Below are 226,314 nucleotides of genomic sequence, written 5' to 3'. Positions count from 1 at the left end.
TCGGAGTTGACGACGTAGAGCGGCTCGAACTCGCGCTCCACGTTGACGCCCAGCTTCGCCCACGACTCGCCCTTGTACTTGGCCGGCACCTCCGAGGCGCTCCCCGGGAGATCCCGGATATGGCCGATACTGGACTCCACGATGTAGCCACGGCCCAGGTACCCCGCGATCGTCTTCGCCTTCGCGGGCGACTCGACGATCACCAGGCGGGTACCGGCTCCGTTGCCCCGGCCACGATCCGCGGTGCCGTTCTTGGCTGGCACAGTCGCTCCAACCTCGCTGTCTCGGTCCTCTTGAACAGGCTCTTTCTTACCGGCTTCGTACAACGTCCCGGGACGGCGCGTTCATGCCCGCCGGGCGTCTCCGTCCACCTCACCGCCCCAGGAGGCGGACGGGATTCTCACCGCCGCGCGCCTCAGACAGGATGACATGCCGCCGGAGGCCGCGCGGACCGGGTCGCCACCGTACGGTGCCGGACACGCGGTAGACCAGTAATAATGGTCGCAATGGCGGAGTACACCTACCTCGTCCTGTCCCTGCCCCGCGGCACCTCGCGTGACACCGCCCGGCAGATCCTGACCGAGCACGCAGAGCGCGGCGGCTGGGAAATCGACCGTTTGCGCCTCTACCCGGACGGCCGCCGCCGTATTCAACTCCGCCGCAAGGTCATCCGCGTCGTCCGCACGTTCTGACCGTTCCCGGCAGTCCGCCGGGAGTGTAGCACTACGTACGGTCACTTCGGCGAAGCCGTGCGGGTGGACGTCCTGACCCTCGTGAACGTCAACGCCGGAAGGGCGAGCCGCATTCCGGACGGTCTCGGGCCTGGGCGCCGCGCGACTCCTCTCCGTGACCGGTGGTGATCGTGACGGTCGGTGGGGGCCGGTGTGTCGGGCTGGGCCTCGGCTCCGAGGACGCGCCGCCGCGGTAGCACGAATCTCCCACCGAAGTGACGCCCCTACCTGCCGAGACGTGTGATGACGCAGAAAGGAGCGAGCCACCGAAAGGTAATCGGGCTCGCTCCACCGAGAGGCATGCGCCCCGGAGGCGCGCTCCGGGTGAGGACGCCCGCCAACGGAGCGTGGTTATGCCCCTTGAGGCAAGGTGCTTGTCGCGAAATGGCTACGCCGGGCGGGTTGTGGCGAGGCGTACGTGTCCGGGCGCTCGTAGTGGGGCCTCATGGCCGGTACTTGTGGCCGGGCGCTTGGGGCGGGGGGCTTGGGGGCTAGGTGGCCGCCGGGAGGTGGGGTGGGCCGCTCGGAAGGAAGGGCTCCGCCTGGAGGGGGGTGGCGATGGGCCTTGGTCTTCCGGCGGCCGCCTGCCTCCCGGCGGCCCCGGTACCGCGGCGCGCGGGGCGCGCCGCGGTTCCGTCCTACTGGTGGGCGGACCTACTGGTGGGCGGACGCCGTCCGGTGCGCGGGAGTCCGCCGGACCAGCGTCAGCACACCGGCCATGAACGAGACCACCCCGGCGGCGGCCACCGTCCAGCTCGACCCGTGCCGCTCCTTGGTCGGCTGCACCGCCGCGACCTTCTTGATCGGCCCGATCTCGGCCGTGCCCGGGACGACGGACGTCGCGGGCAGCGTCTCAGCGCTCGGCGCGCCCGGGACGTGGCGCGTCGCGGACAGCAGGGGCCCGGGGTTCGTCCCCTTCGGCTGCGCGCCGTCCTGGACGTGCCCCTTGGGCAGACCCGCCTGGTTCAGCCCGCCGTTCTTCGGCAGGGCGCCGTTCGGCAGGGCGGCCTTCTTGGAAAGCGTGTCCAGCTTCGGCAGGCCGCTCGCCGCCTGCCGGGCACCGGTGCCGCCCACGTTGGACAGCTCCTTCGGCAGGATCCCGTTGGCGATCAGGCCGCCCGGCTTCGGCTGGCCGCCCGTCCCGGGCGTGCCGCCGGAGATCCGCGCCTCCCTGCCCTCGCCCGCCTTCGAGAGGCCGCCCACCGCCTCCGCCAGCGCGTCCTTCTGCACCAGGACGCCGTTCATGGTCAGGGCGCCGTTCTCCGGCAGCAGGTCCGCCGTTCCCCGCGGCGCCTGGGTGCCGAGCAGGGAGACGGTGTCGATCAGGTCGGGGTTCTGCAGCGAGCCGTCCAGGACGCCGGACGTCCGGCGGTACGGGTTGTCGTACGGGTCCTGGTAGGGGTCGTCCGCGCACACCGGGGTCGCCGCGCCGACGACCGCCGCCGCGTTCCCGCACACGTCAACGGGGGCCGTGGTCGGCGCGCCGCCCTGGTTTCCCGCGAGGACGCCGTCCACCCCGGACGTGTGCTGGTCGCCGCCGTGCCCGCCGTGGACGTGGGTGCCGCCCTTGCAGAGCGCGGCGGCCTGCCCGATGATCGCGGCGGCGTTGCCGCACACCTCCGCCGGGGCGTCGACCGGCGTGTTTCCCTGGTTTCCGGAGAGGACGCCGAAGGTGCCGTCGGTGGTCTGCCCGCCGGACCCGCCGGACCCGCCGGACCCGCCGGACCCGCCGGACCCGCCGGTCCCGCCGCCGCCCGTGGACGCGCCGCCGTGGCAGGCCGCGACCGCGTTGCCGACCGCGTTGCCGCAGACGTCCGCGGGCACGCTGATCGGCGCGTCGACCTGGTTTCCGGACCCGACGCCGAACACGCCGGATGTCGACTGCCCCGACCCGGCGCCGCCGCCCTTGACGGTGGACCCGCCCTTGCAGCCCGCGCCCGCCACGCCGACGACCGCCGCCGCGTTGCCGCACACGTCGACGGGGACGGACACCGGCGCGTTCACCTGGTTGCCCGAGGCGACGCCGCCCGTCCCGTCGGTCTTCTGGCCCCCGCCGGCACCGCCGCCGCCCTTGACGGTGGACCCGCCCTGGCAGCCCGCGACCGCGATGCCGATCACGGCGACGCCGTTGCCGCAGACGTTCACCGGCGCGGCGACGGGCGCGTTGACCTGGTTTCCGGAGCCGACGCCGAAGGTGCCGGCCGTCTGCTGCCCGGTGCCTCCGCCGCCGTTCTGGCGGACCTTCGCACCGCCGCCGGACCCGGCGATCGACTTTCCGATGACGGCGACGCCGTTGCCGCTGACGTCGACCGGCGCGGAGATCGGCGCGTTCACCTGGTTGCCGCCGAGGACGCTCCCGGTGCCGTCGGTGGTGTCGGCGAAGGCGTTCGCCGGGAGGGTGCTGACGCCGAGGACGACGACGCCCGCGGCGACCACGGCGGCCCGGGACGTGCTTTTAGCCCACGTTCGCATGATGCTCCGTTCAATGGTTGGGGGTTGAGACGAGGTCTCGTGATTCGTGAGGGGGTGACGTGCCGCGCGGAGCGCACGACACGTCCCGGACCTGGCCCCTCAAGGCACGCGGGGGCGGGTCCGGAGACTGTGACCGGTGCTCAGTCGGGCGCGAAGGTCGGCTCGTCCGCGGCGGTGCGGACGGCCGGGGGAAGCGCGCTGAGCGCACGCGGGACCGAGGCCCGCGGCGGAGCCGGCGTCCATGCGAGGACGTCCGGGAGGCCCGCGACCGCACCGGACGCGGCGGAGTTGCCGATCGCGGAGTGGTCGTCGGGCGGGGTGGGCGCGGCGGGCGCCCGCATCGGCGCCGGGCGATGCCGGACGACCTGGTTCGCCGCGTGTCCGCCGGCGGCCGGAGCCGCCTGGACGATCTTCGCGGCGCGATGCCGGGTCAAGGGCGATGCCGGGGCGGAATGGCCCGCGGGCACGGCCTTGCCCTCATGCGCGTTCGCTACGAAACGCGGAGTCTCCGGAGCCCCCGAAATTGCTGGAATTTCCAAGGGGGCCGGAGGCGGCGCGAGCGTCACCGGTTCCCGCTGCTCGACCGGTGCCTTCTCCGACACCTCCCGCACGACGTGCCCCACCGGGCGCGGCGCGGTCTGAACCGCGGAGCCCAGGACGGGCGTCCCCGCGACGACCTGCGACGGGACCGCGGGCAGCTCGTCGGCGTGGGCCGCCGCCGACTGCGCGGCGCAGCCGAGCAGCCAGCCGGCGACCGCCAACCCGGCCAGGACGAGGATCCGGCGGACGGCGCGACGCGCGAGGACGGAGACCGCCCCCGACACCACCGCGCCGCCTGCCACCGAAGAACCCCCGTCGCGACCAGATCGTCCGCAAGAAATGAACACTTTTCGCCTGGGCCGTGCGTGTGGGACCACCCAGGACGAAAAGCGTTCAGTGTGACGATAGCACTACGGAGTGCAATGGCGCGCCAGATTCAAGACCGATCAAGAAATGCGTCAAGGACCCGGACGCCGAAGTGCAGCCCGTCCACCGGAACGCGCTCGTCGATTCCATGGAACATTCCGGAAAAGTCCAACTCTGGGGGGAGCTTCAGCGGCGCGAAGCCGTAGCAGCGCATTCCGAGCCGCGCGAACGCCTTGGCGTCCGTCCCGCCGCTCAGGCAGTACGGCACCGGCAGCGCGCCCGCGTCCTCCGAGATCAGAGCGGCCTCCATGGCGGCGACGAGCGCGCCCTCGTACTCCGCCTCCAGCGCGTGGTCGTGATGGACGAAATCCCGCTCGACGTCCGGACCGAGAAGTTCGTCCACGGTCGCGAAGAACTCCGACTCGTGCCCGGGAAGAAAGCGTCCGTCCACCTGCGCCGTCGCCGACTGCGGAATGACGTTCGTCTTGTACCCGGCGTCCAACCGCGTCGGATTGAGCGTGTTCCGGAGCGTCGCGCCGATCATCCGCGCCAGCGGACCGATCTCCGAAAGGCACTTTTCCGGATTATCCGGGTCGAATTCCACGCCGTACGCCAGGCACGCCCGCTCCAGGAACGCCCGCACCGTCTTCGTCAACCGCAGCGGGAACTCGTGCGACCCGAGCCGCGCGACCGCCGCCGCCACGGCCGTCACCGCGTTGTCCGGATGCACCATCGACCCGTGCCCGGCCGTCCCCTTGGCGGTCAGGTTCATCCACGCGATGCCCTTCTCCGCCGTCTCGATCAGGTACATCCGCCGGTCGCCGGGCACCGTCAGGCTGAACCCGCCGACCTCGCCCACCGCCTCCGTGCACCCCTCGAACAGCTCCGGATGCTCCTTGACCAGCCACCCCGAGCCCCACTTGCCCCCGGCCTCCTCGTCCGCCAGGAAGGCGAGCACCACGTCCCGCGGCGGCTTGCGCCCCTCCCGCAGCCGCTGCCGGACGACCGCGAGGATCATCGCGTCCATGTCCTTCATGTCGACGGCCCCGCGCCCCCAGACGCACCCGTCCGCGATCTCGCCCCCGAACGGGTCGCGCGACCAGTCCTCCCGGCGCGCCGGCACGACGTCGAGATGCCCGTGCAGAAGCAGCGCGTCCCGTCCCGGATCCTCCCCCTCGATCCGCGCGACGAGACTGGCCCGCCCCGGATGAGACTCGAAGATCCGCGACTCCAGCCCGACCTCGTCCAACTTCTCGGCGACGTACTCCGCCGCCGCCCGTTCCCCCGGCCCCGAATGATCCCCGGGATTGCTCGTGTCGATCCGGATCAGCTCCTGGCAGAGCCGGACGACCTCGTCCTCAGCGGTCGGCCCCTGGGCCACAGTCATCACCTCGTGTAGTCGCGTACCGTCCCATGGTGCCCCGGCGATCGACTTCGCCGCGACTCGCCACCTTTGGTATGGTGAACCCCGCCGCAGCCACACTGCGGCCTGCAACCGGTCCGGGTGGCGGAATAGGCAGACGCGCTAGCTTGAGGTGCTAGTGCCCTTCACGGGGCATGGGGGTTCAAGTCCCCCCTCGGACACACAAGATCATGTATAGCTCCGCAAAACTATACAGGATTCTACCAAGACTCAGCTCCGAGGCGCCTCTCACGAGCTGGGTCTTTTGCTTGCAGGGCAAATGTCACCGCTGCCCAGCATTAAGCTCCCTGCAAAAGCATTCACCATCCTGTATCAATTCGTTCTCGGCTCATAGCAGGCGGATGGCGATCTCCCCTTGGTCACCGTGAACGGTGAGGACCTGGAGGCGATGGTCGTACCTCAATGTGAGCCCCAAGTCCCGACACATCGCCACCTGGCCCGCCGCATCCCTGGGAATGTCAGCGTCTTCGCAAGAGCGACGTGACGCCGATTCAGTCTTGAAGCGAATCAGGAGTGCAGCCAGGTGCGGCACGATCTTGTCTTCGCGGACGAAGACGCTGCGCGGCACGCCCGTCCCGGTAGCGCGGAGGTGGTGGCAGCGGTAGTTGGCGCGCCCGTTGTTCCAAGCGCCCTCCATCCGCCGACCACACAGCGCACACCGCAACAGCCCACGGAGGAGGTACGTCCGGTGCGCTTGGCGCAGTGCGCGGGTGCGCTGGGCATGATCGAAGTCGTCCACGCTCACGATCGCCGGATGTGCCCGCCGCTGTGAGGACACCCACGCCTCGTGCGGGTTCCACCGCATCACCGTGCGGGTGCCCAACCCGACATTGTGGGGGTCGATGAGCACCTCGGCCTTGGATTGCTTGTTCCACACCTCGAACCCGGTGTAGCGCGGATTCCGCAGCAACGCCAGCACGGTCCCCACCGTCCAGCCCGCTCCGCCCCGATGCCGGTTACGAGCAGGATCATGCGCCGAGGGACACGGAACACCCTCAGCGTCCAACACCCGGGCGATACGCCGCGCGCCGTACCCCGCAAGACGCAGAGCGAAAATCTGCTCCACGATCGGCGCTGCCCGCGGGTCGAGCTCCAGCCGATGGCTCCGTGCCCCCAAGGCCGCCGTCGCCGGGTTGGGATGCGGGCCCGCATCAGCCAGCCGGTACCCATAAGGTGGCCGACCGCCCAGGAAACGTCCCTCGAACTCGGCCTGAGCCGACATCGCCGCCCGGACCCGGACCTGGATGCGCCGCCGCTCGGCCTTGGACATGCCCGCATACACCGACATGATCAAACAGTGCGCCTCGGAGTCTGGATCGATCGCGCCCCCGACCTCCGGAACCCACAGCCCCACTTGGAAGTGGACGAACAGCGGAAAGATCAACCCGAACTGATTGTCATAGAAGACCCGCTGCGGCTCCCCGACCACAACGGCATCAAAACCACGATCGGGATCCTCAAGCGCCTCCAGCAACCGCCCCGACTCCGGCCGCCGCTGCCACGCCACCGCCCGGGACTGCCCCACATCGAAGAACTCCGCCACGATCCGCCCACGGTCGGCAACCAGCCGCTCAGCACGCGACAACTGCCACCGCCGCGACTCCACCGGATCCTGAAGATCCTCCGTCGACACCCGCCCCAGAAACGCAAACCTGACCATCACTGCCTCCCAACCCCGCGCACCACCCCCCTCACCGCATACCTCCAGCATGCAACTCACCATCGCCCAGGCCACAACCGAGAGCGAGCGACGCCATCACCAGACAACATCCTGCTCAACACCATCCCCCACCGGCTGCGCGTCTCTGGTAGCTTGCGACCTCGACATGCGGCAAGTGGCGCGCTGCAGTACGCCGTACTCGGGGGTGTGGGACTGCAGCAGGCCAAGTCTTCGGGATGGCGTCGGGCAGCCAGCATTTTGTCGGCTCGGTCGAACTGGCGGTCGCGATAGTGCCGGTGGCCGCCTGGGCACGGGCCTGATAGAGGTGCGCCACGGCCTGCAGTGCCGGGAGCGCTGCCGGTCTGATCGGAACGGTATGTGTCTTGCACGAGCCGGGCGGCTGGTTATTCGTCGGTTGCGGCCTCGGGGTCATCCTCCGGCTCGTCGACGAGCGGCAGGATGTACTCCTCCGCCAGGCGAGCGAGGTGCAACGGGAGCGGATTGCGCAGGTCCTGGTCATATTCGGGTGGCTGACGCAGATGGTGCGCGACAAGGGCCAGCGTCTCGGGATCGTCGCCGTCGGCCTGATGACAGCCCAGCATGGCCAGTTCCACAAGATCTGGAATCCACGCCTGCATGTCCGCGTTCGGGCCGACCTTACGAATGCCCTTGGGTGTCTTGAAATTGCCCGGTTTCGCCGTAGTGCTCCAGAAGACTCTCCCGGTTCCGTCTTCGCTCGTCCATAGATGTACGGCCAGCCCGTTCGCCTGGTCGGGTTTGGCCACGGCCCACCACTGCGCGGTCTCACCGCGATTGTCATTTCCGGTGCGGACGCGCAGCAGTCGGACACCGGGGTGGAGCGGACGGGGCGGCGCGTGGCCCAGCCGGATCTTGTCGCGCTCGACGACGCCGTCCTGCATCCAGGGCCAGAACGTGCGGATGTTCTGCGCGTTGGCCATGAGCATTATCTGGTCATGCCGCAGCGACCGGTAAACGACCTGGAGCCATTCCTGGACGGCGCGCCGCTGCTCGTCCCGGCGGTTCCCACTGTCCGGTCCGACCTCGGCGGCCCGTTCCGCTAGGACGTCCGTCCGCTGCGTGAGGTTGAGCAGCGCGCTGGGATAAGGAATCCAGCCGCCGGCGCCACCGTCGGCGTCCGGGCACCAACCCTCGATGTGCGCCAGTCCAGGGTCGGCCGGGTCGGGCGTCACGCGGACGGCCAGGGGCGCGATCCCCTCCCAGCCGGTACGGCTGCGGCGGGTGCGACGGACCACCCAGACCGCCCCGTACGACAGTCCGGCGGGGAGAGCACCATGACGCACGTCCGGAATGGGCAGGAGCCGGGCGCCGAGCTGGCGGAGGCCGTCGTTCCACGCGTGCTTCGCGCGGTGCTCGATGTTCTTCACCGAGTCGTGGTACCGCTCCTTGATCGGGGCCTCGACGAACTGGCTGAGCACGCCCGCGTGCGCAAAGCCGAGCCGCAACGCGAACTTGGGGTCATGATGAGCGCTGCTGAAGGTCTTGCGGCGGTCGAGTTCCACCAAGGCAAGGGAGGGGTCCGGGCCGGGCTCGTCCGCACGCAGGAACGCGGCGGCCTCGTCACGGCGGGCGGCGTTCGCGGTGCGCTGAGCCTCGGCGCTGCGCTCTTCGCCTTCGGGAATCGGCAGGTCACCGGCCAGGCCGTCGGTCAACTTCAGGCAGCGGAGCCGGACGGTCAGTTCGGGCGTCGCCCATTCGACGACCGCGGCCGAGCCAGGGCGCGCCTCCTCGAATTCCTCGGCGGTGGGACGCCTCTCCGGTTCGCCCAGGCCCAGCTGCTCGGCGAGCGCGCGCACGGCGGTGTCCCGCATGTGCTCGCTCTGCCACAGCAGCCGTGCTTCCAGAAGCTGCAGGCCGGGCTCGGGACGGCTGTTGCGCAGGCAGGACATCGCGTAGGCGGCTACGACACGGGAACGCGTCGCATCCAGTTTCGGTTTGCGGGTGCGGCCGTTGCGGGGGGTCGGCGCGCCAAGCGTGGTCGCCCTCCGGGCCGGCATGACGCGTAGTTCAGGCGGGAGGGCCTTCTCGGCCCACGACATGAGCTCCGAACGCTCGTCCGGCATCAGGCCGGGCCGGACGGGGTGCCGGCCCATGGCCGTCCGGTGGACGACCGCGGCGCGCATCCCGTCGGTCAGCCACAGTTCCGGGTCGGTGAGGATGGCGTCGGGGTCCGGGAACGGCTCGCTGAGCGAGATGCCGCGCAGCAGCCCCGCCGGACCGCCCGCCACCCAGCCGTCCGTCCACTCCCCGGTTTCGTGGTCCCTGTGGCGGTGCAGCTTGGCGATCGCGAACCGCTCGGCCAGCGGCGCGCCCGCCAGCCAGGGCACCTTCGGGCGGAGCAGGACGGTCGTCTTTGTGCCGTAGGGGACGCGGAGGCGCCCGGTCTTCGTGGACGTAAAGGTCGCCCAGCGCCGGACGCCCGTGTGCAGATGGAATCGGGGCAGCGGGTCGAACGGTTCGGTCTGCATGGTGATGCGCAGATAGATCGAGTACCAGGAGGCAGGGTCTCTCTTCTCGAACGGGAGCGGCTGGGACACCAGGAGCGCTCCGCGCTCGGCCCCGCCGGGGATCGGCCTGAGCTCCAACCGGCCGGTCTCGGATTCGAACGGCTCGAGCGCCGTGATCCGCCGGGCGATCCAATCGGCGGCGAGGGTGGGCTGATGGTGCAGGAGGGCGGCGGTTCCGCCGCCTGTCTCCGGGCAGCGGAGCAGCTCCAGTTCCACTGCCTCCCATGGCGGCGGGTCTGCGTCCAGGGCACCGCGCACCTCGCGCAGCAGCGCCCGGTGCTCGGGGTCGGTGGCCGCGCTGGGGCACAGGTCGGCCAGCCATGCGTTCTGGAGCGTCTTGAACGCAGTGTCTGACAATTCCTCGCCGTCCTCCGGGACGAGCAACCAGTACGGGGCGGCGTCCGGGTCGCGGTAGTCCCTGGGCAGGACGATCAGTCCGGGTGCGAGGGCCTGCAATGCCTGGTCCATGCGCCGGGTGGGGACGCGCTGGGCGGAATCACCGCGCGCGGCCTGGAACATCGGCAGGGGTGAGACCGGCCAATGCTCCGGAAAGCGCAGCGCCCGGTACCGAACCGGGACGGACGCGTCCCGGCCGATGGGCAGCCACGCGGCGGGTCGAATGGTGTTGGACATCGAACTCCTTCGGGATCAGGTGCGGTGGGTGAGGGTGCTGAGCGCTTCGTAGAGCGGCCGGTAGAGCAGTTCGACCAACGCCGGGTCGGCCGGGTCGTCGAAAAGCGCGGGATCGGTATCTGCGCTGAAGTAGGGGGCGAGCACCTCGTGGAGACCCGCCAGGAGCCCGTCTGGTGCGGTCACCTCGGGCACGCGGGTCGTCTCTTCGCCGGGGGTGAGCGCGCGGGCGGCGCCCATCGCGAAGCGCGCGTCCACGAAGACCACTCGGGCCGGGACCCCGCCCCGCACGAGCCGCCCGATCACCTGCCAGATGGTGACGAGCTGGTCCCAGGCGAAGGACCGTTTCTCCCACGGCGACAGGCGGGAGTAGACATAACGGCGGGACAGCAGGCGCCGCCATTCACGACGCGCCTCGTTCCGGAAATCCTGGAAAGCCGCGTCCAGATCGGCCGCCTTGGTTACGAGCTCGGTGAAGGTGGCGGGCCCGTCCCGGTCGTCGTCGCGCGGCAGGTCACGGGTGAACCGGACCACCCAGTCGTTGATGGCGTGCACGGCCAGGGTCAGATCGTCCGGACGCGGGTGCGGGCGGGCCAGGAACATCGCGACGCCGAAAGCCGCGTTCCGCTCGGCGTTCAGGATGTTGTGGCCGCGTTCCACCGCCATCAGCGGGGCGACGAGGACCTCCGCGTACGGATCTTCGGCGAAGGTCGCCAGGTCGCCCCGGCGCAGCGCGGTGAGCGGAGTGCCGTCCCCCGCGACCCGGCGGACGAGCCCAAGATCGGCGTCGTCGGCGGCCAGCACGCGGACACGGTCGTACCAGCGCTCCGACTCGCGTAGCGTCTCCGCGACGCTCACCGCCTCCCGGTAGCTGCCGACCAGCAGGATCGCGCGGCGCCGCATCGGATCCTCGACCATGCGCAGTTCCTGTTCGAGCGGGCTTTCCGAGCCGTCCCGGCCACGCCGTCCGAGGCGTCTGGCCATGGCCCTGGCCGCTGCCGGACGGTCATTGGGGGCGATCCCGGACAGGGTCATCGGGCGGCGCCGCTCTCCGTCGTCGTGGTAGAAGAACCTGGTCGCGAACCTCGTGCGGCGCACCGCTTCCATGGCCTCGTCAGGTGGCATCAGCACTGCCTGTACCGGGGCGGTCACATGAGCCCGGGTCGATTTGCCCGCCCAGCTCGTACCGGACATGAGCACCACATGCGGGCCTTTCCGGCCACCGGCGACGGCGGCTCCGAGCCGATCCAGCGTCAGTAGCAGCTCGCGGCCCACACCCGCGTGGCGGAAGAAGCGCAGGGTGCCGCTCTGCCGTCCGTCGGCGTCCCGTTCCCGGTCGTCGGGCAGGTACTGGTAGCCGAGGACGTTCCCCATGGGCGCTTCGGGGACGATCGGCGCGTAGTCCTGGGGCGGGCGGCGCGCCAGGTCGTTGCCCGTGGCGTCCAAGTTGAGCGCGGCCTCCACCTGCGGCCACAGAAACGTCAGCCGGTTCAGCCGCTGGCTCAGCACCGACAGCAACGCCATGAACTCCAGGCGGCGGCAGTTGGACTCCATCCAGCGCTCGTCGCCGACGGGGGCCGGAGTGCCGTCCAGCAGGTCCGCCAAGAGGGCCCTCGTGCGGGCGCGGGTCCGGCCCGCCGACAGAGTGTGCAGCAGGTCGGCGGTAAGATCCACCAGGGCGACGACGCGGGGGTCGCGGGGCTCCTCGCCGCCGCCCAGCGGGTCGTCCCGGAAGGTCTCGAAGATGGCGGTGAGCGCGCGGCGGAGAGTGTCCAGGAGAGCGAGCCCGTCTTGGCCGGCCTCGTCGTCCTCGTCTTCTTCGTCCTCGTAGGCCGCGAACAGGTCGCGCTCGTCGGGCGGGCCCTCGTCGTCGGGCTCGGCGCGGTCGCGCAACCAGTCGTTGAGCAGCTTGTCCTGGAGGGTCCACGGGCTGAAGTAGTCGATGTCGACCCACCCGCGAAGTTCCTCGTCCGAGATGAGGATCTTGTAGAGCCGGTCGGTGGCGCCGCCGACCACCGAGAGCGCGGCGTTCCACTGCTCGACCTCGCGGTCGGCCAGCGGCAGCCGGCCCTGCCGCGACAGCTCCTCGATCTTGTGCGCCTGCAGCTGGTCGAGCCACGAGTCGGGGCCGGGCAGGACGAGCGTGGCCGACGGCGCGAACACCTGGTCGAGGTTCATCTGGACGGCGTCCGCCTCGTCGACGAACACCAGGTCGCTCATGGAACAGGCGAGCTCGGCGTGACGCAGCCGTTCCTCGTTGAGGTGCCGCGGAACCTCGCTCAGAACGAGGCTCGCGGGGTTGGCGATCCAAACCAGCGCATCCACCAGGTCGCGGGCCGCGCCGTGCCGGGGACACGCGCTCCACAGCGGGCATCCGCGCCGTTGGCCCAGCGCATCGCCGTCCCGGCTCTGGTAGAGGGACGTGCACGGAGCATCGGCGTACCGCAGTGGCTGGAACGCCTCGGTGCCGCGCAATGCGTCGATCACGCAGACGGTGCTGAGCAGGTCGAACCCGGGCTCGTCGTGGTGGTCGAGCAGCGTTCTCCCGCCCTGGGCGGCGAGCCTGCGGTGCAGCCGCTGGGCGTGGTTCTCCCTGGTACTCGATCCGAAGATCGGTGCCGCCGGAATTCCCAGAATCCGGAAGAGCTCCGCCAGCCGGAGCTGCTCGGCGACGTCGCCCACGACCAGCGTGGTACGGAGCGGTTCGGGGAGCCGCGCCGCCCAGACGGCCGTGACCTTCATGAACGTGCTTTTGCCCGCCCCGACCATTCCCGCCAGGTGGGTCAGGCCGTCGAAAACGAAGGCGCCGGTCTCGACGAAGCGGCGACCGTCGGCATCCCGCACGGCGAAGCGCACGGAATCCATGCGGGCCTCCCAGCCACCGGGGCGTTCGGCCTCTTCCTCCTGTTCCCTCTGGTCCATCCATCGGGCGGTCGCGAGCAATTCGCCGCGGGTCACCGTTCGCGGCGAACCGTCGCCTCTCCGTCCGGCCGCGAGGTCATGCCCGGCGGCGGGGTCGGGACGCGGATACTCGGGCAGCAATACCCCCGTCCGGCGCCGCCGCTCGAAGAACGAAGCCGCGCCGGGCTCTGCGAGCGGGAGCCGTTTCCGCTGGTAGGACGGCTCCGCGGAGAGCGTGGCCGCGTACACTGTGAACCGGTCGACGGCGACCGTGGGACGCAGCCTTTTGGCCGGGCCCTCCAGTGGGACGTCATAGGCGCGGAGCCGATCCGGAAGCCGCCGGTAGACATCGAGCTGTTCCAGCCAGGTACGGCGTTGCCGCGTCGTCCACAGAAGGTGACGGGCACAGCGGATCGCGATCTCCTGGCGTTCTGTCAACGGCTCCCTGGTGTGGACCAGCCGGTAGCCGCTCCACAACGCGTAGGCGCTCTTGGCGGGCTCCTCCGGGGCGACAATCTCCATCAGGTAGAGCGCCAGTTCGACGCGGCAGAGGAGCGGGGGACGCGCATCGTCCGATGCCCAGACCCGGTTCAGCTCTCGGCTCACCGGGTGGTGCCAGCCGTCCCGATCACGCATCGGTCCTCTTCCTCTCGCGTAGTATCTTCCGGGCCCGGCGGACGAGCGCGTCGTCCACCATGAGGGGAAGGTCGGACGCCGTGTCCGGCCTGTTCCGCTCGAAGGTCGCGACATAGCCGGGCCGGGCTTTGACGCGGGGGGCGGGGACAACCCAGAACGCCTCGTCGTAAGGCGGTTCCGGCTGGATCGGCCGGGCCGCGCGGCCGAGCAGGCCGGGGTGCGCCCAGTCCTTGACGTCGATCGCCCACACGCGCCCATCGGGGAAGGTGACGCGCAGGTCGTAATTGTCGAAGCCGGGCCACAACTCGACGGACAGCCCGAGCTTGGTGAGCCGGTGGGTCAGTCCCATTTCGGCGCGTCCCGGTCCGGTGACGAACTGGCGCAGCGGCCGTTCGAGCTGAAGCAGCTCGCCGGTGTCCTCCGGTCGCAGCCGGCGACCGATCGGCGGTGGGCCGATCCGGCGACACTGATCACGCTCGCACCACCATCCACCGTCGTCCAACGGGGTCAGTAGGGTCAGGCAGCGTTCGCAGGTGGCGTACGCGCCATCGTTGAGGTAGGCGGGCGGGACCTCGCGGTAGATCTCCTGGATCAGTTCCCGGGCGGGAGCGAGCACCAGGTCGTTCACCACCTGAAGACCCGCCTGCTCGGTCAGGACGGGCTGCTCGACGAGAAGCCGACGGAATCCGGAATAACCGTCCGGCTCGCCCAGCCCGCGGAACATGTCCATCGCCCTCCGGATGACCTGGCGGTCACGGTGCTCGACGGCCACGTCGCGGGCGCGGTCGGCCCATTCGTGGCACAGCTCGGTGGGACGGGCGGACCGGGCGTCGAGCAGCCGGTCGTCCGGCTCCACCACGCCCGGCGGCAGGCGCAGCGGCCAGTCGACCACAGGCGCCATGGCCCAGTCGATCAGCTCGGGGAGGCTGCAGGGCGGGCGAGCTTGGCGGCGCAGGCAGAGCAGGACCGTCCGGTTCAGCACGCGCTGTGCCTCGTCCGGATAGGGCATGGTGAAGGTGTCCAGGTCGCCGATCTTCTCCAGCTCGACCAGGGCGGTGGCCAGGCTCCTGAGCAGGACCGCGTCCTCGGTGTCCCAGTCCTTGATGGGGATCATCAGGTCTCACCCTTCTCGGGCCCCTCGGGGCACCAGCGGGCGACCTCGCAATCCACGCAGACCCGGCCGGGGGCGGGAACGTAGGTTTCGTCCACCGCCCATTCCTTGGCGAGGGACGACACCACCTCGCGGGCCTGGTCGATCGTGGGCGGGTCGAACGGGTCGATTTCCTCGATGCTCACGCCGTCCCCGCGCAGCACCTCCAACTCGACACGGGAACGGGCGCGGCCACCGCCACCCGGCAGGCCCGCCGCCATCAACAGCACCGCCAGAGCCAGTTGCGGATACGTCTCCAGGAGAGGCCGTCCCTCCCAGACCCCGCGGGACAGGGCCTTGGTCTCGCGCCAGATCCAGCCGCCGTGTTCGGTGTGCAGGAGATCGGGGTCGGCGATCACGACGACGTCCAAGGCGGCGTCATAGGCCGTGATCCTGGGCTGCACCAGGACACGCTCGCCCGGAGGCAGTCCGGCGAGCGGGCACACGGCACGGTGCCGGTCGAGCATCCGGCGGGCATTGGCCGCCTCCTCCGGCTCCAAGTCCGGGAAATCGACGTCCACGGGCAGGTCACGGCATCCGCGCGGGCCCGCCGCGCGATGCCGTTCGTTCAGCAGGTCGTCGACGGCCCGCCCACGCCTGATCGCCGGGCTCTCGGGGCGGGCCTCCCTGGTGTACAGCACCCTCGTCATGTGGAAGCGCGCTGGGCACGCGCCGTAGACGCGCAGGTCGGTGGCCGAGACGCTGCGGCGCTTGCGGGGTCTGGCCGGACCGGGCACGCCGAGCAGGTCCGGTACGCGCGGCGGCTGTTCACAGCCGAGCAGGGCGGCGCAGCCCTTGCAGTCCGACCCCGGCGTCAGATCGGTGGCCGCCAGAAGCCGTCCGACCGCGGGGACGACAAGAGCGCGGTGGCGGCGTTCGATCTCTTCGGCATTCCAATCGGCGAGGACGCGGAACTCGCCGTCGCCACAGCCGACGCCGATGATTCGGACGCGTTCGGGGCACTGCCTCGGCCGCGCCGTCCGCACGGGTTCGTAGGGGCTTGCGAACGCGCTGACCGCCGGCACTCCCCAGTGGACCGCTCCGGCGATGGCTGCGATCTCCTCGGTGGAGCGATCCTCCTTGACTGAGTTCACACTCGGAAGCCAGATCTCCCTGACACTGCCATCGGCGGTGGCGTACCGTCGGCCCCAGGCGGTGCGCTCGTAACGGTCGGCGCCTCGTCGGTCCGGTCCGGGAAGTTCGTTGACCACCACCCACTCATGCGCGACGGGCAGGGTCGGTGGGTCCCCGGCTTCCGCCCGTTCCCGGGCCCACCGGGAGCGGGCGTCCAGGTAGGCGCGGACAGCGTCCCTCGTCCAGGCGACGTGGAGCGGATGACACCTCCGGAAGGGGTGCGTCGAACGCAAAGCCCGTTGAAGCTCAGTGTTCCGGTGTTCGACCAAGTCGAGAACGTCCATCACCGGGCCGAGGGCGAAGTCCTTGAACGGGCGCCCGGTCGACGGCGGAGGATCCTGGGACAACAGGGGCCTGGCCGCGATCGCGGAGCCCCGCGGGCAGGACCGTGGATCGCCGCGCAGCAGACGTGGGCCGATACGGACGACCCGGATGTCGCCGCTCGTGCGCGGCGGATGCGGAACGCTCACTGCCCCTCCTCGAGTGTTGCTGTGAACTAAGTTTATGCACAAATTCAGGTCGAGCTGTGCGCTTGTCGATAATGTGGGACCGCAGGCGTACACGAGGAGGTTGCGCATGGAGACGGGGGAGGTCCTCGAGGGCGGCTATCGCGTGCTCGAGGCGCTCCGCAAGGCCGGGATGGGGGAACTGTGGCTCGCGGAGGACGCCACCGGAACCCGGGTCGCGGTCAAGACGATGCGAGCCTCGGACTGGGTGCACCGCACCTCGTCGTCGGTGGAGGCACGGGAAGCCTTGCACCGGCTGAGGGGGCGATTCGCCCGGGAGCGCCGGCTACTGGAAGAACTCCACTGGCCCGCGATCCCGCGGCTGCTCCATCACGGCGTGGGCCGCGACGGCATCCCGTACATGGTCATGGAGTACATCGCGGGAATCCCGCTGGACACCTGGCTGGAGAAGCACACCGTCACCGACGCCGCCGCGGCGTCGATCCTCGTCCCGCTAATGGAAGCGCTGGCCTACGCCCACGGCCACCGCGTCGTGCATCGCGACGTCAAACCGGCCAACATGATCATCGACGAGGGCGGGCAAGTGCATCTCATCGACTTCGGCATCGCCTTCGTGACCGACCCGGAGGCCACTCGGTACACCTACCCGGGCCTCACTCCCGGCAGCGCCGGATACAAGGCACCCGAACTCATCCATGGAGAAGAGACACCCGTCCCGGCAGCGGACGTCTATAGCGCCGGATGCGTGGCTTACCTGTTGTTCGCCGGGGAGCTTCCATACAGCGGTCCGAGCAATGGCGCACAGGACAGTCAACACCTGCACGCCCCTGTCCCGCGGCTCCGGTCCCATGTTCCACACGTCCCGGAAGACGTTGACGAGACCGTGTTCCGGATGATGCAGAAGAAGCCCTCCGACCGCCCGCCGATTCCGGAGATCGTCGAGGTATTCCGCCGCCACCTGCCCGGTCCCGACAGCCCGGTGCCGGACCCCGCCTTCACTCCGGACCCGACCGCCCCTCACCGGAACCCGGCCAGGCGGCTCCCTGCCGCGCCCACCCCGCCGCGTCGTTCCCGCCGGGGTGGGCGGCCGGGCGAGGACCGGCCGAACCGGGCCGAGTTCGCCCGCCTCCTCACCGCAGCCGGTGAGGAAATAGCGAACGGCGAGGCGGGACCGGGCATCGCCGGGCTGACCGCATCCCTGGCACGGGCGTCCGATGCCTGGGGCCGCATTGATGAGGGCGTCGCCCTGGCCAGGCTGCGGCTGGCCGACATGGACGTGCTCCGAGGGGACTGCTCCCTGGCGGCCACCCGATATCGGGAGGTGGAACGCGACCTTCGCAGGGAGACCTCAGCCGATGCGCGCGGACTCGTCGTCGAGGCTCAGGCAGGCATCGCCGAATGCCACCTCGGAGAGGACGAACCAGAGAAGGCTCTCGCCATGTGGAAGACGGCGGCTTGTGCGGCGCGCGCGGACCCCGCCATCTGGCGGCGCGTCCGCGAACGTCTGGGAAGGGTCGCGGACGAGCTCGAGGAGAGGAAGGCGCTCCCCGACGACTCGAAATTGGATGTGTAAGCTCTGTCAACGCACTAATTCACAGAGCGGCGGAGGAAAAATGGCAGGAACCGGCGATACGGAGGTCTCGGTGAACCTCGCCGAGATCGCACGGATCGCGGGCGTCGGCCGCGCCGCCGTAAGCAACTGGCGGCGCCGCCACGCCAGCTTCCCCTCCCCCGTCGGCGGCAACGACCGGAGCCCTCAATTCTCGCTGCCCGACGTCGAGAGCTGGCTTCTGGAGAACGGCAAGATCAGTGCAGGTGCCGGGGCCAAGCAAGGGCTGTGGCCTCGCTTCGAGCTGCTCGGCGACCGGGATGCCATGGGCCGGGTGATCGCCGCGCTGGGATACCGGCTGGCCATGGAGCTCCCAGGCAGGTTCCCGGAAGTCGATCTGAACCCCCCGGAGCGCGAGCTGCTCGACGCCTCCGTGGTGCTGGCCCGTCGCGGCGGCGAGCGGGAAGTCTTCGACTTCCTTGTGGAACGCTGGCTCGGAGCGCACATCCGACAACTCTCCGCCACCCCGGAGAAACTCAGCGAACTGTTCATCGAAATCGCCGACCTGTACGTGGACGTCCCGGTCCGCACCGTCCTCGATCCGGCCTGCGGAACCGGAGCACTGCTCTTGGCGGCGGCCCGCCGGTGGGCCCCGGCATTGATGATCGGTCAGGACGTCGACGCCGTAGCGGCGGCCGTCACGGCCGCCCGGCTCCGGTTCTCCGACAGCGACCAGCCCTCCTCCGTGGAGGTCACCGTCGGCGACTCGATCCGCGACGGCGTTCCCGGAGGCGCGGACGTCATCGTGTGCAGCCCCCCCACGAACGAACGCGACTGGGCACGGGCAGAGCCGGCCACCGATCCGCGCTGGATCTATGGGCTACCGCCCCGATCCGAGTCGGAACTCGCGTGGATCCAAGTCATCCTCGGGGCGCTACGGCCTGGAGGGACGGGCGTAGTGCTGCTGCCGCCGGCGGTCGGAATGCGCAGGGCGGGACGACGCATCCGTAGGGAAATGGTGCGCAGCGGAGCGATCCGATCGATCATCGCGCTACCGGTCGGCGCCGCCCCTCCGCACGGCGTGGGACTCCACGTCTGGCTTGTCCGACGTCCGGGCGATGAACTGCCACCCGCCGATGACGTACTCATGATTGACACCGCCGATTGCCGCCTACCGCTGTCGAACGGACGATATGAGGTCGACTGGAACGCCGTCTGCGAGCGCGTCACCTCAGGTGTGCGCGACGGCAAAGGCCCCGGAGTGCGGGCAGTGCCGGTCATGGATCTGCTCGACGAACAAGTCGACCTCTCCCCCGCGCGGTATGTGCCGCCGACCGACATCGCCGTCGACAGCGACCTCCGAAGAGAGTGGATCGCGTTCAACTCTAGCCTGGACCGGATCGTGGAACTGAGCCGGACGCTCTCGACTATATCTGTCGTCGCCAACGGTGCACCGGCCAATGTCACGGTCGCCGAACTCCACCGCGCGGGTGCCGTCTCCATGCTGCATGGCCGCGCGGTTTCTGAAGATTTGCTGCACCGTGGAGAGCGTCCACCATCCGGTGTTCGTGTTCTCATGCTTGCGGACCTGCTGCCCGGAAGTGGCCCCGGACAGTGGATTGAACACGCCGACTTGGAAGGGCTGAAGAATACGGGCGATATCACGGTCACAGAACCACAGGACGTCGTGGTCGTGGGCGCCACTCGGGCCTTTGACGCGTGGGTCGAGATGTCCGCTCCGGTGGTGCTCGGACCGCAACTGACAGCCCTACGCCCGACGGTCGGACAGCTCGACCCCTGGTATCTGGCCGGGAGCCTGCGTACGTCCGCCAACCTACGCCGCGCCGGAGGCCACGCCTCCACGACATCACGCGTCGACCTCGGCCGGTTGGAGATACGCCGCCTGCCACCGCAGGAGCAGCAGGAACTGGGGGATGTCTTCCGTCGGCTCATGACGTTTGAGATCTCCCTCGCGGAGTTCTCAACCGTCGGCAGCAACCTGGGCCGTACGCTCAGCGACTTGCTCGCCGCTGGGCGGCTCACTCCTCACTGACACTCGTCACCACACTGGCATCCATGAAACAGACATCGGGGCAGCCACCGCGGTGGCACCAGCACTCACCCGGGCACGACAGCTCCACGCGGTGAACTGCACCATCGGCTTACCGGTCACGCGCAGCAGGCACCTGTGCAGCGGGCTGGAGACACCGACCAAACCCTCAACCGCATGAAGAGCCCCGCCATAGACATAAACGATCAACCCGCTGCGACCGCCTTCCGCCCGTCACGCCAAGATGTCTTCACCAACCCGCGATTCTGCAGCGCATAGACGGTTTATCGTCAGAACAACTAACCGACATTCAGCTGACGCGACCCCATGCGTAAGCTGGTCGACCATGATGGACATGCGAAGCAAGATTCTCTTCTGCAGTAGTGTCGAACTTCTCATCATACTGCCCGCACTTACAGGCTATGTGATGTGGCTGATTCAGCGATGGATTTCAAAGTCACTTCGCGCCCTCACTCTCAACGATTGGCTCAACGCGGTACTATATCCCAGCGTCGGAACGATCGCTGGCGCCGTGGCCGGAGCAGGATTTTCTGAAGGAATCGACAGCCATGGTCGAGCAGGACTCGGATTGGTCGTCGGCGCGCTTGTCGGAACAGTGCTCATCGCCAGCGCAGGTACAGCGATCATCCGCACATTGGCAATCCGAACCGCGGTCGAGCCGTTCAGTCGAATCGCATGGGAACGAGATCTATCTGAGCTCGACCAAAAGCGCCAGCTTTCACTAGAGGATCGAAAATGGTTCGTGGAACGCTCGGCACTACTCCATCAAGAAGGGGCCAAACAGAGCGAGCGAGCCGACGGGATGAACTTCGGCACTTACTGGAGGGCTCGTCCCCGGAAAGCACGCCTTGCAGCCCTAGGCATGCCTCTGGTTGGGATAGCGGCATCTATTGCTGGCACGACCTGGATTAAGCCCTCACTGGTTTGGGGTGTTGTTTGGCTAGTGATAACTCTCCCACTCGGAGGATCAATGCTCACCGCTCTTCGATTCGACTATGCAATACGTCGCAACTCGCTCGAGTTGAGCGGGCGAGAGCTTCAAGATGCGGCCCGCTTGATCGATAAGCGACTTGAACTCATCCCAGTGGAGCATCGCCCCTCGTTCGGAAGGCGTCTCCGTCAGCTACTCATGTAACAGAGTAGCCAAGAGAATCAGCAGCTCAAGGTCCGGATCCGGGAGTTGGAGACCGAGCGCGACATTCTGCGGAAAGGCCGCGAAGTTTTTCGCGGGCGAGACGAACTGGTGAACCGCTTCCAGTTTCGTTGAAGAGCACCACCACACCTTCGGGGTGAAGCGGTTGTGCCGGGTACTGCAGATCGCCCGCTCCAGCTTCTACCGGTGGTGCAACGCCGCCGCCACACCGCCGGCCGGCCAGCGGGCCGACGCGGACCTGGCCGCCCGGATCCGGCGCATCCACGCCGACCACGACAGGACCTATGGGTCGCCGCGGATCACCGCCGAGCTGCGCCAGGAGGGCATCCAGGTCAATCACAAGCAGGTCGAGCGGGTGATGCGCGCGTTCGGAATCGGCGGGCTGCGGCTGCGCCGCGAGGTCCGCGCCACGGTGCCTGACCCGGACGCCACGGCGGTGCCGACCATCTCAAATGGGACTTCACCGCCCCAGCCCTCGGCCGGCGCCACGTCGGGAACATCACCTACATGCCGACCGCCGACGGGTCGTTCCTTTACCTGCCCACCGTGCTGGATCTGGGATCACGTCGGCTGGCGGGCTGGTCGATCGCCGACCACATGCGCACCGACCGGTGGTCGACGCGCTGGACGCGGCGGCCCGCACCCCGGGCGGGCGCCTGGATGGCGTGGTCTTCCACAGCGACAACGGCGCCCAGTACTGCAGCAAGGACTTCGAGCGGGCCTGCCACCGGCTCGGGGTCACCCGGCCCCGCGGCACGGTCGGGGACAAGTGCCGACAACGCCGCCGCCGGGCCCTTCAACGCCACCCTCAAACACGAAACCCTGCGAGGAGCCCACCACTGGCCCGACACCCGCACCGCCCGCCAGGCCGTGTTCCGATGGATCACGCGCTACAACACCCGCCGCCGGCACTCGGCCCTCGGCCACCTCTCACCGATCAACTACGAGGAACCCACAGGTAGCCTGACCGCTGCCGCCTGAAACCGGTGTCCACAGTTCGGGGGAAGTCCCCAGGTCGCAGGAGCGGCCGCCGCTCACGCCAGCCTCTCGATCCAGTTACTCAGATCACGTGGCCGTGGAACACAGGCCCCGCCATCCTGAGATGGCCAGATGCAAACCCCCAGCGTGTGCGGCGAAGCGCCTACGCGGTCAGACCTGGCCGATACAGGCGACCCACGCCCGTTGTCTGATCACAAGATGTGTTACCCAGCCCGGCGTCAAACGGCAGGTAAGTGCCCACGTCAACGGTATCGCGAGGGTGCGCGACTCAAGATCAGTACGAAGCTGAGACGAAACCCCACTGTTCGCGCGGCCGACGCAACGGGACTAGATGAGATACAGCCTCGGGGCCATATACGGTCACTGCTGGCAACTAGTACAAAACTCCTGGAGGCATCTTCTAAACTCGCACCATCGATGGGGAGGGACGGGCGTTGGCGCTGACGGATCTGAGCTTGCAGCGCAGCTACCGGTCAGGGCGGGATACCTTGCTCGACGACTTCTACGTGCCATGCCTACAGGAGTCGGTCAAGTACGATCGTGCGGTCGGCTACTTTTCCAGCACCCTCTATCAGGTGGTTGGCCTAGCCTTCTCGGACTTCGTCCGACGCGGCGGACACATGCGCTTGATCTGTTCTCCAGCACTGTCACCTGAGGACTTCGCGGCCATGAAGGAAGCCGACGAAGCTGGGCGCCGCGCCCAGGAAACAGTGCGCGAAGATCTTGAGCGGCTGTTGAATCACCCGGAGGCGGTGCCCGCGACCAAGCTGCTCGCCACACTGATCGTCAGCGACATCATAGAAGTACGAATCGCGTTCGCTGATCAACCAGATGGCTTGTTCCACGACAAGCTGGGCATCTTCGAAGACCCCAAGGGTAGACGTGTCACGTTCACCGGCAGCGCCAACGAGACCTGGCGCGCCTGGGGCTACAACCACGAGTCCTTCGACGCATTCTGCAGCTGGAAGAACGAGCCCGATCTGCTGCGGACCCGCGACCACGCCGACTCCTTCCGCGAGATCTGGCGCGGGCATGAACCGGGTATCCGCGTCGCCCACCTCGAAGAGGTGACGCTCGCCCAGCTAGTCACGGTGGCCGATGAGGACCTCGAACATGCAATCGAAGCCGTCCGCTCGTACCAGGGAACAAGGCTGAGGCAAGGGCAGCAGCGCGCCCTGATGGAACACCAGCAGCTCGTGCTTGACGATTGGGAAGGACACAACCACCGCGGCGTCGTCAACTTCGCGACGGGTGCCGGAAAGACACTCACGGCAATCGAGGGAGTGAAGCGTTGGACGGATGCCGGCGGTGCAGCGGTCGTACTTGTCCCTGGCAGAGACCTGCACACACAGTGGATCCGTGAGGTCGAGAACGAGCTGAACGGTGTTCAAATCCTACCCGCTGGCGCAGGCGCACCCAAATCTGACTGGGTTCAGTTACTCCCGCTCTTCACCGCCCCGGGCAACTCGCCGCACTCACGACGCATTGTGATCACCACCAATCACACCTTCGCGAGCGACGATTTCCAGCGCCGTCTCAAGGCGGGTGACCACCTTCTCATCGTGGCCGATGAAATGCATCGTGCCGGTAGCAAGAAGGTGCTGCCCGCCTTGGAGCAGACGAGATGCGGTGCAACCCTGGGGCTGAGCGCCACTTTCCGCCGCCAGTTCGATGAAGAGGGCACCAACCGGCTACTCGAATTCTTCGGTCCTGTTTTATCGCCTGTGATAGGCCTAGCTGAGGCACTCATGCTCGGCCTGCTCGTGCCATACGACTATCGCCTGCATGAGGTGACGCTCGACGACGACGAGATGAAGGAGTACGAGCAGCTCACGAAACGCATCGGCCAGCTCGCCAGCCGAGGCCAGTCGGTCAATGACGTCGACTCGCCACTCCAGATGCTGCTTATCCGAAGGGCACGTGTGCTTAAACAGGCTCGTCGGAAGATTCCCGTGGCGGCCGAAATACTTCGGAATGAGTACAGGCTGGGTGACCGATGGCTCGTTTACTGCGACGATCTCCCTCAGCTAAAGACACTGACCCAAGAGTGCCTCGCGGCCGATCTGCCTGCATTGGAGTTCTATGCAGACATGCCGAGCAATCGCGATGCGGTCATTCGGAGCCTCGCAGAGTATGGGGGAATTGTGATTGCAATCCGCTGCCTCGACGAGGGCATCGACATCCCGGTGACCGATCACGCCTTGATTCTGGCTAGCTCGACCGTTGAACGCGAATATATTCAACGCCGCGGCCGTGTACTCCGCCGAGCGCACACCACGGGCAAGGTCAGCGCTGAGGTGCATGATCTCATGTTGGTCGATCCTCTTGGTGGTGCTCTCACCAAGAGTGAGGCCCTCCGGGCCCTTGAGTTTGTTCGTCTCGCCCGTAACCCCGCGGCCCGGGAACGACTTAAGGCGATTGTGTCTCTGAGTAAGGATCCAATCGAGCTCCCCGATCTCATTGAGGACGATGAAAGCGACTGAAGATGGTTGATGTGACAAACGATCCGGAGCGGCATGGTCGAGAAGGAGCCCTGGCTGCATTGAAAGAAGCCGCGCAAGATCCCGCCATGCAGAAGCAGCATGGTCCTGCCGCCGAGTCGTTTGAGCCTGAAGACTACGAGCATCTCATCGCGCTCGCATGGCGGTACCAGTTCGATGATGACCGCTCGAAATTTAAGCGCGAGCTACGCGAGCTTCAGGAGCATGTCAGTAATCGGATCCTAGCCCGACTGGAGTTGAATGGATGAGCCTGCAATTCGAAAGCCTCAGTCTAAAGAACTTCGGGCCCTATCGCGAGATCGACTCTCTGCAGCTTCAGACTAACCCAGAGTCGCCAATCGTCCTCATCCACGGCGAAAATACTCTCGGGAAGACCAGTCTGTTCCGCGCTCTACGGTGGTGCCTCTATGGAGCGCCCCAGGCAGGCAAGAAAGCCTCAGAGTCTGTGCGTGAGCTCAACGAATACATGAACAGACCTGCGCTGGCAGACGGCGAGACCGACATGCAGGTGGCCATCAAGTTCACTGCGAACGGACAGCAGTTCAACCTGACACGGACCGCCAGGTTTGCAGGCGGTGCTGGTCCCAGCGTGTCGGCAGATTTGCGCATTGACTCGCAGGTGGTTCAGAATGCCTCCATAGATGTAGAAATCGGCCGCCAGTTGCACCCTCAGATCTCTGAGTTCTTCTTGTTCGATGGCGAGCTGCTACGCGACTTCTATGATCGCCTAAACTCCGACCGCGAGCGCGATCTCCTGAAGCAGAGCATTGAGAGCGTACTCGGCATCCCGGCACTTCAGCGCGCAGCGATCGACATCGGGGTGATGACTTCCGACGTTTTGCAGCGGCAAGCTAAGGCGATGAAGAACAAGAAAGAAGCCGAATCCACCCAGCAGCGACTCCTCAAGCTGATGTCCCGACAGGAGAGCCTTGACAAGGACCGTGCAGAAATAGAAAAGGCACGACGCAAGGCACGGTCCGATCTCGAAAACGTCAACGAGCGGATCGCTTCGGTCGAGGAATTGAAGGCAGACGCTCGTGAGATGGAGATGCTAGAAACCCTAATTAAGGATAGCGAAGCCGAGCGTCAGCGACTAAGCGAAGAGATGCGTACGCTGCTCGCAAGAGGCTGGCTAGCTCCAGCTAGCGCTAAACTATCGGCGGCATTGACGCGCGTCAAAGCACAGAATGATGCAGCACAGCAGACGCAGGGTGAGATTGGGACTGCACGCGATCGAGTGGACTTTCTCGAAAAGCAAATCCAGGGTGGTACTTGTCCCACGTGCCACCAGGAATTGCCGCGTCCTGATGCAGCAACGCAACAGGAACTGACCAATGTGAAAGCTGAACTTCAGCGACTGGTTGATGAGGCCAGCACTGGTCCCGACTTGCAGCGCGAGCGCCGACTCGGTGCTCTCATCGATACTGTCACGATCACTACCTATCAAGACAAGCAGGACCAGTTGAACAAGGTGCTAACGGCACTGTATGACCGTAACCGACGCCTTAGTACCGTCAAAGATCGCCTAAAGGACAACGACGCTGCAAGAATCCGTCAGCTGGGCAACGAACAGGAGCGTCTGGAACAAGCAATCGCACGCTACTCGGACCAGCTGCGAAAATTCGATGTGGATCAGGAAAAGATCAACTCCGACCAGAAACGTCTCGCTGGCGTTCTACGTAGGCTGAGCGGGGCGCAGCCCACACTGGCAGCCGAGGCATTCTTCTTCGAGTACATTCAGGATTTGATCGACCGTACCATCGGTCGATACAGGGAACGAACGAGAGCTGAGGTCGAGCAGGCTGCAACTGCTATGTTTATGAAGCTCATCCGCGATCCTGAGGGCTATGACGGGATTCAGATTGGGCACGATTACCGAGTGGACCTTGTGGGCAAGCACGGGCCAGCCATGAAGACAAGCGAGGGCGGTCGCCAGCTCATCGCACTGTCGCTTATAGGCGCGCTCAAGCAGGCGGCGGTGCGCGGAGGGCCGGTCGTGCTGGACAGCCCGTTGGCCCGGCTCGATTTGGAACACCGCGAAAACGTCCTCTTGCGTTGGGTACCGGAGCTCGGCACTCAAGCGATTCTGCTGGTGCAGTCTGGCGAACTCACGGAGCAACAGGCCCAGAACATCATGGGCAGCCGTGTTGGTCAGGCATATCGCATTCTTCGGCCCAACAACGATCCCGAAGAGGCCACCATCGAGAGGACGCGATAGGCGATGGCCCAGGAAGACAAGCAGCAGATCGGGCTTACACCCGAGGCTAACGAGGCGATCACGAAGATAGCAGCAGAATACTTTGGCGGCAGCCAGCAAGATGCCTATCGATTCGCCATCTCATATGCCATCGGGGCCAACCTTGACATCGCCGACGCGCCCCAGAGCGGCTACGTTACAAAGTACAGCGCCCTCGGTACTCTGGAAAGCGGTAGCAGCCTACGCGACTTGCTCGAACTGCTAAAGGTCGGCGATCCAGCACGTCCCTTTGCTACCGCAGAGAAACTGGCGGAACTGGGCGTGCGTGATATCACCCGCCGACTGGATGGCAACGAGACAATGGCAGACATCCTGAGCAGCACTACTCAAGTTTAATCGTCGAGCAGATTACTGTCCACGAACTGCCTTGCTACGTCGCAAGCAATCAAGCGCGCGAACTCGCCCTCATGCACACGATCACCGAGCAAAAGTGATCTCTCGCCCATCTGCTGCCAGGTGATGACGAGTTCCTCAATTTGTGACCGCAATAGCTGCTACGTAAGCTAACTCACACCGCGTGATCCCGTTGCTCACGCGTCGCAAGAGGACAAGCCCAACTGCTGGTCTCGGACGCCATGTTCTCGGAGCGGCAAACAGGAGCCGGCAACAGCCGGATAGCAATACTGGTCCTGCATGCCTATTCTTCAAGGCCCGGGCCTGCGTTATTGCTAAGCCTTGCCTTCACGCGCAGATGCGCAGCGTCAGGACCGCCATCCTTATAGGGCTCATCCCAGTCGATGACATCTGACCGCACCCAGGGGCGCCCATTCTGATGGGCCAGCACGAGAACGCAATCCCGATTGGTTGCCTGCCCCTTCGTATCCCCCCAGATACGACTCACCTTTTTCTCGACGGGCAGATAATCGTCGATCAGACTGAGAAGGCGAAGACCCGTCTTTTCGCCAATGTCATCCCAAACCTTCTTAGCTAGTGGTATTGGTTCCTTGCCTGGATCGGCAACATCGCCAATCACCAGGGCCGCGACTCCATCCTGCTTGAGGACACGCCGGATACCTCGCAAGGTCCGCAGAAGGAAATCCTGGTAAGACTTGTAGGTATGCCTATGGTCAAGTGCAGCGTCGAGTTCTACGCGTCCCTTGCCACGCTCACGCCCTACTTCTTCTACGCCAAGAAGCCATAGCCGTATCCAATTGGCAGTTCCATAGTTCACAACCTGAAGATACGGCGGAGACGTCACAAGAAGATCTACGCTGCCAGAGGGGATCTGGCGACCTCCCATGACCTTGGAGGCGTCACTAGCGAAGACCTGCCCATCAAACCCGTCAATTGCATCTAGATATAGACGAGATATCTTATCGCGCAAGCGTTCGAATACATCCTGATCCGGAGGAACTAGCCGCTTTTCCTCGATAAATTTCGCCACATATGTTGGCGACATACTGAAAGTATTCGGCATGCTGATGCTTAGGTACTGAGAAGTTCCATCCCTTCGATGCGAACCATGCATGATCCCCGCCAAAGAGCCAGCGATCATCGCCATTTCAGGTGACCAGTTAGCCATTTTTCGACTGTGGAGCTGATTACGAATATAGCAAATCTGACGCAATGTATTATCGTTGTAGAGCATCTTGATGTCCGGGGAAACATCTGGCTCTTCATGAGTCGTACTCCTGTACCGCTTCTCGAGGTCATCCAGGTACTTGTTGATAGCCGTCCAAGAAGGTGGACTCGCTTTGGCCAGGGAGAGCACATAGGCGAGTGGGCTCAAGTCATTGCTTATTGTCCGTCTCCCTTCAACCCGAGCTTGCAGCGGAACGGTTCCCCGACCGCTGAAGGGATCGAAGACGACATCGCCAGGACGAGAGTATTGCTGGATGAAGTGGTGGACAAGCTTGGCCGGAAACATCCCATGGTACGAGCACATGGTATGCATTGAATGACCCCAGCGAGGACTCACGACATGCCAAAGTGGCCCTTCAGTGGTAGTACCACCGTCGATTGAATCCCGCTCGGGGACCTCGAAGAAGGCGTCTTCTGTCCAATCTGCAGCTTCTGTACTCATTGGAGATACTCTCGGAGTGAATCGGCGGCAAGTTGCAAGACGGGCTCATTTGACTCTCTCTTAACCCGGGAAAGATGACGCATAGTCGCCACTACCTTTTGTCTCGATTCCTTTTTAATGCTTGCGTCTGACTGTTGCGGTGCCTCAAAGAGCTGCTGAGTTGTAGATCGGCGCAGACCTAGGTCCCTCTTAACGGAACGTAGGTCCTCGTCCTCACGATAGTATTGTGGCTCCAGGTCGCTGGTGGCCGCCTCGACAGAATATATGGTAAACCGCAGTCCATCGCCCCTCCGAGCAGCCGCGATACGCTCTTTTAGCCAGCTTTCTATTTCCTCTCCCTCGCCACAAAGACGCTCCTTCAGTACGTATTCCAGTCCCTTGCCTGTAAGTCGGAGCCATGCGTAGGGATTTGATGGAGGAAGCACCCCCACATCCATAAGCTCGACGATCTTAGCGAACAGTCCACCTCGCTGCATGAGCCGCCAGAGACCTGTGTAATTGCGCAGAGTCGTCGGCGAGACGCCTATATAGCGCGCAATATCAGCTTTTTTGACAGCTTCCGCTTGGTGTAGATGTTCAACCAGCATCGCCAATTGGCTTGGCAGGAGATCCTGATAAATGTCAGACTGATATCGAACTTCGAACCGGCTTTCGTACTCCGTTACATATGCGGGTATTGTATTGAAGCGCTCTGCATCCAGCTCCCGAATGGAAGAAATAGCTTGGATACGCATTGTTCCATCGACTACCAGGTATTTCCCGTCGAGCAATGGAGCGACCTTAATGGGCTCCGCCAAGCCAATCTCTTCGATTGAGGCCCTGAGGCGATCCCGAAATTGCTTGGAGGTGCTAGATCGGCTCAGTTCTTCGCTAAGTATCAACTCGGATGGGTGTAGTTTGATTAGCTTCATCGCGTGACCGCCTGAGGTTGTGAGTCATCGCTAAAGCTCATTGGAAGCGCCGCAGCCAACTCTCCCAGCCGCTCAGAAATTGAGCCAGATGGCAATTTACTGAGCGTGTCACATGCCCACACCAACAGCTGCAGACGCTGCTTGCGGTGACTGCTGCCGAGTTGCACTAGTTCGCGCCAGCCGAGCGCTTCGAATAGAGCCTCCACCTCTTTCGTCCGGAGCGAGTACTTTGCCAAGGCGGCAACTGCGTCACTGCGCTCGGCGGTCCCGACGTAGCGAGCGATTACTGCGTGCAGTGTGAGGTTGAGGTTTCCTTGCTTTAGTGCAGCCATCTCGCTGCTATTAGCGCCGTCGAGTTGAGCTTCAAGGCGCCGGACAGTAGCAGTAGAGACACCAAAGCGCTTAGCTACGTCAGCGCTCTCCTCCCCGTCCCGGCGGGCTCGGGCGATCAGGAGTGCGCGATCAATGGGGCGCATCCTTAGACGAGCAACGTTTTCAACGAGGAACTGCTGAACCTTCTCGTTCTCAGCAAAAGAGTCATCGACAACGATTGCAGGGACCTTTTCGATGCCCAGGAGTCGACAGGCGAGAGTCCGCCCCTGTCCCTTGATCAGTAGGTAGTCCCCGGAATCGTCGGGGGCGACACGTACGGTTATGGGAGTCAGCACGCCAAATTGCCTGATCGAATAGCACAGTTCGCGATGCCCCTCGCGGTCCCGTTTTCGACCGAGGCCCTCTTCTGGACGAATCTTTGCGACGGGGATCTCTTGGACGCTTGAGAGTGCGTCCTTCTCGCTGACCGACCCTCTGTGAGGATCCTCCGGGGCACCTGGCTCGCTATCATAGTTCAAGGTGGGGGGCTCTGTCGACACGTCCATCACCTCGCTTAACTTACACGTCCATCATCTCGGACGCCCCAGGGACACGGATCCTTGACCGAAACCTCTGGAGCTTCGATTGGTGGGAGCTCCGCAGCGCCCAACCGGTGCTCAAGACGCGGCCTTGGCGCTGCTCTGGCTGTTGGCGAGCAGAAATTCATCTATGTACGCAACGGTGCCTGATACTTCTGCGGCTGGTCGCGCTTTGCCCGTCGGTCTTCCACGGTTCACGATCCCGGCCTGTAGAGCGCAGCGTGCGATGCCTGGAACTAGGGCTGGTAGTTCGTCAGGAAGCTGTTGTTGGTTGGGTGTGATGGCCGTCTGCGCATCATCGACGGTTTGAGTAGCTCGATAGGAGACGGCTGAGCGGTTTGGCGCGGGTGTAAGGGCCCCTCGGAGTCCAGTTCGTGTCCGGGAAGCTGATAGAACAACAGAGCGGGTTTCCTCGACCGTGTCATTGCGGGTTGATCGGGAAGCAGAGTCACACAGCGAATGCTTCGCCGGCGGCAAGTGCGCCTGTGCCAGCGCGGGCTTGCTGGTAACTGCGTTCGCCCAGGTCGGGTAATGGTTTCGCCCTTGGCGCTCCGGCGGGGGACTGTTACAGAGGCCGATCTGGAGGATCAGCCAGGATGGCGCGCAAAGGGCGGATGTTGGGCGTGACGACCCTGCGCATGTCCCCGTACGCGTACCTGGGCCGTGGCGAGCCGACCACGAAAGCGATCGCTGCGGCGTCGACCGGATCCGCTTCCCCCTCGGCAGATAGGCCGGCGCCACGTCGAGGACCTCGTTGACGAGAGGCCGCGCCTGCCAGCAACTCGCGTAAGCGGTCTGCGTGGGCAGGCTCAGGCGCGTACGGTACCGGGACGTCCGGGCGGTCGCGGCGCGGATGCCAGGCACGGCGCCAGTCGCCCGGCATGACCAGAGTGCTCTCGTCGGAACCCCTAAATCGATCACGAGGCCCCACGCTAGAAGAGATCACCGACAAAGACGGCGTGTTCTCCCAGCCGAGGCGCTCGGACCAGACCAACGGCCATGAGGCGCGCTCACGCGGTGGCGCCTGGGCTATCTGGTCACGGAGGCGAGATCAGTGACGGCGGTCGATCATGGGATCCGCAGCTACCGGATCTAGGGACTTCCCCCGAACTGTGGACACCGGTTTCAGGCGGCAGCGGTCAGGCTACCTTTGGTTTTCTCGTAGTTGATCGGTGAGAGGTGGCCGAGTGCCGGCGGCGGGTGTTGTAGCGCGTGATCCATCGGGCTGGGTGAGCGGATCAAGCGCAAGCGGGTGGAGCGGCTCATGCGCGTGGCTGGGCTGCAGGGCGTCTACCGGCGCCGGGGCCGCCGCAACCTGGCGAACCAGGCGACCGAGGAGGACCTGGTGCAGCGCCGGTTCAACGTTGCCGGGCCGGACCGGCTGTGGCTGACCGATACAACCGAGCATCCCACCGGAGGCGGGAAACTGTACTGTGCGGCGGTCATGGACGCCTATTCTCGACGGATCATCGGCTGGTCGATTGGCGACCGCCAGGACACCGATCTCGTCGTTCATGCGCTGGCGCAACTGGAGACCGAAAACGAGATCCTTAAGCGGGCGGCGGCGTACTTCGGCCGGGAGAACGTCCTCCCAAAGTAATCTATCCGCTGGTCCGTGAACTCGCTGCCGACTTCATCCGGCCGTGGCGCGGCGGAACCGGGAGAGCGGCTCCAACATCCTGCATTCCGACCACGGGACGCAATACACATCGTGGGCGTTCGGGAAGCGGCTGCGGGACGCGGGGTTGCTCGGATCAATGGGCACGGTCGGTGATTGCACCGGGCGATTCGGTGCGCCTATGGAGTGACTGCGAGATCGAGACGGCCGGTTGCTCCGGCCTGTTTTACCAGTCGCCCCCAACGTTCGCGGCGCCCGAAACGCTCCTCGATCGTCTTTCCCGAAGGAAGTTCCCCCGCCGCTGTGCGGTGAGCCAACGCCCACTGCCATGCTTGGCGTTGCAGCCCCGAGACCGGCCGACCGCGTCGCGGATGAGCCCGTTTCGCTTCTCCGGGATCCTCACCACCTGAGACCTCGTATGCATTCCGTATGAAGCTCGCGGCGCCGCTCGTCTGAGCGTCGTAGGGGCCGTCCGGCGGATTCCCTTGGCTCATAAGAGCGTCGTATGAAGCATCCTCTTCCTTCGTCAGGCTCGCATGAGACCAATATGAGGCATCCGCCTTCTCTGCCGCTCGGTGCGGGGACCTATATGAGACGGCCGAGCTCTCTCGCTGCGAACCATTCCTGACCTGGCGCATCAAGAGCTCATACGCACCGATCAGGGCACAGCTCGGCCAGGCGGCAATTGACCGGCCGACCACAGAAGGCTCGGCGACGGCGCCGTTGGCCGCCAGGCTTGCGGCGCTGCCCAGCACCAGCAGCGTCCACGGCAGCAGCCCGCTGCGACGGCCCTGCCGCGAGTCGACCAGCAGCGACATTGAGGCCACCGCGATTATCCCGTCCACGCTGATCGGCAGCAGCGCGGCCGTCCAGGAACCCTCTTCGTATCGGAACACCAGGTGGTACATGTGCCGGTAGCTGATTACGGCGGCGATGCCCGCCAGGATGATGACACTTAGGGTGGACGTCCCTCGGATCACTTTGTCCGCAACAGAAGGCTTGGCGTTCAGCATGGCTGCTCAGCCTTCCGTCCCGTTGACCAGGGCGTTTGGGTTGAGAGGCACATGTCCGAGTGGTAGAATTATGGTGGGAGAATGGTTCGCGTCCGACCTCGGACACCCAGTTTTTGGATATGAACAGCTATTTCCGGGCATTCTCGAGCGCCTCTCGGTGCCTGGTTTGCACCTGAGGGTCGGTCTTTCGCCTCTTGGTCACTCCCTTTCCCATCGTTCGGCCGCTCGCCGGTTCGCCGCAGGCGCTCATGGGGAACGCGCTGAGCCGATCATCGTGAGCGGGCCGGGATGGGGCGTGGTTCCGGTGGTCAGCCGGTCGGCTGGTCCGCGGTGGCCAGCCAGCCGAGCCGCTCGGACATGTTCCGGGCGCAGGTGACGACGGCGCGTACGTGGTCGGAGTCGTCGGTCGCGCGCCACAGGATCGACCAGGGATAGAAGGAGGCGGGTTCGATGAGCGGGCGCCAGATCGTCCCGGGGAGCGCGGAGATGCAGGACGAGGGCACGCAGTAGAGGCAGCGGCCCTGGGCGACCAGGGTGGACGCGGCGTGGACGCTGTCGACGGTGCCCTGGTGCACCGCCGGGGTGAAGCCGGCGGCCCGGCACATCTCGACGGTGAACTGGTTGAACTCCGGGGCCTTCATCTCCTCGGCCAGCAGCAGCGGCTCACGGGCGAGGGCCTCGACCGGCACCGCGTCCAGTTCGGCGAACCGGTGCCCGCGAGGGACCAGGACGCCGAGACGGTCCCGGCGGAACAGGTGCGAGGCGATCCCGCTCGGCGCCAGGGCGGCGCGGCCGATGCCGACGTCGAGGCGTCCGTCGAGGAGTTGCTGATATTGCTCGGGGACGCCGGCCTCCACCTGGTGGATGACCAGGTCGGGATAGAGCGCCTGAGCCTCGTGCAGGATCTGCGGCATTGAGTCGTAGCTGGCGTCGATGATTCCCACCCGCAGCGCCGGGGAGGTGCCCTGGGCGGTCCGGGCGACCTGGGCGGCGCGCTCCACGTGGGCCAGGATCTGCCGCGCCTCGACCAGGAAGGCCGCGCCCGCCGGGGTCAGGGCGACGTAGTGGGTGGTGCGCTCCAGCAGTCGCACGCCCAGTTCCCGTTCCAGTCGTTGTATCTGCTGGCTGAGCGCCGACTGGACGATGTGCTCGCGGGCCGCCGCGCGGCCGAAGTTGAGCTCCTCGGAAACGGCGACGAAGTAGCGGAGCTGGCGCAGTTCCACATCTCCTGCCTTCTGAGCTGGAACAGCGAGACCTGCCCGCCGAGCCTACCGCGCGGCGCGGCCCTCTAAAGGGGTTCGCTGACCCAGTGCCAGACGCCGCCCTCGTGCCGTGCGCGGACGAGTTGCCCGCCGCTGGAATCGGCGAGCTCGGCGACCGCCCGGATCAGCTGACGGTGGAAGTCATCGGGCGGCCGGGTGTCGGACGAGCCTTCCAGGAGGGGCACACTGACCTTGGCGTCATCGCGGAGCTGCGCGGTCAACCGCCCGGTGTCGTCCAGGCGGAGCATCACGATCGCATCGGCGCGAACGATGTCGTGGCCGCCGCTGGCCTCGACCCAGACCTCGGTCACCGTCCCGCTCATGGACCTCATCTCCTCGACTCCAACAGCCCGCCACCACCCAACATAAACGGTTCGACATCGCGTCCGTCAAAATCGCTCGCCCTAAATCGCGGGCACGGCTGCTTGGTGCACCTCATCCACGCTTAATGCGTGCGGAGTTCCACTCACTGTCCACTGTTTCACGCGCTCGGCGGCGCATAGGGGTCGCCGCTTCGGCCGGTTCGGAAGACCACCCCGGCAGTCACCGAATTCATCGCGTGACCCAGGACCGGCGAAAGGTGCTCGATGACCATGAAGGATGACTACCTCGGGCTGCTGAAGGGGCTCGCCGGCGGCATGGCCGTCGCGCTGGCCCTCGTCTGCACGCTCATCGCGGCGGCCGCCCTCATCGTCTCCTGACGGTCTGCCCCGCCTCTCTTCCCCCACCCGGCCTGATCGCGGTCATGCGGCGAGTCCGGCGTGGACATCCGGGGCGGGGTGGACGGTGAGGACGCGGTCGAGCCCGGTGACGCGGAGCAGCTCGGCGACCTGCGGGCCGGGGGCGGCGAGGAGAACGGCGATGCCGAGACCGGCGGCGCGGCGGCGGATGCCGACCAGCACGGCCAGCCCGGCCGCGTCGGCGGACGCCACCTCGCCCAGGTCGAGGATCAGCAGGCGCCCGCTGCGTCGCAAGGCGCCGAGCAGGTGCGCGCGCAGCGCTGGAGCCGCGGCGCCGTCGACGGTGCCCGACAACGCGATGATCGTGTGGCCGGGGCGCGGGTGGGCGGGCATCCCGACTTCGTCGGGGACCCGGACGGGGCTTGCGGCAGCGGATGCGGCGGTGGGCGTGGTCATGGTGATCTCCGATCGTGAGCGGGCGCGAGTGCCGGTCCGGGCCGTCCGGCGGGTGGTGGAGTGAGGGCGGCTGGCAGGCCGGGGACGCCGAGGTGGTCGTGCGGGTGGATCGCCAGATCCATCGATGCCTCGGCTCTCGGCGGAGCGGCCGGGACGGTGAACAGGTCGACGCGCCGGCCGCCGGCCTGGATCGCGGTAAGCAGCCCGGAGGGACCCCCTCTGCGGGGGCGGGCCGGTGTGACGGATCACCCCCGCAGAGGGGGATTTCGTCGTTTGCCGGATACTTTTATCCTACCCGAATAATTGCCAATATGCGAGGAAAAAGAAATAGTTCCCAGGTGATTTATCTTCAAATCGGGACCGGTCGCCTGCGGAGCGCGAGAAACCCGCCTCCATTTCTGCTGATTTCCGCTCGACGCGACGGGTTATCAGCGCGAGTGATGGCGTGTGCGTGGATCGGCTGTGTCCATCCTCGCGTCATTGCGCTTGGCTGATACGCGGCCGGTCCAACTGCCTGGGGAAACTGGGCCGGACGCTCCAGGGCCCGTCCGCTCCTCCCCGGGCCGGACGGCCCTGGAGGCGTCCCCCCGCTCCGGCCCCGGCCATGTGTGGGTCGCCCGCGGCAAGACGCTGGTCAAGCACTGCCCGGCGATCGGCACCGACGAGCACCTCGCCGTGCCGCCGCTGCGACGCCCGCCGTCCGTGTTCGCCGACGCCGCCCGCTCGGTCCGCTGCGGCGCGCCGGACGGATCGCCTCACCGCGGTCAGAGCCGGGAGTGCGGGTAGGCGGGTGAACGGTGCTGGAAGGACAGGATGTCGGGGTTCTGGACGACGCCGTCGCGGATCTCGACGGCCCGCTCGACGATCTCGCCGGTCCGCGGGTCCGGAGGGCCGTCGAGGACCGTCCGCAGATGCGGCAGCAGCGCCTCGCTGATCTCCCATGTCGCCGAGTCCCACAGGTAGGACGGGCTGTGGTCCACGCCGTAGTGACGGACATTGCGGCCGACCGTGTACATGGGGTCGTCGAACGAGGTCGGGCGGGCCCACTCGAAGCCCATGCCGGCGTCGCAGGACACGTCGATGACAAGGGTGTCCGAGGGGAAGAGCGGAAGATCGCCGTCGGTGGCGAACATGAGCGGGTCGCCGGGGTCCTGGAGGACGCAGTTGACGACGATGTCGTGCCGGGCGAGGAAGGCGGCGGCCGGGACCAGGCCGTCGTCGGTGAGGACGCGGGTGAGGGCCGGGTCGTCCGGGTCGCGGTCGAAGTGGACGATCCGGGCGGAGTGGATCGGCGAGGCGACCGCGCTCACACCCCGCTGCGTCAGGACGTGGACGTCATGGACGCCGTGCGCGTTCAGGGCCGTGACCGCGCCGCGCCCGGTAGCGCCGAAGCTGATGACGGCGGCGCGCCGCCGCCGTCCGTAGGCGCCGGTGGCTCCGGTCAGGGCGAGGGCGTGCAGCACCGAGCAGTACCCGGCGAGTTCGTTGTTCTTGTGGAAGACGTGCAGGGCGAACCCACCGTCGGACGTCCAGTGGTTCATCGCCTCGAACGCGATGAGCGTCAGCCGCCCGTCGATGGCGAGCTGGGTGATCTCCGGGTCCTGGACGCAGTGCGGCCATCCCCACAGGGTCTGACCTGGATGGAACCGCTTGAGGTCAGCGGGTTGCGGTTTGAGCATCAGGACGACGTCGCAGCGAGCGATGAGCTCGTCGCGGGACAGCAGCCCGGCGACCTGCGGCGCGAGCCGCTCGTCCGGGACGCCGAACCGTTCGCCGTAGCCGCGTTCGAGATAGACGCGCGAGCGGAGCGCGGGGTCGAGCCGGTCGAGGTGCAGCGGGTGGATCGGCTGTCGGCGCTCGTTCTCCTTGCCCGACCGCGCGGTGACTCCGAGCGTCGGGCCGGTCGGCGTTCCGCCGCCGTTCAATTGGCGGTCAGGACATGGGGACGGCGGGACAAGGAAGCGTCCCCTCCGGCGTGGCTTCGGGCGGACATGGAGTCTCCGATCGTCGGCCGGTGGAAGTCCGGACCGTCCCGTCTGGCGGGCCGGTCAGCGTCGCCGCCATCAGGGGCCTCATCGCCGGGTGCCCGCAGTGTACGCGCGCGTCGCCGGTCTCCGCGCGGCCCGACGGCGCTCGGCGGCGCCCGCCGTCCCGCCGATCAGCCATCGTGATGAGCCGTTCACCGATCGCCTGTGTCCCCGGAGAGGTCGCCGGGCTTGGCTGGAGGGTGGCCGGTCACTGCTGGAGACCGCGCTGATCCGCTGGGGCCGTCCGATGCGCGGTGAGCAGTCCCTCGCAGCGCCGGACGGCCCTGGTCGTCGGCCGCCCCACCCTGGGAGGACGCTCTGAACGCCGATCACGCCATCGACGACTCCCGCGCCGGGCGTGCGCCGTCCGCCGACGCCGCCACCGACATGGCGCCACCGGTACGACGGCGCCGCCGCGCTCGCCGCCGTCCCGCCCGCCGGGAGACCTGAGCCGTGGCCACGAAAGCCACACATCCGAGGGGAGACCTCATGACCGGCATCAACGACGACCTTGGGGCCCGTGACACGGCGGGTCGCGGCGCACCGCCCGGCGGTCTCCCCGTCCCCGCGCCGGAGGAGGTGCGAGCCGCGCGGATCTACCTGACCTCTCGCCACGCCACCGGCCTGGACGAGCTGCTCTGGGAGGAGAGGAAGCGTCCGATGCCCGACGGCGCCGCCGTCAACGCGGTCATCGCCGCGTCCGGCCGTGCCCGGCGGGGCGTCGGCGATGCCCCGTCCCCGATGGACGTGGCGGCGGCGCTGGTCCTGCTGAGCGCGCTCCGCTCGAACCTGGACCTGGCCGAGGCACGGCTCCTCGACACCGCCCGAGTCACCGGCCTCGGCATTGAGCAGCTCGCCGCCGTACTCGGCGTCAGCGTGGCGGAAGCCGAGGAACGTCGCGGTCGGCTGGAACCACTTCTGGACGAGTGCGCCGCCCTGCCGTCCACCGCCCTGCCGTCCACCGCCTGGCCGGCGAAGTCCAAGGCCGCGGATCAGCCGACGGGTCAGACTTCGCGCCCGTGGACGTAGCACCATCTCCACGTGGATCCGGACTCCAGGGCGCCGACGACGGGGTGGTCGGTCTCTTCGTAGTGCGCTCGGCTGTGCTGGTTGGGCGAGTCGTCCGAGCACGCCACCCAGCCGCAGTTGAGGCAGACCCGAAGCATCGTCCACGTGGCGCCGAGTGCTTGACAGCCCGGGCATCGGTCCGATCGCGGAGTCACCGGCGCCAGCCCGTCGAGGTGCTCGCAACGCGGCGCCCTTCCGTTCGGGCTGACCGGGTAGAGGGACATGATCTGGAGGCGCCTGTCGCGGTCAGTGCCCATCGCAGGCTCTCCTCTCCCTCGTCCTCCCCGCACTGCCGAGTCAAGCGCCGCCGACGCCGTCCGGAAACCGCCAAGTCGAGCGGACCTCATCACCCGCGCCCATAACACCCGCGCAAGGGGCCGAAGCCTCCGGCCGCCGAACTGCCGGGACTGATCCTGGCCCTTCAGGACCAGGCCCCGTCCGACGACCGAAAGCCCATCACCCACGTGATGCTGCGCGCGTCCGACTGGGACGACCACCCCCGCCAGTTGCACGTCGACAACCCCGACGACCCCCAGGGGATCCCGCTCGGCTGGTTCGACGGCCTGCCCGCCGGACTGCTCACCGCGATCCACGCCGACGGCCACCGCATCGACCTGCTCACCGTCCCGCCCACCACCGGCCACGCGGCGGCCCGGGCGGCCCTGGAACCGGCCGCTCGGCGTCCAGTGGCGCACACGGTGGGACGGCGAGGCCCGCGCCGCGACCGTGGCCGTCAGGCGGGGATGCGCAGGGCCAGAAGCGCGATGTCGTCCTCGCCGCCCGGCTCCACTCGCTCCAAGAGCTTGTCGCACAGCTCCGGCAAGGGGAGCTGGGCCAAGTGGGCCCCGTGGCGGCGGAGGCTGGTGAGACGGTCGGACAGGTCGGAGTCGCGGGTCTCGACGAGGCCGTCGGTATAGAGCAGGAGGGTCGAGGACGGCGGCAGGACGCACGTCCCGTCGGGACGGGTCCCGGCGAGGTCGGGGGTGCCTAGCAGGACCCCGTGCTCGTCCAGGAAACGCGTGTCGCCGTCGTGGTCGATCAGCAGGGGCGGGGGATGGCCGGCGTTGCACCAGTGCAGGCGCCATCGCCCGGCCGGGTCTTCCTCGACGCGGGCGAACACGGCGGTGGCGAGCTCGGCCTCGCTGACGGCGGCCATGACGCCGTCCAGGCGCGCCAGCACGGCGCTGGGCGGCTCGGCCAGGTCCCAGGCCAGGGCTCTGAGCATGTTGCGGACCTCGGCCATGCGGGCGGCCGCGCGCAGGTCGTGGCCCACGATGTCCCCGATGACGAGTCCGGTGCCGCCGTCGGGCAACGCGAACGCGTCGTACCAGTCACCGCCGACCCAGCTGACCTGCGTCGCCGGCACATACCTGGCCTCCAGCCGCAGCTCGCCGGGTTGCGGCAGCGGCGTGAGCAGGTTGCGCTGCATCGCCTCGGCCGTGTTGCGCTGCTCGGCGTACAGGCGGGCGTTGGCCAGCACCAGACCGGTGCGACGCGCGACGTCCTCCACGACGAGCCGGTCGTCCGGCCCGTAGACCTGCCCGGGACGGGAGTAGCCCAGCGTCAACGCGCCGTAGGTCTCCCCCCGGGCCGCCAGCGGGGCGATGATCGCATTCTGGGCGCCCATGGCCTGGAACAGCTCGTACTGGGCGGCGCCCAGCGGTTCGTCGGAACGCACCTCGGCCTTACCGCTGACGATGACCGCGGCGCCGCCGCGCAGCACCTGGGCCAGCGGGCCGCGCGGTATCCGCGGGAGGGGCGGAAGCGGCCCCTCGAGCGCGGCGACGTCGGCGGACGAGAGTTCGTGGTGCGTCGCGGCCACCCGCTCCACGCGGCCGCCGGGAACCAGCAGGTCGACCTCGGCCCAGTCTCCCAGCGCGGGCACCACGAGCCGGACCAGCCGCCGCAGCAGCTCCTCCTCGTTCAACGTGGACAGCAGCACCGTCGTGATCTCCGCGACCAGCCTCAACCGGGAGTTGGCCCCCTGCACCTGCGCCATCCGGTCGCGCCGCTCGCGCTCGACCGCGACCCGGTCGGCGGCGTCCTGGAAGACGACGACCAGCCCGGCCGGTTCGGTCGCGGGCCGGTCACCGGTGTAGATCGGCGCGGACGACCAGGAGCACATCACGGTCCGACCGTCGCGATGGGCCAACCTCTGGCCGTCTCCGTGGTCGGGGACACTGGTGCGCAGCACGTGCAGCAGACGGCAGTCCCGTTCCGGCGGGACATGCCCGTCGGCGTCCCGGTGCAGGAGCCCGTGCATCGGTCTTCCGAGCACCTCGTCGCGGGTATAGCCGAGGAGCTGCTGCGCGCGCGGGTTCCACGCCGTGATCCGGCCGGAATCGTCGGTGGCGAGAACCCCGGAGTTCATCGCCTCCACGAGGCGCTCAAGAGTCGCGCCCGGCCGATCGTCCACCTGCCCGGCCATCCCCCACCCCCTGAATCGGACATCAAGCTTCTTCCCTTCCCTACCCCCCGAACCCGTCGGCGCAGGTCGTCCCTCAGGAAGGTGAGGTGGCCGACGGGTCCTACCGGCCCGAGGGCCGCCTGCCCGCAGGGCGGCAGGGTCCGGCCGGGCCGAGTGACGGTACGGGTGAGGTCGGTGCGGGCTTCGGCGCGACTCGCCACCGGTCACAGGCGAGATCGCCGGCAGGGGGAGGCGGGCAGGCGCCGGACGGCTCAGGGCATACGGGCGGGAATGCCGCAGGAGGCCAGGATCTCCTGCGGCATCGTGTCACCGATCTCGGCCGCGCATCTGGCCAGGGCGTCCTCCGCCGACGCCGGCGACGCTCCGGGCGGGATGACGAGAAGCAACATCGGGGCGGCGCGGCCGCAGGTGAGCGCGACCATGTGGTCGAGGTGGGCCAGCCAGCCCACTCTGACCTCGCGTCCCAGCGCGGTGACGCGCAGAGGGATGTCGTCCCAGTCGTTGAAGTCGATGGTCACACGGGCGGACACGCCCGGCGGGACGGTCAGGGCGGTCAGCAGTTCGGTGAGTTCTGCGGTGGTGTCGCGGGATCGCGGCCACCAGCCGCCGTTCATGACCCCGCGTTCGGCGTCGCCGGGGGCCAGTCGCAGGCGTGACGCGGGCGGTGCCACGATCCCCGACGCAGGGGTCATGGCGATCGGAGAGGCAGGCTGTGCGGTGTCGCGGGCCATGAAGGGCCCCATTCTCGGTCCGTACGAACCGGTTCGTGTGTCGCCGCGACGTCGCCGGCAAGACGGCCCGCGCTCGAAGGGTCCGCGGCACCCGCGAGTCTACGTCACCACAGGTACGCGACCGGACACGTGGACCGGACGTTCTGCGGCCGGACGTCCCGGTGGAATGGCCGCGTTTGCGGGGCCGGCGCGTAGACTCGTCGTGACGAGGGTTTCCTCGATGCGGGCGGCCAAGACCGCGTCCCCTGGTTTCTCGACTCTCGGTCCCTCTCGGGCCAGACAGGTTCGACGCCATGACGCCGCGACGCCATTCCGCCCAGTCGACCAGCGCCGCTCCATTCACCGACAGGGCACCGGCCCGGTCCCGCACGACATGAACGGTAACGGTCCGTCCGCGACCGACTGGGGCCCGCCGAGCGTGGCCCACGGCGCGGACAACGGTCCGCGCGTGGCCGCGTCGTTCAACCTGATGGCAGCGGTCCTGGACGGAATCACCCTGCCCGAGCTGCTGACCCGCGTGGCCGAGCAGGCCCGCGCCATCGCGGGCGTCCCGCTGACGTTCATCGCCCTGCCCGCCGGCCCGATCCTGATCCTGCCCCTGGACACCGGGGACGCCACGCGCGGAGTGCTCGCCGTCCTCGGACGGCCGGGCGCGGAACCGTTCAGCCCTTCCGCCGCTCGACAGCTGCTGCTGTTCGCCGACACTTCCGCCCGCCTGGTCCAACTCACCGAAGACCAACGCGCGTCCCCCCGGCGGCCAAAACCCGCGGGCGAGCGGATCGTCACGCTCCACCCCCCACTGCCGCCCAGGCGAATGTGACACGACCCCACGCACGTGGAGAAACCCTCAGTCCTAGCAGGGCACGCGTCGCCTCGGCCATCTGCGGGGACAGATCATGACGTCCGCGAATGGATCGCCTTTCTGCGCGACCGAGTGTCCTACGCGGCGCAGCCGTACCGCCGGCTCGCCGACGTCTACACGGCCGCAGGCCGGGACGACGACGCCCGCCGCGTCCTCATCGCCCAGCAGGACGACCTGCTGCGCGGCGGGCGCGCGCTGTCGGCGGCGCAGCTTCGTCGACCAGGTGGGGCTGGGGCTCGAACTGGCCGTCCCGCTGGTGAGCACGACGACGCGGACGCGGTGCAACCTCATCGCCGAGTCCGGGAAGGAACAGTTGACCGTGGCCGCCGGATGGCCGCTGCAATTCCTCGGATGGGCTTTCGCGACGCTGTTCGTCGCGGGCTATACGAAGCTGGTTCGCCGCGCTTGATGCGGGGTGGTGGCGCGCGTTCGTAAAGAGCGTGCGCATCATCAATGCACTGGAGCCTGGGCAGGCTGCTGCGTCCGTCGGTCCACGCTATGTGTAGACGGTGCCGATTAGCGATACCCGCCATTCGCCGTCGACCAAGGCCGCCTCCACGTATATCTCCCAACCCGTTTTGACCAGGTCGCTGATCTCACGCGGGACGGGAATCTCGATGACGCGGTCTTCGGAGTGGTCGGCGAAGTGGATCAGGCCGGGTTCGACCGCGCGGACGAACAGGACGTCCTCGACGGTGTCCTCGACCTCTGCCTCGTCGATCTCGGGTTCGGTGTCACGCAGGTCGTTCCATGCGCGCCGGAGTTCCTCGGCGGCCGGCAGGTCGGTCGCGGCCTCGTCGGCGGCCTCCAGCATGTGCTCCAGGTCCGGCGCCGTGATGGCGTAGTCGCGGGCGGCGAGCCACTGTCCGAGCCTGCGCACCGCGGGCCCGGTCGCCCGGAGAACCCGCCGGGTCGTGATGACCTTGCGCGCCATGAAATAGCCGAGGAACTCGCCGATGTTCTCGGGGATCTTCTCCGGACCGAACGTCCGGCAGAACGCTCCGCCGTCGCGGTGCTGGTCGTAGGCGTCGTCGAACCGGCGACGTTCGTCGCCGTCCAGGTCCTGGTAGCCGTAGTTGTTCAGGCTGGCGCGCAGCAGGCTGACGACTTCTTCGTAATCGGTGAAGGTGCGCGTCGAAAGGTGTTTTTTCTGCTCGGCGAGAAACTTCTCCAGCGCTTGCTCGATGGTGTCCTGTCGCGGGTCCTCGATCCGCTCCCGCACTGCCTTCTGGTTGTGCCTGGTCAATTCCGGGGCACGGACGTGGTCACCGCGTTCCGGTGGCTCGGCGTCCGGGGCCCGGATCACGTTGTGGCGGTCAGACCGGGAGGCGACCCGGCTCAGCGCCTCGGAACTCGCCTCGGCCGGTTCGTCGGCCGTCCGCTCGACGAGCCGGTTCGCCAGGGCCAGGAATTCCCGCCTTGCCTTCCGGGGGTCGTCGCCCTGAAGAAGGTCCTGAATCAGCTCATCCAGGGGCCAGGACACGAGCACGCCGTAGCGTGTGAAATACAGCGCGACGTTTCGGATGCGGTAGGCGTCGGTGGTGTCGAACCAGGCGGAGGCCAGGAGCCGCCAGATCCACCGGCGCGCACGGCTCGGCTTGTTGACCGCGATCACCGAACTGACATCGATCAGCGTGGTGCCGCGCTGGCCCCCGACAAGGATGTCGTTGTCGGCCCAATACGAACCGAACACCGGACTGGCGATTCCCCAGGGCTGGCCGACCGGCGGATTCCCTGCCAAGCGCCGTATCTTGGCCAGGGCTCCGGAGTCGTCCAGCCGCCGCATCAGTTCGACCTGTTCGAGAACCGCGTTTTCATCAGCGAAGGCGTGCAATTCTTCAACGGTCGGGGTCCGGCCGGTGAACAGCCGGTAGAACGGCTCGTCGGCGGGGTCGTTGCGGAAGACGTAACCGAGACTCGCAACCAGGGAACACACCCGCGCCAGCCCTTGCTCCGCCCCGATCCGCCCGAGCGGCGCATGCGCGCGAAGGTAGCCGCGCATCCGGTCGAATAACTCACTCAGCATCGGTTCGCCGGAAGAGTAGGGGAACCTGGCGTACGATGCCGTCCCGTCCGTCCCCGCGTACTTTCCGACGCCGTGCTCATCCGCCAGATCAAGCCACCCGGTGAGCGTGGGCCGCATATCCAGGGCCCTGCGACGCTCGTCCTCTCCCAGCCGGGCATGGGACGGATACAAGGCGGCCTGGCGGTGCGCCCATTCCGGGCGCACCAAGCCGACCCGGACGAGCCCGTAGAGCGCCGAGTAGGGTGGCGCATGCTGCACGAACATCGCGAGCCGGACCGCGAACGCCCGGTCGACACGGTTCCAGTGCCGCCGGTCGACCGGTGCCGCGGGCCGTACCGGCGGCAGCCCCTTCGTCTCTGCCGCCAACCGGCGCACGACCTCGTCTGATCCGGGCAAGCGGTCGGCGCACCACTCACCGAGTTCGCCGTGGTACACATGCGAGATAAGCGACACTCCATGACCTTAGCCGTGAGTGAGCGATCACGGAATGCGGCTGAACCATTCCGGCGCGGCCGACCAATGCCATCATCTCGGCGCGGAGCCCGGTGCGTCAGACTCCCCATCCGGCATCGAAGAACTCCGCTGCCCAAGCGTCAGCGGGATCCAGCGCGCCGTTGCGCGAGCCGGTCTGGTCACGTTCGCGACCTTTGGTCAGCGGCATCGCATGCCGCCGGAGACCGGACGCCTTGACATCGGCATCCCGGTCACCGCGCTGACCTTCGGCGCACTGTTGACGTCGGGCGTCCTCGCGGGCATCGCCGGTGTGATCCTCACGGCCCGGAACCGCTCGCGGGCGCTGGCCGGGGTGACCGGGCTCAGGATTGGGGGGCTGGGCGCTTGCCGCTCCAGGCGGCGTGGAGCAGGCGCGTCACGCCGTCGCGGGTGACGGGCGCGGGGTTCGCGTACGGGGCGTTCAGGACCTGCTCGCGGACGGGGTCGATGTCGCCTTCGGACATGCCGATCTCGCGCAGCGACCGGGGGGCGTCCAGGGAGGCCGCCAGATCCCAGAGGCGGCCGGCGGGGTCGCCGGAGTCCAGGGCCCGTGCCAGGGCCGCGGTCGCTTCGGGGGCGGCGGGCTGGTTGTAGGCGAGCGCGTGCGGCAGGACCACGGTGTGGGTCGCGGCGTGCGGGAGGTCGAGCGTCCCGCCGAGGGCGTGGCAGAGCTTGTGGTGAAGGGACATGGTCGTGGCGCCCAGGGCGGCGCCGCACAGCCAGGACGCGTACAGGGCCGTGGTGCGGGCGCCTATGTCGCGGCCGTCGGCGAACACGCCCGGGAGCGCCTCGGTCATCGCGCGGACGCCCTCCTCAGCCATCAGCGAGACGACCGGGGAGCGGTCCGGGGCGTACAGCGCCTCGACCGCGTGGGCGACGGCGTTGAATCCGCTGGTCACCGACATGGCGACGGGGAGTCCGAGGGTGAGGTCGGGGTCGTACAGGACGCTCGCGGGCAGCACCCGCGGGTCCGTGCCGGTCCGCTTGCGGCCGTTCTCGGTGAGGCCCCACACGGTGGTCATCTCCGAGCCCGCGTAGGTCGTCGGGACGGCGATCACCGGCAGGTCGTGCTCCAGCGCGATGGCCTTGCCCAGCCCGACGGCCGATCCGCCGCCGACGGCGACGCAGGCGTCGGCGCCGAGTTCGGCGGCGCGGGCGCGGGCGCGCCGTGCCACTTCGATCGGGACGTGCATCCGCGCTTCGGCGAGCACCCCCGCCGAGCGCTCGCCCAGCGCGTCCGCGATGGCCTCCCCGGTCGCGCGCTGCTCGGGCGAGCAGAGCACGAGGGCGCGGCGCGCGCCCAGCCGGGCGACCTCCTCGGGGAGGGACGCCACGGCGCCGGACCCGAAGCGCACGCGCATCGGGAGCGCGTCGTAGGAGAAGGAGGTCTGGACCATGGTCACGCTTCCGGGTCGGCGGCGTCGGATTCGGTGGCGGGTTCGGTGCTGGTGTCGGATTCGGTGGCGGGACGCAGGACGACGTCGAAGTTCACCGTCCGGAACGGGTTGGGCAGGCCGGCCGCGGCCGCGCGGTCCGGGTCGTCGACCTCGGGGAACTCGCGCACCAGGCTGGGCTTGACCCCGAACACGGCGTCGGAGTCGATGTAGGGCGTCCCGGCGACGAACAGGTGGGTGGTCACGGTGCGGTAGCCGGGGGCGGACACCTCGAAGTGGATGTGCGCGGGCCGGTTCGGATGCCGGGACGTCGCCTCCAGCAGCCGTCCGACCGGGCCGTCCTGCGGGATCGGGTAGTGGCGGGGGACGATCGAGCGGAACCAGAACCGCCCCTCGTCGTCCGCGGTGAACAGCCCGCGCAGGTTCAGGTCCGGCTGGACGCCGGGTTGCTGCACGTCGTAGAAGCCCTCGTCGTTGGCCTGCCACACGTCGACCGCCGCGTTCGGGACGGGCCGCCCGTCCGGGCCCGCCACGCTCCCGGTGACCAGGCACGGGACGCCCTTCCCGTCCTCGGCGATGTCGGCGCCCAGTTCCCGGGGCGGGGAGGCGACCATGTGGAACGGTCCCTCGACCGTCGACTCGGTCAGCCCGCCGCCCGCCCGGTTGTTGATGGTCTCGACCAGCATCGAGGCGCCGAGGACGTCGGAGAGCAGGATGAACTCCTGCCGGGTGCTCGTGCACGCCTGCCCGGTCGCGGTGAGGAACTCGATCGCCGCCGCCCACTCTCGCTCGGTGAGCTCGACGTCCTTAACGAAGTCGTGCAGGTGCCGCACGAGCGAGGTGAGGATCCGCCGCAGGCGCGGGTCGGGCGTCCCGGCGAAGCTCGCGGCGACCACGTCGGCGGACCGTTCCTCGCTGAACAGTTGGGCCGGGTCCGGTGGAGTGTGCGAATCCATCATCGTGTTCCGTGTTCTCGTCGGTCACGTGCCGCGCAGGGCTCGTTGCGGGGCGGCGTGGATGAGTTCGTAGTCGCGTCCGATCGCGCCGGTCGTCTGGAGGAGGAGGGGCAGCAGGCCGTCGATCAGCTCGCGGTGGCCGACCTCGGCGGCGATCGCCGTGACGTTGACCGCGGCGACCGTCCGGCCGTCGCCGTCGCGCAGGGGGGCGGCGACGGAGCGGATCCCGGGCGCCACCTCGCCGTCGGTCGAGGCCCAGCCGCGGGCGCGCACCTCCCGCAGCTCGGCCTCGATCTCGTCGATCGGCTTGGTCCGGTGGGGTTTGATCGGGGATCGCGTCTCCGCGCGCAGTGCCGTGTGCAGGGCGGCGGGTTCCAGGGACGCGAGGAGGACCTTGCCGAGCGCGGTGCTGGCGGCGGGGAGGCGCATGCCCACCTTGACGTTGACGGCCACGACCTTGGGGACCTCGACGCGGGCGGTGTAGACGATGTCCGAGCCGTCCAGCTCTGCCACGGAGGCGGCCTGGCCGGTCTGCTTCACGAGGTCGCGCAGGTGAGGGAGCGCGACGTCCCACAGGCCGGTGGACAGCGTGTAGGCCACTCCCAGCTCCAGCACCCGCGGGGTGAGGACGACCCCCTCGGGCGTGGTGCGCGCGTACCCGAGGTGTTCGAGCGTGCGCACGATCCGGCGGGCGGTCGGCCGGGCCAGCCCGGTCGCGGCCGCGATCTCGGTGAGGGACATCGGCACCCGGTGCGAGCCGAAGCATCTGATCACGTCGAGACCGCGGGCCAGGGCCTCGATGAAGTCCGGGCCGGCGTCGTCGCGCGGCATGTGGCTCCCTTCGCCGGTGGCCGATCGCCACTCGCCAGTCGTGTCCGACCAAGAGTACGGGGCTCGACCGCTCTTCGGTCAAGTGCCCGCCCGCTTGCCTTCTCCTTTGTTCGCGTCATCCTCGCAGGAGAAGTAAGGGGTGCAATGGATGAACTCTTCTCTTGACAGCGGTGGTCGCGCATCTCATGCTGCTGGGACGCAGCAGGATTGACCGACTAGCGGTCACTTTACCGTCTAGCGGTCACTTCAGTGGAGGCAGCACATGTCGAACAGCGCCACGTCCGCCGATGTCGTCGTCATCGGCGGCGGACCCGCCGGCCTGACGGTCGCCGCAGAGGCGGCGCGCGCCGGGGCCCGGGTCGTCGTGTTGGAGCGCCGCACGGAGGACACCCACTCACGGGCCGGAGTGATCCAGCCGCGCGTGCTGGAGCTGTTCGACGTCCGCGGTCTCATGGACCGGTTCCGCGCCGCGGCCGAGCGGTGGCGGCCCGACTTCGAGGTACCGCGCTACATCTACGCGGGCCTGATCGGGCTGCGTTATGACCAGCTCGACAGCAAGTTCCCCTACGCGCTGATCCTGCCGCAGATGACCACCGAGCACCTGCTGGCGGAATGGGCCGTGGAACAGGGCGCCGACCTGCGCCGCGGCGTCACCTACCTCCGCCACGCCCAGACCGCCGGAGGGGTCACGGTCACCGCCGCCAGCCCTACGGGCGACGTCGAGTACAGCGCGCACTACCTGGTGGGGGCCGACGGCGCGCGCAGCTCCGTCCGCGAGGCGACCGGTATCCCGTTCGAGGGCCACCCGACACGAATGACCGCCGTCGCCGTCGACGCCGACCTGCCGTTCCCTTGGCACGCGTCGATGCAGATGAAACGCAACGAGCACGGCTGGGTGCTCGCCTACCCCTTCGGCCAAGGCATCACCCGGTTCATCATCGTCGCCGAGCACCGGCGGAACGTTCCCAAGCACGAGCCGGTCACCATGGACGAGGTCCGGGAGTCCCTGCGCCTGATCTTCGGGGACGACTTCGGGGTGACCTCGGCGAAATGGCTGTCGCGCTACGGCGACGCGCACCGGATGGTCCCCGAGTTCCGGCGCGGCCGGGTGCTGCTCGCCGGGGAGGCGACCCGCGTCCACTATCCCGCCAGCGGCATCGGGATGAACTACTGCATCCAGGACGCCTTCAACCTCGGCTGGAAGCTCGGCTGGGTCACGACCGGCCGCGCCCCCGACGCGCTGCTCGACAGCTACCACGAGGAGCGGCACCCGGTGCTCAAGGCACTGATGGACGATGTCGCCGCGCAATGCGGGCTGCATTTCGACTTCTCCCACGCGGGGCTGGCCCTCAAGGATTTCGTCGAGCGGGAGCTCGTGCCGATTCCGGAGGTGAACGCGATCCTCCGCGACCGGCTGAGCGGCTTCGGCACCTCCTACCACCGCGACTCCGACCCGCATCCCGCGGACGGCACCCGGGTGAGCGACTTCCCCGTCGACTCTGCCGACTCGTCCTACACCCGGGTCGCCCAGGACGCCGCCTTCGTTCTGGCCGACGCCGCCGACCCCGCGTGCGGCCCTCGGACGCTGCCCGACGTGATCACCACGGTGACGGCCCCGGCCGCCGCGCTGGCGGAGCGGTTCGGCGGCGCCGCGGCGGTGCTGATCCGTCCGGACGCCTACGTGGCCCGCGCCTGGTCGGCGCGGCCCACCGACGAGCAGGTCACCGCCGCCTACCGGACCGCGACACGGCAGGAGGCGGGCGAACCGGTACAGGCGGACGACCTGGTGCGGGCAGGGCGGGCGGACGAGCCGGTGCGGGCGGGCGCGGAAGCCGCCGGGCAGCCCGAACACGCGTGAGACAGGGAGTGGACATGACCGACCGCGCGCCACGGCGCATCCTCATCGAGAACGGCTGGGTCGTCACCGGCGACCCGGCGCTCGGCACGCTCACCGGCTGCGACGTCCTGATCCAGGACGGCCGGATCACCGCCGTCGGCCCGGGCCTGCCCGGCGACGGCGCCGAGGTGATCGACGCCCGCGACATGATCGCCCTGCCCGGGCTCGTCGACGCCCACAAACACACCTGGCAGTCCGCCGTCCGGCACCGGTGCGCCGAGCTCGACCTGCGGACCTACTTCGGAGAGATGTTCGGCGGGCTCGGGCCGCTGTACCGCCCCGAGGACGTGTACGCCGGCAACCTGCTCGGCGCCCTGTCCGCCCTCGACGCGGGCACCACCACGCTCATGGACTGGTCGCACGTCCAGAACTCGCCCGAGCACAGCGACCAGGCCGTCGCGGCGCTGCGCGACAGCGGGGTCCGCGCGGTGTTCGGGCACGGCTGGCCGCTGGTCGACCTTCCGGCGTGGATCGCCGGGAGCGAACGGCCGCACACCGGCGATGTCCGGCGCGTCCGCCGCGAGCTGCTGCCGGACGACGACGCGCTGGTCACGCTGCACCTGGCCGGGCGGGGCCCAGAGCTGTCCACGCTCGATGCCACCCGCGCCGACCTGGCCATGGCTCGCGACCTGGGGATACGCACGTCCATCCACATGGGCTGCGGGCCCGAGTACGGCGCGATGGCCGCGATCGCGCAACTGGAGCGCGCCGGGCTGCTCGGCCCGGACCTGAGCTTCGTGCATTGCAGCGAGTCCGCCGACGACGAGTTCGCCATGATGGCCGACCACGGCGCGGCGGTCGTGCTCGCGCCGCACCACGAGCAGGCCCTCCCGGGCATCGGCCACACCCCGATCGACCGCGTGCGGGCCTTCGGGATCACGGCCGGGCTGAGCACCGACACCGAGACCGCCGGGGCCGCCGACCTGTTCACCCAGATGCGGGCGGGGCTGGCCGCGCACCGCAGCCAGCTCGCCGAGGGACGCACCCGGTTCGCCGACAAGCTCGACCCGTTCAGTGTCGCCGAGGTCTTCGCGATGGCCACCCAGGGCGGGGCCGACGCGCTCGGGCTCGGCGACCGGATCGGCAGCCTCAGCCCCGGGAAGCGCGCCGACATCGTCCTCGTCCGCGCGACCGACCCCAACCTCTTCCCGGTCTCCGACCCGGTGGCCGCGCTGGTCTGCTCGGCGCACCCGGGGAACGTCGACACCGTCCTGGTCGACGGCGTCGTCCGCAAGCGGGCCGGTTCGCTCGTCGGCGCGGGAGCGGGCTCCATCGACCGCGCGAGGGAACTCGCGCTGGCCTCCCACCGCCGCCTCCTCGGCGGCTGACACCACATCCGAACAACCACCACTCCCCCGAAAGGTCACCATGACGCTCGACCCCGACGTTGCCGGGTTCCTGTCCGCCCTCCGCTCCGCCGGCGCCCCGCCCGGCTTCTCCGGGACGCCCGGCGAGATGCGCGAGCGCATGCGGAACGCGATCGAAGGCAACTGGGATCCCGCGAAGTTCGCCCCGGTGGAGAGCGTTGACGACGTCACCGTGGACGGGCTGCGCCTCAAGGTCGTCCGGCCTCTCTCCGGCGGGCCGGTTCCCACCGTCGTCTACTTCCACCCCGGCGGCTTCGTCATGGGCAGCGCCCACCTGATGCAGGACGTCGCCCGGCGGCTCGCGCACGACCTGGGCGCCTGGGTGGTCTCCGTCGACTACCGGCTCGCGCCCGAGCACCCGTTCCCGGCCGCGGTCGAGGACGCGATGACCGCGTTGCGCTGGGTGGCCGACCATGTCGGCGACCTCGGCGGCGACCCGGCGCGCGTCGGCCTCGCCGGGGAGAGCTCGGGCGCCAACCTCGCGGCGGTCACGGCACGGCGCGCCCGCGACGCGGGCATCCCCGTGGCGGGCCAGCTGCTGGCCTCGCCGGTGACGAACTTCGCGGCCCGCTACCCGTCCGTCGCCGAGAACGCCGACGGCTACTTCCTGACCCGCGACGACCTTGCCGTCATCAGAAGGCTCTACTTCGGCGACGATGACGCCCGCGCCGCGGACCCGCTCGTCTCGCCCGCCCTGGCGCCCGACCTGGCCGGCGTCGCCCCGGCGGTCATCGGGGTGGCGGGGTACGACCCGCTGCGCGATGACGGCACCGTCTACGCGGCCCGGCTCCTGGAGGCGGGCGTGCCCACCGCCCTGCGCGTCTACCCGGGCCTCATCCATCCGTTCTTCGGCATGCCCGGCCTGTCCCCGGCCGCCGACGCCGCCGTGTCCGAACTGACCGGCCTGCTCGGCGGACTGCTCGGCGGCGCACGGGACGGCGCGCCCGCCGCGACGGAGGAGAAGGCGTGACCACTACTCCCGTCAACGACGAGCCGCTGGCCGGAATCCGCGCGAAGCGGGCTCGACCTCGGCTTCCCTGAGAACGGCTGAACTGATCGTCCTGAAACGGCGGGTCCCCGGCGTCCGTCACGCCGGGGACCCGCCGCCGTCAGGACAGGGCGGCCTCGCCGCTCGCCTCGCGCGCTTTCCGGGCGGACGTCCCCTTGCCCATGCGGGGCGCGGTCTCGCGGATCAGCAGCGCCACCACCGCCAGCAGGATCGGCGCCGCGGCGTACAGCAGCAGCGCGCTCTTCAGGCTGTGGGTCGCGTCGGCGAGCGCGCCGCCGAGCTGCGGGCCGAGCGCCCCGCCGAGAGTCTCGCCCACGGCGATCTGCAGGGCGAACGCCGTGGCCATCAGCTCGCGGGGCACCGACTCGCCGGGCACCACGTAGGTGATCAGCGTGAGCGATCCGCCCGCCATCAGGCCGACGGCCAGCGACGCCAGGAGCAGGGGCACCGAGTGCGCGAACAGGACGAAGAACAGCGGCACGAGCCCGCTGCAGATCGCCGCCGCGAACAGGGCCGGTCTGCGCCCGACGCGGTCCGACACGGCGGGGGCGACGACGCTGCCGAGCGCGATGACGCAGCCGTACACGGTGAGCACGAGCGTCGCGGTGCTCCGGGAGAGCCCCTCCTCGTGCAGGTAGGTGGGCGCGAACGCGCCGAAGCCGATGTTCGTGCCGAGGCAGACGGTCGTGCCGACGAGCGCCAGCGGGACGTTGCGGTTGGCCAGGACGAGGCGGAAGTCCCGGGCCTTGACGCGGGGGGCGCCGGCGGCGGCCGCGCGGTCCTCGCGCATGAAGAGCGCCACGAGGAGCGCCACGACGATGCCGGGGACGGCGACGAGCGGGAAGGCGAGCCGCCAGTTCAGCGCCGTGGCGAGCCCGATCATGATGCTCGGCGCCAGCGCGCTGCCGATGAGCAGCGTCCCGGCGATGACGACGCCCATGTTCCGGCCGCGCCGGTCCGGCGATGACGCGCGGGCGACCGCGCCCTGGATCAGGGGCAGCGCGGGGCCCTCGCAGAAGCCGATGACCGCGCGGAGCAGCAGCATCGTCCCGTAGTCCTGCGCCAGGCCGACCAGGCCGACCGCGGTGGAGAACAGGACCAGGCTCGCGACGATCATCCATTTGGTCCGGCCGCCGAGGCGGTCGGACACGACGGCGAAGATCAGGCTGGAGACCGCCCATGCCACGGCGGTGATCGAGACCAGCGAGCCGAGCTCGCTGTGGTTCAGATGAAGGTCGTCGCCGATCTGCGGGAAGAGGAAGGTGATGCCGAAGCGGTCGAGGAACACGATCCCGGCGGCGAAGAACATGATGAGGACGAGCGTGTTCTGCCGGTTCGCGTCCTCAGCACCCGGATCAGGGCGGCGGAAGAAACTGGTGACGGGCATGGATGACTCCCCATGAGTGGGTTCGGATGTTTCTTGAGCGCGTAAAGACACACGGGGGCACTCTGGTGGGGAGCTTGAAATACGGCGGCCTACCGCCCGGCCCTTATCGGACGAGTCCCTCGGAAAGCGTTTCGGCGTCGGTGATGCGCTGCGCCGCGCGCGGGAAAAGGTCGAGCGCCCGGGCCCTGACGCCGCCTTCCTCTTCAAGTGACAATGCGCCACATTGAAGAAGGCTTGAGCGGTTCGATTCGGCGGACGACTCGGTCGTGCAGGGCGCGCCCCAGTCGCTGCCGTAGACGATGTGGCCCGCTCCTACAGTCGCCATCGCCGGTAGGAGGGAATGCGCGAAAGCCGTCGCGGCCGTGTCGGCGTAGAGGGAGGACGTCTGCTCGTCGATTTCCTGGGCGGTCACTCCCTGCGGGACCCAGGATTCGTTTCCGAGCAGCCGGAGCCGCCCGGTCAGTGCGGGGAACGCTCCGCCGCAGTGAGCGATCACGAAGGTGATGCCCGGGTGGCGCGCGAACGTCTTCCGGAAGACCATGTCGAAGACCGTCCGGGCGGTGTCGAAGGCCACTTCGTACAGCGGGGCCGGGTGGTCGAGGGTGGGCGGCAGGCGAGCGTCGGGGTGGACGAACACCACCGCTCCCCAGTCGTCGAGCAGTTCCCACAATGGAGTGAGGGAGTCGTCGCCCAGGTGTACGCCGTTGTATTTCGTCGTCACGGCGAATCCGTCGGCGTCGAGTTCCTCGCGTGCCCGTACGGCCTCGTCCAGGGCCGCCGAAGGGTCGTCTGTGGGGAGGGCGGCCAGTAGGCCGAATCGCGACGGGTGGTCCGCCACGAGGGACGCCCCGTAGTCGTTCGACGCACGGAGCTCTGCCAAGCGGCCGGGGATGTTGCTCAACATCTGCATGGCGGTACCGGACGCGTCCATGTACGCCAGGGTGCGTTCCAGAGACCACTCGTGGGGTTCGCGGAAATAGATGCCCTTACCCAGCATGGACTGCCAGGCCCGTCGGCGTTCTTCCTCCGTGCTCGGCGGCGTGAAGTGCGCGTGGACGTCGACGTATCGACCCGCGAGCCCGCCATTGATCTGCGCCATGCCTAGTCCTCGAACAGGCGCAGGCCGTTCTCGATCTCCGAGAGCGGGCTCTGCTCCAGGTAGGGCGCGAGGGCTTTCCGGGCGTCGGCCGGTGACATGAGCGCGGAATGCTCCACCTCGTCCACGCGCCAACTGCCGGTGTCGTCGTAGATGAACTCGCCCACGAGCCGCCCGTCGCGGTAGGGCCAGGTGGCGGCGAACCGGTGCGAGATCTGGTAGGTGCCGTCCGGGTCGGCGCCCTCGCCGGCGAGCGCGGCGGCGTCGCCCCGGACGACCTGGGCGAAGACGGCCTCGATGAAGATCCCGTAGTCCGACACGGCGACCTCCTCCTCCAGCGCGCCGAAGACGTTCATGCCGCCGCCGACGATCTCGGAGTAGAACTTCCGGACCTCCGCCATGCCGTCGCAGACCAGCGTCTTCCCGCGTTCGGTGAGCCGGTAGACCGGATGGTCGACGACCATCGCGGGGATGAGGATGTCCTCCCAGAATCCGGACACCTCCAAAAGCGCGTGCCGGCGGTAGTTCTTCAGCATGTGCCGATGCTTCGGATCATCGACCGCCGCGAGCGCCGCATCGACGCCCGCCGTGATGCCCCGTACATCGAAAACGTTCATACCGTCGCTCCTTGGAAGGCCGATAATTGTCGAGTCCGGTCCGTTTCGTGCAGCTTAGAATCGGTTTGCCTTCTACCGCTTCTGTTGGTCCGTTGAATGGACGGCGATACTAACTCCGCTTGATCGAAACCGGCCTCTCGCGCGCCGATCAAAAACCGTGAGACCGAGTTTCATGCCGACCGCGGGAAGTACGTCGCGGCCGGGTGCCGGTGCCCGGCAGTCTCAGGCGGGCGTCCGACCGACCACCAGGCGAATGTCCATTCAACGAACACACCGGGCAGCCGGTCAGCCCGCGGTGGTCTCGGCGGCCATCGCCAGATCCGGGTCGTACTCGTAGATCCAGCCGTTGGCGACCAGCGGATCGTCCTCGGTGAACGACGCGTCGCGGGCACGCTGCTCGGGCCCGTCGGGAAGGTGGTTGACGTCCGAGCGCGCATGGCTCACCGCCTGCAGGCGCGTCGTGCGCGGAAGGCGCAGGGCCTCGTATCGGCGCAGCGCCCGGGCGGGGTCGGCGAGCCCTTCGGCGAGGCAGCGGGACAGGACCGCGGCGTCCTCGATCGCCTGCGCGGCTCCCTGCGCGAAGAACGGGAACATCGGGTGCGCGGCGTCGCCGAGCAGCGTCACCGGCCCGCGGCTCCATCGCGGAAGCGGCGCGCGGTCGAGCAGCGCCCACCGGCCCGGCGTCCCCGCCGCGCGGATGAGGTCGACGAGCCTCGGGTCCCATCCGTCGAACTCGAGGAGGAACTCCTCGATCGTCGCCCGCGCCGTCCACGACTCCGCCAGGTCCTCACCCGCCGGGGCGAAGGCCACGAGGTTCACGAACCTTCCCGCGGAGACGGGGTAGTGCACCAGATGATGGTTCGGACCGATCCACAACGTCTGCGCGCGCCGCCGGGCGAACGACGGCGCACGGTCGCCCGGGACCAGGGCGCGGAACGCGCACAGGCCCGAGAAAGCGGCCGGGCGCGGTCCGGCGATGGCGTCCCGCACCACCGAGTGGACGCCGTCCGCCCCGATGACGATGTCCGCCTCGACGACCTCGCCATCCGCGAACCCCAACGACGGGCGTTCCCCCCGCAGGTCAATCGCGGTACAGCGCTTGCCGAGCCGGACCGATTCCGCCGGCACGGCGCTCCTGATGGCGTCCAGCAGTTCGGCGCGATGCACCGTGTAGGTGTGCTCGCCGTAGAGCCGCTCGCAGTCCGTCGCGAGGTCTTCGGCGGACAGGACCGTCCCGTCCTGCCAGCGGCGGAACTCCCACCCGACGTCCAGCTGGACGGCGCCGCGCAGCAGAGGCTCCAGGACGCCGAGCCGGCGCAGGAGCCGGGCGGCGTTGGGGGCCACCACGAGCCCGGCGCCGACCTCCTTCAGCGCCGGCGCCTGCTCGTACACGGTGCTGCGAAGACCCGCCCGGCCGAGGAAGGCGGCGGCCGCGAGGCCGCCGATCCCGCCGCCGAGGATCGCGATCTTCGGTGTCTCGATGTTCGCCCCGAGCATCTCAGTCTTCGACCCCGCAGCCGTTTCTCCCGCATCCGGATTGACAGCGCCATGCTGCACGGTCGGCCGGGCCGAAAGCGTGCGGCTGGTCATCCTATGAACATCGTCCGCTACCATCCCGGGCAGATGAAAGGGGGCCGGTATGCCTCGGACCAGTGAGCCCGGCCGGAGCGTGAGTTCACGGCTCCTGGAGGTCCTGTTCGCCTTCCAGCCCGATCAGAGCACGCTCAGCCTCGCCGAACTGGTGCGGAAGACGGGCCTGCCGCACGCGACCGTCCGCCGGCTCGCCATGGAACTCACCGACGCCGGCGCGTTGAACCGGCAGCACGACGGCCGCTTCACGATCGGCCTGCGGCTGTGGCGGCTCGGCACGCTGGCCCCGCTCACCGAGTCGCTGCGCTCCAAGGCCCAGCCCTTCATGGAAGATCTTTACACGGCACTCCACCAGCACGTGCAACTGGCGGTCCTGGAGGGGACCGAGGCCGTCATCATCGAACGGCTGTCCGCCCCGCGGGCGCAGCACCTCGTCTCCCATGTGGGAGGCCGACTTCCGCTGCACTGCTCGGGCGTCGGAAAGGTGCTCCTCGCGCACGGCGGCGCCGACCAGATCGACAGGGTCCTGGCCGGCAGGCCGCACCGGTACACGCCCCAGACCACCACCGATCCGGCCGTCCTCAGAAGCGAGCTCGCCGAATGCCGCCGCACCGGCTACGCGACCGTCCGGAGCGAACTCACCGACGGCGCCGACTCGATCGCCACCCGGATCGTGGACGGTGAAGGCCGCGTCGTCGCGGCGATGTCCGTGGTGGTGCGCAGCGGCTCGGTACAGCACCAAGCGGTGCTCCCGTCGCTGATCGCGGGCGGCCTCGGCGTCTCCCGCATGCTCGGATGGCGCCCCGGAATCAAGATCCGCGACACCTGAATCAGCGTCCGGCGCGCACGCCGGGACGTCCGGGCGCGCCGTCGTGGCGACCGCCGCGCCCCTGGGCGTCCGCGTCAGAAGAACCAGGACGCTGGTTGGTGGCCGCGTCCGGTGAAGTCGCCGAAGCGGCCGCCGAGGAAGGCCAGGGGTGGGCCGTCCCGGTCGCAGGTTCGTTCCACGGCGCCGAACACCACGACGTGGTCGCCGGCCGCGACACTGCGGTCGACGGTGCATTCGAGGTGCGCGAGCGCGTCCGGGACGACCGGGACGTCGTGCTCGCCGTAGGTCAGCGGCAGGCCGGCGAAGTGGTCCTCGCCCCGTCCGGCGAACCGCAGCGCGATGGGTTCCTGGCGGGCGGCGAGGATCGAGACGGCGAAGCGTCCGGACTCGGCGACCGCTACGGCGGTGCGGGCGCGGGTGTTGAAGCAGACCAGCAGGATCGGTGGTTCCAGGGAGACCGAGGTCAGCGAGTTGAGGGTCATCCCGTGCGGGTCGCCGCGCCCGTCCAGTGCGGTGATGACGGCGACCCCGGTGGCGAAGCGGCCCATCACGCGGCGCATCGTCGCCGGGTCTACGACACGGCCCATGGGGCCTGCGGTTGCGGACATGGCAGTGCCTTTCGATAGGCGCTCATCGGACGCGGTAGCGGACCTCGAAGGTGAGGCATCCGTCGTCGCTGCGCCACGGCCCGTGCTCCATGCCGGGCGGGCGGCAGGCGTACATGCCGGGGGTGAACGTCTCCCCGAGCCGCAGGTCGGTGATCGATCCTTCGAGGATGTAGACCTCCTCCCAGAAGTCGTGCGCCTGGACGCCGTTGGGGGTGGTGTCGGTGCCGGGTTCGAAGCGCAGCATCCGGGTCGCGACGCCGGACGCGGCGTCCGCGGCGAGGATGCGCTCGGTGAGCCGCGGGACGTCCCCCTCGCAAGGGGTGAAACCGATCTTGTCGGCGGGGAAGAACTCGTGTTCGGGTTTGGCCATGGTGGTCTCCAGGCGGTCAGGCGGCGGAGGTGCCGGTCTTGCCGGTGCCGGTGTAGCCGGTGTCGGTGTAGCCGGCCAGGAAGGCGTCGACGTCCGCGATGGCCTGGCCGTAGCCGAAGTTGCGGTAGGCGTAGCCCTTCGCGACGAACGGGGCGCCGGCGTAGAACATCTCGTACTGGTGGTGGCGGCCCGCGAACTCCGATCCGATCGCGTCCCAGACGAGCTTGAACAGCTTCACCCGTTCGACGGCCTCGACCCCGGGCGACTGGACGTAGCGGTCGATGTCGGCGCGGGTCGCGGGGTTGTGCAGGTCGGCGACGCTGGACGGCAGTTGCAGCACTCCCCCGCCCGCGAGGTCGCGCAGGATCGCCAGGACGCGCGGGTACAGCTCGGCTTGCAGGCCCATCGCGCCGTAGACGGCGCGGGCGTCCGGCCGCCACATGCCGTTCCCGTCGGGCGCGGCGCGGTACTCGGCGGCGAGGACGGCGGACTCGACCAGTGACGCCAGCCCGGCCAGTTCGCCGAGCTTCTCCTGGACGCCGGGGATCCGGCCGACGCCGTTGACGTCGGCGATCTTCCCGGCGAGCCCGGCGATGAAGCGCAGTTTCACGGTGAACCGGATCTGGGCCTGCCAGTTGCCGAGGACGTGCGCGCCGGTGGTGAAGAACTGGCGGCGCAGGCCGTCCACGTCCCGGTCGACGAACACCCGCTCCCAGGGCACGAACACGTCGTCCAGGACGACGAGCGCGTCGGTCTCGTCGTAGCGCGTGGACAGCGGGTAGTCGTAGGGGCCGCCGGTGGTCGCGTACGGGCGGCGGCAGTACAGCTTCAGCCCGTCCGCCGAGACCGGGACGGTGAAGCCGACGGCGAAGTCGCGGTCGTCCGGGGTGAGCGGCTTGATGCAGGAGATGAAGATCTCGTCGGCGACGGTCGCGCCGGTGGCGAGCATCTGCGCGCCGCGCACCACGATGCCGTCCGGGCGTTCCTCGACGACGCCGGCCTGGACGAAGTCGCCCTCCCACGCGTGCGCGGTCGTCGCCCGCGACACCTGCGGCGGGATGATCGCGTACGAGACGTACAGGTTCTCGTCCAGGAGCCGCCGGTGGTAGCCGGTCACGCTCGCCGACAGGTCGCGCCGTTCGGTGGTGAACGACTCGGGGGACGAGGCGAACGCCGCGAGGAACGATCCGACGTGGTCGGGGCTGCGGCCGACCCAGCCGTGGGTGTGCCGCGCCCACGTCTCGATCGCGTGCCGCCGCGCGGCCAGGTCGTCGCGGCTGCGCGGGATCGTGAACACCAGGTTCGCCTCCGCGCCGGTCTCCGGCGCGTGGCGGGTCATCTTGTTGGCCGGGTCGGCGGCGAGGTCGAACAGCTCGGCCATCGTCGCGGCGATCGGCGCGAACGCGGGATGGTCGGTCACGTCCGCGACGCGCTCGCCGTCCAGGTAGATCTCGCGGGCGTCCTTCAACGCGGTGAGGTACTCGGCTCCCGTGCGCATCACTGAGCCCTCCGTTCTGTCTTGTAGTCGCAGGTCAGGGTGGTGCCGTCGACGGTGAGGGAGAGGCGCCAGCGGCGGCCGGGGACGAACCCGCCGTCGAGCAGCGGCAGCGTCCCGGCGAAGACGACCAGGTCGCCGTCCAGGTCGCCGAGCTCGGCGGCGAGCCGAGCCAGCAGGTCGGTGGGGGTGCGCAGGTCGGCGAGGGTGCCGGACTGGTACGGCCGGCCGTCGACGCTGCTTTCGACGCGGACGCGGTCCCACGCGTCGTCCTCGGGCAGTTCCACGAACCGGTCGCCGACGGGTTTCGGGCAGGCGGCCTTCGCGGCGGCGACGTCGGCGCGTTCGATGTCGCGGTCGGTGTGGTCGGAGCCGACGCCGAGGTAGTGCCGTCCGGCGCGGCGCACGAGGACCGGCTCCACCTCCCCCGACGTGTTGCCGCCGCGCACCGTGATCGCGGGGCCGCGGGTCAGCAGACCCGGATCGAGCGGGTAGAACGCCGGGACGGACGGGGGTTCCGGGACGCCGATCGCGGCGAGCTCCTCGATGTGGGCACGGGTCGCGGCCCCGTCGCGTCCGGTGTAGCCGGCGACGATCAAGTGCGAGGGCGAGCAGCGCAGTTCGTCCGCGCCGACCCGCAGCGTCAGCTCGCTCACCGGCCGACCTCCGCGGCCTCGGCCTGGACGCGCACGGACGCGCGGCGGTCGCGCAGGACGGGGAACTCCTCCCGCGTTCGCGTCACCACATCCGGGTCGACGACCCAGCGGAGGATCTCTTCGGTGTCGCCCGCTTCCGCGAGGACGGTCCCCCACGGGTCGACCACGCGGGACGCCCCGCCGAGCGGCACGTCCTCCTGCACGCCCGCCGCGTTGCAGGCCAGGATCAGCATCTGCTGCTCGACGGCGCGGGCCTCGGTGAACAGCCGCCAGTGGCCCCGGCGCCGTGCGGGCCACGCGGCCGGCACCGCCGCCGTCTCGGCGCCGGCGTCGACCAGCGCCCGCCAGATCTCGGGAAAGCGCAGGTCGTAGCAGGTGGTGGCGCCCATCGTCCCGAGCGGGGAGGCGACCGTGCCGACCGTGTCGCCGGGCGTGAGCAGTTCGGCCTCCCGGGACCGGTACCCGAACACATGGATCTTCCGGTAGGTGTGGACGACCGTCCCGGCCGGGTCGATCAGCACGGCGGTGTTGTGCAGGCGTCCTTCGGGCGTCCGCTCCAGGACGCTGCCGAGGTGCAGGAAGCAGCCCAGGTCACGGGCCCACTCCCGCCCCGCGGCGACGGTGTCGCCGTCCAGCGGCTCGGCCAGCTCGGCGTACCGGTCGAACGCGAAGTAGCCGGAGAGCCACAGCTCCGGGAGGAGCACCAGCTCCGCGCCGCGGGCGTCCGCCACCATCCGCCCGACGCGCTCTCTGCGCCGCGCGGGCGGCTCCGTCCCGGGGCTCTCGACCTGGACGAGCGCGACGCGGGTCATCGGCCGTCCCAGTTCGCGACCGAGGGGAGGCGCAGGACGGTGAGCGTCGAGTCCAGGTGGGCGGCGAGGGCCTGCCCGGCCCGCAGCGGGTCGCCGGACCGGATCGCCTCGACGATCGCGCCGTGCTCGGCGAGCACGACCCGCGCCCGGTCCTCGGCCGCCGCGATCGCCCGCAGGCCCATCCGCACCTGCCGGTCGCGCAGCGACTCGTAGAACTCGGCCAGCACCGGGTTCCCGGCCGTCCGGACGATCGCGCGGTGGAACGCCCGGTCGCACTCGATGAACCCGACGGGGTCGTCCAGCAGCCCCTCCTGGCGGTCGACCAGCTCGGCCAGCTCGGGCGCCAGTTCCTCGGCCAGCGGCGCGGCGCGCCGCACGCACCAGTCCTCGACCAGCTCGCGGGCCTGCATGACGGCCTCGATCTCGGCGTCCGACACCGGCGGGACGAAGGCGCCCTTCTTCGGCATGATCTTCAGGAAGCCCTCGGTCTCCAGCCGGAGCAGGGCCTCCCGCACCGGGGTGCGGGACGTCCCGGTCGCCTCGCACACCTCCGCTTCGGTCAGGAACGTCCCCTCCTGCCGCGGCAGCGACCCGATATGGCGCTTCAGCCACCGGTACGTGGCGTCCTGCGCGCTCTCCTTGCGGCGGCCCTGTTGTGTGCGACTCATAGTCCTAATGTATACAACACGTCGACATGGAGGCAAGGCAAACTTTCCGCAGCTCACAGGAGTCACAAGGTCTCCGGAAGGCGGCTCTCTGGGGCGGTCTCCGACGGAGGCGCGCTGAGTGGGAGCAGCACGGTGCTCTCCGGCAGGAGCGTCGCTTCGATCGGGACGTCGCACTCGTCGCTTCTGGTGAGCGTGACGCCCAGCCGCAGCCGTTCTCCGGGCGACAGTTGGAGGTGGATCGGGTAGATCTCGACCACGAGCCGCACCGGTTCGCCGTCCGGCACGGGTTCGGCCGCCTCGTGCGGATGCCAGGGCAGGACGATCTCGCCGCCGGGCGCGTGCTCACTGCGATCCTCGTCGAGCGCGCGGTGCGAGGCGCGGAGCCGACCTTCGGTCAGTTGCCGGACGCCGCCGTCGGCCCTCACGACCGACAGTCGCGCGTTGAGGTCGAAGTCGGAGCAGCCCTCGGCGGCCAGCACCGCGTGCAGCGCCACCGGTCCGAGCAGGCGCACCGGCTCCCGGCAGGGCTCGGAGTCGAACGTGGCGGCCTCTCCCCACAGCCGCCAGCCGGAGTTCGTCGAGACGTCCACCATCAGGTGAACCTCAGTGGGAGGCGGGGGCGGCACGCTGGTGATCGACGGCAGGATCGGTATCGCGGTCGGCTCGCCGACGGGCGTCCATCGCCACCAGTCGATATCGGAGGTGGCGGGCCATCCTCCGCGCGGGTGGAATTCGTCCGCTCCCACGCACCACAGGACGGCGTTGTCGTCGGGCGTGCAAGGGTTCTCCCCGATGTCGCGCAGCCAGTAGCCGAGCCATCGCGACAACTCCAGCCGCCGTTCCTCGGTGAGGAACGGTTCATGGCTCCACGGGCCGATCTGCAGGCGCTTCGGACCGGACAGCGACCGGAAGGCGCGGACGGTCCCCGCCAGGAAATAGTCGAACCAGCCGGTTCCGAAGAAGGCGGGAACGCGGATTGCGGCAAGGTCCGCCGAACTGGCCCGGAAGAGGTCGCCGTCGAACTCGGCGCCGACGATGTCCTGGTAGAACGCTCGCAGGATGTCCGCCCGTGCTTCGGGTCGCTGGCTGTTCAGGAACACGCCCGCGCCCCAGGCGGTGTGCGAGGGGATTCCGCCGCGTTTCCACATGTCGCGGTAGGTGTCGGCGGGCGCCACCCACGGCGCGATGCAGCGGAGTCCTCGGGGTTCGCGTTGCGCGATCAGCAGTTGGTTCAGTCCCGAGTAGGAGCCTCCGACCAGGGCGGTCCGTCCGGTGCAGAAATCGGCGGCGGCGATCCATTCCAGGAGTTCCACGCCATCGTCGATCTCACGCGGCGACAGGACGCCGCTGTAGGCCCCGGTGGAGCCGCCGAAGCCGCGGACATCCGCCACGAGCACCTCGTAGCCTTCGGCGATGGGGCGGGCGAGCAATTCCATGTGCATCGCCGATTCCTTGCGATACGGGGTGATCACCACGACCACCGGGGCCGGTGCGCCGGTCGACGACGGATAGCGGAGCACCGAAAGGCGCGCTCCGTCGCTCATCTCTACGGTGAGCAGCAGCGGTCGGGGAATCTGGCGCGAATGCGCGGTCTCCGTCAACGCGAATCCTCACCTTCGATCAATGGCGGGTCCTCTCCCATAGGGGCCTCTCCCATAGGGGCTTCTCCCGCAGGGGCCTCGGCCAATTTCTCGGCGAAGAACGCCACCGCCTGCGCGACCAGGGGCTCGACGTCGGCGCCGAGGAAGCAGTGGTCCGCGCCGGGGACGATCGTGAGGCGGCTGTCCGCGCCGCCCTCGTCGAGCGCGCGGTGCAGCTGCTCGCTCTGCCCGACCGGGACCACCCGGTCCGCGGCCCCGTGCGCCAGCAGCAGCGGCGGCGCTCCGGCGTGCGCGTAGGTCACCGGACTGGCGGCCCGGGCGGCGCTCGGCGCCGCGGGGACCGGCGCGCCCAGCAGCAGGCTCTCGGGGGAGTCGGCGGCGTCGTGGTCGATGACCGCGTCCGGCCCGGACTGCTCCCGCATCGTGCGGAAGTCGCTCGGCGCGTACCAGATGACTCCGGCCTGCACGGCCGCGCCGCCGACCGACGCTTCCTCCTCGGCGCCGTGCGAGGCTCCGTCGTCGTCGCCGGTGAACGGGGCGTCCGGTGCGAGGCAGGCCAGGGCCGCCAGATGGCCGCCCGCCGATTCGCCCCAGACGCCGAAGCGCGCCGCGTCGATCCCGAGTTCGCCGGAATGGCGGCGCAGCCAGCGGATCGCCGCGCGGACGTCCAGTATCTGGGCCGGGAACCTCGCCTCCCCGCTGAAGCGGTAGCTCGCGTGCGCGACGGCGAAACCGGCGTCGAGCAGGTGCTCGTCGAGGCGGGCCGCCCGGAGCGGCGGGGGCATCTCCCGGTGCGTGCCGCCGAGGTAGGCGCCGCCGTGGATCCAGACGACGAGCGGGACCGGCTCGGCGCCGACCGGACGCAGCAGGTCGAGCGTCAGGTCGCGGTAGCCGGGGACGCGCGCCACCACGGCGTCCGCGTACAGGTCGTGCGGCGGCGCCGCGCCGGTGATCCGCCGGGGACGCGGCGGCGGGCCCGGTTCGCTCGGCGGCAGGCCCGGCTCACCCGGCGGGGGCCCTGGCACGGGTGCGCCGGTCATGCGCGGGTCCTGGTCGGAAGGTCGCGCGGGTCCCGGCCGGTCTCCAGGCTCCAAGTGCTGTCGATGTGCATGGTCGCTCTCGTTTCCGGGGTGTAGGGCTCCCAGGGCGGTATGTCGGCATGCCCGGGTTCGCCGTTGCGCGCGAAGGACGTCCACGCCGAGGCCATGCGCGTGGAGACGTCGCGACGGTCGTCACGGTCGCCCGCGAGCGGTGACAGTTCCGCGTTGTGGAAGACGAACGGCAGGTCGAGGCTATGCGTCGCGCCGAGCAGCCCGCCGAGGATCGGCGTCTGGTAGGCGAACTCGTAGCAGTAGACGGTCCGGCTCGCGGCCAGCCGCGAAGCGAGGTCGATCGCGGCCGGCGCGAAGGTCGTGTCGGTGACGATCCGGGCCAGGCGCAGCCGCGCCGGTTCCGGACCGACCCGGTCCTGGTAGGCGGTGGCGAGGGCGTCGGCGCCGACGTCGAACCGGCCCTCCGTCCAAGCGCGCAGTTGGGAGCCGGAGAACGTCGCGTACTCCGGCGCGTTGCACAGGATGAGCGAGGCGTCGTGGCTGGTGTGGCCGACGAGGACGGGAACGCCCGCGTCGTCCGGAGCGGGCGATGGGTCGAGGTGGGGCGCGAAGGACGCCTGGGCCGCGTCCAGGAGGTCCTGGTCGAGGGTGAAGCCGCCCATGACGTCCCCGGTGAGGGCCCGTTGGAGTTCGAGGAGCGACCCGGTGTCCCAGGTGGCCAGCTCGCGGGCCCGGGACGGGCTCAGCCCGGAGAGGCGCACGGCCTTCGCGGCGAGGTCGCGGGCGGCGTCGGCGGACGTCGCCAGCGGGCCCGGCGAGCTCTGGATGATCGCCTTGTGGAACAGCCCGGACGCGGACGGCATCGACATCAGGGTGCGTACCTTGTCGCCGCCGCCCGACTGGCCGAACACGGTGACGTTTCCGGGGTCGCCGCCGAAGCCGTCGATGTTGTCGCGTACCCATTCGAGGGCGAGCACGAGGTCGAGCAGCCCGGCGATCCCGGCGTGCTCGAACTCCGCGCCGAGGAGCGCGTCCAGGGCCAGGTAGCCGAAGATCCCGAGCCGGTGGTTGACGGTGACCACGACGACGTCGCCGAGCCGGGCGAGGCGGTCGCCGAGGAACATCGACTCCGATCCGGCGCCGTGCTGGTAGCCGCCGCCGTGGAGCCAGACCATGACCGGCCGCCGTCCCGGCGGCGCCGCCTCCGGCGTCCAGACGTTGAGGACCAGGCAGTCCTCGCCCATCGGGACGCCTTCGAGCGCCGAGCCGGTCCGCGGGTAGAGGTAGTCGATCGCCTCGACCCACGAGCCGGTCGCCGCCAGCCGGATGTCGTTCTGCGGCGCGGCGCGGCCGAAGGACGTCGCGTCGCGGACGCCGGGCCAGGGCTTCGCCGGTTCCGGCGGCCGGAACCGCGCCGGGCCGCCGGTGGGCGCGCCGTACGGGACGCCGAGGAACGACGCGACGCCGCGGTGCCGGACGCCGCCGACCTTCCCGGAGGTGGTGTCGGCTATGACTCGCTGCTGCATGAAGGGGCTTTCTCGTGCGGGATGGCCTGCGCGGCCCTGGGAATCGCGGCGATGAGCCGCTTGGTGTACTCCGCGCGGGGATGGTCGTACACCGACCGGGTGGGGCCGGACTCGACGACGGAGCCGCGGTACAGGACGACCAGGTCGTCCGCGAGGTACCGGACGACGCCGAGGTCGTGCGAGATGAACAGGTAGGCGACGCCGAGGTCGGCCTTGAGCTCGTTGAACAGGTTGAGGATCTGCGCCTGCAGGGAGAGGTCGAGGGCGCTCACCGGCTCGTCGCAGACGATCAGCCGCGGCCGCATGACGAGCGCGCGGGCGATCGCGACGCGCTGCCGCTGGCCGCCGGAGAACTCCGCCGGGTAGCGGTCCGCCGCCGCGACCGGAAGGCCGACGCGCTCCAGCGCTTCGAGCACCCGGTCCCGGACGGCGCGCGTGCCGATGCTCCGCTGGACGCGCAGCGGTTCGCCGAGCGTCCGGCCGATCGGCTTGACCGGGTTCAGCGAGCCGTACGGGTCCTGGAACACGACCTGGATCTGGCCGCTCAACTCCCGGCGTTCGCGCCGTCCGGCCCGGGTGATGTCGCGGCCGTCGAAGGTGATCGAGCCGCCGTCCACCGGGACCAGGCCGAGGATCGCCTTGCCGAGCGTCGATTTCCCGGAGCCGGACTCCCCGACGAGGCCGACGGTGCGTCCGTGCCCGGCGGTGAGCGAGACGCCGTCCAGCGCGGTGACCGGCCCGCCGCGCCGGCGCGGGTAGCGGACGGTGAGGCCGTCGATCGACAGCAGCGGTTCGGTCATGGCCTGGCCCCGATCACGTCCGTGGGCAGCGCGCGCACGCAGCGGCTGCGGTGGTCGCCCGTCCCCGCCACGGCGATCGGGTGCGCGGTGCACTCGTCGGTCGCGTACGGGCAGCGCGCGGCGAAGTGGCAGCCGGGCGGCCATTCGCCCGGCGCGGGGACGCCGCCCGGCATGACATGAAGCGGCACGCCCGGAGTGCCGAGCTGCGGGTTCGCCGCCAGCAGCCCTTCGCTGTAGGGGTGCTGCGGCGCCGCGACGATCGTCGCGGTCGGTCCTGACTCGACGACCTGTCCCGCGTACATGACGAGGGTCCGCTCGCAGAGTTCGCCGACCGTGCCCCAGTCATGGCTGATCAGCAGGATCGCCATCCCCGTCTCCCGCTGGAGCGTGCGCAGCAGCCGGAGGATCTCCGCCTGGACGGTGACGTCGAGCGCGGTGGTGGGCTCGTCGGCGATCAGCAGCCGGGGACCGCCCGCGAGCGCGAGCGCGATGGCGACGCGCTGCGCCATCCCGCCGGACAGCTGGTGCGGGTACGTCTTCGCGACGCGCTCCGGGTCGGGCAGCCGGACCCGGCCGAGCAGTTCGACGGCCCGCCGCCGGGCTTCGCCCCGTCCGGCGCCGGTATGGACGCGGACGGCCTCGGCGAGGTGCCCGCCCACGGTGAACAGCGGGTCCAGGGCCGCCATCGGCTCCTGCGAGACGAACGCGATCGTCGAGCCGCGCAGCCCGGCGCGTTCGCGGCGGCCCATGGCGGTGGCGTCGGCGCCGTCGACCCGGATCGAGCCGCCGGTGACGTGCGCGCCGTCCGGCAGCAGGCCGAGGACCGCGCGTCCGGTCATCGTCTTGCCGCAGCCCGACTCGCCGACGATGCCCAGCGTCTCGCCGGCCCGCAGGTCGAACGACACGCCGTCGACCACCGGCGCCGGGCGCCCGCCGGGTCCGGGGACGGCGACGGTCAGGCCCTCGACGCGCAGCAGGATCGGCGGGCCGTCCGCCGGTGCGGCCCCGCCCGGTCGCCGGTCGCGCTCGCGTCCCGCCGCGGCGGGCCGGAGTGATCGGGCGCGGGCGGCCGGGCGGGCCCATCCCTCCGCCGTCGCGTCGCGGACGCCGTCGCCGAGCAGCACCAGCGCGATCACCGTGCCCGCGACGACCGCGCCGGTCGGGACGAGCATCCAGTTCTGCTGGTTCATCGCCGCGGAGGCGTCGGCGACCATGCCGCCCCAGCTGGCCTCCGGCAGGTGCACGCCCAGCCCGAGGAAGTTCAGCCCGGTCTCGGTGAGCAGCGCGGTCGCGGCGACGAGCGACAGGTTGACGAGGACGGGACCGGTGACGCGCGGCAGCACGTGCCGCAGCGCGATGGCGAGCCGACCGAACCCGTACACGCGGGCGGCGGCGACGTACGGCTCCCCCGCCACGGTCAGCGCGGCGGCGCGGACGACGCGGACGAGCCCCGGCGCGGTGAGCACGCCGAGCGCGGCCATCGCTGCGGCGAGTTCCTGGTCGAAGGTGGCCAGCACCATCAGCAGCACAACGATCGCCGGAATGGACATGAGCAGGTCGACCAGCGGCGACACGATCCGGTCCGCGCCGCCCGACAGCGCCGCCGACAGCCCGACCGGGATCGCGATGACGGCCGCGACCAGGACGGTCACGAGCACGCCGAGCAACGCCGGACGCGCCCCGAACATCAGGCGGGAGGCGATGTCGCGTCCCAGCGAGTCCGTGCCGAGCCAGTGGTCGGCCGTCGGCGTCGCGAGGACGCGGGCGAGGTCGGCCTCCTGCGGCCCGTACGGCGCGAAGACCGGCGCGAAGACCGCGAGCACGACGACGGCGGCCAGGTAGAGCAGCGCGCCCACCGCGAGCGGATGACGCAGCAGCCGCCGCGCCAGGCCGGGACGCCCGGACGGGGCGGTCATGACGCCCGCACCCGCGGGTCGATCAGCGCGTACGCGATGTCGGTCAGGAGGTTGGCCGCGACGACCAGCAGCGTGAAATACACGGCGACACCTTGAATCACTGGAATGTCCTTGGAACCGGTCGCGCTGACCGCGAGGCCGCCCAGCCCGGGGAGCCCGAAGACCTGCTCGATCACGACCGAGCCGCCGAGCGCGCCGACCAGCAGGATGCTCGACATCGTGCAGATCGGGATGGCCGCGCCCCGCAGCGCGTGCTTGAACACGACGCGCCGTTCGGGGACGCCGTTCGCCCGCAGATTGTCGATGTGGGGACGGCCGAGGACGTCGAGCATCGCCTCTCTCGTCTGCTTGGCGATCGCCGTGACCCCGCCCAGGGCGAGCGCGCTGACCGGGAGGAGCAGCGATCGCGCCCACCCGTCCGGCGAGTCCGCGAACTTGACGTATCCGGTGGCCGGGAGGAGCCCGAGCCGGACGCTCAGCAGCGAGATCAGCAGCAGGCCGAGCCAGAAGCTCGGGACCGCGAGGCCGCCGACGCTGAGCAGGTCGACCAGGCGTCCGGCCAGCGAGCCCGCCCTGCTCGCGGCGACGCCGAGGACGACGCCGAGCACGGTGGCAAGGACGGTCGCGCCGAGCACGAGGGAGAGCGTCACGGGCAGCCTCGTGGCCAGCGCGGTCGTGACCGGCTCCCTGTTCGTCAGCGAGGTGCCGAGCGAGCCGTGGAAGACGCCGTCGAGCCAATGCCAGTACTGCGCCCAGACCGGCTCGTCGAGGTCGAGTTGCTTCCGCAGCCGCAGGACGTCCTCCTGTGTCGCCTGGAGTCCCGCCAGCTGGCTCGCGGCGTCTCCGGGAATCAGCGACTGGAGGACGAAGACCACGACCGACACCACGAACAACAACGGCACGGACAGCAGGACTCTGCGCATCAGAATGCGTTTCATCGGGCATTCCCTCCTTCAGCGAAGGCGCGTCGCGAAGGTCAGTTCTCGGCCGCGGTGAAGAACACCGGGTTCGGGTCGAGGGCCCGCGGCGCGGTCGTGACGCCCTGGAGTCCGGGCCGGGCGACCGTGACCTTGTCGATGCTCGCGAACGGAACGAACCACGCCTGTTCGACCAGCGCCTTCTGCAGCCGCTTGTAGATCGCCGGACGCGACCCGTCGTCCGCGGCCGCTCCCTCGCGCATCAGCTTGGTGATGTCGGGATGGGTGTTGGCGAACGGGTTGAAAAGGCTGCCGGTGTTGAGCAACTGGTCGGCCACCAAATACATCGGCAGTCCGCCGTACTCGAACATCTGGGCCTGGTATTTCTTGCCGGTGAGCCCGCTCGTGTAGGCGCTGATGCTGACCGGGACGTCGATCTTCGCCTTGACGCCGATCTTCGCCCAGTAACCGGCGACGGCCTGGGCCGCGTCCGTCTCGCCGGGCTGGAGGTTGTAGGCCGCCATGACCAGCGAGAATCCGTTCGGATATCCCGCCTCCTTGAGGAGGCTCTTCGCCTTGGCGGGATCGTAGGGGTAATGGCCGTTCAGGGACGGGTCGTATCCGTCCGCCTCGGGCAGGAGGATCTGGTCGCTCGGGGTGGCGTACTTTCCGAAAAGCGCCTTCGCCAGCGCCTTCCGGTCGACGGCGTAGTTCAGCGCCTGCCGGACGCGGACGTCGCCGAGCGCCTTGACCTGCGTCCCGCCGCGGTCGAGGAGCTGGATGTGGCCGAACAGGTACGGCCAGGTGCTGACGTTGAAACCCGCCCGTTTCGCGGCGTCCGCGCCCTTGGTGTCGCTGATCATGTAGTCGACCTGCCCGGTGCGCATGGCGCCGAGGGCGGCGTTGGAGTCGGGGATGACCTTGACGACGACCTTCTTCCAGTTGATCGCCGCGCGGTTCCAGTAGTTCGGGTTCGGGGTGAACACGTACGTCTGGTTGGTGACGCTTCCGCCGGTGTCGAGCACGTACTGACCGGCTCCGGCGGTCGAGGTGCCGAGTTTGTTCGGGTCCTTGAGCCCGAGCGGGCTGATCACGTCGCCGATCGCGAAACCCTGGGTGAGGATGTAGGGCAGCTCGGGATTCGCCGATTTCAGCTCGATGCGCAGGCTGAGCGGTCCGGTGACGGCGACCTTCTCGAAGTTCTGGACGCGGGACGCGCCCAGACCTCCCGCCTTGGCGAAATAGGCGAAGTAGTCCGCCACCCCTTGCGCGGTCAGGCTCGATCCGTCGGCGAACTTCACGTCCGGGCGCAGCGTCAGCTCGAACACCCTGTTGCCGGAGCCGACGAACTTCCACGCGGTCGCCAGCCCGGGAGCGAGGCTTCCGTCGGCCTTGAGGTAGATCAGCGGGTCGTACGCCAGTTCCACCGGGATGATCAGTGGGTCGCCGTTTCCCGCCAGCGCGGGGTTCAGGCTCTGCGGCGGGGCCGCGACCGCGATGGTCAGCGTCTCGGGATTCTGCCGCGCGGGCGTTCCCGCGGCTCCGCGGCCCGCGCCTCCGCAGGCGGTCGCCAGCGCGGCCACGAGCAGCGCGCCGCCCAGAAGGCCCGCCGGGCGCAGGGCGGCCGGGCGGTCACGGCGTGGCGCCGCACATCGGTGGGTTTTCGGTGTACCGACCACGATCTCTCCATATTTTGAAGGCAGTCGATGAGTTGCTGTGCGCACATGACCAGGGCAAATACACCTGGCAGCGCTGGAAACTCACTGTTCGCACACCGTATGGCGCGTGCGGCGGAAACCGCAAGCTCTAAATGGATAAAGAGTTTGAACTAGGAAATCACTTCAAAGATTGAAGACAAAGGTCGACGCCGTCAAAGGCGTACCGCGCCGCCCCGCGCGCGATGGCATGGCCGCCCAGTTCGGCCAGGACGACGCTCCCGCGCCAGTTGCGCGGGCTCGCCATCCTCCGCATCCCGCGGCTGACCGGATCCAGCAGCGCGGGACCGGCGGCCGCCAGCTCACCGCCCAGGACGAAGCACTCGGGCGCGAGCACCGCGACGACGTTCGCCAGCCCGGTGACGATGTCCTGCGCCGCGTCCGTGACGATCCGGGCGCAGCCGGGGTCGCCCGAGCGGGCCAGCTCGGCGAGCCGGCCGAGCGTGAGGTCGTCTCCGTGGAGGTCGGCGACATGGCTCAGCAGCGCCTCGCCGCCGACCTTCGTCTCCAGGCAGCCGCGGTTCCCGCAGAGGCAGAGCCTGCCGCTCGTGTCGGTGGACGAGTGCCCGAGCTCCCCGATCCCGCCCGACCCGCCGCGGTACAGCAGCCCGCCGAGCAGCATCGCGCCACCGACCCCCGAGCTCAGATGCAGGTAGAGCACGTCCCGGCAGCCGCGCGCGGCGCCCCACCGCACCTCGGCCAGCAGGGCGGCGTCGCAGTCGTTGATCAGCCGGACGGGAAGGCCGGTCTCCTCCTCCAGCTCGCCTGTCACGTCGGCGCCGTACCAGGACGGATCGAACGCCGGCAGATGCCCGCCGAACCCCTGCGGGACGGTGTCCGAGACGGGATCGATGGACACGCACAGCGCCAGCCCCACACCGGCGAGCGGTCGCGACGCCACCCCGTCCACGGCGCGCACGGCCTCGATCAGCTCCACGATCGTCGCCCGCTCTTCGCCGTAGGGGGACTCCGGGACCCGCGGGCGCGACCGTTCGACCAGGACCGTGCCCTCGTGGTCGACCGCCGCCGCGGTGATCGCCTCGCGCGCGACCGTGACCGCCAGCGCCAGCTCCCCGGCGGCCGCGTCCAGCTCCACCAGGTTCACGCTCCGGCCGTTCCGCCGTCCCTTCGAGAGTTTGACCCGATCGTCCTCGACGAGTACACGGACGAGATTCGAGACGGTGGCCTCCGACAGCCCCGTCGCCCTCGCAAGCTCGGACTGCGACAACGTACCGCCCTGCCGCAGTGCGGAAACGACCTTCTCCAGGTTCGTACGCCGCAGCTCGGCGAGCGCCCCGCCAGATGGCACCATGCCGCAAACCCCTCACTCATGTCCCCAAACTTTGAACCGACAGCGTAGCGCCGGTGCCCCTGGGGACGTGCGCCCGGAGAACCCGCGCAGCCACTCCTGCGGCATTCGACGAACGCTAATCGTTCGGCAGGTAGTGGGCGCGGCCCTCGTCGTCCATTCCGACCGAGCCCTTGGGGACGACGCAGAACTCGTTTCCCTCGGGATCGGCCATGACGAGGAAGCCGCCGGAGTCGTACTCGGTCAGCCGCCGTCCGCCCAGCGCCTCCGCCCTGGCCTGCTCGGCCGCCGGGTCCTCCGACTCCAGATCCAGGTGGAGCCGGTTCTTCCCGGACTTGGAGGCGTCGGTGTGCTGGAATCCCACGCCCAGCCCGTTCCTGCGTTCGAGCCAGACGTACGGTCCGGTTCGCCCGACGACCGGCCGGTCGAGCACCTCGCTCCAGAAGGCCGCCAGCCGCTCCGGATCAGCGGAGTCGACGATCACGCAGTTGATGTCCATGTCCACCAACCTGCCAGCAAGATCTCCGAACGGCGATGACGTGGCCGATCCGTAGGACCTGTACGGAAGCTGCCCTCTTGGCGGGGGTGTCTCAGAGCGCGACGAAGGTCAGGCCGCGCTGTTTGAGGGCGGGCAGGACGGTGCGCAGTGCCGTGACGGTCTGGGAGCGGTCGCCGCCACCGTCGTGGCACAGCAGGATGTCGCCCGGCTTGGCCGTTTCGAGGTCGGCGGTGATGCGGGGCACTCCGGGACGGGCCCAGTCGCGCGGGTCGACTCCCCAGCCGACGCAGATCATCTCCAGCGAGGTCGCGATGTCCACGACCTGCCGCGACCAGGCGCCGCCCGGGGCGCGGAAGAACCGCGGGGCCGCCGAGGCGGCCTGGGCGATCCGGTCGTGGGCCTCGGCGATCTCCTGCCGGATGCGCGGCTCGGGTAACGCCGGGAGGTTGAGCGGGTGGTTGAGGGTGTGGTCGGCGATCTGGTGCCCCGCCGCGATGATCCGCTGGACGACCCGCGTGTTCTCCGGCACCTGCGACCCGATCATGTTGAAGGTCGCGGGCACGTCGTGCTCGGCGAGGACGTCCAGGATCTTGGGCGTCCAGTACGGGTGCGGCCCGTCGTCGATGGTCAGGGCCACCGCGTTCGGCGGGGCGGCCGGAGTCAGGTCGTGCAGGGAGCGGACCGGATTGGTGACCGCTTTCAGCTTCCCGGCGGGCGCGAACCCTGGATCGGGCGGCGGGGACGGCGTCCGTCTCGCCCCTGCCGCGTGCGCCGGCCGATGCCCTCCGTGGCGCAACAGTTCGGGGGTCGCCCCGGCCGCGACTCCTGCCGTGGCGGCGGCGAGCATGGTGAGCACCTGACGACGGTCCATAGCGGTGTCCTTATCGTCCGAGGGGCGCTGCCGTGTAGGACTGCCCAAAATCCCGACGGGTTTGCCGCTCCGCTCTGAATCGCCCCATGAGCAGGACCGCGACCGGGGGCGCGTCCTCAGCGCGCTGCCACCGGTTGGGACGGCGGGTTGGGTGCGGGTTGGCGGCGCCGGTGGCGGGTGGCCATCGCGTTCCATGCCGTGGTCGCGGCCAGGGACGAGGCGAACAGGGTTCCGGTGACGAGTGTGATGGCGCCGCCCGCGGCGACGTCGTAGTGGGTGGAGATCTGCACGCCGATCAGTCCGCTGGCCGCGCCCGCGGCCGCGGCGATGGCGGTCATGGCCGGGATGCTGTGGGTCCACAGGCGGGCGACGGCGGCCGGGCCGACCAGGACGGCCACGGACAGGATCGCGCCGGCGGCGGGCACGGCCACGACGATGACCGCCTCGACCGTCAGCAGCAGCGCCAGGTCGGTCAGGGCCGGGCGGTAGCCGGCGGCGGCGTATCCGCCGGGGTCGAAGGCGCGGAAGGCGAGCTGCCTGCCCGCGCCGAGGAGGAGGGCGGCGACGATGGCGCCGACCGCGGTCACGGCGATCAGGTCGCCGGTTCCGACGGTGAGGATCTGCCCGACGGTGTAGGCGGTCAGGTCTTTGGAGAAGCCGTCGCGCGCCGACAGCAGGACGACGCCGAGCGCGAACCCGGCCGACAGCATGATCCCGATCGCGGTGCTCATGGCCTGCGCCGGCCGCCGGGACAGGGCCAGCACCCCCAGCACGACCAGCACGCCGAACAGGCCGCCGCCCGCGTACAGGTCGATGCCCGCGACCGCGGCCAGGACGACGCCAGGAAAGGTCGCGTGTGTCATGGCCAGAGTGAAGAACGGCAGTCGGCGCAGCACGATCTGCACGCTGATCAATCCCCCGACCACGCCGAGGAGGACGGCTTCGAGGAGCGCCCGGTCGACCGCCGTCATGCCGCGCTCCCCGGCACGGCCCGGCGGACGCGCAGCCGCCGCCGGATCGTCCCCGCGGCGAGGGCGCCCGCGTAGCAGGCGACGAGGACGAGCACGACGGTGCCGCCGGAGGCGAGCCGCAGCCCGTGGTGGACCGAGGCGTCGTAGCTGATCGCCAGGCCCGTCCACCCGGCCAGCGCGCCGAGGACGGCGGCGAGCGGCACGATCAGCGCGAGCCGGTCCGACATCGCCCGGGCCGCGGCGGCGGGCACGATCAGCAGCGCGATGACCAGGACCGTCCCGACCGCCCGGACCGAGGCGACCACGACCAGGGCGACGATGGTGTTGGTGACCAGGTCCAGCATGCCGATCCGGTACCCGGCGGCCTGGGCGCCGTCCGGGTCGAACGCGCGGGCGATCAGCGGTCGCCGCAGCAGCGCCAGCGCGGCGATGACCAGGACGGTGACCGCCAGGGTCTGCGCCAACTGCTGCCCGGTGACGGTGAGGACCCGGCCGAACAGGAAGGCGGTCAGATCTGCGGTGTAGCCCGACTGCCGGGAGACCAGCACGACCCCGGCGGCGAAGAAGGTGGTCAGCAGGACCGCCAGGGCGGTGTCCTCGGTGACGGCGCGGTGCCGGGTGAGCAGGGTGAGCAGCGCGGCGGTCGCGGCGCCCGCGGCCAGCGCGCCCCAGAAGACGCCGCCGTCCCCGCTGAGCAGGTGGCCGATGACGACGCCGGGGAAGACCGTGTGGGTCAGCGCGTCGGTGATGAACGCAAGGCGGCGCAGCAGGATCAGCACGCCGACGGTCCCGGCCAGCGCGCCAAGGATCATCATCACGGCCAGCGCCCGGCCCATGAACGGGAACGTGAACGGTTCGACGAAGAACTGGTACATGGTCGCCGCCTACGAGTGGGCGACGATGACACGGTCGCCGCGCAGTTCGAGCGCGTGCCCGCCGTAGGCGGCGCGCAGCCGGTCGGGGGTGAGCGTGGCGCGGGTGGGCCCGAAGCCGAACTGCCGGCGGTTGACCAGGCACACCCCCTCGCACGCCAGGTGGGCCAGCGCCAGGTCGTGGGTGGCGACGACCACGGCCGCGCCCTGCTTCTTCAGCGCGGCGATCGCGTCCAGCAGCGCCTGCTCGCTGACGACGTCGACGCCGTTGAACGGCTCGTCCAGCAGCAGCAGGCGGGGTTCGGCGGCGATCGCGCGGGCCAGCAGGACGCGCTGGCGCTGCCCGCCCGACAGCGTCCCGAACCGGTGCCGGGCGCGGTCGGCCAGGCCGACCTGCTCCAGGGCGCGGTGGGCGGCCCGCTTGTCGGCGGCCTTGGGGCGGCGCAGCCAGCCGATCCGCCGGTAGCGCCCCATCAGGACCACCTGGCCGACCGAGATCGGGAACTCGGGGTCGAGCGTGTCGGCCTGCGGGACGTAGGCGACGTCGCGGCGCGCCTGGGCGGGCGAGGCGTCCAGCACGGTGATCCGTCCCGCGGCCAGCGGCACCAGGCCGAGGACGGCCTTGATGAGGGTCGACTTGCCGGCGCCGTTGGGGCCGATCAGCGCGACGGCCTCACCCGGCGCGACCCCGCCGTCGATCCCCTCCAGAGCCAGGGCCGGGCCGTAGGCGACGCTGACCTCCTCCAGCCGCAGTGCTTCCGCTTTTTCCTGAGTGCCCATCCTCAGCCCCTGAGCGCCGTGACGATGGTGGTGGTGTTGTGCCGCTCCATCTCCAGGTACGTGGCGCCCGCCGAGCCCGCCGGGCCGAGCGTGTCCCCGTACAGGGAGTCCTCCCCCGCCTCGACCTTGACTCCGGCCTCGCGGCCGATGGCCTCGGCGGTCTTGGGCGGCAGCGAGGACTCGGAGAAGACCGCCTTGACGCCGGTCGACCTGATCTTGGCGACCAGCGAGTTGAGCTGCTTGCCCGACAGCTCGGCCGAGGTGTCGAAGCTCGGGATGATCGAGCCGACGAACGTCAGGCGGTAGCGGTCGACGTAGTACCCGAACGCGTCGTGGTTGGTGACCAGCTTGCGCTGGTCGGCGGGCAGCGAGTCAATCTGGCCTGCGATCCAGGCGTCGAGTTGCCTGAGCTTGCCGGTGTAGGTCCGCAGGTTCGTCTCGTAGGCCGCCTTGTCGCCGGGATCCTCGGCCTCGAACGCGGCGGCGATGTCGCGGCTCATGATCTCGACGTTCCTGGGGTTGTGCCAGATGTGCGGGTCGCCGTCCGCCTCTTCCTCCCCGCCGCCCTTGCGGATCGCCACGCCCTTGCTGGTGTCGACCACCGGGCCGTCGAAGCCGGCGGACTCGATCGTCTGGTCCAGCCACTTCTCCAGGCCGACGCCGCCCTTCACCACCAGGTCGGCGTCGGCGATGGCCCGGATGTCGGCCGGGGACGGCTCGTAGTCGTGCGGGTCCACGTTGGGCTTGAGGATCTGGGTGACCGTGACCTTGTCACCGCCGATGTTGCGGGCGAAGTCGGCCACTTGGGTGGTCGTGGCGACCACCTTCACCTTCTTCGCGCCGCTGCCGCCGCCGTTGTCGGCGGAGCTGGAACCGCCGCAGGCGGTTCCAGCGACCAGCACGCCGGCCAGCACGCCGGCCAGGACCACCGGCGGGGCAGGCCCGAGGGCTCGGATGCGCAATGTGTCCCCCCGCAGGTTGATCCAAAATGAAAACCGATCCCATATTCGTCTTGTCGGAAATGATTGTCAATACCGATAAATGCTCATACGGGCTTGGCGGCCGCCGCCCGCGGGGCCGGAGCGATGATCCAACCGGTTGGTACCATGTGAAAAAGTGAAGATCGGACCGTCAATCGGCCGGAGCAGCTCCCATGACTTCACATGCTTTCCGCCACCCGACACGACAGGCCGACCCCGCGTTCCGAGGAGGGACGCGGGTGCGCGGCACGCAGCAGGCCGCCGCCCTCTCCCGGGTGCTGGCGGACCTGTCCGAGTTCCGCAGCGCCAAGGACATCCACGGTGAGCTGCGACGCCGCGGTGAGGGCATCGGGCTGACCACGGTCTACCGCCATCTCCAGGTGCTGAGCCAGGACGGCGTGGTCGACGCGCTCCGCGACGAATCCGGCGAGACCCTCTACCGGCGCTGCCGGACCAGCACCCACCACCACCACGTGACCTGCCGCTCGTGCGGGCACAGCGTCGAGGTGGAAGGCCCCGCGATCGAACGCTGGGCCGAGCGCGTCGCCGCCGAGGCGGACTTCACCGCCATCAACCACACCGTGGAGATCTTCGGCCTGTGCCGCGACTGCGCGTCTGCATAGCCGGCCTCGTCGGCCAGTCTCCAGGGGGCCCGAGACCCGCGTCGCCGCCCGCGTCGGCATCCGGCTGGCCGGGGACGGAACCGGGTCATGGCGCGGCGGGCCGATCGTCGCGGTTGACCGCGCGCAGCAGGCGGCGGATGGCCGACAGGTCCCCGACGACGGCGACGCTGCCGTCGGCGCACGCGGATTCGAGGGCGGACGGGTCGTTCAGCAGGGCGCTGAGCGTCTTGGGGTCCGCCCGGAGCGAGGCGTCCGCCGTCGTCGCCTCCCCGGCCCGCACCCGAAGCCGCCCCTCGGCCAGCCGCACCGTCCAGACCCGTCCTCCGAGATCCAGACGGCACACCGTGGGCGGCGCCGCGGGATCAGGCCGGGCGGCGTCCTCCATGAAGATCAGCACGGAGCTGGCGCTGAGCGCGGCCGGTTCGGGCGGCTGCGGCGCGTCGACCCCCCACTCGCCCAGGCCCCGCACGATCGGCTCCAGCTTCCGGCCCCAGTCGGTCAGCCGGTATGCCGTCGAGCCCTCCGTCTCCGCCGGTCCTTGGCGGATCACTCCGTTCTTCTCCAGTTCCCGGAGCCGGTCGGCGAGCACGTTCGAGCTGACGTGGGGCAGAGCGTGCCGCAGCTCCGAGAACCGTCGCGGCGTCAGGAGCAGCTCGCGGACGATCAGCAGGGCCCACCGCTCCCCGACGACGTCGAGGGCCCGCGCGATCCCGCAGGAGTCCCGGTAGCTGCGGCTGGTCGGCATGGTCGCCCTCCTCTTCCGGTTCGATCCTAAACTACTGCCGAGCCTAGTTGTTTTTAACAATCGACTGTGGTTCTCTTTTCCTGCGAGCGGCGCGCCGGACCGGGCGACGGCCGCGAGGAGACGAGGGGGAACACGTGAGCGGGTCGCTACTCAAGGACAAGAACGCCGTGATCTACGGAGGCGGCGGAGCCATCGGCGGCGCCGTCGCCCGGGTCTTCGCCCGGGAGGGCGCGCGGGTCTTCATCGCCGGACGCACTCAGGCGAGGCTCGACGCCGTGGCGCGCGACATCGCCGCGGAAGGCGGGACCGTCGAGACCGCGCAGGTCGACGTCCTCGACCTGGGGGCGGTCGAGAAGCACGCCGCCGCGGTCGCGGCAACGGCCGGCGGCATCGACGTCGCCCTCAACGCCGTCAGCGTCATGCACGACCAGGGGACACCGCTGGCGGACCTGTCGCCGGACGTGTTCATGCGGCCGATCGACGGATTCCTGCGGGCGCTGTTCAACACCAGCAAGGCCGTGGCGCCGCACATGGGCCGCGGGCGTCCCGGCGTCATCCTGACCTTGTCGGAGCCGGGCGCCAAGCTGGCCATCGGCGGCATCCTGGGGCACGCGGTGAGCGCGGCCGGCAAGGAGGCGTTCACCCGGGTCCTGGCCGCGGAGCTGGCGCCCGAGGGCATCCGGGTCATCGGCATACGTCCGCACGCCGTCGTCGACGCTCCGGCGGCGGGTTCCTACACCAAGGACCTCTTCAAGCCGCCCGCGGAAGCGGCCGGGCAGTCGGTGCAGGAGTTCCTGGAGAGCGGACTGGCGCAGGGCACGCTGCTGAAGCGGCTGCCCGCCCTGTCCGAGATCGCGGAGACCGCGGCGTTCCTGGCCTCGGACCGAGCCGGCGTCGTGACCGGGACGATCGTCAACCTGTCCGGCGGCGCCCTCGTCGACTGACCCCGCCGAGCCACGGTCCGGGAAACCCGTCGAAGCGGAGGGGACATGAGCAGCCGACAGACCACGCTTAGCCCGACCAAGGCGAACCTCGCCCTGGCCACACTGTTCTTGGGAATGTTCGTCCTGGGCAGCGGCGAGCTGCTCGTGGTCGGCGTGCTGGACCGGATCGCCGCCGACTTCCACGTGACCATTCCCGCCACCGGCACCCTGGTGACCGTGTACGCGCTGGGCCTGGCCATCGGCGGCCCGATCCTGACCGCGCTGACCATGAGGATGGACAAGAAGACCGTCCTCTGCGGCGCGAGCGCCCTGTTCATCGTGTGCAACCTGGTCGCGGCGCTGACCCATCTCTACGGACTGTTCCTCGTGCTGCGCTTCCTCATCGGCGCGTTGCAGGGCCTGTTCATCGCCGGTGCGTTCATGGCGGCCGTGGCGGTCGTCCCGGTGGAGCGCATCGGCAAGGCGATCGGGATCGTCATCTCCGGTGTCGCGATGGCGGGTGCGCTCGGCGTGCCCCTCGGCACGCTGGTCGGCCAGACCCTCGGCTGGCGCGGATCGTTCCTGGCGATCGCGGCGGGCGCCGTGCCGGTGCTGGTCGGCGCGGCGGCGCTGATCCCGGCCGTGCCGCCCGCCGGCGCCGGCGTCGCCCACCAGGCCAGGCACGCGTTCGCCCCCAGGGTCCTCGCCGTGCTGTTCCTCAACTTCACCGTGTTCTCGGCGATCTTCGCGACGCTGACCTACCTCGTGCCGTTCCTGCAGGACGTCACCGGCGTCACGGGCGCGACGCTGAGCGTGTTCCTCCTGGCCTACGGCGCGGCCACGGCCGCGGGCTCGTTCGGCGGCGGCAGGTTCGCCGACCGGAACGCCGGGCGCACCCTGATCGTCGGATCCGCCGGCATCGCGGCCTGCCTGCTCGCGCTGTACCTCGTCGGACCGGTCGCGTGGCTCGTCGCGGTCGCGCTGCTCGCCCTGGGCCTCTGCTTCTACGGCATCGTGCCCTCGCTCCAGGTCCGGGTCATCGCCCTGGCCGGCCCCGGCGGCCAGCTCGCGCAGTCGCTGCCGGTCTCCGCGGCCAACCTCGGCATCGCCTTCGGGGCGTTCTGCGGCGGCATCGCGATCGACGAGCGCGGCGCGTCGGCCCCTGTGCTCACCGGTCTGCTCTTCGCCGTGGTCACGATCCCGGTCGCCTGGCTGACCGGCCTCCTGAAGCCGCCGGCGGACGCCCGCTCACCGCATGAAACCAGCACGCCGGTCCCCCAGGGGGTGGACACCTCTTGACAGGGGGACGGGAAGCGGCCTCACTGGCAACAAACCTTTCAATTCCCCCCGCCGCTGAAAGGGCCCGCTCCCGATGAACCCCATCAAGCGTCCGCGCGCGCGATCGCGCTCCAAGCAGCTCCTGGTCGTCCTCTCCTCGCTGGTGCTGTCGGTCGGCGGCGCGGGGCCGGCGGTGCACGCGAGCGTGCGCCCGACGGCCGCCGCCGCCCAGGTCGCGAGCATGCAGGACGTGGTCCCGGTGCCCGTCAAGGTCGAGCCCGCCACGGGCGCCGACCACACGATCACCAGCGACACCGCGATCTACACCCAGACCGGTTCGGCCGGGGTGGGCGACTACCTCGCCGCGCTCCTGCGCCGATCGACCGGCTACCCGCTGCCGGTCAAGACCGCGCCCGGCACGCCCGCCGACGGCATCTCGCTGCTGCTCACCGGCGCTGACCCGTCCGTGGGCGACCAGGGCTACCAGCTGGACGTCACGACGGCCGCCGTGGTGGTCCGGGCGAACAAGCCCGCCGGTCTGTTCGCGGGCGTGCAGACGCTGCGGCAGCTCCTCCCGGCGGCGGTCGAGAGCACCAGCACGCAACCGGGGCCGTGGGTGATCCCCGGCGGCCGGATCGTCGACTACCCACGGTTCGCCTACCGCGGCTCCCACCTCGACGTCGCCCGCCACTTCTTCACCGTCGACGAGGTCAAGCGGTACGTGGACGAGATCTCCCTGTACAAGGTCAACTACCTGCACCTGCACCTGACCGACGACCAGGGCTGGCGGATACAGATCAACAGCTGGCCCCGGCTGGCGACGTACGGCGGCGAACTCGAAGTCGGCGGCACCCCGGGCGGCTACTACACCCAGGACCAGTACCGCGACATCGTCGCGTACGCGCAGAGCCGCGGCATCACCGTCGTCCCCGAGATCGACATGCCCGGCCACACCAACGCGGCCCTGGCCTCCTACGCGGAACTCAACTGCAACAACACCGCGCCGCCGCGCCGCACCGACATCGAGGTCGGCTACAGCTCGCTGTGCATCAGCAAGGACGTCACCTACAAGTTCGTCGCCGACGTCATCCGCGAGGTCGCGGCGCTCACGCCCGGCCCCTACCTCCACATCGGCGGCGACGAGGCCAGCGCCACTCCCCAGCAGGACTACATCACCTTCCTCAACAAGGTGCTGCCGCTCGTCCAGCAGCAGGGGAAGATCGCGATGGGCTGGCACGACATCGTGAACGCCACCCCGCCCACCTCGGCCGTCCCGCAGTACTGGGGGACGGAGACGTCGCACGGGGGCGTCCAGGCGGCGGCGAAGCGCGGCAACAAGATCCTCATGTCCCCCGCCAACAAGTCCTACCTCGACATGAAGTACAACTCCAGCACGCGCCTCGGGCTGAGCTGGGCGGGCTTCATCGAGGTCCAGACCGCCTACGAGTGGAACCCCGGATCGCACCTGTCCGGCGTGACCGAGTCGCAGGTGTTCGGCGTCGAGGCGCCGCTGTGGTCGGAGACCCTGCTGAACATCGACGACATAGAGTTCATGGCGTTCCCCCGGCTGCCCGCCATCGCCGAACTCGGCTGGTCACCGCAGTCCACCCACAACTGGAACGCCTTCCGCCAGCGGCTGGCCGCGCAGGGCCCGCGCTGGCAGGTGATGGGCGTCGACTTCTACCGATCGAGCCAGGTCCCCTGGAAGACCGACAACCCGGGCCCTCCGGGGAAGTGCTCCGAATCCGCGTGGGACCCCTCGGCGACCTACACCGGCGGCCAGAAGGTGTCCTACAACGACCACACCTGGACCGCCAGATGGTGGACCCACGGCGACACCCCCGGCAACAACTCCCAAGACGTCTGGACCGACAACGGCCCCTGCTGACCCCCGAACATTAGGACCTGCGAAATCCCTGTGATTTCTATGAGCTGAGCCGACGGGTCGCGAATAGCGCCTCGCGAAGTACTCCAACTCCAGGGGCCGGGACGACGGCTGTCAGGTATTGACTTCACTTGATGATCCAGTCAAGATCATCTGTGCTGATCAACCATTGCCCCTCGTGGAGAACACGCGATGTTATCAGGCGGCGTCCTGGCAGTTGTCACAGCAGCTCTCGCCACGGCGATCGGGGTCCAAAGTCCGGCGGCGGCGTTCCCTTCGCCGCCGCCGGCTTCGGACGCGCGGCTCGCCCCGGCCACATCTGAGCAGGTCCGGTCGGCCGAGACGCTCGAACCCTTACACCGTTTGGCCGACGCGGCCCTCGCCACCGGCGAGCGGGATTTCGACCGCTACTACGCAGGAACGCGGCTCCAGCCCGGCATCGGCAAGGTGGAGGTATTCCTCACCGACCCCGCCAAGGGCCCGCGTTTCCTGACCGCCCTCCGCAAGCGGGACCCGGGAGCGGATACAAGCCGCCTGGTCATCGGGCCCGCCAAGTACACCGAACGGTATCTCACCGCAAAATCCAACCTGATAATGGCGCGGGCCCGCGCGGGAAAGCTGCCTTTCACAGTGAACTCCACCTTCCTACCCCCCGATGGAAGCGGACTCACCGTCGAGGTGCCCGACCCCGAGGGGGCCCGGCGGGCCCTCGCCGCCGATGCGGCCTCCGCGGACACCGGGACATTCGACGGGGCCGTCACCGTCGTCCACGGTGAGCGCATGGAGGCCCTCGGCGGACGCGTGGACTTCGCATCGCTGGCCGGCGCCGGCCTCAACATCGAGAACAACGCCGGCTACGCCTGCACCAGCGGCCTCCCCTTCTACGACAAGGCCGTCCACGCTTACTACGTCCTCACCGCGTTCCATTGCTATGAACTCCTGGAGTCGGTGGGCACACCGACTCATCCCGGACTCGGTCAGGTCACTGGGATCAGCAAACCCGCCGACGCATCCATGATCAAGGTCGTCGCCGGCGGCTCCCCCGAAGCGGTCGCGTTCGAGAACGGGCTCGACGACGCGGACGGCGGTATCAGCGGGAAAGGGATCACAGCCGTCGGCAACACGGCGGCGGGCGCTCTGGTCTGCCACAACGGCTTCATCTCGTTCCAGAACGGAAAGGGCGCTCCGTGTGACTGGGAGGTGAAAGGCAAAACGCAGTGGAACCTCACCGCGCACGGCATCACCTACACCGCGAAAGGGATGCGGGCCGAGCCGAAGTCGGCGGCCGCCGTCGCCTACCACGGCGACAGCGGGGCGGCCGTCTACACCCTCAACGGCCGCTACGCGGTGAAAGGGGTCGGCATGCTGTCGGCCGGCGGCGGCTGTGACACCGGTTCATGCAAGGTCATGGCATTCGTGAATGTGAATGACATCTCCGCCGCGTTCCGAAGCCTCTCGCCCATGATCTATGACAAGGCTCCCATGAACGACTGAGCCACCACGGTCGACGGACCATGCCGGCGCGGGGGGAATCCTTCAGCGCGGCCCGCTCAAGGCCATGGACGCCCGGAACAGCAGCGGACGAGGAGCTTGATCAACTTTCTGCGGGTCGACCCGAGAATTCGCCTGGAGGTTCGCTGAGACCACCGCCATCACCCGATAGCCTGCCCGCTCGCCCCACAACTGCTTCCACCTGGTTCCCGCGCAGGGAACGCCCTGCGGATACACCCTGAGACGCGCGGGCTGCGCCGGCCCTACCGTTCGGACCACGAGCGAAAGCGGCACGAGCATCTCGTCCTGCCCGGCTACGACACGCCCGGCTCGATCGGTGACGATCACGCGAAGCGTTGAAAGCCCCACCTTCACCACCCGCTTGGACGACACCAGCGCCTCTACCGCCGGTCGGCCGTCATCGCCGCGTTGGACCGGGCCGAGGCTCAGCGACAGGTCGGCGCGCTCGGGACGGACGGGTCCCGGCGCCCTACGGCCGCAGGTGAACGAACCGTCCACCGGAGGCAGGGGCACGGCCCCCGAGGTCGTGCCTAACCGCGAGCCTTCGTCCCTCCACAGCGCTACCGTGCAGAATCCGCCGGTGACGAGCACGACGAGTAGGAGCGGGACGAACGAGTGACGAGCTCCTCGCCGACGAGAAACGGGATCCAAGCCATGGTTCGGATCTGGGCGCATCTACGCATTCTCCCCGACCGTCCCGCAGCCGTCCGCCCTTCGCCCGAACTCGATCATGGTCGGCGACTGGGCCGCAGCGCGGTCCGCGCTGCGGCGACCTACCGCGCGGGGGTTTTGAGGGGCACCGGGAGGCGGGTGCGTAGTTCGTCGGCGGTGATTCCGAAGGACTCGCGGAGTGAGGCGCCGTCTGGGCCTACGTCGATCACGGCTACGTCTGTGTAGATGCGGCTTACGCAGGCCACGCCGGTCAACGGGTAGGTGCATTCGGGGACGAGTTTTGATCGGCCCTGTTTGTCGAAGAGGGTCATCATCACGAAGACCTGCTTGGCTCCGATGGCCAGGTCCATCGCGCCGCCCACGGCGGGGATCGCGTCGGGGGCGCCGGTGCTCCAGTTCGCCAGGTCGCCGGTGGCCGACACCTGGAAGGCGCCCAGGACGCAGACGTCGAGGTGGCCGCCGCGCATCATCGCGAAGGAGTCCGCGTGGTGGAAGTACGAGGTGCCGGGGAGCTCGGTCACCGGGACCTTGCCGGCGTTGGTGAGGTCCGGGTCGATCTGGTCGCCGGTCGCGGCGGGGCCCATGTTGAGCATGCCGTTCTCGGTGTGCAGGACGATGCCGGAGCCTGCCGGGAGGTGGTCGGCGACCTTGGTCGGGCGGCCGATGCCGAGGTTGACGTAGGAGCCCGCCGGGATGTCGCGGGCGACGACCGCGGCGAGCTGGTCCGGGGTCAGGGACATGGTCAGCGCGCTCCTTGGACGGTGTAGCGGCGTTCTTCGACACGCACCACGCGGTCGACGTAGATGCCCGGCGTGACGACCGCCTCCGGGTCCAGGTTCCCGGCCGGGACGACCTCGCCCACCTGGACGATCGTGGTGGCCGCCGCGGTCGCCATGACGGGGCCGAAGTTCCGGGCGGTCTTGCGGTAGACGAGGTTGCCCATCGTGTCGGCGCGGTGGGCGCTGATCAGCGCCACGTCGCCCCTGATCGGGTACTCCAGGAGGTGGACGCGCCCGTCGATGGTCCGGGTCTCCCTGCCCTCGGCGAGCGGCGTGCCGACGGCGGTCGGGCAGTAGAAGGCGCCGATGCCCGCGCCGGCGGCCCGCATCCGCTCGGCGAGGTTGCCCTGCGGGACGATCTCCAGCTCGATCCGCCCGGCCCGGTACAGCTCGTCGAAGACGTAGGAGTCGCTCTGCCGCGGGAACGAGCAGATCACCTTGCGGACCCGTCCGGCCTTGAGCAGCGCGGCCAGCCCGACGTCGCCGTTGCCGGCGTTGTTGGACACGATGGTGAGGTCCGTCGCGCCCTGCCGGATCAGCCCGTCGATGAGGTCGAACGGCATGCCGGCGAAGCCGAAGCCGCCGACCAGGACGGTGCTGCCGTCCTCGACCCCCCGGACGGCCTCGTCGATGGTCTCCAGGATCTCGGTGCGGCTCACGCGCGTGCCTCCGTGTTGTCCAGAGCCGTGTTCTCCAGGACGGTCGCCAGGCCCTGCCCGACGCCGATGCAGATGGCGGCGACGCCCCAGCGCTCGCCGCGCTCGCGGAGCACCTTCGCGAGCGTGCCGAGGACGCGGGCGCCGCTGGCCCCGAGCGGGTGGCCGATCGCGATCGCGCCGCCCCGGGTGTTGACGATCTCCGGGTCGACGCCCCAGGCGTCGACGCAGACGAGCGACTGCACGGCGAACGCCTCGTTGAGCTCCACCGCGCCGACCTGGTCCCAGCCGATCCCGGCGCGGGCGAGGGCGCGGTTCGCCGCCTCGACGGGGGCGTAGCCGAAGTCCTGCGGGTCGAGCGCGAAGGCGCCCCGTCCGGCGACGCGGGCGAGCGGTTCGAGGCCGAGCGGGTCGGCGGCGGCGGCCGAGCCGAGCAGCAGGGCGGACGCGCCGTCGCTCAGCGGCGAGGCGTTCCCGGCGGTGATGGTGCCGTCCGGGCGGAAGCTCGGCTTGAGCGCGGCGAGCTTCTCCGGCGACGTGTCGGCGCGGACGCCCTCGTCGCGCTTCAATTCCCCGGTCGGGACGACCAGGTCGTCGTAGAAGCCGTCGTCCCAGGCGGACGCGGCGAGGCGGTGCGAGCGCAGCGCGAACGCGTCCTGGCGCTCCCGGGTGACGCCGTACTTCTCCTGGAGCAGCTCGTTGGCCTCGCCCAGGGAGACGGTCCACTCCTTCGGCATGCGCGGGTTCACCAGCCGCCAGCCGAGCGTCGTCGAGACGGCGGTGACGTCGGCGGCGGGGAACGCCTTGCGCGGCTTCGGCAGCACCCACGGCGCGCGGGTCATCGACTCGACCCCGCCCGCGATCACCACGTCGGCGTCGCCCGTCTCGATCGTCCGGGACGCGATCATCGCCGCGTCGAGGCTCGACCCGCACAGCCGGTTGACGGTCGAGCCGGGGACGCTGGTCGGCAGCCCGGCGAGCAGCGCGGCCATCCTGCCGACGTTGCGGTTCTCCTCGCCCGCGCCGTTCGCGTTGCCCCAGACGACCTCGTCGATCGCGGCCCGGTCGAGGCGGGGCACCCGCTCCAGCAGCGCGGTGATCACGCCCGCCGCGAGGTCGTCCGGCCGGACGTCCGCGAGGGCGCCGTTGAACCGTCCGAATGGCGTCCGGACGGCCGAGTACAGGTAGGTGCTCATGCGATCGAGGTTAGGTGACCTGCCTTGATACAGTGAAGTATCAATATTCGCTCTAATTGAGACGTCCACGATATGGATCTGCGTCACCTGCGGTACTTCGTCGCGGTCGCCGAGGAGCTCCACTTCGGACGCGCCGCCGAACGCCTCAACATGGCCCAGCCGCCTCTTTCGCAGGCGATCCGCAGGCTTGAGGCCGACCTCGGCGTGGAACTGCTCCAGCGCAGCACCCGGCGCGTCGCCCTCACCGACGCGGGCCGCGGCTACCTCGCGCGGGCCCGGAAGATCCTCGGCGAGGTCGACGACGCGGCGCACGAGGCCCGCCGCGTCGCGGCCGGGGCCGTCGGGCACCTCACGATCGGCTGCGTCGGCACCGCGACCTACAGCCTGCTGCCCGCCCTCTCGCGCGGCCTGTCGACGGAGCTGTCCGGCGTCGACTTCTCGTTTCGCGGCGAGATGCTGGTGCCCGACCAGGTCGCCGCGCTGCGCACGGGCGGAATCGACCTCGCCCTGCTCCGGCCGCCGATCACCGACGCGTCGCTCACCGTCCTGCCGCTGCGCCGCGACCGGCTCGTCGTCGCGGCGCCCGCCGACCACCCGCTCGCCGCCCGGCGCCGGATCGCAATCGGCGATCTCGCGGACACCGACCTCATTGTGCATTCGGCGGACCGCCGGTCGGTGATGTACGACGTGGTCCTGGGGCTCTTCCGCGACGCCGCCGTCGAGCCGCGGATCCGGCACGAGGTCGGCGAGACGTCCACCCTCGTCACGCTCGTCGCCGGTGGGCTCGGCGTCGCCGTCGTCCCGGAACCCGTGACCGCCCTGGCCCTCGACGGCGTCGTCTTCCGCCCGCTGGCGCGGCCCGCCGTCACGGTCGACCTGGCGATCGCGCACCGGACCGACCGCACCGAGCCCCACCTGGTCAGGGCCGTCTCGGTCGTCCGGCGGATCGTCAGCAGTGATCGGAGTCGATCGCCAACTCGGTGACAGCGCGGGCCCACGGCGGGGCGTTAGGAGACGGCGGCGCTGGCCAGTAGGTGGAGGGCGTCGGAGGAGGCGGCGTCGGACGGGGTGTAGATCTCCAGGCGGTGGTCGGGGCTGTCGGGCTGGAGCCACACCTGGTAGTCGACGTCGACCCGGCCGACGGTGGGGTGGCTCAGCAGCATCGGGCCCGTGGTGCAGTCGGCGACGTCGCCCCGCGCCCACAGGCGGGAGAACTCGCGGCTGCCCATGGCGAGTTCGCCGATCAGCTCGGCCAGGGCGGCGTCGTCGGGGTAGCGGCCCGCGGTGAGGCGGAGGTAGCCGACGTGGACGCGGGCCAGCTCGTCCCAGTTGCGGAGCGAGTCGCGGGAGAGCGGGTCCAGGAAGAACATCCGGGGGATCGACGGCCGCCGGTCCGGGTCGGCGGGCGCGTCGAAGCCGACGTGGGCGGCGTGCAGGGCGTGGCCGGTGCGGTTCCAGGCCAGCACGTCGCCGCGGCGGCCGAGGACGACGGCGGGCGCCGACTCGCGCAGGGACGACAGCAGCGCCAGGACGCGCGGGTGCGGGTGCTCGGGCTCGGGGCGGACGAGGCGCGGCGCGGCCGTCCGGCGGGCGAGGTTGCGCAGGTGGGCGGACTCGGCCGGGCCCAGGCGCAGGACGCCCGCCAGCGCGTCGAGGACCTGGTCCGAGGCGAGCCCGGCCTGGTCCTGCTCCAGCCGCGTGTAGTAGCCGGCGCTCACCCCGGCGAGGTGGGCCAGCTCCTCGCGGCGCAGACCCGGCACGCGGCGGGTGGCGCCGTAGGTGCGCAGGCCCACGTCGGACGGGGTGACGCGGTCGCGCCGCGACCTGAGGTAGGCGCCGAGGCTTTCGAGCTGCATGGCATCGAGCGTAAGCGGCGCGGACCTCGCGTGAGCAGGGCCGAAGGTATCCCTGCCAGGTGTACCCCCGGCTGGGATCTGGCTGGTCGGCGGGCTCCGGCGGAGGGTCGTGGCCATGGACGGAACACACTCTCCCGGAACGCGGGCCTGGCTCGGCCTGCTGGTGATCCTCGGTCCCGTGCTGCTGGTGGCCATGGACGGCTCGGTGCTGTTCCTGGCCATGCCGCGCATCTCCGAGGCGCTGTCGCCGTCCGCCGACCAGTCGCTGTGGATCCTGGACGTGTACGGCTTCGCGGTCGGGTCGCTGCTCATCGCCTTCGGGAACCTCGGCGACCGGTACGGCAGGTTGCGGCTGTTGCTGATCGGCACGGCCGCGTTCGGGGCCGGTTCGCTGGGCGCCGCGTTCGCGCCCGGTCCGGAGCTGCTGATCGCCTTCCGCGCGCTGATGGGCGTCGCGGGCGCGACGCTGCTGCCGTCCGCGCTGGCCGTGCTCAGCGAACTGTTCGCCGATCCCCGGCGGCGGGCGCGGGCGATCGGGATCTTCGCGGCGGCCTTCGCCGCCGGGTTCGCGATCGGGCCGATCGTCGGCGGGCAGTTGCTGAGCCGTTTCTGGTGGGGCTCGGTCTTCCTAATCAACCTTCCCGTCGTGCTCGTCTTCCTGGTGCTGGCCCCGGTGCTGCTCGGTGAGGTGCGCTCCGGCGGGACGGGCCGCGTCGACGTCCCGAGCGTGCTGCTGTCGGCCGCCGGGATCATGCTGGGCGTCTACGCGGTCAAGCGCCTGGCGGCGGAGGGCCCGGATTTGGCCGTGGCGCTGACCGGTCCCGCCGGGGTCGTCCTGGTGACGGCGTTCGTGCGGCGCCAGTTCCGGCTGCCGCGGCCGCTGGTCGACGTCCGGCTCTTCCGCGACCGGGTGTTCCCGATCGCGGTCGCGACCGGGCTGCTGCCGCTGGCGGCGTGGTCGGCGACGGCGTACCTCGGCGGGGTCTACCTGCAGTCGGTGCTCGGGCTCAGCGCTTTCGAGGCGGCGCTGACCGCCGTCCCGGGCGCGGTCGTCCTGACCGTCACGTCCATCGCGACCCCGGCGGCGGTCGCCAGGACCGGTACCCGGGCGGCGCTGCTGACCAGCCACTTCACGATCGCCGGTGGACTGCTCCTGCTGCTGCCCACGGGCGTCTCCGGCGGGATCGGCTGGTACGCGGCGTCCACCGTCGTCGCGGGCGTGGGCTACGGGATCTCCTTCGCCGTCGTCGCCGACACGGCCGTCGCCGCCGCGCCGCCGGAGCGGGCCGGGGCCGCCGGGGCGATCGCCGAGACCAGCAACGAGATCGGCAACGCCCTGGGCATCGCGCTGCTCGGCTCGCTGGCCACGCTCGTCTTCCGGCTCCAGGGCCCGGACCTGGCCGCCACCCTCCCGGAGACCCTGGACCTGCCCGGCCTCGGCACGGCGGCCGAGGCCGACGCGAAGGGCGCCTTCACCACCGGGCTGCACGTCGCCGCCGTCGTCGCGGCCGTGCTGCACGCCGCTCTGGGCACCGTCACCCTGCGCCGCGTCCCGCGCCCCGCCCCCGACGCCCCGCGAATGGACCATCCCGAGCCTCCTGGATTGGACCTGTCGGACGGGCCATTGCGGCAGGCAAGGTGAGGTCCATGGACACGACGACCTCACCCGCCGCCCCCGAGAGCGGATACGTGCACGGATACTCCGGACGGGAGGCCCGGCGGCTCGGCGACCAGGCCGACGCGCTGGCCGCGCTGCTGCACGACGGCACGTCCTTCCCGGCGGGGGGCCGGGTGCTGGAGGTCGGGTGCGGGGTGGGCGCGCAGACGGTGCACCTGGTGTCACGCTCCCCCGGCGCGCGGTTGACCGCCGTGGACGTGTCCGCCGCGTCGCTCGACCAGGCCCGCGCCCGCGTCGCCGAGACCCATCCGGGCGCGTCCGTGGACTTCGTCCGCGCCGACCTGCACGACCTGCCCTTCGCCGACGGGACGTTCGACCACCTGTTCGTGTGTTTCGTCCTGGAGCACCTGTCCGACCCGCGGGCCGCGCTCGCCGGGCTGCGGCGCGTGCTGCGCCCCGGCGGGACCCTCACCGTGATCGAGGGCGATCACGGCTCGGCGTTCCTGCACCCCGACAGCGCCCACGCCCGCGCCGTGATCGGCCACCTGGTCGCGTTGCAGTCGGCGGCGGGCGGCGACGCGCTGATCGGACGGCGGCTCCACCCGCTGCTGACCGCCGCCGGATACGACGGGGTGCGCGCCGCGCCGCGCACGGTGTACGCCGACGGGTCCCGTCCGGCGCTCGCGCGGGCGTTCACCCTGGACACCTTCACCGCGATGGTCGAGGCCGTCCGCGACGACGCCGTCGCCGCGGGCCTGTCCACGCCCGCCGGCTTCGACCGCGGCGTCGCCGACCTCCGCCGCGCCGCCGCCGAAGACGGCACCTTCCACTACGTCTTCTTCAAGGCCGTCGCCACAGCGGGCAGCGCGGGGACGTAGGTCCGAGTGCCGCCGCCTCAGCGAATCTCGTCCCAGCGAATCCCGCCTCAGCGAGTCTCGTCCCACATGGCGCGGGTCATTTCGTATTCGACTTCGCCCAGGTGCGCGTCCGGCAGCGGCTCGTCGAACTCCGGGTGATACGTGCGCACGTAGCGCATGCCGATGGCGCGCATCACGCCGATGGATCCGGCGTTGGCGGCCATGGTCTGGGCGATCACGCGGCTCTGGCCGACCGTGTCGAAGGCGTGCCGCAGGAGGACGCGGGACGCCTCGCTGGCGAAGCCCTTCCGCCAGTACCGGCGGACGAGGCGGTATCCCAGGTCTGAGACGGTGGGGTCGTCGGGCTGATCGGGGCCATGCGCCGGGGGCAGCATCATTAGCCCGATGAACTCGCCGTCCGCCTCTTGTTCCGGTGGCGGTGCTCCTGGCTCGCCGCTACCGGAGGCGAAGGCTATCCAGAGGCCCAGGCCGTCCACCTTGCTTGCCAGAGTCATCCGCCGCTCGTGGGCGGCGACCACCTCGTTCCTGGTCGACGCCCGGCTGGAGAGATAGCGGAGCACCTCGGGGTCGGAGTCGAGCCGAATCTCCAGGTCAAGGTGCCGGTCGGCGAGCGGGACCAGCAGGAGGCGGTCGGTGCGCAAGATCGGTTGAGGCACGCGGCAACCGTCGCACACCGATAACGACGAAGCGATCCGATTTTCCGCCGGATCTGGCGTCGGGTCATGCCGGTGCGGCTCACTGGTAGTCGGCCAGGCCGTCCGCGAGTTCCTCTTCGTCGCCGTCGCGGTGCGCGTAGAGGGCTTGCTGCAGGGCGAATGTGCCGCGGATCGCGGCGATGCGGGCAGGGAGTCCCTCGTTCGGCCAGTCGCCCAAGGCGAGCACCCGTTCCAGGAGTTCGGGGCCGTAACCGGCGCCGATGGCCGCGAGGTCTTCGGCCGGGTCGCCGACTGCGACGTCGTCCCAGTCGAGCACTCCGGAAAGGCGCGGCAGCCCGTTCGTCCACTCCCAGAGGACGTTTTCGGCGCCGAGGTCGCCATGCACCACTGCTTGAGTGAGGCGGGGAAGGCCGTCGAGTGCCGTGAGTTCCCGTTCGGCTCGCAGTCGCCCGCTGTCGGACATGAGCTGGAACAAGTCCGCGCGCACGTCCTCCGCGAAGAGGCACCACCGGTCTTCTTCTTCCCAAGGGAGAACGGCCCGTGCCTTTTCGTCGGCGCCGGCGCGGGCCAGATCGGACAGCAGCGTGGCGTACTGCTCCGCGACGGCGTCGAATACTTGGGCGTTATTGAGAGCGTCCCTCTCCAGCGGTTCTCCGGGAATGCGAGTGAGTACCAGGAACGGTTCCTCATCGGTGTCGTTGACGCCGGAGCGTTGCAGTGGCTCGGGCGTCCGGAAGTCGAGGTCGAGGTCGGCGAGTGCGTGCAGGGCGGCCACCCGCTGGGGAAGGCGGGCGGCCGCCGCCTCGGTGCGCGGCAGGCACACGACGCGGTCTGAGCCGATGACCACAATGTGGAATTGCCCTTCGCGTACCGCGAGGTCGTCCGGGTCGTCGTCGGGCAGCAGACGGCTCAGCAGAGCGCGATGCGTCGCACGGATGCTCACGAGAGTGTCCCCGGTTCCTTCGGGGAGTAGCAGCCGTTCTATCGGCCCGGGTGGGTGCCTACTCCCAGTTGCATGAGGTCCTGGCCGACGATGAGTTTGCCCGAGTAGCCGCGCTGCGCGGCACGCCAGCGGTTGATGGGGTTGTTCATCGGGACGAGGTGGGTCAGGACGAGGTTACGCGCCCTGGCCTTCTGGGCCACGTCGCGTCCCACCTGCTCGATGGTGGTGTGCGAGGCGAGCAGGTGCTGGCGTGCGGGTTCCCGGATCTCGGGCGGGAGGGTGGCCGCCAGTTCGTCGACGTACTTCGGGTCGATCACCTCGTGCACCAGGTAGTCGACGTCTCGGGCCAGGTCGATCAGGTTCTCCGAGGGGGCGGTGTCGCCGGAGATGACGACCGATCCGTCCGGGGTGTCGAACCGGTACGCGAACGCCGGGGCGGTCGGACGGTGGTCGACGAGCGTCGCGGTCACCGTGACGTCGCCGTCCCGCCAGACGGGGATGCGGGTCCCGGCGGGGAGCCGCGGCGGGATTCCGGCCGCGTCCACGGTCCAGTACTTCGAGATGTCGATGTCGTGGGTCTCGAAGAGCTTGTTGGGATCGGTCATGTTCGCGTCGCGGATGCGGTCCTCGAAGTCCGCGGCGAACGCCTGCCGGAGGTAGCCCGTCATGGCCGAGATCCCGGAGATCGGACCGCCCGGGTTCACCGGTCCCGGCGCGGGGCGCTCGGGCGGGAACGTCCGGGGCGGGACCGGCCGGTCGCCCGGTCCGAAGACGCGGAATGGTTCGCCGGGGCGTCCCTGCCGCAGGTTGACGTGGGCGGTGGCGTGCAGCGCGGGCCACTCGACCGTGTGGTCGGAGTGCATGTGCGTGAAGAAGATCCCGCGTACGTTGGCGCGCCCCGCCGGACCGTCGAGCAGGCCGGAGCGGTAGAGCTGGACCGCCGCTCCATGGCCGAGGTCGACGACATAGATGTTGTCCCCGTAGACGACGGCGGTGGAGATGCCCATCCGGTCGCCGCTGAGAACGATCGGCCCGCCGCCGGTGCCGAGGAGCACGAGGCGGGTTCGATTTCGCGGCTTGGGACGTGGTGCGGCCTCCGCGCTGGGCATGCCCGCCGCCATGGCGAGCCCGCCGCCGAGCAGGGCGGTCCCGATCCCGCCGAGCACGCCTCGCCGCGACGGTCCGGCCGGTGGGGCGCTCGACGCGACGGCCTGGTTGAGAAGCTCGCACATGGGTTCTCCTTCTGGAGCGGCAGCGATCCGCTCGTTTGTGAGGTGGGGGTCCGTGCGTTGGGAAGGGCAGCAGCGATCGCGGGAATGTACCGACCGTTCGGTACGAACGTGACCACCCTCATATGGCCGTCCGGCGAGCGTCCACGGCTTTCCGCAGTGCAGAAGGACACCGGCCCGGCCCTCGGAGCGCCTCCTCGGCGGGCGCGGCCCTGGTTGACAGCCACATTGGGGCGCTGTTCTACTATCCAGAGTGTGACTCTGCACTACAGAGAAACTCGGCGAGACGTCGGGGTGGGAGACGAGGCTCGTGGGGAGACGTCGCGGATGATCGATCAAGCGGGTGTCCTGGGTAGCGTGCGGCGGGGCATGATCCCGGCGCACATCTACAACGATGAGCACGTCTTCGCGCTGGAGAGGGAACGCGTGTTCGGCAGGGCGTGGACGTTCGTCGCCCACGAGTCGGAGATCCCGAGCGCCGGGGACTACGTCGTCCGCCGCGTCCTCGACGACTCGTTCATCGTGGTCCGGGACGAGAAGGGCGAGATTTACGCGCACTTCAACATGTGCCTGCACCGCGGCATGCAGGTCTGCCGGGCCGAGATGGGCAACGCCTCGCATTTCCGCTGCCCGTACCACGGCTGGTCCTACCGGAACGACGGACGGATCGTCGGCCTGCCGTTCCACCAGGACGCCTACGGCGGCGAGGCGGGCTTCAGGCGCAAGAGCCAGCGGCTCCTGCGCGCCCCGAACATCGGCTCCCACAACGGCATGATCTTCATCAGCCTGGCCGACGACGCTCCGCCGCTGCGGGACTATCTCGGCGATTTCGCGTTCTACCTCGACTACTACACCAAGCAGAGTCCGAGCGGGATCGAGATGCGCGGTCCGCAGCGCTGGCGGGTCAAGGCGAACTGGAAGATCGGCGCGGAGAATTTCGCGGGCGACATGTACCACACGCCGCAGACCCACACGAGCGTGGTGGAGATCGGCCTTTTCCGGGAGCCGAAGGCGGAGAAGCGCCGGGACGGCGCCACCTACTGGGCCGGGAACGGCGGCGGCACGACGTACAAACTGCCGCCCGGCGACCTGGACGAGCGGCTCCGCTACGTCGGCTATCCCGACGAGATGATCACGCGGATGAAGCGGGAATGGTCGCGGGAGCAGTGCGACGTCATCGGCCGGGACGGGTTCATGATCTCGGCGGCCACGGTGTTCCCGAACCTGAGCTTCGTGCACAACTGGCCGCGGGTCGAGGACTCCGAGGACGTCGTCCCGTTCATCTCCGTCCGGCAGTGGCAGCCGATCAGCCACGACGAGACCGAGATCCTGTCCTGGTTCGCCGTGGACGCCGAGGCCCCGGAGGAGTTCAAGCGCCTCTCCTACAAGGCGTACCTGATGTGCTTCGGCAGCACGGGAATGTTCGAGCAGGACGACGTCGAGAACTGGGTCTCGTTGACCAACACGGCCGCCGGATCAATGGCCCGGCGGCTGATGCTGAACAGCCGGATGGGCCTGCTGGAGGACGGCACCGAGGTCTCCCCCGCCCTGCCTCCCGAGCGGTTCAGCGGACCGGGCATCGCCCGCACGGGATACAGCGAGCACAATCAGCGGGAACTGCTCCTCCGCTGGGCGGACCACATGGAACGGCCGATGCCGAAGGCGGCCGGTGTCGAGGTCGGCGTGAACGGTCAGCGGGCGGAGGCCGGGAAGTGACCGGCGACCAGAGCACCCATTCGACACGGTCGATCCTCGGCGGCCACGCTCCACGGGAGCAGCGCACCGGCTCGACGCTGCCTTTCGGCGACGAACGGCATCTGCTCGCGCACCAATGGCTTGTCGACGAGGCTTACCTGCTGGACGAGCAGGCGTACACACAATGGCTTGAATTGCTGACCGAGGACATCCACTATCTGATGCCCGTAAGGGTCACGACCGCCTTGGGAACGGGATTCGACACCGCCCCCGGCGCCGCCCACTTCGATGAGAACAAGTACTCCCTTTCGCGGCGCGTCGCCCGTTTCCTGACCGAGCACGCCTGGACGGAGGACCCGCCGTCCAGGCTGCGCCACCACGTCACCAACGTGCGCACGTTCGCGACCGGCGACGACGACCACCTCGTCGTCGACTCCGGGGTGCTGCTGTTCCGCAGCCGCGGCGACGTCCGCGAACCGGCCCTGGTCTCGGCCGGGCGCGAGGACCTGCTGCGCCGCGAGGCGGGCGGCTGGCGGCTCGCGCGGCGCACCATCCTGGTGGACGAGTCGGTGATCCGCATGCAGAACCTTGCGATCTTCCTATGACGATCGGCTGGGAGGGCGAGCAGGAGGACGCCGACAGCGCGGCACGGGCCGAGCGCGAGCGGCAGAAGCTCCTGGAGCACGCCCGGGGCGAGCCGCTCGTCCTGGGCAACGAGTTCTCCGAGATCAGGATCACCAAGGTCGAGACGCGGAACGGCGCCCGGCTGCTGGTGGAGTCCCCGCGCTCGGGCCAGTGGATCGCGCTGTGCCCGCTGGAGCTGGAGGCGCTGACCTGGCAGCAGACCGCGACGTTCTCCGAGATGATCGGCCACCCGTTCGGTTCGCTCGTAGAAGACGAATCCTCCACCGAGGACGACGCATGACGGGCTGGCTGGACGGGCGGCGGGCGCTCATCGTCGGCGCGGGCTCGGGCATCGGGCGCGCGGTGCTCGACGCGTTCCGCGCGGAGGGCGCGTCCGCCGCCGTCCTGGAACGGGACGAGGCCAAGGCCGGGGCGATCGCCGAGGCGCTCCCCGGCGTGCCGGTCACGGTCGGCGACGCGACGACGCGGGCGGCGAACGACGAGGCCGTCGCGACGGCGGTCGCCGCGTTCGGCGGCCTGGACGTCCTGGTCAACTGCGTCGGCGTGTTCGACTTCTACCGCGGCCTCGAAGACCTGGACGCCGACATCCTCGACGAGGCGTTCGCGGAGATGTTCTCGACCAACGTCAAGAGCCACCTGCACTCGGTGAAGGCGGCGCTGCCCGCGCTGCGCCGGTCGCGCGGCTCGATCGTGCTGACCGAGTCGACGTCCGCGTACTACCCGGGACGGGGCGGCGTGCTGTACGTGTCGTCCAAGTTCGCGGTGCGCGGGCTGGTGACGGCGCTGGCGCACGAGCTGGCGCCGGACGTCCGCGTCAACGGCGTCGCGCCCGGCGGCACCCTCAACACCGACCTGCGGGGAATCCCCAGCCTCGGCCAGCAGGCCCGGCGCCTCGACGACACTCCCGGCCGGGCGGCGGAACTGGCCGCGCGCACCCCGCTGGGCGTCGCGCTGAGGGGCGAGGACCACGCCTGGAGCTACGTGTTCCTCGCGTCGTCCCGGTCCCGGGGGATCACCGGCGACGTCGTGCATCCGGACGGCGGCATCGCCGCCAAATCCTGATGCCGCCAAATCCTGATGCCGCCCAACGCAATGACGAAGAGGAGTCGCCATGCCCATCCTGCGGGCTGACAAGGGCGCCTGCCAGGGCTACGCGAACTGCGTCGTGGCCGCCCCGGACGTCTACGACATCGACGACGACGGCGTCGTCGTCCTGCTGAAGGAGCGCGTCCCCGAGGAGGACCGGCAGCGGGTCGAAGAGGCCGCCCGGAGCTGCCCGGTCTCGGCACTGACCGTCGAGGACGAATGAGCCGCACCGCCGTCGTGGTCGGCTCGTCGGTGGCGGGCGTCCGCACCGCCCAGGCGCTGACGGCGGGCGGGTTCGACGGCCGCGTCCTCGTCATCGGCGCCGAGGACACCGAGCCCTACGACAAGCCGCCGCTCTCGAAGCACTTCCTCACCGGCGCCTGGGCGGCCGGGAGGCTGTCCCTCCTGAACGGCGGGCCCTCGGACGAGCGGATCGAGCTGCGCCTCGGAGCCGCCGCCGAACACCTCGACGTCGCGGACAAGCAGGTCAGCCTCGCCGACGGCACCCGCGTCCCTTATGACGTGTGCGTGATCGCGACCGGGGCGTCCGCCCGGCCCTCGCCGTGGGCGGCGCGCGACGGCGTCCACGTGCTGCGGACCCTCGGGGACGGCGCCGCGCTGCGCCGGGACCTGCTGCGCGGCGGCGAGGTCGTCGTGGTCGGCGGCGGGTTCGTCGGCGCCGAGGTGGCCGCCGCCGCGCGCGGGCTCGCCTGCCGGGTCACGATCGTCGATCCGCTCCTCGATCCGATGGCGCGGGTCCTCGGCCCGGCGGTCGGGCCCCTGCTCACCGGCATCCACGAACGCCACGGCGTGCGAACCCGCTTCGGCGCCGGAGTCGTCGCGATCGAAGGGACGAGCGGCGACCTCCGCGTGTTCCTCGACGACGGCACCGTCCTGCCCGCCGCGACCGTCGTGGTCGGCATCGGCGCCGTCCCCAACGACGGATGGCTGCGCTCCTCCGGCTTGGACGTCGCGAACGGCGTGCTCTGCGACGAGTACTGCCGCGCGCTGGGAACGCGGGACGTGTTCGCGGCCGGTGACGTGGCCCGATGGCCGCACCCGCGCCACACCGACCACGTCCGCGTGGAGCACTGGACGAACGCCGTCGAGCAGGCCGCGTGCGTGGCCCGGAACATCGTCCAGCCGGACGAGCCGGTCCCCTACCGGCCGGTGGAGTACGTGTGGAGCGACCAGTACGACTGGAAGATCCAGATCGTCGGGAGCCCGGCGCGGACGACCGGCCACACCGTGATCGGGGACCTCACCGGCGACAGGCCGCGCGCCGCCGTCGCCTCCACCGACGCCGCCGGACGCCTCGCCGCCGCCGTCACCCTCAACTGGCCGCGAGCACTCGTCACGTGCCGACGCCTCCTGGCCGCCGATGCCGACTTCACCGAGGCGCTCGCCGAACTGGACCGGCTGGCCGACGCCCGACCCGCAGGAAGGCGACCATGACCGAAGCCGAACCCTTCGCCGAACTCCGAGGCCAGATCGCGGACGCCTGCCGGGTGCTGGCCGTCCGGGGCCTGTCCGACGGGATCCTCGGCCACATCAGCCTGCGCACCGGCCCCGACCGGCTCCTCGTCCGCTGCCGCGGGCCGCGGGAGCGCGGCCTCACGCACACGACCCCCGCCGACATCCGCCTGGTGGACCTCGATGGCGCGCCGGGTGCGGAAGGCGAACTCGACGGAGGCTGGTCGCCGCCGAACGAACTTCCCCTCCACACCGAGGTGCTGCGGCGGCGTCCCGACGTGCAGGCGGTCGTCCACGCGCACCCGCCCGCCGTCGTGGCCGCCGACCTGGCCGGGCTCGCGATCCGTCCCATCGTCGGCGCGTTCGACATCCCCGGCGCGCGGCTCGCGCAGGCCGGGGTGCCCGTGTATCCGCGCGGCGTGCTGGTCCGCGACCGGCGGCTCGCCGGGGAGATGGTCGCCGCGCTCGGCGACAGGCCCGTGGTGCTGCTGCGCGGGCACGGGATCACGAGCACCGGCGCGACGGTGCCCGAGGCCGTGCTCCGCGCGATCTCGGTCGACACCATCGCGCGGATGTCGCTCACGGTCGCGAGCGCGGGCGGGACGCTACGCGACCTGCCGGACCGCGACCTCGCCGAACTGCCCGATCTCGGCGGGGCGTTCAACGAGGCCACGGCCTGGCGGCACGAGCTCAGCCGCCTTCGGTGAGCGCGTCGCGGAGGCCGTGGAAGACCGCGAGCACCTCCCGGCCGTTCAGGGTCTCCTCGTGCCCGGACGCCTTCAGCCGCACCCGCTCGCCGAGGTCGTGGACGATGAACCCGCCGTCGAACTCGTTGTGCCCGAGGTGCATCTCGTAGGCGCACAGGGCACGCACTCCGCGCATGAACGAGTCGCGCGGGGTGCGCAGCGAGCCGCCGCCGGGCCAGGAGATCTCGACCTCCGTGTCGTGGATCTCGAAGGCGAAGCCGCCGGCCTTCCGGCTCGTGTCCGGCGTGACCGGGTTCTTGCCCAGGTCGTCCCAGAACGGGTTGTGCGGCATGAGCTCCAGGGTGATGCGGCGCCTGCCGTCGCCGGAGTACGTCCGGTGCGCGACCTCCTGGGGCAGCCGCAGCAGGTCACCGGCCCTGCCCACGTAGTGGCCGTACCGCTGGTCGCCCTCGGTGTCCTTGAACTCGACCCGGACGCTGCCGTACGCGATGTAGAGGTACTGCGCGCCGTCGAGGTTGGTGTTCCAGAACGGCAGGAAGTCCGCGGCGCCGGTCGACTCCCAGATCCGGACGGGCCCCATCGCGCCCAGCTCGGCGGGAACGTGCGTCGGACGGTCCGCCGCCCCGCCGAACGTCAACACGTTGACGATGTCGAACAGCTCGTGCCTGCCAGTGATGTGCGACTCGCCAGGCTCGACCTTGAGATCGGCGAAATCCGGGTGCAGTTCGGTCATGCTCTCTCCTTGTGGGGGGACGACCCCCACGCCCCCCGGTTCGCTTCGCTCATGCGCGTAGGCCCTTCTCCTCGATCCAGCCGACCAGCGTGTCGGCGACGTGCGCGATCAGGTCCGGCTGTCCTTGCAGGTAGTGGTTGCCGCCCTCTACCGGCACGAGCCGCCGGTCGTCATGCGGGATCGCGTCGTACATCGACCGGGCGTGGCTCGGGAAGCACACCTGGTCGGCGGTGCCGTACATGACGAGCGTCGGGACGTGCGTCCGCGCGATGTGCCGCGGGCCGTCGCAGTTGGAGTCGTCCACGCTCCACTGGCTGAGCCACGAGCGGAGGCTCGTGTGGTGGCCGAGCGTCGCGGGCAGCAGGTTGGACGTCACCGCCGGACCCCACAGCGTGCCCGGCGTGCGGTCGGACGCGTCGAGCGCCGTGTCCAGGAACCGCGGGTCGGCGACCGTGCCGTGCACCAGGAACGGCAGGTCGCGCAGGCCGTCGTCGCGCTTGTCCAGCACGGCGAGCTGCTCGCGCACCCACGCCGTGATCCGGCGGCTGCGGGCGAGCTGCGCGGCCCGGTACCGCTCGACGAACTCCGCGCTGTACGGCGGGCCGTTGCGCGGATCGAACATGTCCAGCTCGGGATCGCGCTTGAGCGGGTCGTGCTCGTCCACGATCGCCGGGTCCAGCCATTCGGTGTAGACGATGGCGCGGCCCGGGTGGGCCATCAGCGACACGAGGCCGTCCACCGGCGGTAGGTCGGCCTTCGTCAGGTCGGGCGGGTCCCCGGCAGGCGTCGCGCGGACGGTCGGGGACTCGGCCTGGCTCTGGTAGAACGCGGTGAGCCCGCCGCCGCCCGAGTTCCCGATCAGGACGACCTTCTCGTAGCCGCGCTCGCGCAGGAACCCGATCGCCGCCCCGACGTCGAGCACGCAGTTCTCCATGATGAGCGCGCTGTCGTTGCCGATGTAGCGGGTGTTCAGGCCGACCGCGTCCACGCCGCGCTCGGCCAGCGGGCCCAGCAGGTAGTGGCCGAGGAAGTTCGAGCTGGGGTGCACCACGACGACGGCCGTCCGGGACGGCTCCGCCGCGCGGTGCAGCGACCCCCACACCTTCCCCGCCATCCGGGCCACCCCGGAGTAGATGTCGATGCCGGCGCCCGCCGCCATCGGGATCCCGAGCAGCTCGATCACCAGTCACGCACCTTTCGTTTCGTATGTGTGGTCATGCGATGAGGCGGCCGCCGTCGACCACGATCGTCTGGCCGGTCATGAAGCGTGACTCGTCCCCGGCCAGGTAGAGGACGGCCTCCGCGATGTCCTTCGGCTCGCCCGCGTACCCGAGGAGCAGCCTGTCGGTGAGGAAGTCGAGCCGCTCCTGGTCGCGGAAGACCGGGTCGGTGGCGGGCGTCCTGGTCAGTCCGGGGGCCACCGCGTTGCAGCGGATGCCCTCCTTGCCGTAGTCGAACGCGATCGACCTGGTCAGCGCGATGACACCGCCCTTGGCCGCCATGTAGGCGGCGAAGCTCGGGGTCGCCACGAGACCGGCCGTCGACGCCGTGTTGACGATCACGCCGCCGCCCGCCGCGACCATGTGCGGGATCGCGTACTTGCAGCCGAGGAAGACGCTCTTCAACGTGGTGTCGATCGTCCGGTCCCACTCCGGGAGGGTCGTGTCGGCGACCGTGCGGCCGAGCGGCGCCCAGTAGGCGTTGTTGTGCAGGACGTGCGGCCCGCCGTACGCCTCGGCCGCGCCGTCCACCATGGCCTGGACGGCGTCCGGGTCGGTCACGTCGGTCCGGCAGGCGCGGGCGGCGCCGCCGTCCGCCGTGATCGCCTCGACGGTCCGCCGCGCGCCCTCCTCGTCGATGTCGGCGACGGTCACCAGCGCGCCCTCGCGCGCGAACCGGACGGCCGTCTCCCGGCCGATGCCGGACGCGGCCCCGGTGACGATGACGGACCTCTCCTCGAAACGACGGCGAGACGGCACGGTGGTTTCCCTTCTATTCGGCGGAGCCAAGGTAGCCGCGGAGCAGCGACGGGTCCTCCGCCAGGTCGGCGGCGGGGCCGGACGCGGTGACGCGCCCGGCGGTGAGCACGTAGCCGCGGTCGGCCACGGCGAGCCCCTGGGCGACGTTCTGCTCGACCAGCAGCACGGTCTGGCCGTCGGCGGCGAGCGCGCGGATCATCGCGAACACCTCCCGGACGAGCAGCGGCGACAGTCCGAGGGACGGCTCGTCCAGCAGGAGGAGCTTCGGCTTCGCCATCAGCGCCCGGCCGATCACGAGCATCTGCTGCTCGCCGCCGGAGAGGGTGCCCGCCTTCTGCGCCCGGCGGTCCTTGAGGCGGGGGAAGCGGTCGAAGACCTCGTCCAGCGACGCCCGGACCTCCGCGCGGTCGCGGCGGGTGAACGCCCCGACGCGGAGGTTCTCCTCCACGGTCAGGCGGGGCAGGGCGCGCCGCCCCTCCGGCACGTGCGCCATGCCCGCCCGCACCAGCAGATCGCTGCGCAGGCCGGTGACGTCCCGCCCGTCGAGGACGACGCTGCCGGACCACGGCCGGATCATCCCGGACACGGCGCGCAGCACCGTGCTCTTGCCCGCGCCGTTCGGCCCGAGCACCGCGACCAGCTCGCCGCGCCGCACCTCGACGCTCACGTCCGCGACCCCGGTGACGCGGCCGTACCCGGCGCGCAGCCCCGCGATCCGCAGGAGTTCTTCCGGTTCAGGTGCCAAGGTAGGCCGTCCTTACCTCATCGCTGGCCAGGACCTGTCCGGGCGGTCCGTCGGTCAGCCTGCGGCCGAAGTTGAGCACGGTGACGTGGTCGCAGATGTTCGAGATGACGTCCATGTCGTGCTCCACCACGACGACGGTCAGCCCCTCGTCCCGCAGCTCCCGGATCCGCGGGACGAGGGACCGCCGGTCCTCGGCGGTCATGCCGCTCGCGGGCTCGTCGAGCAGCAGCACCTTCGGCCGGGCCGCGAGGGCCCGCGCCATTTCGAGTTGTTTCTGCAGGCCGTAGGGCAGCTCGGCGGCCCGGCGGCCCCGGTAGTCGGCCAGCCCGAACAGTTCGAGGGACCGTTCGGCCTCCGCGCGCAGCCGCCGGTCGCCGCCGGTCCGGAGCGGCCACAGCGACCGCGCCCCGGTGACGGCCCGGCTGTGCTGCCCGAGGAGCACGTTCTCCAGGACGGTCAGCCCGCCGAACAGCCGGATGTTCTGGAACGTCCGGACGATCCCGAGCGGCACCCGCCGCTGCGGGGTGAGGCGGGTGACGTCCCGCCCGCCGAGCACGACCCGTCCCTCGTCCGCCCGGACGTAGCCGGAGACGACGTTGAGCAGGGTCGTCTTGCCCGCCCCGTTCGGTCCGACGACGCCGTGCACCGACCCACCGGCCACCTCAAGGTCGACCGCACCGAGCGCCTCCACGCCCTGGAAATGCTTGGTCACCGCGGACACCCGCAGCAGCGGCTCAGCCAACGGACTCACGCTCCCGTCGCGGGACGAGCCGCGGCAGCCGGACGCCGCCGGCGCCGCCGCGGCCGATCAGCCCCTGCGGGCGCACGATCATCAGCGCCACGAACAGCAGGCCGTAGACGATCTCGTACCACTCGTTCAGCCAGTCGAAGTAGATCGGCAGCAGGCTCAGCGCGATGGCCCCGATGGCCGCGCCCCAGAAGTACTCGACCCCGCCGAGCACGCAGTAGAGGATGATCAGCAGTGCCTGGTGCGGGCCGAACAGCTCCGGGGTGATGACCATGAGCTGGTGCGCGGACAGTGCCCCGGCGACGCCCGTCACCGCGGCGGACGTGGCGAACGCGCCCACCGCGATGCGCGTGATGCGCAGCCCGGACGCCATCGCGGCCCGCTCGTCCTCCCGGATCGCCTTGTGCGCGAGGCCGAGCCGGGACCGGCTCAGCAGCACGAGGTAGCCGACGGCGAGCAGCACGCAGCCGAGCACGAGCGGCACCGTCGTCCCGGTCATGCCGAGCATGCCGCTGGCGCCGCCGACGTAGTCCCACTGCGAGATCAGCAGGTTGATCAGCTGGGAGAAGACGAACGTGATGATGGCGAGGTAGAGCAGCGAGAGCCGCAGCGCCATCCAGCCGATCAGCGCGCCCGCGACGGCCGCCGTGACGCCCGCCGCGACCATGGCGACCGGGAGCGGCCAGGAGAAGTTCACGGTCAGGATCGACGCGGTGTACGCGCCGATCGCCATGAAGGCCGTGTGGCCGAACGAGTACTTGCCGGTCGAGACCGCGATCCAGTAGCCGAGGGCCAGCAGGACGTTGATGCCGACGGTGAGGATGACCGCCTCGTTGAAGCTGGACATCAGACCCTCTCCAACACGCCGGCGTTGCGTCCGAACAGCCCCTGCGGCCGTACCAGCAGCACGATGCCGACGAGGACGAACACGATCAGGTCGCGGAGCGTCGCCGACAGGTAGGCGACGGTCAGCGTCTGGATCAGCCCGATGAGCAGGGCCGCGAGCACGCCGCCCGAGACGCTGCCGAGCCCGCCCACCACGATGATCATCAGTGCGGTGAGCGTGGTGGTGAACCCGTCGAACGGGCTGACCGAGTGGTAGGCGAGCCCGGTCAGCAGGCCCGCCGCCCCGGCGAGGACGCCGGACAGCGCGAACGTCAGCAGGATGACCCGCTGCACCGGGACGCCGAGCAGGCCCGCGGCGGTCGCGTCGTCCGACACGGCGCGGATCGCCGTCCCCCACGGCGTGCGTTCGAGGAACACGTACAGCCCGACCGTCAGCAGCGTGGCGAGCAGCAGGATCACGAGCTGCGCGCCGGACACCGTGAAGGCGCCGAGGTCGAGCCGGACGCCGGACAGCACGTCCGGGACCGTGCGCTGGTGGCTGCCGAACGCCTTGGTGACGGCGGCGGTCAGCACCAGCCCGCAGCCGAGGCTGCTGAGGATCGACGCCGTCGGGAAGTCCGCGGAAACGAACCGGAACGACAGGTAGTACACCGCCACCGCCACGCCCCCGCCGATCAGGGTGGCGGCGGCGAAGCTCACCAGGAAGGGCGCCGGCGTCTCGGTCATGATGAGCGCGCCGAGGACGGCGCTCAGCATCGCCGTCTCGCCGAGGGCGAAGTTCAGCCGGTCCATCGCGCCGACGACGAGGTTGAAGCCCAGGGCGACCAGGCAAAAGGTCGCCCCGAGCAACAGACCGTTGAACAGTTGCTGTGCGAGCATGCGGTCAGCCGGCGCTCTTGTCGATCACGAACTTGCCGTCCTTGACGACCGCCTGGAGCTGCGGCCGCTGCGCGATGCCCTCCTTGAACGTGGTGGCGTCGGCCATGCCCTGGTAGTTCTGCATGGCGTTGAGGGCCTCCTGGATCGCGACCCGGCCCTTCTCGGTGTCGCCCGCCTTCACGCCCTTCTCCTCGATCGCCTTGGCGATCATGTGGACGGCGTCGAAGGCGTAGGCGAAGTTGAGCGGGATGTCGGCCTGGCCGGTGGCCGTCTGCGCCGCCTCCAGCAGCGGCTTCGCCGCGGGCGTCTCGCTGTGCGGGTCGAACTGGGCGGCGGCGAGCGTGCCCTCGGTGTCCTTCCCGCCCGCCGCGACGTAGGCGGCGCCGCCGGACTGGAGCGAGCCGGTGCCGAGCAGCGTGAAGGTCTGGCGCTGGCTGCGCGCCTCCCGCGCGATGCGGCCCGCGTCGTCCGGACCGGCGGCGAGGGCCAGCACGTCCGGCTTCGCGGCGGCGAGCGAGGTCACCTGCGAGGCGAAGCTGGAGTCGCCGCTCTTGAACGTCACGGCCTTGACGATCTCGACGCCGTTGCCGCCGAAGACCTTGCGGAACAGGTCGGCCTGCGCCTTCGTCGTGGCGTTGGCCTCGTCGCTGATGATCGCGGCGCGCTTCAGCTTCCTACTCTGGATGATCTTGGTGAGCACGGGTGTGCTGTTGTCGGCGTCCGGCTGGGCGATCGTGAAGCCGTACGGGCGGGCGTTCTGCAGGACGCCGGGACGCGCCGCGCCGGGGCTCACGATCGGCACCTTGAGCTTGTTGGCGGCCGTGCAGGCGACCTCGCAGCCCGCGCTGTCGACCGGCCCGACGATCGCGAGGACCTTCTGCTTCGCGGCCAGCTCGGGGATGAGCGTCGCGGTGGCGGTCGGCTTGTTCTGGCTGTCGACCTTGACCAGCTCCAGCTTGGCGCCGCCGACGCCGCCCGCGTCGTTCAGCAGCTTCACGGCGTACTCGGCGCCCGCCACCATCGTCTTCGCGTTGCTGGCGAACGGGCCCGCGGAACTGGTGACGAGGCCGATCTTGAGGGTCGTGGACCCGCCGCCGGAGTCGGAGCCCTCGCCGCCGCAGGCCGCCAGGGCCAGCGCGGCGACGGTCAGCCCGACCGCGACGCGACCGGCGGTGCCGGTTGTGATCATCGTGGGATCCCTTCATCTGGCGAGCGTGCGAAGCGCCTGCTGAGCACGGTCTCGGCGGCCAGGTTCTCTTTTCTCCAGAATTGGTTTCTGGAGAATAGCGAGTGCGGATGCGTCCGTAAAGACCTTCGCGGGGCCTTCCTGGCGGATGTTCGCGCTGGTCGGACCGCATGTGGACGGCATGCGGGCGCGCCGGGGCCGCGGCGCCGCGCGGACGCCGCGAAGGGGAGCGGGGCGGGCCGGGCCGCCGTCAGCCGTGGGCCCAGCCGCCGTCGACGTTCACGACCTGCCCGGTGATGAAGTCCGAGGCCGGGGAGCACAGGAACGCCACCGCGCCGCAGAGGTCGTCCGGGACGCCGACCACGGGCAGGCACTGCTCGGCCTTCATGCGCTCGCGCAGCGCCGTCGCCGCCTGCGGGGTGTGCACCGTCTTCCTCGTCTCGACCGGGATGTAGCCGGGCGCGATGGCGTTCACGCGGATCCCGTCCGGGCCCAGCTCGCGCGCGAGCGCGCGGGTCAGGCCGACCACCCCGGCCTTGGCGGCGACGTACGGCGCGAGCCCGACCGGCAGGCCCTTCGACACCATGGTCGAGCTGACGTTCACGATCTTGCCGTGCCCGGCGGCGCGCATGTGCGGGACGACCGCCCGCGCGCACAGCCACTGCCCGGTCAGGTTCACGTCGAGGACCCGCGTCCAGTCGGCGCGGTCGAACGAGTCGAAGGGCGCGGACGGCAGCAGCGCGCCGCCCGCGTTGTTGACCAGGGCGTCAATCCGTCCCCAGCGTTCGACCACCGCGCCGACGAACGCGCCGACCCGCTCCTCGTCGGTGACGTCGGCCTCGTGCGCGCTCACCCTGTCGGCGCCGACGTCGGCGGCGATGGCCTCGGCGGCGGCCCGCGCCGCGTCGCCCGCGACGTCCACGACGGCGACGCGGTTGCCCGCCCGCGCCAGCCGGGCCGCGTACGCCCGGCCGAGCCCCTGCCCGCCGCCGGTGACGATCGCCACCCGCTCGGCCGCGACCCGCTCGGCCGCCGTCACCGGTCCGCCCGCCCGCGGATCTGGCCGAGCGCGACGTCCGCCCGCGCGGCGAGCAGGTCGTCGGTCAGCGAGCCGAGCGGATGGTCGATGACGGTCAGCGGCAGCTCGGGGACGCCCGCCGCCCGCGCCGCGATCCGCGCCGTGGTGACCATCTCCGTGGTGCACACGACGTAGGCCGGGACGCCCCGGCGTTCGAGCGCGATCGCGTCCCGCACCGTGCACGAGCAGCACCCGGCGCAGTCGCCGACCCCGGTCACCACCACGTCGCACTGCGCGGCGAGATCGTCGAGCGTCTCGTCGGACGCGACGCGCCCGATGCTGGGCTTGCGCGCCCACGCCGCGTCGAGGGCGCCGTCCTCGCGCAGCCGCGCGGACAGCAGGGTGAGGAAGCGGTCGCTGTTCGGCTTGCCGTTGTCGAGGTACCCGACCGCGAGCCCGGCCAGCGTCGCCGGACGGGGCAGCGCCCCGGCCGCCTCGCGCGGAACGTCAGCGGTCGGATCGAGGACGACGAGTCCCCCTGTCACGACGTCTGTCATGACGGCTCCCTCCTGGGTATCTGGCACCTCTCGGCCTCCTGCGGGGAGAGCCCCTCGGTGACGGGGGCGGACTCGTGGCCGCCGACCCAGTACGGGACGACCGCCGAGTAGCCGTAGGCGTCGCCCCCGGCGACGGTGATCAGGATGTCCTCGGGGCGGCGGACGACCGTGCGCTCCTCGTCGTCGCCCGGTGCGGCGGCGGCCGGCAGGCGGCCCGCGCGGCGGAGCGCTCCGACGCTGCGTCTGGCCCGCCGGAACAGCTCCTCGCGGACGTCCGCCCTCGTCATCCCGGCGCGCTGGATGATCTCGGCGTGCCGGGGGCCGACCACCACGACGAAGCTCCCGCCGGTGTAGTGGCATGGCAGCATCGCGTCGGCGATCGTGGCGAGGATCGGGCCGGGCTCGCCCGCCCAGTCGTTGCGCGCGTTGACCGGCGCCTCGCCGGCGAACACCGTCACGGCGCTCTGGTCGGCGGGCACGCCCCGGTCGGCGTGCAGCGGCGGCCACCCGGCCGCGTGCGGGAAGGTCGTGCTCTCGCCGATGCAGTAGGCGTACTTGCCGGGATGCCCGAAGGTGGACTTGTCCAGGACGCCGGGCACGCCGCCGCACAAGTTCTGCAGGATGAGCCGGACGGCCCGGCCGATCGTGGCGTTGGCGTGGTGGCCGGGCCCGAACAGGCTGAACGACGTGTTGACGTTCAGCTGGTCCACCACCGGCCCGCTGATGACCAGGAGCGGCGCGGTCGCGCCGCTGACCGTGGTGCTGTGCAGGTTGAACGGCTCGCGGGTGAGGGCGCGGACGGTCGCGACCAGCACCGACATGTACTCCTCGCGGCAGCCCGCGGCGACCGCGTTGACCGCGATCTTCTCCAGGGTGAGCGCGGCGCCCTGCTCGGGCAGCCGTCCGATCACCTGGCCGGCCGGGATGCCGGACGCCTCGACGAACCGCTCGACCCGCTCCGGCGTGGGCGGGACGACGGGCAGCCCGTCGCCCCAGCCGTTCCGGATGAACAGGTCCTGCGCCGCGTCGGCGTCGGCCACCGCGTGCCGGGTGGACGCGAGCGTCATGCGCGGGCCGGGCCGTGCTCGTCCTGCCAGGCGCGCACCGCCTTCTCCGCGGCCGCCGCGTCGTCGTCGTTCAGCGGACGGTTCTGGTACGTCAGCTCCAGGCGCACGCCGTTGGGGTCGAAGAAGTAGATCGACGACCAGATGCCCTCGTGATCGACCACGCCCTTGACCTCGACGCCGGCCTCGACCAGCCGGTCGCGGGCGGCCTCCACCTCTTCCAGGCTGTCCAGCGAGAGCGCGATGTGCGGCGCCCAGCGCGGCAGCGGCGAGTCGTGGTGGTCGGCGTCGAGCCCCTCGATCTCGAAGAAGGCGATGCACGAGCCGTCGCCCATCTCGAAGAACGTGTGCAGGAAGGTCGTCGGCTCGCCGGTGCTGCCCACGCTGTCGTCCATGGCGTAGCCGACCAGCCGGAAGCCGAGCAGCTCGGTGTAGAAGCGCTTGGTCGCCGCGGTGTCACGGGTCACGTACGCGACGTGGTTGAGGCCCCGAGGTCGGTCGAATCCAGTCATGGCTGGCCTCTCTGATCAGCGAGGGTACCGGTTGATTTCTTCAATGCAGAATGCTTTTCTGGTCATCGGATGTCAACCCCCGACCTGCCAGAAGGAGACCGCGTGGGCATCGAGCTGGACCCGCTGGGCACGCTGACGATCACGATCGAGCGGCACACGAAGCTCCCGTCGACCCCGGCGGGCGGGCGGCTGATCGGCGAGGCCGCCGACTGCCGGTGGGAGGGGGACCGGGTCCGGGCGAGCCAGCTCGGACGCAGCGCCAGCGACTGGGTGCGCGTCCACGCGGACGACTCGGTCAGCGTGGACGCCCGGATCCTGCTGCGCACCGACGACGGCGCCGTCATCGCCATGACCTACCGGGGGAAGGCCGACAGGCCGCCCGCGGACGGCGGCGTCATCTTCACCGCGCCGACCTTCGAGACCGACGACGAGCGGTACGGGTGGCTGAACAGGGTCCAGGCGGTGGGCCTCGGCCGCCGGACCGGCAGCACGCTCGTCTACGAGCTGTACGCGCTGACCGCCGGACCCTGAGCCTCGACCGCGGCTCCCGGGCGGTCGGCGCGGCACTCCGCGCCGCCCGTGCCAGAGCGATAATGGAGAGTCCCGATCGGGACGTCGCCAGACGCGCTCACGACCGCGCTCCACGACAACCGCCAGAAAGGCACCAATGCCCGATCACGCCGCCGGTCCGGACGCGGATCCGCCCGCCGAGCCGGAGCACTCCGCTCCGCCGCAGTACCCGATCGAGTCGGTCGACAACGCCCTCCGGCTGCTCTGGCTGATCGGCGAGCGCGGCTCCCTGCGCCTGACCGACGCCGGGGACTACCTCGGCGTCGCCTCGTCGACCGCGCACCGGCTCCTCGCGATGCTCCAGTACCGCGGTTTCGTCCGGCAGAACCGGCAGTCCCGGATGTACGAGCCGGGGCCGTCCCTCGACAAGATCGCCTTCTCCCTGCTGGGCCGGCTCGACGTGCGCGAACGCGCGCGTCCGGTGCTGGAGCGGCTCAACGCGGAATTGCAGGAGACCGTCCACCTCGGGACCCTCGAAGGGCAGATGGTCCGCTTCATCGACTCGATCGAGAGCCCGCGGGCCGTCCGCGTGGGGTCCCGGCTCGGCCGGTCGATGCTCGCGCACTGCACGTCGACCGGGAAGGCCATGCTCGCCCAGTTGTCGGACGACGACCTGGTCGCGCTGTACCCCGAGCCCAAGCTCGAACAGACGACCCCCGCGTCGATCGACTCCCGCGACGCCCTGCTCGACGCGCTCAAGGACGTCCGCCGCAAGGGCTACGCGACCAGCAAGGAGGAGAGCGAGGAGGGCGTGATGTCGGTGGCCGTCGCCCTGCCGCGCTCCAACCACTCCCCGCTGGCGCTCAACATCTCCGTTCCCGCCAGCCGTATGAACGTCCCCACCCGCCGCAAGATCGTCGCCGCCCTCGCGGACGCGGTGCGGGAGATCGACGAACTGATCATTTAGCTCGGGAAAGGCGGCCGCATGAGCCTCGGCCTGTCCATCGCGTCCAACAGCGCCCTGCCGCACGCGGAGCTGGGGGAGCTGGCCCGCACCGCCGAGGACGCCGGATACGACGCGGTGTTCGTCGCCGAGGTCAACGGCGACGCCCTAGCCCTCTGCCAGCCGCTCATCGCGGCGACCGGGACGGTCGCCGTCGGCACCGCGATCGCCAACGCCGCGCTGCGCCCGCCCGTGCTCGCCGCCAGGACGGCCGTCCACCTGGACGACATGTCCGGCGGCCGTTTCCGGCTCGGCCTCGGCCTCGCGAACGCGGCGCGGAACGCCCAGCTCGGCCTGCCGCCGCTGCCGCCGCTCCAGATGATCGAGGAGTACGTGGCGGTGCTCCGCGCGGCGCTGGCCGGTGAGCCGGGCTTCGACGGCGCCGTCTTCCGGACCGGGCGGGTGCTGTTCGACCGTCCGCCGCACCGCGCCGACCTGCCCATCCACCTGGCCGCGCTCGGCCCGCGCATGTTGCGGCTGGCGGGCCGCGTGGCGGACGGCGTGATCCTCAACCTCATGTCGCCGGACCGGGCCGCCGAGGCGGCGGCGATCGTCCGCGAGTCCGCCCTGGAGGCGGGGCGCGACCCGGCGGACGTCGAGATCTCGTGCGTCGTGCACACCTGCCTGTCGGACGACGCGGAGGCCGCGGCGCGCGGGGCGCGGGCCGTCGTCCCGCGCTACGCGCTGCATCCCGCCGCGCCGAGCCTGTTCGGGGACCCGCTCGACGCCGTCCGGGAGCGGGTCGGCGCGGGCGACCTGGCCGGTGCGGTGCGGCACGTCCCGCAGCACGTCGCGGACCTGTTCGTCGCCCACGGCGACCCGGCCGCGTGCCGCGCCCGGATCGAGGAGTACCGGAAGGCCGGAGTCGACATGCCCGTCGTGTACCCGATCCCGGTCGACGGGGCGTGGCCCTACGCGGACGTGATCAGCCGCCTGTCCCCGGCTACGGGGATTCCGCGCGAGGGGCGGCCGGGCGCCGCCTGAGGTGGCGGACGACGACGAGGACGGTGATCGCGGCGGCCGCCGTCCAGACGACGGCCTGCCCCACGGTCTGGATCACCTCGTTCCGGCCGGGCGGGAGGACGACCATCTGCACGGACGCGCCGACCGGCACGATCAGCCTCGCGACGAGACCGGCCGCTCCGCGACGTCCGGCGCAGCCGCCGACCGCGCCGAGGGGAAGGCCGAAGACGATGCTGGTCACCCACCAGACGAGCGCCTCGGACTGGTATCAGGGATAGGGGACGTCGACGGGAAGGGTGTCCGCGATCGCGTAGGCGGCGGTGGCCGCGAGCAGGGCCACCGCACCGGCGACGGCGGCGTGGACCAGCGACGCGCGACGGCGTGTGACCAGCCATCCCGTGCCGACCGCCAGCCCCGCCCAGGCCCAGCCGGAGTCGAGCAGGACGGTGAGGATCTCCATGGGCGACCACCCGCTGGTCGTGGCGGCCCGGCTTTCGAGGTCCGCGTTGTCGGTCGCGAGCGCGTTGACCAGGGAGGTCAGCGCGCCGAACGCCGCTCCGACGATCAGCGCGCTCGCCAGCGCCTTCAGGGTGACGGCCAAGGAACGGCTTTCATGATCACCGGTCACGGTTGCGATCATACGCACAGGAATGCCGCCCGCCGGGGCGAAATGAGCGGTGGCCGACTTGTGATCTTGATTTGGTGATCTTGGAGCCGGGCGCGGCGTCCTCTGGAGTGAGCAGCTCTGGGAGGCAAGTTCGGTGAAGCAGACCGCCACGGCGATCTCGGCGCGGATCAGCGCGCCCAACCCCGTCCCGGCGGGCGGCACGGTCACCGTCCGGGGAGGACTGGTGCGCGCCGGGACCGGCGGGCCGGTGTCCCTCGGAACGGGTGAGGACGTCAACGCCTGGATCATCCCGTTCGAGGGCGGCGACTCCAAGTACCTCGGGAGAGTCGAGAAGCTCGGCGACGACGGATCGTTCGAGTTCTCCTTCACGGCGTCCCCGGGCGAGCTGCTCGTCCTCACGACGTCGGGACGGCTCCTGTCGAACGGCGCGGCCGTGAAGGGCGCCACCGTGGACGTCGAGTTCTCCGCGAACGGCACGTCCGGGTGGGCGCGCGTCGGCCAGGGGACGACCGACTCCGCCGGGGCGTTCTCGGTCGGCGCGCCCGCCGTGCGCGACGGCGAAGATCTACTTCCGGCGGGCCGGGGCGTCTTCGTGGACGCTGGCCGGGACGGCGCGCAGCGCCTCCGACGGCGTGTTCCGCAAGTCCTTCACCGCCAAGCTGGACGGCACGTGGCGCGCCGTCTACGCGGGCAGCGCCACCTACATGCCCGTCACCAGCGCTGAGGACTACGTGGACGTCCGCTGATTCTCACCGGAGGTCACTGAAGGGGAATGTCGTGGCCGGGGCCGCGCTCGTCGTCGGGGCGCGGCCCGAACCATCGGCGGTCTGCCTCGGATATCCGCACGTCGTTGATGCTGGCTTCACGGCGGCTCATGAGCCCGTTCTCGGCGAACTCCCACAATTCATTGCCGTAGCTGCGCCACCACTGGCCGTCCGCGTCATGCCACTCGTACTGGAACCGGACGGCCATTCGGTGGCCGCGGAAACCCCACAGGCTTTTGCGTAGGACGTAGTCCTGCTCACGCTCCCATTTCGCCGTCAGGAATTCCACGATCTCGTCCCGTCCCGTGACGAAGGTGTCGCGGTTCCGCCAAACGGAGTCGGGCGTGTAGGCGAGGCTGACCCGCTGCGGGTCCCGCGTGTTCCAGGCGTCCTCGGCGGCCTGCACCTTCTGCAGGGCCGACTCCTCGTCGAACGGCGGGAACGGCAGACGTGACTCGGTCATGGACGGACCCCTCTAACGGGCAAGATGCACTGCAACCGTTAGAACGGTAGGTGTGCGGCTCGCCCCCTGTCAAACGGATAAATCAGGAAGTGTCCGTTAGAACGCCGTAGACTGGCGGGATGCCCACCTCGCCCCCGCTGCTGGGACAGGCGCTGCCGGTCGAGCTGATGAACACGGTCTTCGCCGACCGGCACGGCGTGCACGACGCGCTGACCAGCGTGGAGAGCGCCCGCCGCTGGCTCGCCGCGCTGGCCCCGCGCCTGGACGCGCCCCTCGCCGGCAGCGCCGGCCGGCTGACCGAGGACGGGCTGGCACGGCTCCGGCGTCTGCGCGACGCGCTGCGCCGACTCGCGGCGGAGCTGACGGACGACCCGCGCGCGCCGGCCGCGTCCGCGATCGGGGAACTGGAGACGGCCGTCCGGACGGTCAACGAGCACGTGGGCTCGGCGCGGGCCACGCCGATCCTCGAACTGGCCGAGGGCGGCGGCGTCATCGAGGATTTCCGGGTGACCGGCCCGCCGGGCGAGCTGTTCGCCAGCGCGATGGCGGCCGAAGCCGTCCATTTCTTCGGCCGGTGGCGGGACCTCGAATTGCGCGCCTGTCTCGCCCCGGGTTGCGTTCTGTACTTCATCAAGAACCATCCGCGCCGGGAATGGTGCTCGACGGCCTGCGGCAACCGCGCCCGCGCCGCACGCCATTACGCCCGCCACGGCAAACCGCCCAGCACGGGATAGGCCGCATCCCGTGCTGGGCGGTCGCTTTCCGTCGCTATTCGGTGGGGGTGAGCAGGACGGGGTAGCGCGTGCCGGTGCCGTTCGCGGTCTTGGTGGCGAGGCCGACGATGTCGCCGTGGTTGTTGATTCCGGTGGCCGTGAGGATGTGGAAGCCGCTGCCCGCCGGGATGAGCGTGCTCAGGTCGGTGGCGGCGCCGTTCTGGTAGACGAATCCGGTGGCGACGGCTTGGCCGACGATCGTGCCGTCGTCGTTGACGGCGTTGGCGACGGTGTCCCCGCGTCCGGTGCCCGGGACGTTGAGGTCGGTCACGTTACCGCCGCTGAATACGACGGCATGGGAAAGGCCGAGTTCCTTGCCGGTCGTGACGGTGGACTGGCCGACCGCCACACCGGCGGAATTGACGGCCCTGGCCTCCGCGTAGGTGCCGCCGGGCAGGATTCCCAGGCTCCGGATCTCGCCGCCCACCCACTCGACGGCGGGAATGGTGGCCTTGTCGGCGGCGATGGCCGCCCCCACGACCACACCGTTGTTGTTGACCCCGTTCGCGCGGGTCTCCGTACCGCCGGGCAATGGCGGAAGCTGGGTGATCGTCGTTCCGTTCACCGTCCAGGCGCGGGTGTGGCCGTCCGCCTGGAGGGTCTTGCCGACGATCAGGCCGCTGTCGTTGACGCCGGTGGCCCTGACGTCGAAGAACGACTTGTTCGGATCGACGCCGAGGTCCACGCCGGTCGCACCGGGCCCGTCCCATCGGGTCGGACGGTGGACGTTCAAGACCGGCCCGGTGGTGGGGGTCAGATAGGTGTCCCCAACGGTGACGCCGTTGTTGTTGACGGCGAGTGGTTCGGTGTATTGCCGCGTGTTTCCCGGGTCGCTCGGCGTAGACAGGAATTGCGGCGTGCTCGTCCCGGCCTTGATGATGAACGCCTGCCCGTTCTGCGCGCCCGGCTGCTGCCCGATGCCGATGATGTCGCCCCGGTCGTTGATGCCGGTGTAGCGCTGCGCCGCCGCCGGGCCGACCGTCAGCGTGTAATGCGGCGCTGCCGCACGCGCGGGGGCCACCAGGCCCGTCCCGGCGATGCCGAGCGCGGCCGTTCCGGCAATGGCGGCCGCCCGGAACCTGAACGTCTTGCGAGTCATCAGCCACCTCTTGATCACGGCCGCCAGTCCGGCCGCCCGATGAAATGAGAGGACGTCAGCGCCTCCCCCATTGAGATAGGCGACCGGGTTTCACCGCATCGGCGGCAGGCCGGTTCAGCCGCGTGGGGCGTACATGATGACCGCGACGCCCACAAGGCAGATCAGGGCGCCCGCGACGTCCCAGCGGTCGGGACGGAACCCGTCCGCGACCATGCCCCAAGCGAGCGAGCCCGCGACGAAGACGCCGCCGTAGGCGGCCAGGATCCGGCCGAAGTGGGCGTCGGGCTGGAGGGTGGCCACGAACCCGTAGAGCCCGAGCGCGATGATGCCCGCGCCGACCCAGACCCATCCGCGATGCTCGCGGACGCCCTGCCACACCAGCCAGGCGCCCCCGATCTCAGCGAACGCGGCCAGAACGAACAGGGCGATGGACCTGGCGACGTCCGTCATGAGCGCGGCCCCTTCACGGTCAGCATCCGCCCGCGTTGGTGGTCGCCAGATCGGCGAAGGGCAGGGGGCAGCTCTCCTCGGCGGCGCAGGCGACCAGGTCGTCGCATCCGGCGTCCAGGGCTTGGCGCAGCGTGTCCGCGATGACCTGGAGGTCGGTGATTCTGGCTTCTACCTCGGCGAGCTTGGCGCGGGCGCTCTCCCGCAGCCCGGCATCCGCACGCCTTCGCCCGCGCCCGTGTTGGTGGGTTCCCGCCTCCAGCAGTTCGGCGACCTCTTCCAAGGTGAAGCCCAGCCGCTGCGCGGTCTTGATCACGCGGAGCAGCGTCACGGCCTCGGCCGGGTACAGGCGGTGGCCGCCCGGCGTCCGCTCCGGCTCGTGCAGGAGGCCGCGCCGCTCGTAGTAGCGGAGCGTCTGCTGGTTGACTCCAGCGGCGGCGGCGACCTGTCCGCTGCGCAACCGGCCGTCCGCGCCGCCCTCGACGGTGGTCACGGCCGCCCGCCGGACGCGCTCAATTCGCCGGCGCGGGCGGCCAGCGCGTCCAGGACCTCGGTGTGCCGCTCGTCGGCTCCGGCCTGGAGGACCAGCGCGCCTCCGGCGGCGGTCAGGGTGAAGGTGAAGAACGAGCAGCATCCGGTCTCGCGGGCCGCCAGCTCGGCGGCCCGTCCGGCCACCTCCGGGTCGGGGCGCAGCACCAGCCGCACCCGGCCCGGCCCGGCGGCCTCGACGGCGGTCACCGCCTCGGCGAACAGCGCGTCGAACTCGGCCACCCGCAGCGGACGCTCGACAGTCGGCAGCGTGCACGCCCCCGGAACCCATCCGTGATCGTCCTGCCCGGCCGGTACTGGTGGTAGTTCCATGTCTCGAAGGTAAGCCCGTACCTCGGTACCGGATGCAACCCCCTACGCGAAAAGCCCTGGCAGTCGCGTCACGACTCACCCGGCGCCCCGCCAGGGTGGACGCGGCCGCGCATCGCCCTCGCCATCGAGTTCATCCCCGGATCGGCGAAGAAGTCGGATCGCCTGCCCATCACGGTATTCATGGGATTCCTTTCGCTCGAAGGACTCCCATCGTCAGCGCGATCCCCGGTCATGTCCCTAGGGCCAACCCCCAAGTACCGTTCCGCGCATTTCCTGAGCTCGACGGACGAAATCGCGCGGAAGGCGATCTATGGCGAGATCAAGCTACCGTGCGGGCTTGGCGGGTATATGGCACTGTGCTGTTCATGTCGTTCCCCTGGACGAACTTCATCACGGCCGGATCGACGCTTCTCGGTGCGTTCGGGGGTGCTTCGCTCACCGCCCTCACGGCCAGCCGGGCGGACGGGCGGAGGCACGCTCACGAGCGTCACCTGAGCCGGATGCGAGAGCGCACGGACGCTTACTCCCATTACTTGGATATCGCCTATACCGACGCCCGTTTCCTGGCACTCTCGGCCATCCGATTCTCGCACGGCATTCCGGCGGGAGACGAGGCGGTCCGGATGATCAATGAGGCCAACGAACTGGTCACAGCGTTCAACCAGGCGCACGCGCGGGTTGAGATCGTCGGCTCGGAGGAGGCCATTGCGGCCGCGAACGAGGTCTCCGAGTTGTGCCGGAGAATCAGCGACCAACTACGGGACGCGTTCCTCGCGGGCGTCCCCACGAGCCCCGCGCCCCCGGCGGAACAGGAGCCGCTGAATCGCGCCATCGACGCCTTCGCCGCCCACTGCCGCCGTGAACTCCGCCCGGACTGATCGAGCGAATCGACGCGATCATTACGTGCGTCAGCGCCTCGCCCTGCCCCGGCCCGTCGATGGCGAGGACGGTGCCCGCGCGGTGGCAGTCGCTCGCCCGCAGCCAACTGTCCCGGTCCGACACCGTGTGGCCTCCGGCCGCCTCCCGCTCCGCCCGCCGCTCAAGATCGCCTGGCCAGGGTGGTGAAGCGGTCGTGCCAACTGTCCACGCCCAGGCAGAGTCTAGGGTCTGCGGGCTTCGGCGTAAGCGTCGGTGAGCAGGGCGAGAACGTCCTGGGTCAACGCGCTGGTGATGTAGTTGTTCTGCCGGATCTCACCGGGAAGGCGTTGATCCAGGCGGGCCAGCGTCAACGGCGCTTCGGCCTCGATGACCGAACGCTGCGGGCTGACATAGGCGCCGCCGTCGTTCCAGATGGTGACCAGTCCGCGATTCTGGCCCGGAAGCCGCGGATTGAGCACCCACCGCCCCTTGCCGACCGTCGTGTAAAGGACGGCCAGGCCCTCGCTCTCAAGGTGTTTCGCCCAGTCGAGCAGCCGCCGCAGCAGTTCCCGGTGCGCGGGATCGGCTGCGGCGACGCTTTCGGCGAACGCCTGCGCGCCCGGCGCCGGTTTGGCCTCCTTACGGGCGGACGTCACCTCCGGCGGCGCCGTCACACGCTGCGGCTCGACCAATTGCGGCACCAATACCCGAGCGCCCTGGATGGTGTACGCGGCGACGGTCACCACGTCGATGTCGAGACGGTCATTGGTGACGGCCTGCAAATAGCCGGTGAGTTCGATGAGGTCGGCGGGCGCGGCGTCCAGGACGACCACGCACCGGAACCGCCCGTCGTCCAACGCCTGCCCCATCCGGGCATTGAACGACTCGGTATCGACCGACCCGTCGCCGACCTCGGCAGCGACGGCCTCGCCCACCGAGGCATAACCGCGTCCAGCCAGATGCGGGCGCAAAAGCTGGTCGAAATCCGCGGCGGACAGCCCGAACAGATAGGAGGCGTATCCGAGCGTCTGCGTGAACACCTGCCTACGGTCGGTGTTGGACGCGAGTTTCACCTCGATGACCACCGGACGCGCGGTCTCGGCCTCCACCGCGATCAGGTCGGCGTAGCCGCTGCCCAATTGCACTTCCCGTCCCAGCATGACGAGGGTCGGCTGGCCGGGAAGCGGGAGCATCGCCGCGCCTCGTTCGATGCTGTCGTGCAGGATCTGCTCCCGCTTGAACGGCTCGGGCCGCAGGGCCACCAGGCCGTCCTCCGTCTCCTGCCAGATCCCCGCCATCGTTGCCCTTCCCGTGGTCCGCGACGCCCAACGTGCATCAAAGCAGTGGGTGGGGTGTTTTCGCTGGTGTCCGCGGGTTTTGTGAACATTCACGGTGGGATCACGCCGCGTCAACTATGGGCCGTGGTGATCGTTCTAGCGTCGTGGGGCTGATCAGGAGATATGGAGGTTCCGATGTCCGTGCGCCATGCGCTGACGAGACTGACCTGCGTGTCCGCTCTGGCCCTCGCCGGGACGGTGGCCGCGCCGGTCGCCGCGTTCGCGGCGGCAGGGCCCGGGGTGCCGCCGCAGAAGACCCATTTCGACCTCCAAGCCCACCGTGGCGGGCTCGGGCTCACCACCGAGGAATCGCTGGAGGGTTTCGGGAAGGCGATGCGCCTGGGCGTCACCACCCTGGAGTTGGACACGCACGTCACCAAGGACAGGAAAGTGGTCGTCAACCACGACCGCCAGATAAGCGCGCAGAAATGCCGCGACACCGGGCCGGTCACGCCCGGTGACCCGATGTATCCGTATGTCGGGAAGTACATCAAGGACCTGACGCTGGCGCAGATCAAGACCATGGACTGCGGTTACCAGCAACTGCCCGGTTTCCCCGAGCAGGAGGTCGTCCGCGGTTTCCGGATGGTCGAACTCAAGGACGTTCTGGACCTCGTCAAGCGGTACCGCGCGAAGCAGGTCAAGCTCAATATCGAGACCAAGGTCGAGGCGGGCGCGCCCGAGCAGACCGCGCCGCGCGAGCTGTTCGTCCGGCGGGTATTCGAGGAGATCCGCGCGTCCGGCATCGAACGCCAGGTCACCATCCAGTCGTTCGACTGGGGCGCGTTGAAGTACATGCACCGGCTCGCGCCGCGCTGGCCGCTGGTGGCGCTGACGAACTACGACTTCCTCCAGATCGGAAAGCCCGGCGCCTCGCCGTGGCTCGGCGGTCTCGACGCCGACGACTTCGGCGGCGACTTCGTGCGGACGGCCGCCGAGATTCCGGGCGTCACGGCGCTCTCCCCCAATTACGGCTTCCCGCAGAACGGGAAGATCGGCGACCCGGGATTCCGCTTCTACCCCGACCGGGCCATGGTGTCCGAGGCGCACCGGAGGGGCCTGAAGGTCATTCCCTGGACGTGCGACGACCCCGCCACCGTCAAGGCCCTCATGGACCTCGGCGTGGACGGCATCATCACCGACTACCCGGACCGCGTCCGCCAGATCATGGCCGAGCGCGGGATGCGGCTGCCGAAGTCGTACAAGCCCCGATCGAGGTGAGGGCGGGGTGTCGCCGGGCAGACTGGCACGCATGGATCTGACTGTGAACCTGCCCGGCGGCACCGCGTTGCCGTCGATCGGTTTCGGGACGTGGCAACTGAACTCCGAGGCCGCGTACGAATCGGTGCGCGCGGCGCTGGAAATCGGTTACCGGCACATCGACACGGCGACGCTCTACAGGAACGAGGCGGACGTCGGCAGAGCCGTGAAGGACAGCGGCCTCGACCGGGAGCAGGTCTTCGTCACCACGAAACTGCGCCCGCAGGACGCGCGGCACGCCCGCCGCACCCTGGAGTCGAGCCTTCGGCTGCTCGACACCGAATACGTCGACCTCTGGCTGATCCACTGGCCGACCGCGCAGGACGAACTCGTCCCGACCTGGCGGGAACTGCTGGCGGCGAAGGACGCCGGGCTCGTCCGCAACGTGGGAGTGAGCAACTACAGCCCCGCGCTCATCGACCGGTTGACCGAGGAGACCGGACGGCAACCGGCGGTCAACCAGATCCCGTGGAGCCCGGCGCAGCACGATCCGGCGCTGCTGGACGAGCACCGCCGCCGGGGAATCGCCGTCGAGGGCTACAGCGGCCTGAAGAACACTGATCTGCGCGATCCGGCCATCGCCGGAGTCGCCCAGCGGTACGGGGTCTCTCCCGCACAGGTCGTCCTCCGCTGGCATTTGGAACACGACATCGTGATCCTGCCCCGGTCGTCGCGCCGGGAGCACATCGCCGCGAATTTCGACCTCGAAGGGTTCAGCCTCGCGAAGGAGGACGTCGCCGCGATCGACTCCCTCTCCCGGACCGGCTGACGCCATTCAGCGCGCTAACGCGCCTTTCGGCTCTCGCGCTTCCCGCCCGCCCGTGCCCCACCAGCGTCGGGGGCGAGGAGGGTCCATATTTCGGCGAGGCAGCGGAGGTGGTCGTCGTCGAGCCGGTCGAAGAAGAGTTCCCGTAGGTCGTTGTGGTGCTGGCGGCGGGCCCTGCGGATCAGCTTCCGGCCGTCGGCGGTCAGGCTCGCGTCGAAGCCGCGGCCGTCGACGGCCGACCGCCGCCGCTCGATCAGCCCGCGGTTCTGGAGGCGGTCGGCGAGGCGGGTGAACCCGCCGGTCGACATGAGGCGGCGCTGCGCGAGGTCGGACATGCGCATGCCGTCCGGACCCGCCTCGTAGAGCAGGGACAGCACGCTGTACTCGGCCATGCTCACGTTCAGCGGCGCGAGCCCCGCCTCCAGCGTGCGCCACAGCCGATCGTGCGCCAGCAGGAGTCCATTGGCTGGTTATGGGCGTACCAGGGCCTTGAGGGCGGTGCGTTCGTTCATCGCGCGGAAACCCTCCGAGATGTCGTCCAGGGGAACGGTCAGGTCGAATACGTCGCCCGGTGTGATCGTCCCGTCCAGCACTTCGGACAGCAGTTCCGGAATGTACTGCCGGGCCGGGGCCACGCCGCCGGTAATGGTGATGTTGCGCATGAAGACGTCGAAGTCGAGGCGCGCCTGCGCGTACTGCGGGACGCCGACGCGGCTGATCGTCCCGCCGTCGCGGACGCCGCCGAGCGCCGTCTCGAACGCCTCCCCGTTGCCGACGCATTCCAGCACGTGGGGCGCGCCGTCGCCGCCGGTCAGCTCGCGGAGGGCGGCGACCGCCTCCGCGCCCCGGGCGGGGACGACGTCGGTCGCGCCGAAGCGGCGGCCGAGGTCGGTGCGGGCGTCGTGGCGGCCGAGCAGCACGATCCGCTCCGCGCCGAGCCGCGCCGCCGACAGCACCGCGCACAGCCCGACCGCGCCGTCCCCGATCACGGCCACGGTGGAGCCCTTGCCGACCCCGGCGGTGAACGCGGCGTGGTGACCGGTCGGCAGCACGTCCGACAGGGCCATGATCGACGGGACCAGCGCGTCGTCGGGGCCGACCGGCAGTCTGATCAGGGTGCCGTCCGCCTGCGGGACGCGGGCCGCCTCGCCCTGCCCGCCGTCCAGGCCGTTCACCGCCCACCGGCCGCCGTTGCGGCAGGAGCCGTGCAGGCCGTCCCGGCAGAACTCGCAGGTGTTGTCCGCCCAGAGGAACGGGACGAGCACGACGTCGCCGCGCTTCACCCCCCGGACGTCGGCGCCGGTGTCCTCGACGACGCCCATGAACTCGTGGCCGATGCGCAGGCCCTCCTCGACCGGGTCCATGCCGCGGTACCGGTGCAGGTCGCTGCCGCAGACGCAGGCGCGGGTCACCCGGACGACCGCGTCCGTCGGCTCCACGATGGCGGGATCGGGGACGTCCTCCACGCGGACGTCGCCCCGGCCGTAGATGAGGGTGGCTCGCATGTGGTGATCACTCCTTCGGACCGACGATCGTGGCGTCGATCAGTTCGCGTACCGGACGGCGGTCGAGGTCGAGCACGACCGCGATGAACCGCTCCAGCCGTCCGGCCGGGAGCGGCAGTTCGGCGGACATGGCGCGCAGCCGGTCGGCGGCCTCCGCGCGGCCCCAGTTGAAGGTGCTCGCGTCGGGGACGAACTCGCTGGTCAGCGTCCCGTTCGAGCGGGTGCGGACGGTGATGCGGCAGCCGCCGGGCAGGCGCGCGTCGGAGGCGACCGTGACGCGCCGGGTGAGATCCGCCAGGGCGGGGTCGTCGAAGGCGTACAGGTCGTCCAGGTCGATCCCGCCTTTCCGGAGTGCGACCGCGAGGCAGTACGGCAGGCTCATCAGCGTCCCGCCGACGTCGTGGAACGGGCCGTGGGCGTCGATGCCAGGGTAGGCGGCGTCGTCCGGCGGCAGTTCCACGGTGATGGTCTCCACGTCGTCCGCGCTGATGCCCTCCATTCCGGTCAGGACGGTGACCGGAATCTGATTGATCGCGCACACCGGATACGGCTTGTAGGTGACGCGGCGGATCCGCCATTCACCGTCCAATTCCGGGAGTTCCTCGCCGGGGTCGGCGCCGGCGAAGGCGCGGAAATGGCCGGCGGCGCCGTCGAGCGCGTCCGGCGCCCCGGTCGCGCCCCGCGCCGCGAGCAGCGCGGCGACCATTCCGTTCCGGCTCGCCGCGCCCACCTGGTAACGCCATTCCTGGGTGCCCGCGACCCATGTCTGATTGGTGCCGCCACCGAACGCGGCGGCGAGGCCCAGCGCGGACACGGTCTGCCCGGCCGTCAGCCCGAGCAGCCGCGCCGACGCGGCGGCCGCGGCGAACGGCCCGTAGACGCTGGACGCCCGGAACCCGCGCGCCGTGGAGCGTGCCGCGTGGCGCTCGGCGATCGCGGACGCCGCCTCGTACCCGGCGATCATCGCGGTGAGGACGTCGCGGCCGGACGCGTCCGCCCGGTCCGCGAGGGCGAGGAGCGCGGGCAGGGTCGTCGCGCCGAGGTGGGTGGACACGGCGACCTGCGTGTCGTCCTGCGTCCGCGCGTGCACGAGCGCGCCCGTGGCCAGCGCGAACGCCTCGACCGTCACCGGCGTCCCGTCGATCGGGAGGCGGGCGCCGCACGCCGGGTCGCAGCCGCCGTGCTCCTTCGCGAAGGCGTAGCCGGTCGCGGCGAGGCGGTGCCCGGCGAGCCCGACGCCGAGGTCGTGCAGCAGCGTGACCTTGGCCTTCTCCACGACGTCGGGCGGGACGGCGGCGAGGTCGAGCCCGGCGGTGAACCCTGCCACCCGCTCGGTGAGCGTGCCGGCTCCGGCGGTCGTCATGGCGCGCCACCGCCGTCCGGGTCGATCCGGGCGATGACCTGGCCGACGACGACGTCCGCGTCCTGCGGGACGAGGACCTCGACGACCGTCCCGCCGACCGGGGAGACGATCTCGGCGGTCGCCTTGTCGGTCTCCATCTCTGCGATCGGCTCGTCCTCGGCGACGCGGTCGCCGACGCCCTTCAGCCATTGGACGATCGTCGCCTCGTCCATGGTCGCGCCCCATTTCGGCACCACGACGTCCGTCATGCACGGGTCCTTTCGATCGTGTCGAGCGCCGCCGCCACCACGTCCGCGGCCTGCGGGTAGTAGGCGCGCTCCAGGTCCGGCGCGAACGGCACGGGCGCGAACGGCGGGCGGACCTGCGCGGCCGGGGCGCGCAGGTCGGCGAACCCCTCGGTGGCCGCGATCCGGACGACCTCCGAGCCGACGCTGCACGGGCCCTGCGCGTCCTGAACGACGACGATCCGCCCCGTTTTGTGCAGCGAGCGGAGGATCAGCGCCTCGTCGAGCGGGCTCAGCGTGCGCAGGTCGAGCACCTCGGCGTCGACGCCCCGCTCGGCGAGCGAACCGGCGGCGTCGAGCGCGGCGGGGACGGTGTCGCCCCAGCACACGAGCGTCACGTCCGTGCCGGGACGACGGATCAGCCCGGCGCCGATCGGCACCGTGTGGTCGGGGTCGTCGGGGACGTCGCCGCGCCGCGTCCACAGGCTCAGGCTCTCGATCACGACGACCGGGTCGTCGTCCCGGATCGCGGCCTTGAGCAGGCCCTTCGCGTCGGACGGCGTGCCGCCCCACACCACCTTCAGGCCGGGGACGGCGGCGAGCCAGCCCTCCAGGCTCTGCGAGTGCTGCGGGCCCGAGCCGCGGTGGCCGCCGCAGAGCGTCCGGATCGTGAGCGGCACCGCGAAGGCGCCGTCCGACATGTAGGACATCTTGGCGGCCTGGTTGACGAGCTGGTCCATGGCGAGCGTGATGAAGTCGAAGTACATGACCTCCGCGACCGGGCGCAGCCCGGCCATCGCGGCGCCGACCGCCATTCCGGTGAACGTCGACTCGCTGATCGGGGTGTCGCGGACGCGCCATTCCCCGAACCGCTCGCGCAGCCCGCGCGTCGCGGCGAACGGGCCGCCGGGCGCGCCGACGTCCTCGCCGAAGAGGTGGACGGTCCCGTCCCTTTCCAATTCCTCGTGCAGCGCCGAATTGACCGCCTGCCAGTACTTCACCGTGCTCATCCCGGGACACCTCCGCGGACCGGACGGACCGGACGCCGGTAGACGTGCGCGGTGACCGAATCGGCCGCCGCGAGGGGCTCCGCCTCGGCGGCGGCGACGGCGTCCGCCATCTCCTTGCGGGCCTCCACATCGATATCCGTGGCCGTCCGCACGGATTCCGCGAGCCGTTTCAGCGGGTCGGCCGCCTTCCATTCGGCGACCTCGGCGGCGTCGCGGTAGCGCTGCGGGTCGCCCTCGAAATGGCCGTGCCAGCGGTAGGTCTCGCATTCCAGCAGGGTCGGCCCGCCGCCCCGGCGTGCCCGCTCGACCGCCTCACCTGCGGCATCGCGGACGGCGAACACGTCGTTGCCGTCCACGCGGGCGCTCGGGACTCCATAGGGGGCGGCGTGGTCGGCGACGTGTTTCGCGGCCAGGTGCACCGACACCGGAGTCAACTCGACATAGCGGTTGTTCTCGCAGACGAAGACCATCGGCAACTGCCACAGAGCGGCGAGGTTCAGCGATTCGTGGAAGACGCCTTGGGCGACCGCGCCCTCGCCGAAGAACGCGACGGCGACGCCGTTCCGGCCCTGCCGGGCGGCGGCGAACGCGCCGCCGAGCGCGATCGGAATGCCCGCCCCGACGATCGCGTTCGCGCCCAGGATTCCGGCGGACGGGTCGGCGATGTGCATCGAGCCCGACCGTCCGCCGCAGTATCCGGACGCGCGGCCGAGCAGTTCCGCCATCATCGCCTTCGGCTCGCCGCCTTTGGCGAGGCAATGGCCGTGGCCGCGGTGGGTGGTGGTGATGTGGTCGTCACGGCGGAGGACGTCGCAAACGCCCGCGGCCACCGCCTCCTGGCCAATGGAAACGTGGAGTGTGCCGGGCAGTTTGCCGGTCGCCATGAGCTTGGACGCGGCGATCTCGAACTGCCGGATCCGCGCCATCGTCCGGTAGAGCCGCTGCGCCGTGTCCGGCGCCCGTGTGGCCACGGTCATCGTCGGCCGTCCTCTCCGTCGCTCTCGGGCGACCGTCTCGGGAGCTCCAGCACGGCGGCGCCTGGGGCGCAGAGCACGCCGTCCGCGTTGCGTTCCTCCAGGGCGCATTCGACGATTCCGGCGCCGGAGCCGTCCACGCGGCAGCCGGTCACCACGCCGGTGCAGGTGAGGGTGTCGCCGGGGACGGCGATGCCGCGGTTGCGCCAGCCGAACCGGCGGAGCCGCGCCCCCGGCCCCGCCCAGTCGAGCGCCGCCCGCAGCAGGAAGCAGCCGTGCAGATGGGACTGGACGAGCACGTCCGGATATCCCTCGTGCTCGGCATAGCGGACGTCGTAATGGATGCGGTGCGCGTTCCACGTCGCCGCGCTGAAACGGAACAACTGCGTGGGCGTGGGCCGGACGGTCAACGGCTCCAGTTTCGTGCCGGGAGACACGTCCTCGAAGAACCTCATGTGTCCGCCTCCGGTCGTGCGATGAAGTTCTCCCGGCTGGTGAGGAGGGGCGTTCCCGAGTCGTCCCGGAATTCGCGGAGGATGGTGACGATGAGGAATGGCCCCGAACGGCCTTCCTTGAGGGTCACGTTCTCAACGGACGTCTCGCGCACGAGGCGGACGCCGTCGTGGACGGGGGCGTGCACCTCGATGTCCTGACCTGCGCCCATGAGCCGGAGCCCGCCCAGCGGGAGCCCGGCCGCGTCGCCGGTCGCGGCGCCGTCCGGACGCAGTTCGTCATCCGAGTCTCCGGCGCCCCAGCCGAGGACGCTGCTCAGGAACAATGGCGGCGCGATGGCGGCGGGATATCCGGCGGCCCGCGCGGCGTCGTCGTCGAAGTAGACCGGGTCGGTCTCTCCGGCGGCGACCGCGAAACGCTGGAACTCCGTCGCCGAGATCCGGCCGAGGCTTTCGCGGGAGACCGTCCCGACCCTTTCGCGGACGCGCTCGCACACGTCGTCGAGCGCGCTCATCCCGCGTCCTCCTGAGAAAGGCGCCGCCTGAGCAGTTTCTTCTCCACCTTCCCGATCGACGTCTTCGGCAGTTCCGGGACGACGTGGATGCGCGTCGGCACCTTGAAGCCCGCGAGCCGCGCCCGGCAGTGCCCGGCGATGTCGTCCCGCGTCGGCGACGAACCCGGAGCCGGGACGACGAACGCCACGACCTCCTCGTCCCGCACCGGATCGCGCCCGGCGACGACCGCCGCCTCCGCGATTCCCGGATGGGCCAGCAGCGCGAACTCCACCTCGCTCGCGGAGACGTTCTCGCCCGCGCGCTTGATGACGTCCTTCTTCCGGTCGAAGAAATAGACGTAGCCCTTTTCGTCGAGATAGCCGTTGTCGCCGGTGTGGAGCCAGCCGTCCCGCATGACGGCGGCGGTGGCGTCCGGGTCTTTGAAATAGCCCTTCATCAGCGTCCGGCCGGGGACGCCCGAGACGAGGATCTCGCCGACCTCGCCCCGCGGGACGTCGCGCCCGTCCTCGTCCACGATCCGGATCCGGCGGTCGTAGTTGGGCAGGCCGATCGACGGCCAGCGGCGGTCGCCGAACACCGGGGACATCGTGACGACCGTCCCGCCCTCCGACAGCCCGTAGCCGTTGATCAGCTCGACGCCGAACCGGCGCTCGAACTCGTCCTTCTCCCGGTCGGTGACATTGATCGCGTAGATGACCCGGCGCAGGTCGTGCGCGGTGTCGTCCGGCGATGGCGGCTGCGCGAGCAGCGTCCTGACCTGCATGGCGACCAGGCTGACGGAGGTCGCGCGGTGGTGCCGCAGCCGCGCCCAGAACCCGCTGGCGTGGTACTCCTCCAGCAGGACGGCCGCGCCGCCCACGGTCAGCGCCGCCAGCACGGTGATCTCCTGCGCGTTGATGTGGAACAGCGGCAGCGCGGTCAGCAGCCGGTCGCCGCCGTCGAGCGCGGCGCCGCGCGACACCCGCTCGCCGCCCCACAGGCAGTTCGCGTGCGTGATCATCACGGCCTTCGGCCGGGCCGTGGTGCCCGAGGTGAAGAGCATTTCGACGACGTCCTCGGAATGGACGCCGACGGGCCCCGCCGCCGCGCCGCCCGCCACGTCTTCAAAGGAAACGAACCCTTCCGGGATCTCGTCGCCACCCCGCGCCAGAATCCGGTGGACGACCTTCCCGGCGTCCTTCAACACGTCCGCGAACATTGGAAGATGGCCAGGCTCGGTGAGAACGCCCACCGCCTCCGAATGCTCGATGAGGTAACGGACCTCGGCCGCCGAATTCGCGACGTTGGACGGCACCATCACCGCCCCGAGCCAGGCCAGCCCGAACCACGCGAACACGAATTCGGCGCAGTTCCGGAGCTGGAACACGACCGCGTCGCCCCGGCCGATCCCGAGGGCGGCGAAGCCCCCGGCCGCGCGGCGGACGGCGTCGAGCGTCTCCCGGTAGGTGTACTCGGTGACGGCGCCCGTCCGGTCCTCGACGACGAGGCACGGCCGGTCCGGATGCCGCTCGCACCGCTCGACCAGCAGGTCGGCGAGGGTGCGGTTCCCGATCAGGTCCACGACGGCTCCCCCGCGCTCAGTCCCGCGAGGACAGGCCGAGCATGTTCCGGGCGATCATCCAGCGGTGGATCTCGGACGACCCGTGCCCGATCCGCCACACCCGCACCTGCCGGAAGAAGCTCTGGATCGGCAGCTCCTTGCTGTACCCGAGGCCGCCGAAGATCTGGAGGCAGCGGTCGGTGACGCGCTGCGCCATCTCCGTCGCGTACAGCTTCGCCATGAACGCCTCGTTGCGGATCGGCTTCCCCTCGTCCGCCATCCACGCGGCCCGGTAGACGAGGAAGCGAGCCGCCTCCAGCTCGACCGCCGAGTCCGCGAGCATCCACTGCACCGCCTGCCGCGTCGCGATCGGCTTGCCCCAGGTCACGCGCTGCTTCGCCCACTCGACCGCCATGTCCAGGCAGCGCTGGGCGATGCCGAGCTGGTAGGCGGCGATCCGCAGCCGGCCGTGCGTGAGCTGGTCGGACGCCAGCTCCCAGCCGCCGCCGACCGGGCCGAGCCGCGCGGAGTCCGGGACGACGCAGTCGGTGAACGACAGCTCGTACGGCTCCCAGTCGTCCCCCATGGTCGGGATCGGACGGGACGCCTCGAACCCGGGCGTGCCCATGTCGACCAGGAAGCACGTGATGCCGCGCCCGCCCGCGCCGGGGTCGGTGCTGGCGAACAGGATGCAGAAGTCGGCCCGGTCCACCTCGGAGATGAAGATCTTCGTCCCGTTGATCACCCAGTCGGCGCCGCTGCGCACCGCCGTCGTGGTGATGCGCGCGAAGTCGGAGCCGGTGCCGGGCTCGGTGAAGGCGTAGCAGCTCCGCCGCTCGCCCGCGATCACCGGGTAGAGGTAGCGCTTCTTCTGCTCGTCGTCCCCCCGGTAGAGGACGGGCTCCGGGCTGCCGCCGAAGTCGAACATCGCCGGATGCTTGTACAGCTCCTCGGCGACCAGGCAGGCGGCGAGCGTGCCCATTCCCTGGCCGCCGTACTCCTCGGGGACGTCCAGGGCCCAGAGCCCCTGGTCCCTCGCCTTCTCCTGGAGGTCGCGGCGTTCCTGCGGGGAGAGCCTGCCCTCGGCGAGGAACCGCTGCTCGAGCGGCATCAGCTCGCGTTCGCGGAACCGGCGTACCGAGTCGATGAACATCTCCAGCTCGGCCGGGATGCTGAAGTCCATGCGCCGTCACACCCTTCACTCGACCGACCAGTCGGTCGGCTTCGACTTTCGCACGCTCCCGGTCGAGCGTCAAGGGGCGGCCGCCACGTGATCAATGCGCGCTGAGCACTCTCCGCGCGTTATGCCAAGACGGTATTGAAATGGGTTCGACCGCCCGCTCTTTCGCATGGAACAACGGCCTGTTAAGGGTTGTCAATCCCCGCCTGGACGGGGCTTGACGGCCCTGCGGGGCGGTGTTACTTTGAGGCTCCCGACCGGTCGGTCGGGAGCTGATGACACCAGCTCTGAGCTGCCCATTCTTCCGGTCCGTGATCGCGTAACACATCCCTCCGAGTCCGGCGAGAAACCTGGTTCGACCATTTCTCGCTGCCGTCCATGACGGAATAGATATCCCACCGCTGATTCTCAGGAGGACGGATGGCCGGCGATCTCAACAATGCGCCGACGGCGGCCGAACTCGTCGCCGCGTACGCCGCCGGGACCCTTTCCCCGGTGGAGGCGACCGCCGCGGCGCTCGCCGCGATCCAGGACCGCGACGCGGACTACAACGCCTTCGTCCTGGTCGATCCGGAGCGCGCCCTCGCCGACGCCCGCGCGGCCGAGAGCCGCTGGCGCGCCGGGACGCCCGCCGGCCCGCTCGACGGCGTGCCGATGTCGATCAAGGACCTGTTCCTCACCCGCGGCTGGCCGACGCTGCGCGGCTCCGGCCGCGTCGACCCCGCGCAGCCCTGGGACGTCGACAGCCCCGTCGCCGCCCGGCTCCGCGAGGGCGGCCTCGTGCCGGTCGGGAAGACCAGCACGCCCGAGATGGGGTGGAAGGGCGTGTGCGACAACCCGCTGACCGGGGTGACGCGCAACCCGTGGGACACGTCCCGCACGTCCGGCGGGTCGAGCGGCGGCAGCGCGGTCGCCGTCGCGGCGGGCATGGGCCCGCTGTCGGTCGGCACGGACGGCGGCGGCTCGATCCGCATCCCGGCCGCGTTCTGCGGCGTCGTCGGGTTCAAGCCGACGCACGGCCGGGTCTCGCAGTACCCGCTCAGCGCGCTCGCGGTGCTGGCGCACGCGGGGCCGATGGCGCGGACCGTCCAGGACGCGGCGCTCCTGCTGGACGCCCTCGCGCCGCCCGACCACCGCGACCCGTACGCGCTCGCCCCGCACGGCGGCCCCTACGCGCAGGCGCTCGACCTGGACGTTCGCGGTGTGACCGCGGCCTTCTCCGCCGACTTCGGGTACGTGGACGTCCACCCCGAGGTCGCCGCCGCCGTCGCCTCCGCCGTGGCCGCCCTGGAAGGCGAGGGCGTGCGCGTCGAGGCCGCCGACCCAGGCTTCCCCGACCCGCTGCCCGCGTTCAACGTGCTGTGGTGCACCGGCGCGGCGAAGTGGCGGGACGCGCTCGGCACGCTCGACGGCGTCGATCCCGGCCTGTGCGCCGTGATCGAGCGGGGCCTCGGCTACTCGGCGGGCGACTACCTGGCGGCGGAGGCGGAGCGGCTCGCGCTGAGCGTCCGGATGGGCGAGTTCCACACCCGGCACGACGTGCTGATCACGCCGACCGTCCCGATCCCGGCGTTCGAGGCGGGGCACGACGTGCCGCCGGGCAGCGACCTGTCCGACTGGGCCGAGTGGACGCCGTTCACGTACCCGTTCAACATGACGCACCAGCCGGCGATCAGCGTCCCGGTCGGGTTCACGTCGGACGGCCTGCCGGTCGGCCTCCAGATCGTGGGGCCGCGCCATTCGGAGCCGCTCGTCCTGGCCATGGCCCACGCGGTCGAACGGACCCGTCCGGCTGGGGCGCGTGTCTCCGTCCTGCCGAAGCGGACCGCCGCGGCCCAGTGACCGGACGGGCTAGCGCAGGGGCTCGATGAAGGCGGCGAGGTCGTCGAGGGCGCGGAGCGCGTCCGGTTCCGGGACGGTCGGCAGCGCCAGCCCGATGCGCTCCACGCCCGCGTCGGCCAGCGCCGCGACCGCGCCGGCGTCGGGCTCCAGGCCGCAGAGCGTGATCGGGACGTCCGGCCGCCCCTGGTCGGCGAGCAGCGCGGACACGCGGCGGATCTCCTCCGGCGGCGTCGCGGCGCGCGGCAGCCAGCCGTCCCCGTACCGGACGAGCCGGTCCAGCGCGGCGGGGCTCTCGCCGCCGATGTAGATCGGCGGATGCGGCTCGCGCACCGGCTTAGGCCACAGGTGGATCGGGTCGAAGTCGACGTGGTCGCCGTGGAACTCCGGCTCGTCCTCGGTCCAGATGGCCTTGATCGCGGCGAGCTGCTCGTTGAGCCGGGCGCCGCGCGTGCGGGGGTCGATGCCGTGGTTGCGCATCTCCTCCCGGTTCCAGCCGACGCCGACGCCGAGGAGGGCGCGGCCGCCGGAGATCACGTCGAGGGTCGCGACCTCCTTGGCGGTGTGGATCGTGTCCCGCTGCGGGATCAGCGCGATCGCCGTGCCCAGCAGCAGGGTGGAGCTCGCCACGGCCGCGGCGGCGAGCGCGGGGAACGGGGCGAGGGTGCGGTAATAGGCGTCCGGCAGTTCGGCGCGGCCCTGCCAGAGGGTCTCTCGCTTCACCGGAATATGCGAGTGCTCGGCGATGAAGAGGGAGTCGAAACCGCGTTCCTCCGCCGCCCCGGCCAATACGTCGGGTCGGATGCTCGTCGCGGTCAATAGCGTGTAGATGCCGAACTTCATGCGCTCACCGGCCTTGTCGTCGTCATCTCCGAATTCTCCGGAACCGAACCGGATTCGCCCCGATGTGAGATCACCGATTTCGTCCGGTCGGCTCCTGGGAGCCTAGGCGGACGAACCTCGCGCGGCAACATTGGAAAGGCCCCGGGAATCGGGCGATGAAGGGTTGACACCTCCCCGCTGAACTGGGATCGTACTCTCACGACCGACCGGTCGGTCGTGAGAGAGAAGAGGGGACGTCCGCCCCGCTCACAAGGCGGGTGCCGACCGCGCGTCCGGAACGGCGGCCGCGCTCACGGCACCGGTGGACCGGTCCCCGCGAAGGACGCGAGCCGAAGTCGAGGTCGCCGCCGCCGATGCCGTCGCGGACGAACCTCAAAGCGCTGCCCGGGGGCGTCAGCGCGGACCTGAGCCGAGGCGGGAAATCATTCGGCCGGGCCTTTCCGAGTCCCGGATGACGACGTTTTCCACGCCATGCGGCGCGTGGTCGTGCGACCGTCGAAACGGCGGTCCGCCACACCGTGGGAAAGGAAACGCGGATGGTCTCCGAAAAGGCAGCCGCGAAGGGCGGGCTCAGCAAGGGCACCGCGAAGATCGCCGCCGCAGCGCTGGCGGCGTCCAGCATCGAGAACTACGACTTCTTCATCTACGGGACCGCCGCCGCGCTGGTCTTCCCCGACCTGTTCTTCCCCGGGCAGAGCCCGCTCGCCGGGGCGCTGCTGTCCTTCTCGACGTTCGCGGTCGGGTTCGTCGCGCGGCCGCTCGGCGCGGTGATCTTCGGGCATCTCGGGGACGTCCACGGGCGGAAGCGGTCCCTCGTCATGGTGCTGCTGACGATGGGCCTCGGCACGACGCTCATCGGCGTCCTGCCCACCTACGACGACATCGGCCCGGCCGCGCCGCTCCTGCTCGTGCTGCTGCGGCTCGTCCAGGGGATCGCGCTCGGCGGCCAGACCGGCGGGGTGATCCTGCTCGCGATGGAGAACGCGCCGCCGCACCGGCGCGGCTTCATGTCCAGCTTCGCGCTCGCGGGCGGGCCCGCCGGGATCCTCGTCGGCAACCTCGCCTTCCTGCTCACCGACCTCGTCACCACGTCGGACGGGTTCGACTCGTGGGGCTGGCGGCTGCCGTTCCTCGCGAGCATCGCCCTCCTCGGGCTGACCGTCTACATCCAGATGCGGATCGAGGAGACGAAGGCGTTCAAGCGCCTCCAGGCGGACGCCGCGCCCGCCGACCGGCCCGTGAAGGCGGTCACGGCGGGACGTTCGCCCGTGCTGGAGGCGCTGAGCCGGTACCCGCGGAAGATCGTCCTCATCGGCGGCGCCTACGTCGGCATCAACGTCACCTACTACCTGTTCATGACGTTCGCCGTCGCCTACGGGACGAACGACGACATCCTCGACATGCCGAAGAGCCGGATCCTGCTGGGCGTGCTGGTCGGGGCCGCCGTCCAGCTCGTGATGCTGCCCGTCGCGGGCGCGCTGTCGGACCGGATCGGCCGCCGGACGATGATGATCGCCGGTTCGCTGCTGCTCGGCGTGTGGGCGTTCGCGTTCTGGCCGCTGCTGAACACCGAGTCGCCCGCCGTCATCGCGTTCGCGTTCATCGTCGGGCTGGGGCTGATGCACACCACGATGTACGCGCCGCAGGGCGCGTTCTTCGCCGAGACGTTCCCGACCGCGACGCGCTACTCGGCGATGTCGCTCAGCATCCAGGTGGCGTCGGTGGTCGGCGGGGCGCTCGCGCCGCTCATCGCGACGTCCCTGTACGCCTGGACGGGGACGTGGCTGGCCATCGCCGCCTACATGGCCGGGGTGTGCCTGATCACCGTCGTGTCGGTGCTGCTCCTGCCGGAGACCTACCGGAACGACACCGAGTCGCCGGCGCTGGAGCCGACCCAGAAGGACACACCGCCGACGCCCGGACCGGGCGACGCGGTGCCCACCGCCTGAATCGGGTTCGCGGCCTGGTGCCCTTCCGTCCGCGTCAGGGCATCAGGCCGCGGTAGGCGTAGTCCCAGAAGGCGTCGGCGATCTCGTCATGGGTGAATCGCCCGTCCGAGTGGTACCACTGGTAGGCCCAGTTGCTCATGCCGAATATCGCGAGGCTGAACAGCTTGGTGTCGACCTGCCGGAACACGCCGGCGGCGATGCCGTCCCGGATGACCTCCTCGATCATCGCCTCGTACCGGACGCGCTTCTCGGTCGCGACGGCGAGATCGGCGTCGGGCAGCTCGCGGTGGTTCTCGAAGAAGACCCGGCACTGCCCGCGCCGGGTCGCGATGTTGAGCAGAAAGTCGTGGATCACGCCGCGCAGCAGCTCTTCCGGCGCGACGCCCCGCGCGAGCCGGGCGCGATGCGAAGCGATCAGACCGTCGATCAGCTCTTCGTGCATGTACCACAGCAGTTCCGACTTGCTGCGGAAGTAGTGGTACAGAGTCGGCTTTCCGATTCCGACCGCGGCGGCGATGTCGTCCATGGAGGCGCCGGAGTACCCCATTTTCTCGAACAGGTCGGCGGCGGTCTGGATGATCTCCGCCCGCCGCTCGTCCTTTGACATCTGCCGCCGCCTCGACCGGCGCGCCGATTCAGCTTCCGACATCCGCGTACACTCCGCTCACTGGAAATTATCAAGGGGTCGGCCGACCTTGTGAGCCGGAGCGGAACTCCCCCATGATCGCTTAGCCCCTGGAGTATACCAGGATGCCCACAATTACCTCCGCCCAACGCTCCCATCCCGACCGAAAAAGACACCGCGGCGGAGCAGCCGAATACGAAGCGAGCTAACCACCCGCCGAACGATTCCGCAGCGCACTTTCTGGCTCGGCACGGGGCTTGGATCGGGCACACATTCGGGCGTCCACTCCCACCTTTCCGATGGCGCGAGCATCAGAATGGTCGTCATGGCGGGCGACTTTGAACTGGGTGTCGACGGGGAGGCCGCCACCATGGCTGGGCGAGTTGCGCGGTGGGTGAATCTCGGGTTTTTTCGCTTCTCTTGCTGGGGTTCGGTTCCTCCGCTGTCGGGACGACCGTCGAAGGGCGTCCCGCCGCGTTGGCGTTGTGGCCCGTCGCCGTCGTGCTCGCGGTCGTCTGGTTCCATTCCTGGCGCTACTACCTGCCGCAACGCGCCCGCCTGCGGGGAGATGGCGGCTCGTGGGCGGATCGTCAGGATTGGTCGCATCGCCGCCGACCGGGCTGACGGGTGCGCCGGGGACGGTGACATACCTGGTCAGGGGGTGGGCAGAAGTGATCGGTGACGTCGGCGCGAGCCCCGGGGCCCTGGCGGCGTGCGCTGAGCGGCCGGTCCGGCGGGGACGGCCGGACCCGCGTCGTCGTGCTGCTCGCCTGCGTGCTCGCGCTCAACGCGGCCGACACCGGAGTGATCGGCGCGATCGTCCATGAGCTGCGGCATTCGCTGCACATCGGCAACACGAAGGTGGGAGTGCTCACCGCGGCTCCGGCGGCGGTCGGCGCGGTCGCGACGCTCCCGGTCGGGTATCTGACGGACCGGGTGCCCCGGGTGCCGCTGCTCGCCGGGAGCGTGGTGCTGTGGAGCCTCGCGATGATCGTCGGCGGGGTGGCCACCTCGTTCGAGTGGCTGCTGTGCTCCCGGATCGCGCTCGGCGCGGTCACCGCCACCGCCGGTCCGACGGTCGCGTCCCTGATCGGCGACTTCTTCCCGACGGCGGAGCGGGCCGGGATGTACGGGCGTGTCCTCGCGGGCGAGCTGGTCGGGGTCGGGTTCGGGCTGCTCGCCGGCGGCAACATCGCCGCCGCGCTGAGCTGGCGGGTCTCGTTCTGGTTCGTCGCGCTGCTCGGGCTGGCGCTGGCGGCGGGGCTGTGGTGGGGGCTGGCGGAGCCGGCGCGCGGCGCGCAGGGCGGCGGCGGCGCTCGCGGGCCCGCGGCGGAGCCCGCGCAGAAGCAGGTGGCGCGGCGGAACGTCCGGCCGCGGCGGGAGAACGTCCTGCGCGTCGACCCGGCGCGGATGACGCTCGCCCAGGCCGCCGTGCACGTCCTGCGGATCCGGACGAACGTGATCATCATCGTGGCGTCCGCGCTCGGGTACTTCTTCTTCGCCGGGCTCCGGACGTTCGCGCTGGTGTTCGTCCAGGAGCGGTACGGGATCGGGCGGGGCGAGCTGTCCGCGTTCCTCCCGGTGATCGGCGCGGCGGCGATGGGCGGCGTGCTCGTCGGCGGGCGGCTCGCGGACCGGCTCGTCCGCCGCGGCCGGGTCACCGCGCGGGTGACCGTCCCCGCCGTGGCGTTCACGGCGTCGGCGGCGCTGTTCCTGCCCGCCCTGTTCACCCGCGACGCGCTGGTCGCGCTGCCGCTGTTCACGCTGGCCGCGGCCGCGCTCGCCGCCGCGAACCCGCCGCTCGACGCGGTGCGGCTGGACGTCGTCCACTTCCGGCTGTGGGGGCGCGCGGAGAGCATCCGGACGATCGTCAGGATGACCGCCGAGGCGATCGCGCCGGTCCTGTTCGGCTGGACGTCCGGCCTGCTCGACACCGGCGGCGGGACGGCGGTCGGCCTGAACCGCGTGTTCCTGCTGGCCCTGCTGCCGCTGCTCGCGAACGGCCTGCTGCTGGCGCGGGCGCGCCGCGACTACCCGCGCGACGTGGCGTCCGCGCTGGAGTCCGAACGCCGCTACCCGGCGAATCCCTAGAGGTCGTCGTCGTCCGGTGGGGCGGGCTCGTTCAGGGCGCGGTAGCGGTCGAGGATGCGTTCCAGCTCGCGCCGGTCGCGCTTGGTCGGACGGCCCGCGCCGCGGTCCCGGCGGCCGACCGGGACGAGCGCCTCCGGCGGCGGCGGGGGCGGGCTCTTGTCGATCAGGCATTCCTGCGCGACGGGCGCGCCGACCCGCTTCCGAACGATCTTCTGCACGACGACGATCCGCTCGCGCCCGCCGTGCCGGAGCCGGACCTCGTCGCCCGGCTTCACCGTCGTGGACGGCTTCGCGCGCTCGTCGTTCACCCGCACATGGCCCGCGCGGCACGCGGTCGTCGCCATCGAGCGGGTCTTCAGCAGGCGGACGGACCAGATCCACAGATCGACCCGCACCGACCCCTCGTCGCCCATGCGACCCATGATGGCACCGGCCGCTGACAACCGAACCTCGACGGACTCCGGCCCGATCAACGGCATCGGTTGGCGACATCCGGTTCCCGGCGGGCCTCGGCCCGGTCAACGGCATCGGTTGGTGACAACCGGTTCCCGGCGGGCCTCGGCCCGGTCAACGGCATTGGTTCGCGACAACCGGTTCCCGGCGAGGTCAGCGGCGGGTGCCGGTCTTCAGGCCGTAGCCGTAGGGGAAGAGGGGGCGGTAGTTCCGGTCGCCGATGTTGATGGGCTCCTGGTCCTCGGTGCGCGGCCACGAGACCGGGAGGCGGCCGGTGAACGGGCGGTCGCCGAACAGGACGTCCGCGACGCCCGCGCCCTCGCTGCCCGGCAGCCAGGACATGACGAACGCGTCGGCCTTCGCGAGCCGGTCGGTGACGATCTGCGGGCGTCCCGCCACGTCCAGCACGATGCACGTCCTGAGCGCGCCGCAGACCGTGTCGATGTTCGCCTTGTCGGCGTCGGACAGGTTCAGGGTGTGGCCGTTGCCGACGTCGCCGACACCTTCCGCGTACGGCTTCTCGCCGACCACGACGACGCCGACGTCGCTGCCGGACGTGGGCGCCGAGGCGTCCGCGCTGTAGGTGACGTTGGACGAGTGCCGCCTGATGCCGTCCAGGATCGTCGTGCCGGGGATGATCCGGCCGGACGAACCCTGCCAGGTGACCGTCCAGCCGCCCGCCTGGTTGCCGATGTCGTCGGCATCGGCGCCCGCGACATAGATTCGCACGTTGCGTTTCAGCGGCAGCGCGTTCGCGGAGTTCTTCAGCAGGACTTGCGACTCGGCGACGGCCCGGCGGGCGACCGCGCGGTGCCCGGGCGAGCCGATCGTCCCGGCGAGGCGGCGGTCGGTGTAGGGGTGCTCGAACAGGCCCAGCTCGAACTTCGCCGTGAGGATGCGGGCGACGGCGTCGTCGATCCGGGACGTGGCGACCCGTCCGGCCCTGACCTCGCCCAGTAGCGTCTCCACGAACTGGGGCGCGCTGAAGGGCTCCATGAACATGTCCATGCCGGCGTTGACGGCCGTCCGGACCTGGGTGGCGTAGTCGCCGGGAAGCTGGTGAACGGCCTCCCAGTCGCTGATGAGGAAACCGTCGAACCCGATCCTTCCCTTGAGGACGTCGGTCAGCAGTTCCTTGTGCGCGCTCATCTTCACGGGGTTGCCGACGCCGTCCTCCGTCCAGTCGACGCTGGAGAACGACGGCATGATGCTGCCGACCCGGTACTTCCGCACCGCCGTCACGTACGGGGCCAGGTCGATCCGGTCGAACGTGCGGCGGTCGGTGACCGTGACGCCCTGGTCGATCGTGTACGTCCCGGTCTTGGACGATCCGAACACCGTGTCCCCGTCACCCGCGAAGTGCTTCGCCGTCGCGAGGACGCGCTCCGGGCCCGCCATGTCGCGCCTGTTGCGTCCCTGGAAGCCCTGGAAGCCCTCGATTCCGGTCTCCATGTCGATGACGAGCCGCGGGTCCTCGCCGAAGCTCTCGTAGGCGCGTCCCCAGCGCAGGTCGCGGACGACGCACACGCACGGCGCGAACACCCACTGCGGGCCGGTCGCCCGCGTCTCGACCGCCGTGATCTGCCCCTCTCGCCGGACGAGGTCGGGGTCGCGGGTGGCGCCCATCGCGAGGTTGTGCGGGAAGACGGTCGCGCCGACCAGGTTGTTGTGGCCGTGCACCGAGTCCACCCCGTAGAGCAGCGGGATCTTGAGGCGGGTGGCGAGGGCCTTGGACTGGTAGGCGTCCACCATGTCCGCCCAGCCCTTCGGCGTGTTCTCGGCGGGCGCCGACCCGCCGCCGGACAGCACCGACCCGAGGCCGAGCGTCGTGATCCCGTCGCGGTCGCCGTCGACGGCGGAGCGCTCGGCCTGCGCCATCTGCCCGGCCTTCTCCTCCAGGGTCATGCGGCCGAGGAGGTCCTGGACCCGCTTCGGCACCGGCAGGCCCGCGTCCAGGTACGGGACGGGGGCGGCCGACGCGGGACGCGCCGCGGCGACCGGCGGGAGCGCGGCGACGGTGGCCAGCGCGACCAGTGATCGCCCGATCCGGGTGGCGGCGGCGGTGGTGGTGCGCGGGTGTCGCAAGTCGTCCCTCCCGGGTGTGGTTCCGAGCGCGCTCGGCTTGGAACCTCCCCCGACTGGGCCGCGCGCATGCGGCACGCCCGCGACCAGGCCGCCGACCGGTCACGGGCGACGCACGAAACAGACGCACGAAAGAGACGGCGCACGAAACAGACGGCGCATAGGACGGGCGCCCGGCGGGCCGGCGGGTGAGTACGACCGGCCGGGCGCTCCGTCATCCAGGATGGCGCGGGTTGCCCCGGATCGGACGGGATCAGCGGTTCGGGCCGCCGCGCCCGCCCTCCGGGCCTCGGTCCCGGCCGGGCTCCCGGTCCGGGAAGGCGTCGTCGCGGGTGACCTCGATGCGCTCGCGGCGCAGCTCGCCGCGGATCGTCTGCTCGTCCTGCACCTGCTCGGTGTGCAGCCGGACGCGCTCGACCGGCACCGTCTCCTTCGCGATCACCGGACGCTCCTCGTAGAGGATGAAGTCCAGGTCGTCCGAGGTGATGGACACCTCGGGGGCGGGCCTGCCGTCCTTGATCGGCTCCCGGTCGACCTTCAGCTCGTCGTGCGTGACGGGGACGGTCCGCTCGACCGTCTCGGTCTCGATCCACTTGCGGACGTGCACGTGCCCCGCCTCGTGGCGCTCGGTGCCGACGCGGAGCCGCTCCTCCGACCGGGTGATCTCGGTCATCGGGGTCTCCGCGCCCGTGCGCGGCGACTGGGCGGGCATCCCCTTGCCGCCCCGGTCCCGCTCGGGGTGGACGGCCATCCCGGCGGCGCCCGGCCGCGGGGAGCCGCGCGTCCCGGCGAACTCGTCCGTGCCGGACGTCCGCTCGGTGCCCGTGCCGGTGCCCGGACCGGTGCCGGTGCCGCCGCCCGCGCCCTCGGACACCCGGCCCTCGGGCGCGAGGCCCTGGGACGTCCGGCTCTCGGACTCGGCCGTCCGGCGCTCCCCGGTCCGCTCCCCCGTGCCGCCGCCCTCCGCCTCGCCGGACCGCGCGCCGCCCGGCGGGCGGACGCCGTAGTGCCGGTAGAGGTCGACGATCTGGGCGTGCGACAGGTGCTCGTCCGCGTCGACGTTCGGGGCGCCCTTGATGGTCTCCCTGTCGTACGGGACCTGCAGCATGTCCTTCGCCTTGCGCGACCCGGACAACGGCACGAAGCTCTCCCGCATCCCGAACCATCCGGTGTGCACGGTGACCCACTCCGGCGCGCCGGAGTCGTCGTTCAGGTACACCTGCTTGATCGTGCCGACCTTCGTCCCGTTGGTGTCGGTCACGCCCATGCCCATCAGTTCCCGCACCTGTGTCTGCGTCTGCACGTTGAACACCTCTGCTTCCGTAACGCTGCCGGACTGCGGGGGGTGGGGAGGCGGCGCCCGCCGCTCGGTAGCCGTGTTGATCCCGAGTTGCCGGATTACTCCCTGCTTTTCCTGACCTGCCGGAGATAAACGTGTTTACCAGATTATGGAGAATGATTTGCCAAGGACTTACAGCGTGTCCACCGGGCTACCTCGCAGCGTTTCGCGCCACAGATTCCCAGTGCCGCATTTATGCGAATGCCGCCATTCCCAAGATGGTGATCATTTTAGTCGGCGGCGGTTTCCCTTTCCCCGGCCCGGCGGAAGAGTCCGAAGGGACGTTGCCACACATCGGAGAACTGGTATGCACGCACTCTCACGCGCGGCGCTGGCGGTGGCGCTGCCGGCGGCCGCCGCGCTCGCCGGTCCGGTGACCGCCGCCGCGCCCGCCGCCGGGGCGGGCCGCGCGCCCGCCTGGTGCAGGCCCGGCGGGACGCTCAACGCCCGCGCGATGCCGCAGCGGGTCCGCATCTCCGACTGCGACCTGCGCGGCCGGACGGTCCGCGGCGCGAACGGGCTCACCGCCGTCGTCCCCGCCGACGGGACCTCGCTCATCGCGCACGCGCTGCGCACCGGCGGCGGAACCGAGCTGCGCGTGGCCGTCGACGCCCGGGCCCGCGAGGTCACGATCATCAGCCGGGGCGGACGGGTGCCGGAGGGCAGGCCGCGCGCGTCCCGCGCCCCGCTCGACCCGTGCCAGGACACCACCTACCGCGCCGAGCCCGCCCGGTGGCCGAAGGGTACGACCGTCGAATGGCGCTACCGCGCGGGGGCGACCGGCCAGCGCCGCGACGCCGTCGCGCGGGGCGTCGCCAACATGGCGGGCGCGAACACCGACTGCACGGCCGGACGCCGGTTCGCGCCGTCGCCGGACGTCCGCCAGCGGTACGCCGGGGAGTCGTCCGCCGGGCCGAACATCACCGCCGACGCCACCTGCGGCGTCCGGGACGGGGTGAACACGTTCGGCTGGCGGTCCATGACGGGGGCGGAGAGCGACGTCCTCGCGGCGACGTGCATCTGGTACAGCGGGCCGTCCACCGTCGAGACGGACATGGCGCTCCAGGAACGGGGCAAGCGCTGGTGGACGGGCGGGCCCTGCGTCCCCGGAAGCTACTCGGTCGAGTCGGTCGTGACGCACGAGTCGGGCCACGTCTTCGGCCTCGCCCACGTCGAGGGGCCGGACCACTCCAGGCTGACGATGACGCCCTCGACCGGGTCCTGCGACGACTCCATGTCCACGCTCGGACGGGGCGACTACGAGGGGCTGATCTCCCTCTACGGCGAACGCTGAGCGCCGTCGCAGTCACCGTCACCGCCGCCGTCGCTCAGCGTCCATGCCCTACATGGCGGGTCAGCGCTTGGGCGACGTGCGGTAGAGCTTGCCGACGACGACGAGGCGGTGCCGGTCCGACCCCTTCGGGGTGCAGGTGATCAGCGTGATCCACTGGCCGTGCGGGGCGCTGCGCGCCTTGAACGGCACCGGCTCCAGCGCCCGCCGGTCCATCGGGTCGATGACGCGCTTCGTCCGCGCCCGGTAGGTGTAGGTCGTGCGCCCGTACTTCAGGACGATCCGGTCGCCGCCGCGCATCAGGTCGAGGCGGTTGAACGGGTGGCGCCACGTCGTCCGGTGGCCGAGCAGGACGGTGTTGCCGTCGCGTCCCGGCAGGCCCGTCCAGGGGTAGTGCCCGGGGCCGAGCTGCAGCACCCGCTGGCTGACGCCCTCCCAGACGCCCATCCTGAGGCCCATCCGCGGGATCCAGATCTTCCCGATCAGCGCTCCCCGCTTCGGCTGCGCGGCACGTCCCGCCGCGACGGCCGCCGCCGGGCTCGCCGCCGACCCGGCCCGCGCCTGCGGGACGCCCACCAGGGACACGCTGCAGCACGCGGCGACTCCCGCCGCGAGCAGGGACTTCCGGTCAAGCATGCTTCATCTCCATCGGTCAGGGGGCCGGCAGGATTGGCCGCGCGGGCCGCGCGGGCCGCGCGGGCCGTTAAGGCCGCGAAGGGAAGGGGGCGGCACGTCTGCCGCCCCCTCTCCGCTGTCGCACCGGCGGAGGATCGTCATCCGCCGCCGGTCTGTCGCCCGGTCAGCGCGTCACCGGGGTGCCGAGCTCCACCGGCACGGCGTTCTTCGAGGGCAGCTTCGGGCCGAGCTCGCCGGGCTTGACGTTCACGCCCGGGAGCCGGACGGCCCGCTTCAGCGAGTTCACGAACCGCTGCACCCCGCTGAGCTGCTCACCCGACCTCGGACGGGTCACGGTCCGCGTGGTCGCCATCCGCGCGTTGGTCGCGGGCCGGGCGTTGCTCGCCGAAGGCACGATGGTCGCCGCGCGGCCGTCGCCGGACCCGAGGCTCGCCTTGCTGCGCTGGAGCATCGACTTGCCCCGCTCCATCTCGGCCTTGCCCTTCTCCATCGCCGCCCCGCCGCGCAGGTTCGAGGGCAGCTTCTTGTGCTTGGCCGCGGGACGGTGCTTCGACGGCTTCCACGGCTTCGGCTTGTGCGGCTTGTGCGGCTTGTGGTGGTGCTTCGGCTTCTCGCCGGGCTTCTCGCCGACGGTCGCGCCGCCCTTGCACTGCGCCAGCGCGAGGCCGATGACCGCGACGGCGTTGCCGCACACGTTCACCGGAATGCTGATCGGCGCGAACACCTGGTTGCCGCCCAGCACGCTGAAGTTGCCCGACGTCTTCAACTTCGGGTCGCCCGCACGGCGCTGGACGGACGCGCCGCCCTTGCACTTCGCGGCGGCCAGGCCGACGACGGCGACGGCGTTGCCGCACACGTTCACCGGGACGCTGATCGGCGCGTACACCTGGTTGCCGCCCAGGATGCTGAAGTTCCCGGACGTCTGCAGGCCCTTGCCGCCGCCCTTGCCGCCGCCCCAGCGGGCGGCGTCGTCGGCGCCGGTGGCCGTCCGGTAGCCGGACGCCTCCCGCCAGCCGTGGTGGTGCTTCTTCTTGCCGGACGTGACGCTCGCCCCGCCCTTGCAGTGCGCCTTCGCCAGACCGATGATCGCGACCGCGTTGCCGCAGACGTCGATCGGGATGCTGATCGGGATCACGACCTGGTTGCCGCCCAGCACGCTGAAGTTGCCGGACGTCTTCAGGCCGCCGCCCCCGCCGCCGCCGTGCCGGGCGTTGGAGACGTGGGCGCCGCCCTTCGACTTGCCCTGCGCCGCGCCGACCGCGCCGACGGCGTTCCCGCTGGCGTCGACGGGAACGGAGATCGGGGCGTGCACCTGGTTGCCGCCGGCGACGCTGAAGTCGCCGGATGTCGTGTCCGCCGTCGCGGGCAGCCCGGAGCCGAACGCGGCTCCGACCGCGACGGCGCCCGCGGCCACGAGCGCGGCGCGGCCGATGTTGCTTGTCCTCATGCGCATTGTTGCTCCTGTCTTGTCGCGCGATTTCGGTGAATCTGTGGTGATCGCTGCGCGGCGACCGTCCGGGTGGACCCCGTCGGGTGGGCGCAGCCGCGCCGGCCGGACACGGCCGTCGCGTCGAGGAAAGATCGTTGGATCGGGACGGAGGGACTGGACGGAGGGGCCGGGGACGCGCGGGCGCGGCGCGGCCGGGCATGGGCGGCCGGACGGGCGCGGGACGTCCGCGAGAAGGGGTGCTAGTCAGGGACGACGGAGGGTCCGCCCGGCGCGGACACGTCGGTCAGCGCCGTCCGGTGGAACGTGCTCTGGTCGGCGGCGGGCGGCGCGGCCGGGCGGCGGGCGCTGCGCAGGTCGGCGACCGGGATGAGCTGGTGGCCGCCGGCCGGGGCGTTGCCCGGGTCCTCGGGGCCGGGCGCCGGGACGGGCGCGTGCCCGCCGCCGCCGCAGTCGTGGTGGCGCGCGCAGCCGCCCGCGCGGCGGTCCGGCCGCGTGCCGGGCCTCGCTCCGGTCGCGGCGGCGTGCGCGGCCCGCGCGGCGGTGTCACCGGCCCGCGCGCGCTTGGCGTGCTCGTGCGTCACGGCGTCGGCTTCGGTCGTGCCGTCGCCGCCGTTCGCCCGCTCGTGGACGGGGGGCAGGAGCCGCTCGTCCAGAACGGGGCGCGGGTTCGTGATCCTGGCGGCGAGGCCGCTCACGATCGGCGCGTGCCGGACGTCCAGGTTTCCCAGCTCGGGGAGGCCCGCCGCCGCGACCAGCCTGCGCAGGTGGCGGACGGCGCGGTCCTTGGCGTCGAACGCGCCGCGTCCCCAGGCCAGCAGGTACGCGACCGGGTGCTCCCCGATCTCCTGGACGTTCCTCGGCACGGCGGAAACACCGTCCGCCACGGCCCCCCGCAGCCCCTGCCCCGCACGCCCGAGCCCGCCAAGCGCGGACGGCCGCACCACGGACGCTCCGTGTGCGGGCGCCTGAACCGCGGACCCTCGAACGGCGGGCGTCCGAACCATGGGCGCCTGGCCCGCGGACCCACGAGAGTCGGGGGCTCGAACCCCGGGCACCTGAACGGCGGGAGCCCGCGGCGCGGGCGGCCGAACCGTGGACGCTCGAAGCTTGGGCGTCCGAACTCCCGGCGCGTGAAGCGCAGGCGTCCGGACTCCGGATGCGTGGAGCCTGGGCGCCCGAACTCTGGGCGCGTGGAGTGCGGGCGTCCGGACTCCGGATGCGTGGAGCTTGGACGTCCGAACCCCGGGTGTGTGGAGCGCGGGTGTCCCGAGTGCGGGTCCGTGGAGCCTGGGCGTCCGCACTCCGGATGCGTGGAGTGCGGGCGTCCGGACTCCGAGGGTTCGTACTCCGGGTGCCCCTAGGGCGGGTGTGTGGAGTGCGGGGGCCCGTAGGTGTCCGAGCGGGGTGTCGTCGGGGCCGTGCTGGCGTCCGGTGTTCGGACGGTGCTCGGTGGCCGAGGCGGAGGAGCCGTTCAGTGTGGCGAGGGCCATCCAGCCCGCGAAGGCGAGGCCCGCGATGGCGGCGAGCCGGACGAGAACGGTGCCGAGGGCATGCGGAAACCGACCCTCGGGGCGGTTCGCCCCGCATTGGATCGGTGCCGGTTCCACGTCCGTTTCTCTCCTTTTCCGCCGCCTTTTCCGCTGGCGGTACCGAGTCAGCGGCACGAAGGTAGCACCACCCCACGCACGATCGAGGAGCCATTGTTCGACCGCCCGGCATGTCGCCGGATCATTTACCTCCGCATTAATTTCGCTTTGGCGGCACCCGGTTTTCCGGCGGCATGATGACCGCTTTACCGGAATTCGAGGATTTCGCCGTGAACGCGGCCCCCGGCCGCACTCGACGCCCCAGGCCCACCCCCGCGCACCCGCCGTTCACGCCGGGTTCAGAGGAAGGATGGCGGACGGTATCGAGTGCGATACATTCGGTGCACGCCCTGCGGCGCCTGCGCCCCCGCCCGAGGAGCCCGCGATGCCCGACCCCGCGTCCGCGATCATGCGCCTGCGCCCGCCGCGCCGCCGTGGCGCGCCCCGTCGCGAGGCCCGCAGGTTCGTCCGCCGCAGCGAGCTCCAGGTGCTCGTGCTGCCGAACGTCCCCGCAGCTCAGACGCCCCGTTCCGGGCGCGCCCGCACCACCGCCTGGACGCTCTACGCGCGCTGGCGCTGGGCCGTCGCGACCGCGGGCGCCGAGCGCGCGAAACGCCGCGCCCGGCCGCCCTGGCGCTAGCCCGCCGGAGCACCCGGCGGGCGGCGCCGCGAAGCACCGCCCGCCGGAGGAAGATCCTTCACCGGGTGGAGGCGTCCGTCTCCAGGGACGTGTCCGGCTCCACGACGGCGCCGCCCGCGGGGGCCCGCATCGGCGGCGTCCGCCGGACGATGTGGTGCGAGATCCGCCGCGCCGCGAACCCGGACCCGTGCACGAACCGCATGACCGGCCCGAACGTGGGCGCGGCGGCGAGCCCCGCGAAGTACAGGCCCGGCACCGACGACTCGAAGTCGCGGCTGAGCACCGGCGCCCGGAACCGGGTCGTCACCTCGGCGCGCAGCTCCGGCGACAGCAGGTCGAGCCGGTCGACGTCCGGGACGAACCCGGTGGCGGCGATGACGTGCTCGGCCTCGGTGACGCGGCGGCCGCCGGTCCGGTCGATGGTGGTGAGCGCGACGCCGCCGCCGTCCTCGGCGACCTTCGCGAGGTAGCGGCCGGTCGAGACGCGGACGCGGTCGTCCAGCCGGTCGCGCAGCCACCACGCGCCCGCGGGCGGCAGCGTCTCCCGGACGATCTTCTGCCGGGTCCGCTCCGGCAGGTAGCGGACGAGCCCGGGACGCTCCGCCCACAGCCACGTCCGGTAGCCGGTGCCGAGCCCGGAGCGGGGGCCGCCGAGCATCCGCGCCCGCGGCGAGCGGTGCTCCTCCGGCACCGTGTTCCAGTCGAGCTCACGGCGCCGCGTGAGGAGGTGCGGGTACGCGCCCGCGTCCGCGAGCAGCACGGCCGTCTCTATCGCGGACTGGCCGGCGCCGATCACCGCGACCTCCTTCCCCGCGAACAGGCCGAGGTCGCGGTGCCGGCTGCTGTGCGAGACGAGCCAGGACGGCAGGCCCGCCAGCTCGTCCGGGATGTGCGCGAACGGCCCGACCCCGACGGCGACGACGACCGCGCGGGTCGCGATCGTCTCGCCGGTGGACAGCGTCACGACGTACCCGCCGGGGCCGCCGCGCTCGACGTTCACGACCTGCGCGTCCTCGGTGCCCGGGATCGCGACGGAGGCGAACCAGCGGCCGTAGGCCACGAAGGTGTCGAGGGGGATCGGGCGCCCGAGCCGCCAGTCCGGATGGCGGTCGGTGAAGCGCATGCCCGAGTGCGGCGCGCCGAGGCTGGACGCGAACGGCTCGGACTTGAGATGCATGCCCTCCGGCATGTTCTCCGCCCAGAACCGCATCGGCTGCCCGATGATCCGCACGTCGAGCCCGAGGTTCTGCAGGTGGGCCGCCGCCGACAGGCCGTAGGGCCCGGCGCCGGCGATCACGACGTCGCCAACCGAGTCGATCATGTTCGTTCCCCCCGTTGTGTTCGCGGTGTCACCTGGTGCGGAGCCGCCGGACCGCGCGGAGCACGCTGCGTCCTCCCATGGCGAGGAAGGGCGGCAGGTCGTCCCCGGCGAACCAGGCGAACTCGTCGGCCTCGCGCAACGGGCGGAGGGTCGCCGCGCGCAGCAGGGGCCGTCCGGCGGACCGTCGCAGAAAGTGGTTCTCCACGAGCAGGTTCCGGCCGAAAGCCGGGCGCGCGTCCGGGACGCGGCGACCCGACTGGTCGAGGTGGAGGGCGCGGACGAGGTCGAGCCCGTTCCGGTCGGCGAACAACCGGAACTGGGCCCCGATCCGCGGGTTGAAGTCGAGCAGGTGGTAGCCGCCGTCGCCGGGGTCGAGGCGGAAGTCGAGGTCGACGAGGCCGCGGCAGCCGAGCAGCCGGACGATCCGCACCGCGAGCCGCTCCAGCTCGGGGTTCGCGACCCATTCGCCGTGGACGGTGTGGCCCGCGTGGGCCGGGAGGGCGAGGTGCTTGCGGCCCGTCCCGCCGAAGAGGCAGCCGAGGTCGTCGTCGAAGTAGCCCTGGAAGAACCAGTCGCCGCCGCCCGGCGGGATGCGCCGCTGGAGGACCAGCGGGCCCGCGCCGCCGCCGGGGCCGCCGTCGCGGGACGCGGCGAACAGCCGGTGCGCCTCGTCCCGCGCGTGAACGAGCGTGGTGCTGCGCAGGCCGGGCCCGAGCCGCCACGGCCGCGCGAACTTGACGATCAGCGGCAGCCCGAGGTCGCGGACGGCGGCGTCGACGTCGCGGGCGGACGCGGGCGTGCGGCTCGGCGGGCAGCGCAGGCCGTGCGCCGCGCACGCCTCCAGCAGCAGCGACTTGTCGGCGACGCGGCGCGGGACGTCCGGGTCCTGGACGGGGAAGGCGAAGCGGCGGGCCAGCGCGTCGGCGTGCTCGGCGACGAAGATCGCCCCGGCGTCGTCCATCGGGACGAGCAGCGGCCGCCCGCCGATCCGCGCGGCGATCGTCCGCAGGTGGCCGAGCAGCGCGGCCGGGCGCGCGGCGGGCGGCGCCCACGGCTCGCCGCCGCGCAGGTAGCGGGACCGGGACGACGGGTTTCCGCGCCCCTCCAGGATCGCGTGCACCGGCACCCCGGCGCGTCCGAGGCTGCGGATGACGCCGAGCGTCCCGTGGTGGAAGACGTTCGGGTCGGTGCGCAGCAGCAGGACGGGCAGGCCGGGATCGAGCCGCGGCGCCGCCGGGACCCGCGTGTCGGCGACCATGCGCTCAGCGGGCCCGTTCCACCGGACTATGGCACAAGGCGACCCTCCAAAAAACGTAAAATTTGACCTGTAAGTGAGCGGCTGATTAGTTCGCGGACGAACGTCCAATGGCACACTATACGCATGGCAGCAGCCGATATCCACACGCCAGGGCGGCCTTTCGGACGGCGCCGTGAAATGCCCTTTTCGCACCGTTCACCCCTGCCCATTCTGACCGCGGCGGCGCTGGTGTTCGCGCTTTGCGGAGCGCCGCCGGGGGCGGCCGCCGAAAAGGGCCGTGACCGGCTGGCGGTGGAATCGCCGAAATACGTTCCGCTGGGCGCGTTCCTCGGTTCCGGCGCGGAGGGCGTCGCCCGGGTCGAGCAGTTCCGGCAATGGCTCGGCGCGCCGGTGACGGTGGGCCGCACGTACCTGCCCGGGAACGACTGGCGGTACATCGAGGGGCCGGAGCAGATGATCGCGCCGTGGGCCCGGTGGAAGGCCGCCGACCCGCGGCGGATGCTGGTGGTGAACGTCCCGATGATGGCCCCGAACGAGACCCGCGCGCCCGTCCCGGTGCTGGCCTCGCTGCTGCGGCGCGGCGCGGCGGGCGCCTTCGACGTCCATTACCGGACGCTCGCGCAGCGCCTCGCCGCCTACCGCGCCGGTGACTCGGTCATCGTCCTCGGCTGGGAGATGAACGGGCAGCAGTACGCGGGCCGCTGCGAGCCCGACCCGGCCGCGTGGCGCGCGTATTGGCGGCGCATCGTGACGGTCATGCGCGGCGTGCGCGGCGCGCGTTTCCGTTTCGATTTCGCGCCCGCCAGGGGCCGCGACGTCATCCCGTGGACGAACTGCTATCCGGGCGACGACGTCGTCGACATCATCGGCACCGACACCTACGACCAGCCGAGCGGGGAGACGTTCACGGATTTCGTCAACGAGCCGTACGGGCTGCGCGCGCAGGCCGATTTCGCGACCGCGCACCGCAAGCCCATCTCGTTCCCCGAATGGGGGCTCTTCCGCAACAACGACAATCCCGCTTTCATCCGCGGGATGCACAGCTGGATGATGTCGCATAATGTCGCTTATCAGTCGATCAGCGACTACTGTCCGCACGGCGTGTGGGCGTGCCGCCGCAATCCGGCCTCGACGGCGGCCTACCGCGAGCTGTTCGGCGCCGGACCGGCCGCCGCCCCGGTCTCCAAGGCGCCCCCGTCCGGAGCGCCCGCGTCCAGCAAGTCGCAATCCAGCAAGTCGCAGTCCAGCAAGTCGCCGTCCAAGGCGACGCCGTCGAAGAAGCGGTCGTCCAAGCACCGCTCGCCGAAGCAGGGGTCGTCCGAACATCGGTCGCACGGCCGGTGGTCGCGGAGGGCGGCGACCTCGCGGGTGACCGAGGCGAGCAGCGCCAGCGTCCGGCCGAGGTCGTAGCCGGCGGAGGCGGCGGCCGCCGCCTCGCCCTCCCGCTCGGCGACGGCCGGGCGCAGCAGCCGGTGCGCGACCGCCGCCGCGAGCGCGCCGGGATCGTCCGCCGGCACCAGCGCGCCCACCCCCGGACGGACGACCTCCGCGATGCCGGGCACGTCCGACCCGACGAGCGGCCGCCCGACCGCGAGGGCCTCCAGCGCGATCAGCGACAGCCCCTCCCACCGGGACGGCAGCACGACGACGTCCGACGCGGACAGCCAGTCGGCGGGCTCCCGCGAGGCCGGGGCGAACAGCACGCCGCCCGCCGCCGGGGCACGGCGCAGCCGGTCGAGGTCGGCGCCGTCCCCGACGATGGCGAGCCGCGCGGTCGGGCACCGCGCGACGACGGCGGGCCACGCCGCGACCAGGACGTCCTGCCCCTTCTGCCGGGTGAGGCGGCCGACGCAGACGGCGAGCGGCGCGGTGGCGGGCAGCCCGAGCCGGGTCCGCGCGACCAGCCGGGCGGCGGCGTCGGCGGGCCGGAACAGCCGCCGGTCAACGCCGTTGCGGACGATTCGGAACGGCCCGCGCACCCCCGCCCGCACACCCTCGCGCAACTCGCCGAGGCCGACGCAGACGAGCGCGTCGCTCCACCGCGCGGCGACCCGCTCCCACCACCGGCTGAGCGCGTCCTGCGCGCCGGTCGCGGCGAGCCACGACCAGCCGTGCGGCTGGAAGATCGTCGGCGTGCCGCGCGGGCGGCCGGGCAGCCGCCCGGCGAGGCCCGCCTTGGAGGAGTGCAGGTGGACGACGTCCGGCTCGAAGCCCTTCACCAGGCGGCGGAGGCTGAGCGACTCCAGCAGGATGCGCGGCCCGGGGGCGCGTCCGGCCTTCCAGCTGAACCAGGGCACGCCCGCGGCGGCGCAGCGCGCGGGCAGGTCCCCGCCGGGCGGGCAGGCGACGGCGACCTCCCAGCCGCGCGCCCGCTGCTCGCGGACCGCCTGCCCGATGTAGACGGCGACGCCGCCCGCGTTCGGCTGGCTGACGTGCAACACCCGAACCGGCGTGTCCCCGTCCTCAACCACGAGCCCCCCAAGCGAAACAACGAGGCCCCAAAGCGAAACAAGCGGAACAGGCGGACGGGGTCATGGCCGCAGCTCCGCGTCGGCCGGGCCCGTGATCAGGACGCGGGGCACGGTGCGGCGCCGCGTCGGGCGGCGGCCGCTCAGCGCGGCGGCGCTCAGCCCGGCGAGCAGCACGCCGGACGCGGTGCCGGCGCCGATGCCGAGCACCGGGTTCGGCGAGGCGGGCGCGCCGGGCGGCGCGGCGCGGCTCATCGGCGCGACCCGGACGCCCGTCTCGGCGCGGTGCGCCGCCCCGTAGCGGACGAGCGCGTCCGCGGCGGCGTTGGCGAACGCGGCGGCGGCGCGGGACGTCGGCGCGCTGCCGGTCAGCTCGATCAGCGGCGTGTCCGGCGAGGTGGACGCCCGGACGTGGTCGCGCGGCGACCCGCCCGCCCCCTTCGGCAGCGGCAGCGCCGAGTACCCGAGGGTCTCCGGCAGCGGCGCGAGCCGTCCGAACGTCTGGGCGAAGTTCACCGCGGCCGGGCCGTCCGTCCGCGCGTCGTTCACGACCAGCACGTAGGCGTTGGCCGTGTAGGTGGCGGGGGTGAGCAGCACGTACCCGAGCCCGCCGAGGAACCCGGCGACGACGAACGCGAGCGACGGCCCGAACCGCCGCAGCGCCGCCGCGAGCAGCGCGCGCCCGACGCCGGGCACGGGGACCGCCGCGCGCCCCCGCCCCTTCCTCACCCGCCCGCGGCTCGCCCGCCTCCGGTAGATGTCATGTGACGGCATCCTGCGCCTCCTCTCGTTTCGGAACGCCCGCGCGGCCAGGGGTTTCCGGGAGGAGGTAGAGCCGGGCGAGCCGCGCGGCCTGCTCGGCGATGTCGTAGCGGGCGACGGCGGGCGGCACCCGCGTCCGGTCCCGGGGCGCGCGGGCCTCGCGGTCCAGCTCGGCGGCCCAGCGCGCGGCGTCCGGGGGCAGCCGGCGGGCGGCGGCGGGCGCCTCGCCGGGCGGGAGGTCGTCGAGCGCGGGGCAGGTCGTGTACCGGACGGGCAGCCCGGCGGCGAGCGCCTCCAGCACGCCGAGCCCGAACGTCTCCTGGACGGACGGCGCCGCGAACACGTCCATCGCGGCGAGCGCGCCCGCGACGTCCGAGGTGCCCCCGGCGAAGACGACCCGCCCGGCGGCGCCGAGGTCGCGGGCCCGGCGCTCCAGCGCGGCCCGCTCGGGGCCCGCGCCGACGAGCAGCAGCCGGACGCCGTCCAGCGCCGCGACCGCCTCGATCAGCAGGTCGAACCGCTTGGTGGGGACGAGCCGTCCGACCGCGCCGACGACCGGCTCGGTCAGCCCGATGCCGAGCCGCCGCCGGGTCGCGGTGCGCCGCCCCGGATGGAACGCGAACGCGGCGGCGTCCACGCCGTTCGGGATCACGGTGATCCGGCCGGGCGGCACGCCCCAGCCGCGCAGCCGCGCCGCGACCGTCGGGGACACGGCGACCGTCGCCGAGCCGAGCCGCTCCGTCGCCCGGTACAGCGTCCGGACGCCGCGCGTCACGGCGCGCCCCTCGATGTGGCCGTCGCCGAGGGAGTGCTCGGTCGCGATGATCGCGGACGTGCCGGCGAGGCGGGCGGCGACGCGCCCGTACACGCACGCCCGGTACAGGTGGGTGTGGACGACGTCGTACCGTCCCCGCCGGATCAGCCGGACGAGCCGGGGCAGCGCGGCGAGGTCCCGGTTGCCGCGCATGCCGATCTCGTGCACGGGGACGCCGGTCCGGCGGATCTCGGCGCCGAGCGTGCCCGTCCGGGTGAGGGTCGCGACCTCGCAGTCCACGGGCAGGTGCCGCAGCAGCAGCGCGAGCTGGCGTTCCGCGCCGCCGTGCTCCAGCCCGGTGATGACGTGCAGGACTCGGGTCACACGCGGCTCCGGCGGCGCAGCTCATGCCGGACGATCTTGGCCCGCAGCCGCACCGGCCCGTCCCGGTCGCCGACGTAGGTGCGGGGCAGCGCGTGCCGTCCCGGCTCGTCCGGGGAGATGTCGCAGGCGTAGTCGTACCCGGCGGCGCGGACCGCCTCGACCTCGCGGGCGGTCGCGTGCCCGTACGGGTAGGCGAACCCGGTGACCGGGCCTTCGACGAGGTCCTCCAGGACGGCGCGGCTCTCCTCCAGTTCCTCGCGCAGCTCGGTGTCGTCCGCGCCGGGGAGGGAGACGTGGTGGCGGCCGTGCGAGGCGATCTCCATGCCCGCGTCGGCGGCGGTGCGGATCTGGTCGGCGGTCATCAGCGGTTTGCGCGGGCCGTCGTCCCAGGCGTTGTAGGCGCCGATGCGCCCGGACACGACGAACACCGTCGCGCCGAACCCGTACCGCAGCAGCGCCGGGACGGCCCGCGTCACGAAGTCGGCGTAGCCGTCGTCGAAGGTCAGCCCGACGAGGCCGCGGGCGCGTCCGGCGGCGTGCGCGTCGAGCAGCTCGCCCGTGCCGACGCCGCGCAGGCCGCGCGCCCGCAGCCACGCCATCTGCCGCGCGAACCGCGCGGGCGAGACGGTGACGAGGTGCGGGTCCTCATCGAAGTGGTCGACCGAGTGGTACATCAGCACCAGCGGCACCGGTCTGATCACTTCCGGCGGCCGCGCCGGCGCGGTCACTCGGGTCGGTTCGGTCGGACGGCTCACTGGTCTCCCCCGATTCGGTGCGGTGCCTGGCGGCGGTCCATGAGGCGACGAGTCCGGGCCCCACGAGGACGAGCAGGACGGCGAACACTGCGGTGGTCACCAGCCCGCCGGCGGCGAGCTGGACGATCCCGGCCGGGACGGTCGCGGCGACGGCGAGCCCCGCCGCGCAGGCCCCGGCGGCGGCGAGCGCGAGCCGGGACACGTCGGCGGCGACCCGGCGCAGCGAGATCGGCGCGACGCGCGCGCGCAGCCCGAACAGCAGCAGGACGGCGGCGAGCGTGATCCCGGCGGCGTTCCCGGCGGCGAGCGCGAGCGTCCCGAAGGACGCGGCGAACGCGGCCCCGATCGCCGCCGTCGCCGCGAGGCCGAGCAGCAGCACGGCGGCGGGCCGCCAGGTCGGCCGCCGCCCCGCGAAGAACGCCCGCGCCGCGAGCCCGACCGCCGTCTGCCCCCACAGCCCGAGCGCGTAGACGCGCATGATCGACGCCGTGCCCCGCGTGTCGGCCGCCGTGAACTCGCCGTGCTCGAACAGCACCCGCGTCACGGTCGGCGCGAACGCGACGAGGAACGCGGTCGCGGCGAGCACCATCGCGCTCGCGATGGCGAGGTCCCGCTGGATGCGGCGGGCGACCTCGCGGACGTTGCCCTCCGCGGAGGCGCGGGCGAGCTTCGGGAACGTCACCGTCACGACCAGCAGCGAGATCACCATCGGGACCTGCGCGACCTTCTGCGCGTAGTTCAGGTGCGAGATCGACCCGGCGGCCAGCTCGGAGCCGAGGAACCGCTCGACGAACACCTGCGCCTGCCGGGTCACCGTGTACACGACGATCGGCGCGACGGCCGCGAGCCCGAGCCGCGTCTCGAGGTCGCCGGACCGCGGGACCGCGGGCGGCAGCCGGTCGGGCGCGCGGAGGCAGCGGACGAACGCGGGCGCCTGCACCGCCACCATCAGGACGCTCCCGAACGCGATCCCCACCGCCGCGCTCGTCACGCCGATCGTCCCGGACAGCGCGGCGATCAGCAGGAGGATGCCGATGTTGTTGACGATGTAGATCGCGGCGGGCGGCCCGAACCGGTGGTGGGCGCGCAGCGTGGCGCTCATGAACCCGGCGATGCCGAGCGTGACGACGGTGACCGCCGTGAGCCGCACGCACTGGACGCCGGGCCCGAACTCGGTGAGGCCGGGGGCGAGGAGCCGCATCACTAGGGGCGCGCCCACGATCAGCGTGACCGTCACCGCGGACAGGCCGGCGACCAGCCGCGGCAGGGTCGAGGCGACGAGCGGGCGCGGGCCCTCCCCGCGCGCGAGGAGCCGGGTCATGACGGGGATCATGAGGAGCGCCATGGCGTCCTCGATGAGCAGCGGCGTGACGGTCTCGGGGATCGTCCAGGCGACGAGGAAGGCGTCGGTCCTGCCGCTCGCGCCGAACAGGTGCGCCATCGTCAGGTCGCGGACGAAGCCGAGCCCGTTCCCGGCGGTGATCAGCGCGCCGGACAGCGCGGCGGCCCGTCCCACCGAGCCCGCGCGCGTCATGCCCGCACCTCCCGGGAGTGCCGCGGCCTTCCGAAGTCGCGCACGTTCCCGAGGGAGCGGGACGCGACGACGCCGAGCACGACGGCGGTGAGCGCGCAGGTCGGCCCGCCGAGGTCCGCGTACAGGAAGTTGACCAGCAGGAACGTGAGCAGCGCGACGCCCGCGAGCCAGAACGGGTCGCGGACGCGGCGGCGCGCCCACAGCCCGGCGGCGAGCGCGGCGGCCAACGCGGCGAGCCCCGCGAACCCGAACACGCCCTGCTCGGACAGGAACAGCAGGTACTCGTTGTGCGGCGACAGCAGCGGCTGCCGCGCGTACCCGTGGACGGGGTCGGACGTCTCGCTCCCCGACGACAGCTCGATCCCCGCGTACGCGTCGCGGTAGGCGGGGAAGTTCTTCACGCCGACGCCGGTCCCGGGATGGTCCTCCCAGATCCGCAGGGCGGCCGACCACAGGTGGTAGCGGTCGTCCACGGAGCGGTCCGGGGCGCCGACCGTCCCGGCGAGGGACCGCGACCGGTCGACGACGGCCTGCGCGCCGCCGCCCGCGCCCGCGACCGTCACGACCAGCAGCGCCGCGCAGCAGGCCAGGACCTTCGCGGCCGTCCACCGGTCGAACACGACGAGGACCAGGACGGCGGCGGCGCCGAGCGCGACCCAGGTGCCCCGGCTGAGCGAGAAGGCGAGCGCGGCGCCGAGCACGCCGAGCCCGGCGAGCGCGCCGAGGACGGCGGCGACGCCGCGTCCCGGCGCGGCCAGCGCGAGCGCGGTCAGCACGAGGAACGCGATGCCGACGACGACGGACATGGCCATCACGTCGGCCGCGCCGAAGGTGCCGACCGCGCGGATGTTCCGTCCGCTCATGGCGGCGCCGTGCTCGGTGAGCGCCTGCCAGATCCCGAACGCGGCCTCCGCGAGCCCGAGCCCGAGGACCGACCCGCACACGATCGCGAAGTCGCGGCGGTCCCGGACGAGCACGACCACGGCCAGCGGGACGAGCACGAAGATCTGCGCGTCCCGGACGAACCCCGGCAGGCTGGACGCGGTGTCCGCCGAGCACACGGTGCTGATCCCGAGCCCGGCGACCAGCGGCCCGAACGCGGGCAGCGCCCGGCGCGGCAGCTCGGCCCGCCCGGTGACCAGCAGGAACGCGGCGACCGCGACCAGGCAGGCGGTGGCGGCGTCGGCGGGAGTGACCTGGGTGCCGGAGCCGACCGCCCGCGTCCCGGCGGGGATCGCGACGCTCGCCACGGTCGCGGCGACGAGCCAGCTCGGCCGCCGCGGCAGCGCCGGGAGTCGGACGGGCAGCGCCGCGACGGCCGTCATCCGGCGTCCCGGACGATCAGCGCGCGCACGGTGAGCAGCAGGATCCGCAGGTCCCCGGCGAACGTCCAGTGGTCGATGTAGTGGTTGTCGAGGCGGGCGCGCAGCTCGATCGAGGTGTCCCCGCGGAACCCGTGGACCTGCGCCCAGCCCGTGATCCCCACCGGGACGCGGTGCCGCAGCACGTAGCCCGGGCAGGTGCGGGAGAACTGCTCCACGAAGTGCGGGCGCTCCGGGCGCGGCCCGACCAGGCTCATGTCGCCCCGGACGACGTTCCACAGCTGCGGCAGCTCGTCCAGGGAGCTGGCGCGCAGGAAGCGGCCGACGCGGCCGGTGCGGTCGGCGCCGGTGACCGTCCAGCGGGTGTCGGACTCGCGCTCCTCGACGTGCTTCAACGTCCGGAACTTCAGCAGGACGAACTCCTCCCCGCCGAGTCCGACGCGGCGCTGCCGGAACAGCACGCCGGGCCCGTCCTCCAACCGCACGGCGGCGGCGCACACGGCGAGCACCGGCAGCGCGAGGACGAGGAGCGCCAGGCCGACGACGATGTCGAGCAGCCGTTTCGCGCGTCGCGCGGCGGGTTCGCGGAGCCCCCAGGTGACCCGCGCGCACGGCAGCCCGGCGAAGGACTCGCGCCGCGCCGCCGCCACCGGGACGACGTCCCACGGCGGCCGGACGAGCAGCGTCTCGCACGGCAGCCCGAACGACATGCGCAGCACGGCGGCGAGGTGCTCGGCGCGCAGGTCCTCGGCGACGACGACGAGCGTGTCGACGCCGTGCCCCTCGACCAGCGCGGGCAGGTCGGACAGCTCGCCGAGCACGGGCGCGGCCGGAGCCTCCGCCTGCTGGTCGGCGGGCGGGTCGGTGGCGAGCTGCCCGACCGCCGCGAGCCCGAACTCGCCGTGGTCGCGCAGGACGGACACGAGGTGCGCCGCGGTCCGGCCGGTCCCGACGATCAGCGCGGCGCGGGACCGGGTGCGGCGGCACCGGTACGTCCGGACGGAGGCGTTCGCGAACGCGCGGGCGGCGAGCGACGTCGTCCCGGCGAGCGCGGTGATCAGCAGCGCGGCGCCGTACCCGCCGTCCAGCAGGATCGCCGCGAACCCGCCGACGAGCAGGATCCGGGCGAGCAGCGGCGGCGCGTCGTCGAAGAGGGAGGGGCTGCGGCGCGTCCGGTAGAGCCCGCCCGCGGCGTTGCACGCGACGGCCGCGACGCCCGCCGTGCCGGGGACGACGCCGCCCGGCCGCGCGACCGCGACCGCGACGGCCATGGCCCAGCCGTCCGCCACGGCGAGGCACACCGGGACGAGGACGGCGAGGAGCCGCGCGCCGCCGGCGGCGCGGCGGTACGGGACGGCGGGGGCGAGGACGGCCGCGCCCTGGCCGAGGTCCGCCAGGGCCGCATCCGGGTCGACGGACGGACTCAACCCCTGGGCTCTCATCGTGGTCCCTTCACAGACAAGAACTCACCGGAAGGTGACTGTGCGGCGCCGTCACGGGCGGCCAGGATCAGGATCGCAGCGCGCCACGTCCCGGCCCGCCGCTTTTAACCGCCCCCGCCGCATTCTTGAAGAGAAGATCGAAAGTGGTTCTGACCTGCGTTGACATCCCAACGAACCCGCATCGCGACGGCAAAGCGGAAGCCCTGTCACAATGAACGGCGGAAGATCCTGGAACCGGCCGCGAGCGGTGAACCTTCGCGGGACCATGGACGTCACAAGCATCGGAGGCCGTGATCCGACCGTCCCGCCCTCCGCGGTGGGCCGGGCGGCGCCCGGGCCCTTCCGTGAGCGATCTTGTAGCCGGTGCGCGGACCGGCGGGCAGATGAGGGAGAGCGGTGCGAGGTAAGGCCATGGTGCTGGCCCTGGTCCTGGGGTTGGCGACGGCATGCGGCGGGGGCTCGGAGACCGGCGGCGGCGGGACGACCGCGAAGGGCGGCGAGGACGGCTCCCCCAAAGTGATGATCACCCCCGCGGACGGCAGCGGAAAGGCCCGTCCGGACCAGGGCGTCACGGTCACCGCGTCCGGCGGGACGCTCGGCCAGGTGTCGGTGAAGCTGAAGGGCGTCGAGGTGCCGGGCACCCTGTCCGCCGACAAGACGCGCTGGCGCTCGCAGTGGACGCTGCGGCCCGGGGCGAGCTACCAGGTGTCGGCGACGGCGACGTCCACGAAGGGCAAGTCGACGACGGCGACGAGCGCGTTCCGCGCCAGCCGCGCCACCGCCGCGACCCGCGTCAACAACGTCGTGCCGAGCGAGAACGAGACGGTCGGCACCGGGATGCCGGTGTTCGTCCAGTTCAACAAGGCCGTGCCGGAGAAGGCCAAGGCCGCGATCGAGCGCAGCATCGAGATCTCGTCGTCCACCCCGACCGAGGGCGCGTGGCGCTGGCTGTCCGCCGGGGAGTCGTTCAACGGCCTCCCGTCGATCGTCTTCCGGCCGAAGCACCCGTGGAAGCCGCGGCAGAGGGTCAGCGTGACCGTCCACTACGCCGGGCTGAAGATCGGCGACGACGTCTACGGCGACCGCGACGTCACCCGGAGCTTCCGGATCGGCGACTCGCACACCGTCAACATCAATTCGAGGACGCACCGCGCCGTCGTGAAGAAGAACGGCCGCGTCATCCGGACGTGGGGCGTCAGCCTCGGCACCGGCGGCGACGTCCAGGGGGACGGCGTCGACCACCTGCTCACCACCAGCGGCATCCACCTCACGATGGACCACGTCCGCCTGGAGCGCATGCGCCCGCCCGGCAAGAAGAAGGGCGACCCCGGCTGGTACGACGAGAAGGTCCCGTGGGCGACCCGCATCTCCAACAGCGGCGAGTACATCCACCAGAACATGGACGACCCGTCCTGCCTGGGCAACCGCAATTGCAGTCACGGCTGCGTCCGCTCCCCCGCGAACGACGCGCAGTGGTTCTTCCACTGGTCCTACCGGGGCGACCTCGTCACCATCACCGGCACCAAGCGCACCCTCGCCTGGACGAACGGCTGGGGCCTCTGGCAACTCCCCTTCAACACCTGGACCAAGGGCAGCGCCCTGGGCAACCCGATAACCACCGCCACCCTCCGCTGACCCTCACCGTCCGGGTGACGGGCTGGAAAACCGTCACCCGGACGCCCTTCCACTACCAGGTGGACGGGAACATCCGGTGCTTCAATAACAGGTCGATCTGCTCGGCCGCCGCGTTGGCGTCCCCGCACGGAGACAGATAGCCGGAACGCCCCTTCCTCACATCGTGAAAGGCCCAGACGCCACCGGGCGCGGCCCACACCCCGACAACCACCCCGACGTCCTCAGCGACCCCACTCGCATAAACCCACAGCATCGGCTTGGGGAATTCGCGCCCGTAAAGCTTCACGCACCGCCACCCGCGCGCTTTGACCGCGAGCGCCAGCACATCCAGATACCGGACGGCCCGCCGCCTCCGCCAGCGCCTCAGCACGAGATCTCCGCCCAGACCCATTTCCCCACCGGCCGCGTCATCGTGACCCCGTAGCCGGACGCCAGCGCCCGCACGATCTGGAGCCCGCGCCCGCCCTCCTCATGCCCCGGCTCCAAAGCACAAGGGTCAGGCCGCACGTCGTCGACCTCCACGACGGGCCGCAGCACCGGCAGATGCCCCGACGAATCCCACACCGCCACGACGACGCACCCGCCGTCCCGCCTGAACCGGACCCTGATCTCTTCGCCGGGCGTGCTCTCGACCGCATTGGCGACCAATTCCCCGACGATCAGCAGAACATCATCGACGACCCTCGAAAGCCCCCATTCAAAAAGCCGCCCCTCCACCGACACCCGCACCCGCCGCGACACAGTCCGAGCAGCCAAACAAGAAATGTCCAACTCGCCCACCTGCGCAACTTTCGCTCCCATTTCACCCGCCCTCCTTCCCTTCCGTTTCGGGGACAAGAGTGGCCGCGGCGAGTTAATTTCGGAAGGTTCGTGAAGCAGATGCATCACCGGAGGAACGCCGATGAGTCGCGCCGACGCGCTCCGCCCCGACTTCTCCCTCTGGCACCTCATAGCCGTTGAGCTGCGCAGACAGCGTCAGATCCGGAAGATCTCCGGAGCCGCCCTCGCCATCATGCTCGACTGTGATCGCTCAACTGTTGCACGGTACGAATCGGGCGATGTCCAACTGCCCATCGCGCGCGCCAGGATCCTGGACCGCGAATGGGGCCTGCTGGGCTTCTTCGAGAACCTCGTCAAACACGCCAAAAACGCCCAAGACCTCGACTGGTGGGAGACGTTCAAGGAATACGAGCGGCGAGCGAACCTCGTCAAGACCTACGAGCCCTCACTGATCCCCGGCCTCCTCCAACGCGAGAACTACGCCCGCGCCGTCTTCGAGATAGGCCGCCGGACGGACGTGGACGAGGCAGTGGCGGAACGCCTCGCTCGTCAGGAGATCCTCACTCGCAAGGACCCGTGCAAGCTCATGGCCATCTTGGACACGGCAGCCGTTCTCCGCGCCTTCGGAGACGCGGACGTCATGCGCGACCAGCTCGGCTACCTCCTTGAGATCTCCGAGCGTCCGAACGTCTTCCTTCGCGTGACTTCCGATCGCCTGGTCGGCTACGACTGCATCGGCGGCGGATTCACCGTCCTTCAGACGCCTACGGGAGACCTGGGCTTCGCCACCTATGGATCGACGGGCCACATCTCGCTCGACCCCCTCGACGTCCAGGATCAGGCGATAAGGTATGACCAAATCGGCATGTCTTCACTGACCGTCGAGGCAACCCGAGCCTTTCTCCGTAAGACACTGGAATCGATATCATGATCAGTAACTGGCGTAAATCGAGTCACTCGGAAGCACACGGCAACTGCGTCGAACTGGCCGCCCTCCCCAACGCCGTCGCCTTCCGCGACAGCAAGGCCCCCCACACCGGCCATCTCGCTCTCACCCAGGAAGCATTCACCGCCCTCCTCAGCCAAGCGAAGCTGGACAGACTGAACCCCCGCTGAAGCACTGAGGAGACCTCGTGCAGTCACTCGCGTGGCGCAAGAGCAGCCGAAGCACCCAGGGCACATCCGAACAGTGCGTCGAACTCGCACAACTCCCCGATGGCATCGGCCTTCGCGACAGCAAGGCCCCCGACGCCGGGAACCTCGTCCTTACGCGACAGGCGTTCGCTGACCTCGTCCAGCAGGTGAAACACCGCTGACGTCCTCCCGCTAGTGCAGCCCCGCAGAAGTCCTTGTGGGTCGTGGGCAGTGCTGTGATCACGCGGTGTAATCGGCGAGGTGGATGATGGCGGCGGTGTCGAATGCCTCAGTGGGGTGGCCGGTGTCCCGGCCGGTGGTGAGCTGGCTGGGGACGTAGGTTTCGGTGGCCGGGTCGTATATCGCGAATCCCCATTCTTCGTCGTCGCCGAGGTATTCGATCCGGCAGAGTTTGATCTGCTCGTTCATGCCGGGGAGGAAGCCGTCCCAGGCGATCAGGTAGCCGAACGATCCGCGCCAGGTGATGGTCACCTCTTCCAGCCTCGGCCTGTGCTGGGTGCCATGGTGATTGACGATGTATGCGATGCGCTCTTTGAGGCGTTCGGGCGGGACGGGCATGTTCACAGTGTCTCCGACGGGTGCGCGTTGTCAGGCTGCGCCGTGACCGGCGAACGCCGCCAGGTGTTGGACCTCGCCGTTCCTGATGACCGTGATGCGCCTGCGGCCGGGAAGGTCCACGAACGGGCACCCGGACGACCCCGACCGCAGCGAGGTGCCATCGAGCCACAGCAGTTTGCCGGAGTCGAGCCAAGGGGCCAGTTCGAAGTCGTAGCTGGCGACCCTTGGCATGTCCCAGTCCCAGCCGCCCCCGCCGGACTCCCGGTACTTCGGGTACGTGTTCGTGCCCCACAGGTTCACCAGCCGGACGCCTTCCGGCCGTGGCCCGAAGTAGCTGACGGCCCACCCGGTGTGCCTGCCGACCGGCACCTCGGCGATCACCGCCCGCACACCGGGGCCGCCCAAGACACGCGGCACCACGAACGGCGCCTCCGGACCCGGGACCACGGCGAACGGCGGGTGCTCAACGGGCTCCGCCAACCGCATCGCACCCGTCATGGCGAGCCAGTCGGCGGGCCGCGTGGACGACGGGCGGCGAACGGGCGACTCGTAATCCCAGAACAGGCCGTCAAGGCCGAACACGTCGATCGGCCAGGTCACCGGCGCGCCGGTGGCAGGGGAACAGGCCACGGTCACGTCGGGCAGCAGCGCGCGGTACCGGCGGTTGACCTCCCGGACGCGGTTGAGGTCCGGCGACTTCTGGTCCGCCAGACGCGCGCTCGCTGCCAGCAGGCGGGCGCGCTCGGCGGGAACCTCGTCCGGTTCCCATCGCGCGACCGCACCGTCCATCACGCCGAATCTCCCCTCCCTGCCGCCCATCCTCGCAAGTACTCCGCGGGCGTCGGGCTGGGCTACTGCTGCCGACAGCCGTCCGCGCCCAGGAAGCCGTTCCACACGAAGGCCGTGCGGCAGCGATAGGTGCCCGCGGCCGAGCCGAACCGGATCAGGACCGTTAATCCCTGGCCGTCGCAGAGGTTCGCGGAGAGATGGTAGCCGTCCTGAGTGGCGGTGCGGTTGCCGGAGAAGCACGTGACGTCCGGTACGGCAGCCGCATGTGAGGGCGGCATGGAAAGCAGCGGTCCCGCGAGTGTCGCCGCAGCGGCGGCGATGGTGAGTCGTCCGGTGAGATGCATGATGCGTCCTTCACGTCTGGGGGGTTCTCACATGTTCAGCCCCCTAGTACCCCGGCCTCACGGGACAATCGCGTCAGAGTAGGGGTTGCCAGAGCCAGGCAGGAGTTTTGCGGACTTCTTTGTAGGTGACGGTCGTCGGACGGTAGGCGCGCTGGTCGCCCGGGGTGGCTTCGGTGAAGAGGGCGTCCGAGATGATTGCGGCTAGGTCGGTATCGGTGGCGGCCACCGTTTTCCGCAGTGCTTGAGCTTCCAGGAGACGGAATAGTAAGAGAGTGGCGGGGCCGGTTACACCGTAGTCGTCGAAATGCACGGGGCCGCAATGCAGAGCGACGCGCATGCGAAGACGAGGGCCGGGTCCCCGGTTCCCATGGCGGAGCAGGATGTTCAATCGGTGCAGCATCGGGTCGAGATATCGCTCGGCCGGAGTGATGAGGGGCGCCACGATCAGCACGCCGTCGCCCCGGTCCTCCCGGTAACAATCGGTCCATGGGAGCCCGGCCATGGAGAGGGTCTGTTCGAGGGACCAGTACATGCGGTGCCGCACCTTCGCCTGGGCGGGCGTGTCAGGGTAATGCGTGCCGAATGCGACCACGTCTGTGGCGAGCAGAATGCACGGAACCATGGGCAATATCGATCGGCCGTCCAGATATTGTGAGAGTTTCACACGTTCTCCCCGCTCGCGGCGCCCGGCGCGGGGGAGGTTCGCCCCCTTCGCAGGCTTGGTCTTCTGTGAGTCACGATGGCCGCTGATACGCCGCTTCGCTGCCGTTTGGCCGGAGTCCGGACATCTCCGGATGGATCTCGATCAAGCACCGGTGTACGGCGGCACGGCCGACCGGACTATTTCCGCTTTGTCGATGAATGTCCCCTCAACTCCGGCGGACCGGACGGTGGAAATGGGACGTGATGCGGCTTTGGCGCTACGATGCCGATCAGCGTTACGCAGCTCGCGAGATTGGACCACCAGGATGGCCGCCGCCGGCAGAGATCGAATAGTCCAGGAGTTCGCCGCCGAAATGGCGCTCGCGATGTATCGCGCCGGGGCGAGCCTCCAGGAGATCGAGAGCATGTCCGGCAAGATCAAAATGCGGGTGGGCGACTTCAAGTTCGTCACGCTGTGCAGCTCGACCATCCATGACCAGCTGCACAGCGGCAAGCGCAAGCGGCTGCCCCGCTGGGAGTGGGTCGCCTCGCTGATCACCACGCTGCGCGTGCTGGCGGCCGGGCGCGAGCGGAACCCCGAGAACATCGGCACCCTCGCCGAATGGAAGCTCAAATACGACGCGGCGCAGGCTCGGTACCGGGCCTGCGGAGCGACCGTGGACGACGCCGCGCCGCCGAGCCGCGCCGACGCCGCGCTGGCCGAGCACCTGGCCGCCTCCCTCGCCATTCACGGTGCGGACGGCGGCGCTTTACGCGGGACGGCCTCGTCGGCGCCGGTCGAAGACCCGGAGGAAACATGGCGGGCGGGACTTCTTGAGCTGGCCATGCGCACCTACGCCGGACGCTGGTGGCCCGATCGGTACACCGACGTCATATCCGATTCGTTCGCTCCCTATCTGAGCCTGGAACCGGCCGCCCGCGTCATCCAGGGCTACGAAACGCAGTTCATACACGGTCTTCTGCAATGCCCCGAGTACGCCGAGGCGGTCATCCGACTGGAACACGGGGACGCGCCCGCCGACCAGATCAAACGGCGCCTCGAATTGCGAATGCTCCGGCAGAAGATTCTGTACCGGCCGAATCCGCCGAACCTGTGGGTGGTGCTGGACGAGACGACGCTGCGCCGCGAATACGGAGGCCCGCGAGTGCTCCGTGCGCAGATCCGGCATCTCATCACGATGATCGAATTGCCGAACGTCACCGTGCAGGTTCTGACCTTCGACAAGGACGGCGGTTGCCTCCCTTCCGAGGGGCCGGTGGCCGTCCTGCGGTTCCTTGAGTCCCATGTGCGGGATGTGGTCTTCCGTGAGAGTTCTTCCGGCGGAAGCTACCCGACCGATGAGGCAATCATCGACTATTGGGTCGTGGCGCTGGATCGGCTTTCCGTCCGAGCCCAGCAACCCCATGCGACTCGGGAGATACTGGAACGGCGGCTCAGGGAGATCTGATCTCGCCCGCGGGGTTGCCCGACTGTGGCAGGCTTGATTTCCTTTGCTTGGGACGAGGCCCGGCGGCAACCGATCTCGGCCCGGAGATCCAGTCTTCCGGAGGGGACCCCATGACCGGCGACGAGCAATTCTGGGACGAGGCGGAAAAGGACCTCACCGCAGGGATCGACACGTCCGTGCCGCACTCGGCGCGCATCTGGAACTACTGGATGGGCGGCAAGGACAACTACCCGGTCGACCAGGAGGCGGGCGACCAGTTCGCCGCCATCTATCCCGGGATCGTGGACATGGCCCGCACCTCCCGGTATTTCATCGCGCGCATGGTCCGGTTCCTCGCCGAGGATTTGCGGATGCGGCAGTTCCTTGACATCGGAACCGGCCTGCCGAGCCACGACAACACCCACGAGGTGGCGCACCGCGCCGCCGCCGACGCGCGCGTTGTCTACGTCGACAACGACCCGCTGGTGCTCGTCCACGCCCGCGCGCTCCTCACCGGCGCCCACGGCGAGGCGACCGACTACATCGACGCCGATCTGCGCGATCCGACGGCGATCCTGGAGAAGGCGCGCACAAAACTCGACTTCCAGCAGCCGATAGCGCTGATGCTCATGGGCGTCCTCGGCCACCTGCCCATCGAGGACGACGACCGCTACGCGCTCGGGATCGTCGAGGAGTTGAAGGAGGCACTCCCGCCAGGGAGCTATCTGGCGCTTTACGATGGAACCAATACCAGCATGGCTTATGTAGAGGCGATCCGGCTTTACAACGAGGGCGGCTCGCTTCCCTATTACCTGCGCAGCCCCGAACAGCTCGACCGGTACTTCGAGGGATTCGAGCGACTCGAACCCGGGCTGGTGCAGATCCAGCGCTGGAGACCCGACACCCCGCCACTGGCCGAGGACCCCGAGATCGACGCCTGGGGCGGCCTCGCCCGCAAACCCTGACCGGGAACCTTCATAAGGCGATCGCGGCCCATACCCATTTTCCCGTCGGTTCGGTCTTTCTCACCCCGCAGTCGGACGCCAGCGCACGCACGATGTGAAGCCCGCGCCCCCCGTCCGCCCGACCCGGCTCCAAGGCGCACGGGTCGGGCAGGACGTCGTCCAGCGTCATCTCCACCACCGGCCGCAGCACCGGCAGCTCGGCGGACGAGTCCCACACCGCGAATTCGACCACCGTCACCGCTCGCCGGAATCGGACGTGGATATCCCGGTCCGGCGTGCTCTGTACCGCATTGGCGACCAATTCGTCCGCGATGAGGAGAACGTCGTCCACGATCTCGCGCATCCTCCATTCGAGAAGGCGGAACCGCAGCAGCGACCGCACCCGTGCGGGGACCGCGAGCGATGCCGGAAATATCGCGTCCAATCCCCCGGCGGTCCCGGCGGGTGAATCCGCCGGGTACCCGGTCATCCCGCCCACCGAAAACGCGCCGAACCGGCTGCGAACGCCCTTTCTCCACCCGCGCTCAACGGCGTGACCAGTGTGCCCCCGTGCACTTTCGGCATGGACCGGAACCGCCTTCCCTCAAGGGCTCGTCCGGCGCGGGATCGCCGGAGACCGTACTGTTCCCGAGCCATTGAGCATTCGCTACCCGCCCGGACACGTGAACACCGTTCTCAGGACGTCTGGGACGCTCTCGGGATACGGTCGCAGACGTCCCGTCCGTCCCCCGCAAGAGGCGGAGTAGGTATGCCCAACGAGTCGCTTCGGCAGGCGATGGCGAATGCGAGACTGACGGAGAAGGATCTCGCCGAAGCCTGTCAAGTGGACGCGAAGACGGTGGCGCGGTGGATGGCCGACGAAGCTCGCACGCCACACCCGCGGCACCGCTGGGCAGCCTCGGACGCCTTGGGAGTTGATGAGGGCATGTTGTGGCCTGACGCCATCCGCAAGAACGTGAAGACGGGACCCGACCGCGAGGTCATCGCGGTGTATCCGTACCGCTCCGCCTGCCCCAAGACGGTGTGGCGCCGCCTCATCAGCGAGGCGAACAAGGAACTGACCTTCGCGGGCTACACGAACTACTTCCTGTGGCTGGAGAACCCGAACCTCCGGGGCGTCCTCCGCCGGAAGGCCGAGGTGGGCTGCCGGGTCCGCTTCCTGCTCGGCGACCCGGACAGCGACGTCACCCGCCGCCGCGAGGCGGTCGAGGGCGTCCCCCTCACCGTCGGCACCCGCATCCGCATCACCATCGACGAACTCTCCAAGATCGCCGACGTGCCGGGCATCGAGGCCCGCTACGGCGACGACCACATCGCCATGAGCGTCTTCGTCTTCGACGACGAGATGCTGGTGACCCCGCACCTCGCGCACCTCGTCGGCCACGACTCCCCGATGCTGCACATCCAGCGCCAGCAGGAGGACGGCCTCTACGACCGCTTCGCCTACCACGTCGCCGAACTCTGGAACGGCGGCCGGACGATCACCGACCTCGTCCCCCGCTGAGTCCCCCGCTGAGTCCCCGCTGACAACGCTGGCCAGAGGCGGCAGGCTCCGCCGCCCGATTCGCCTGGCGCCGAAACAGGGGATCATCGTCCTCGGCCGGGTCGCGCCGTTCGGCATCGGCGCCGTGATCGGCGGCGGCGCGAACGCCGCGATGGCCGCGCTGACCGTGAAGGCCGGGCGCCGCGCGTTCGGCCCGCCCCCGGAGTCCTGGCCGGGCGAGACGCCCGGCGCCGACTGAGAGAAGCCGACTGAGAGAAGAGGAGTGGGGCTCCCGGGAGCGGGCCGGGAGCCCCACGTGTGGTTTCGCGTGTTACTTGAGGGTCAGGCCCTGGCCCTGGAGAACGACGTCCAGCGGCTGGAAGAACGACTGGAAGTTGCCGCCGCAGCCCCCCGTCGTGCCGCCGGACGTGATGCCGATCGCGGTGCTGCCGCTCTGCAGCGAGCCGCCGCTGTCGCCCGGCTGGACGCAGGCGTTGGTCTCGATCAGGCCGGAGACCGAGCCCTCCTGGTAGTTCACGGTGCGGTCGTAGCCGACGATCGTCCCGGACGTGGTGCCGGTCGTGGAGCCCTTCTTGATGATCTGCGTTCCGGCGGCGGGACGGCCGACGTCCGTGAGGTTGTCGTTGGAGACCTGGAGCGAACTGTTCGTAACTCGGATCGTTCCGTAGTCGTTGCCGGGGAACCGGCTCGCCGCGACGGTGCCGACCTGCTCGCCGCCGGACGTCGTCCAGGACGAGCCGATGTTCGTGCAGTGCCCGGCGGTGACGACGTAGTCACCGCTGCCGGTGCCGATCGCCGAGACCGAGCAGCGCGAACCCCCGGTCAGGATGGCCTCGCCGGGTCCGAGCGTCAGCCGCGGCGCCGCCGCGACCTGCTTGATCTTGACGGTGTCGCCCAGCGCCCGCGCCTTCTTCACGAACGCGGCGGTCGCGGCTCCGTCCGCGCCCTTCGGGACGTTGACGACGACCGAGTTGGAGTAGACGTCGACGCCCCAGGACAGGCCCTTCGTCCCGGCGCCGCCCGCGAGGCGGTCGAGCTTGGACTTGGCCGCGGCGAGCGGCCCGCCGCCGTGCGCGACGGTCCGCGGCGTGGCTCCGGCGGCCTTGACCTGCTGCGCGGCGGCCGCGCTGGTGACGTTGACGACGAGGTTCCCGGCGCGGTCGATGTACGAGCCGGCCTGCTGCGCGCCGAGCTTGCTCGTGAGCCGGTCGGACAGCGCGGTCAGCGCCTTCGGGGACGGCTTGGCGGGCGCGGCGGCGGGTTGCGCGGGTTGCGCGGCGGTGGCTGGAACGGTCCCGAATACGGGCGGCGCGACCAGGGCGGCGGCGGTCAGGATCGGGGGGAGCGCGCGTTTGAGGTGCACACCTCGGTTCACTTCGTCCACCTTTCGCCACCGGCAGTGTTGGGAGCGCCGGCGGCAGCTCGGGGGGATTGGCGGTGGCACGCGCCTGGTGGTGTCGGCGTCGTGCTGAGTAGCCAAGCTAGTGCGAAGAGCTACCTGCAACCAGTTTCAAGTCATAACTGAAATTTCAGAGTGACCTGAATGCGCCAATGCACGAGCCGTCCGGACACAGCAATGTGGGGCTCCCGGCCGAGGGGAGCCCCACACGAATTCCGCTAGCCCTGCTTGAGGGTGAGGTTCTGCGACTTCAGCGCGTCGTCCAGCGGCTGGAAGTACGACTCGAAACCGGAGCCCGAGCACGAGCTGGTCGCGATGCCCGAGGTGATCCCGATGGCGGTGCTGCCGCCCTGGAGCGAGCCGCCGCTGTCGCCCGGCTGGGCGCAGGCGCTGGTCGAGATCAGGCCCGTGACGTCGCCCTCCTGGTAGTTGACCGTCACGTCGTACGCCTTGATGGACCCGGACGTCGTCCCGGTCGTGGAGCCCTTCTTCTGGATCTGGCTGCCGACCGGCGGGCGGCCCACCGTCGTCAGGTTGGCGTTGGTCACCTGCACCTGGCCGGAGCTGCGGATGAACCCGTAGTCGTGGCCGGGGAAGGTGCCCGCGATGGTGGTGCCCACCTGCTGGCCGCCGGACGTCGTCCAGGACCGGCCGATGTTCGTGCAGTGCCCGGCGGTGACGACGACGTCGCCGCTGCCGCTGCCGATCGCGGACACCGAGCAGCGCGAGCCGCCGGTCAGGATCGCGTCGCCGGGGCCGAGCGTCACGCGCGGCGCTCCGTCCACGCGCTTGATCTGGACGGCGTCGCCCAGCGCCCGCGCGCGCTTGATCAGCGCCTTCGTCGCGGCGTCGTTGTCACTCTGCGGGACGCGCACGACGACCGCGTTGGAGACGACGTCCACGTTCCAGACCATGCCGACCGCGCCGGGCGTCCCGGCGAACTTGTCCAGCTTGGCCTTGACGGCGTTGAGCGGCTTGAGGCCGTGCTTGACGACGCGGGCGATCGCGCCGGCGTCCGTGACCTGCTTGGCGGCGGCCTTGCTCGTCACGTTCACGACGAGGTTTCCGGCGGCGTCGACGTAGGTGCCCGCCTGCCGGTCGCCGAGCCTGCTCGTGAGCTGGTCCGCGAGGGCGGTCTGCGCGTGCATGTAGGGCGTGGCGGGTCGCGCGGGCTGGACGGCGGCCGTCGCGGGAACGGCGCCCAGCGCGGGGAGCGATACCAGCGCGGCGCCCAGCAACGGGACGACGCGTTTGAGGTGCGCACCACGATTCACTTTTGTCCACCTTTCGCCACCGACTACCTGGGAGCGTCGGCGGCAGCTCGGGGGTTGGCGGGGGTTACGGGACCTGGTGGGGAGGTGCCGTGTGGGAGCAACGTACTTCGATCACCTGGCGGTAACCAGATTTCAGGGCGTGGTCAAAATTTCAGCGTCCGACGAATGCGCGCCTTTGGACGGGTCCCGTCCGCGCCGACGGAGGAAGCCGCGACCTGGCCTTTCACAGCGCGGCGGAGGCTCCGCCGCGTAGAAACCGCGATTTGCGGGCGCGTTTCGGCGTCGCTTACCGCTGCCGAAGAGCGCGCCGATCCGCGCGGCCGGGGCGCCGGGCGGCGGCGAGCGGCGGGCGCGAATCCGGTCACCGCGAGTGGCGATGCGAAACGGGGCGTCGTCGGCGAGGGACGCTCCTCACACCAAAACGGCATGGCTCCCGCCATTCCGCTTGACGCGCTCCATTCCAGGAAGCATGCCGTTTTACTAGGATGCCTCCGTGCATGGAGATCAAGACGGCCTGGAAGGACGGCCCGCCGCCGTCGCGGGGGGCGCCGACATCGTGACGGCGCCGCTCCAGCCGCCGGTCGACGAGGCCCCTGCCACCGATGACGTCGGCGCGGCGATCGCGCCGGGCCCGGCAGTCGCGCCGGTTCCGCCGAGCGCGGCGGTTCCGCCGGTCGCGCCGAGCGCGGCGGTCGCGCCGGTCGTGCTGGAGCGGTCCGAGGCGGAGGTCCGCGCGTTCGCCGCCGACGTCACCCGGCTCGCCGGGCTGGTCGGCGAGCTGACCACGGCGGCGTCCGCGCTCGGCAAGCGGCTGGACGACGAGGTCCGCGGCGTCCTGGACAACGCGGAGAAGGCGCTCGCCGACGCGCGCGGCGCGCGGCAGCGGGCGGGCGAGGCCGACGACCGGACGCGCGACGCCGAGGCGCGCGCGGAGGCGGCCTTGCAGGAGGCCGCCGACGCGCGGGAGGAGCTCGCCAAGGGCCTCGCCGCCGCGAAGGCCAGCGTCACGGCCGCGCAGGAGAGCGAGGCCAACGCCTGGAAGGAAGCGGGCGCCCACCAGCAGGCCCGCGCCACGTCCGCGAACGAGGCCGCGCACGCGGACGGGCTCCGCAAGCGCGCCGAGGCTGCGTGGAGCACCGAGCACCAGGGCCGCGTGGACGCCGAGCGGGAGCGCGACGAGCTGGCGACGAAGTTCGCCGCCGAGCAGTCCGCGCTCGCCACGGCGCGCGCCGAGCTGACCGAGGCGCGTTCCGAACTGTCGGACGCGCGCGCCAAGCTGGAGGCGGCCGCGGAGAGCGAGCGGCAGTTGCGCGCCGAGCTGTCCGCCGCGAGGGGTGAGATCGCCGGGTTGACGGTCGAGCGCGACTCCGTCGCGTCCCGGGCCGCCGAGCTGGCGACCCGCGCCGACCGCGCCGAGCAGCGGGCCGACAGCGCGGAGGCGCGCGCCGACCGGGCCGACCTGCGGGCCGACACCGCCGAGATCCGCATCGACCGGGACGCCGCCACCGTCCGCGCCTTGCAGGACACCCTGCGCGCCGCCCTCGACCTGCCCGCCGTCGAAGACCTGGAGGACGGCCGCGGCGTTCAGGTCGGCGACGTCGCGGTCACCGCCAAGCTCGGCGGGCTGATCGGCGTCGACCAGGTCCCCGAGGTCATGGACGGGGAGCTGGCCGGACGGTTCGCGCGCGCGATCCTGGCCGTCCGCGTCCACCAGGCGACGCGCCGCCTCGGGGAGGAGGACGAGGTCGAGGCCGAGGCGGAGGCGGAGCCCGCGTCCGAGGAGTGAGCCGAGAACTGTCGGACGTGAGTGGCACGATCCTGCCGTGAGTTCGCGCGGTGGGGGGCCGCACGGGGCAGGGGGTGGCCGACGTATGCGGGATCAGATCCAGGACGTGCTCGACCGGCTCGTGGAATCGGGCGCGGAGACGGGCATCCAGGTAGCCGTCTTCCGGGACGGCGAGCAGGTGGTCGACGCGGTCGCCGGGGTGGCCGACGCGGAGACGCGGCGTCCGATGCTGCCGGACACGCCGGTATATGGGTCGTCGGCCGGTAAGGCGATGACGGCGACGGTCGTCCATGTGCTGGCCGAGCGGGGCGTGCTGGCTTACGACGACCCGATCGTGAAGTACTGGCCCGAGTTCGGCGCGCATGGGAAAGGGAAGACGACCGTCCGGCATGCGCTGACGCATTCGACGGGCGTGCCCGGCCTTCCCGAGGACATCACGCCAGAGGATCTGTGCGACTGGCAGAAGATGTGCGCGGCCATCGAGGACGCGCGTCCCTGGTGGGAGGCGGGCGAGAAGGCCGGGTACCACAGTCAGTCGTTCGGCTACATCCTCGGCGAGGTGGTGCGCCGGGCGACCGGCCGCCCGATCTCGGACGTCCTGCGCGACGAGGTCGCCCGCCCTCTCGGCATCGAGGACGAGTTGTATTTCGGCGTCCCCGAGAAGGCGCTGCCGAGGGTCGCACGGCTGGACGACCCGTCCGGCACGAGCGAACTGCCCGCCGAACTGATCGCGTCGATGCCGATGTTCAAGGTCGTCAACGGCTCCACGGCGGGCCCGCTGAGAGCGATGCCAAGCGCCGGGTTCGGGAACCGTCCCGACGTCCTGACGGCCGACATTCCGGCGGGCGGGACGATGTCCGGGCGGGCGGTGGCGCGCATGATGGCCGCGCTCATGGACGAGGTGGACGGCGTCCGGCTCGTCTCGCCGGAGCGGTTCCGCGAACTGTCGGCGGTCGCCCGCGACGACCACGACGAGGTCTTCGGCGGCCCGGCGGCACGCGCCCTCGGCTTCCTCGTCGGCGCCCCGTGGCCCGCCAAGGGCCGCACGGTGATCGGCTGGGGCGGCAGCGGCGGAAACGGCGTCTTCGCCGACCTCGCATCCCGCACGGTCATCGCCATCTCCAAGAACCGCTTCACCGCAGGCGACTTTTCCACCGCAAAAAAGATCAGCACACCCATCACCTAACCGCCGCCACGCACTCGTTGCCTGGGCGCGCATTCGGTCTAAGCGCAAGCTCAGTCCGCGCGCAGATGGGGCTCAGAGTTCTCTGGGCGCCGAGGTGTCCGGCGGGGTGGATCAGCAGGAAAGGGGGTCGAGGCTCACAGAGAACTCTCAGGCGTGCCCAGAGGACGCTCATTCCGGTCGGCGAGGCTGCCCGGCATGACGACGATCGAGGTACGCGGCCTGACCAAGCGGTACGGGCCGGAGACGGTGGTGGACGACCTCTCGTTCACCGTGGAGCCCGGCACCGTGACCGGTTTCCTCGGCCCGAACGGCGCGGGGAAATCGACCACGATGCGCATGATCCTGGGCCTGACCACGCCCACACGCGGGACGGTGCGCGTGGGCGGACGGGAATACGCACGCCTTCCGGTGCCGCTCACCGAGGTGGGCGCGCTACTCGACGCCGGGGCCATGCATCCGGGCCGCCGCGCGGACGACCATCTGCTCGCCATCGCGCAGAGCAACGGCATCCCGCGCACCCGCGTGGGACAAGTCCTCGGGCTGGTCGGCCTGGAGAAGGTGGCGCGGAAGCGGGCCGGGGGCTTCTCGCTCGGCATGCGGCAGCGGCTCGGCATCGCCGCCGCGCTGCTCGGCGACCCCCGGGTGCTGATCTTCGACGAGCCGGTGAACGGGCTCGACCCGGAGGGCATCCGCTGGATCCGCGGCTTCATGCGCGGCCTCGCCGCCGAGGGGCGCTCCGTGCTGTGCTCCAGCCACCTGATGAGCGAGATGGCGCTCACCGCCGACCACCTCGTCGTCATCGGCAAGGGCAGGCTCATCGCGGACACCGGCATGAGCGAGTTCACCCGCGCGAACGGCGAGGGCACGGTGCTCGTCCGCGCCGAGCCGACCGGCGACCTGGCCCGCCACCTCACCGTCGCGGGCGGCGCCGTCCGGCAGGGTCCGGACAAGGCGCTGATCGTCTCCGGCATGGACTCGGCCGAGATCGGACGCCTCGCCGCCTACCACGGCGTCGCACTGTCCGAACTGACCCCGCAGGCCCCCTCCCTGGAGGACGTCTTCATGGCCATGACCCGCGACAGCGTCGAATACCAGGGCGCGGCATGACCGCGGCGAAGCGAGGACCACGCCGCGCCCGACTCCGGCGGTCTGGCGGTCGCGCCCCGGAAGAGCAGGACGGCATGACCCCAGCGGAGCATGGCTCAAGCCGCCTCCGGCTCAGGCAGGCTGAGGGGCGTCCCGCGGGCGGCATGACGGTTGGGGTTTCGCATGGACGGGCCTCTGTGCGGTTCAGTGATCTGGTTCGCTCCGAGTGGACGAAGTTCCGCAGCCTCCGGTCCATGTGGTGGTCGCTGGCGGTCATGGTGGCGTTCAGCGTCACGATCACGCTGCTCGTGGGGAGCGACACCGGCGGCGAGTACCACGCCATGAGCGCGGCCGAGAAGCGGACCTGGGACCCGACCGGCGCCTCGCTGAACAGCTTCTTCGCCGGGCAGCTCGCGATCAGCGTGCTGGGCATCCTGGTCGTCACGTCCGAGTACGCGACCGGAATGATCCGCACGTCGCTGGCCGCGATGCCGCGCCGCGGGCGGCTGCTCGCCGCGAAGACGCTGGTGTTCGCGGTGATCGCGCTGGTGGCTGGGCAGGTCACCGCGTTCGCGACGTTCCTCGCGGGCCAGGCCGTGATCGGGCACCAGAAGGGCGTGCCGACCGCGACCCTCGGCGACCACGGCGTCCTGCCGGCGGTCCTCGGCACCGGCCTCTACCTCGCCGCGATCGGGTTGCTCGCGGTGGCGGTCGGGACGCTGATGCGGGCGACGGCGGGCGGACTCGCCCTCCAGGTCGGGATCACGCTGCTGGTCCCGGCGTTCGGCGGGCTCCTCCCGTCCTGGATCCGGAAGGCGTTCGCGTTCTGGCCGTCGCTCGGCGGCCCCGAGGTGCGGAACGTCCACCCCGACCCGGCGTATCCGCACGCGTGGATGAACCTCTCCGGGATGACCGCTGGCATCGCGATCCTGCTGGTCGCGGCGTTCGCCGTGTTCCGTCGCCGCGAGGTCTGACCGATGCCCGGGTGCCGCCGCGGAGCGTCCCTATTCTGGCCGGTATGGACGAGGCGGGCCGGGGTGTGACGGCCGAACGGCTGCTGGTGGTGGACGACGAGGCCACGGTCCGCGAACTGCTCTCCGCGGCACTGCGTTTCGCGGGTTTCGCGGTGGCGTCCGCGGCGACCGGAGCGGAGGCGGTCGCCGCGGCCGAGTCCACGCCGCCCGACCTGGTGCTGCTCGACATCATGCTGCCCGACATGGATGGTTTCGAGGTGGTCCGGCGGCTCCGCGCGGCGGGCCCGGTGCCGGTGCTGTTCCTCACCGCCCGCGACCGGCAGTCCGACAAGGTGACAGGACTGTCCCTCGGCGCGGATGACTACGTGACGAAACCGTTCGACCTGGAGGAGCTGATCGCCCGGATCCGCGCGATCCTGCGCCGCACCGCGGGCCAGGCCGTCGTGGTCCTCAGCGTCGGTGACCTGGAGCTGGACGCCGAGGGACACCAGGTGACGCGGGCGGGACGTCCCGTCCGCATCTCCCCCACCGAGTTCCGCCTGTTGCGCTACCTGATGGAGAACGCGGGACGGGTGGTGAGCAAGACGCAGATCCTCGACCAGGTGTGGCGGTACGACTTCGGCGGCGACGCCAGCATCGTCGACACCTACATCTCCTATCTGCGGCGGAAGGTCGACACCGTGGAGCCGAAGCTCATCCACACCGTCCACGGCGTGGGTTACGTGATGCGCGGGCCGCGGCGATGATCCGGCGGCTGTCGCTGCGCGTTCGGTTGTTGCTGCTCACCGCCGGTCTGTTGCTCGCCGGGCTGGTGCTGCTCACCGCCGTCCTGTCCAACCGGTTGCAGGCCAACCTGCTCGGCCGGATGGACGGCCAGCTGCGCTCGCTCGCCACGATCGTCGCGCTCGCCCCGAGCGGCGACAAGCTCGGCACACCCAGGTCACCCGAAGTGCTCGGCCCCGCGCTGGAACTGCTCGGCACCCCCTACCTCGCACTGCTGGACGAGAACGGCACGGTCGTCGACGGCATCCACGCGCCGCGCGAGGGAAGCCGGGCGCTGCCGCCGCCGTCCGAGTTGCACCGCGTTCGGGCGGACGGCTCACCCGTCACGCTGGAGGCGGGCGACGGCTCGCAGCGCTGGCGCGCCATCGGGCTGCCGCGCCGCGACGCGGGCGGCCCGGTGATCGCCGCCGCGTCGCTGGCCGACGTCGACGCCACGGTCGGCAACGTCCGGACCTCGGGCCTCGTCGGCGGGACGGTCCTGCTGACCCTGCTGACCGTGGCGGGCTGGTTCGCGCTCGGCGGCGGCCTGCGCCCGCTGCGGAAGGTCGAGCACACCGCGGCGGCGATCGCCGAGGGCGACCTCACCCGGCGGGTGCCCGAGCTGGCCGCGTCCGGCACCGAGGTCGGACGCCTCGCCCGCTCCCTCAACACGATGCTCGGCCAGTTGGAGCGGGCGTTCGCCGACCGGGCGGCGTCCGAGGCGCGGATGCGGAACTTCGTCTCGGACGTCAGCCACGAACTCCGCACCCCGCTGTTCGGCATCAAGGGGTCGACGGAGCTGTACCAGATGGGCGGCTCGGACGCCGACGCCACGATCCGCCGCATCGACCGCGAGGCCGCGCGACTGACCGTCCTGACCGAGGACCTGCTGTTCCTCGCCCAACTCGACCAGGCCCCCGAATCGCAACTCGACCCGGCCCCCATGGATTTGCGCACCCTGGCCAACGACGCCCGCCACGACCTCAGGTCCCTGGACCCGGCACGCCCGGTCGAACTCACCGGCCCGGACGGCGGACCACCCGGCCCGGCCCCGGTGAACGGCGACGAGGCGCGCCTCCGCCAGGTGGTCACGAACCTGGTGGGAAACGCGGTCGCCCATACTCCGTCCGGCACACCGGTCAGAATCGGCGTGGGAGTGACGGGCGACCGCGCCATTCTCGAAGTGGCCGACGAGGGCCCGGGAATCGGCGCGGAACAGGCGAGCCGCGTATTCGACCGCTTCTACCGCGCCGACCGTTCCCGAGACCGCTCCGCCGGAGCCAACGCGGGCCTGGGCCTGGCCATAGCCCGCTCCCTGGCCCGCGCCCACGGCGGCGACATAGAACTGGAAACGTCCCTGGGCGAAGGCGCCCGCTTCCGCCTGACCCTCCCGGCCCAAGACCGCTGACCACCTCCGAGGTGATAGAGAACTGCGGGGAGAGCGGAAGGGGTTCGGCATGCGGTGGAAGGTTCATTCCGAGGAGTCGATCTTCAGTGATCCTTGGCTGGAGATCCGGCTGGCGGAGGTGGAGATCACTCGGGGACGGCGGTTGCAGCACCGGGTGATCCGGTCGCGGGGCGCGAGTGCGGGCGCGGTCGTCGTCGACGCTGAACGGCAGGTGCTGCTGGAATGGCGGCATCGGTTCATCACCGACGCCTGGGGATACGAGATCCCGATCGGCGGCGTTGAGGAGGGCGAGACCCCGGCCGAGGCCGCCGCTCGGGAAGTGGAAGAGGAGACGGGCTGGCGGCCGGGCGCGATGCGGCCGTTCACCGTCGTCCATCCGACGCCCGGCATCAGCGATTCGTGTCACAACATCTTCTGGGCGGACGGCGCCACCCGGATAGGCGAGCCCGCCGACGACTGGGAGTCCGAGCGCATCGAATGGGTGCCGCTCGCCGACATACACGGCCTGGTCGAGGCCGGGAAGATCGTCAGCGGGACGAGCATGGCGGCCCTCCTCCTCGCCGCCCGCTAAGGGGTCGGAGCACCCCCCGAAGTTTGGGGATACGCCTTAGGTCGCCGGTCAGTGACGCTTGGGTGCACACCGCAACAGCAGAAACGACAACGGCGGGGGCACCAATGAACGATGCTTCAAGCGATCCCGGCGACGAGGCCGCTGTGAAAGGGACCAATGGCGGCCGGTTCTTTCCCGGACCCGACCGGCCGGCCGAGGCGGTGGAATTCGCGCGGCGGCAGGCCGGGACCGTCCGGTCGGAGCCCGTGCTCGCGGTGCACCGTGCGGCCGCCGCGTCCTGGCTCAGCGAGAACGCCGACGAATTCCGGGACGACCCCGGGGCGCTCATCGACGCGGTCATCGCGCGGGCGGTGGCCCGTCCCGACCAGAAGACACTGCTGGAAACGCACGCGCTGCTGACCGAACTGGGCCGCGACGCGGAGCTCTCGGCACTGATCAGCGAGCGCCTGACCAACGACGTCATGCAGCGGGTGTTCCGACTCAGCAGTGCAGGCCACCGCGCCGAGGAGGGCTGATCGATGTCCGTTCAGGCGACGACCATTCTCTACAAAGGCCGCGACCAGACCGGCGAAACCAAGTACGGCTATCTCGCTCAGAGCGACCGGTACGGCCACGAGAACAGCCACGACCTCCAGGACACCGGTTTCTACGAGCAGATCCAGTCCGTGAAACTGTTCGACTCGTCGGTGCAGGACGTCTGCCAACTGTTCTTCACGGGCGACCAGTACGACAACGTGTACCAGTCGTGGTACGCGCTCAAGGGAAGAGGTCTCCTGAACATCACGGGAAACTGGGGCCCCGTTCGGAGTTACATGCTGGTCGCCACGTCCCGGGACGGGGAGAACGAGCTCAGGCTGAGCTACCGCGACCTGTTCTTCCAGCAATGGATCAACATGATCGACGAGATGAAGGGCGACTCCATTCGCCGGGACGTCGACCCCGTTCTCACGTGGGAGATGTTCCCCACCGATCCGAGGTACCAATCGCTCGACCCGAAACTGACCTACCTCAAGGTCCACCAGGACCTCATGGCGCTCGTCCCGTCGCCGTACACCGACTACCACATCTGGATGGAGTACTGGATCTACCTTTATCCCAGCGGCACGGGCGTGCGCGCTCACGTCCCGCAGTACGGGTGGTACGTCGACGGCGGCGCCCTGCACGACAACGTCCGCGACCGGTTCGTTTGGCGAGTGCGCGACGGAGCCGCGACGCTGGAGAACAAGGTCAACGAGAAGCTCGCGCAATTCGACGGAATCGCTCCGAACGGCGTCCACGACGTGTACTACCTGCCGGGCAGGGTCCTCAAGCCGCCGACACACACCGGTTTCACCGACGGCAATGTCACCACCAGCGACATCACCATTATCGCGACCGCGCAGTAGCCGTTTCCGGATAGGCCGCGGCGGTCACGCCGCGGCCGCCGCGTTGGACGGGACGAGAGTCCGGCGGTCACTTCTTCTTGAGCGCGGCGAGGCCGCGGCCGGCCAGCACTTTCGTCCCCGGTCCGGCGGCGGCGCCCGGCCCCGGCAGCACCTTCACGCTGTCGGCGGTCACCGGTTTCTCGCATGACGAGCAGGCGACCTGCGGCGTGAATTCGGCGCCGCAGTCGCGGTGCAGCAGGCGCGCCGGCGGGCCGCCTTCCGGCGTCGCCCATTTGTCGCCCCAGGCCATGAGCGCCATCAATACCGGGACGAGTTCGCGGCCCGCTTCGGTGAGGTGGTATTCGTGGCGCGGCGGCCGTTCCCGATAGGCCCGGCGCTCCACGATTCCGTCCGCGACCAGGGTCTCCAGGCGGCGGGTGAGCAGGTTGCGGGAGATGCCGAGGTTCTCCGCGATGTCGTCGAACCGGCGCAGGCCGAGGTAGAGGTCCCGGACGATCAGCGGCGTCCACCACTCGCCGACGCGCTCCAGGGTCTGCCCGATCGAGCAGTGCATCTCAGCGAAGCTGGTCCGTTGCATGCCTCCAGTGTAGTGGGTTGATTGATTGAACTCACTGTTGTACGTTCCAGGAAGGGGAGAGTTCAATGAGAGGACTGACTCGTGCCGTTCGTGGAGCTGTTCGTTCGTAAGGGCTCGCTCGACCAGGCCCGCCGCGAGGAGATCGGGGGCCGGCTGGTCGCGGAGGTGATGGTCGCCGAGGGCGCTCCGGACACCGAGGCCGCCAGGTCGATCTCGTGGCTCGTGGTGAACGAGGTCGACGCCTGGTTCGTGGGCGGGAAGCAGGTGACCGCCGACGAGAAGCCGAAATACGTGGTGCGGGTCGGAGTGCCCGCCGGATCGATGAACGACGAAAAGCGCCGCGACATCGTGCAGCGCGTCACCAAGGTGCTCGCGGATTCCGACGACGATCCGGGACGTTTCGCCGAAGCGACCAGCGCCTGGGTGCACATTAACGAGGTTCCCGAAGGCAATTGGGGCGCCCGCGGGGAGATCGTGCGTTTCGAGGACATCGTCGAATACGTGGTCGCCGGTTAGAGCCGCGGCGGGGGTGTCGTCAGGTACACCCCCGGCTCGGGCCTTGGGCCCAGTGCCGTCCGCGCCGTCCGCCGGAATGGTTGGTCACGTCAGCGACCGACCATTCCGAGGAGGACCCATGGCGCGCACGCTCGCCACTTCCGCCGTCATCGCAGGGACGGCCCTCGCCGTCGCCCTCGTTCCCGCTACCAGCGCGAACGCGGGCGGCGGCGGCGGTCATCCGGACCGGAAAGTGCAACAGGCCGCCGACCGGCTGGTCGCGGACGGCGCGCCCGGCGTGATCGTGATGACCCGCCGGAGCGGCCGCGTGGCGCACGTGACCTCGGGCGTCTCCGACAAGGCCACCGGCGCGCCGATGGACCACCGGCTGCTGTTCCGCATCGCCAGCGTCACGAAGACGTTCACCTCGACGGTCGTCCTGCAACTCGCCGCCGAAGGCCGCCTTTCGCTGGACGACACGGTCGAGAAATGGCTGCCGGGCGTCGTCGACGCCAACGGCAACGACGGGTCGAGAATCACCGTCCGGCAGTTGCTCGCGCAGACCAGCGGCCTGAACGAATACGTCAGGGACCCGCGTATCACGGGCGACCCCGGCCGCGTCTGGCAGCCCGCCGAACTGGTCGCCATCGCGCTGGAGAAGCCGCCCGTCCATGACCCTGGGAAGGGCTGGAACTACGCGAACACCAACTACACCCTCGCCGGGATGATTATCGAGAAGGTCACGGGGCGTCCCGTCGGCACCGAATTCCAGCGCCGCCTGTTCACGCCGCTGCGGTTGCGGCACACGTCCTATCCGGGCGGGTCCACCGCATTTCCCGGGCCCTACGTCCACGGCTACTACCACGACTACGGGGACGTCAGCACGCTGGTCAACCCGTCCAGCGGAGGCACCGCCGGAGCCCTCATCTCCACCGTCGACGACGTGGCGAAATTCCACCGCGCCCTGTTCACCGGACGGCTGCTGCCCGCCGCTCAGATGCGGGAAATGCGGACGGTCCGCCCGGTGAACGACGACGGCGTCATCGAGGACTACGGGCTCGGCGTCGCCCGCATCAAATTCTCCTGCGGATACGGATGGGGCCATGACGGCGGCTTCCCCGGCTACCGCACCTGGACGTACACGAGCGCGGACGGCCGCCGCCAGGCCATCATCACCTACAACGCGTCCGACCTGGAGAACGGCGCGAAATTCCGCGGTGACCTGACCCGGACGGCGGAAGCGGCATTCTGCGGCTGAATTCCCGCTCTAATCCCGAGGCGGCGCCTGCACCTTCCCGATTCCGAGGGTGCTCTGCGCGGGCAGCAGTCCGGTCTCCAGAACCTTGACCAGGATCGGCATGATGAGCTCCGCCAGCCGGGCGGTCTTCGCCGGGCCGAGCGCCCGCCACGGCTCGTAGGCGAGGTCGTCGGTGCTCCGCTCGACGGATTCGCGCAGCTCACGCCCGCGATCGGTGGCGGTCCCGTCGGCGGCCACGAGCCCCCGGGACGCGAGCCGGTCGCGGGCGGCGGACCATTCGGCGTCCGTCCACCCGCGGCTCGCGAACGTCTCGACGGACGCGGCGCCGACCGCGGCGAACGACACGAGCGCCTCGACCGGGTCGAGCCCGTGGGTGAGGAGCGCGGCCACGTGCCCGTCCCCGCGCTGCTCGCGCAGGATGCCGATCGCGTGCCAGAGGACGAGGTGCGGCGCGTCCGGCCAGGTCAGGTCGGCGTTCGCGGCGGCGAGCGGACGTCCGGCGGTGCTCGCGGCCTCGGCGGCGGCGCGCGCCAGCTCGGCGGCCTCCGCGAGTGCGGGGTCGGCGACGCCGTCGCCGAGGACCGTCCGGTACATCCGGTCGACGGCGCGGAGGCGGGCCTCCAGCACCCGATCCGGCGCGGCGACCGCCCAGGCCGCCGGGACGTGCTCGGCCACCGTCCGCGGGCTGAAACTGTAGAACGCGGCCGTGACCAGCGCGGACCCGGCGGCCCCGAGCGGCGCGGCGCGCCAGGCGAAATAGCTCGGCCAGCGGGTGTTTACCTTGTAGCCGAGGGCCTCCGCCTCGGCGAACACCTCGGGCGAGTACCAGAACAGAGCGTGCACGGGTTCGAGCTGATGCCACATCCGCCGCGCCAGCGCGGGATCGTCCGCCATCGCCGGACTCCTTCCAATCTTGACAGTGACAAGACTAGCTTGCCATGCCCGGAAAGGCGACGGTCCCGCCGGGTCCCCTCCCGAGGCCCTCGCAGTAGGCTGGCCGATCATGGCGGTGCCCGGAGGTCTGCGCGAACGCAAGAAGGAGGCGACCCGCCGCGCCCTGCACGCGGCCGCGATGCGCCTCACCGCCGAGCACGGCCTGGACGACGTCACCGTCGAGGCCATCGCCGACGCCGCGGGCGTTTCCCGCCGGACGTTCTCCAACTATTTCGGCGGCAAAGAGGAAGCACTTCTCTATGGCGCGGAACGACGAATGTCCGCCCTTCTCGCGGCATTCGAGTCGCGCCCTTCCTGCGAATCCTCCTGGACGGCCCTCCGCGCCGCCCTGAGCGCATTGCAAGAACGGCCGGAAGAGCCCGACCCGCAATGGGCGGCGCAGGCCCGGCTGGCCAGCGATCACCCGTCCGTCCTGGCCCGCCTGCTCCGCCAGTACGCCGAATTCGAACGGCACCTGGCCGACCTCATCGCCGCCCGCTCGAACCTCCCTCCGGGCGACGTCCGCTCCCGCGTCATGGCCGGCGCCTTCATGACGGCCGTCCGCATAGCCGCGTCGACCGGCATAGAAGAACGCCCCCTCCGCCCCCTGACCGAACTGGCCGAAGAAACACTCACCGAAATGTCCCGCCCCTTCACCTGACCGGCGAGGGCTGCCATTTCCTCAACCGGCCAGTTGGTCGCCGAGGGGGGTGCGGTGGTAGAGGACTCGGCGGCCTTGGCGGGTGCGGGTTACCAGGCCCGTGGTGTGCAGGACGCGTAGGTGCTGGGATACGGCGCTGGGTGTGACCCTCAGGTGGTGGGCTAGTTCGACTGTTGCCAGTGGCTCGTCCAAGAGGCGGAGCAGGTTGGCCTTCGGGACGCCGATCAGGGCGGCGAGGGCGGTTGGGGCGGGGGTGGGCGGCGGGGTCCATAGGGTCGCGACCGCGCGGCAGGGGTAGGCGAGCAGGGGTGGCTCGTCGGGGCTGACGGGTGGCGCGGGGCGGTGCGCGAAGACTGATGGGATCAAGAGCAGGCCCCGGCCGGACGACGCGACGCGGTGTTCGGCGATCGTCTTGTCGATCGTGAGCACTCCGTCCCGCCAGCGCAGGTCGGGGTGCATGTCGGAGAAGAGCAGGCGGGCGCCGCCCATGGCGAGGCGCCGGGCGCGGTAGGTCATGTCCGCCTCCATCACCAGGCGCATCCGCGGCCAGACCGGTTCGAGGGCCAGCCGCCAGTACCGGCGCAGGGCCGCGCGGATCTCGTCGCCGAGCCGGAGCACGGCCGCGTCGTCACCGGCGGCGGCGCGCAGCGGCTCGGGCAGCGGGCCCGGCGCATGCGCGGCGGCCAGGTCGCGGCGCACCACCTCGGGGCGGACGCGGCGGACGACGGCCAGCTCGTCCTCGAACGCCGGGGCGAACGCCGTCGGCGGCGGCGTCAGGAAGTCGGGCAGGGCGAGGCGCCGTCCGATCAGGGACATCAGCAGGGTCGTGTCGAGCGCGCCGAGCCGTCCCAGCACCGAGCGGCGCCACGGCAGATGCAACGCCGAAAGCCCGGGATCGCGCAGGACCCGCAGGCTGAGGACGGCCTCCTGCAACGGCGAGACGGTGAACCGGGCGTCGGCGAGGTCCTCGACGCCGAGCACGAAGCTGATCATTAAGCCGCACGCTACCTTCATCGACAGCGGGCCGCCGCCCCCCGTGGACTGTCGGCATGACAGATGAAGCGCCTGGCACGGGCCGTCCCGTGCTGCCGTACGGAATGCAGGCCCAGCTCGATTCGTCCTCGTACATGGGGGTGCCCACGTTCGGGTTGCGGCCGCATCTGACCGAGCCCGCGCAGCTCGACGAATGGGCCCCCGACGTCGCGGTGATCGGGGCGCCCTGGGACGACAACACCACCAACCGTCCCGGCGCCAGGTTCGGGCCGCGCGCGCTGCGCGCGAACGCCTACGACGCGGGCAGCTACCACCTCGACCTGGAGATCGAGATCTTCGACCACCTGTGCGTGGTCGACTACGGCGACGCGATCGTCTCGCCGGGCATGTGGGAGCCGTCCCGCGAGGCGATCCACCAGCGGGTGCTGGACGTCGCGAGCCGCGGGATCGTCCCCGTGGTGATCGGCGGCGACCACTCGGTGACGTGGCCGAGCGGGACGGCCGTCGCCGACCACCACGGCCACGGCAGGATCGGAATGGTCCATTTCGATGCGCACGCCGACACGGCGGACATCCTGCGCGGCAACCTCGCCAGCCACGGGACGCCGATGCGGCGGCTGATCGAGTCGGGGGCGATCGCGGGGCGGGACTTCGTGCAGGTGGGGCTGCGCGGCTACTGGCCCCCGCCCGACGTGCAGGAATGGATGCGCGAGCAGGGCATGCGGCATCACCCGATGCAGGAGATCTGGGAGCGCGGCATCCAGGACGTGATGGACGACGCCATCGAAGAGGCGAGCGACGGGACCGACGGGATCTACCTGTCGATCGACATCGACGTGCTCGATCCCGGTTTCGCGCCGGGCACCGGGACGCCCGAACCCGGCGGGCTCGCCCCGGCCGACCTGCTCCGGGCCGTCCGCCAGGTCGCATTGCGGACGAACGTGGTGGCCATGGACGTCACCGAGGTCTGCCCGCCCTACGACCACGCGGACCTGACCGTCAACAACGCCCACCGCCTGATCTGGGAGACCCTCGCCGGACTCGCCTGCAAGAAGCGCTCCGCTGGTTGAAATCAGGGACGGGGGATGTTTCGGAGGTTGCTCCGGGCCAGGTCCAGCATTTTCCTTACGCCACCGGTCAGAACGGTTTTGCCTGCCGCCAGAGCGAAGCCCCGTACCTGTTGCGGAGTGATGTGCGGGGGCATTGAGAGGGCGTTCGGGTCGGTCACGACGTCCAGCAGGTACGGGCCGGGAGCGGACAGGGCGCGTTCCATCACCGAGCGCACGTCGGTCGGGTTCTCCACGCGGGACGACTCAATCCCCATCGCCTCGGCGATCGCGGCGAAGTTGACCGCCTCATGGTCGGTTTCGTAGGACGGGAACCCGTCCACCAGCATTTCCAGTTTCACCATGCCGAGCGAAGCGTTGTTGAAAACGATGATCTTCACGGGGACTCGGTGCAGTTTCACCGTGAGGAGTTCGCCGAGCAGCATGCCGAGGCCGCCGTCGCCGGAGACGGAGATGACCTGGCGGCCCGGCGCGCCGTACTGGGCGCCGATCGCGTGCGGGAGGGCGTTCGCCATGGAGCCGTGGACGAACGAGCCCATCACGCGGCGGCGCCCGTTCGGCGTGATGTAGCGGGCGACCCAGACGTTGCACATTCCGGTGTCGACGGTGAATATCGCGTCGTCGGCGGCGAGGTCGTCCAGGACGCTTGCGACGTATTCGGGGTGGATCGGGATGTGCTTCTCGATGTCCCGCGTATAGGCGGAGACGACGTTCTCCAGCGCGCGGGCGTGCCGGTGCAGCATGTCGTCCAGGTATGACTGGTCCTGTTTCTGCTGGACCTTGTCGAGCACCAGCCGCAGTGTTTCGCCGATGTCGCCGTGCACGGCCAGGTCCAGCGGCGTGCGACGGCCCAGCCTCGACGGGTCGTCATCGATCTGAATGGTGTTCCTGCCCGGCAGGAACTGGTCGTACGGGAAATCCGTGCCGAGGAGCAGGACCAGGTCGGCCGCCTGCATGGCCTCGTAGCACGCGCCGTAGCCGAGCAGTCCGCTCATGCCGACGTCGTACGGATTGTCGTACTGGATCCATTCCTTGCCGCGCAGCGCGTGCCCCACCGGCGACAGCAGTTTGTGCGCGAGTTCCATCACCGCGGAATGCGCGTCCTGGACGCCGGAGCCGCAGAACAGCATCACCTTGCGCGCCCGGTTCAGCGCCCCGGCGAGCTGCTCCACCTGGTCGGACGGCGGCCGCACGATCCCCTTCCGGACCAGGAAGTCATGCTCCCCGGTGGGCGCCACGGCGTCCTGGCTGGCCGTGTCGCCGGGCAGCGTCAGGACGGCGACTCCGCCGAGCCCCACCGCGTGCTGGATCGCGGTCCGCAGAATGCGCGGCATCTGCGCCGGAGTGCCGATCGCCTCGCAATAATGGCTGCAATCGACGAAAAGGCGTTCGGGATGCGTCTCCTGGAAATAGCCGCTGCCGATCTGCGTGCTCGGGATCTGCGACGCCAGCGCCAGCACCGGCGCGCCCGACCGGTGCGCGTCGTAGAGGCCCTGGATCAGGTGCGTGTTCCCGGGGCCGCAGCTCCCGGCGCAGACGGCGAGCCGCCCGGTGGTCTGCGCCTCGGCCGCCGCCGCGAACGCGCCCGCCTCCTCGTTGCGGACGTGCACCCACTCGATGCCGCCGGTCCGGCGGACGGCGTCCACGATCGGGTTGAGGCTGTCCCCCACCACCCCGTAGACGCGCCGGACGCCCGCCTGCCGCAACACCTCGATGAACTGGTCGGCGACGGTCGCCATCGTGCCCCCCGAACCATCGTCCCTGCCGAACCATCGTCCCCGCCGAACCCCCTCGGCTGCCCCGCACCGGGACGATGCCCGATGATCGACCGCTGACACCCGCGCCCCACCCGGGTTAAATAGTCAAACCATGTACCACCCGAGGAGGCCCGCGATGACCGCCCCAACGGACGACGAGCTCGACTTCTGGTCGTTCGTCGACCTGGCCGGACGCAGGCTCGCCGGGGAGTTCGGCTTCCCGCACCGGCTCGCGACCCGGCTGCTGCTGACCCTCAACCGGGCCTCGGCGATCGTGACCTACGACCTGGAGTCCACGGTGCACCGGCCGCGCGGGCACTCGTGGTCGGCGTTCCGGCTGCTGTTCGTCACCTGGCTCGCCGGGCCGCTGGAGCCGGGCCGCGCCGCGACGCTCGCCGGGATGAGCCGCGCCGCCGTCTCGAACCTCGCGAAGACGCTGGTCGCGGACGAGATGCTGACCCGCGCCCCGGGCGGGCGCGACGGCCGCTCCGTCCTGCTGTCGCTGACCCCGCGCGGCGAGCGGGCGATGCTCGACATCTTCGCCGACCAGCACGAACGCGAGCGGCAGTGGGCGGACGTCCTGACCGAGACCGAGCAGCGGATGCTCATCATGCTGCTCGACAAGCTCATCGAGGGGCGGCACGAGTTCGACGTCCGCGAACGAAGCTGACCCGCTCCCACCGCCCACCCAGCCCGAACCGCCCTCTGGTTAGGGCCTTCCCTGGACGGAAGAACAGTCGTAGTGTCGACACCAAAGTAGTTAATGCGTTAATCATCGGAGGCGATGGACCATGGCCCACTACCGCCGGGTCGGCCACGTGCCGCCGAAACGCCACACCCAGCACAGGGACGGCGAGGGGCGGCTCTACTTCGAGGAACTGATGGGCGAGGAGGGCTTCTCGTCCGATTCGTCGCTGCTCTACCACCGGGAGATCCCGTCCGCGATCGTCGACTCGCAGGCGTGGGACGTCCCGGACGTGACGACGACGCCGAATCATCCACTCCGGCCCCGTCACCTCAAGCTGCACGAACTGTTCCCCAAGGAGACTTGGGACGAGACAGATGTCGTCACCGGCCGCCGGGTCATCCTCGCCAACAACGATGTCCGTATCTCGTACGTGGTGTCCGCCAAGGAGTCGCCGCTCTACCGGAACGCGACCGGCGACGAGATCGTGTACGTCGAGTCAGGCACGGCCACGGTCGAGACCGTCTTCGGGACGATCGAAGCGAAGCAAGGCGACTACGTCGTCATCCCGACGTCCACCACGCACCGCTGGCTGCCCACCGGCGACGAGCCGCTGCGCGCCTACGCGATCGAGGCGACCGGACACATCGCGCCGCCCAAGCGCTACCTGTCCCGCTACGGGCAGTTCTTGGAGAACGCCCCCTACTGTGAGCGCGACCTCCACGGACCGGACGAGCCGCTCCAGTCAGACGAGACCGATGTCGACGTCCTGGTCAAGCACCGTGGTTCACGCGGCGTCACCGGAACCCGGATGACCTACGCGCGGCACCCGTTCGACGTCGTCGGCTGGGACGGCTGCCTGTACCCGTTCACGTTCAGCGTCCACGACTTCGAGCCCATCACCGGGCGCGTGCACCAACCGCCGCCCGTGCACCAGGTGTTCGAGGGGCACAACTTCGTGGTGTGCAACTTCGTCCCACGCAAGGTGGACTACCACCCGCTGTCCATTCCGGTGCCCTACTACCACTCCAATGTCGACTCCGACGAAATCATGTTCTACTGCGGCGGCAACTACGAGGCGCGAAAAGGCTCCGGCATAGGTCAGGGGTCCGTTTCCGTCCATCCCGGTGGGCTCGCCCACGGGCCGCAGCCCGGCGCGTACGAACGCAGCATCGGCGCCGAGTTCTTCGACGAACTGGCCGTCATGGTGGACACGTTCCATCCGCTCGAACTGGGTGAGGGCGGGCTCGCCTCCGAGGACGAGGCGTACGCCTGGACGTGGGCGAGGCGGCAGAAGTGAACGTTCCCGCTTTCGCCGTCGGCCTGTGCGATGACGCGGCCGTGTTCCCACCCGGTCTCGCTCCGCTCGCCGACGCCGTCCCCGCCCACCGCGCGCACCGCGCCGCCCCCTACGCCGCGATCGTCGGCCCGCTCGTCCTCCCGGCGAGCGCCCTCGACGACCTGTACCCGCTGCTGCACGGCGACCCGCTGGACGTGTCGCTCACCGCGCCCGGCGGCCCGTGCGAGGCGGCGAAGGCCCTCGCGGCCGCCGCCGAGCTGCCGGTGGACGTCCGCGGCCTGGAGGTCGCCGTCCCCGCCGGAATGGAGGCGGACGAGTTCTTCCGCCTGCTCGGCGACGTCGAGGCCCCGCTCTTCGTCGAGGTGCCGCGGGACGACCGCCGCCCGTCGATCATCGCCGCCGTCGCCGCGCTCGGGCACCGCGCGAAGTTCCGCACCGGCGGCGTGAAGGCCCACCTGTACCCCGGCCCGGACGAGCTGGCCGCCGCGATCAAGGCGGCGGTGGACGCGGGCGTCCCGTTCAAGGCGACGGCCGGGCTGCACCACCCCGTCCGCAACACCGACCCGGAGACCGGCTTCCACCAGCACGGATTCCTCAACCTGCTGCTCGCGACCGACGCGGCGATCATCGGTCGGCCGAGCGGCGACCTCGCCGCGATCCTCGCCGACCGCGACGCGCGGGCCGTGGCGTCCCGCGTCGCCGCGCTCGGCGACGACCGGACGGCCGCCGTCCGCGCCCGCTTCCTGTCGTTCGGCACGTGCAGCATCACCGACCCCCTGACCGAACTCGCGGACCTGGGACTCATCGCGTCCGCCCTCCAGGAGACCGCCTGATGACCCGAATAGCGATCCCGGAGGACTCCCTCTTCGGACTCGCCAACCTCCCCTACGGCGTGTTCTCCGCGCCGGGCGCCGCCGTCCCGCGCGTGGGCGTCCGCGTAGGGGACTCCGTTGTCGACCTCACCGTCCTGGACGACGTGTTCGCCGCGCCGTCCCTCAACCCCTTCATGGAACAGGGCCACACCCGGTGGGTGGAGGTGCGCGAACAGGTACTCGACCTCGTCTCGGACGACGTACCCGACGCGGCCGTCCACCCGGTGGACGCGGTTGCCCTGCACATGCCGTTCGAGGTAGCCGACTACGTCGACTTCTATGCGTCCGAGCACCACGCATCGAACCTTGGACGATTGTTCCGTCCCGACTCCGAGCCGCTGATGCCGAACTGGAAGCACCTCCCGGTCGGTTACCACGGGCGTGCCGGGACGGTCGTCCCGTCCGGGACGGACATCGTCCGCCCGAGCGGGCAGCGCAAGGCACCGTCCGACACCGCGCCCACGTTCGGGCCCAGCCGCCGTCTCGACATCGAGGCGGAGGTCGGGTTCGTCGTCGGCACCGGTTCGACTTTCGGCACCCCGGTCAGCGCGGACGACTTCGACGAGCGTGTTTTCGGTGTCGTGCTCGTCAACGACTGGTCGGCCCGTGACATCCAGGCGTGGGAGTACGTGCCGCTTGGGCCGTTCCTAGGGAAGAGCTTCGCGACGTCCGTGTCCCCTTGGGTCGTTCCCCTGCTCGCCTTGGAAGCGGCCCGTGTCGCGACCCCGCCGCAGGACCCGGAGCCGCTTCCGTACCTGCGCGAGAAGAACCCGTGGGGGCTCGACCTGGAACTGACCGTTTCCTGGAACGGGCAGGTCGTCTCCCGTCCGCCCTACAGGGAGATGTACTGGTCGCCTGCGCAGATGCTGGCGCACATGACGGTGAACGGCGCCACGTCCCGTACCGGCGACCTGTTCGCGTCCGGGACGGTCTCCGGCCCCGCCAAGGACCAGCGCGGCGCGTTCATCGAACTCACCTGGGGCGGCAAGGAGCCCATCGAGGTCAACGGCCAGCAGCGCACGTTCCTGGAGGACGGCGACGAGGTCGCCATCGGCGCGACGGCGCCCGGCCCGTCCGGAGCCCGTATCGGGTTCGGCGAGGTCACGGGCCGCGTCCTCCCGGCCCGCTGACCGCGGTGACGAAGCGGCGGGGTCGGACGCTGGACCCCGCCGCCCGCCGGTGCGTGACCGGGGCTGCGCTAGGTTCGGGGAAATGGACGCAGTAAAGCCCGCATTCCGGACCGCGACCGCCTCGGACGTGCCCGCCCTCGTCGCCCTCGTCGAGTCCGCGTACCGGGGCGACTCCAGCCGCGCCGGGTGGACCACCGAGGCCGACCTCCTGGACGGCCAGCGCACCGACCCCGAGATGGTCGCGGCCGCCGTCGCCGCCCCTTCGGGCGTGGTGCTCGTCGCCGAGGCGGACGGCGTCCTGAACGCCTGCTGCCAGCTCGAAAGGCGCGAGGACCACGCCTACTTCGGGATGTTCGCCGTCCGTCCCGGCTTGCAGGGCGGCGGCATCGGCAGATCCCTGCTGGCGGAGGCCGAGCGCCTGGCCCGCGACGAGTGGGACGCGACCGAGATGCACATGACGGTGATCAACGCCCGCACGGAACTGATCGCCTGGTACGTCCGCCGCGGCTACATCCGCACAGGCCAACTGTCCCCGTTCCCCTACGGCGACGACCGCTTCGGCCGCCCCAAGCGCGACGACCTGGAATTCGAACTCCTCCTGAAAAAACTGACCTGACCCCCGGGTAAAGCACCACACCCAAATCTGGGTGGTTATTCGCCGGTTGTGGTGTCGGTTAGTTCGCGGACTATGTCCAGGTGGCCTAGGTGGCGGGCGTATTCCTGGAGGACGTGGAAGAGGATCCAGATCAGGGCCGGGTGGTGGTCGGGCGGGTTGAAGGCGCCGCCGGTGCGGGCCGTGTCCTGGAGGTCGGCGGAGGCGACGATCGCTCGGGAGCGGGCGCATTCGTCCAGGAAGAGGGCTTGGAGGCTCTCCAGGGTGTCGGATTCGTCCGCGTGCCAGGCGGACGAGCCGGGGCGTTGCTCGCCCCAGATCTCGTCCACCCGCTCGGCGGCGAAGCCCCAGCGAAACCAGCGGCGTTCCACGAACGCGAGGTGTTTCAGCAGGCCGAGGGGCGTCCAGCCGGACGGGAGCCGGCTGGTGCGCAGGTCGGCGTCGGGCATTCCGTCGAGCTTGCGCAGCAGGGCGGCGCGGTAGTAGTCGAGGTAGCCGAGCAGTAGTTCGCGCGGCGCGGTCAGCGTGTCCGGCGGTTCGGTCGTCATGAGGCGGACCGTAACCGCCGGACGGCGTGGCGGGCGAGTGGATATCGGGTCAGGCGCGGCGGCCGGAGGCGGCTACGGCGCGGGCGAAGGCCGAGGCGCCGTCCGGGACGGGCGCCGGGGCGGCGAAACCGTCGTACTGCCGGTACATGCCGGCGTATTTCTCGACGATGCCCAGGACGAATTCGCCGGTCTCGGGCGAGAGGCGGTACTCCTCGCCGACGGTGGTCGCGACGTCCCAGCCGTGCAGGGCCAGCTCCATGATCATCATGGCGGCGACGTCGGCGGCCGGGGTGCCGTTGACGTCGCCCTCCCACACGGCCGGGTCGGCCCAGGCGGCCACCGCGCGGTCGAGCTGGGCCGCGTACTGCTGCGGCCAGGCGGCGTCGGCGGTGAAGTCGCGCGAGTTCAGCTCGTCGGGGATCTCGGTGCGCAGCGCGCGGTGCTCCAGCCCGTGCCCGGTGTAGAGGACCAGGTGGTTGACCAGTTCGCGGAGGTCGAACTGGGCGCACGGGGTCGGGGCGTCCAGCCGCTCTCGCGGGACGGCGTGGGCGACGCGAGCGGCCTCGGCGGCGCACTCCTTCAGGTGAGCGTGCTGGTCGTTCATGGGTCTCACGCTACGGACGCAACAGGGGCGGCTTCTTGGAGAAACGCGCCAAGTACCCTGGTCAGATGGTCGATTTCGGACGCGGCGTGCTGTACCCGCGCGAGCACGCGACCATCGCGAAGCTCGACCGGCGTCCGCCCGGCCCGGCCCTGGCGGGGTTCGTGGAGTTCTACTGGCATGTCCGGTGGAGCGTCGTGGAGCCGTACGAGACGAAGGTGCTGTCGCATCCGAACGTCCATCTCGTTTTCGAGGAGCCGGGACCGCTGGTGTACGGGGTGGATCGGAGTCTGTTCGTCCGGCGGCTCGAGGGACGCGGGCATGTCCTGGGGGTCAAATTTCGGCCCGGCTGTTTCCGGCCGTTCGCGCCGGGGCCGGTGATCGATCTCGCCGACCGCCGGATTCCCGCCGCCGAGGTTTTCGGCTCGCGGGTGGACGACCTCTCCCGCGCCGTCCTGCGCGGCGACGACCTCGACGCGATGGTGGAAACGGTCGAGGAGTTCCTGCGGGACGGCCTTCCCGAGCCCGATCCCGTCGCCGAGCAGGTGGCGGACATGGTCGCGGCGATCACCGCTGACCCGGCCCTCTTCCGCGTCGACCAGGCGGCGGAGGCGCTGCACGTGTCGGCCCGGACGTTGCAGCGGCTGTTCGCCGAATACGTCGGCGCGAGCCCGAAATGGGTGCTGCGCCGGGCCCGGCTGCACGAGGCCGCGGCCCGCGCCGACCAGGGCGTCCGCCTCGACTGGGCGGCGCTGGCGGACGACCTCGGCTATTTCGACCAGGCCCACCTGACCCGCGACTTCACCGCCACCGTCGGCGTGCCCCCCACCCGATACGCCGACGCCTGATTCGCCGACGCCTGATTCAACGCGGCGGGGCCGGGACGAGCCGGAACGCGATGAAGGCCGGGAGTTCCTCCAGTTTCGCGTGGTCGTCCGGAAAGCGCTCGGCCATTTCCGGGAGGGGCCGGGGCTCCAGCAGTTCGTCGATGAGGAACCCGGCCGACCGGAACTCCGCGCAGATCGCGGTCAGCGGGCGCCGCCACGCCCGGATCGGCCATTCCCGCTCGGGGCTCAGCGACTCCTCCACCGGTTCCTCGGTGAAATAGGAGCCGCCGAGCCGGAGCCAGCCGGTCGTCGGATGCTCGGTCGAAAGGACGACCGCGCCGGACGGCCGCAGAATCCGCCGGAATTCGCGGAGCAGGGCCACCCGGTCGTCGATGTAATGGAGAGCGAGAGCGCACACGACGAGATCGGCCGTGCCGTCCGGCACCCAGTCCAGCGGTTCCGAAAGGTCGTGGACGCGCAGGTCGGCGCGGCCGCCGCAGCGGTCGTCGGCCATCCGGACGAACGTGGGGCTCGCGTCGCAGCCGGTGACGCGCGCGCCGCGTTCCAGCAGCTCGCGGGCGTACAGGCCGGGTCCGCAGGCCGCGTCGAACACGGCGAGCCCGGCGACGTCCCCGGCCAGGCCGAGCACCGCGGGACGGTCGTAGAGGGCGTTGTAGGAGCTGTCCTCGGCGTGGTCGGCGTACTCGTGGGCGAAGCTCTCATACATGCCTCCGATGCTCTCAGAGGCATCAACTGGTTTTGTCAGAGGACCCGTTCTGGATGCGTCAAAACCCGGGCGGGGATTGGCGTGCCCGGCCCGAGGGCGTCAGTCGCCGCGTTGCGCTTTTCGGTGCGCGTCGCGCGATTCGTCGGTGAGCCGGGTGAGCCGGGCGACGTGTTCCTCGTCGCGGGTGAGGTTCTCGCCCGTGGCCGGATCGAAGAGGTGCACCTTCGCCGTGTCGATCCACAGTTCCGACTCGCCGCCCGGCTTGATGGTGCTGGCCGCGTCCAGCGCGACGATGGCCTGTGTGCGGAGCTGGTCGCCGTCCAACTCACGGGACAGGTCGCGGAGTTGCGCGGACAAATCGGCGGGCGCCTCGTACGGGACGTAGGCGTACTGCTCGTTGCCGAGCCATTCGGTCACGTCCACCCGGGCGTGCACGGTGGCGCCTTTCGCCTTCTTCTCCTCGCTGATGAGCGAAGCGTCCTCGAAATGCTCCGGACGGACGCCGACGAGCACCACCTCGCGCCCGCCGAGCGCCGCGGCCTTCCGGTCGTCGCGCAGTTCGAAGCGTCCGAGCGGGGTGTCGAGGGACGCGCCGTCGACCGACGCGGGCAGGAAGTTCATCGACGGCGACCCGATGAACCCGGCGACGAAAAGGTTCACCGGCTCCTCGTACAGCTCGCGCGGGCTCCCGACCTGTTGCAGGACGCCCTTGCGCAGCACCGCGACCCGGTCGCCCAGCGTCATCGCCTCGGTCTGGTCGTGCGTGACGTAAACGGTCGTGACGCCGAGCCGCCGCTGCAAGCGCGAAATCTCGGTGCGCATCTGGCCGCGCAGTTTCGCGTCCAGGTTGGACAGCGGCTCGTCGAACAGAAAGGCGTCCGCCTGCCGGACGATCGCGCGCCCCATCGCGACCCGCTGCCGCTGCCCGCCGGAAAGGTTCGCGGGCTTGCGGTCGAGGTGCTCGGTCAGTTCCAGCAGTTCTGCGGTCTCCTTGACGCGGCGTTGCACCTCGTCGTCCGGCGTCTTGGCGAGCCGCAGCGGAAAGGCGATGTTCTCGAACACTGTGAGGTGCGGATACAGCGCGTAGTTCTGGAACACCATCGACAGGTTCCGCTGCCGGGGCGCGACCTTGTTGACGACCTTTCCGCCGATGAGCATCTCGCCGGACGTGATGTCCTCCAGCCCGACGATCATGCGCAGCAGCGTCGACTTCCCGCAGCCGGACGGGCCGACCAGGATCATGAACTCGCCGTCCCGCACGTCCAGGGACACCTCGTTCACGGCCGGGAACCCGTCGCCGTACCGCTTGACGATCTTCTTCATGGTGATGGCGGCCATGCCAGGCTCCCTTTCAGCCCTTGACGGCGCCGGACGTCAGCCCGGCCACGATGCGGCGCTGGAACGCCAGGACGATGACGACGACCGGAATGGTCACGACGACCGCCGCCGCGCAGATGGCGGTGGTCGGCTGCTCGAACTGCGACGCGCCGGTGAAGAAGGCGAGCGCCGCCGGGACGGGACGCGCCGCGTCCGACGAGGTCAGCGAGATTCCGAAGACGAAGTCGTTCCAGCAGAAGAAGAACGTCAGGATCGCGGCGGTGAACACGCCGGGCGCGGCCAGCGGGACGATCACCTTGCGGAACGCCTGCCAGGTCGTCGCGCCGTCCACCTGCGCGGCCTGCTCCATTTCCCACGGGATCTCGCGGAAGAACGCCGACAGCGTCCAGATCGCGAGCGGCAGCGCGAAGGAGATGTACGGGATGATCAGGCCGGGCCACGTGTCGTAAAGCCCGATGTCGCGCCACAGATTGAACAGCGGGCCGACGAGCGACACCACCGGGAACATCGCGATCGCCAGCGCGAACGACAGGATCAGCTTCTTGCCGGGGAAGTCCAGCCGGGCGATCGCGTACGCGACGAGCGTCGCGAACACGACGCCCACGAACGTCGCTATCAGCGAGATGCCGATCGAATTGATCAGCGCGGACGTGAAGAGGTCGGTCTTGAACACCGTCTCGTAATTCGTCCAGGTCCAGTCGGCGGGGAGGAAGCCCTTCTTGTTGCCCACCTCGCCCGGCTGCTTGAACGACAGCATCACGATCCAGAGGATCGGGAAGACCGTCCAGACGAGGATGAGCAGGGACGCGACACCCCACAGCCATTTGGAACGCGCGCTCTCCATCACTTCTCGCCCTTCACCTGAGAAAGGTCCACGCGGAACCCCCGGATGAACACGACCGCGATCAGCACCACGGACAGGAACAGCAGCACCCCGACGGCGTCCCCGAGCCCGATGGCGGTGCGGGTGATCGTCTGCCGGTAGGTCAGGAACGACAGCGTCTCGGTCTGGTTCTGCCCGGACGTCATCACGAACACGTTGTCGAAAATGCGCCAGGCGTCCAGTGTGCGGAACAGGACCGCGACGAGAATGGCGGCCTTCATGTTCGGAATGGTGACCCGGCGGAGCCGCTGCCAGGCGGTCGCGCCGTCCACCGTCGCCGCCTCGCCGAGGTCGCGCGGCACCTGCGCCAGTCCGGCGAGCAGCAGCAGCGACACGAACGGCGTCGTCTTCCAGATCTCCGACAGGACGATCACGAAGAGCGACGACCAGCGTCCGGCGAACCAGGCGTAGTCGCCGAGCCCGAACCACGAGTTCACGAATCCGGACTGGAGGTCGAACGCGTACCGCCACGCGAAAGCGGAGATGACGGTGACGATCCCGTACGGCAGCAGGATCGCGGTGCGGACGGTGCGCCGCGCGACCAGCGCCCGGTGCATCACCATCGCCAGCGCGAACCCGATCACCAGCTCCACCGCGACGGTGACGAACGTGATCAGGAACGTGGTGAGGACGTCCTGCCAGAACAGCGAGTCGGTCAGCGCGGTCCGATAGTTGCCGAGGCCGACGAACTCGCGGTCGTCCGGCGCGGTGATCCGGTACCGGAACAGCGACAGGTACAGCGCGTTGACCAGCGGATACGCGGTCACGATCAGCATGACCAGCACGGCCGGCGCGGACAGGATCAGCCCGAGCCTGCGTTCGGCGCGGCTCCGGTCGGACAGCTCGGCGCGGCTCCCGCGCCCCCGCCGACCGGCCGCCGGGGCGGTCTCGACTGCGGTCATCGGACGTCCCTTCAGAGCAGCGCCTGGTCGTGCAGGACCTGGCGGATGAACGTCGCGGACCGGCCCGGCGTCGTGGCCGGGTTCACCGACGCGGGCGGGTGCCACCGGCTCTGCACGGCGCCGGAGACGTCCCCGTAGTACGGCGTGATCGGGCGCGGCGCCGCCGCGTTGACGGAGTCCCTGATCAGCCCGGCCATCGGGAACTCCTTCTTGATCTCCGGGTCGTCGTAGACGACCGCGCGGGCCGCCGGGTTACCCGAGTCGATCATGTACCGCTTCATGTTCGGGGTGGACGTGAGGCACTTGACGGCGTCCACGGCGAGCGTGTCCTTGTGTTTCCCGTACGCGCCGATGCCGAGTTCGATCCCGCCGAACGGCGGCTTGCTCGGCTGCCCCGCGCTCACCCGCGGATATCGCGCCCAGCCGAGGTCGGACGGAATGGTCTTCGGAATGACCCCGGACTCGGCGTCGCCCTTCTCGGCCCGCCAGACGTAGCCCCAGTTGACCATGAAGCCGCCGCGCGAGCCGTTCAGCAGGAACCGGACCCGCTCCTCGTCGTCGGTGGACAGGCTCGGGCTCGCCGCCTTCGACCGCGCCAGCTTCGAGACGATCGTCGCGGCCTGCTTCCCGGCCGGGGAGCCGATCTCGATCGCGGCGTCGTCGCCCTTCTGCGCGGCGCCGATGATCTGCCCGCCCGCGGACTCGACGAGGGCGTTGATCCACACCATGTAGCCCTCGTACTTGTTGCCCTGGACGCCGACCGTGGTGCCCGTCCGGACGGCCGCGTCGATCATCTGGTCCCAGGTGAAGCCGGGCGCGGCCGGGTCGACACCGGCCTTCTTCGCGACGGACTTGCGGTACCAGAGGAGCTGCGTGCCCGCCCAGAAGGGCGCCGCGTAGAGGCGTCCGTCCCAGGTCGAGTTCTCCACGGCGGCCGGGAAGACGCCGTCGGTGAACTGTTTCGCCTGTTCCCCGGGGAACGGCCGCAGGAACCCGGCGTTCGCGGCCTCGGCGACGAACACCGGGTCGAGGCTCATGATGTCGATCCCGGAGTCCTTGGCGGCCAGCCGCCGGATGAGCTGCTCACGCTGCTGCGTCGCGTCCTGCGGCAGCACCGAGGTCGAGATCCTGTACCTGCCGCCGGACGCCTTCGAGCAGGCGGCGGCGAGCTTGGCCTGACCGCCGTCGTCCGGGTTGATGTACCAGCTCAGCGTGGGGACACCACCCCCACCGCCGCACGCCACAAGCCCACTCGCCAGCAGAACGAGAGCGGCGGCCACCGGCCCGGGCCCGGCGCGCCGACGCGCGCCCCGCGTGGTTCGCCTGTTCCGCCCGGCCGACTCCACCATCGGACCTCCCGAAAGCGCCACCTCGGGTGCGACGCTCCGGTGGGCCGCATCCGTGGCGGTTCCGATCCCCATCAGATCACCGGTTCGAGTGACTGTCGAGTTCCGGAGAGTGATGGGCAACCATAAACGAACCCGTAGGTGACATCGCTCCCACTCGGACCACCCGCCCCATCCGTCCCGGCAAAGCATCACTCGGAAACCAGGGAGTATCCCGAATCCGTCCGAGTAAACCGCACTGCTCAGGGCGGGAGCGGCTACGGCCGCAGGGAGTTCCAATTATCGCGGGCCACTATTGATCTTGCCGATGGCGTTTTCCGCGATTTGTCGAGCTTATGGATTCAGCCTTTGAATGATCTCGGATCAGACGTGACAGAAATGGCGCGGCGAACACAGAAGAAGGCGCGGAGGGTTCGCGGACCCCGACCGACCCGCGACTCCTCCGCGCCTTCGCCTGTGTGGGCGGTCAGTAGCCTCCGCCGTATCCGCCGCCGCCTCCGCCGGTGCCCATGGCGCGTTTGCCGGCCGGTGTGGTGGCCCACCAGACGCCGCCGACGCCCTGGCCCTTCACGTCACCGGGCTGTCCGTCCTTCGCGTAGTAGTACATGGGCCAGCCGTTGACGGTGAGCTGGCACTTGCCGTCGTCCTTGCGCTCGATGAAGTTGACGAGGCCGCGCGGGACGCCTTCCAGCTTGAGCTTCTTCCAGCCGGTGAAGACGGCCGGGGGCCACGCCTTCTTGCAGGCGCCGAAGCAGTTCGTGGTCGGCGGCTTGTCGGTGTCCTTGTCGAAGCGGTAGAGCGTCCGGCCCTGGCCATCGGTGAGGATCAGGCCGAGCTTCGGGTCCTTCCTGGCTTTGACGATCGTCCAGCCCTTCCAGCGGTTGTCCGTGGCCGGTTTCACCGCGGCGGCCTTCTTGCCGGTGGGGGCGGCGGCGAACCAGGTCCCGCCGACGCCCTGGCCCTTCACGTCGCCGGGCGACTTGTCCTTGGCGAAGCGGTAGAGGGGCCAGCCGCCGAGCGTGACCTGCCACTGGCCGTCCGCCCGCTTCACCTTGCCGACGAGCGACTGCTCGACGCCCTTCACCTGCGTGTCGCCGCCGCCCGCCGTTACCGGCGGCCACGCCTTCGCGCAGGCGGCCGCGCAGGTGGACGCGGGCGGACGGGCCGTGTCGTTGTCGAACCGGTAGAGCGTCATGCCGGTCCCGTCCGTAACGACCTTGCCGAGCTTGGTGATGCTCGCCACCTCAAGCGTCGTGGGTTCGGGCTCGGGAGCGGGCGACTCGGACGGATCGGCGGAAGGGTCCGCCTGCGGCTGGGTCCGCGTGGCCGCGGCGTTCTGGCGCTTGCCTGCGTTCTCCTGCCCGCACGCGGTGAGCACCAGCCCCGACGCGGTCAGGGCGGCCGCGGCGGGTATCGCCCAGCGCGGGAATCTCATCGTGGGTGTCCTCCATGTCGTCTGCGTTCCGGCTCCGGTTCCAGGTCCCGCACGCCGATCGGGTCGAGCCGCCGCACCGCTCTCCCTGATCGAGGAGCAGTACGGTGATCCCCTCGGAACGGGTTCAACCGCCCGGAACCGCCCAGCCCCGGCCGGGGTCAGAGGCATGATCCGTTCCATCGACGCCGGTGGGGCGGCCTCAGAAAGGCGGGCGCAATGGTGGGCATCGGCGACGAGTCGTCCGCGACGAACCCGGTCGCGTTGAGCAAGGAGCCGCCGGAACGCGCGTCGGCCGGGCCCGCCTGGATCGTGGTGCCCGCGCGGATCGTCGCGCTGATCGTGGTGCTGCCGCTGCGGGTCGTCTACGACCTGGTCAGGCTGGTCGCGCGGGGTGTCCGCACCGGACTGCTCAACCCGGTCGGGCGCCTGCTCGGCGCGGTGCTGCGCGGGCTCGGCGCGGTCCTGTCGCTGCTGGTCGTCCGGCCGGTGCGGTGGCTGGCCGTCGTCGTGGTCCTCGGTTTCCTGCGCTGGTCCGGACGCGGCACGGGACGCCTCGCCCGCTGGATCCACCGCGTGCTGCTCGTCCCGATCGGAACGTTCCTGGCACTCGTCGGACGCGGCCTCGGCCGCCTCGCGGGTTTCCTGATTTTCCGGCCGCTCCGGTGGCTGCTGGCCATTACCGGCCGCGGGCTCGGGTTCCTCTTCGCCGGGATCGCGCTCGTGTTCGGTGTGCTCGTCGTCCTGCCCGCGTCGTTCCTGTGGCGGTACGTCCTGCGGCCGGCGCTGCGCGGGCTCGGCGCGTTCGCCCGCGCGCTGGGAGCGGGCATCGGCTGGTCGTGGCGGCAGCTCGGACGGTTCCTCGGCTGGCTGGCCCACGTCCTGATCGTCGTCCCGGCGCGGACGGTCTGGCGGTACCTCCTGTCTCCCGTCCTCGCGGGCGCCAGAGGGGCATGGCGGCTTGCGGCGCGCCTGCTGGGCTGGCTGTGGCGGACGTTCGTCGTCGTCCCCGTGCGGGTCCTGGTCGTCGCACCTGCGCGCTGGGTCGGCACGGCCGTGCTCCGCCCCCTCGGACGCGGCGTCCGCGCGACGTGGCGGGTGACCGTGGGCGACCCCGTCCGCGCCGTGCGCCGCACCATGCGGGACGCGGTCCGCGACGTCCGCCTCCAGCTCCGCCGCACGTTCGGGGAACGCTGACCGCCCGCCCGCGACGGCGGCTGGGATAATTGCGGGACGATGTATCGACTCCTGTTCTCACTGGTCATTACCCGCGTCCCGGCGGAGACCGCCCACCACCTGACGTTGCGCGCGTTGCGCGTGATCCAGTCCGTGCCGGGGGCGGTGCCGCTGCTGCGGCGGCTGCTCGCGCCCCGCGACCCGGGGCTGGCCGTGCGCGCGCTCGGGATCGACTTTCCGTCCCCGCTCGGGCTCGCCGCCGGGTTCGACAAGGACGCCGTCGCCTACGAGGCGCTCGGCGCGTTCGGGTTCGGCCACGTCGAGATCGGGACGGTCACCGGACGCCCGCAGCCCGGCAACCCGCTCCCCCGCCTGTTCCGCCTCGTCCCGGACAGGGCGGTCGTCAACCGGATGGGCTTCAACAACGCCGGTTCGGAGGCCGCCGCGCGGCGGCTGCGCGACCGCCGCCCCGGCACGATCGTCGGCGTCAACATCGGGAAGACGAAGGTCGTCCCGGAGTCCGAGGCCGCCGCCGACTACGTCGCGAGCGCCGAGCGCCTCGCCCCGTACGCCGACTACCTGGTCGTCAACGTCAGCTCCCCCAACACCCCCGGCCTGCGGAACCTCCAGGCCGTGGAGCATCTGCGCCCGCTGCTGACGGCGGTGCGGGAGGCGGCCGACCGGACGTCGGCGCGGCGCGTCCCGCTGCTCGTCAAGATCGCGCCGGACCTCGCCGACGACGACATCGACGCCGTCGCCGACCTCGCCCTCGACCTCGGCCTGGACGGCGTCATCGCCACCAACACCACCATCGGCCGGGACGCCCTGCTCAGCCCGCCCGCGCTGGTCAAGGAGACCGGCGGGCTGTCCGGCGCGCCGCTGAAGGAGCGGTCGCTCGACGTCCTGCGCCGCCTCCGCGCCCGCACCGGCGGACGGCTCACGCTGATCTCGGTAGGCGGCGTCGAGACGGCCGACGACGTGTGGGAGCGGGTCCGGGCGGGCGCGACGCTCGTCCAGGGCTACACCGGCATGCTGTACGGCGGGCCGCTGTGGGCGCACCGCGTCAACCGGGGCCTGTCCCGCCGCCTGCGCGCCAGCGCGTTCCGCACCCTGGACGACGCCCGCCACTGACCGCCTCCGCCGCTGACCAACGCCCCGCCACTGACCAAGCCCTGCCGCTGACCGCGGCCGGGCTCAGTGGAAGAAGCCGTCCGCGATCAGTTCGGGCAGGACGGTGTCGGCGTGTGATCTGACCTCGGCTTCGTCCATGCCGGTGAGCTGGGCGATCGCGGCGAGCAGCGGGTCGAGCGGCAGCGTGCCGTCGCAGACGCCCGCGAGCCCGGCCGCGACCGTCCCGACGTCGGCGGCGCGGCGGAGCCGTCCGGTCTGGCGCAGCACGATGCGCTCCGGGTCCTCGGCGCCGGGCGGGCCGATCTGCTCCTGGACGAGCCCCGGCGCGGCGGCCAGCGGCCGTCCACAGCCTGTGGAAAACTCCGCCGCCGAGGCGAGGCCGTCGAGCACGTCGCCGACGTACCCGCCGACGGGTTGCTCGACCGCGTGCCGCAGCTCCTCCACCCGGACGACCGGACGGTCACTCCGCCGGAGCGTGATCCACCCGAACCCGATCCCCGTGACGCCCTGCCGCTCGAAGTGGTCGAGCCACGCGTCGTACCGGGCGCGGTATTCGGGCGTGCCCGCCTCGCAGGAATCGCGCAGCCACAACTCGGCGTACTCGGCCGGGTCCTGGACGTCCCGCTGGACGATCCAGGCGTCGCACCCGTCTGTCCAGGAGGCGAGGCGCTCGTCCCAGGGGACGCCGTCGACGTGCAGCCAATTGGCCAGGAGCTGGCAGTATCCGCCCTCGCTCAGGTGCGCGGGGGCCGCCGCGACGAGGCGGCGGCAGAACTCGTCGCCCGGCAGGCCGGACTCCCGGTAGGTGAACCGGGGGCCGTCCGACGGCGCGACGACGAACGGCGGATTCGACACGACCAGATCGAACCGGCGGCCCCGGACGGGCTCCAGCAGCGACCCCTCAAGGAACTCCGGACGCGCCCCGTCACCGGACAGCGCGAGGCTCATCGCGGCGAGGTCGAGCGCGCGCGGATTGACGTCCGTGGCGGTGATGCGCGCGCCGGGATTCCGGGCCGCGAGGTGCACCGCCTGGACGCCGCAGCCCGTCCCGACGTCGAGCACGTTATCCACAGCCCTGTGGACAACGAGCCGGGCGAGGTTCGCGGACGCGCCGCCCGCCCCCACCACGTGATCGCCCGCCGGGACGCGCCCGGACCCCGGCCTGATCTTCAGATCGGACACGACGTACCCGGCATGCCCGTCCCCGTCCCCGTCCACCGACTCCAGCGGCTCGACGCGCAGCCGCGCCCGCAGTTCCCCGGCCGACTCCTCCACCAAGCCCGCGTCCAGGAACGCGTCCGCCTTGAGCGATGCCGCGTCCACCGGTATCTGGAGCCAGAACAGGCGCGTCAGCGCCTCCAGGGGCGAACCGCCGCGCGTCGCCCGCAGGGCCGGGACGATCTCGTCCCGCGCGAGCGCGCCGCCCGCGACGGGCCCGAGCAGCTCCCGCACCCCCGCCACGGTGTATCCGGCGTCGGTCAGCAGCTCGCGAACACGAAGAAGAGGATCGGGCACCCGCCCATCCTGCCCGGTCGCCGGGCCCGCCCGCCCGGCGGTCAGCCGAGGTAGGCCGTGAATCCGCCGGCGAGCGACTCGGCGATCCGCTGCCGGAACGACGCGCTGGCGAGCTTGGCCGCGTCCGCCCTGTTCTGCATGTTGCCGCACTCGATGAAGACCTTCGGGACGGTCGACAGGTTCAGCCCGCCGAGGTCGTCCCGCCGGTCGATGGCGTTCTCGCCCAGGTAGTTCGAGTACGGGATGCCGGTGCCCTGGTGGTAGGCGTCGCGCAGCGCCCTGCCGAGCTTCGCCGAGCCCGCGACCATCCCGCTGTTCTTCCCGACCGCGACCGGCTCGATGATGTGGAAGCCGTGCCCGGACGGCGACGCGCCGTCCGCGTGGATCGACACGGCGGCGTCCGCCTTCAGCCGGTTGCCGACCGCGGCGCGCTCGGTGATGCAGGGGCCGACGCCCTTGTCGTCCGGGCGGGTCAGCGTGACCTTGGCGCCCCGCGCGCGCAGCAGCTTCGCGAGGCGGTTGGAGACGTCCCAGGTGAAGGCGTGCTCGGCGTAGCCGTCCCGGGTCTCGGTCCCGGTCGTGTCGCACTCCTTGGTGCCGTTCCCGATCCGGACCTGCTTCCCGATCTCGGACGGATGGGACGCGTTCCCGCCGTTGTGCCCCGGGTCGACGACGATCACCTTCCCGGCCAGCGCGCGGGACCCGCCGGTCCCCTTTTTCCCGTGCGTGCCCGGGGAGCCGGGGGGCGCCGTGGACGCCGCGGGCGGGTCGGCCGCCTCGGCCCCGCCGGCCGGGTCGCCCGACTCGTTGCAGGCGGTCAGGGCGCCGAGGCTCAGCGCGAGACAGGCGACCGCGAGGCCGCCTCGATGGATTCGCACCGGCCGCATCCTCCGTGACGTCGCCGTTACCGACCCTGACAGTCTGCACGCCGCCGGAGGTTCGTCAAACGAAGTCCGCGAAACCGGTCCGCGCCGGTCCCGCGCCGGTCCGCCCCGCAGGGAACGCTCAGCCGAGCGGGTCGTCCTTGCCGAGCAGCGCGGCGAGGGCGCGCGCCTCGTCGGCGTCCAGGCCGAGGACCACGCGCGGACGTCCCCAGGGATGGTCGATCGAGTGGGCCACATAGCTGGCGACGGACTCGGCGACCTCTTCGGCCAGGCCGCGCGCGTGCCGCCATTCCGACCACGCGCGCTCCAATTCGCTCGCCGCGCGCTGCGCGCACGACACCAGTTCCGGATCACGCACGAGCTGACCCCCCTAGTGGACTCTCCCGGTCTCCGTCCGGCGGGGTCCCCGGCCGGGCGGCCTCCCCCCGAGGCCACCCGGATCCGCCCGCCCGGACGGTGGAGTCCCCATTAACCCGCCGGGGGGCCGCCACCGGCCGGGGAATCCGGCAGTCTTGACCGGCCCCTTACCGCGCCCACACCCGTTCGGGGAACTGCCGGGCGGGGACCTGCCGGGCGCGGGCCTGCCGGGCGGGGACGTCCGGGCATGACGGGACGGCACCGGTGACGAAAGCACTGAGACGGGAGCGAACATCGAGGCGGGGGGACGTCACGGCGGCCGGGGGCCGCCCGCTCACAACTCGGGAGCCGGGCCCGTCGTCGAACGCACCACCAGGTGCGGGACGACGAGGTTCTGCCGCGCCGCGCGGGCCGGGTCGCCGATGCGCGCGGTCAGCATCTCGGCGGCCACCCGCCCCATGTCGCGGCGGGGCTGGTCGACACTGGTCAGCGAGATGTGCCGGATGGCGGCGAGATGGGTGTTGTCGTAGCCGACGATCGACAGGTCGACCGGGACGCGCATCTCCAGCTCGTCCGCGGCGGACAGCGCGCCGGTCGCGACCAGGTCGTTCGGCGCGAAGATCGCGGTCGGCCGCCGGTCGCGGCGCAGCAGCGCGCCCGCGGCGCGGTAGCCGCCGTCCTCGGTGAAGTCGCCGGCCTCGACGATGATCTCCTCGGCCAGCCCGTGCCGCCGCATCGCCTTCTCGTATCCGGCGCGGCGGTAACGCGCCGTGGTCGAGCGCGCGCCCTCGATGTGCGCGATGCGGCGATGGCCGAGCTCGACGAGATGGTCGACGGCGAGGCTCGCGCCGAGCTCGTCGTCGTCCACCACGATGTCGACGCCGACCACGTCGCGTTCGCCGACGACCACGACCGGGACGCTCGCCGCCGCCTCCTTCAGCGACTCGGGGACGACGCTCAGCAGCACCAGCCCGTCGACCCGCATCTCCAGGAACGCCTCGACCGCCTCGGCCTCGAACAGCGGGTCCCAGCGGCCGCTGCCGACCAGCATCCGCAGGCCCGCGCCGTGCAGGCTCTCCTGCAACCCGTCGAGGAACTCGGCGAAGAACGGGTTGTGCAGGTCGGCGACGATCGCGCCGATCAACCGGGTGCGCCCTTCGACGAGGCTCCGCGCCACGGCGTTCGGACGGTAGCCGAGTTCCCTGGCGGCCTGGAGGACGGCCTGCCTTCGGCGTTCGCTCACATGGGGCGACCCCCGCATCACCAGTGAGACGAGCGACTTGGAGACGCCGGCACGCTCCGCGACGTTGCGGATGGTCGGCTTCGGCGCGGGCACGGCCCTCCCCTCGTCGCGTGCGGCGGGAGAGGGCTCGCTGCGCGGCCGGGGGACCGCACCCTCGCCCCGCCTGTCGTGCGGGGGATTCGCTTCATCAGCTGACATGGCACTCCGTCCAGGGGGACCTGCAGGACCTGCCGCGACGACACGCGCGGTGGGAGTCTCGCGCGGACCGTCCTCCGCTCGGGAGGAGATGCCATGATGCCGCGCCTTCCCCCCAAACTGCCGCAACAGCGAGTAACGGGCATCCGACAATGGTGGTTCGGGGCTGTGGTGTTCGGGATCACAGGCCCGCCGAATGTTGATCACGAGCCGGTGAAAAGCCCGGTCCGCACGTCGCCGGAGGGTCTCGGGGTCCCCGGCTCGGATACGCTTCCCGGGTGGGTGATCGAGCGGTGGCCGGCAAGGCGCGAGGCCGGCAGAGCGGCGGACGCGCACGTCGCAGGCTCAGCGTCGACGAACGGCGGGACGAGCTGATCGAGGCGGCGCTGCAGCTGTTCAGCACGCGCTCGCCCGAGGACATCTCGATCGACGACGTCGCCGCGGCGGCCGGGGCGTCCCGCGCGCTGGTCTACCACTACTTCGGCGGCAAGTACGAGCTGTACCTCGCCGCGCTCGGCAGCGCCGCGAAACAGCTGTCCGTGCTGCTGGAGCCGCCGACCGAGGGCAAGCCGCTGGACCGGCTGCGCATCTCGCTGAGCCGCTACTTCGACTTCGTGGAGAGCCACGCCGCCGGTTACACCGCGCTGCTGCGCGGCGGGCCCGCCGACCGCTCGGGCGAGGTCGGCGAGATCGTCGACGGCATCCGCCAGTTGCTGCTCGACCGCATCCTCCACTCGCTGGACGTCGTGACCCCGTCGCCCGTCCTGCGCATCACGCTCCGCTCATGGATGGCCGCCGTCGAGACGGCCGGGCTGGACTGGCTGGACAACCGCGATGTGACCCGTCCGCAGCTGGAGGCCCTGCTCGTCGACCACCTGGTGGTCATGTTCCACGCCGCCGGACGGCACGACCCGGGCACGGGCGAACTCTTCGACCGCCTCGCCCACGAGGAGATGGGCTGAGCCCCGGACCCGCCCGCCGCAGGTCACTGTTTGGACGCTTTATCCAATTTTGGACTCCGCGTCGGCCTGCTCAGGCCCTGTCCTCATGTGGACAAAAAGTCACTCGTGTCCCAAATTCCGTGCATGTCAGCGGGGCCATCGGACTCCCCGCAGCGGCTCCCTGACGCGCCGCGACGAGCGCGGCGCGACCACGGTGCGTGAACACTCCCCGGGTGAGCGCGGCGAGCGGCAGCGCGCGAACGATCCAGTGCGAACACGACCGGTGCGAACACGACCAGTGCGAACACGGGCCGCCCTTGGTGCGGGACGCTCTCAAGGCCCGCACCAAGGGCGACGCGAACGTGCACGGCTGCAGCAACGCCTGCGGCAGCCGTCCCCCCACGTCATCGCCGGCCCCGGCCGCCGGTCTCAGCCGGCTCCGGCCGCGGCCGCCGCGCAGAGCACGGCAGCGGTCACTCCGAGCGCTGCTGCGGGATTCCCGCTAGCAGGGCCCGGACCTCCGCCTCGCGGTAGCGGCGGTGCCCGCCGAGCGTACGGATGGACGTGAGCTTCCCCGCCTTCGCCCACCGCGTGACGGTCTTGGGGTCGACGCGGAACATCGTCGCCACCTCCGCCGGCGTCAGCAGGGGCTCGGCCTCTGGCGTACGTGCTGACATGTTTGCGGCCTCTCCTCCGTGGACCGATGACAGCGATCCTGCGATTGATCCTCGCGCGGTCACTGATGTCCCCTATGGCCCGAAAGAGCCACTATGACATCACAACGTGTAACCTTGCCACCACTCAGCGCAACAAGCAAGTTCCTGGCGGTAGTTGCGTGCAAACATCCCCCGGTGTGCGGGGAGCGGCGCGTCTCCGGCGGCGAGTGGGTCACGCTGCGTGATTCTAGCGACACGTATAGTCGTATCGCGCGCGGATTCGGGAAATTTGTTTTAGTTCGCGGCCTCCAGCGCCCGTACGGGGCGCCATCGGGCGAGGAGCCGTTTGTACATCGCGACGGTCAGCTCGACCTCACCGCGCTCCATCCCGGTGAGCGCGACGGTCATCTCGGCGACCGACTCGTCCGCGCTCAGGGCCCGGTCGTCCAGCAGGTGGACGAGCCCTCCGTAGTCGAGCTCCACGAGCGACCTCGGGTGGAACACCTCCAGCCACCGGCCGAGCGTGTCCAGCCGCCCCGCCGACAGGAGGTACACGTCGCCCGTCCCGTCGCCCAGGTTCTCGCGGACCACCGGCAGCGCCGCCGACACCCGCCGCCGCGCCTCGCCCATCGAGGTGACGTAGATGAGGGTACGCGCGGGCGCCGCCGTCGCGGGGCCCTGACCTGGGACGGGCGGTTCGGCGTGTTGCTCGGGCGCCTCGTCCGACCGGCGGTACCCGGTGCCGGGCGTGCCGAGCATCAGGCACCGCTCATCGCGGGTGAACGGGACGAACCAGTCCAGCGGGATGTGCCAGGTGCTCGTCAGGATGTGCGGGCGCAGCGTCCGCCCGGACCGCTTCCACCGCTCGAACTCGGCCGTCGCCCGCTCCGCCGCCGGCGGCGGGACGAACGCGGCCGCGACGTCCGCGGCGTGCATGTCCCGGAACCGCTCGAAGGCCAGCCACGAGCGGAGCCGCGTCTCCCAGGGGCACACGTAGACCATGTCGTCGAGGCGGCGCACGTACGCGTCCCGGCTCTCCCGCTCCGGCACCGCATCGGCCGGTGAGGCGGTCAGCCTGCGCGCCGCGTCGCGGTGCTCGACGCCGAGCGCGTGGATCCGCCGCGGGCGGCGCCTGGAGTCGGCGTAGACCGTCCACAGGGTCCGCGCGGGCTCCGGGAAGGCGGTCACCGGTTCATAAACCCGTAGGTACGCGGCGTACGGAAGCACCATCGCATCGTGACATGAGATTCACCCAAGCGCGCCGCTATCCCGCGTCCTAGGCTGATCTTAGAGACAGAGAGGAGGGCACTACCGTGCCTAATGTCTTCGGGACGCCCCACAAGGGCGCCGAACACGCCACCCAGGGGGGCGACCCCGCTGAAACCCCTGGGACATCGCGTTTCGGGAACCACGAGCAGGTCGTCTTCTGCCAGGACGAGGCCAGCGGCCTGCGCGCCATCATCGCCATCTACTCCACCGCGCTCGGCCCGTCCCTGGGAGGCACCCGCTTCTTCCCCTACGCCTCGGAGGACGAGGCCCTCACGGACGTGCTGAACCTGTCCAGGGGCATGGCGTACAAGACCGCCCTGGCCGGGCTCGATCTTGGCGGGGGCAAGGCCGTCATCATCGGCGACCCGTCCGTCGACAAGAACGAGGCGATGCTGAGGGCGTACGGACGTTTCATCCAGTCCCTGAACGGCCGCTACTACACCGCGTGCGACGTCGGCACGTTCAGCGAGGACATGGACGTCATCGCCCGCGAGTCGACGTACGTGACCGGACGGACGGTCGCGCACGGCGGCGCGGGCGACTCGTCCATCCTCACCGCGTTCGGCGTGTTCCAGGGCATGCGCGCGGCGGCCGAGACGGTTTGGGGCCATCCCACGCTCCGTGGTCGGCGGGTCGGGGTAGAGGGCGTCGGGAAGGTCGGCCACCGCCTGGTGGAGCACCTCGTCAAGGACGGCGCGGACGTCGTCATCTGCGACGTGAGCGAAGCCGCCGTCGAACGGGTCCGCGCCGCGCACCCCGAGGTCGAGGTCGTCGCGGACACCGACGCGATCGTCCGGACCGACCTCGACGTGTACGCGCCCTGCGCGCTCGGAGGATCCCTCAACGACGACACGGTGCCCGCGCTCAAGGCGAAGGTGGTCTGCGGAGCCGCCAACAACCAGCTCGCCCACGCCGGCGTGGAGAAGAGCCTCGCCGACCGTGACGTGCTGTACGCGCCCGACTACGTCGTCAACTCCGGTGGCGTCATCCAGGTCGCGGACGAGATCGGAGGCTTCAACTTCGACCGTGCCAAGGCGCGGGCGACCGGCATCTACGACACCACGCGGAAGATCTTCGCGCTCGCCGACGACGAGGGCGTCCCCCCGGCGGTCGCCGCCGATCGGCTCGCGGAGCGCCGGATGACCGAAGTCGGAAGGCTCCGGACGATCCTCCTCTAACTCCTGGAATCTGAACATTCGCGTGTTCGAACCGCCGAACGGCCGCCGTGGGAACGTCCCCATGGCGGCCTTTGGCACCTACCCGTGACCACCGGATACACTGTTGCCATCAGCAACAAGGGCGCCGCCACGTTCCGTCTATGTACCGAGCCGGGCGCAAAACGGGTACGGTTGTACCCGTGACTGACGCATGGCTCATCAGGCACCGGTTCGTGTGGTACACGCGCGCGTTGATGGGCCCACGAAAGCCCTGACCATCGAGGGGGTCGAGCCAATGGGTCGCGGCCGAGCCAAGGCCAAGCAGGTAAAGGTTGCCCGACAGCTCAAGTACAACAGCGGCAACACGGACCTCGACCGCCTGAAGAGCGAACTGGGAGTCAGCGAGTCTGGCGACGACTCCTACGACGAGCTCGCCGAGAAGTACGCCGACTATGCCGATGACTACGGCACCGAGGACCGCAAAGACGGGCCCTGACTCCCAGGGGGGCGACCCCCTGGAACCCCCGTTACGGACGGTGGGGCGTTTCCCGAGACCGCGTTCGCGGCTCGGGAAACGCCCCACCGTCCGGCGTGTTGGGGGGCCTCCGGCGCTGGGGCGCCTCCGGCCCCCCAACACGGGAAACGTGGCCGGGGTCTCTGACACTCCACTCGGGGCTTGGTGCCGTTCGCGACTCGTCGTGACAGCGGCGGCCGGGTCCTTCGTCCTCGCTGTTGTGATCATCATTGCTGGTCAGTGGCGTTCGCGGCTGAGGGGCGTTGTCGTCGGGCGTTGGTGCCGTGGGCTACCCGTGCGGCCATTGAGGTCCGTGGGGGGCTCAGCGTGGCTCTGAGGGGCGGCCATGGGGGTGTCAGGCGTAGGCCGCCTGCCCTGTGCCGGGGACGATCTCGCCTAGTGGCCATGCGGGGACGCCTCGTGCCGCCAGCAGGCGGAGGGCCGCGTCGGCGGTTTCGGGGGCTACTACGGCGACCATGCCCACGCCGAGGTTGAACGTCTTGTCCATCTCGGGCCAGGGGACGTCGCCGTGCGCCTGCAGGACGCGGAACAGCGCCGGGACCTCCCAGGACGAGCGGTTCAGCACGGCGTCCGCGGTGGGCGGCAGGGAGCGGGCCAGGTTCGCGGCCAGGCCGCCGCCCGTGATGTGGGCGAAGGCGCGCACTCCGCCTTCGTTCACCAGGGCCAGGCAGTCCTGGGCGTAGATGCGCGTCGGGGTGAGCAGCTCCTCGCCCAGCGTCCGGTCCAACTCGCTGGGACGTGAGTCGAGGGTGAGGTCCGTGGTGGCGAGGATGTGGCGGACGAGCGAGTACCCGTTGGAGTGGATGCCGGACGAACCCAGCGCGATGACGGCGTCCCCTGGGCGGACCCGGTCGGGGCCCAGCACGGCGTCCGCTTCGACGACGCCCGTCCCGGCGCCCGCGAGGTCGAACTCGTCGGCCTCCAGCAGGCCGGGGTGCTCGGCGGTCTCGCCGCCGACGAGGGCGCATCCGGCCAGGGCGCAGGCGTCCGCGACACCGCCGACGATGTCGGCGATCCGTTCCGGGACGACCTTGCCGCAGGCGATGTAGTCGGTCATGAACAGCGGTTCGGCCCCGCATACGGCGAGGTCGTCGACGACCATGCCGACCAGGTCGTGCCCGATCGTGTCGTAGACGCCGAGGCGCCGGGCCAGGTCGACCTTGGTCCCGACCCCGTCGGTGGACGTCGCGAGCAAGGGACGCTTGTAGCGCAGGAAGGCGGAGGCGTCGAAGAGGCCCGCGAAGCCGCTGACGTCGTCCACGACCTCGGGACGGCGTGACCGGGCCACCCGGGACTTCATCAGCTCGACGGCGCGTTCGCCCGCCCCGATGTCGACCCCGGCGTCCTCGTAGGACGTCATCGGCCGACCTCCAGCAGGTGCTTGCCGCGGGCGGCCTCTTCCACCGGGATGGGGTAGACGCCGTCGAAGCAGGCCCGGCACAGGTTGTCCTTGGCGATGTGCGAGGCGGAGATGAGCTCGTCCAGGGAGATGTAGCCGAGCGAGTCGGCGCCGATGGAGTCGCGGATCTCCTCCACCGAGAGGTTGCCCGCGATCAGCTCGGCGCGGGTGGCGAAGTCGATGCCGTAGAAGCACGGCCAGGAGACGGGCGGGCTGGAGATCCGGACGTGGACCTCGGCGGCGCCCGCGTCCCGCAGCATGCCGACGATGGCGCGCTGGGTGTTGCCGCGGACGATCGAGTCGTCCACCACGACCAGCCGCTTGCCCTCGATCGCCTCGCGCAGCGGGTTGAGCTTGAGGCGGATGCCGAGCTGGCGGATCGTCTGGGACGGCTGGATGAACGTCCGCCCGACGTAGGAGTTCTTGACCAGGCCCTGCCCGTAGGGGATGCCGGACGCCTCGGCGTAGCCGATCGCGGCCGGGGTGCCCGATTCGGGCGTCGGGATGACCATGTCGGCCTCGACCGGGTGCTCGCGGGCGAGGCGGCGGCCGACCTCCACGCGGGTGGCCTGGACGCTGCGTCCCGCGATGGTCGTGTCGGGACGGGCCAGGTAGACGTACTCGAACAGGCAGCCCTTGGGACGGGCCTCGGCGAACCGCTCCGACCGCACCCCGTCGCCGTCGATCGCGACCATCTCGCCGGGCTCGATCTCGCGGACGAACCGGGCGCCGACGATGTCCAGCCCGGCCGTCTCGGACGCCACGACCCAGCCGCGGTCCTCCAGCGCGCCGAGGACGAGGGGGCGGATGCCCTCCGGGTCGCGGGCGGCGTAGAGCGTTCCCTCGTCCATGAAGACCAGCGAGTACGCGCCGCGGGTGGCGGGCAGGATCTCGCGCGCCGCGGCCAGCGGGCCGCCGTCGCCACTGGTGGCGAGCAGGGCCGTGAGGACCTCGGTGTCGGTCGTCGCGGTCAGCACGCCGGGCGCCAGCCGCCCGGCCAGCTCCGGGGTGTTGATCAGGTTGCCGTTGTGGACGAGCGCCAGCCCGCCCGCGTCCGACGACCGGAACGTGGGCTGCGCGTTCTCCCACGTGGGCGAGCCCGTCGTGGAGTAGCGGCAGTGACCCACCGCGATGTGGCCGCGCAGGGTGTTCAGGACCGACTCGTCGAAGACCTGGGCGACGAGGCCCATGTCCTTGAAGACGACGATGCGGGAGCCGTCGCTGACGGCGATGCCCGCCGACTCCTGCCCCCTGTGTTGCAGGGCGTACAGGCCGTAGTAGGTGAGCTTGCTCACCTCGGCCCTGGACGCCTGGTCCGCTGGGACCCAGACGCCGAACACCCCGCATGCGTCCTGCGGGGGGCGGTCGGAGGGATCGATGTCGTGGCTCAGTCGACCGTCACGGAGAGGCACGCCAGCCAGTCTAGATGCCCGGTTCACCTGCTCCGATCGGTGGCATCTCCTTAACCGACCTTTACGCCTGTGAAGCATGGGCATCACGTAGTGCGGGGGAATCTGGTGACCGACACGTGGAGGGCGCATGACCGAGCGAAGCGGGGACCACGCGTCCTCCGCCTCGGGGGTCCGGGGGGCGTCCCCCAAGGAAGGCAGGGACCGCATGACGTTGCCCGGGTACCAGACGTACTCGCCGCCCGCACCGCCCCGGCGGAGCGCTCTGGCCAGGACCTCGCAGGTGCTCGGAATCACCGGCCTGGCCGGGCTCCTGCTCTGCTTCGCGGGCATGATCCCCGCGCTCGGCGGGCTCGTCCTAGGGGCGGTCTGCCTCGTCCGCCGGGACGCTGACCGCCGTCCCGCGCTGGTGGGCGTCGTCTGCTCGTCCTTGGCCCTCGCGATAGGCGCGGGCGTCCTTTTCTGGCTGTTGAGCAAGGCCGCCCAGTGCGGGGACGAGGCGCGCTACCCGGACGACACGTCCCGGCGAGGCTGCGTCGAACGCGAGTTCCCGTTCGCGAAGGCCGACACCCGCCCGTGAGATCAGGTGAGCGGCTCGCGGTCGAGGGGCAGCGGGAGGTGCTCCGATAGGTCCGCGCGGGCGCCGCTGGCGCGGACGCGGCCGTCCGCCACCGCGTCGGCCCAGGCCAGGCGCCCGGTCGCCAGGTCTATCCATGTGACGGCGTCCATCTCCACCACATTCGGTGGGGTACCACGGGTATGGTGCGGGCCGTCGACGCATTGGACGGCGGCGTAGGGAGGGACCCGGACCTCCACCGAACGGCCGGGCGCCAGCTCGGCGAGCCGGTCGAGCAGGAACCGCACCGCTCCCATCACGACCGGCCTGGACGGTTCGGCGCTCCCCGCCGCGGCCGCGGCGAGGACGGTGTCGAGCGCCGCGCGGCGCAGCGCGGCGGGCTCGTCGGGTCCGCCGTAGGGCGGCAGGCCGAGCGCGGCGCGCCGCTCGTCCAGCACGGCGCGGGTCAGCGGTTTTCGCGGCATCGCCACCGACGCTACCGTGTCGCGTCCGGGCGGCGGCGGTCGGCCGGTGAACACCCGGCCACCGGTGAACACCCGGCGACCGGTGCCGCCGCGCCGCCGCGCAGGCGATAGAAAGGGACCCCGGCGCCGGGCCCGGTGACAGGCCGGGTGAAGGGAACGGGGAGGCCGGGGACGCCGTCCCCGGCGGACACGGAGGTTTCGTCAGATGCCCGAGGCGCTGCCCCTGCAGCCGGGTGACCCGCGAAGACTCGGCCCGTTCGCGGTCACGGGCCGGCTCGGCGTCGGCGAGCAGGGCGCCGTCTTCCTCGGCCGGGACCCGTCCGGCGGCGACGTCGCCGTGAAGGTCCTGCACGTGCGGCTGAGCGGCGAGCCCGCGGCGCGGACGCGGTTCGCGGGCGCGTTCTCCTCCGCCCGCAAGGTGTCCGGCTTCTGTACGGCCGCGATCCTGCACGCCGATGTGGAGGGCGACCGTCCCTACGTGGTCAGCGAGTGGGTGGACGGGCCGTCCCTCCAACAGCTCGTGGACGAGGAGGGCCCGCGCGGTGTCGCGGTCGTCGAACGAGTGGCGGTCGGCACTGCGATCGCCTTGGCGGCAGTCCATCGTGCGGGTGCGGTTCATCACAATCTGAAGCCCGGGAACGTTCTCTTGGGACGGCGCGGTCCGCGCCTCAGCGATTTCGGCATCGCGGGTGCGTTGGAGGCCGTGAACGTCTCTTTCACAGGCCACATCACGGACGACCCCGCCTACAAGGCACCGGAACAGCTCAGCGGCATGGGCATCGGACCGGCGGCGGACGTGTTCGCCTGGGCTTCCACGATCCTGTTCGCCCTCTCTGGCCGACCTCCGTTCGGGGACGGTTCGCCGTCCGAGGTGATGCAGCGGATCGTCTACGACGAGGCCGACCTGTCAGAGGTGCCCGATTCGCTGCGGGACATCATCACCGACGCCCTCGCCAAGGACCCGGCCAATCGTCCGTCCCCGAAGGATCTGCTCCAGCATCTCTTGGACGAGGCCAACCCGCTCTCTGGGCGCATGCCGTCCTCGATGGTTCAGGAGGGGCGTGCGCTCGCCTACGGCACGGTCGCGGAACCGACCGCGCCGCAGCAGGTGCCTCCACCTCCGCCTGTCGTAGGGCCGCCTCCGCCCGCGCAGATGCCGCCGCCCCGGACGCCTCTGGGCGCGCCCGCTCCGGGTGCACCGGCGCACGCCCAGAAGGTTCCCCTCCTTGGGAAGTTGTCGCGGGCGCGCCGTCCCAACGCGGCGTCCCAGCCCCAGCCTCAGCCCATGGCGGAGCAGTCGGCGGCCGACCTCGATCCCGCCGCCTTCGAGGAGACGGCGACGTTCAACGCCTTCGGCGCGGACGAACCGCGCCAGCGCGACCAGAGCGATCAGAGCGACCAGACGGCCCGCTTCGAGCCGCTCGGCGATCCGGGCGCCCCCGACCCGACCGCCACGTTCGACGCGGTCGGCATGGACGATCCCCTAGACACGGCCGATTCGTCCCCGCACCTCATCCCCGGCCTGGGGCACGGGCGCGAGACCGGCGGGGAGCGGCGCCCGTCGCCGGTGGCGTCCCTCGCCCGGATGCGGCGGCCCAGCAGCCACGTCCTCGGCGTCGCGCTCTCCCTGGTCATCGGGGTCGGCGTGGGCATCGCCATCATCGCGCTGGTGCTGTGGCCCCAACTCAAGGCCGATGACGGCAGTTCTCCGCCGGAGAGCACGAACGCGTCGAACAACCGTCCGGTGACCACGATCCCGTCCTCGTTCGCGGGCACCTGGAAAGGGACGCTGGTCAACACCACGCGCAACGTCTCGTTCCCCGTCGTGGTCCGTTTCGAGGCGGGCGGGACGACCGGCACCGCCTTCTACCAGCGGGAAGGGTGCACCGGCACCCTGACGCTGACCAGGGGGACCGAGAGCGCGCTGAAGATGTCGCTGTCCATCGCGAAGCCGTGCACGGCGGGGGTCGTGCAGGTCTCGCGGCAGCCGGACGGCACGCTCCAGTACACGTGGAGCAGGCCCGGCACGTCCCTCGGCTACGGCGGACGCCTGAACCGCGGCTGAATTCCCGATTCGCTCCGGAACGGGCGGTTTCCGGAAGATCCGGGTGTCCACAGGTGGTAATTCGCCCGCTTTAACGTCCTAAATCCGGACAGCTCGGCTAAGGTTCCCTCGATCGAAATCCTCGATCATCTAGCGGGCCCTTCGATGCGGCCCACGGGGGAAGGAGAGGCCTTGCGGACTGTCCACCGAAGGCTGTTGCTGATCGGAGCGGTCGCCGCGTGCGTCGGGGGCGCCGCCGCGTTTCCGGTGCTCGCCTCCGACGGCTCCGCCGCCGTCAAGGTCACGGCCGCGACGGGGAAGCCGGTGCCGGGCCAGTACATCGTCACGCTGAAGGCCGGGGCCTCCCCCGACGCCACGGCGAAGAAGGTCAAGGCCGCCGGGGTGCGGCGGTTCGACGGCGTCCTCAACGGGTTCGCCGCCCGGCTGACGGGCGACCAGCTCGGCAAGCTCCAGCACGACAGCCGCGTCGCGGCGATCGAGCAGGACCAGGTCATCTCGGTCAACACCACGCAGAAGGCGCCGCTGTCCTGGGGCCTCGACCGCATCGACCAGCGGTCCCGGACGCTCTCCAAGAGCTACACGTACAAGTCGACCGGGAGCGGGGTCAACGCGTACGTCATTGACACCGGCCTGGACGTGACCCACCCGAACTTCGGCGGTCGCGCGTCCATCGCGTGGTGGGCGTCCAGCTTCAGCGACGGCGTCGACTGCAACGGCCACGGGACCCACGTCGCTGGGACGATCGGCTCCAAGACCTACGGCGTCGCCAAGAACGTCAACCTGCGGGCGCTGCGCATCCTGGACTGCGACGGCTACGGCTACATGTCCGACATCGTCGAGGCCGCCAACTGGCTGCGCGGCCACGCCGCCAAGCCGGCCGTGGCGAACCTCTCGGTCGGGGGACCGAGCTCGGCGGCGGTGAATACCGCGGTGGCGAACCTCTCCAAGTCCGGTGTCTTCGTGACCGTCGCCGCGGGCAACGACAACAAGGACGCCTGCAAGTTCTCGCCGTCCGGCGCGAGCTGGGTCATGACGGTCGGGGCGACGACCGTCTACGACAACCGCGCCGACTTCTCCAACTGGGGCAAGTGCGTGGACATCAACGCCCCCGGCTACAGCATCCCGTCCACGTGGCCGGGCGGCGGCACGAAGTCGCTTTCCGGGACGTCCATGGCCGCCCCGCACGTGACCGGCGTCGCGGCGCTGTACCTGTCCACCCACAAGACGGCCACGTTCGCGCAAGTGCAGAAATGGCTGAACGACAATTCCACCCACAGCCTGAAGCGGCTGAAGCAGCAGCCGAACCGGCTCGTGTACAAGAGCAGCCTGTGATACCTGTCACGTAAGATGGCCCGGCTCCCAGCGTGGGGGCCGGGCTTCTCGCGCTTCCCGCCGTCCCGCCGGGCCCATGGGTCTAGATTTGGCGAAGCACGGACGGCGAACCAGACGATCGACCGTCCGCGTATCCCCGGCCATGACGAGAGGAGTACACGTGGAGACCCCCGCCTCCGCCCGTCGGCACGTCCGCCAGCGCGCCGCCGTCGCTCTCGTGGCCTTCGCCGCGGCCCTGCCGCTGATCGGCCATGCCACGCCGTCCGCGGGCGCCGCGCCCGCCGCCGCCACGGCCTACGCGGCCGACCCCGGCGACAGCAAGAAGTTCGCCCAGCTGAACCGGCAGATCGAGAAGCTGGACAAGGAGTACGGCGGCGACCTCGCCAAGCTCAAGGACGCCCAGTACGCCGCCCAGCAGGCCCTGGAGAAGTCGAGGGACCTCCAGCGCGACCTCGCCGAGGCCCGCGACCTCGTCGCCCAGATGGCCGCCACCCAGTACATGACGAACGGCGAGGATCCCACCGTCACGTTCGTCACCGACGCCAACCCGAACGACCTGCTGAGCAACGCCACGCTCGTCAGCCATCTGGCGCGCAACAAGGCCGCCCGGGTCGCGCAGATCCAGAAGCTCGTCAACGACCAGCTGCAGGCCCGCAAGGAGGCCCAGCAGAAGATGACGGAGCTGCGGAAGGAGATCCGGGACCTCCTCAGCCGCAAGTCCCGGATCACCCAGCTCGTCAAGCAGTACAAGCCCGAGTCGCCGAGCGTCGGGATGGGCGGCGTCACGCCCCGCATGCTGAAGGTCAAGAACACCATCGACCTCGAAGAGGGGCCGTTCCCCACCATCGGCTGCGTGCGCAGCACCGGCGACCCGCAGGACCACGGCACCGGCCACGCCTGCGACTTCATGGTCACCACCGGCGGGACGATGGCCACCGGCAGCGCCAAGGCCCTCGGCGACCGCACCGCCGACTACGCCATCGCCCACGCCAGCGCCCTCGGCATCAAATACATCATCTGGCGCCAGCGCATCTACGACCTCCGCAGTCCCGGCTGGCGCTCCATGGAGAACCGCGGCGGCGTGACCGCCAACCACTACGACCACGTCCACATTTCCGTCTTCTGACCGGCACCCGCGCTCCGCGCGGCGGCGGATGTGTGGAGTATCTGCCTGGCCTCATTACGTGCGAAAGGGCGCTCCTTTCGGAGCGCCCTTTGCGTTCGGTAGTCCCGCGTGGTGCGGGGTTAGTCGGCGTAGGTGGGGAGGGTGCGTTCGTGGGCCTCGCGTAGTTCGTGCAAGGGGATGCTGAACAGTTCCTGCTGGTCGCCTTCGGGGGTGCGGCCGGTGACGTTGAGGGCGTCGCCGCCGGCGATGCCGATCTGGGTCACCGGGACGCCCGCCGACTCGCACAGGGCCGCGAGGCGCGCCTCCGCGCCCGGCATGACGGCGACCATGGCGCGGGCCACCGACTCGCTGAACAGCGTGACGAACGGGTCGCCGGGCAGCGTGATGCGGGCGCCGAGGCCGCCGCGCAGGCACGACTCGACGAGCGTCTGCGACAGGCCGCCGTCCGACAGGTCGTGGACGGCCGTGACCAGCCCGTCGCGGGCCGCGTTGACCAGCACGGACGCGAGGGCCGCCTCCGCCTTCAGGTCCACCAGCGGCGGCAGGCCGCCCAGGTGGCCGTAGACGACGTGCGCCCATTCCGAGCCGCCGAACTCCTCGCGGGTCTCGCCGAGCAGCGCGATCGTCGCGCCGTCGGTGGTGAGCGACATGTTCACCCGGCGGCGGACGTCGTCGTGGACGCCGAGCACGCCGATGACCGGCGTCGGGTTGATCGGGGCCTCGCCCGTCTGGTTGTAGAAGCTGACGTTGCCGCCCGTGACGGGGATGCCGAGGTACTGGCAGGCGTCCGCCAGGCCCTCGACCGCGCGGGCGAACTGCCACATGACGCCCGGGTCTTCCGGGGAGCCGAAGTTGAGGCAGTTGGTCACGGCCATCGGGCGTGCGCCGGTGGCGGCCACGTTGCGGTACGACTCGGACAGGGCGAGTTGTGCGCCCGCGTACGGGTCGAGCCTGGTGTAGCGGCCGTTTCCGTCCAGTGAGAGGGCGATGCCCAGGCCGGACTCGTCGTCGACCCGCACCACGCCCGCGTTCTCCGGCATGGCCATCACGGTGTTGCCCAGTACGTAGCGGTCGTACTGGGAGGTCACCCACGTCTTGCTCGCGAGGTTCGGCGACCCCGCCAGCCACAGGACGGTCCGGCGCAGCTCGTCGCCGTTGGACGGGCGCGTGAGCCGTCCCGGCGTGTCCGACTGGAGGGCGCCGAGGTCGGGCGGCGGCGCCAGCGGGCGGTTGTAGACCGGGCCCTCGTCGGCGGCCGTGACCGGCGGGATGTCGACGATCGTCTCGCCCCGCCACGTCATCACGAGGCGGCGGGTGTCGGTGACCGTCCCGATCACGGTGGCCGGGATCTCCCAGCGGGCGCAGATCTCCAGGAAGCGGTCGACCTTGCCCGGCTCGACCACCGCCATCATGCGCTCCTGCGACTCGCTCATGAGGATCTCCTCGGGGAGCAGCGTCGCGTCGCGGAGCGGGACGGCGTCGAGGTCGACGTGCATGCCGCCGGTGCCGGCCGCGGCCAGCTCCGTCGTCGCGCAGGACACGCCGGCCGCGCCGAGGTCCTGGATGCCGACGACAAGGTCCTCGCCGAACAGCTCCAGGCAGCACTCGATCAGCAGCTTCTCCATGAACGGGTCGCCCACCTGGACGGACGGCCGCTTCTGGTGCGACTCCTCGTCGAACGTCGCCGACGCCAGGACGGACGCGCCGCCGATCCCGTCCGGCCCGGTCGGGGCGCCGAACAGGATCACCCGGTTGCCGGGGCCGGGGGCCACGGCGCGCTTGATGTCCTCGTGCTTCATCACGCCGACGCACAGCGCGTTCACCAGCGGGTTCTGCGCGTAGCAGGCGTCGAACGCCGTCTCGCCGCCGATGTTGGGCAGGCCGAGCGAGTTGCCGTAGCCGCCCACGCCCGCCACCACGCCGGGCAGGACGCGCTGGGTGTCGGGGGCGTCCGCCGGGCCGAAGCGCAGCGAGTCCATGACCGCGACCGGCCGGGCGCCCATCGAGATGATGTCGCGGACGATCCCGCCGACGCCGGTCGCCGCGCCCTGGTAGGGCTCCACGTAGGACGGGTGGTTGTGCGACTCGACCTTGAAGGTGACCGCCCAGCCCTGGCCGATGTCCACGACACCGGCGTTCTCCCCCATCCCGACCAGCAGCTTGTCGGTCTTCGGGGCCTTGTCGCCGAACTGGCGGAGGTGGACCTTGGAGCTCTTGTAGGAGCAGTGCTCGCTCCACATCACCGAGTAGATCGCCAGCTCGGCGGAGGTGGGACGGCGTCCGAGGATGTTGCGGACGCGCTGGTACTCCTCCTCGTTCATGCCCAGCTCGGCGAACGGCTGCGGACGCTCGGGCGAGGCGGCGGCGATCGCGACCGTGTCCGTCCCCGGGTACACGGCGGGCGCGCGCGTGGGCGTCGGCGCCTCGATCGCGGGCTGCGGGCCGGTGCCGGGTCCGCCGCCGATGGCGGGCTGCGGACCTGTCGCGGTGCGCACGACGTGCTGCGGGCCCGTGCCCTGGCCTAGGGCCGGTTGCGGGCCGGTGCCGTGTCCCTGGCCCT

The 226,314-nt window shown here is 70.7% G+C and carries 215 protein-coding genes, 1 tRNA gene and 3 pseudogenes (1 of these 219 running past the window's edge); 83 read left to right on the top strand and 136 right to left on the bottom strand.

Annotated features, from left to right (window positions below):
• Positions 1–263: the 5' end (the start) of a type I DNA topoisomerase gene (topA, locus tag FXF68_RS11640; protein ID WP_148758926.1), read on the bottom strand. The gene continues 2,434 nt to the left of window position 1, outside the view; the window shows 263 of its 2,697 coding nt (coding positions 1–263); the start codon lies at positions 261–263; its stop codon lies off the left edge, out of view.
• A gap of 243 nt (positions 264–506) precedes the next feature.
• Here topA and FXF68_RS11635 point away from each other — a divergent pair, with 243 nt between their 5' ends.
• Positions 507–692 carry a DUF5703 family protein gene (locus tag FXF68_RS11635; RefSeq protein ID WP_148351060.1) on the top strand — a complete coding sequence of 62 codons (186 nt, stop codon included), beginning with the start codon at positions 507–509 and terminating at the stop codon, positions 690–692.
• 693 nt (positions 693–1,385) lie between these two features.
• On the opposite strand, the gene FXF68_RS11630 is transcribed toward FXF68_RS11635, so the two are convergent.
• The 3 genes from FXF68_RS11630 to FXF68_RS11620 all read right to left on the bottom strand — a co-directional run bounded on the left by FXF68_RS11630 (position 1,386) and on the right by FXF68_RS11620 (position 5,490).
• Positions 1,386–3,203, bottom strand: coding sequence for a chaplin family protein (locus tag FXF68_RS11630; RefSeq protein WP_148758925.1), 1,818 nt, complete (start codon positions 3,201–3,203; stop codon positions 1,386–1,388).
• 140 nt (positions 3,204–3,343) lie between these two features.
• Entirely contained in the window at positions 3,344–4,045 is a 702-nt protein-coding gene (locus FXF68_RS11625; protein ID WP_148758924.1) for a hypothetical protein, read from the bottom strand.
• A 134-nt stretch (positions 4,046–4,179) separates the two neighbouring features.
• Positions 4,180–5,490 carry a M20/M25/M40 family metallo-hydrolase gene (locus FXF68_RS11620; protein ID WP_425458593.1) on the bottom strand — a complete coding sequence of 437 codons (1,311 nt, stop codon included), beginning with the start codon at positions 5,488–5,490 and terminating at the stop codon, positions 4,180–4,182.
• A 117-nt stretch (positions 5,491–5,607) separates the two neighbouring features.
• Between FXF68_RS11620 and FXF68_RS11615 the strand changes: the two genes are divergently transcribed.
• Positions 5,608–5,693, top strand: a tRNA-Leu gene (locus FXF68_RS11615).
• Between the two features lie 167 nt (positions 5,694–5,860).
• Here the strand turns inward: FXF68_RS11615 and FXF68_RS11610 are convergent.
• From FXF68_RS11610 to FXF68_RS42270, 5 genes are all read right to left on the bottom strand, one after another.
• Positions 5,861–7,192, bottom strand: coding sequence for a recombinase family protein (locus FXF68_RS11610; protein WP_222869894.1), 1,332 nt, complete (start codon positions 7,190–7,192; stop codon positions 5,861–5,863).
• A 404-nt stretch (positions 7,193–7,596) separates the two neighbouring features.
• Entirely contained in the window at positions 7,597–10,371 is a 2,775-nt protein-coding gene (locus tag FXF68_RS11605) for a pPIWI_RE module domain-containing protein (protein ID WP_148758922.1), read from the bottom strand.
• Between the two features lie 15 nt (positions 10,372–10,386).
• The gene (locus FXF68_RS11600) at positions 10,387–13,905 is read right to left on the bottom strand and encodes a pPIWI_RE_Z domain-containing protein (RefSeq protein ID WP_148758921.1); all 3,519 of its coding nucleotides are present in this window, start codon (positions 13,903–13,905) and stop codon (positions 10,387–10,389) included.
• Complete coding sequence (locus FXF68_RS11595; protein ID WP_148758920.1) at positions 13,898–15,019, bottom strand: pPIWI_RE_Y domain-containing protein; 1,122 nt, start codon at positions 15,017–15,019, stop codon at positions 13,898–13,900. Before FXF68_RS11595 ends, FXF68_RS11600 begins: the two co-directional genes overlap by 8 nt.
• Positions 15,019–16,149, bottom strand: a complete 1,131-nt coding sequence (locus FXF68_RS42270) for a PD-(D/E)XK nuclease family protein (protein ID WP_187437862.1) — start codon at positions 16,147–16,149, stop codon at positions 15,019–15,021. The genes FXF68_RS11595 and FXF68_RS42270 overlap by 1 nt, the downstream gene beginning before the upstream one ends.
• Before the next feature lie 616 nt (positions 16,150–16,765).
• Between FXF68_RS42270 and FXF68_RS11585 the strand changes: the two genes are divergently transcribed.
• From FXF68_RS11585 to FXF68_RS11545, 8 genes and pseudogenes are all read left to right on the top strand, one after another.
• Positions 16,766–18,229 (top strand): serine/threonine-protein kinase, encoded by a 1,464-nt coding sequence (locus FXF68_RS11585; RefSeq protein ID WP_187437861.1) that lies wholly within the window; start codon positions 16,766–16,768, stop codon positions 18,227–18,229.
• A 40-nt stretch (positions 18,230–18,269) separates the two neighbouring features.
• Positions 18,270–20,258, top strand: coding sequence for an HsdM family class I SAM-dependent methyltransferase (locus FXF68_RS11580; RefSeq protein ID WP_187437860.1), 1,989 nt, complete (start codon positions 18,270–18,272; stop codon positions 20,256–20,258).
• A gap of 352 nt (positions 20,259–20,610) precedes the next feature.
• On the top strand, positions 20,611–21,411 hold the full coding sequence (locus tag FXF68_RS11575; protein WP_148758916.1) for a hypothetical protein: 801 nt from the start codon (positions 20,611–20,613) through the stop codon (positions 21,409–21,411).
• 9 nt (positions 21,412–21,420) lie between these two features.
• A pseudogene (locus FXF68_RS43790) lies at positions 21,421–22,410 on the top strand (IS3 family transposase); the annotation flags it as partial.
• A gap of 452 nt (positions 22,411–22,862) precedes the next feature.
• Positions 22,863–24,911, top strand: coding sequence for a DEAD/DEAH box helicase family protein (locus tag FXF68_RS11560; protein ID WP_148758914.1), 2,049 nt, complete (start codon positions 22,863–22,865; stop codon positions 24,909–24,911).
• A 2-nt stretch (positions 24,912–24,913) separates the two neighbouring features.
• A complete protein-coding gene (locus tag FXF68_RS11555) occupies positions 24,914–25,177 on the top strand; it encodes a hypothetical protein (RefSeq protein ID WP_148758913.1) in 264 nt (87 codons plus the stop codon).
• Positions 25,174–27,147 carry an AAA family ATPase gene (locus tag FXF68_RS11550; protein ID WP_148758912.1) on the top strand — a complete coding sequence of 658 codons (1,974 nt, stop codon included), beginning with the start codon at positions 25,174–25,176 and terminating at the stop codon, positions 27,145–27,147. Before FXF68_RS11555 ends, FXF68_RS11550 begins: the two co-directional genes overlap by 4 nt.
• A gap of 3 nt (positions 27,148–27,150) precedes the next feature.
• A complete protein-coding gene (locus FXF68_RS11545; RefSeq protein ID WP_148758911.1) occupies positions 27,151–27,522 on the top strand; it encodes a hypothetical protein in 372 nt (123 codons plus the stop codon).
• 301 nt (positions 27,523–27,823) lie between these two features.
• Here FXF68_RS11545 and FXF68_RS11540 read toward each other — a convergent pair whose 3' ends face one another.
• The 3 genes from FXF68_RS11540 to FXF68_RS11530 form a co-directional block, all read right to left on the bottom strand.
• Positions 27,824–29,209 carry a DNA methyltransferase gene (locus tag FXF68_RS11540; RefSeq protein WP_148758910.1) on the bottom strand — a complete coding sequence of 462 codons (1,386 nt, stop codon included), beginning with the start codon at positions 29,207–29,209 and terminating at the stop codon, positions 27,824–27,826.
• A complete protein-coding gene (locus tag FXF68_RS11535) occupies positions 29,206–30,006 on the bottom strand; it encodes a hypothetical protein (RefSeq protein ID WP_483902914.1) in 801 nt (266 codons plus the stop codon). Before FXF68_RS11535 ends, FXF68_RS11540 begins: the two co-directional genes overlap by 4 nt.
• A gap of 110 nt (positions 30,007–30,116) precedes the next feature.
• Positions 30,117–30,998 carry a ParB/RepB/Spo0J family partition protein gene (locus FXF68_RS11530; protein ID WP_246178667.1) on the bottom strand — a complete coding sequence of 294 codons (882 nt, stop codon included), beginning with the start codon at positions 30,996–30,998 and terminating at the stop codon, positions 30,117–30,119.
• 1,303 nt (positions 30,999–32,301) lie between these two features.
• Here FXF68_RS11530 and FXF68_RS44760 point away from each other — a divergent pair.
• Complete coding sequence (locus FXF68_RS44760) at positions 32,302–32,631, top strand: DDE-type integrase/transposase/recombinase (protein ID WP_187437859.1); 330 nt, start codon at positions 32,302–32,304, stop codon at positions 32,629–32,631.
• Positions 32,632–32,828: 197 nt separating this feature from the next.
• Here the strand turns inward: FXF68_RS44760 and FXF68_RS11520 are convergent, their stop codons facing one another.
• The 4 genes from FXF68_RS11520 to FXF68_RS11505 form a co-directional block, all read right to left on the bottom strand.
• Positions 32,829–33,662: a DUF2637 domain-containing protein gene (locus tag FXF68_RS11520; protein ID WP_148758906.1), complete on the bottom strand. Its 834-nt coding sequence runs from the start codon at positions 33,660–33,662 to the stop codon at positions 32,829–32,831.
• A 308-nt stretch (positions 33,663–33,970) separates the two neighbouring features.
• A complete protein-coding gene (locus FXF68_RS11515; protein ID WP_148758905.1) occupies positions 33,971–34,885 on the bottom strand; it encodes a LysR family transcriptional regulator in 915 nt (304 codons plus the stop codon).
• A 65-nt stretch (positions 34,886–34,950) separates the two neighbouring features.
• Complete coding sequence (locus FXF68_RS11510) at positions 34,951–35,247, bottom strand: hypothetical protein (RefSeq protein WP_148758904.1); 297 nt, start codon at positions 35,245–35,247, stop codon at positions 34,951–34,953.
• A gap of 420 nt (positions 35,248–35,667) precedes the next feature.
• Positions 35,668–36,060, bottom strand: coding sequence for an STAS domain-containing protein (locus FXF68_RS11505; protein WP_148758903.1), 393 nt, complete (start codon positions 36,058–36,060; stop codon positions 35,668–35,670).
• Positions 36,061–36,546: 486 nt separating this feature from the next.
• Between FXF68_RS11505 and FXF68_RS11500 the strand changes: the two genes are divergently transcribed.
• A complete protein-coding gene (locus FXF68_RS11500) occupies positions 36,547–36,846 on the top strand; it encodes a hypothetical protein (protein ID WP_148758902.1) in 300 nt (99 codons plus the stop codon).
• On the opposite strand, the gene FXF68_RS11495 is transcribed toward FXF68_RS11500, so the two are convergent.
• Positions 36,825–37,985, bottom strand: a complete 1,161-nt coding sequence (locus tag FXF68_RS11495; RefSeq protein WP_148758901.1) for a N(5)-(carboxyethyl)ornithine synthase — start codon at positions 37,983–37,985, stop codon at positions 36,825–36,827. The two genes, FXF68_RS11500 and FXF68_RS11495, sit on opposite strands and share 22 nt — an antisense overlap.
• Before the next feature lie 591 nt (positions 37,986–38,576).
• Between FXF68_RS11495 and FXF68_RS11490 the strand changes: the two genes are divergently transcribed.
• The gene (locus FXF68_RS11490; protein ID WP_148758900.1) at positions 38,577–39,116 is read left to right on the top strand and encodes a hypothetical protein; all 540 of its coding nucleotides are present in this window, start codon (positions 38,577–38,579) and stop codon (positions 39,114–39,116) included.
• On the opposite strand, the gene FXF68_RS44755 is transcribed toward FXF68_RS11490, so the two are convergent.
• Positions 39,092–39,253, bottom strand: coding sequence for a UBP-type zinc finger domain-containing protein (locus FXF68_RS44755; RefSeq protein WP_222869893.1), 162 nt, complete (start codon positions 39,251–39,253; stop codon positions 39,092–39,094). The two genes, FXF68_RS11490 and FXF68_RS44755, sit on opposite strands and share 25 nt — an antisense overlap.
• Positions 39,254–39,553: 300 nt before the next feature.
• Between FXF68_RS44755 and FXF68_RS44750 the strand changes: the two are divergent.
• Positions 39,554–39,811 (top strand): annotated as a pseudogene (locus tag FXF68_RS44750) (DUF5994 family protein); the annotation flags it as partial.
• A gap of 77 nt (positions 39,812–39,888) precedes the next feature.
• Here the strand turns inward: FXF68_RS44750 and FXF68_RS11480 are convergent.
• Positions 39,889–41,583, bottom strand: a complete 1,695-nt coding sequence (locus FXF68_RS11480; RefSeq protein ID WP_148758899.1) for a SpoIIE family protein phosphatase — start codon at positions 41,581–41,583, stop codon at positions 39,889–39,891.
• Positions 41,584–41,834: 251 nt separating this feature from the next.
• Positions 41,835–42,275 carry a DUF5994 family protein gene (locus tag FXF68_RS11475; protein ID WP_148758898.1) on the bottom strand — a complete coding sequence of 147 codons (441 nt, stop codon included), beginning with the start codon at positions 42,273–42,275 and terminating at the stop codon, positions 41,835–41,837.
• Positions 42,276–42,687: 412 nt separating this feature from the next.
• Here FXF68_RS11475 and FXF68_RS11470 point away from each other — a divergent pair, with 412 nt between their 5' ends.
• On the top strand, positions 42,688–43,134 hold the full coding sequence (locus tag FXF68_RS11470) for a GAF domain-containing protein (protein ID WP_148758897.1): 447 nt from the start codon (positions 42,688–42,690) through the stop codon (positions 43,132–43,134).
• 33 nt (positions 43,135–43,167) lie between these two features.
• Here the strand turns inward: FXF68_RS11470 and FXF68_RS11465 are convergent, their stop codons facing one another.
• The 5 genes from FXF68_RS11465 to FXF68_RS11445 form a co-directional block, all read right to left on the bottom strand.
• Positions 43,168–43,467: a hypothetical protein gene (locus tag FXF68_RS11465; protein WP_148758896.1), complete on the bottom strand. Its 300-nt coding sequence runs from the start codon at positions 43,465–43,467 to the stop codon at positions 43,168–43,170.
• A 205-nt stretch (positions 43,468–43,672) separates the two neighbouring features.
• Positions 43,673–45,655 carry a hypothetical protein gene (locus FXF68_RS11460; protein ID WP_148758895.1) on the bottom strand — a complete coding sequence of 661 codons (1,983 nt, stop codon included), beginning with the start codon at positions 45,653–45,655 and terminating at the stop codon, positions 43,673–43,675.
• A gap of 362 nt (positions 45,656–46,017) precedes the next feature.
• Entirely contained in the window at positions 46,018–47,091 is a 1,074-nt protein-coding gene (locus FXF68_RS11455) for a maleylacetate reductase (protein WP_148758894.1), read from the bottom strand.
• A gap of 2 nt (positions 47,092–47,093) precedes the next feature.
• Positions 47,094–48,047 (bottom strand): intradiol ring-cleavage dioxygenase, encoded by a 954-nt coding sequence (locus tag FXF68_RS11450; RefSeq protein WP_246178629.1) that lies wholly within the window; start codon positions 48,045–48,047, stop codon positions 47,094–47,096.
• Between the two features lie 21 nt (positions 48,048–48,068).
• Positions 48,069–48,875 carry an IclR family transcriptional regulator domain-containing protein gene (locus FXF68_RS11445; RefSeq protein ID WP_148758893.1) on the bottom strand — a complete coding sequence of 269 codons (807 nt, stop codon included), beginning with the start codon at positions 48,873–48,875 and terminating at the stop codon, positions 48,069–48,071.
• Between the two features lie 262 nt (positions 48,876–49,137).
• Between FXF68_RS11445 and FXF68_RS11440 the strand changes: the two genes are divergently transcribed.
• From FXF68_RS11440 to FXF68_RS11430, 3 genes are read left to right on the top strand one after another with little or no spacing between them, the layout of a single operon-like run.
• Entirely contained in the window at positions 49,138–50,733 is a 1,596-nt protein-coding gene (locus tag FXF68_RS11440; protein ID WP_148758892.1) for an FAD-dependent oxidoreductase, read from the top strand.
• A 14-nt stretch (positions 50,734–50,747) separates the two neighbouring features.
• Positions 50,748–52,100 (top strand): amidohydrolase family protein, encoded by a 1,353-nt coding sequence (locus FXF68_RS11435; protein ID WP_148758891.1) that lies wholly within the window; start codon positions 50,748–50,750, stop codon positions 52,098–52,100.
• A gap of 40 nt (positions 52,101–52,140) precedes the next feature.
• Complete coding sequence (locus tag FXF68_RS11430; RefSeq protein ID WP_148758890.1) at positions 52,141–53,109, top strand: alpha/beta hydrolase; 969 nt, start codon at positions 52,141–52,143, stop codon at positions 53,107–53,109.
• A gap of 139 nt (positions 53,110–53,248) precedes the next feature.
• On the opposite strand, the gene FXF68_RS11425 is transcribed toward FXF68_RS11430, so the two are convergent.
• From FXF68_RS11425 to FXF68_RS11410, 4 genes are all read right to left on the bottom strand, one after another.
• Positions 53,249–54,535, bottom strand: a complete 1,287-nt coding sequence (locus FXF68_RS11425; protein ID WP_148758889.1) for an MFS transporter — start codon at positions 54,533–54,535, stop codon at positions 53,249–53,251.
• A 103-nt stretch (positions 54,536–54,638) separates the two neighbouring features.
• Positions 54,639–55,634, bottom strand: coding sequence for an amidohydrolase family protein (locus FXF68_RS11420; protein WP_148758888.1), 996 nt, complete (start codon positions 55,632–55,634; stop codon positions 54,639–54,641).
• Positions 55,635–55,636: 2 nt separating this feature from the next.
• Entirely contained in the window at positions 55,637–56,248 is a 612-nt protein-coding gene (locus FXF68_RS11415; RefSeq protein ID WP_148758887.1) for a hypothetical protein, read from the bottom strand.
• A 285-nt stretch (positions 56,249–56,533) separates the two neighbouring features.
• Positions 56,534–57,745, bottom strand: coding sequence for an FAD-dependent monooxygenase (locus FXF68_RS11410; RefSeq protein ID WP_148758886.1), 1,212 nt, complete (start codon positions 57,743–57,745; stop codon positions 56,534–56,536).
• 142 nt (positions 57,746–57,887) lie between these two features.
• On the opposite strand from FXF68_RS11410, the gene FXF68_RS11405 reads away from it, so the two are divergent.
• Positions 57,888–58,667: an IclR family transcriptional regulator gene (locus FXF68_RS11405; protein WP_148758885.1), complete on the top strand. Its 780-nt coding sequence runs from the start codon at positions 57,888–57,890 to the stop codon at positions 58,665–58,667.
• A gap of 74 nt (positions 58,668–58,741) precedes the next feature.
• On the opposite strand, the gene FXF68_RS11400 is transcribed toward FXF68_RS11405, so the two are convergent.
• The 20 genes from FXF68_RS11400 to FXF68_RS11305 all read right to left on the bottom strand — a co-directional run bounded on the left by FXF68_RS11400 (position 58,742) and on the right by FXF68_RS11305 (position 79,067).
• Positions 58,742–59,254 carry a flavin reductase family protein gene (locus FXF68_RS11400; RefSeq protein ID WP_222869892.1) on the bottom strand — a complete coding sequence of 171 codons (513 nt, stop codon included), beginning with the start codon at positions 59,252–59,254 and terminating at the stop codon, positions 58,742–58,744.
• 43 nt (positions 59,255–59,297) lie between these two features.
• Entirely contained in the window at positions 59,298–59,645 is a 348-nt protein-coding gene (locus tag FXF68_RS11395; protein WP_148758883.1) for a cupin domain-containing protein, read from the bottom strand.
• Between the two features lie 16 nt (positions 59,646–59,661).
• The gene (locus tag FXF68_RS11390) at positions 59,662–61,143 is read right to left on the bottom strand and encodes a 4-hydroxyphenylacetate 3-hydroxylase family protein (protein WP_148758882.1); all 1,482 of its coding nucleotides are present in this window, start codon (positions 61,141–61,143) and stop codon (positions 59,662–59,664) included.
• Positions 61,143–61,796, bottom strand: coding sequence for a DUF2848 family protein (locus FXF68_RS11385; RefSeq protein ID WP_148758881.1), 654 nt, complete (start codon positions 61,794–61,796; stop codon positions 61,143–61,145). The genes FXF68_RS11390 and FXF68_RS11385 overlap by 1 nt, the downstream gene beginning before the upstream one ends.
• Positions 61,793–62,608, bottom strand: coding sequence for a carbon-nitrogen family hydrolase (locus tag FXF68_RS11380; RefSeq protein ID WP_148758880.1), 816 nt, complete (start codon positions 62,606–62,608; stop codon positions 61,793–61,795). The genes FXF68_RS11385 and FXF68_RS11380 overlap by 4 nt, the downstream gene beginning before the upstream one ends.
• Positions 62,605–63,276 carry a GntR family transcriptional regulator gene (locus tag FXF68_RS11375; RefSeq protein ID WP_148758879.1) on the bottom strand — a complete coding sequence of 224 codons (672 nt, stop codon included), beginning with the start codon at positions 63,274–63,276 and terminating at the stop codon, positions 62,605–62,607. The genes FXF68_RS11380 and FXF68_RS11375 overlap by 4 nt, the downstream gene beginning before the upstream one ends.
• 62 nt (positions 63,277–63,338) lie before the next feature.
• On the bottom strand, positions 63,339–64,820 hold the full coding sequence (locus FXF68_RS11370; protein ID WP_148758878.1) for a CocE/NonD family hydrolase: 1,482 nt from the start codon (positions 64,818–64,820) through the stop codon (positions 63,339–63,341).
• Between the two features lie 53 nt (positions 64,821–64,873).
• Complete coding sequence (locus tag FXF68_RS11365; protein WP_148758877.1) at positions 64,874–65,917, bottom strand: alpha/beta hydrolase; 1,044 nt, start codon at positions 65,915–65,917, stop codon at positions 64,874–64,876.
• Positions 65,914–67,455, bottom strand: coding sequence for a carboxylesterase/lipase family protein (locus tag FXF68_RS11360; RefSeq protein ID WP_148758876.1), 1,542 nt, complete (start codon positions 67,453–67,455; stop codon positions 65,914–65,916). Before FXF68_RS11360 ends, FXF68_RS11365 begins: the two co-directional genes overlap by 4 nt.
• On the bottom strand, positions 67,437–68,255 hold the full coding sequence (locus FXF68_RS11355) for an ABC transporter ATP-binding protein (RefSeq protein ID WP_148758875.1): 819 nt from the start codon (positions 68,253–68,255) through the stop codon (positions 67,437–67,439). The genes FXF68_RS11360 and FXF68_RS11355 overlap by 19 nt, the downstream gene beginning before the upstream one ends.
• Positions 68,252–70,171 (bottom strand): dipeptide/oligopeptide/nickel ABC transporter permease/ATP-binding protein, encoded by a 1,920-nt coding sequence (locus FXF68_RS11350; RefSeq protein WP_148758874.1) that lies wholly within the window; start codon positions 70,169–70,171, stop codon positions 68,252–68,254. The genes FXF68_RS11355 and FXF68_RS11350 overlap by 4 nt, the downstream gene beginning before the upstream one ends.
• A complete protein-coding gene (locus FXF68_RS11345) occupies positions 70,168–71,109 on the bottom strand; it encodes an ABC transporter permease (RefSeq protein ID WP_148758873.1) in 942 nt (313 codons plus the stop codon). The genes FXF68_RS11350 and FXF68_RS11345 overlap by 4 nt, the downstream gene beginning before the upstream one ends.
• A gap of 38 nt (positions 71,110–71,147) precedes the next feature.
• Complete coding sequence (locus FXF68_RS11340; protein WP_187437858.1) at positions 71,148–72,767, bottom strand: ABC transporter substrate-binding protein; 1,620 nt, start codon at positions 72,765–72,767, stop codon at positions 71,148–71,150.
• A gap of 157 nt (positions 72,768–72,924) precedes the next feature.
• Positions 72,925–74,115, bottom strand: coding sequence for an ROK family transcriptional regulator (locus FXF68_RS11335; RefSeq protein WP_148758871.1), 1,191 nt, complete (start codon positions 74,113–74,115; stop codon positions 72,925–72,927).
• A 115-nt stretch (positions 74,116–74,230) separates the two neighbouring features.
• A complete protein-coding gene (locus tag FXF68_RS11330) occupies positions 74,231–74,611 on the bottom strand; it encodes a VOC family protein (RefSeq protein ID WP_148758870.1) in 381 nt (126 codons plus the stop codon).
• A 91-nt stretch (positions 74,612–74,702) separates the two neighbouring features.
• Positions 74,703–75,482, bottom strand: coding sequence for a polysaccharide deacetylase family protein (locus tag FXF68_RS11325; protein ID WP_148758869.1), 780 nt, complete (start codon positions 75,480–75,482; stop codon positions 74,703–74,705).
• Between the two features lie 116 nt (positions 75,483–75,598).
• A complete protein-coding gene (locus tag FXF68_RS11320; RefSeq protein WP_148758868.1) occupies positions 75,599–76,453 on the bottom strand; it encodes a metal ABC transporter permease in 855 nt (284 codons plus the stop codon).
• Positions 76,450–77,328 (bottom strand): metal ABC transporter permease, encoded by an 879-nt coding sequence (locus tag FXF68_RS11315; RefSeq protein ID WP_148758867.1) that lies wholly within the window; start codon positions 77,326–77,328, stop codon positions 76,450–76,452. Before FXF68_RS11315 ends, FXF68_RS11320 begins: the two co-directional genes overlap by 4 nt.
• 9 nt (positions 77,329–77,337) lie before the next feature.
• Entirely contained in the window at positions 77,338–78,105 is a 768-nt protein-coding gene (locus tag FXF68_RS11310) for a metal ABC transporter ATP-binding protein (RefSeq protein WP_148758866.1), read from the bottom strand.
• Between the two features lie 2 nt (positions 78,106–78,107).
• Complete coding sequence (locus FXF68_RS11305; protein ID WP_246178628.1) at positions 78,108–79,067, bottom strand: metal ABC transporter substrate-binding protein; 960 nt, start codon at positions 79,065–79,067, stop codon at positions 78,108–78,110.
• Between the two features lie 257 nt (positions 79,068–79,324).
• On the opposite strand from FXF68_RS11305, the gene FXF68_RS11300 reads away from it, so the two are divergent.
• Positions 79,325–79,708, top strand: a complete 384-nt coding sequence (locus tag FXF68_RS11300; RefSeq protein WP_246178627.1) for a Fur family transcriptional regulator — start codon at positions 79,325–79,327, stop codon at positions 79,706–79,708.
• An 85-nt stretch (positions 79,709–79,793) separates the two neighbouring features.
• On the opposite strand, the gene FXF68_RS11295 is transcribed toward FXF68_RS11300, so the two are convergent.
• Positions 79,794–80,453: a winged helix-turn-helix transcriptional regulator gene (locus FXF68_RS11295; RefSeq protein WP_148758864.1), complete on the bottom strand. Its 660-nt coding sequence runs from the start codon at positions 80,451–80,453 to the stop codon at positions 79,794–79,796.
• A 134-nt stretch (positions 80,454–80,587) separates the two neighbouring features.
• Here FXF68_RS11295 and FXF68_RS11290 point away from each other — a divergent pair, with 134 nt between their 5' ends.
• The 4 genes from FXF68_RS11290 (at position 80,588) to FXF68_RS11275 (ending at position 86,033) form a co-directional block, all read left to right on the top strand.
• A complete protein-coding gene (locus FXF68_RS11290) occupies positions 80,588–81,397 on the top strand; it encodes an SDR family NAD(P)-dependent oxidoreductase (protein ID WP_148758863.1) in 810 nt (269 codons plus the stop codon).
• 45 nt (positions 81,398–81,442) lie between these two features.
• Positions 81,443–82,675, top strand: a complete 1,233-nt coding sequence (locus FXF68_RS11285; protein ID WP_148758862.1) for an MFS transporter — start codon at positions 81,443–81,445, stop codon at positions 82,673–82,675.
• 73 nt (positions 82,676–82,748) lie between these two features.
• Positions 82,749–84,542 (top strand): family 20 glycosylhydrolase, encoded by a 1,794-nt coding sequence (locus FXF68_RS11280; RefSeq protein ID WP_148758861.1) that lies wholly within the window; start codon positions 82,749–82,751, stop codon positions 84,540–84,542.
• Positions 84,543–84,902: 360 nt separating this feature from the next.
• Positions 84,903–86,033, top strand: coding sequence for a chymotrypsin family serine protease (locus tag FXF68_RS11275; protein WP_148758860.1), 1,131 nt, complete (start codon positions 84,903–84,905; stop codon positions 86,031–86,033).
• Positions 86,034–86,075: 42 nt separating this feature from the next.
• Here FXF68_RS11275 and FXF68_RS11270 read toward each other — a convergent pair whose 3' ends face one another.
• The 4 genes from FXF68_RS11270 to FXF68_RS11255 all read right to left on the bottom strand — a co-directional run bounded on the left by FXF68_RS11270 (position 86,076) and on the right by FXF68_RS11255 (position 89,354).
• On the bottom strand, positions 86,076–86,549 hold the full coding sequence (locus FXF68_RS11270) for a hypothetical protein (protein ID WP_148758859.1): 474 nt from the start codon (positions 86,547–86,549) through the stop codon (positions 86,076–86,078).
• Between the two features lie 275 nt (positions 86,550–86,824).
• Positions 86,825–87,463, bottom strand: a complete 639-nt coding sequence (locus FXF68_RS11265) for a 3-oxoacid CoA-transferase subunit B (protein WP_148758858.1) — start codon at positions 87,461–87,463, stop codon at positions 86,825–86,827.
• Positions 87,464–87,465: 2 nt separating this feature from the next.
• A complete protein-coding gene (locus FXF68_RS11260) occupies positions 87,466–88,161 on the bottom strand; it encodes a 3-oxoacid CoA-transferase subunit A (RefSeq protein WP_148758857.1) in 696 nt (231 codons plus the stop codon).
• The gene (locus FXF68_RS11255; protein ID WP_148758856.1) at positions 88,158–89,354 is read right to left on the bottom strand and encodes a thiolase family protein; all 1,197 of its coding nucleotides are present in this window, start codon (positions 89,352–89,354) and stop codon (positions 88,158–88,160) included. Before FXF68_RS11255 ends, FXF68_RS11260 begins: the two co-directional genes overlap by 4 nt.
• Positions 89,355–89,426: 72 nt before the next feature.
• Between FXF68_RS11255 and FXF68_RS11250 the strand changes: the two genes are divergently transcribed.
• On the top strand, positions 89,427–90,338 hold the full coding sequence (locus FXF68_RS11250) for a LysR substrate-binding domain-containing protein (protein WP_148758855.1): 912 nt from the start codon (positions 89,427–89,429) through the stop codon (positions 90,336–90,338).
• A gap of 23 nt (positions 90,339–90,361) precedes the next feature.
• Here the strand turns inward: FXF68_RS11250 and FXF68_RS11245 are convergent, their stop codons facing one another.
• On the bottom strand, positions 90,362–91,210 hold the full coding sequence (locus FXF68_RS11245; RefSeq protein ID WP_148758854.1) for a helix-turn-helix transcriptional regulator: 849 nt from the start codon (positions 91,208–91,210) through the stop codon (positions 90,362–90,364).
• Between the two features lie 115 nt (positions 91,211–91,325).
• Here FXF68_RS11245 and FXF68_RS11240 point away from each other — a divergent pair, with 115 nt between their 5' ends.
• A complete protein-coding gene (locus FXF68_RS11240; protein WP_148758853.1) occupies positions 91,326–92,852 on the top strand; it encodes an MFS transporter in 1,527 nt (508 codons plus the stop codon).
• 5 nt (positions 92,853–92,857) lie between these two features.
• Positions 92,858–93,706 (top strand): methyltransferase domain-containing protein, encoded by an 849-nt coding sequence (locus FXF68_RS11235; RefSeq protein WP_148758852.1) that lies wholly within the window; start codon positions 92,858–92,860, stop codon positions 93,704–93,706.
• 47 nt (positions 93,707–93,753) lie between these two features.
• Here FXF68_RS11235 and FXF68_RS11230 read toward each other — a convergent pair whose 3' ends face one another.
• From FXF68_RS11230 to FXF68_RS11220, 3 genes are all read right to left on the bottom strand, one after another.
• A complete protein-coding gene (locus tag FXF68_RS11230) occupies positions 93,754–94,362 on the bottom strand; it encodes a GNAT family N-acetyltransferase (RefSeq protein ID WP_148758851.1) in 609 nt (202 codons plus the stop codon).
• 79 nt (positions 94,363–94,441) lie between these two features.
• Positions 94,442–95,305, bottom strand: coding sequence for a viomycin phosphotransferase (gene vph, locus FXF68_RS11225; RefSeq protein ID WP_148758850.1), 864 nt, complete (start codon positions 95,303–95,305; stop codon positions 94,442–94,444).
• 38 nt (positions 95,306–95,343) lie between these two features.
• The gene (locus FXF68_RS11220; protein WP_148758849.1) at positions 95,344–96,537 is read right to left on the bottom strand and encodes an MBL fold metallo-hydrolase; all 1,194 of its coding nucleotides are present in this window, start codon (positions 96,535–96,537) and stop codon (positions 95,344–95,346) included.
• Between the two features lie 324 nt (positions 96,538–96,861).
• Here FXF68_RS11220 and FXF68_RS11215 point away from each other — a divergent pair, with 324 nt between their 5' ends.
• Genes FXF68_RS11215 through phtC form a run of 7 tightly spaced genes read left to right on the top strand, consistent with a single transcriptional unit; the run spans position 96,862 to position 102,140 of the window.
• Positions 96,862–98,250 (top strand): aromatic ring-hydroxylating oxygenase subunit alpha, encoded by a 1,389-nt coding sequence (locus tag FXF68_RS11215; protein WP_148758848.1) that lies wholly within the window; start codon positions 96,862–96,864, stop codon positions 98,248–98,250.
• Positions 98,247–98,834: a 3-phenylpropionate/cinnamic acid dioxygenase subunit beta gene (locus tag FXF68_RS11210; RefSeq protein WP_148758847.1), complete on the top strand. Its 588-nt coding sequence runs from the start codon at positions 98,247–98,249 to the stop codon at positions 98,832–98,834. Before FXF68_RS11215 ends, FXF68_RS11210 begins: the two co-directional genes overlap by 4 nt.
• Complete coding sequence (locus FXF68_RS11205) at positions 98,831–99,154, top strand: hypothetical protein (protein WP_148758846.1); 324 nt, start codon at positions 98,831–98,833, stop codon at positions 99,152–99,154. Before FXF68_RS11210 ends, FXF68_RS11205 begins: the two co-directional genes overlap by 4 nt.
• Complete coding sequence (gene hcaB, locus FXF68_RS11200; protein WP_148758845.1) at positions 99,151–99,936, top strand: 3-(cis-5,6-dihydroxycyclohexa-1,3-dien-1-yl)propanoate dehydrogenase; 786 nt, start codon at positions 99,151–99,153, stop codon at positions 99,934–99,936. The genes FXF68_RS11205 and hcaB overlap by 4 nt, the downstream gene beginning before the upstream one ends.
• A 49-nt stretch (positions 99,937–99,985) precedes the next feature.
• Complete coding sequence (locus FXF68_RS11195) at positions 99,986–100,183, top strand: ferredoxin (protein ID WP_148758844.1); 198 nt, start codon at positions 99,986–99,988, stop codon at positions 100,181–100,183.
• Positions 100,180–101,415, top strand: a complete 1,236-nt coding sequence (locus FXF68_RS11190; protein ID WP_148758843.1) for an NAD(P)/FAD-dependent oxidoreductase — start codon at positions 100,180–100,182, stop codon at positions 101,413–101,415. Before FXF68_RS11195 ends, FXF68_RS11190 begins: the two co-directional genes overlap by 4 nt.
• Complete coding sequence (gene phtC, locus FXF68_RS11185; protein WP_148758842.1) at positions 101,412–102,140, top strand: 3,4-dihydroxyphthalate decarboxylase; 729 nt, start codon at positions 101,412–101,414, stop codon at positions 102,138–102,140. Before FXF68_RS11190 ends, phtC begins: the two co-directional genes overlap by 4 nt.
• On the opposite strand, the gene FXF68_RS11180 is transcribed toward phtC, so the two are convergent.
• The 12 genes from FXF68_RS11180 to FXF68_RS11130 all read right to left on the bottom strand — a co-directional run bounded on the left by FXF68_RS11180 (position 102,124) and on the right by FXF68_RS11130 (position 112,407).
• Positions 102,124–102,873 carry a cupin domain-containing protein gene (locus tag FXF68_RS11180; protein WP_148758841.1) on the bottom strand — a complete coding sequence of 250 codons (750 nt, stop codon included), beginning with the start codon at positions 102,871–102,873 and terminating at the stop codon, positions 102,124–102,126. The two genes, phtC and FXF68_RS11180, sit on opposite strands and share 17 nt — an antisense overlap.
• A 49-nt stretch (positions 102,874–102,922) precedes the next feature.
• Positions 102,923–104,056, bottom strand: coding sequence for a serine aminopeptidase domain-containing protein (locus FXF68_RS11175; RefSeq protein ID WP_222869891.1), 1,134 nt, complete (start codon positions 104,054–104,056; stop codon positions 102,923–102,925).
• A gap of 31 nt (positions 104,057–104,087) precedes the next feature.
• Positions 104,088–104,852, bottom strand: coding sequence for an SDR family NAD(P)-dependent oxidoreductase (locus FXF68_RS11170; RefSeq protein WP_187437857.1), 765 nt, complete (start codon positions 104,850–104,852; stop codon positions 104,088–104,090).
• Positions 104,853–104,865: 13 nt separating this feature from the next.
• On the bottom strand, positions 104,866–105,597 hold the full coding sequence (locus FXF68_RS11165; RefSeq protein WP_222869890.1) for an ABC transporter ATP-binding protein: 732 nt from the start codon (positions 105,595–105,597) through the stop codon (positions 104,866–104,868).
• Positions 105,587–106,339 carry an ABC transporter ATP-binding protein gene (locus tag FXF68_RS11160; protein ID WP_148758839.1) on the bottom strand — a complete coding sequence of 251 codons (753 nt, stop codon included), beginning with the start codon at positions 106,337–106,339 and terminating at the stop codon, positions 105,587–105,589. The genes FXF68_RS11165 and FXF68_RS11160 overlap by 11 nt, the downstream gene beginning before the upstream one ends.
• The gene (locus FXF68_RS11155; RefSeq protein WP_148758838.1) at positions 106,332–107,192 is read right to left on the bottom strand and encodes a branched-chain amino acid ABC transporter permease; all 861 of its coding nucleotides are present in this window, start codon (positions 107,190–107,192) and stop codon (positions 106,332–106,334) included. Before FXF68_RS11155 ends, FXF68_RS11160 begins: the two co-directional genes overlap by 8 nt.
• Complete coding sequence (locus FXF68_RS11150; protein ID WP_148758837.1) at positions 107,192–108,070, bottom strand: branched-chain amino acid ABC transporter permease; 879 nt, start codon at positions 108,068–108,070, stop codon at positions 107,192–107,194. Before FXF68_RS11150 ends, FXF68_RS11155 begins: the two co-directional genes overlap by 1 nt.
• Positions 108,071–108,074: 4 nt before the next feature.
• On the bottom strand, positions 108,075–109,259 hold the full coding sequence (locus FXF68_RS11145; RefSeq protein WP_148758836.1) for an ABC transporter substrate-binding protein: 1,185 nt from the start codon (positions 109,257–109,259) through the stop codon (positions 108,075–108,077).
• Positions 109,260–109,506: 247 nt separating this feature from the next.
• The gene (locus tag FXF68_RS11140) at positions 109,507–110,295 is read right to left on the bottom strand and encodes an SDR family NAD(P)-dependent oxidoreductase (RefSeq protein WP_187437856.1); all 789 of its coding nucleotides are present in this window, start codon (positions 110,293–110,295) and stop codon (positions 109,507–109,509) included.
• Complete coding sequence (locus tag FXF68_RS42265) at positions 110,292–110,831, bottom strand: UGSC family (seleno)protein (RefSeq protein ID WP_187437855.1); 540 nt, start codon at positions 110,829–110,831, stop codon at positions 110,292–110,294. The genes FXF68_RS11140 and FXF68_RS42265 overlap by 4 nt, the downstream gene beginning before the upstream one ends.
• The gene (locus FXF68_RS11135) at positions 110,828–111,898 is read right to left on the bottom strand and encodes a hypothetical protein (protein ID WP_148758834.1); all 1,071 of its coding nucleotides are present in this window, start codon (positions 111,896–111,898) and stop codon (positions 110,828–110,830) included. The genes FXF68_RS42265 and FXF68_RS11135 overlap by 4 nt, the downstream gene beginning before the upstream one ends.
• Positions 111,895–112,407: a VOC family protein gene (locus FXF68_RS11130; protein ID WP_148758833.1), complete on the bottom strand. Its 513-nt coding sequence runs from the start codon at positions 112,405–112,407 to the stop codon at positions 111,895–111,897. Before FXF68_RS11130 ends, FXF68_RS11135 begins: the two co-directional genes overlap by 4 nt.
• A 102-nt stretch (positions 112,408–112,509) precedes the next feature.
• Here FXF68_RS11130 and FXF68_RS11125 point away from each other — a divergent pair, with 102 nt between their 5' ends.
• The 3 genes from FXF68_RS11125 to FXF68_RS11115 all read left to right on the top strand — a co-directional run bounded on the left by FXF68_RS11125 (position 112,510) and on the right by FXF68_RS11115 (position 114,904).
• The gene (locus FXF68_RS11125; protein WP_187437854.1) at positions 112,510–112,938 is read left to right on the top strand and encodes a DUF3237 domain-containing protein; all 429 of its coding nucleotides are present in this window, start codon (positions 112,510–112,512) and stop codon (positions 112,936–112,938) included.
• 136 nt (positions 112,939–113,074) lie between these two features.
• On the top strand, positions 113,075–113,884 hold the full coding sequence (locus FXF68_RS11120) for an IclR family transcriptional regulator (RefSeq protein WP_148758831.1): 810 nt from the start codon (positions 113,075–113,077) through the stop codon (positions 113,882–113,884).
• Positions 113,885–113,902: 18 nt separating this feature from the next.
• Positions 113,903–114,904, top strand: coding sequence for an LLM class flavin-dependent oxidoreductase (locus FXF68_RS11115; protein WP_148758830.1), 1,002 nt, complete (start codon positions 113,903–113,905; stop codon positions 114,902–114,904).
• Here FXF68_RS11115 and FXF68_RS43780 read toward each other — a convergent pair.
• Together FXF68_RS43780 and FXF68_RS43775 are read right to left on the bottom strand one after the other, a co-directional pair.
• Positions 114,864–115,124 carry a hypothetical protein gene (locus tag FXF68_RS43780; protein ID WP_246178626.1) on the bottom strand — a complete coding sequence of 87 codons (261 nt, stop codon included), beginning with the start codon at positions 115,122–115,124 and terminating at the stop codon, positions 114,864–114,866. The two genes, FXF68_RS11115 and FXF68_RS43780, sit on opposite strands and share 41 nt — an antisense overlap.
• 27 nt (positions 115,125–115,151) lie before the next feature.
• Complete coding sequence (locus tag FXF68_RS43775; RefSeq protein WP_246178625.1) at positions 115,152–115,511, bottom strand: hypothetical protein; 360 nt, start codon at positions 115,509–115,511, stop codon at positions 115,152–115,154.
• Positions 115,512–115,644: 133 nt separating this feature from the next.
• On the opposite strand from FXF68_RS43775, the gene FXF68_RS11105 reads away from it, so the two are divergent.
• The gene (locus tag FXF68_RS11105) at positions 115,645–116,235 is read left to right on the top strand and encodes a hypothetical protein (protein ID WP_148758829.1); all 591 of its coding nucleotides are present in this window, start codon (positions 115,645–115,647) and stop codon (positions 116,233–116,235) included.
• A gap of 35 nt (positions 116,236–116,270) precedes the next feature.
• Here FXF68_RS11105 and FXF68_RS11100 read toward each other — a convergent pair whose 3' ends face one another.
• Positions 116,271–116,738, bottom strand: coding sequence for a nuclear transport factor 2 family protein (locus FXF68_RS11100; protein WP_148758828.1), 468 nt, complete (start codon positions 116,736–116,738; stop codon positions 116,271–116,273).
• Between the two features lie 119 nt (positions 116,739–116,857).
• Here FXF68_RS11100 and FXF68_RS11095 point away from each other — a divergent pair, with 119 nt between their 5' ends.
• The gene (locus tag FXF68_RS11095; RefSeq protein ID WP_148758827.1) at positions 116,858–117,472 is read left to right on the top strand and encodes a CGNR zinc finger domain-containing protein; all 615 of its coding nucleotides are present in this window, start codon (positions 116,858–116,860) and stop codon (positions 117,470–117,472) included.
• Positions 117,473–117,506: 34 nt separating this feature from the next.
• Here the strand turns inward: FXF68_RS11095 and FXF68_RS11090 are convergent, their stop codons facing one another.
• From FXF68_RS11090 to FXF68_RS11075, 4 genes are all read right to left on the bottom strand, one after another.
• Positions 117,507–118,610, bottom strand: a complete 1,104-nt coding sequence (locus FXF68_RS11090; protein WP_148758826.1) for a hypothetical protein — start codon at positions 118,608–118,610, stop codon at positions 117,507–117,509.
• 114 nt (positions 118,611–118,724) lie between these two features.
• A complete protein-coding gene (locus FXF68_RS11085) occupies positions 118,725–119,060 on the bottom strand; it encodes a YnfA family protein (protein WP_148758825.1) in 336 nt (111 codons plus the stop codon).
• 19 nt (positions 119,061–119,079) lie between these two features.
• The gene (locus FXF68_RS11080) at positions 119,080–119,550 is read right to left on the bottom strand and encodes a MerR family transcriptional regulator (protein ID WP_246178624.1); all 471 of its coding nucleotides are present in this window, start codon (positions 119,548–119,550) and stop codon (positions 119,080–119,082) included.
• Complete coding sequence (locus tag FXF68_RS11075) at positions 119,547–119,918, bottom strand: hypothetical protein (RefSeq protein WP_148758824.1); 372 nt, start codon at positions 119,916–119,918, stop codon at positions 119,547–119,549. The genes FXF68_RS11080 and FXF68_RS11075 overlap by 4 nt, the downstream gene beginning before the upstream one ends.
• Positions 119,919–120,283: 365 nt before the next feature.
• On the opposite strand from FXF68_RS11075, the gene FXF68_RS11070 reads away from it, so the two are divergent.
• The gene (locus tag FXF68_RS11070; RefSeq protein ID WP_148758823.1) at positions 120,284–120,796 is read left to right on the top strand and encodes a hypothetical protein; all 513 of its coding nucleotides are present in this window, start codon (positions 120,284–120,286) and stop codon (positions 120,794–120,796) included.
• A gap of 222 nt (positions 120,797–121,018) precedes the next feature.
• Here the strand turns inward: FXF68_RS11070 and FXF68_RS11065 are convergent, their stop codons facing one another.
• Positions 121,019–122,074, bottom strand: coding sequence for a PDDEXK family nuclease (locus FXF68_RS11065; RefSeq protein WP_148758822.1), 1,056 nt, complete (start codon positions 122,072–122,074; stop codon positions 121,019–121,021).
• Between the two features lie 174 nt (positions 122,075–122,248).
• On the opposite strand from FXF68_RS11065, the gene FXF68_RS11060 reads away from it, so the two are divergent.
• Positions 122,249–123,334: a glycerophosphodiester phosphodiesterase family protein gene (locus FXF68_RS11060; protein ID WP_148758821.1), complete on the top strand. Its 1,086-nt coding sequence runs from the start codon at positions 122,249–122,251 to the stop codon at positions 123,332–123,334.
• Positions 123,335–123,365: 31 nt separating this feature from the next.
• Complete coding sequence (locus FXF68_RS11055) at positions 123,366–124,142, top strand: aldo/keto reductase (RefSeq protein ID WP_148758820.1); 777 nt, start codon at positions 123,366–123,368, stop codon at positions 124,140–124,142.
• A 14-nt stretch (positions 124,143–124,156) separates the two neighbouring features.
• Here FXF68_RS11055 and FXF68_RS11050 read toward each other — a convergent pair whose 3' ends face one another.
• From FXF68_RS11050 to FXF68_RS11005, 10 genes are all read right to left on the bottom strand, one after another.
• A complete protein-coding gene (locus tag FXF68_RS11050) occupies positions 124,157–124,531 on the bottom strand; it encodes a MarR family transcriptional regulator (RefSeq protein ID WP_148758819.1) in 375 nt (124 codons plus the stop codon).
• Between the two features lie 78 nt (positions 124,532–124,609).
• Positions 124,610–125,644 (bottom strand): zinc-binding dehydrogenase, encoded by a 1,035-nt coding sequence (locus FXF68_RS11045; RefSeq protein WP_148758818.1) that lies wholly within the window; start codon positions 125,642–125,644, stop codon positions 124,610–124,612.
• A gap of 7 nt (positions 125,645–125,651) precedes the next feature.
• Positions 125,652–127,007 (bottom strand): MmgE/PrpD family protein, encoded by a 1,356-nt coding sequence (locus FXF68_RS11040; protein ID WP_148758817.1) that lies wholly within the window; start codon positions 127,005–127,007, stop codon positions 125,652–125,654.
• Positions 127,004–127,255 (bottom strand): biotin/lipoyl-containing protein, encoded by a 252-nt coding sequence (locus tag FXF68_RS11035; RefSeq protein ID WP_067904507.1) that lies wholly within the window; start codon positions 127,253–127,255, stop codon positions 127,004–127,006. Before FXF68_RS11035 ends, FXF68_RS11040 begins: the two co-directional genes overlap by 4 nt.
• Positions 127,252–128,241, bottom strand: a complete 990-nt coding sequence (locus FXF68_RS11030) for an alpha-ketoacid dehydrogenase subunit beta (RefSeq protein WP_148758816.1) — start codon at positions 128,239–128,241, stop codon at positions 127,252–127,254. Before FXF68_RS11030 ends, FXF68_RS11035 begins: the two co-directional genes overlap by 4 nt.
• Positions 128,238–129,218 carry a thiamine pyrophosphate-dependent dehydrogenase E1 component subunit alpha gene (locus FXF68_RS11025; RefSeq protein ID WP_148758815.1) on the bottom strand — a complete coding sequence of 327 codons (981 nt, stop codon included), beginning with the start codon at positions 129,216–129,218 and terminating at the stop codon, positions 128,238–128,240. Before FXF68_RS11025 ends, FXF68_RS11030 begins: the two co-directional genes overlap by 4 nt.
• On the bottom strand, positions 129,215–129,670 hold the full coding sequence (locus FXF68_RS11020) for a hotdog family protein (RefSeq protein WP_148758814.1): 456 nt from the start codon (positions 129,668–129,670) through the stop codon (positions 129,215–129,217). Before FXF68_RS11020 ends, FXF68_RS11025 begins: the two co-directional genes overlap by 4 nt.
• Complete coding sequence (locus tag FXF68_RS11015) at positions 129,667–130,182, bottom strand: FAS1-like dehydratase domain-containing protein (protein ID WP_148758813.1); 516 nt, start codon at positions 130,180–130,182, stop codon at positions 129,667–129,669. The genes FXF68_RS11020 and FXF68_RS11015 overlap by 4 nt, the downstream gene beginning before the upstream one ends.
• Positions 130,179–131,744: an AMP-binding protein gene (locus FXF68_RS11010; RefSeq protein ID WP_148758812.1), complete on the bottom strand. Its 1,566-nt coding sequence runs from the start codon at positions 131,742–131,744 to the stop codon at positions 130,179–130,181. Before FXF68_RS11010 ends, FXF68_RS11015 begins: the two co-directional genes overlap by 4 nt.
• A gap of 16 nt (positions 131,745–131,760) precedes the next feature.
• Positions 131,761–132,906, bottom strand: coding sequence for an acyl-CoA dehydrogenase family protein (locus FXF68_RS11005; protein ID WP_148758811.1), 1,146 nt, complete (start codon positions 132,904–132,906; stop codon positions 131,761–131,763).
• A gap of 417 nt (positions 132,907–133,323) precedes the next feature.
• Here FXF68_RS11005 and FXF68_RS11000 point away from each other — a divergent pair, with 417 nt between their 5' ends.
• The gene (locus FXF68_RS11000; protein ID WP_148758810.1) at positions 133,324–134,745 is read left to right on the top strand and encodes an amidase; all 1,422 of its coding nucleotides are present in this window, start codon (positions 133,324–133,326) and stop codon (positions 134,743–134,745) included.
• 9 nt (positions 134,746–134,754) lie between these two features.
• Here FXF68_RS11000 and FXF68_RS10995 read toward each other — a convergent pair whose 3' ends face one another.
• The gene (locus FXF68_RS10995; RefSeq protein ID WP_148758809.1) at positions 134,755–135,585 is read right to left on the bottom strand and encodes an LLM class F420-dependent oxidoreductase; all 831 of its coding nucleotides are present in this window, start codon (positions 135,583–135,585) and stop codon (positions 134,755–134,757) included.
• 536 nt (positions 135,586–136,121) lie between these two features.
• Here FXF68_RS10995 and FXF68_RS10990 point away from each other — a divergent pair.
• Positions 136,122–137,534, top strand: coding sequence for an MFS transporter (locus FXF68_RS10990; RefSeq protein ID WP_148758808.1), 1,413 nt, complete (start codon positions 136,122–136,124; stop codon positions 137,532–137,534).
• Between the two features lie 34 nt (positions 137,535–137,568).
• Here FXF68_RS10990 and FXF68_RS10985 read toward each other — a convergent pair whose 3' ends face one another.
• A complete protein-coding gene (locus tag FXF68_RS10985) occupies positions 137,569–138,141 on the bottom strand; it encodes a TetR/AcrR family transcriptional regulator (RefSeq protein ID WP_222869889.1) in 573 nt (190 codons plus the stop codon).
• 696 nt (positions 138,142–138,837) lie between these two features.
• Between FXF68_RS10985 and FXF68_RS10980 the strand changes: the two genes are divergently transcribed.
• Positions 138,838–140,250: an MFS transporter gene (locus FXF68_RS10980; protein WP_148758806.1), complete on the top strand. Its 1,413-nt coding sequence runs from the start codon at positions 138,838–138,840 to the stop codon at positions 140,248–140,250.
• Here the strand turns inward: FXF68_RS10980 and FXF68_RS10975 are convergent.
• The 3 genes from FXF68_RS10975 to FXF68_RS10965 form a co-directional block, all read right to left on the bottom strand.
• Entirely contained in the window at positions 140,247–140,663 is a 417-nt protein-coding gene (locus tag FXF68_RS10975; protein ID WP_148758805.1) for an RNA-binding S4 domain-containing protein, read from the bottom strand. The genes FXF68_RS10980 and FXF68_RS10975 overlap by 4 nt on opposite strands.
• 193 nt (positions 140,664–140,856) lie before the next feature.
• Positions 140,857–142,788, bottom strand: a complete 1,932-nt coding sequence (locus tag FXF68_RS10970) for a glycoside hydrolase family 3 protein (RefSeq protein ID WP_246178623.1) — start codon at positions 142,786–142,788, stop codon at positions 140,857–140,859.
• 250 nt (positions 142,789–143,038) lie between these two features.
• Entirely contained in the window at positions 143,039–144,088 is a 1,050-nt protein-coding gene (locus FXF68_RS10965; RefSeq protein ID WP_148758804.1) for a PRC and DUF2382 domain-containing protein, read from the bottom strand.
• Positions 144,089–144,431: 343 nt separating this feature from the next.
• Between FXF68_RS10965 and FXF68_RS10960 the strand changes: the two genes are divergently transcribed.
• Positions 144,432–145,418 carry a matrixin family metalloprotease gene (locus tag FXF68_RS10960; RefSeq protein ID WP_187437853.1) on the top strand — a complete coding sequence of 329 codons (987 nt, stop codon included), beginning with the start codon at positions 144,432–144,434 and terminating at the stop codon, positions 145,416–145,418.
• 60 nt (positions 145,419–145,478) lie between these two features.
• Here the strand turns inward: FXF68_RS10960 and FXF68_RS10955 are convergent, their stop codons facing one another.
• From FXF68_RS10955 to FXF68_RS10945, 3 genes are all read right to left on the bottom strand, one after another.
• On the bottom strand, positions 145,479–146,051 hold the full coding sequence (locus tag FXF68_RS10955) for a class E sortase (protein WP_148758802.1): 573 nt from the start codon (positions 146,049–146,051) through the stop codon (positions 145,479–145,481).
• A 163-nt stretch (positions 146,052–146,214) separates the two neighbouring features.
• Positions 146,215–147,498, bottom strand: coding sequence for a chaplin (locus FXF68_RS10950; RefSeq protein ID WP_187437852.1), 1,284 nt, complete (start codon positions 147,496–147,498; stop codon positions 146,215–146,217).
• A 242-nt stretch (positions 147,499–147,740) separates the two neighbouring features.
• Entirely contained in the window at positions 147,741–148,385 is a 645-nt protein-coding gene (locus tag FXF68_RS10945; protein ID WP_187437851.1) for a hypothetical protein, read from the bottom strand.
• A gap of 1,087 nt (positions 148,386–149,472) precedes the next feature.
• Here FXF68_RS10945 and FXF68_RS10940 point away from each other — a divergent pair.
• On the top strand, positions 149,473–149,727 hold the full coding sequence (locus tag FXF68_RS10940; RefSeq protein WP_148758799.1) for a hypothetical protein: 255 nt from the start codon (positions 149,473–149,475) through the stop codon (positions 149,725–149,727).
• A 58-nt stretch (positions 149,728–149,785) separates the two neighbouring features.
• Here FXF68_RS10940 and FXF68_RS10935 read toward each other — a convergent pair whose 3' ends face one another.
• Together FXF68_RS10935 and FXF68_RS10930 are read right to left on the bottom strand one after the other, a co-directional pair.
• Entirely contained in the window at positions 149,786–151,048 is a 1,263-nt protein-coding gene (locus FXF68_RS10935) for an NAD(P)-binding domain-containing protein (RefSeq protein ID WP_148758798.1), read from the bottom strand.
• Positions 151,049–151,076: 28 nt separating this feature from the next.
• On the bottom strand, positions 151,077–152,306 hold the full coding sequence (locus FXF68_RS10930) for a carboxylate--amine ligase (RefSeq protein WP_148758797.1): 1,230 nt from the start codon (positions 152,304–152,306) through the stop codon (positions 151,077–151,079).
• A 123-nt stretch (positions 152,307–152,429) separates the two neighbouring features.
• Here FXF68_RS10930 and FXF68_RS44630 point away from each other — a divergent pair.
• A pseudogene (locus FXF68_RS44630) lies at positions 152,430–153,161 on the top strand (glycoside hydrolase family 26 protein); the annotation flags it as partial.
• Between the two features lie 284 nt (positions 153,162–153,445).
• On the opposite strand, the gene FXF68_RS10920 reads toward FXF68_RS44630, so the two are convergent.
• The 7 genes from FXF68_RS10920 to FXF68_RS10890 are packed head-to-tail and all read right to left on the bottom strand — an operon-like array spanning position 153,446 to position 161,727.
• On the bottom strand, positions 153,446–154,777 hold the full coding sequence (locus tag FXF68_RS10920) for a glycosyltransferase family 4 protein (RefSeq protein WP_148758795.1): 1,332 nt from the start codon (positions 154,775–154,777) through the stop codon (positions 153,446–153,448).
• A 60-nt stretch (positions 154,778–154,837) separates the two neighbouring features.
• Entirely contained in the window at positions 154,838–155,548 is a 711-nt protein-coding gene (locus tag FXF68_RS10915) for a lipopolysaccharide biosynthesis protein (protein WP_148758794.1), read from the bottom strand.
• Positions 155,535–156,674 (bottom strand): glycosyltransferase, encoded by a 1,140-nt coding sequence (locus FXF68_RS10910; RefSeq protein WP_148758793.1) that lies wholly within the window; start codon positions 156,672–156,674, stop codon positions 155,535–155,537. The genes FXF68_RS10915 and FXF68_RS10910 overlap by 14 nt, the downstream gene beginning before the upstream one ends.
• Positions 156,671–157,363 (bottom strand): polysaccharide deacetylase family protein, encoded by a 693-nt coding sequence (locus FXF68_RS10905; RefSeq protein WP_246178621.1) that lies wholly within the window; start codon positions 157,361–157,363, stop codon positions 156,671–156,673. The genes FXF68_RS10910 and FXF68_RS10905 overlap by 4 nt, the downstream gene beginning before the upstream one ends.
• Complete coding sequence (locus FXF68_RS10900; RefSeq protein ID WP_148758792.1) at positions 157,320–158,963, bottom strand: lipid II flippase MurJ; 1,644 nt, start codon at positions 158,961–158,963, stop codon at positions 157,320–157,322. The genes FXF68_RS10905 and FXF68_RS10900 overlap by 44 nt, the downstream gene beginning before the upstream one ends.
• On the bottom strand, positions 158,960–160,288 hold the full coding sequence (locus FXF68_RS10895; RefSeq protein ID WP_148758791.1) for an O-antigen ligase family protein: 1,329 nt from the start codon (positions 160,286–160,288) through the stop codon (positions 158,960–158,962). Before FXF68_RS10895 ends, FXF68_RS10900 begins: the two co-directional genes overlap by 4 nt.
• Positions 160,285–161,727 carry an exopolysaccharide biosynthesis polyprenyl glycosylphosphotransferase gene (locus tag FXF68_RS10890; RefSeq protein ID WP_148758790.1) on the bottom strand — a complete coding sequence of 481 codons (1,443 nt, stop codon included), beginning with the start codon at positions 161,725–161,727 and terminating at the stop codon, positions 160,285–160,287. Before FXF68_RS10890 ends, FXF68_RS10895 begins: the two co-directional genes overlap by 4 nt.
• A gap of 396 nt (positions 161,728–162,123) precedes the next feature.
• On the opposite strand from FXF68_RS10890, the gene FXF68_RS10885 reads away from it, so the two are divergent.
• On the top strand, positions 162,124–163,362 hold the full coding sequence (locus FXF68_RS10885; protein WP_246178620.1) for a L,D-transpeptidase: 1,239 nt from the start codon (positions 162,124–162,126) through the stop codon (positions 163,360–163,362).
• A gap of 52 nt (positions 163,363–163,414) precedes the next feature.
• Here FXF68_RS10885 and FXF68_RS10880 read toward each other — a convergent pair whose 3' ends face one another.
• Entirely contained in the window at positions 163,415–163,732 is a 318-nt protein-coding gene (locus FXF68_RS10880) for a hypothetical protein (RefSeq protein WP_148758789.1), read from the bottom strand.
• Positions 163,726–164,142, bottom strand: coding sequence for an ATP-binding protein (locus FXF68_RS10875; protein ID WP_222869888.1), 417 nt, complete (start codon positions 164,140–164,142; stop codon positions 163,726–163,728). The genes FXF68_RS10880 and FXF68_RS10875 overlap by 7 nt, the downstream gene beginning before the upstream one ends.
• 121 nt (positions 164,143–164,263) lie before the next feature.
• Between FXF68_RS10875 and FXF68_RS10870 the strand changes: the two genes are divergently transcribed.
• The 3 genes from FXF68_RS10870 to FXF68_RS10860 are packed head-to-tail and all read left to right on the top strand — an operon-like array spanning position 164,264 to position 165,458.
• On the top strand, positions 164,264–165,073 hold the full coding sequence (locus FXF68_RS10870; RefSeq protein WP_148758787.1) for a helix-turn-helix domain-containing protein: 810 nt from the start codon (positions 164,264–164,266) through the stop codon (positions 165,071–165,073).
• The gene (locus FXF68_RS10865) at positions 165,070–165,258 is read left to right on the top strand and encodes a DUF397 domain-containing protein (protein WP_148758786.1); all 189 of its coding nucleotides are present in this window, start codon (positions 165,070–165,072) and stop codon (positions 165,256–165,258) included. Before FXF68_RS10870 ends, FXF68_RS10865 begins: the two co-directional genes overlap by 4 nt.
• A gap of 17 nt (positions 165,259–165,275) precedes the next feature.
• The gene (locus tag FXF68_RS10860) at positions 165,276–165,458 is read left to right on the top strand and encodes a DUF397 domain-containing protein (RefSeq protein ID WP_148758785.1); all 183 of its coding nucleotides are present in this window, start codon (positions 165,276–165,278) and stop codon (positions 165,456–165,458) included.
• A gap of 58 nt (positions 165,459–165,516) precedes the next feature.
• On the opposite strand, the gene FXF68_RS10855 is transcribed toward FXF68_RS10860, so the two are convergent.
• The 4 genes from FXF68_RS10855 to FXF68_RS10840 all read right to left on the bottom strand — a co-directional run bounded on the left by FXF68_RS10855 (position 165,517) and on the right by FXF68_RS10840 (position 167,652).
• Positions 165,517–165,861 carry a hypothetical protein gene (locus FXF68_RS10855; protein ID WP_187437850.1) on the bottom strand — a complete coding sequence of 115 codons (345 nt, stop codon included), beginning with the start codon at positions 165,859–165,861 and terminating at the stop codon, positions 165,517–165,519.
• A gap of 24 nt (positions 165,862–165,885) precedes the next feature.
• Complete coding sequence (locus FXF68_RS10850; RefSeq protein WP_148758783.1) at positions 165,886–166,644, bottom strand: hypothetical protein; 759 nt, start codon at positions 166,642–166,644, stop codon at positions 165,886–165,888.
• Positions 166,645–166,706: 62 nt separating this feature from the next.
• Entirely contained in the window at positions 166,707–166,988 is a 282-nt protein-coding gene (locus tag FXF68_RS10845) for a hypothetical protein (protein ID WP_148758782.1), read from the bottom strand.
• Positions 166,989–167,061: 73 nt separating this feature from the next.
• On the bottom strand, positions 167,062–167,652 hold the full coding sequence (locus tag FXF68_RS10840) for a nucleotidyl cyclase domain-containing protein (protein WP_148758781.1): 591 nt from the start codon (positions 167,650–167,652) through the stop codon (positions 167,062–167,064).
• 352 nt (positions 167,653–168,004) lie between these two features.
• Here FXF68_RS10840 and FXF68_RS10835 point away from each other — a divergent pair, with 352 nt between their 5' ends.
• Together FXF68_RS10835 and FXF68_RS10830 are read left to right on the top strand one after the other, a co-directional pair.
• Positions 168,005–169,099, top strand: coding sequence for a DUF5753 domain-containing protein (locus FXF68_RS10835; RefSeq protein WP_187437849.1), 1,095 nt, complete (start codon positions 168,005–168,007; stop codon positions 169,097–169,099).
• A 110-nt stretch (positions 169,100–169,209) separates the two neighbouring features.
• A complete protein-coding gene (locus FXF68_RS10830) occupies positions 169,210–170,043 on the top strand; it encodes an SAM-dependent methyltransferase (RefSeq protein ID WP_148758779.1) in 834 nt (277 codons plus the stop codon).
• A 10-nt stretch (positions 170,044–170,053) separates the two neighbouring features.
• On the opposite strand, the gene FXF68_RS10825 is transcribed toward FXF68_RS10830, so the two are convergent.
• Complete coding sequence (locus FXF68_RS10825) at positions 170,054–170,386, bottom strand: ATP-binding protein (protein WP_187437848.1); 333 nt, start codon at positions 170,384–170,386, stop codon at positions 170,054–170,056.
• A gap of 582 nt (positions 170,387–170,968) precedes the next feature.
• Here FXF68_RS10825 and FXF68_RS10820 point away from each other — a divergent pair.
• Entirely contained in the window at positions 170,969–171,547 is a 579-nt protein-coding gene (locus FXF68_RS10820) for a DUF5919 domain-containing protein (protein ID WP_246178619.1), read from the top strand.
• Between the two features lie 310 nt (positions 171,548–171,857).
• Here the strand turns inward: FXF68_RS10820 and FXF68_RS10815 are convergent, their stop codons facing one another.
• Positions 171,858–172,922: a S1 family peptidase gene (locus FXF68_RS10815; protein ID WP_187437847.1), complete on the bottom strand. Its 1,065-nt coding sequence runs from the start codon at positions 172,920–172,922 to the stop codon at positions 171,858–171,860.
• Positions 172,923–173,164: 242 nt separating this feature from the next.
• On the bottom strand, positions 173,165–174,220 hold the full coding sequence (locus tag FXF68_RS10810) for a S1 family peptidase (RefSeq protein ID WP_148758775.1): 1,056 nt from the start codon (positions 174,218–174,220) through the stop codon (positions 173,165–173,167).
• A gap of 493 nt (positions 174,221–174,713) precedes the next feature.
• Between FXF68_RS10810 and FXF68_RS10805 the strand changes: the two genes are divergently transcribed.
• The 9 genes from FXF68_RS10805 (at position 174,714) to FXF68_RS10765 (ending at position 183,378) form a co-directional block, all read left to right on the top strand.
• Positions 174,714–176,006 (top strand): coiled-coil domain-containing protein, encoded by a 1,293-nt coding sequence (locus FXF68_RS10805; protein WP_148758774.1) that lies wholly within the window; start codon positions 174,714–174,716, stop codon positions 176,004–176,006.
• A gap of 85 nt (positions 176,007–176,091) precedes the next feature.
• Positions 176,092–177,192: a serine hydrolase domain-containing protein gene (locus FXF68_RS10800; RefSeq protein ID WP_148758773.1), complete on the top strand. Its 1,101-nt coding sequence runs from the start codon at positions 176,092–176,094 to the stop codon at positions 177,190–177,192.
• A 195-nt stretch (positions 177,193–177,387) separates the two neighbouring features.
• Positions 177,388–178,299, top strand: a complete 912-nt coding sequence (locus tag FXF68_RS10795; RefSeq protein ID WP_148758772.1) for an ATP-binding cassette domain-containing protein — start codon at positions 177,388–177,390, stop codon at positions 178,297–178,299.
• Positions 178,296–179,252 (top strand): ABC transporter permease, encoded by a 957-nt coding sequence (locus FXF68_RS10790; protein WP_342787118.1) that lies wholly within the window; start codon positions 178,296–178,298, stop codon positions 179,250–179,252. Before FXF68_RS10795 ends, FXF68_RS10790 begins: the two co-directional genes overlap by 4 nt.
• Positions 179,253–179,296: 44 nt before the next feature.
• Positions 179,297–179,998 carry a response regulator transcription factor gene (locus FXF68_RS10785; RefSeq protein ID WP_148758770.1) on the top strand — a complete coding sequence of 234 codons (702 nt, stop codon included), beginning with the start codon at positions 179,297–179,299 and terminating at the stop codon, positions 179,996–179,998.
• On the top strand, positions 179,995–181,422 hold the full coding sequence (locus tag FXF68_RS10780) for a sensor histidine kinase (protein WP_222869886.1): 1,428 nt from the start codon (positions 179,995–179,997) through the stop codon (positions 181,420–181,422). Before FXF68_RS10785 ends, FXF68_RS10780 begins: the two co-directional genes overlap by 4 nt.
• A 49-nt stretch (positions 181,423–181,471) precedes the next feature.
• Positions 181,472–181,993 (top strand): NUDIX domain-containing protein, encoded by a 522-nt coding sequence (locus FXF68_RS10775; RefSeq protein WP_148758769.1) that lies wholly within the window; start codon positions 181,472–181,474, stop codon positions 181,991–181,993.
• 143 nt (positions 181,994–182,136) lie between these two features.
• Positions 182,137–182,508: a hypothetical protein gene (locus tag FXF68_RS10770; protein ID WP_148758768.1), complete on the top strand. Its 372-nt coding sequence runs from the start codon at positions 182,137–182,139 to the stop codon at positions 182,506–182,508.
• Positions 182,509–182,511: 3 nt separating this feature from the next.
• Positions 182,512–183,378, top strand: coding sequence for a hypothetical protein (locus FXF68_RS10765; RefSeq protein ID WP_148758767.1), 867 nt, complete (start codon positions 182,512–182,514; stop codon positions 183,376–183,378).
• A 67-nt stretch (positions 183,379–183,445) separates the two neighbouring features.
• Here the strand turns inward: FXF68_RS10765 and FXF68_RS10760 are convergent, their stop codons facing one another.
• Positions 183,446–183,955 carry a winged helix-turn-helix transcriptional regulator gene (locus tag FXF68_RS10760; protein WP_187437846.1) on the bottom strand — a complete coding sequence of 170 codons (510 nt, stop codon included), beginning with the start codon at positions 183,953–183,955 and terminating at the stop codon, positions 183,446–183,448.
• 81 nt (positions 183,956–184,036) lie between these two features.
• Here FXF68_RS10760 and FXF68_RS10755 point away from each other — a divergent pair, with 81 nt between their 5' ends.
• Together FXF68_RS10755 and FXF68_RS10750 are read left to right on the top strand one after the other, a co-directional pair.
• The gene (locus FXF68_RS10755) at positions 184,037–184,471 is read left to right on the top strand and encodes a tautomerase family protein (RefSeq protein ID WP_148758766.1); all 435 of its coding nucleotides are present in this window, start codon (positions 184,037–184,039) and stop codon (positions 184,469–184,471) included.
• 118 nt (positions 184,472–184,589) lie between these two features.
• Positions 184,590–185,708, top strand: coding sequence for a serine hydrolase domain-containing protein (locus FXF68_RS10750; protein ID WP_187437845.1), 1,119 nt, complete (start codon positions 184,590–184,592; stop codon positions 185,706–185,708).
• Positions 185,709–185,717: 9 nt separating this feature from the next.
• On the opposite strand, the gene FXF68_RS10745 is transcribed toward FXF68_RS10750, so the two are convergent.
• A complete protein-coding gene (locus tag FXF68_RS10745) occupies positions 185,718–186,602 on the bottom strand; it encodes an SCO6745 family protein (RefSeq protein ID WP_148758764.1) in 885 nt (294 codons plus the stop codon).
• A 109-nt stretch (positions 186,603–186,711) separates the two neighbouring features.
• Here FXF68_RS10745 and FXF68_RS10740 point away from each other — a divergent pair, with 109 nt between their 5' ends.
• A complete protein-coding gene (locus tag FXF68_RS10740; RefSeq protein ID WP_148758763.1) occupies positions 186,712–187,302 on the top strand; it encodes a TetR/AcrR family transcriptional regulator in 591 nt (196 codons plus the stop codon).
• 21 nt (positions 187,303–187,323) lie between these two features.
• Here FXF68_RS10740 and FXF68_RS10735 read toward each other — a convergent pair whose 3' ends face one another.
• Positions 187,324–188,295 carry an ArsR/SmtB family transcription factor gene (locus FXF68_RS10735; protein ID WP_148758762.1) on the bottom strand — a complete coding sequence of 324 codons (972 nt, stop codon included), beginning with the start codon at positions 188,293–188,295 and terminating at the stop codon, positions 187,324–187,326.
• Between the two features lie 56 nt (positions 188,296–188,351).
• Here FXF68_RS10735 and speB point away from each other — a divergent pair, with 56 nt between their 5' ends.
• Positions 188,352–189,365, top strand: coding sequence for an agmatinase (gene speB / locus FXF68_RS10730; protein WP_222869885.1), 1,014 nt, complete (start codon positions 188,352–188,354; stop codon positions 189,363–189,365).
• Between the two features lie 2 nt (positions 189,366–189,367).
• Here the strand turns inward: speB and FXF68_RS10725 are convergent, their stop codons facing one another.
• Positions 189,368–191,101, bottom strand: a complete 1,734-nt coding sequence (locus tag FXF68_RS10725) for a pyruvate dehydrogenase (protein WP_148758761.1) — start codon at positions 191,099–191,101, stop codon at positions 189,368–189,370.
• Between the two features lie 154 nt (positions 191,102–191,255).
• On the opposite strand from FXF68_RS10725, the gene FXF68_RS10720 reads away from it, so the two are divergent.
• The 5 genes from FXF68_RS10720 to FXF68_RS10700 all read left to right on the top strand — a co-directional run bounded on the left by FXF68_RS10720 (position 191,256) and on the right by FXF68_RS10700 (position 195,722).
• A complete protein-coding gene (locus FXF68_RS10720; protein ID WP_222869884.1) occupies positions 191,256–191,789 on the top strand; it encodes a MarR family winged helix-turn-helix transcriptional regulator in 534 nt (177 codons plus the stop codon).
• A gap of 121 nt (positions 191,790–191,910) precedes the next feature.
• The gene (locus FXF68_RS10715; RefSeq protein ID WP_148758759.1) at positions 191,911–193,104 is read left to right on the top strand and encodes a homogentisate 1,2-dioxygenase; all 1,194 of its coding nucleotides are present in this window, start codon (positions 191,911–191,913) and stop codon (positions 193,102–193,104) included.
• Complete coding sequence (locus FXF68_RS10710) at positions 193,101–193,937, top strand: hypothetical protein (RefSeq protein ID WP_148758758.1); 837 nt, start codon at positions 193,101–193,103, stop codon at positions 193,935–193,937. The genes FXF68_RS10715 and FXF68_RS10710 overlap by 4 nt, the downstream gene beginning before the upstream one ends.
• Entirely contained in the window at positions 193,937–195,106 is a 1,170-nt protein-coding gene (gene fahA, locus FXF68_RS10705) for a fumarylacetoacetase (protein WP_148758757.1), read from the top strand. The genes FXF68_RS10710 and fahA overlap by 1 nt, the downstream gene beginning before the upstream one ends.
• A gap of 82 nt (positions 195,107–195,188) precedes the next feature.
• A complete protein-coding gene (locus FXF68_RS10700) occupies positions 195,189–195,722 on the top strand; it encodes a GNAT family N-acetyltransferase (RefSeq protein ID WP_148758756.1) in 534 nt (177 codons plus the stop codon).
• Between the two features lie 35 nt (positions 195,723–195,757).
• Here the strand turns inward: FXF68_RS10700 and FXF68_RS10695 are convergent, their stop codons facing one another.
• The gene (locus FXF68_RS10695; protein ID WP_148758755.1) at positions 195,758–196,267 is read right to left on the bottom strand and encodes a DinB family protein; all 510 of its coding nucleotides are present in this window, start codon (positions 196,265–196,267) and stop codon (positions 195,758–195,760) included.
• A gap of 49 nt (positions 196,268–196,316) precedes the next feature.
• Positions 196,317–196,871: a TIGR03086 family metal-binding protein gene (locus FXF68_RS10690; protein WP_148758754.1), complete on the bottom strand. Its 555-nt coding sequence runs from the start codon at positions 196,869–196,871 to the stop codon at positions 196,317–196,319.
• Between the two features lie 65 nt (positions 196,872–196,936).
• On the opposite strand from FXF68_RS10690, the gene FXF68_RS10685 reads away from it, so the two are divergent.
• On the top strand, positions 196,937–197,716 hold the full coding sequence (locus FXF68_RS10685) for a helix-turn-helix domain-containing protein (protein WP_148758753.1): 780 nt from the start codon (positions 196,937–196,939) through the stop codon (positions 197,714–197,716).
• 16 nt (positions 197,717–197,732) lie between these two features.
• Here FXF68_RS10685 and FXF68_RS10680 read toward each other — a convergent pair whose 3' ends face one another.
• From FXF68_RS10680 to FXF68_RS10655, 6 genes are all read right to left on the bottom strand, one after another.
• Positions 197,733–198,422 (bottom strand): class I SAM-dependent methyltransferase, encoded by a 690-nt coding sequence (locus tag FXF68_RS10680; RefSeq protein WP_148758752.1) that lies wholly within the window; start codon positions 198,420–198,422, stop codon positions 197,733–197,735.
• 99 nt (positions 198,423–198,521) lie between these two features.
• Positions 198,522–199,760: an ABC transporter ATP-binding protein gene (locus FXF68_RS10675; RefSeq protein WP_148758751.1), complete on the bottom strand. Its 1,239-nt coding sequence runs from the start codon at positions 199,758–199,760 to the stop codon at positions 198,522–198,524.
• Positions 199,761–199,773: 13 nt separating this feature from the next.
• A complete protein-coding gene (locus FXF68_RS10670; RefSeq protein WP_148758750.1) occupies positions 199,774–200,604 on the bottom strand; it encodes a carbohydrate ABC transporter permease in 831 nt (276 codons plus the stop codon).
• Positions 200,604–201,545 carry a carbohydrate ABC transporter permease gene (locus FXF68_RS10665; RefSeq protein WP_148758749.1) on the bottom strand — a complete coding sequence of 314 codons (942 nt, stop codon included), beginning with the start codon at positions 201,543–201,545 and terminating at the stop codon, positions 200,604–200,606. Before FXF68_RS10665 ends, FXF68_RS10670 begins: the two co-directional genes overlap by 1 nt.
• A gap of 11 nt (positions 201,546–201,556) precedes the next feature.
• Entirely contained in the window at positions 201,557–202,789 is a 1,233-nt protein-coding gene (locus FXF68_RS10660; RefSeq protein ID WP_222869883.1) for an extracellular solute-binding protein, read from the bottom strand.
• Between the two features lie 568 nt (positions 202,790–203,357).
• A complete protein-coding gene (locus tag FXF68_RS10655; RefSeq protein WP_148758747.1) occupies positions 203,358–204,326 on the bottom strand; it encodes a hypothetical protein in 969 nt (322 codons plus the stop codon).
• A gap of 216 nt (positions 204,327–204,542) precedes the next feature.
• Here FXF68_RS10655 and FXF68_RS10650 point away from each other — a divergent pair, with 216 nt between their 5' ends.
• Together FXF68_RS10650 and FXF68_RS10645 are read left to right on the top strand one after the other, a co-directional pair.
• Positions 204,543–205,520 (top strand): hypothetical protein, encoded by a 978-nt coding sequence (locus tag FXF68_RS10650; RefSeq protein ID WP_148758746.1) that lies wholly within the window; start codon positions 204,543–204,545, stop codon positions 205,518–205,520.
• Positions 205,521–205,559: 39 nt separating this feature from the next.
• Entirely contained in the window at positions 205,560–206,630 is a 1,071-nt protein-coding gene (locus FXF68_RS10645) for a quinone-dependent dihydroorotate dehydrogenase (RefSeq protein WP_148758745.1), read from the top strand.
• 63 nt (positions 206,631–206,693) lie between these two features.
• Here FXF68_RS10645 and FXF68_RS10640 read toward each other — a convergent pair whose 3' ends face one another.
• The 4 genes from FXF68_RS10640 to FXF68_RS10625 all read right to left on the bottom strand — a co-directional run bounded on the left by FXF68_RS10640 (position 206,694) and on the right by FXF68_RS10625 (position 210,722).
• Positions 206,694–208,145, bottom strand: coding sequence for a DUF7059 domain-containing protein (locus FXF68_RS10640; RefSeq protein WP_148758744.1), 1,452 nt, complete (start codon positions 208,143–208,145; stop codon positions 206,694–206,696).
• A gap of 41 nt (positions 208,146–208,186) precedes the next feature.
• Entirely contained in the window at positions 208,187–209,032 is an 846-nt protein-coding gene (locus FXF68_RS10635; protein ID WP_148758743.1) for an N-acetylmuramoyl-L-alanine amidase, read from the bottom strand.
• Positions 209,033–209,150: 118 nt separating this feature from the next.
• A complete protein-coding gene (locus FXF68_RS10630; RefSeq protein WP_148350449.1) occupies positions 209,151–209,387 on the bottom strand; it encodes a hypothetical protein in 237 nt (78 codons plus the stop codon).
• 333 nt (positions 209,388–209,720) lie between these two features.
• Positions 209,721–210,722 (bottom strand): LacI family DNA-binding transcriptional regulator, encoded by a 1,002-nt coding sequence (locus FXF68_RS10625; RefSeq protein WP_148350448.1) that lies wholly within the window; start codon positions 210,720–210,722, stop codon positions 209,721–209,723.
• 380 nt (positions 210,723–211,102) lie between these two features.
• Between FXF68_RS10625 and FXF68_RS10620 the strand changes: the two genes are divergently transcribed.
• A complete protein-coding gene (locus FXF68_RS10620; protein ID WP_148350447.1) occupies positions 211,103–211,786 on the top strand; it encodes a TetR/AcrR family transcriptional regulator in 684 nt (227 codons plus the stop codon).
• 452 nt (positions 211,787–212,238) lie between these two features.
• On the opposite strand, the gene bldC is transcribed toward FXF68_RS10620, so the two are convergent.
• Both bldC and FXF68_RS10610 read right to left on the bottom strand, forming a co-directional pair.
• Positions 212,239–212,442, bottom strand: coding sequence for a developmental transcriptional regulator BldC (gene bldC / locus FXF68_RS10615; protein WP_012850682.1), 204 nt, complete (start codon positions 212,440–212,442; stop codon positions 212,239–212,241).
• 273 nt (positions 212,443–212,715) lie between these two features.
• Entirely contained in the window at positions 212,716–213,651 is a 936-nt protein-coding gene (locus FXF68_RS10610) for a DUF8083 family protein (RefSeq protein WP_483902913.1), read from the bottom strand.
• An 83-nt stretch (positions 213,652–213,734) separates the two neighbouring features.
• Between FXF68_RS10610 and FXF68_RS10605 the strand changes: the two genes are divergently transcribed.
• Both FXF68_RS10605 and FXF68_RS10600 read left to right on the top strand, forming a co-directional pair.
• Positions 213,735–214,868 carry a Leu/Phe/Val dehydrogenase gene (locus FXF68_RS10605; protein WP_148758742.1) on the top strand — a complete coding sequence of 378 codons (1,134 nt, stop codon included), beginning with the start codon at positions 213,735–213,737 and terminating at the stop codon, positions 214,866–214,868.
• Positions 214,869–215,142: 274 nt separating this feature from the next.
• Complete coding sequence (locus tag FXF68_RS10600) at positions 215,143–215,343, top strand: DUF3073 domain-containing protein (protein ID WP_067897422.1); 201 nt, start codon at positions 215,143–215,145, stop codon at positions 215,341–215,343.
• Positions 215,344–215,716: 373 nt separating this feature from the next.
• Here FXF68_RS10600 and purM read toward each other — a convergent pair whose 3' ends face one another.
• A complete protein-coding gene (gene purM, locus FXF68_RS10595) occupies positions 215,717–216,742 on the bottom strand; it encodes a phosphoribosylformylglycinamidine cyclo-ligase (protein ID WP_148758741.1) in 1,026 nt (341 codons plus the stop codon).
• Entirely contained in the window at positions 216,739–218,193 is a 1,455-nt protein-coding gene (gene purF, locus FXF68_RS10590) for an amidophosphoribosyltransferase (protein ID WP_148758740.1), read from the bottom strand. The genes purM and purF overlap by 4 nt, the downstream gene beginning before the upstream one ends.
• 205 nt (positions 218,194–218,398) lie before the next feature.
• Here purF and FXF68_RS10585 point away from each other — a divergent pair, with 205 nt between their 5' ends.
• Positions 218,399–218,770, top strand: a complete 372-nt coding sequence (locus FXF68_RS10585; protein WP_148758739.1) for a hypothetical protein — start codon at positions 218,399–218,401, stop codon at positions 218,768–218,770.
• 2 nt (positions 218,771–218,772) lie between these two features.
• Here the strand turns inward: FXF68_RS10585 and FXF68_RS10580 are convergent, their stop codons facing one another.
• A complete protein-coding gene (locus FXF68_RS10580) occupies positions 218,773–219,231 on the bottom strand; it encodes a sterol carrier family protein (RefSeq protein ID WP_148758738.1) in 459 nt (152 codons plus the stop codon).
• Between the two features lie 205 nt (positions 219,232–219,436).
• Here FXF68_RS10580 and FXF68_RS10575 point away from each other — a divergent pair, with 205 nt between their 5' ends.
• From FXF68_RS10575 to FXF68_RS10565, 3 genes are all read left to right on the top strand, one after another.
• Positions 219,437–221,296, top strand: a complete 1,860-nt coding sequence (locus FXF68_RS10575; protein ID WP_148758737.1) for a serine/threonine protein kinase — start codon at positions 219,437–219,439, stop codon at positions 221,294–221,296.
• Positions 221,297–221,467: 171 nt separating this feature from the next.
• Positions 221,468–222,628: a S8 family peptidase gene (locus tag FXF68_RS10570; protein WP_148758736.1), complete on the top strand. Its 1,161-nt coding sequence runs from the start codon at positions 221,468–221,470 to the stop codon at positions 222,626–222,628.
• A 160-nt stretch (positions 222,629–222,788) separates the two neighbouring features.
• The gene (locus tag FXF68_RS10565; RefSeq protein ID WP_148758735.1) at positions 222,789–223,754 is read left to right on the top strand and encodes a coiled-coil domain-containing protein; all 966 of its coding nucleotides are present in this window, start codon (positions 222,789–222,791) and stop codon (positions 223,752–223,754) included.
• Positions 223,755–223,873: 119 nt separating this feature from the next.
• Here FXF68_RS10565 and purL read toward each other — a convergent pair whose 3' ends face one another.
• Positions 223,874–226,150: a phosphoribosylformylglycinamidine synthase subunit PurL gene (gene purL, locus FXF68_RS10560; protein WP_148759354.1), complete on the bottom strand. Its 2,277-nt coding sequence runs from the start codon at positions 226,148–226,150 to the stop codon at positions 223,874–223,876.
• Positions 226,151–226,314: the final 164 nt, after the last annotated feature.

The organism is Actinomadura decatromicini, from assembly GCF_008121305.1.
Classification (GTDB): Bacteria; Actinomycetota; Actinomycetes; order Streptosporangiales; family Streptosporangiaceae; genus Spirillospora; species Spirillospora syzygii.
The sequence above is the reverse complement of the archived record's forward strand: the minus strand, read 5'-3'. Positions and strand labels throughout refer to the sequence as shown.

Bases quoted from the DNA above. Each gene is read 5' to 3' on its own strand.
- FXF68_RS11280 (WP_148758861.1), top strand. From the start codon at position 82,749: ATGAACCCCATCAAGCGTCCGCGCGCGCGATCGCGCTCCAAGCAGCTC.
- FXF68_RS42265 (WP_187437855.1), bottom strand. From the start codon at position 110,831: ATGACAGACGTCGTGACAGGGGGACTCGTCGTCCTCGATCCGACCGCT.
- FXF68_RS11335 (WP_148758871.1), bottom strand. From the start codon at position 74,115: ATGGTGCCATCTGGCGGGGCGCTCGCCGAGCTGCGGCGTACGAACCTG.
- phtC (WP_148758842.1), top strand. From the start codon at position 101,412: ATGACCGAAGCCGAACCCTTCGCCGAACTCCGAGGCCAGATCGCGGAC.
- FXF68_RS10850 (WP_148758783.1), bottom strand. From the start codon at position 166,644: ATGGACGGTGCGGTCGCGCGATGGGAACCGGACGAGGTTCCCGCCGAG.
- FXF68_RS11120 (WP_148758831.1), top strand. From the start codon at position 113,075: ATGCCCGATCACGCCGCCGGTCCGGACGCGGATCCGCCCGCCGAGCCG.
- FXF68_RS11235 (WP_148758852.1), top strand. From the start codon at position 92,858: ATGGACACGACGACCTCACCCGCCGCCCCCGAGAGCGGATACGTGCAC.
- FXF68_RS11415 (WP_148758887.1), bottom strand. From the start codon at position 56,248: ATGAACGTTTTCGATGTACGGGGCATCACGGCGGGCGTCGATGCGGCG.
- FXF68_RS11250 (WP_148758855.1), top strand. From the start codon at position 89,427: ATGGATCTGCGTCACCTGCGGTACTTCGTCGCGGTCGCCGAGGAGCTC.
- FXF68_RS11455 (WP_148758894.1), bottom strand. From the start codon at position 47,091: ATGGTCCAGACCTCCTTCTCCTACGACGCGCTCCCGATGCGCGTGCGC.
- FXF68_RS10645 (WP_148758745.1), top strand. From the start codon at position 205,560: ATGTATCGACTCCTGTTCTCACTGGTCATTACCCGCGTCCCGGCGGAG.
- FXF68_RS10915 (WP_148758794.1), bottom strand. From the start codon at position 155,548: ATGCCGTCACATGACATCTACCGGAGGCGGGCGAGCCGCGGGCGGGTG.
- FXF68_RS11195 (WP_148758844.1), top strand. From the start codon at position 99,986: ATGCCCATCCTGCGGGCTGACAAGGGCGCCTGCCAGGGCTACGCGAAC.
- FXF68_RS11245 (WP_148758854.1), bottom strand. From the start codon at position 91,210: ATGCAGCTCGAAAGCCTCGGCGCCTACCTCAGGTCGCGGCGCGACCGC.
- FXF68_RS11215 (WP_148758848.1), top strand. From the start codon at position 96,862: ATGATCGATCAAGCGGGTGTCCTGGGTAGCGTGCGGCGGGGCATGATC.
- FXF68_RS10725 (WP_148758761.1), bottom strand. From the start codon at position 191,101: ATGGCGACCGTCGCCGACCAGTTCATCGAGGTGTTGCGGCAGGCGGGC.
- FXF68_RS10685 (WP_148758753.1), top strand. From the start codon at position 196,937: ATGGTCGATTTCGGACGCGGCGTGCTGTACCCGCGCGAGCACGCGACC.
- FXF68_RS11135 (WP_148758834.1), bottom strand. From the start codon at position 111,898: ATGACGCTCGCGTCCACCCGGCACGCGGTGGCCGACGCCGACGCGGCG.
- FXF68_RS11000 (WP_148758810.1), top strand. From the start codon at position 133,324: ATGGCCGGCGATCTCAACAATGCGCCGACGGCGGCCGAACTCGTCGCC.
- FXF68_RS11480 (WP_148758899.1), bottom strand. From the start codon at position 41,583: ATGGCCGGGCAGGTGGACGATCGGCCGGGCGCGACTCTTGAGCGCCTC.
- FXF68_RS10700 (WP_148758756.1), top strand. From the start codon at position 195,189: ATGGACGCAGTAAAGCCCGCATTCCGGACCGCGACCGCCTCGGACGTG.
- FXF68_RS11470 (WP_148758897.1), top strand. From the start codon at position 42,688: ATGAACGGTAACGGTCCGTCCGCGACCGACTGGGGCCCGCCGAGCGTG.
- FXF68_RS11375 (WP_148758879.1), bottom strand. From the start codon at position 63,276: ATGAGTCGCACACAACAGGGCCGCCGCAAGGAGAGCGCGCAGGACGCC.
- FXF68_RS10795 (WP_148758772.1), top strand. From the start codon at position 177,388: ATGACGACGATCGAGGTACGCGGCCTGACCAAGCGGTACGGGCCGGAG.
- FXF68_RS11520 (WP_148758906.1), bottom strand. From the start codon at position 33,662: ATGCTGAACGCCAAGCCTTCTGTTGCGGACAAAGTGATCCGAGGGACG.
- FXF68_RS11605 (WP_148758922.1), bottom strand. From the start codon at position 10,371: ATGTCCAACACCATTCGACCCGCCGCGTGGCTGCCCATCGGCCGGGAC.
- FXF68_RS10985 (WP_222869889.1), bottom strand. From the start codon at position 138,141: ATGTCAAAGGACGAGCGGCGGGCGGAGATCATCCAGACCGCCGCCGAC.
- purM (WP_148758741.1), bottom strand. From the start codon at position 216,742: ATGACGTCCTACGAGGACGCCGGGGTCGACATCGGGGCGGGCGAACGC.
- FXF68_RS11430 (WP_148758890.1), top strand. From the start codon at position 52,141: ATGACGCTCGACCCCGACGTTGCCGGGTTCCTGTCCGCCCTCCGCTCC.
- FXF68_RS10930 (WP_148758797.1), bottom strand. From the start codon at position 152,306: ATGGTCGCCGACACGCGGGTCCCGGCGGCGCCGCGGCTCGATCCCGGC.
- FXF68_RS11220 (WP_148758849.1), bottom strand. From the start codon at position 96,537: ATGTGCGAGCTTCTCAACCAGGCCGTCGCGTCGAGCGCCCCACCGGCC.
- FXF68_RS11545 (WP_148758911.1), top strand. From the start codon at position 27,151: ATGGCCCAGGAAGACAAGCAGCAGATCGGGCTTACACCCGAGGCTAAC.
- FXF68_RS11395 (WP_148758883.1), bottom strand. From the start codon at position 59,645: ATGGCCAAACCCGAACACGAGTTCTTCCCCGCCGACAAGATCGGTTTC.
- FXF68_RS10820 (WP_246178619.1), top strand. From the start codon at position 170,969: ATGTTGTGGCCTGACGCCATCCGCAAGAACGTGAAGACGGGACCCGAC.
- FXF68_RS11580 (WP_187437860.1), top strand. From the start codon at position 18,270: ATGGCAGGAACCGGCGATACGGAGGTCTCGGTGAACCTCGCCGAGATC.
- FXF68_RS10975 (WP_148758805.1), bottom strand. From the start codon at position 140,663: ATGGGCGACGAGGGGTCGGTGCGGGTCGATCTGTGGATCTGGTCCGTC.
- FXF68_RS10935 (WP_148758798.1), bottom strand. From the start codon at position 151,048: ATGATCGACTCGGTTGGCGACGTCGTGATCGCCGGCGCCGGGCCCTAC.
- FXF68_RS11435 (WP_148758891.1), top strand. From the start codon at position 50,748: ATGACCGACCGCGCGCCACGGCGCATCCTCATCGAGAACGGCTGGGTC.
- FXF68_RS10830 (WP_148758779.1), top strand. From the start codon at position 169,210: ATGACCGGCGACGAGCAATTCTGGGACGAGGCGGAAAAGGACCTCACC.
- FXF68_RS11040 (WP_148758817.1), bottom strand. From the start codon at position 127,007: ATGACGACCGCCGGAGCCGGCACGCTCACCGAGCGGGTGGCAGGGTTC.
- FXF68_RS11310 (WP_148758866.1), bottom strand. From the start codon at position 78,105: ATGGGCACTCAGGAAAAAGCGGAAGCACTGCGGCTGGAGGAGGTCAGC.
- FXF68_RS11595 (WP_148758920.1), bottom strand. From the start codon at position 15,019: ATGATCCCCATCAAGGACTGGGACACCGAGGACGCGGTCCTGCTCAGG.
- FXF68_RS11635 (WP_148351060.1), top strand. From the start codon at position 507: ATGGCGGAGTACACCTACCTCGTCCTGTCCCTGCCCCGCGGCACCTCG.
- FXF68_RS10955 (WP_148758802.1), bottom strand. From the start codon at position 146,051: ATGCTTGACCGGAAGTCCCTGCTCGCGGCGGGAGTCGCCGCGTGCTGC.
- FXF68_RS11610 (WP_222869894.1), bottom strand. From the start codon at position 7,192: ATGGTCAGGTTTGCGTTTCTGGGGCGGGTGTCGACGGAGGATCTTCAG.
- FXF68_RS11350 (WP_148758874.1), bottom strand. From the start codon at position 70,171: ATGACCGCCCCGTCCGGGCGTCCCGGCCTGGCGCGGCGGCTGCTGCGT.
- FXF68_RS11045 (WP_148758818.1), bottom strand. From the start codon at position 125,644: ATGCGAGCCACCCTCATCTACGGCCGGGGCGACGTCCGCGTGGAGGAC.
- FXF68_RS10865 (WP_148758786.1), top strand. From the start codon at position 165,070: ATGATCAGTAACTGGCGTAAATCGAGTCACTCGGAAGCACACGGCAAC.
- FXF68_RS11400 (WP_222869892.1), bottom strand. From the start codon at position 59,254: ATGGGCCGTGTCGTAGACCCGGCGACGATGCGCCGCGTGATGGGCCGC.
- FXF68_RS10950 (WP_187437852.1), bottom strand. From the start codon at position 147,498: ATGAGGACAAGCAACATCGGCCGCGCCGCGCTCGTGGCCGCGGGCGCC.
- FXF68_RS11315 (WP_148758867.1), bottom strand. From the start codon at position 77,328: ATGTACCAGTTCTTCGTCGAACCGTTCACGTTCCCGTTCATGGGCCGG.
- FXF68_RS10665 (WP_148758749.1), bottom strand. From the start codon at position 201,545: ATGACCGCAGTCGAGACCGCCCCGGCGGCCGGTCGGCGGGGGCGCGGG.
- FXF68_RS10695 (WP_148758755.1), bottom strand. From the start codon at position 196,267: ATGACGACCGAACCGCCGGACACGCTGACCGCGCCGCGCGAACTACTG.
- FXF68_RS10745 (WP_148758764.1), bottom strand. From the start codon at position 186,602: ATGGCGGACGATCCCGCGCTGGCGCGGCGGATGTGGCATCAGCTCGAA.
- FXF68_RS11360 (WP_148758876.1), bottom strand. From the start codon at position 67,455: ATGCAGCAGCGAGTCATAGCCGACACCACCTCCGGGAAGGTCGGCGGC.
- fahA (WP_148758757.1), top strand. From the start codon at position 193,937: ATGACCCGAATAGCGATCCCGGAGGACTCCCTCTTCGGACTCGCCAAC.
- FXF68_RS10690 (WP_148758754.1), bottom strand. From the start codon at position 196,871: ATGAACGACCAGCACGCTCACCTGAAGGAGTGCGCCGCCGAGGCCGCT.
- FXF68_RS11130 (WP_148758833.1), bottom strand. From the start codon at position 112,407: ATGACTGGATTCGACCGACCTCGGGGCCTCAACCACGTCGCGTACGTG.
- FXF68_RS10825 (WP_187437848.1), bottom strand. From the start codon at position 170,386: ATGCGCGAGATCGTGGACGACGTTCTCCTCATCGCGGACGAATTGGTC.
- FXF68_RS11145 (WP_148758836.1), bottom strand. From the start codon at position 109,259: ATGATCACAACCGGCACCGCCGGTCGCGTCGCGGTCGGGCTGACCGTC.
- FXF68_RS11205 (WP_148758846.1), top strand. From the start codon at position 98,831: ATGACGATCGGCTGGGAGGGCGAGCAGGAGGACGCCGACAGCGCGGCA.
- FXF68_RS11585 (WP_187437861.1), top strand. From the start codon at position 16,766: ATGGAGACGGGGGAGGTCCTCGAGGGCGGCTATCGCGTGCTCGAGGCG.
- FXF68_RS11030 (WP_148758816.1), bottom strand. From the start codon at position 128,241: ATGAGCACGGTGAAGTACTGGCAGGCGGTCAATTCGGCGCTGCACGAG.
- FXF68_RS10960 (WP_187437853.1), top strand. From the start codon at position 144,432: ATGCACGCACTCTCACGCGCGGCGCTGGCGGTGGCGCTGCCGGCGGCC.
- FXF68_RS11155 (WP_148758838.1), bottom strand. From the start codon at position 107,192: ATGTCCAGCTTCAACGAGGCGGTCATCCTCACCGTCGGCATCAACGTC.
- FXF68_RS10835 (WP_187437849.1), top strand. From the start codon at position 168,005: ATGGCGCTCGCGATGTATCGCGCCGGGGCGAGCCTCCAGGAGATCGAG.
- FXF68_RS11345 (WP_148758873.1), bottom strand. From the start codon at position 71,109: ATGAAACGCATTCTGATGCGCAGAGTCCTGCTGTCCGTGCCGTTGTTG.
- FXF68_RS11320 (WP_148758868.1), bottom strand. From the start codon at position 76,453: ATGACGGCGGTCGACCGGGCGCTCCTCGAAGCCGTCCTCCTCGGCGTG.
- FXF68_RS10760 (WP_187437846.1), bottom strand. From the start codon at position 183,955: ATGCAACGGACCAGCTTCGCTGAGATGCACTGCTCGATCGGGCAGACC.
- FXF68_RS11020 (WP_148758814.1), bottom strand. From the start codon at position 129,670: ATGAGGTTCTTCGAGGACGTGTCTCCCGGCACGAAACTGGAGCCGTTG.
- FXF68_RS10580 (WP_148758738.1), bottom strand. From the start codon at position 219,231: ATGCCGCGAAAACCGCTGACCCGCGCCGTGCTGGACGAGCGGCGCGCC.
- FXF68_RS10800 (WP_148758773.1), top strand. From the start codon at position 176,092: ATGCGGGATCAGATCCAGGACGTGCTCGACCGGCTCGTGGAATCGGGC.
- FXF68_RS11085 (WP_148758825.1), bottom strand. From the start codon at position 119,060: ATGACGGACGTCGCCAGGTCCATCGCCCTGTTCGTTCTGGCCGCGTTC.
- FXF68_RS10720 (WP_222869884.1), top strand. From the start codon at position 191,256: ATGACCGCCCCAACGGACGACGAGCTCGACTTCTGGTCGTTCGTCGAC.
- FXF68_RS11295 (WP_148758864.1), bottom strand. From the start codon at position 80,453: ATGCCGACCAGCCGCAGCTACCGGGACTCCTGCGGGATCGCGCGGGCC.
- FXF68_RS11550 (WP_148758912.1), top strand. From the start codon at position 25,174: ATGAGCCTGCAATTCGAAAGCCTCAGTCTAAAGAACTTCGGGCCCTAT.
- FXF68_RS11530 (WP_246178667.1), bottom strand. From the start codon at position 30,998: ATGGACGTGTCGACAGAGCCCCCCACCTTGAACTATGATAGCGAGCCA.
- FXF68_RS11475 (WP_148758898.1), bottom strand. From the start codon at position 42,275: ATGACCCCTGCGTCGGGGATCGTGGCACCGCCCGCGTCACGCCTGCGA.
- FXF68_RS10895 (WP_148758791.1), bottom strand. From the start codon at position 160,288: ATGACGGCCGTCGCGGCGCTGCCCGTCCGACTCCCGGCGCTGCCGCGG.
- FXF68_RS11265 (WP_148758858.1), bottom strand. From the start codon at position 87,463: ATGTCCCTGACCCCGGACCAGCTCGCCGCGGTCGTCGCCCGCGACATC.
- FXF68_RS11425 (WP_148758889.1), bottom strand. From the start codon at position 54,535: ATGCCCGTCACCAGTTTCTTCCGCCGCCCTGATCCGGGTGCTGAGGAC.
- FXF68_RS10780 (WP_222869886.1), top strand. From the start codon at position 179,995: ATGATCCGGCGGCTGTCGCTGCGCGTTCGGTTGTTGCTGCTCACCGCC.
- FXF68_RS11065 (WP_148758822.1), bottom strand. From the start codon at position 122,074: ATGGCGGGGATCTGGCAGGAGACGGAGGACGGCCTGGTGGCCCTGCGG.
- FXF68_RS11600 (WP_148758921.1), bottom strand. From the start codon at position 13,905: ATGCGTGATCGGGACGGCTGGCACCACCCGGTGAGCCGAGAGCTGAAC.
- FXF68_RS11055 (WP_148758820.1), top strand. From the start codon at position 123,366: ATGGATCTGACTGTGAACCTGCCCGGCGGCACCGCGTTGCCGTCGATC.
- FXF68_RS11490 (WP_148758900.1), top strand. From the start codon at position 38,577: ATGACCGGCATCAACGACGACCTTGGGGCCCGTGACACGGCGGGTCGC.
- FXF68_RS11115 (WP_148758830.1), top strand. From the start codon at position 113,903: ATGAGCCTCGGCCTGTCCATCGCGTCCAACAGCGCCCTGCCGCACGCG.
- FXF68_RS10940 (WP_148758799.1), top strand. From the start codon at position 149,473: ATGCCCGACCCCGCGTCCGCGATCATGCGCCTGCGCCCGCCGCGCCGC.
- FXF68_RS10990 (WP_148758808.1), top strand. From the start codon at position 136,122: ATGGTCTCCGAAAAGGCAGCCGCGAAGGGCGGGCTCAGCAAGGGCACC.
- FXF68_RS10675 (WP_148758751.1), bottom strand. From the start codon at position 199,760: ATGGCCGCCATCACCATGAAGAAGATCGTCAAGCGGTACGGCGACGGG.
- FXF68_RS10870 (WP_148758787.1), top strand. From the start codon at position 164,264: ATGAGTCGCGCCGACGCGCTCCGCCCCGACTTCTCCCTCTGGCACCTC.
- FXF68_RS11365 (WP_148758877.1), bottom strand. From the start codon at position 65,917: ATGACCGGCGCACCCGTGCCAGGGCCCCCGCCGGGTGAGCCGGGCCTG.
- FXF68_RS10650 (WP_148758746.1), top strand. From the start codon at position 204,543: ATGGTGGGCATCGGCGACGAGTCGTCCGCGACGAACCCGGTCGCGTTG.
- FXF68_RS10995 (WP_148758809.1), bottom strand. From the start codon at position 135,585: ATGAAGTTCGGCATCTACACGCTATTGACCGCGACGAGCATCCGACCC.
- FXF68_RS10600 (WP_067897422.1), top strand. From the start codon at position 215,143: ATGGGTCGCGGCCGAGCCAAGGCCAAGCAGGTAAAGGTTGCCCGACAG.
- FXF68_RS11180 (WP_148758841.1), bottom strand. From the start codon at position 102,873: ATGACCGAACTGCACCCGGATTTCGCCGATCTCAAGGTCGAGCCTGGC.
- speB (WP_222869885.1), top strand. From the start codon at position 188,352: ATGACAGATGAAGCGCCTGGCACGGGCCGTCCCGTGCTGCCGTACGGA.
- FXF68_RS11575 (WP_148758916.1), top strand. From the start codon at position 20,611: ATGCGAAGCAAGATTCTCTTCTGCAGTAGTGTCGAACTTCTCATCATA.
- FXF68_RS10575 (WP_148758737.1), top strand. From the start codon at position 219,437: ATGCCCGAGGCGCTGCCCCTGCAGCCGGGTGACCCGCGAAGACTCGGC.
- FXF68_RS11070 (WP_148758823.1), top strand. From the start codon at position 120,284: ATGTCGTTCCCCTGGACGAACTTCATCACGGCCGGATCGACGCTTCTC.
- FXF68_RS11330 (WP_148758870.1), bottom strand. From the start codon at position 74,611: ATGGACATCAACTGCGTGATCGTCGACTCCGCTGATCCGGAGCGGCTG.
- FXF68_RS11025 (WP_148758815.1), bottom strand. From the start codon at position 129,218: ATGACCGTGGCCACACGGGCGCCGGACACGGCGCAGCGGCTCTACCGG.
- FXF68_RS11380 (WP_148758880.1), bottom strand. From the start codon at position 62,608: ATGACCCGCGTCGCGCTCGTCCAGGTCGAGAGCCCCGGGACGGAGCCG.
- FXF68_RS11450 (WP_246178629.1), bottom strand. From the start codon at position 48,047: ATGATGGATTCGCACACTCCACCGGACCCGGCCCAACTGTTCAGCGAG.
- FXF68_RS11035 (WP_067904507.1), bottom strand. From the start codon at position 127,255: ATGACGGACGTCGTGGTGCCGAAATGGGGCGCGACCATGGACGAGGCG.
- FXF68_RS11370 (WP_148758878.1), bottom strand. From the start codon at position 64,820: ATGAGCGACGGAGCGCGCCTTTCGGTGCTCCGCTATCCGTCGTCGACC.
- FXF68_RS11005 (WP_148758811.1), bottom strand. From the start codon at position 132,906: ATGGACTTCAGCATCCCGGCCGAGCTGGAGATGTTCATCGACTCGGTA.
- FXF68_RS11445 (WP_148758893.1), bottom strand. From the start codon at position 48,875: ATGCCGCGCGACGACGCCGGCCCGGACTTCATCGAGGCCCTGGCCCGC.
- FXF68_RS11325 (WP_148758869.1), bottom strand. From the start codon at position 75,482: ATGGACCGTCGTCAGGTGCTCACCATGCTCGCCGCCGCCACGGCAGGA.
- FXF68_RS10765 (WP_148758767.1), top strand. From the start codon at position 182,512: ATGTCCGTTCAGGCGACGACCATTCTCTACAAAGGCCGCGACCAGACC.
- FXF68_RS11075 (WP_148758824.1), bottom strand. From the start codon at position 119,918: ATGGAACTACCACCAGTACCGGCCGGGCAGGACGATCACGGATGGGTT.
- FXF68_RS11285 (WP_148758862.1), top strand. From the start codon at position 81,443: ATGAGCAGCCGACAGACCACGCTTAGCCCGACCAAGGCGAACCTCGCC.
- FXF68_RS11405 (WP_148758885.1), top strand. From the start codon at position 57,888: ATGCCTCGGACCAGTGAGCCCGGCCGGAGCGTGAGTTCACGGCTCCTG.
- FXF68_RS11630 (WP_148758925.1), bottom strand. From the start codon at position 3,203: ATGCGAACGTGGGCTAAAAGCACGTCCCGGGCCGCCGTGGTCGCCGCG.
- FXF68_RS10785 (WP_148758770.1), top strand. From the start codon at position 179,297: ATGGACGAGGCGGGCCGGGGTGTGACGGCCGAACGGCTGCTGGTGGTG.
- FXF68_RS11390 (WP_148758882.1), bottom strand. From the start codon at position 61,143: ATGCGCACGGGAGCCGAGTACCTCACCGCGTTGAAGGACGCCCGCGAG.
- FXF68_RS10790 (WP_342787118.1), top strand. From the start codon at position 178,296: ATGACCGCGGCGAAGCGAGGACCACGCCGCGCCCGACTCCGGCGGTCT.
- FXF68_RS44755 (WP_222869893.1), bottom strand. From the start codon at position 39,253: ATGCTTCGGGTCTGCCTCAACTGCGGCTGGGTGGCGTGCTCGGACGAC.
- FXF68_RS10775 (WP_148758769.1), top strand. From the start codon at position 181,472: ATGCGGTGGAAGGTTCATTCCGAGGAGTCGATCTTCAGTGATCCTTGG.
- FXF68_RS11060 (WP_148758821.1), top strand. From the start codon at position 122,249: ATGTCCGTGCGCCATGCGCTGACGAGACTGACCTGCGTGTCCGCTCTG.
- FXF68_RS10655 (WP_148758747.1), bottom strand. From the start codon at position 204,326: ATGAGATTCCCGCGCTGGGCGATACCCGCCGCGGCCGCCCTGACCGCG.
- FXF68_RS11015 (WP_148758813.1), bottom strand. From the start codon at position 130,182: ATGAGCGCGCTCGACGACGTGTGCGAGCGCGTCCGCGAAAGGGTCGGG.
- FXF68_RS11440 (WP_148758892.1), top strand. From the start codon at position 49,138: ATGTCGAACAGCGCCACGTCCGCCGATGTCGTCGTCATCGGCGGCGGA.
- FXF68_RS11100 (WP_148758828.1), bottom strand. From the start codon at position 116,738: ATGACCGAGTCACGTCTGCCGTTCCCGCCGTTCGACGAGGAGTCGGCC.
- FXF68_RS10585 (WP_148758739.1), top strand. From the start codon at position 218,399: ATGACGTTGCCCGGGTACCAGACGTACTCGCCGCCCGCACCGCCCCGG.
- FXF68_RS11255 (WP_148758856.1), bottom strand. From the start codon at position 89,354: ATGAGCACCTACCTGTACTCGGCCGTCCGGACGCCATTCGGACGGTTC.
- bldC (WP_012850682.1), bottom strand. From the start codon at position 212,442: ATGTCAGCACGTACGCCAGAGGCCGAGCCCCTGCTGACGCCGGCGGAG.
- FXF68_RS10670 (WP_148758750.1), bottom strand. From the start codon at position 200,604: ATGGAGAGCGCGCGTTCCAAATGGCTGTGGGGTGTCGCGTCCCTGCTC.
- FXF68_RS11050 (WP_148758819.1), bottom strand. From the start codon at position 124,531: ATGGCCGAGTACAGCGTGCTGTCCCTGCTCTACGAGGCGGGTCCGGAC.
- hcaB (WP_148758845.1), top strand. From the start codon at position 99,151: ATGACGGGCTGGCTGGACGGGCGGCGGGCGCTCATCGTCGGCGCGGGC.
- FXF68_RS11505 (WP_148758903.1), bottom strand. From the start codon at position 36,060: ATGACCACGCCCACCGCCGCATCCGCTGCCGCAAGCCCCGTCCGGGTC.
- FXF68_RS11095 (WP_148758827.1), top strand. From the start codon at position 116,858: ATGCCCACCTCGCCCCCGCTGCTGGGACAGGCGCTGCCGGTCGAGCTG.
- FXF68_RS11420 (WP_148758888.1), bottom strand. From the start codon at position 55,634: ATGGCGCAGATCAATGGCGGGCTCGCGGGTCGATACGTCGACGTCCAC.
- FXF68_RS11240 (WP_148758853.1), top strand. From the start codon at position 91,326: ATGGACGGAACACACTCTCCCGGAACGCGGGCCTGGCTCGGCCTGCTG.
- FXF68_RS11090 (WP_148758826.1), bottom strand. From the start codon at position 118,610: ATGACTCGCAAGACGTTCAGGTTCCGGGCGGCCGCCATTGCCGGAACG.
- FXF68_RS10845 (WP_148758782.1), bottom strand. From the start codon at position 166,988: ATGCATCTCACCGGACGACTCACCATCGCCGCCGCTGCGGCGACACTC.
- FXF68_RS11465 (WP_148758896.1), bottom strand. From the start codon at position 43,467: ATGAGGTTGCACCGCGTCCGCGTCGTCGTGCTCACCAGCGGGACGGCC.
- FXF68_RS10890 (WP_148758790.1), bottom strand. From the start codon at position 161,727: ATGAGAGCCCAGGGGTTGAGTCCGTCCGTCGACCCGGATGCGGCCCTG.
- FXF68_RS11150 (WP_148758837.1), bottom strand. From the start codon at position 108,070: ATGCTCGCACAGCAACTGTTCAACGGTCTGTTGCTCGGGGCGACCTTT.
- FXF68_RS11410 (WP_148758886.1), bottom strand. From the start codon at position 57,745: ATGCTCGGGGCGAACATCGAGACACCGAAGATCGCGATCCTCGGCGGC.
- FXF68_RS10735 (WP_148758762.1), bottom strand. From the start codon at position 188,295: ATGATCAGCTTCGTGCTCGGCGTCGAGGACCTCGCCGACGCCCGGTTC.
- FXF68_RS11190 (WP_148758843.1), top strand. From the start codon at position 100,180: ATGAGCCGCACCGCCGTCGTGGTCGGCTCGTCGGTGGCGGGCGTCCGC.
- FXF68_RS11355 (WP_148758875.1), bottom strand. From the start codon at position 68,255: ATGACCGAACCGCTGCTGTCGATCGACGGCCTCACCGTCCGCTACCCG.
- FXF68_RS10610 (WP_483902913.1), bottom strand. From the start codon at position 213,651: ATGGTGCTTCCGTACGCCGCGTACCTACGGGTTTATGAACCGGTGACC.
- FXF68_RS11555 (WP_148758913.1), top strand. From the start codon at position 24,914: ATGGTTGATGTGACAAACGATCCGGAGCGGCATGGTCGAGAAGGAGCC.
- FXF68_RS10635 (WP_148758743.1), bottom strand. From the start codon at position 209,032: ATGCGGCCGGTGCGAATCCATCGAGGCGGCCTCGCGGTCGCCTGTCTC.
- FXF68_RS10680 (WP_148758752.1), bottom strand. From the start codon at position 198,422: ATGTATGAGAGCTTCGCCCACGAGTACGCCGACCACGCCGAGGACAGC.
- FXF68_RS10740 (WP_148758763.1), top strand. From the start codon at position 186,712: ATGGCGGTGCCCGGAGGTCTGCGCGAACGCAAGAAGGAGGCGACCCGC.
- FXF68_RS11540 (WP_148758910.1), bottom strand. From the start codon at position 29,209: ATGAGTACAGAAGCTGCAGATTGGACAGAAGACGCCTTCTTCGAGGTC.
- FXF68_RS10750 (WP_187437845.1), top strand. From the start codon at position 184,590: ATGGCGCGCACGCTCGCCACTTCCGCCGTCATCGCAGGGACGGCCCTC.
- FXF68_RS10900 (WP_148758792.1), bottom strand. From the start codon at position 158,963: ATGACGCGCGCGGGCTCGGTGGGACGGGCCGCCGCGCTGTCCGGCGCG.
- FXF68_RS11510 (WP_148758904.1), bottom strand. From the start codon at position 35,247: ATGAGCGGGACGGTGACCGAGGTCTGGGTCGAGGCCAGCGGCGGCCAC.
- FXF68_RS10715 (WP_148758759.1), top strand. From the start codon at position 191,911: ATGGCCCACTACCGCCGGGTCGGCCACGTGCCGCCGAAACGCCACACC.